The 230,686-nt window shown below is 47.7% G+C and carries 183 protein-coding genes and 3 riboswitches (2 of these 186 running past the window's edge); of the genes, 59 read left to right on the forward strand and 124 right to left on the reverse strand.

Going from position 1 to position 230,686, the window contains the following annotated elements; all coding sequences use genetic code 11:
• The 3 genes from SK066_RS22100 to SK066_RS22110 all read right to left on the reverse strand — a co-directional run.
• Positions 1-436: the beginning of a carbohydrate ABC transporter permease gene (locus tag SK066_RS22100; protein ID WP_320543036.1), read on the reverse strand. The gene continues 665 nt to the left of window position 1, outside the view; 436 of the gene's 1,101 nt are visible here — the first part of the coding sequence; its start codon is at positions 434-436; its stop codon lies beyond the left edge, outside the window.
• Entirely contained in the window at positions 436-1,536 is a 1,101-nt protein-coding gene (locus tag SK066_RS22105) for a carbohydrate ABC transporter permease (RefSeq protein ID WP_229685754.1), read from the reverse strand. The genes SK066_RS22100 and SK066_RS22105 overlap by 1 nt, the downstream gene beginning before the upstream one ends.
• A gap of 119 nt (positions 1,537-1,655) precedes the next feature.
• On the reverse strand, positions 1,656-3,086 hold the full coding sequence (locus SK066_RS22110; protein ID WP_320543037.1) for an ABC transporter substrate-binding protein: 1,431 nt from the start codon (positions 3,084-3,086) through the stop codon (positions 1,656-1,658).
• A gap of 972 nt (positions 3,087-4,058) precedes the next feature.
• Between SK066_RS22110 and SK066_RS22115 the strand changes: the two genes are divergently transcribed.
• Positions 4,059-4,994, forward strand: a complete 936-nt coding sequence (locus tag SK066_RS22115) for an aldo/keto reductase (protein ID WP_188775907.1) — start codon at positions 4,059-4,061, stop codon at positions 4,992-4,994.
• A 674-nt stretch (positions 4,995-5,668) separates the two neighbouring features.
• Here SK066_RS22115 and SK066_RS22120 read toward each other — a convergent pair.
• The 5 genes from SK066_RS22120 to SK066_RS22140 form a co-directional block, all read right to left on the reverse strand.
• A complete protein-coding gene (locus tag SK066_RS22120; RefSeq protein ID WP_188775908.1) occupies positions 5,669-6,169 on the reverse strand; it encodes a DinB family protein in 501 nt (166 codons plus the stop codon).
• 130 nt (positions 6,170-6,299) lie between these two features.
• Entirely contained in the window at positions 6,300-6,923 is a 624-nt protein-coding gene (locus SK066_RS22125; protein WP_188775909.1) for a GNAT family N-acetyltransferase, read from the reverse strand.
• A 25-nt stretch (positions 6,924-6,948) separates the two neighbouring features.
• Entirely contained in the window at positions 6,949-7,530 is a 582-nt protein-coding gene (locus tag SK066_RS22130; RefSeq protein ID WP_320543038.1) for a hypothetical protein, read from the reverse strand.
• Positions 7,531-8,283: 753 nt separating this feature from the next.
• On the reverse strand, positions 8,284-8,970 hold the full coding sequence (locus SK066_RS22135) for an oxidoreductase (RefSeq protein ID WP_320544943.1): 687 nt from the start codon (positions 8,968-8,970) through the stop codon (positions 8,284-8,286).
• Between the two features lie 348 nt (positions 8,971-9,318).
• Positions 9,319-9,732: a hypothetical protein gene (locus tag SK066_RS22140; RefSeq protein ID WP_188775912.1), complete on the reverse strand. Its 414-nt coding sequence runs from the start codon at positions 9,730-9,732 to the stop codon at positions 9,319-9,321.
• Between the two features lie 123 nt (positions 9,733-9,855).
• A riboswitch (cyclic di-AMP (ydaO/yuaA leader) is annotated at positions 9,856-10,027 on the reverse strand.
• A 396-nt stretch (positions 10,028-10,423) separates the two neighbouring features.
• On the opposite strand from SK066_RS22140, the gene SK066_RS22145 reads away from it, so the two are divergent.
• Positions 10,424-10,915 carry a hypothetical protein gene (locus SK066_RS22145; RefSeq protein WP_320543039.1) on the forward strand — a complete coding sequence of 164 codons (492 nt, stop codon included), beginning with the start codon at positions 10,424-10,426 and terminating at the stop codon, positions 10,913-10,915.
• 287 nt (positions 10,916-11,202) lie between these two features.
• The gene (locus SK066_RS22150; RefSeq protein ID WP_320543040.1) at positions 11,203-11,859 is read left to right on the forward strand and encodes a universal stress protein; all 657 of its coding nucleotides are present in this window, start codon (positions 11,203-11,205) and stop codon (positions 11,857-11,859) included.
• Positions 11,860-12,012: 153 nt separating this feature from the next.
• Here the strand turns inward: SK066_RS22150 and SK066_RS22155 are convergent, their stop codons facing one another.
• Entirely contained in the window at positions 12,013-12,528 is a 516-nt protein-coding gene (locus tag SK066_RS22155; RefSeq protein ID WP_320543041.1) for a hypothetical protein, read from the reverse strand.
• Between the two features lie 256 nt (positions 12,529-12,784).
• A complete protein-coding gene (locus SK066_RS22160) occupies positions 12,785-14,581 on the reverse strand; it encodes a DUF4153 domain-containing protein (RefSeq protein WP_320543042.1) in 1,797 nt (598 codons plus the stop codon).
• Positions 14,582-14,702: 121 nt separating this feature from the next.
• Here SK066_RS22160 and SK066_RS22165 point away from each other — a divergent pair, with 121 nt between their 5' ends.
• The gene (locus SK066_RS22165; RefSeq protein ID WP_320543043.1) at positions 14,703-16,502 is read left to right on the forward strand and encodes an ABC transporter substrate-binding protein; all 1,800 of its coding nucleotides are present in this window, start codon (positions 14,703-14,705) and stop codon (positions 16,500-16,502) included.
• A gap of 443 nt (positions 16,503-16,945) precedes the next feature.
• The gene (locus tag SK066_RS22170) at positions 16,946-17,284 is read left to right on the forward strand and encodes a general stress protein (RefSeq protein ID WP_320543044.1); all 339 of its coding nucleotides are present in this window, start codon (positions 16,946-16,948) and stop codon (positions 17,282-17,284) included.
• 508 nt (positions 17,285-17,792) lie between these two features.
• Here SK066_RS22170 and SK066_RS22175 read toward each other — a convergent pair.
• The 7 genes from SK066_RS22175 to SK066_RS22205 form a co-directional block, all read right to left on the reverse strand.
• A complete protein-coding gene (locus SK066_RS22175; protein ID WP_320543045.1) occupies positions 17,793-18,794 on the reverse strand; it encodes an asparaginase in 1,002 nt (333 codons plus the stop codon).
• A 305-nt stretch (positions 18,795-19,099) separates the two neighbouring features.
• Complete coding sequence (locus tag SK066_RS22180; protein ID WP_320543046.1) at positions 19,100-20,449, reverse strand: nucleobase:cation symporter-2 family protein; 1,350 nt, start codon at positions 20,447-20,449, stop codon at positions 19,100-19,102.
• A complete protein-coding gene (locus SK066_RS22185) occupies positions 20,449-21,069 on the reverse strand; it encodes a xanthine phosphoribosyltransferase (RefSeq protein ID WP_320543047.1) in 621 nt (206 codons plus the stop codon). The genes SK066_RS22180 and SK066_RS22185 overlap by 1 nt, the downstream gene beginning before the upstream one ends.
• Before the next feature lie 196 nt (positions 21,070-21,265).
• Positions 21,266-21,370, reverse strand: a riboswitch (purine riboswitch).
• A gap of 161 nt (positions 21,371-21,531) precedes the next feature.
• Positions 21,532-22,413, reverse strand: a complete 882-nt coding sequence (locus SK066_RS22190) for a DMT family transporter (protein ID WP_320543048.1) — start codon at positions 22,411-22,413, stop codon at positions 21,532-21,534.
• A gap of 314 nt (positions 22,414-22,727) precedes the next feature.
• On the reverse strand, positions 22,728-23,660 hold the full coding sequence (locus tag SK066_RS22195; protein ID WP_320543049.1) for a dihydroorotate dehydrogenase: 933 nt from the start codon (positions 23,658-23,660) through the stop codon (positions 22,728-22,730).
• Complete coding sequence (locus SK066_RS22200; protein ID WP_320543050.1) at positions 23,641-24,594, reverse strand: iron-sulfur cluster-binding protein; 954 nt, start codon at positions 24,592-24,594, stop codon at positions 23,641-23,643. The genes SK066_RS22195 and SK066_RS22200 overlap by 20 nt, the downstream gene beginning before the upstream one ends.
• A gap of 237 nt (positions 24,595-24,831) precedes the next feature.
• The gene (locus tag SK066_RS22205) at positions 24,832-25,872 is read right to left on the reverse strand and encodes a YdcF family protein (RefSeq protein ID WP_320543051.1); all 1,041 of its coding nucleotides are present in this window, start codon (positions 25,870-25,872) and stop codon (positions 24,832-24,834) included.
• Positions 25,873-26,188: 316 nt separating this feature from the next.
• On the opposite strand from SK066_RS22205, the gene SK066_RS22210 reads away from it, so the two are divergent.
• The 5 genes from SK066_RS22210 (at position 26,189) to SK066_RS22230 (ending at position 32,045) form a co-directional block, all read left to right on the forward strand.
• On the forward strand, positions 26,189-26,569 hold the full coding sequence (locus tag SK066_RS22210) for a YxeA family protein (protein WP_320543052.1): 381 nt from the start codon (positions 26,189-26,191) through the stop codon (positions 26,567-26,569).
• A gap of 414 nt (positions 26,570-26,983) precedes the next feature.
• The gene (locus SK066_RS22215) at positions 26,984-27,697 is read left to right on the forward strand and encodes a response regulator transcription factor (RefSeq protein WP_320543053.1); all 714 of its coding nucleotides are present in this window, start codon (positions 26,984-26,986) and stop codon (positions 27,695-27,697) included.
• Positions 27,694-28,716, forward strand: a complete 1,023-nt coding sequence (locus SK066_RS22220; protein ID WP_320543054.1) for a sensor histidine kinase — start codon at positions 27,694-27,696, stop codon at positions 28,714-28,716. The genes SK066_RS22215 and SK066_RS22220 overlap by 4 nt, the downstream gene beginning before the upstream one ends.
• 694 nt (positions 28,717-29,410) lie before the next feature.
• On the forward strand, positions 29,411-30,175 hold the full coding sequence (locus SK066_RS22225) for an ABC transporter ATP-binding protein (RefSeq protein ID WP_188775928.1): 765 nt from the start codon (positions 29,411-29,413) through the stop codon (positions 30,173-30,175).
• Complete coding sequence (locus SK066_RS22230) at positions 30,150-32,045, forward strand: ABC transporter permease (protein WP_320543055.1); 1,896 nt, start codon at positions 30,150-30,152, stop codon at positions 32,043-32,045. Before SK066_RS22225 ends, SK066_RS22230 begins: the two co-directional genes overlap by 26 nt.
• A gap of 263 nt (positions 32,046-32,308) precedes the next feature.
• Here the strand turns inward: SK066_RS22230 and SK066_RS22235 are convergent, their stop codons facing one another.
• The gene (locus SK066_RS22235; RefSeq protein ID WP_320543056.1) at positions 32,309-33,469 is read right to left on the reverse strand and encodes a metallophosphoesterase; all 1,161 of its coding nucleotides are present in this window, start codon (positions 33,467-33,469) and stop codon (positions 32,309-32,311) included.
• Between the two features lie 225 nt (positions 33,470-33,694).
• On the reverse strand, positions 33,695-34,183 hold the full coding sequence (gene greA / locus SK066_RS22240) for a transcription elongation factor GreA (RefSeq protein WP_320543057.1): 489 nt from the start codon (positions 34,181-34,183) through the stop codon (positions 33,695-33,697).
• Positions 34,184-34,527: 344 nt separating this feature from the next.
• Between greA and SK066_RS22245 the strand changes: the two genes are divergently transcribed.
• Positions 34,528-36,021, forward strand: a complete 1,494-nt coding sequence (locus tag SK066_RS22245) for a peptide MFS transporter (protein WP_320543058.1) — start codon at positions 34,528-34,530, stop codon at positions 36,019-36,021.
• Positions 36,022-36,227: 206 nt separating this feature from the next.
• Here SK066_RS22245 and SK066_RS22250 read toward each other — a convergent pair whose 3' ends face one another.
• The 5 genes from SK066_RS22250 to rlmN all read right to left on the reverse strand — a co-directional run bounded on the left by SK066_RS22250 (position 36,228) and on the right by rlmN (position 41,337).
• Positions 36,228-37,523: a glycosyltransferase family 2 protein gene (locus SK066_RS22250; RefSeq protein ID WP_320543059.1), complete on the reverse strand. Its 1,296-nt coding sequence runs from the start codon at positions 37,521-37,523 to the stop codon at positions 36,228-36,230.
• 4 nt (positions 37,524-37,527) lie between these two features.
• On the reverse strand, positions 37,528-37,665 hold the full coding sequence (locus SK066_RS22255; RefSeq protein WP_188775934.1) for a hypothetical protein: 138 nt from the start codon (positions 37,663-37,665) through the stop codon (positions 37,528-37,530).
• A gap of 38 nt (positions 37,666-37,703) precedes the next feature.
• Entirely contained in the window at positions 37,704-38,579 is an 876-nt protein-coding gene (locus tag SK066_RS22260) for a GGDEF domain-containing protein (RefSeq protein ID WP_320543060.1), read from the reverse strand.
• Positions 38,580-38,603: 24 nt separating this feature from the next.
• Positions 38,604-39,701 (reverse strand): glycosyl hydrolase, encoded by a 1,098-nt coding sequence (locus SK066_RS22265; RefSeq protein WP_320543061.1) that lies wholly within the window; start codon positions 39,699-39,701, stop codon positions 38,604-38,606.
• Positions 39,702-40,239: 538 nt separating this feature from the next.
• On the reverse strand, positions 40,240-41,337 hold the full coding sequence (gene rlmN, locus SK066_RS22270; protein WP_188775936.1) for a dual-specificity RNA methyltransferase RlmN: 1,098 nt from the start codon (positions 41,335-41,337) through the stop codon (positions 40,240-40,242).
• Between the two features lie 481 nt (positions 41,338-41,818).
• Between rlmN and SK066_RS22275 the strand changes: the two genes are divergently transcribed.
• Positions 41,819-43,222: an amino acid permease gene (locus tag SK066_RS22275; RefSeq protein ID WP_320543062.1), complete on the forward strand. Its 1,404-nt coding sequence runs from the start codon at positions 41,819-41,821 to the stop codon at positions 43,220-43,222.
• Positions 43,223-43,589: 367 nt separating this feature from the next.
• Here SK066_RS22275 and SK066_RS22280 read toward each other — a convergent pair whose 3' ends face one another.
• From SK066_RS22280 to SK066_RS22295, 4 genes are all read right to left on the reverse strand, one after another.
• Positions 43,590-45,443, reverse strand: a complete 1,854-nt coding sequence (locus SK066_RS22280; RefSeq protein WP_320543063.1) for a carbon starvation CstA family protein — start codon at positions 45,441-45,443, stop codon at positions 43,590-43,592.
• Positions 45,444-45,594: 151 nt separating this feature from the next.
• Positions 45,595-46,323 (reverse strand): LytR/AlgR family response regulator transcription factor, encoded by a 729-nt coding sequence (locus SK066_RS22285; RefSeq protein WP_320543064.1) that lies wholly within the window; start codon positions 46,321-46,323, stop codon positions 45,595-45,597.
• Complete coding sequence (locus SK066_RS22290; protein WP_320543065.1) at positions 46,298-48,079, reverse strand: sensor histidine kinase; 1,782 nt, start codon at positions 48,077-48,079, stop codon at positions 46,298-46,300. The genes SK066_RS22285 and SK066_RS22290 overlap by 26 nt, the downstream gene beginning before the upstream one ends.
• A 112-nt stretch (positions 48,080-48,191) precedes the next feature.
• Positions 48,192-49,079 carry a cyclase family protein gene (locus SK066_RS22295; protein WP_320543066.1) on the reverse strand — a complete coding sequence of 296 codons (888 nt, stop codon included), beginning with the start codon at positions 49,077-49,079 and terminating at the stop codon, positions 48,192-48,194.
• A 433-nt stretch (positions 49,080-49,512) separates the two neighbouring features.
• On the opposite strand from SK066_RS22295, the gene SK066_RS22300 reads away from it, so the two are divergent.
• A complete protein-coding gene (locus SK066_RS22300; protein ID WP_320543067.1) occupies positions 49,513-49,686 on the forward strand; it encodes a hypothetical protein in 174 nt (57 codons plus the stop codon).
• A 10-nt stretch (positions 49,687-49,696) separates the two neighbouring features.
• Here SK066_RS22300 and SK066_RS22305 read toward each other — a convergent pair whose 3' ends face one another.
• From SK066_RS22305 to SK066_RS22325, 5 genes are all read right to left on the reverse strand, one after another.
• The gene (locus SK066_RS22305; RefSeq protein WP_320544944.1) at positions 49,697-50,431 is read right to left on the reverse strand and encodes an energy-coupling factor transporter transmembrane component T family protein; all 735 of its coding nucleotides are present in this window, start codon (positions 50,429-50,431) and stop codon (positions 49,697-49,699) included.
• Positions 50,428-52,260 (reverse strand): ABC transporter ATP-binding protein, encoded by a 1,833-nt coding sequence (locus SK066_RS22310; RefSeq protein ID WP_320543068.1) that lies wholly within the window; start codon positions 52,258-52,260, stop codon positions 50,428-50,430. Before SK066_RS22310 ends, SK066_RS22305 begins: the two co-directional genes overlap by 4 nt.
• On the reverse strand, positions 52,238-52,840 hold the full coding sequence (locus SK066_RS22315) for an ECF transporter S component (RefSeq protein WP_188775943.1): 603 nt from the start codon (positions 52,838-52,840) through the stop codon (positions 52,238-52,240). Before SK066_RS22315 ends, SK066_RS22310 begins: the two co-directional genes overlap by 23 nt.
• On the reverse strand, positions 52,837-53,541 hold the full coding sequence (gene tenA / locus SK066_RS22320; protein WP_320544945.1) for a thiaminase II: 705 nt from the start codon (positions 53,539-53,541) through the stop codon (positions 52,837-52,839). Before tenA ends, SK066_RS22315 begins: the two co-directional genes overlap by 4 nt.
• Before the next feature lie 208 nt (positions 53,542-53,749).
• Positions 53,750-53,852, reverse strand: a riboswitch (TPP riboswitch).
• 136 nt (positions 53,853-53,988) lie between these two features.
• Entirely contained in the window at positions 53,989-57,981 is a 3,993-nt protein-coding gene (locus tag SK066_RS22325; protein ID WP_320543069.1) for an S-layer homology domain-containing protein, read from the reverse strand.
• 454 nt (positions 57,982-58,435) lie between these two features.
• Here SK066_RS22325 and SK066_RS22330 point away from each other — a divergent pair, with 454 nt between their 5' ends.
• Positions 58,436-59,803 (forward strand): hydroxysqualene dehydroxylase, encoded by a 1,368-nt coding sequence (locus SK066_RS22330; RefSeq protein WP_320543070.1) that lies wholly within the window; start codon positions 58,436-58,438, stop codon positions 59,801-59,803.
• A 439-nt stretch (positions 59,804-60,242) separates the two neighbouring features.
• Here SK066_RS22330 and SK066_RS22335 read toward each other — a convergent pair whose 3' ends face one another.
• The gene (locus tag SK066_RS22335; protein WP_320543071.1) at positions 60,243-61,037 is read right to left on the reverse strand and encodes a TIM barrel protein; all 795 of its coding nucleotides are present in this window, start codon (positions 61,035-61,037) and stop codon (positions 60,243-60,245) included.
• A gap of 146 nt (positions 61,038-61,183) precedes the next feature.
• Positions 61,184-62,047 carry a KPN_02809 family neutral zinc metallopeptidase gene (gene ypfJ / locus SK066_RS22340; RefSeq protein ID WP_320543072.1) on the reverse strand — a complete coding sequence of 288 codons (864 nt, stop codon included), beginning with the start codon at positions 62,045-62,047 and terminating at the stop codon, positions 61,184-61,186.
• Positions 62,048-62,989: 942 nt separating this feature from the next.
• Between ypfJ and SK066_RS22345 the strand changes: the two genes are divergently transcribed.
• The gene (locus SK066_RS22345) at positions 62,990-63,847 is read left to right on the forward strand and encodes an alpha/beta fold hydrolase (protein ID WP_188776085.1); all 858 of its coding nucleotides are present in this window, start codon (positions 62,990-62,992) and stop codon (positions 63,845-63,847) included.
• 242 nt (positions 63,848-64,089) lie between these two features.
• Positions 64,090-64,347, forward strand: coding sequence for a hypothetical protein (locus tag SK066_RS22350; RefSeq protein WP_320543073.1), 258 nt, complete (start codon positions 64,090-64,092; stop codon positions 64,345-64,347).
• Positions 64,348-64,455: 108 nt separating this feature from the next.
• On the opposite strand, the gene SK066_RS22355 is transcribed toward SK066_RS22350, so the two are convergent.
• From SK066_RS22355 to SK066_RS22365, 3 genes are all read right to left on the reverse strand, one after another.
• On the reverse strand, positions 64,456-65,286 hold the full coding sequence (locus SK066_RS22355) for an energy-coupling factor transporter transmembrane component T family protein (protein ID WP_250345087.1): 831 nt from the start codon (positions 65,284-65,286) through the stop codon (positions 64,456-64,458).
• Entirely contained in the window at positions 65,283-66,989 is a 1,707-nt protein-coding gene (locus SK066_RS22360; protein ID WP_320543074.1) for an ABC transporter ATP-binding protein, read from the reverse strand. Before SK066_RS22360 ends, SK066_RS22355 begins: the two co-directional genes overlap by 4 nt.
• A 291-nt stretch (positions 66,990-67,280) precedes the next feature.
• Positions 67,281-67,841, reverse strand: coding sequence for an ECF-type riboflavin transporter substrate-binding protein (locus SK066_RS22365; RefSeq protein ID WP_320543075.1), 561 nt, complete (start codon positions 67,839-67,841; stop codon positions 67,281-67,283).
• A 479-nt stretch (positions 67,842-68,320) separates the two neighbouring features.
• On the opposite strand from SK066_RS22365, the gene SK066_RS22370 reads away from it, so the two are divergent.
• A complete protein-coding gene (locus SK066_RS22370; protein ID WP_320543076.1) occupies positions 68,321-71,059 on the forward strand; it encodes a DUF4084 domain-containing protein in 2,739 nt (912 codons plus the stop codon).
• A 220-nt stretch (positions 71,060-71,279) separates the two neighbouring features.
• Here SK066_RS22370 and SK066_RS22375 read toward each other — a convergent pair whose 3' ends face one another.
• The gene (locus SK066_RS22375; RefSeq protein ID WP_320543077.1) at positions 71,280-72,071 is read right to left on the reverse strand and encodes a class I SAM-dependent methyltransferase; all 792 of its coding nucleotides are present in this window, start codon (positions 72,069-72,071) and stop codon (positions 71,280-71,282) included.
• 375 nt (positions 72,072-72,446) lie between these two features.
• Here SK066_RS22375 and SK066_RS22380 point away from each other — a divergent pair, with 375 nt between their 5' ends.
• The gene (locus SK066_RS22380) at positions 72,447-74,060 is read left to right on the forward strand and encodes a glycoside hydrolase family 43 protein (protein ID WP_320543078.1); all 1,614 of its coding nucleotides are present in this window, start codon (positions 72,447-72,449) and stop codon (positions 74,058-74,060) included.
• 185 nt (positions 74,061-74,245) lie between these two features.
• Positions 74,246-75,292 carry a YkgJ family cysteine cluster protein gene (locus SK066_RS22385; protein ID WP_320543079.1) on the forward strand — a complete coding sequence of 349 codons (1,047 nt, stop codon included), beginning with the start codon at positions 74,246-74,248 and terminating at the stop codon, positions 75,290-75,292.
• A gap of 34 nt (positions 75,293-75,326) precedes the next feature.
• Here SK066_RS22385 and SK066_RS22390 read toward each other — a convergent pair whose 3' ends face one another.
• Complete coding sequence (locus SK066_RS22390; protein ID WP_320543080.1) at positions 75,327-75,773, reverse strand: Lrp/AsnC family transcriptional regulator; 447 nt, start codon at positions 75,771-75,773, stop codon at positions 75,327-75,329.
• Positions 75,774-76,004: 231 nt separating this feature from the next.
• On the opposite strand from SK066_RS22390, the gene SK066_RS22395 reads away from it, so the two are divergent.
• Positions 76,005-76,658: a YitT family protein gene (locus SK066_RS22395; protein WP_320543081.1), complete on the forward strand. Its 654-nt coding sequence runs from the start codon at positions 76,005-76,007 to the stop codon at positions 76,656-76,658.
• 108 nt (positions 76,659-76,766) lie between these two features.
• The gene (locus SK066_RS22400) at positions 76,767-77,561 is read left to right on the forward strand and encodes a sulfite exporter TauE/SafE family protein (protein WP_188775958.1); all 795 of its coding nucleotides are present in this window, start codon (positions 76,767-76,769) and stop codon (positions 77,559-77,561) included.
• 262 nt (positions 77,562-77,823) lie between these two features.
• On the opposite strand, the gene SK066_RS22405 is transcribed toward SK066_RS22400, so the two are convergent.
• Positions 77,824-79,410 (reverse strand): histidine kinase N-terminal 7TM domain-containing diguanylate cyclase, encoded by a 1,587-nt coding sequence (locus tag SK066_RS22405; protein WP_320543082.1) that lies wholly within the window; start codon positions 79,408-79,410, stop codon positions 77,824-77,826.
• A 202-nt stretch (positions 79,411-79,612) separates the two neighbouring features.
• Between SK066_RS22405 and SK066_RS22410 the strand changes: the two genes are divergently transcribed.
• Positions 79,613-80,020 carry an Lrp/AsnC family transcriptional regulator gene (locus tag SK066_RS22410; RefSeq protein ID WP_320543083.1) on the forward strand — a complete coding sequence of 136 codons (408 nt, stop codon included), beginning with the start codon at positions 79,613-79,615 and terminating at the stop codon, positions 80,018-80,020.
• A gap of 472 nt (positions 80,021-80,492) precedes the next feature.
• The gene (locus tag SK066_RS22415) at positions 80,493-81,251 is read left to right on the forward strand and encodes an MBL fold metallo-hydrolase (protein WP_320543084.1); all 759 of its coding nucleotides are present in this window, start codon (positions 80,493-80,495) and stop codon (positions 81,249-81,251) included.
• 335 nt (positions 81,252-81,586) lie between these two features.
• Here SK066_RS22415 and SK066_RS22420 read toward each other — a convergent pair whose 3' ends face one another.
• Complete coding sequence (locus tag SK066_RS22420) at positions 81,587-82,228, reverse strand: NAD(P)H-dependent oxidoreductase (protein WP_320543085.1); 642 nt, start codon at positions 82,226-82,228, stop codon at positions 81,587-81,589.
• Positions 82,229-82,347: 119 nt separating this feature from the next.
• On the opposite strand from SK066_RS22420, the gene SK066_RS22425 reads away from it, so the two are divergent.
• On the forward strand, positions 82,348-82,776 hold the full coding sequence (locus SK066_RS22425; protein WP_320543086.1) for a MarR family winged helix-turn-helix transcriptional regulator: 429 nt from the start codon (positions 82,348-82,350) through the stop codon (positions 82,774-82,776).
• Positions 82,777-82,882: 106 nt separating this feature from the next.
• Here the strand turns inward: SK066_RS22425 and SK066_RS22430 are convergent, their stop codons facing one another.
• On the reverse strand, positions 82,883-83,899 hold the full coding sequence (locus SK066_RS22430; RefSeq protein WP_320543087.1) for an SDR family oxidoreductase: 1,017 nt from the start codon (positions 83,897-83,899) through the stop codon (positions 82,883-82,885).
• A 342-nt stretch (positions 83,900-84,241) separates the two neighbouring features.
• On the opposite strand from SK066_RS22430, the gene SK066_RS22435 reads away from it, so the two are divergent.
• Both SK066_RS22435 and lepB read left to right on the forward strand, forming a co-directional pair.
• Positions 84,242-85,432, forward strand: coding sequence for a hypothetical protein (locus SK066_RS22435; protein WP_320543088.1), 1,191 nt, complete (start codon positions 84,242-84,244; stop codon positions 85,430-85,432).
• Positions 85,433-85,807: 375 nt separating this feature from the next.
• A complete protein-coding gene (gene lepB / locus SK066_RS22440) occupies positions 85,808-86,422 on the forward strand; it encodes a signal peptidase I (RefSeq protein WP_320543089.1) in 615 nt (204 codons plus the stop codon).
• 71 nt (positions 86,423-86,493) lie between these two features.
• Here lepB and SK066_RS22445 read toward each other — a convergent pair whose 3' ends face one another.
• Both SK066_RS22445 and SK066_RS22450 read right to left on the reverse strand, forming a co-directional pair.
• A complete protein-coding gene (locus tag SK066_RS22445) occupies positions 86,494-87,552 on the reverse strand; it encodes an LLM class flavin-dependent oxidoreductase (RefSeq protein ID WP_320543090.1) in 1,059 nt (352 codons plus the stop codon).
• 326 nt (positions 87,553-87,878) lie between these two features.
• The gene (locus tag SK066_RS22450; RefSeq protein ID WP_320543091.1) at positions 87,879-88,226 is read right to left on the reverse strand and encodes a zinc ribbon domain-containing protein YjdM; all 348 of its coding nucleotides are present in this window, start codon (positions 88,224-88,226) and stop codon (positions 87,879-87,881) included.
• Between the two features lie 204 nt (positions 88,227-88,430).
• Between SK066_RS22450 and SK066_RS22455 the strand changes: the two genes are divergently transcribed.
• Positions 88,431-89,366 (forward strand): prenyltransferase, encoded by a 936-nt coding sequence (locus SK066_RS22455; protein WP_320543092.1) that lies wholly within the window; start codon positions 88,431-88,433, stop codon positions 89,364-89,366.
• Between the two features lie 170 nt (positions 89,367-89,536).
• Here SK066_RS22455 and SK066_RS22460 read toward each other — a convergent pair whose 3' ends face one another.
• The 5 genes from SK066_RS22460 to SK066_RS22480 form a co-directional block, all read right to left on the reverse strand.
• On the reverse strand, positions 89,537-90,556 hold the full coding sequence (locus tag SK066_RS22460; RefSeq protein WP_320543093.1) for a Gfo/Idh/MocA family protein: 1,020 nt from the start codon (positions 90,554-90,556) through the stop codon (positions 89,537-89,539).
• Positions 90,557-90,863: 307 nt separating this feature from the next.
• Positions 90,864-91,943, reverse strand: coding sequence for a type II asparaginase (locus tag SK066_RS22465; protein WP_320544946.1), 1,080 nt, complete (start codon positions 91,941-91,943; stop codon positions 90,864-90,866).
• Between the two features lie 719 nt (positions 91,944-92,662).
• The gene (locus SK066_RS22470) at positions 92,663-93,010 is read right to left on the reverse strand and encodes a darcynin family protein (RefSeq protein WP_188775970.1); all 348 of its coding nucleotides are present in this window, start codon (positions 93,008-93,010) and stop codon (positions 92,663-92,665) included.
• Between the two features lie 138 nt (positions 93,011-93,148).
• Positions 93,149-93,751 carry a Crp/Fnr family transcriptional regulator gene (locus SK066_RS22475; RefSeq protein WP_407673720.1) on the reverse strand — a complete coding sequence of 201 codons (603 nt, stop codon included), beginning with the start codon at positions 93,749-93,751 and terminating at the stop codon, positions 93,149-93,151.
• A gap of 83 nt (positions 93,752-93,834) precedes the next feature.
• A complete protein-coding gene (locus SK066_RS22480) occupies positions 93,835-94,197 on the reverse strand; it encodes a hypothetical protein (protein ID WP_320543094.1) in 363 nt (120 codons plus the stop codon).
• A 325-nt stretch (positions 94,198-94,522) separates the two neighbouring features.
• Here SK066_RS22480 and SK066_RS22485 point away from each other — a divergent pair, with 325 nt between their 5' ends.
• Both SK066_RS22485 and SK066_RS22490 read left to right on the forward strand, forming a co-directional pair.
• On the forward strand, positions 94,523-96,166 hold the full coding sequence (locus SK066_RS22485; protein ID WP_320543095.1) for a glycoside hydrolase: 1,644 nt from the start codon (positions 94,523-94,525) through the stop codon (positions 96,164-96,166).
• A 439-nt stretch (positions 96,167-96,605) separates the two neighbouring features.
• Complete coding sequence (locus SK066_RS22490; protein ID WP_320543096.1) at positions 96,606-97,316, forward strand: hypothetical protein; 711 nt, start codon at positions 96,606-96,608, stop codon at positions 97,314-97,316.
• Positions 97,317-97,441: 125 nt separating this feature from the next.
• Here the strand turns inward: SK066_RS22490 and SK066_RS22495 are convergent, their stop codons facing one another.
• The 7 genes from SK066_RS22495 to SK066_RS22525 form a co-directional block, all read right to left on the reverse strand.
• Complete coding sequence (locus SK066_RS22495) at positions 97,442-97,825, reverse strand: hypothetical protein (protein ID WP_250345064.1); 384 nt, start codon at positions 97,823-97,825, stop codon at positions 97,442-97,444.
• 2 nt (positions 97,826-97,827) lie between these two features.
• The gene (locus SK066_RS22500; RefSeq protein ID WP_320543097.1) at positions 97,828-98,043 is read right to left on the reverse strand and encodes a hypothetical protein; all 216 of its coding nucleotides are present in this window, start codon (positions 98,041-98,043) and stop codon (positions 97,828-97,830) included.
• 20 nt (positions 98,044-98,063) lie between these two features.
• Complete coding sequence (locus tag SK066_RS22505) at positions 98,064-98,357, reverse strand: hypothetical protein (protein WP_320543098.1); 294 nt, start codon at positions 98,355-98,357, stop codon at positions 98,064-98,066.
• Between the two features lie 252 nt (positions 98,358-98,609).
• A complete protein-coding gene (locus SK066_RS22510; RefSeq protein ID WP_320543099.1) occupies positions 98,610-101,108 on the reverse strand; it encodes a carbohydrate-binding domain-containing protein in 2,499 nt (832 codons plus the stop codon).
• Between the two features lie 77 nt (positions 101,109-101,185).
• Positions 101,186-101,878, reverse strand: coding sequence for a DUF4956 domain-containing protein (locus SK066_RS22515; protein ID WP_188775977.1), 693 nt, complete (start codon positions 101,876-101,878; stop codon positions 101,186-101,188).
• Positions 101,871-102,683 (reverse strand): polyphosphate polymerase domain-containing protein, encoded by an 813-nt coding sequence (locus SK066_RS22520; RefSeq protein WP_320544948.1) that lies wholly within the window; start codon positions 102,681-102,683, stop codon positions 101,871-101,873. The genes SK066_RS22515 and SK066_RS22520 overlap by 8 nt, the downstream gene beginning before the upstream one ends.
• A gap of 457 nt (positions 102,684-103,140) precedes the next feature.
• On the reverse strand, positions 103,141-104,334 hold the full coding sequence (locus tag SK066_RS22525; protein WP_320543100.1) for a hypothetical protein: 1,194 nt from the start codon (positions 104,332-104,334) through the stop codon (positions 103,141-103,143).
• A gap of 566 nt (positions 104,335-104,900) precedes the next feature.
• Between SK066_RS22525 and SK066_RS22530 the strand changes: the two genes are divergently transcribed.
• The 5 genes from SK066_RS22530 to SK066_RS22550 all read left to right on the forward strand — a co-directional run bounded on the left by SK066_RS22530 (position 104,901) and on the right by SK066_RS22550 (position 109,933).
• Positions 104,901-105,578: a response regulator transcription factor gene (locus SK066_RS22530; protein WP_320543101.1), complete on the forward strand. Its 678-nt coding sequence runs from the start codon at positions 104,901-104,903 to the stop codon at positions 105,576-105,578.
• On the forward strand, positions 105,578-106,975 hold the full coding sequence (locus SK066_RS22535) for a sensor histidine kinase (protein WP_320543102.1): 1,398 nt from the start codon (positions 105,578-105,580) through the stop codon (positions 106,973-106,975). Before SK066_RS22530 ends, SK066_RS22535 begins: the two co-directional genes overlap by 1 nt.
• Before the next feature lie 227 nt (positions 106,976-107,202).
• Positions 107,203-108,099 carry a diacylglycerol/lipid kinase family protein gene (locus SK066_RS22540; protein WP_320543103.1) on the forward strand — a complete coding sequence of 299 codons (897 nt, stop codon included), beginning with the start codon at positions 107,203-107,205 and terminating at the stop codon, positions 108,097-108,099.
• A gap of 185 nt (positions 108,100-108,284) precedes the next feature.
• On the forward strand, positions 108,285-108,695 hold the full coding sequence (locus tag SK066_RS22545; protein WP_320543104.1) for a DUF6843 domain-containing protein: 411 nt from the start codon (positions 108,285-108,287) through the stop codon (positions 108,693-108,695).
• A gap of 161 nt (positions 108,696-108,856) precedes the next feature.
• On the forward strand, positions 108,857-109,933 hold the full coding sequence (locus SK066_RS22550; protein ID WP_320543105.1) for a bifunctional transcriptional activator/DNA repair enzyme AdaA: 1,077 nt from the start codon (positions 108,857-108,859) through the stop codon (positions 109,931-109,933).
• A gap of 300 nt (positions 109,934-110,233) precedes the next feature.
• On the opposite strand, the gene SK066_RS22555 is transcribed toward SK066_RS22550, so the two are convergent.
• Positions 110,234-110,785: a hypothetical protein gene (locus tag SK066_RS22555; RefSeq protein ID WP_250345057.1), complete on the reverse strand. Its 552-nt coding sequence runs from the start codon at positions 110,783-110,785 to the stop codon at positions 110,234-110,236.
• A gap of 120 nt (positions 110,786-110,905) precedes the next feature.
• Between SK066_RS22555 and SK066_RS22560 the strand changes: the two genes are divergently transcribed.
• Positions 110,906-111,820 (forward strand): phosphatidate cytidylyltransferase, encoded by a 915-nt coding sequence (locus SK066_RS22560; protein WP_320543106.1) that lies wholly within the window; start codon positions 110,906-110,908, stop codon positions 111,818-111,820.
• Between the two features lie 588 nt (positions 111,821-112,408).
• Here SK066_RS22560 and SK066_RS22565 read toward each other — a convergent pair.
• Positions 112,409-113,302, reverse strand: a complete 894-nt coding sequence (locus SK066_RS22565) for an alpha/beta hydrolase (RefSeq protein WP_320543107.1) — start codon at positions 113,300-113,302, stop codon at positions 112,409-112,411.
• A 508-nt stretch (positions 113,303-113,810) separates the two neighbouring features.
• On the opposite strand from SK066_RS22565, the gene SK066_RS22570 reads away from it, so the two are divergent.
• The 7 genes from SK066_RS22570 to SK066_RS22600 all read left to right on the forward strand — a co-directional run bounded on the left by SK066_RS22570 (position 113,811) and on the right by SK066_RS22600 (position 121,865).
• Complete coding sequence (locus SK066_RS22570) at positions 113,811-114,440, forward strand: LysE family translocator (RefSeq protein WP_320544949.1); 630 nt, start codon at positions 113,811-113,813, stop codon at positions 114,438-114,440.
• A 570-nt stretch (positions 114,441-115,010) separates the two neighbouring features.
• Entirely contained in the window at positions 115,011-116,111 is a 1,101-nt protein-coding gene (locus SK066_RS22575) for a sugar ABC transporter substrate-binding protein (protein WP_188775986.1), read from the forward strand.
• Between the two features lie 313 nt (positions 116,112-116,424).
• A complete protein-coding gene (locus SK066_RS22580) occupies positions 116,425-117,954 on the forward strand; it encodes a sugar ABC transporter ATP-binding protein (protein ID WP_320543108.1) in 1,530 nt (509 codons plus the stop codon).
• Positions 117,951-118,937, forward strand: coding sequence for an ABC transporter permease (locus tag SK066_RS22585; RefSeq protein WP_188775987.1), 987 nt, complete (start codon positions 117,951-117,953; stop codon positions 118,935-118,937). Before SK066_RS22580 ends, SK066_RS22585 begins: the two co-directional genes overlap by 4 nt.
• A 395-nt stretch (positions 118,938-119,332) precedes the next feature.
• Complete coding sequence (gene mtnK / locus SK066_RS22590; RefSeq protein WP_320543109.1) at positions 119,333-120,541, forward strand: S-methyl-5-thioribose kinase; 1,209 nt, start codon at positions 119,333-119,335, stop codon at positions 120,539-120,541.
• 216 nt (positions 120,542-120,757) lie between these two features.
• Positions 120,758-121,111 (forward strand): hypothetical protein, encoded by a 354-nt coding sequence (locus SK066_RS22595; RefSeq protein WP_188775989.1) that lies wholly within the window; start codon positions 120,758-120,760, stop codon positions 121,109-121,111.
• Positions 121,112-121,277: 166 nt separating this feature from the next.
• Positions 121,278-121,865 (forward strand): imm11 family protein, encoded by a 588-nt coding sequence (locus tag SK066_RS22600; protein WP_320543110.1) that lies wholly within the window; start codon positions 121,278-121,280, stop codon positions 121,863-121,865.
• A gap of 372 nt (positions 121,866-122,237) precedes the next feature.
• Here SK066_RS22600 and SK066_RS22605 read toward each other — a convergent pair whose 3' ends face one another.
• Positions 122,238-122,948, reverse strand: a complete 711-nt coding sequence (locus SK066_RS22605) for a GntR family transcriptional regulator (protein WP_320543111.1) — start codon at positions 122,946-122,948, stop codon at positions 122,238-122,240.
• Between the two features lie 310 nt (positions 122,949-123,258).
• On the opposite strand from SK066_RS22605, the gene SK066_RS22610 reads away from it, so the two are divergent.
• Together SK066_RS22610 and bglA are read left to right on the forward strand one after the other, a co-directional pair.
• On the forward strand, positions 123,259-125,256 hold the full coding sequence (locus SK066_RS22610) for a beta-glucoside-specific PTS transporter subunit IIABC (protein WP_320543112.1): 1,998 nt from the start codon (positions 123,259-123,261) through the stop codon (positions 125,254-125,256).
• Positions 125,257-125,697: 441 nt separating this feature from the next.
• Positions 125,698-127,167: a 6-phospho-beta-glucosidase BglA gene (bglA, locus tag SK066_RS22615; protein WP_320543113.1), complete on the forward strand. Its 1,470-nt coding sequence runs from the start codon at positions 125,698-125,700 to the stop codon at positions 127,165-127,167.
• A gap of 139 nt (positions 127,168-127,306) precedes the next feature.
• Here the strand turns inward: bglA and SK066_RS22620 are convergent, their stop codons facing one another.
• Both SK066_RS22620 and SK066_RS22625 read right to left on the reverse strand, forming a co-directional pair.
• A complete protein-coding gene (locus tag SK066_RS22620) occupies positions 127,307-128,224 on the reverse strand; it encodes a copper amine oxidase N-terminal domain-containing protein (RefSeq protein WP_320543114.1) in 918 nt (305 codons plus the stop codon).
• A 156-nt stretch (positions 128,225-128,380) separates the two neighbouring features.
• Positions 128,381-128,896 carry an SRPBCC domain-containing protein gene (locus SK066_RS22625; protein ID WP_320543115.1) on the reverse strand — a complete coding sequence of 172 codons (516 nt, stop codon included), beginning with the start codon at positions 128,894-128,896 and terminating at the stop codon, positions 128,381-128,383.
• Positions 128,897-129,376: 480 nt separating this feature from the next.
• Here SK066_RS22625 and SK066_RS22630 point away from each other — a divergent pair, with 480 nt between their 5' ends.
• Both SK066_RS22630 and SK066_RS22635 read left to right on the forward strand, forming a co-directional pair.
• Positions 129,377-130,228: a helix-turn-helix transcriptional regulator gene (locus tag SK066_RS22630; protein ID WP_320543116.1), complete on the forward strand. Its 852-nt coding sequence runs from the start codon at positions 129,377-129,379 to the stop codon at positions 130,226-130,228.
• 263 nt (positions 130,229-130,491) lie between these two features.
• Positions 130,492-131,367: an SDR family oxidoreductase gene (locus SK066_RS22635; protein WP_320543117.1), complete on the forward strand. Its 876-nt coding sequence runs from the start codon at positions 130,492-130,494 to the stop codon at positions 131,365-131,367.
• Positions 131,368-131,630: 263 nt separating this feature from the next.
• Here SK066_RS22635 and SK066_RS22640 read toward each other — a convergent pair whose 3' ends face one another.
• Positions 131,631-131,864, reverse strand: a complete 234-nt coding sequence (locus SK066_RS22640) for a hypothetical protein (RefSeq protein ID WP_320543118.1) — start codon at positions 131,862-131,864, stop codon at positions 131,631-131,633.
• Positions 131,865-131,897: 33 nt separating this feature from the next.
• A complete protein-coding gene (locus SK066_RS22645) occupies positions 131,898-133,547 on the reverse strand; it encodes a rhamnogalacturonan lyase B N-terminal domain-containing protein (RefSeq protein ID WP_320543119.1) in 1,650 nt (549 codons plus the stop codon).
• A gap of 387 nt (positions 133,548-133,934) precedes the next feature.
• Here SK066_RS22645 and SK066_RS22650 point away from each other — a divergent pair, with 387 nt between their 5' ends.
• Positions 133,935-134,705 carry a spr1630 family ClpXP-sensitive toxin gene (locus SK066_RS22650; RefSeq protein WP_320543120.1) on the forward strand — a complete coding sequence of 257 codons (771 nt, stop codon included), beginning with the start codon at positions 133,935-133,937 and terminating at the stop codon, positions 134,703-134,705.
• 471 nt (positions 134,706-135,176) lie between these two features.
• Here SK066_RS22650 and SK066_RS22655 read toward each other — a convergent pair whose 3' ends face one another.
• Complete coding sequence (locus tag SK066_RS22655; protein WP_320543121.1) at positions 135,177-139,136, reverse strand: glycosyl hydrolase 53 family protein; 3,960 nt, start codon at positions 139,134-139,136, stop codon at positions 135,177-135,179.
• Between the two features lie 444 nt (positions 139,137-139,580).
• Positions 139,581-141,119: a malate:quinone oxidoreductase gene (locus tag SK066_RS22660; RefSeq protein WP_320543122.1), complete on the reverse strand. Its 1,539-nt coding sequence runs from the start codon at positions 141,117-141,119 to the stop codon at positions 139,581-139,583.
• 587 nt (positions 141,120-141,706) lie between these two features.
• On the opposite strand from SK066_RS22660, the gene SK066_RS22665 reads away from it, so the two are divergent.
• On the forward strand, positions 141,707-142,783 hold the full coding sequence (locus tag SK066_RS22665; RefSeq protein WP_320543123.1) for a hypothetical protein: 1,077 nt from the start codon (positions 141,707-141,709) through the stop codon (positions 142,781-142,783).
• Positions 142,784-142,831: 48 nt separating this feature from the next.
• On the opposite strand, the gene SK066_RS22670 is transcribed toward SK066_RS22665, so the two are convergent.
• The 13 genes from SK066_RS22670 to SK066_RS22730 all read right to left on the reverse strand — a co-directional run bounded on the left by SK066_RS22670 (position 142,832) and on the right by SK066_RS22730 (position 168,381).
• A complete protein-coding gene (locus SK066_RS22670; RefSeq protein WP_320543124.1) occupies positions 142,832-143,899 on the reverse strand; it encodes a glycoside hydrolase family 43 protein in 1,068 nt (355 codons plus the stop codon).
• 727 nt (positions 143,900-144,626) lie between these two features.
• The gene (locus SK066_RS22675) at positions 144,627-145,745 is read right to left on the reverse strand and encodes a response regulator (RefSeq protein ID WP_320543125.1); all 1,119 of its coding nucleotides are present in this window, start codon (positions 145,743-145,745) and stop codon (positions 144,627-144,629) included.
• Positions 145,723-148,812: an ATP-binding protein gene (locus SK066_RS22680; RefSeq protein ID WP_320543126.1), complete on the reverse strand. Its 3,090-nt coding sequence runs from the start codon at positions 148,810-148,812 to the stop codon at positions 145,723-145,725. Before SK066_RS22680 ends, SK066_RS22675 begins: the two co-directional genes overlap by 23 nt.
• Positions 148,813-149,010: 198 nt before the next feature.
• Positions 149,011-150,207: a PQQ-dependent sugar dehydrogenase gene (locus tag SK066_RS22685; RefSeq protein ID WP_320543127.1), complete on the reverse strand. Its 1,197-nt coding sequence runs from the start codon at positions 150,205-150,207 to the stop codon at positions 149,011-149,013.
• A gap of 391 nt (positions 150,208-150,598) precedes the next feature.
• Positions 150,599-152,023, reverse strand: coding sequence for an L-arabinose isomerase (gene araA / locus SK066_RS22690; protein ID WP_188776007.1), 1,425 nt, complete (start codon positions 152,021-152,023; stop codon positions 150,599-150,601).
• A gap of 248 nt (positions 152,024-152,271) precedes the next feature.
• On the reverse strand, positions 152,272-152,967 hold the full coding sequence (locus SK066_RS22695) for an L-ribulose-5-phosphate 4-epimerase (protein ID WP_320543128.1): 696 nt from the start codon (positions 152,965-152,967) through the stop codon (positions 152,272-152,274).
• A gap of 17 nt (positions 152,968-152,984) precedes the next feature.
• The gene (locus SK066_RS22700; RefSeq protein ID WP_320543129.1) at positions 152,985-154,592 is read right to left on the reverse strand and encodes a xylulokinase; all 1,608 of its coding nucleotides are present in this window, start codon (positions 154,590-154,592) and stop codon (positions 152,985-152,987) included.
• Positions 154,593-155,335: 743 nt separating this feature from the next.
• Positions 155,336-157,054 (reverse strand): SAM-dependent methyltransferase, encoded by a 1,719-nt coding sequence (locus SK066_RS22705; RefSeq protein WP_320543130.1) that lies wholly within the window; start codon positions 157,052-157,054, stop codon positions 155,336-155,338.
• 535 nt (positions 157,055-157,589) lie between these two features.
• Positions 157,590-160,790, reverse strand: coding sequence for a bifunctional cytochrome P450/NADPH--P450 reductase (locus SK066_RS22710; RefSeq protein WP_320543131.1), 3,201 nt, complete (start codon positions 160,788-160,790; stop codon positions 157,590-157,592).
• A gap of 148 nt (positions 160,791-160,938) precedes the next feature.
• A complete protein-coding gene (locus SK066_RS22715; protein ID WP_320543132.1) occupies positions 160,939-161,442 on the reverse strand; it encodes an RrF2 family transcriptional regulator in 504 nt (167 codons plus the stop codon).
• A gap of 369 nt (positions 161,443-161,811) precedes the next feature.
• Positions 161,812-165,882, reverse strand: coding sequence for an S-layer homology domain-containing protein (locus tag SK066_RS22720; RefSeq protein ID WP_320543133.1), 4,071 nt, complete (start codon positions 165,880-165,882; stop codon positions 161,812-161,814).
• 329 nt (positions 165,883-166,211) lie between these two features.
• On the reverse strand, positions 166,212-167,567 hold the full coding sequence (locus SK066_RS22725; RefSeq protein WP_320543134.1) for an SMI1/KNR4 family protein: 1,356 nt from the start codon (positions 167,565-167,567) through the stop codon (positions 166,212-166,214).
• Positions 167,568-167,697: 130 nt separating this feature from the next.
• The gene (locus SK066_RS22730) at positions 167,698-168,381 is read right to left on the reverse strand and encodes a TetR/AcrR family transcriptional regulator (RefSeq protein ID WP_320543135.1); all 684 of its coding nucleotides are present in this window, start codon (positions 168,379-168,381) and stop codon (positions 167,698-167,700) included.
• A gap of 381 nt (positions 168,382-168,762) precedes the next feature.
• Here SK066_RS22730 and SK066_RS22735 point away from each other — a divergent pair, with 381 nt between their 5' ends.
• Positions 168,763-170,103 (forward strand): MATE family efflux transporter, encoded by a 1,341-nt coding sequence (locus SK066_RS22735; RefSeq protein WP_320543136.1) that lies wholly within the window; start codon positions 168,763-168,765, stop codon positions 170,101-170,103.
• Between the two features lie 38 nt (positions 170,104-170,141).
• Here SK066_RS22735 and SK066_RS22740 read toward each other — a convergent pair whose 3' ends face one another.
• The 3 genes from SK066_RS22740 to SK066_RS22750 all read right to left on the reverse strand — a co-directional run bounded on the left by SK066_RS22740 (position 170,142) and on the right by SK066_RS22750 (position 172,646).
• Complete coding sequence (locus SK066_RS22740) at positions 170,142-171,152, reverse strand: reverse transcriptase family protein (RefSeq protein ID WP_320543137.1); 1,011 nt, start codon at positions 171,150-171,152, stop codon at positions 170,142-170,144.
• A 283-nt stretch (positions 171,153-171,435) separates the two neighbouring features.
• Entirely contained in the window at positions 171,436-171,753 is a 318-nt protein-coding gene (locus SK066_RS22745; protein WP_320543138.1) for a hypothetical protein, read from the reverse strand.
• Positions 171,754-171,758: 5 nt separating this feature from the next.
• Positions 171,759-172,646: a phosphoribosyltransferase-like protein gene (locus SK066_RS22750; protein WP_320543139.1), complete on the reverse strand. Its 888-nt coding sequence runs from the start codon at positions 172,644-172,646 to the stop codon at positions 171,759-171,761.
• 344 nt (positions 172,647-172,990) lie between these two features.
• Between SK066_RS22750 and SK066_RS22755 the strand changes: the two genes are divergently transcribed.
• Positions 172,991-173,770, forward strand: a complete 780-nt coding sequence (locus SK066_RS22755) for an isocitrate lyase/PEP mutase family protein (protein WP_320543140.1) — start codon at positions 172,991-172,993, stop codon at positions 173,768-173,770.
• Between the two features lie 244 nt (positions 173,771-174,014).
• Here the strand turns inward: SK066_RS22755 and SK066_RS22760 are convergent, their stop codons facing one another.
• Positions 174,015-174,605: an NAD(P)H oxidoreductase gene (locus SK066_RS22760; RefSeq protein WP_320543141.1), complete on the reverse strand. Its 591-nt coding sequence runs from the start codon at positions 174,603-174,605 to the stop codon at positions 174,015-174,017.
• Between the two features lie 287 nt (positions 174,606-174,892).
• On the opposite strand from SK066_RS22760, the gene SK066_RS22765 reads away from it, so the two are divergent.
• Positions 174,893-175,279: a winged helix-turn-helix transcriptional regulator gene (locus SK066_RS22765; protein WP_320543142.1), complete on the forward strand. Its 387-nt coding sequence runs from the start codon at positions 174,893-174,895 to the stop codon at positions 175,277-175,279.
• On the opposite strand, the gene SK066_RS22770 is transcribed toward SK066_RS22765, so the two are convergent.
• The 4 genes from SK066_RS22770 to SK066_RS22785 form a co-directional block, all read right to left on the reverse strand.
• The gene (locus SK066_RS22770; protein ID WP_320543143.1) at positions 175,276-175,833 is read right to left on the reverse strand and encodes an EVE domain-containing protein; all 558 of its coding nucleotides are present in this window, start codon (positions 175,831-175,833) and stop codon (positions 175,276-175,278) included. The two genes, SK066_RS22765 and SK066_RS22770, sit on opposite strands and share 4 nt — an antisense overlap.
• A gap of 28 nt (positions 175,834-175,861) precedes the next feature.
• Positions 175,862-176,689 carry a DinB family protein gene (locus SK066_RS22775; RefSeq protein WP_407673722.1) on the reverse strand — a complete coding sequence of 276 codons (828 nt, stop codon included), beginning with the start codon at positions 176,687-176,689 and terminating at the stop codon, positions 175,862-175,864.
• Between the two features lie 70 nt (positions 176,690-176,759).
• Entirely contained in the window at positions 176,760-177,707 is a 948-nt protein-coding gene (locus SK066_RS22780; protein ID WP_320543144.1) for a helix-turn-helix transcriptional regulator, read from the reverse strand.
• 348 nt (positions 177,708-178,055) lie between these two features.
• The gene (locus SK066_RS22785) at positions 178,056-178,550 is read right to left on the reverse strand and encodes a MerR family transcriptional regulator (protein ID WP_320543145.1); all 495 of its coding nucleotides are present in this window, start codon (positions 178,548-178,550) and stop codon (positions 178,056-178,058) included.
• Between the two features lie 177 nt (positions 178,551-178,727).
• Here SK066_RS22785 and SK066_RS22790 point away from each other — a divergent pair, with 177 nt between their 5' ends.
• Complete coding sequence (locus SK066_RS22790; protein ID WP_320543146.1) at positions 178,728-179,594, forward strand: SDR family NAD(P)-dependent oxidoreductase; 867 nt, start codon at positions 178,728-178,730, stop codon at positions 179,592-179,594.
• Positions 179,595-179,767: 173 nt separating this feature from the next.
• Here SK066_RS22790 and SK066_RS22795 read toward each other — a convergent pair whose 3' ends face one another.
• Complete coding sequence (locus SK066_RS22795) at positions 179,768-180,400, reverse strand: flavin reductase family protein (protein ID WP_320543147.1); 633 nt, start codon at positions 180,398-180,400, stop codon at positions 179,768-179,770.
• Positions 180,401-180,718: 318 nt separating this feature from the next.
• Between SK066_RS22795 and SK066_RS22800 the strand changes: the two genes are divergently transcribed.
• Positions 180,719-181,114 carry a MerR family transcriptional regulator gene (locus SK066_RS22800; protein ID WP_320543148.1) on the forward strand — a complete coding sequence of 132 codons (396 nt, stop codon included), beginning with the start codon at positions 180,719-180,721 and terminating at the stop codon, positions 181,112-181,114.
• A 214-nt stretch (positions 181,115-181,328) separates the two neighbouring features.
• On the opposite strand, the gene SK066_RS22805 is transcribed toward SK066_RS22800, so the two are convergent.
• Together SK066_RS22805 and SK066_RS22810 are read right to left on the reverse strand one after the other, a co-directional pair.
• Positions 181,329-181,709: a VOC family protein gene (locus SK066_RS22805; protein WP_320544951.1), complete on the reverse strand. Its 381-nt coding sequence runs from the start codon at positions 181,707-181,709 to the stop codon at positions 181,329-181,331.
• Between the two features lie 280 nt (positions 181,710-181,989).
• Positions 181,990-182,883, reverse strand: coding sequence for an HNH endonuclease (locus SK066_RS22810; RefSeq protein ID WP_320543149.1), 894 nt, complete (start codon positions 182,881-182,883; stop codon positions 181,990-181,992).
• 217 nt (positions 182,884-183,100) lie between these two features.
• Here SK066_RS22810 and SK066_RS22815 point away from each other — a divergent pair, with 217 nt between their 5' ends.
• The gene (locus SK066_RS22815; RefSeq protein ID WP_320543150.1) at positions 183,101-184,312 is read left to right on the forward strand and encodes a DNA cytosine methyltransferase; all 1,212 of its coding nucleotides are present in this window, start codon (positions 183,101-183,103) and stop codon (positions 184,310-184,312) included.
• Positions 184,313-184,611: 299 nt separating this feature from the next.
• Here SK066_RS22815 and SK066_RS22820 read toward each other — a convergent pair whose 3' ends face one another.
• Positions 184,612-185,013 (reverse strand): VOC family protein, encoded by a 402-nt coding sequence (locus SK066_RS22820; RefSeq protein ID WP_320543151.1) that lies wholly within the window; start codon positions 185,011-185,013, stop codon positions 184,612-184,614.
• Positions 185,014-185,187: 174 nt separating this feature from the next.
• Complete coding sequence (locus SK066_RS22825; protein WP_320543152.1) at positions 185,188-185,454, reverse strand: SunI/YnzG family protein; 267 nt, start codon at positions 185,452-185,454, stop codon at positions 185,188-185,190.
• A gap of 117 nt (positions 185,455-185,571) precedes the next feature.
• Here SK066_RS22825 and SK066_RS22830 point away from each other — a divergent pair, with 117 nt between their 5' ends.
• Positions 185,572-185,952, forward strand: a complete 381-nt coding sequence (locus SK066_RS22830; RefSeq protein ID WP_320543153.1) for a hypothetical protein — start codon at positions 185,572-185,574, stop codon at positions 185,950-185,952.
• A gap of 148 nt (positions 185,953-186,100) precedes the next feature.
• Here the strand turns inward: SK066_RS22830 and SK066_RS22835 are convergent, their stop codons facing one another.
• The 8 genes from SK066_RS22835 to SK066_RS22870 form a co-directional block, all read right to left on the reverse strand.
• Entirely contained in the window at positions 186,101-187,843 is a 1,743-nt protein-coding gene (locus SK066_RS22835) for an ABC-F family ATP-binding cassette domain-containing protein (protein WP_320543154.1), read from the reverse strand.
• Positions 187,844-187,991: 148 nt separating this feature from the next.
• Positions 187,992-188,273, reverse strand: a complete 282-nt coding sequence (locus SK066_RS22840) for a hypothetical protein (RefSeq protein ID WP_320543155.1) — start codon at positions 188,271-188,273, stop codon at positions 187,992-187,994.
• Between the two features lie 133 nt (positions 188,274-188,406).
• Positions 188,407-188,688 (reverse strand): hypothetical protein, encoded by a 282-nt coding sequence (locus SK066_RS22845; RefSeq protein WP_188776032.1) that lies wholly within the window; start codon positions 188,686-188,688, stop codon positions 188,407-188,409.
• A 133-nt stretch (positions 188,689-188,821) separates the two neighbouring features.
• On the reverse strand, positions 188,822-189,487 hold the full coding sequence (locus tag SK066_RS22850; RefSeq protein ID WP_320543156.1) for a hypothetical protein: 666 nt from the start codon (positions 189,485-189,487) through the stop codon (positions 188,822-188,824).
• Positions 189,488-189,809: 322 nt separating this feature from the next.
• On the reverse strand, positions 189,810-190,412 hold the full coding sequence (locus SK066_RS22855) for a suppressor of fused domain protein (protein WP_320543157.1): 603 nt from the start codon (positions 190,410-190,412) through the stop codon (positions 189,810-189,812).
• Between the two features lie 181 nt (positions 190,413-190,593).
• Complete coding sequence (locus SK066_RS22860; RefSeq protein ID WP_320543158.1) at positions 190,594-191,904, reverse strand: TerD family protein; 1,311 nt, start codon at positions 191,902-191,904, stop codon at positions 190,594-190,596.
• Positions 191,905-192,089: 185 nt separating this feature from the next.
• On the reverse strand, positions 192,090-192,923 hold the full coding sequence (locus tag SK066_RS22865) for a serine/threonine-protein kinase (RefSeq protein WP_320543159.1): 834 nt from the start codon (positions 192,921-192,923) through the stop codon (positions 192,090-192,092).
• A 237-nt stretch (positions 192,924-193,160) separates the two neighbouring features.
• Positions 193,161-194,591: a VanZ family protein gene (locus tag SK066_RS22870; RefSeq protein WP_320543160.1), complete on the reverse strand. Its 1,431-nt coding sequence runs from the start codon at positions 194,589-194,591 to the stop codon at positions 193,161-193,163.
• A 418-nt stretch (positions 194,592-195,009) separates the two neighbouring features.
• On the opposite strand from SK066_RS22870, the gene SK066_RS22875 reads away from it, so the two are divergent.
• Complete coding sequence (locus SK066_RS22875) at positions 195,010-195,993, forward strand: YndJ family transporter (RefSeq protein WP_320543161.1); 984 nt, start codon at positions 195,010-195,012, stop codon at positions 195,991-195,993.
• 277 nt (positions 195,994-196,270) lie between these two features.
• A complete protein-coding gene (locus SK066_RS22880) occupies positions 196,271-198,319 on the forward strand; it encodes a right-handed parallel beta-helix repeat-containing protein (RefSeq protein ID WP_320543162.1) in 2,049 nt (682 codons plus the stop codon).
• Positions 198,320-198,432: 113 nt separating this feature from the next.
• Here the strand turns inward: SK066_RS22880 and SK066_RS22885 are convergent, their stop codons facing one another.
• Positions 198,433-199,119 (reverse strand): NAD(P)-dependent oxidoreductase, encoded by a 687-nt coding sequence (locus SK066_RS22885; RefSeq protein ID WP_320543163.1) that lies wholly within the window; start codon positions 199,117-199,119, stop codon positions 198,433-198,435.
• 221 nt (positions 199,120-199,340) lie between these two features.
• On the opposite strand from SK066_RS22885, the gene SK066_RS22890 reads away from it, so the two are divergent.
• Positions 199,341-199,907 (forward strand): TetR/AcrR family transcriptional regulator, encoded by a 567-nt coding sequence (locus SK066_RS22890; RefSeq protein WP_320543164.1) that lies wholly within the window; start codon positions 199,341-199,343, stop codon positions 199,905-199,907.
• 218 nt (positions 199,908-200,125) lie between these two features.
• Here SK066_RS22890 and SK066_RS22895 read toward each other — a convergent pair whose 3' ends face one another.
• From SK066_RS22895 to SK066_RS22990, 20 genes are all read right to left on the reverse strand, one after another.
• Positions 200,126-201,346 (reverse strand): MFS transporter, encoded by a 1,221-nt coding sequence (locus SK066_RS22895; RefSeq protein ID WP_320543165.1) that lies wholly within the window; start codon positions 201,344-201,346, stop codon positions 200,126-200,128.
• A gap of 277 nt (positions 201,347-201,623) precedes the next feature.
• Entirely contained in the window at positions 201,624-203,123 is a 1,500-nt protein-coding gene (locus tag SK066_RS22900; protein WP_320543166.1) for an aldehyde dehydrogenase family protein, read from the reverse strand.
• 27 nt (positions 203,124-203,150) lie between these two features.
• A complete protein-coding gene (locus SK066_RS22905) occupies positions 203,151-204,236 on the reverse strand; it encodes a 5-methyltetrahydropteroyltriglutamate--homocysteine S-methyltransferase (protein ID WP_320543167.1) in 1,086 nt (361 codons plus the stop codon).
• Between the two features lie 196 nt (positions 204,237-204,432).
• Entirely contained in the window at positions 204,433-204,855 is a 423-nt protein-coding gene (locus SK066_RS22910; protein ID WP_320543168.1) for a hypothetical protein, read from the reverse strand.
• 323 nt (positions 204,856-205,178) lie between these two features.
• The gene (locus tag SK066_RS22915) at positions 205,179-205,805 is read right to left on the reverse strand and encodes a DUF2306 domain-containing protein (RefSeq protein WP_320543169.1); all 627 of its coding nucleotides are present in this window, start codon (positions 205,803-205,805) and stop codon (positions 205,179-205,181) included.
• 408 nt (positions 205,806-206,213) lie between these two features.
• Positions 206,214-206,933 carry an SDR family NAD(P)-dependent oxidoreductase gene (locus SK066_RS22920; RefSeq protein ID WP_320543170.1) on the reverse strand — a complete coding sequence of 240 codons (720 nt, stop codon included), beginning with the start codon at positions 206,931-206,933 and terminating at the stop codon, positions 206,214-206,216.
• 68 nt (positions 206,934-207,001) lie between these two features.
• Entirely contained in the window at positions 207,002-207,382 is a 381-nt protein-coding gene (locus SK066_RS22925; RefSeq protein WP_320543171.1) for an Imm1 family immunity protein, read from the reverse strand.
• A gap of 539 nt (positions 207,383-207,921) precedes the next feature.
• Positions 207,922-208,446: a hypothetical protein gene (locus SK066_RS22930; RefSeq protein ID WP_320543172.1), complete on the reverse strand. Its 525-nt coding sequence runs from the start codon at positions 208,444-208,446 to the stop codon at positions 207,922-207,924.
• 641 nt (positions 208,447-209,087) lie between these two features.
• Positions 209,088-210,914, reverse strand: coding sequence for a GmrSD restriction endonuclease domain-containing protein (locus SK066_RS22935; RefSeq protein WP_320543173.1), 1,827 nt, complete (start codon positions 210,912-210,914; stop codon positions 209,088-209,090).
• 112 nt (positions 210,915-211,026) lie between these two features.
• Positions 211,027-211,506, reverse strand: a complete 480-nt coding sequence (gene rlmH / locus SK066_RS22940; protein WP_188778355.1) for a 23S rRNA (pseudouridine(1915)-N(3))-methyltransferase RlmH — start codon at positions 211,504-211,506, stop codon at positions 211,027-211,029.
• A gap of 1,019 nt (positions 211,507-212,525) precedes the next feature.
• A complete protein-coding gene (locus SK066_RS22945) occupies positions 212,526-214,655 on the reverse strand; it encodes an acyltransferase family protein (protein WP_320543174.1) in 2,130 nt (709 codons plus the stop codon).
• Between the two features lie 524 nt (positions 214,656-215,179).
• Positions 215,180-215,347 carry a CxxH/CxxC protein gene (locus SK066_RS22950; protein WP_188778351.1) on the reverse strand — a complete coding sequence of 56 codons (168 nt, stop codon included), beginning with the start codon at positions 215,345-215,347 and terminating at the stop codon, positions 215,180-215,182.
• A gap of 290 nt (positions 215,348-215,637) precedes the next feature.
• Complete coding sequence (locus tag SK066_RS22955; RefSeq protein WP_320543175.1) at positions 215,638-216,909, reverse strand: trypsin-like peptidase domain-containing protein; 1,272 nt, start codon at positions 216,907-216,909, stop codon at positions 215,638-215,640.
• Positions 216,910-217,231: 322 nt separating this feature from the next.
• On the reverse strand, positions 217,232-218,047 hold the full coding sequence (locus SK066_RS22960) for an MBL fold metallo-hydrolase (protein WP_188778346.1): 816 nt from the start codon (positions 218,045-218,047) through the stop codon (positions 217,232-217,234).
• A gap of 6 nt (positions 218,048-218,053) precedes the next feature.
• On the reverse strand, positions 218,054-218,800 hold the full coding sequence (yycI, locus tag SK066_RS22965; protein WP_320543176.1) for a two-component system regulatory protein YycI: 747 nt from the start codon (positions 218,798-218,800) through the stop codon (positions 218,054-218,056).
• A 168-nt stretch (positions 218,801-218,968) separates the two neighbouring features.
• Entirely contained in the window at positions 218,969-220,336 is a 1,368-nt protein-coding gene (locus SK066_RS22970; protein WP_320543177.1) for a YycH family regulatory protein, read from the reverse strand.
• The gene (walK, locus tag SK066_RS22975; protein ID WP_320544952.1) at positions 220,333-222,177 is read right to left on the reverse strand and encodes a cell wall metabolism sensor histidine kinase WalK; all 1,845 of its coding nucleotides are present in this window, start codon (positions 222,175-222,177) and stop codon (positions 220,333-220,335) included. Before walK ends, SK066_RS22970 begins: the two co-directional genes overlap by 4 nt.
• A 13-nt stretch (positions 222,178-222,190) precedes the next feature.
• A complete protein-coding gene (gene yycF, locus SK066_RS22980; protein ID WP_188778340.1) occupies positions 222,191-222,925 on the reverse strand; it encodes a response regulator YycF in 735 nt (244 codons plus the stop codon).
• A 363-nt stretch (positions 222,926-223,288) separates the two neighbouring features.
• Complete coding sequence (locus tag SK066_RS22985; RefSeq protein WP_320543178.1) at positions 223,289-224,857, reverse strand: peptidoglycan DD-metalloendopeptidase family protein; 1,569 nt, start codon at positions 224,855-224,857, stop codon at positions 223,289-223,291.
• Positions 224,858-225,520: 663 nt separating this feature from the next.
• Positions 225,521-226,807, reverse strand: coding sequence for an adenylosuccinate synthase (locus SK066_RS22990; protein WP_320543179.1), 1,287 nt, complete (start codon positions 226,805-226,807; stop codon positions 225,521-225,523).
• Positions 226,808-227,356: 549 nt separating this feature from the next.
• On the opposite strand from SK066_RS22990, the gene SK066_RS22995 reads away from it, so the two are divergent.
• Positions 227,357-227,725 carry a DUF2512 family protein gene (locus SK066_RS22995; protein ID WP_320543180.1) on the forward strand — a complete coding sequence of 123 codons (369 nt, stop codon included), beginning with the start codon at positions 227,357-227,359 and terminating at the stop codon, positions 227,723-227,725.
• Positions 227,726-227,909: 184 nt separating this feature from the next.
• Here SK066_RS22995 and dnaB read toward each other — a convergent pair whose 3' ends face one another.
• The 3 genes in view from dnaB to SK066_RS23010 are tightly spaced (at most 2 nt apart) and all read right to left on the reverse strand, a layout consistent with a single transcriptional unit that may run on beyond the window.
• Positions 227,910-229,268 carry a replicative DNA helicase gene (gene dnaB / locus SK066_RS23000; protein ID WP_188778333.1) on the reverse strand — a complete coding sequence of 453 codons (1,359 nt, stop codon included), beginning with the start codon at positions 229,266-229,268 and terminating at the stop codon, positions 227,910-227,912.
• 2 nt (positions 229,269-229,270) lie between these two features.
• Complete coding sequence (gene rplI, locus SK066_RS23005) at positions 229,271-229,714, reverse strand: 50S ribosomal protein L9 (RefSeq protein ID WP_188778331.1); 444 nt, start codon at positions 229,712-229,714, stop codon at positions 229,271-229,273.
• Positions 229,711-230,686, reverse strand: partial view of a DHH family phosphoesterase gene (locus SK066_RS23010; RefSeq protein WP_320544953.1) — the final stretch only. The gene runs 1,034 nt beyond the window's last position; 976 of the gene's 2,010 nt are visible here — the last part of the coding sequence; the start codon falls outside the window, past its right edge — the gene reads right to left on this strand; it ends in the stop codon at positions 229,711-229,713. The genes rplI and SK066_RS23010 overlap by 4 nt, the downstream gene beginning before the upstream one ends.

The following is a 230,686-nucleotide window of genomic DNA, read 5'->3' on the forward strand; positions in this document are numbered from 1 at the left end:
TGCCGTCAGGCTGTGTGATTTTGTATTGTTTACCGCCAAGCACGGTTTCATAGTTTTGCAGGGTGAAATCGGTCGAAGCGCCCCATTTCTTCTCCTGCACATCCAGTGTGCGTGCACGGCGATTTTCCCAGATCAGGCGCTGACCATCTACTTCAACACCAGCCTTGAGCTGATCATCGGAGAATGTTTTACCATTCACCGTGATCGGCTTACGCAGATCGGTATCGCGATCCAGCTTGAGCTGACTGACCGTATCCCACTGACGATGCGGGAAGACTGTCCACCAGCCACTTTGCAAAATATCTGCTGCTGGACGAACGGAGGAAATGAGCAAGCCCAGTGTCGGAATGAACCACACAATACAGATGATACCCAGCACCAGATTGACGATCCAGTTGGCTTTGCGTTTTTGTCCCTTGACTTTGGCTTTACGCATTACAGGCTTCCTCCCTTCTTCAGCTGACGCACGTTCAGGATAATGACCGGAATAACGGCAATGAGCAGCACAATCGCCAGCGTGGAGCCGTAACCCGCATTTTGATACATGAACAGCTGACGATAGAACTCGGTCGCTACAACCTCGGTGCCGTATTGACCGCCCGTCATGATCATGACCACGTCAAAGATTTTCAGGGTGAACACGATGATGGTCGTCGTAACTGCCAGTACCGTGCTGGAGATCACCGGAAGCATAATTTTGAAGAAGATGCGAATCTCGCCCGCACCGTCCATCCGTGCTGCTTCCAGCATATCCTCGGGAATCCCTTTGATCGCAGCCGAGAAAATAACCATCGCAAATCCCGTCTGCATCCACACGAGGATGACGATCAGGAACAGGTTATTCCACGGCTGCACCATACTAAGCCAGCCCTGCGGCTGAAAGCCCATATTCACGATAATCGCATTCAGTAGACCGATCTGATCGGCACCTGGCTGATAGTAGTAAATGAACTTCCAGATAACGCCTGCCGCAACGAACGAGATCGCCATCGGCATGAACACAACAGCCTTCGCCAAACGCTCAAAGCTACTACGATCTGCCAGTACGGCGATCAGCAGTCCGAGAATAACGCAAGCGAGTGTACCGAATACGACCCACATCAGGTTGTTGCGAAGCGCCGTTACCAGCAGTCGATCGGTAAAGACCGCTGCAAAGTTAGCAAACCCGACAAACTGAGTAGAATCGGCATTGAAAAAGCTTAAATACAGCGTACGCAGTGTTGGCAGGAATAGCAGCCAGCCAAGCAGCAATACCGCTGGGCCAACGAACACATACGGGATAACGCGATCCTTCCACTTATCTGGATATTGCTCAACGACCCAGTTCAATGAGAAATAAATCGAGTAGATCCCTGCTAATCCCCAGATGACCGCAAGCAATGCGTTGACCATTGGCGGCAGATCAGAGCCTCGAAAAAATAGGAAGATTAGCGTATGCAGACCCAGATTCAGTAACGGAACAAGGATGGATAACAGTATAACTTTGGGCGTGAATCGTTGATTCGAACGCGTATCCATTGTTTTGCTTACGTCCATTGGCTTTCCCCCTTCAGCAATTTGCAAACAAGCCACGAAAATAGGCTCTAATCAAACCAAAGCGGACCGAATCAATCCCGGTCCGTTTTGGCGGTTGGTCTCAATTGGTATTCACCGGTTTATTTTTTCCAGCCGGCTTGAATTTCTTGCATCGCTTGATCCAGGTTAGCTGTACCACTTACGTAGTCCGTCATACCTTTCCAGAACGTACCTGCACCAACAGAACCAGGCATCAGGTCAGAACCATCAAAGCGGATTGTTTTTGCAGTTTGAACGAATTCGGACATACGGCGCTCTTGCTCATTAGCGAACCAATCGTCTGGTGTACCGTTCATTGGAGGCGTTACACCACCGGATTTGATCCAGCTTTGCAGAGATTCAGCAGTTGTGAAGAACTCCATTACTGCACGTACTTCAGGACGGTCATTGAACATGGCATAGATATCACCGGAGATCAGTGCTGGTGTACCGTATTGTGCATCGATCGATGGGAACGGGAACCAGTCGTAATCTTCTGGCTTCACGCCTTCAGGAATAAAGGAAGTGATGAATCCAGCTTGACGGTGCAGCCATGCTTTTGGAGGATTCGTGAACAGTGGAGCAATCGCATCACCGAAGTTCGTTGTTGCGATGGAGCTACGACCACCGTATACATAATCCTTGTTGAACCAGATCTGGGACATTTTCTCGACTGCGTTTTTCACGATTGGATCGGTGAATGGCAGCTCGCCTTTTACCCATTTGTCATAGTTTTCAGGAGTTGTTGTACGCAGCATGATGTCCTCTACCCAGTCGGTAGCAGGCCAGCCTGTTGCCGCACCACTCTCAATACCGATACTCCATGCAGGGTCGCCATCCGCAGCGATCTGCTCGGTCAGCTTCATCATTTCATCCCATGTTTTTGGTACAGTGTAGCCTGCTTCGTCGAAGGCTTTTTTGTTGTACCATACAAGGCTTTTCACACTGCTACGTGCCCATACACCAGCAGTGATGTCTTTGTCTGGACCCGCCATTTGCGCCATATCCAGCCAGCTTTGTTTGTATTGTTTCTTCATATAATCGGCATCCATGAATGTGGATACGTCGATAACTTTACCTGCTTTTGCGAAAGTTTCCAGCAGACCTGGTTGTGGGAAGTCAGCGATATCCGGTGCGTTACCACCGTTTACGCGAACGTTGATCGTCGCTTCAAACTCTTTGGAGCCTTCATAAGCGATATCGATGCCAGTTGCATCTTCAAATGCTTTGATACTCGCATTGAATTTCTGCTCATCCGCGTCTACGAATGGCCCGTACATCGTAACCTTTTTACCTTTGTATTCACCATTCAGTGCCTTTTCCAGATCGGAGCCGGCAGGCACCTGTGCTGTTTTGATCAGATCTGAACCGCTTGTTGTTGCTGTTGTACCGGTTGTGCCTTCGCTGCCAGTCTGCGTACTGCCAGTTGTCCCCGCGCTGTTACCTCCTGAACATGCACTAAGCACTACGGAGAACAGCAACACCAGCATTAAACTTAAAGAACCATTTCTTTTCAGTTTACTCTGTTTCATGGACTCAACCCTCTCTTTTGATATGATCCCTTTTTTTACGATGTACAAGCACCAAACATCTGACTACAAATAGATAATTTTTACTTTTATCCCATTTTCTTATTTTTATCAGGAAAAGTAAACAATAATTTGATAGCGATTACAAAATTTTATCAAATTCTTGCGTTCGTTTAATTATCCTGATATTTTGCAGTGACTTTGAGAATAAGTTATCTATCTGTAAGCGTTTACAGTTGTTCGCAAGAACATTTTATGATATCGCTTGCAGATAAGCAATCCTTTTTTCACAAATGAAAATAATATTTTTTGTCCTTATCTTTCATCAGCAAAATAGTTAATCATAAGCATATTTAAAAATCATACAAAAAAGTGAATTTGGGCTCATTGTGAATTGAGAAGTATGTATAATTTTAAATTTTAATAAAGCCTGTTATATCAAGGTTTTTTCGCGATTTTTGTATTTTATTTTGTCCTACCATCACCCTAAAATGACCGATTCCTTTTTTGGGCGATTCGACAATTGTGGAACCAATTCCATTTTTGCTACAAAATAAGATGCAACTCCAAGCACAAACGATTGCACAAAAAATTACTTTTCCTTATTTGCCTCCACAGGTTAAGGATCAAAATTAGGAAGCAAATGGACGTCATTTACATCCAGTAAGTTGCAAGATTCTGCTCATTTATGCTCGATATGAGCAGTAGAGGATGGAGATCAGAGTGCTGTATAGATGTGAATACGTAGGCTCGTAAATGTAAATAACACTTTCTTGCTATATAAGGTTCATTTGATATGTATAAAGAAAAAAGCGAAAAATCATTGTTACGTCCCTTTTCCCTGATCTATACGGGACTGGACAGGATTATCACAGTAGACACATCTGTTTTATTGCTCATTCGCGTTTCAGAGAGCGTTTACAATGTCTAATATGTCATTATGGCCACATGTTATAGGAAAGGGAGATGAACGAAATGACACAACATAAACGACTTGGTAAAAGTGATCTGCTGGTGAATCCGATCGGACTTGGTGCGAATGCGGTAGGCGGTCACAATCTGTATCCGAATCTCGATGAGGAGGCAGGCAAGGAGGTTGTGCGCACAGCAATTGCGCATGGACTGAACTTTATTGATACAGCATTCATTTATGGACCTAAACGCTCCGAGGAGCTAATCGGTGAGGTGCTCAAGGAGGTCGGTGGACGCGACAAGCTGGTCATCGCTACCAAGGGTGCGCATAAGTTTACCGAGCAGGGCGATGTGACCTTCGATAACTCGCCAGCCTTCCTGCGTGCGAGTGTGGAAGGCAGTCTGGAGCGCTTGCAGACGGATTATATCGATCTGTTCTACATCCACTTTCCGGATGAACATACACCAAAGGACGAAGCTGTTGGCGAGCTGAAAAAGCTCAAGGACGAGGGTAAGATTCGTGCGATTGGGGTCTCCAACTTCTCGATTGATCAATTGAAGGAAGCGAACAAGGATGGGCATGTCGATGTACTGCAATCCGAATACAATCTGTTCAAGCGTTCGGCAGAGCAGGAGCTATTGCCATATACTGCTGCGAACCAGATTAGCTTCATTCCTTATTTCCCACTGGCATCCGGTCTGCTGGCTGGTAAATACAATTCCGATACACGCTTCGATGATCTGCGTGCCAAAGATCCGCTATTCGCAGGCGAGACATTCCAGCAAAATCTGCAAAAGGTGGATATGCTTCGTCCGATCGCTCAGGCAAAAGGCATCGAGGTCGCTCATCTGGTGCTCGCATGGTATCTGACACGCGAATCGCTGGATGCGATCATTCCAGGCGCGAAGCGTGCAGAGCAGGTGCTTGATAATCTCAAAACGCTGGATGTGAAGCTGACCGCGCAGGAGATTGAGCAGATCGATCATATTTTCGGCTGAGACCTGGGCTGAATGTGTGGGCATAAGTCGTGAGTAATGCAGAGAATATGATTTTATAGAAGTGTTACGTTGCAGCATCGGGATAGCGCGGTAGGCGCTGTTCCGGTGCTGTTTTGGTTACTTTTAATTGTAATCGAATAGGTGATAGTGAATGAGGATTGGCATAAATAAGAGCAACTTAATATAAAATACACATTCATTAAAATACAGAAATTAATCATAATTAAAGTACAGTAATTGTATAATAAAAAGATAGCACGCAGTATACAATAAAATCTGAAGGAGATGATCTTATATGACTGCTTCATTTATTATGATATTACTTTATTTACTTTTTTTATTCGTTGCTATTACTACATCAACTTTTGTCATAATAAAATATATACGCAAAAATAAACAGCTCCACTCTGAGCAACAGGTAGCATTCACTTCTCATAAAGAAAAATAGACTATTGTACATACTATAAAATATTCAAATAAAAGGCTGTGCCATGTTATTTTCGGGAACAGCTTTTTTATTTTCCAACTCATGCTGTAGGCGAATGACATCTGTCATTTACAGCAAATAATCCTTTATCCGTTTTAAAAATAGGGTTCCACTGTCGCGATCACATACATAGTCACGAATTAAATACTCTATTCATTTTGTAAAAACAAAAAAAGACCATCCAGCATTATGCTGGATAGCCTCCTCCTGGTGGCGGCCATGAGCCGAGTAGACGGCGGATGATGACGATCTCACCAAGATGGTACGTATTGTGTGAAGCGATATTACGTAAGAATCCCGCAACGGTCTCCGTTGGGATGAGTGCCAGTGGCTGGGCAAGCTCCAGCGTACGTGCGAGTTCACAGGCAGTATCGATGCCTTGCAGGAAATCGTCCAGCACAACTTGCCAGCTTGCTTCGTCTGCGGCATTCGTTTGCTGTGGCCAGCTATCGGCTACGGCTGGTGGGCGTGCAGGCTGTTCGCCGCGAACATGAGCCAGCATGAAGTCTTGCCAGTAGCTCATATGGCTAACTAGCTGATAGATCGTATAAGGCAGACCTTCTACCTGCTCGCCTGCCAGCTTCAGATTGATATCGGATAGCGCGCGAGCAATCGGTAGATGACCGCGCTCGCCGACCAGAGATTGAACTAACGCTCTGGAAAAGGCTTGTTCTGCTGCGTCACTCATGTGAATTTCGCTCCATTTCTAGTCGTTGTAAAGGTATAAAGTATGCTGGATAGGATTGGATACTAGTCTTCCTACCCTTTAATACGATGCATACCCTATCGCTTGGGATTGCTAGCTTACTGTATCCCATTCACTTTTGAATTTCAACCTGAGCGGATGAAGGGCTCGCCTGACTGACAAAACGGAAGGTCAGCAGTGGCCCATTCTCATCCGATTCGAACGGTTCTTCATCGTATTTATAGCTCGTATAGTCTGCGAGTAGCTGACGCCAGAAACGACGGGTGTGCATATTGCGCCCGGTAGGATTCGTATGCAGCGCCCAGCGACCGGAAAAGCTATCAAATACGTATTTGGCCGCCTGCTGTGCGATGCCTTTCCCGCGAAATGGACGCATCAGGAAAAATTCATGCAGGAAGTATTCTACCTGTTCGCCTGCTGGCACATATGGTGGGGTCGATACAAGCGCAAAGCCTGCTGGAATGCCGTTCACTCGAATGAGAAACGGGAATAGCACGCCGGGATGACGCCACCAGATTTTGAAGACGTCACTTTGCTGCGCAAGTGTAGCACAGCAATCGTCCTCCTCGAATACACCATACCGATTCGGCAGGCGCTCCCAGATCTCAGACAGATCATATAGATAGAAAGGATACATATTGCAAATAATATATTTGTCCGCAGCAGGGCAAAGCTCCACCTGAATGTTTTGCTCCTGTTCCACAACTGCTGGCTCGATATTCGAATCGATGTTCATATAAGTCTCCTGTTTAGCCGAGGACTTAACGCCCTCCATTTTTACCACGTCCGCCTCCACGATTATTCATTTTATTGAACGTAGAGGGGCTGGTATGGTTTTTGCCTGCGTGTGTCTTATTCGTGCTGTTCTTATTGCTTTGGTTGGTGCTATTTTTGCTAGCAACTGATTGGTTATTGCTGCTCTGCTTGCCTGGAATACCTTTGCCCTTAGCTGCTGGCTTGCCCTGCGCGGCTTGGTTACCTCGCTGCTGTGAGGCACCTGTTGCTGTTCTAGCTCCTGCTCCCGTCGATGACTTGCGTAATTGAGCTGCGGTGTATTGCAGTGCCTCCATCGCCTGTTTGACAAACGCACGATTTTCCGGCTCCCATTCATGGGGATCATCCATAAAGGAGTCCTCGATAAACTCCTCCAGCCCGTCTGCCAGCTTGCGCTGATCTGGCGCACTCTTGCCTCGTAGTACCTGTATGGCGGCACGCATCGTGCGACACGACTGCTGCACAAATGTATAGTCATCTCGATCCCACGCCTGCGGATTATCCATATCGTAAAAAGCGATCCATTGCTCTATTAATGAAGCAGCCTGCTTCGCGTCCATCTGTGGCATATTCATTCTCCGTTTCATTACAGCGGTAGCTGCACATGTTAATTGTCCGGTATGCCGCGTTGGATGGGCATCCGGTTCCATGCTACCATTGTAGCGGCTATAATGGGTGGCGTACAGTGGGTTAGCTAGGGTACAAGGTGGTACAGGTTTAAAGCTTTGTTGGGTTGGTGCGTCTTTGGTTCACTTTGCGCTGCATTTGTGCTGGGTGCGTACATCACTTGCGGGAAGGAATAAGGGAACGGACTCAGTGGAGCCGCGGGAATCTACTGGATTAGGAGTAAATGTAGATTCCCGCCCCTCCTCAGAGGTAAGATATTTTGCTACGCAAAAATCACTCTTCATTGAACCCCGTTTTAGAAAATCGCTAACACTGCAAGTCATCCTTTTCCCTTATTTCCTTCCCTCCGTTCCGTGCTGCTCGCAGCATATGTTGTAAAGGGCTAAGACTCTCACTGCAAGGACAGACACAATAGAAATAAGAAAGATTGCTAAAAGTGGATCATTTCGTTTTTTTCACTCTTAGATTCAGTTCTTAAATGTATCAGAGATGAAGCAGGCGCTAACATCCACTTGTACGGGTGGGAGGTAGCAATAAGAACTTTACTTTAAGAACCTTGAATGTAGTGAAGCATCTGATGAGGTTGAAGAATGTTTTACATGCTTTATTTGATGTTAGTTTGTAATTCTATTCCCTCGCTGCATATCCATATTACGCGCATCACGTTGTACCTTCCTTCTTCGCTCATTATCGCGTCAGCTATCGGTCTGGTGAGATGAGCCGAGTTGTTGTAATTGGTGGGAAAGGTAGGTATTTACGCCTTTGGGGCGTTTTAGAGCGAGCTTGTACATGGCTTTGGCGACGGTGGTGGCTTGGATGGGTTTGTATTTGGATAGCCCTCCTCGCAGCAGGGGCGATACTACGCTGGAAATAGCGGCAGCCGTGCGTTCGCCGAGTCGGAATTCTTTGCGTTCTCCTAGTAGCAGGGAGGGCTGGACGATGGATAGGGATGGGTAGCCGAGTGTAGATAGTTGCTGCTCTAGCTCGCCTTTGATACGGGAATAGAAGATGCGTGAGTTAGCATCTGCTCCCATGGCGCTGATGAGCAGGAAGTGTTCGGCTCCCCTTGCCCGGGCTAGCTCAGCCAGTCGGAGCGGGTAGGTGACATCGATCTGGTACATGCGCTCCTGGCTGCCTGCTTGTTTGATCGTAGTGCCGAGGCAGCAATATACATCGGTGGCTTGCCATGTATCCGCATGCTGGTCTAAATGATCGTAATCGGTCACGATCTGCTCAACCTGTATATACGACTGCCAGTCTGGTACGATTTGGCGTACAAGCACTTTGATACGGTCATAGGTTGGTTCATGGACGAGGATATCGACCAGCGAGCGCCCGACCAGACCTGTAGCGCCTGCGACGAGTGCTATGCGTTCTGTCAGTTTACTTCCCCTCCATTCTGTCTGCTAGTATCCATTATGCTGTGTGTTGTGGCTCGATCGGATCGCTCGCTTGCTATGTTTTACTCGTATCGCGCTTCCCTTAGAGTGCTTCCTGTAAAACGATTGGAAGAAGCGTTTCGTTTGTACCTCTATTCTTTATCCCTATACCTATCTATCAGGTGATCTCTCGATCATATTCCATCCCTATATCTCGATTCCTGTATAGCGTCTTCCTTCATATATTTCCTTCATATCATTCGTATGTGTAATTGCAGTTCTGTTATTTATACATGTGTATACCCGAATGCGCAGATGCTGCGTCATTCGGGTGTCAGGCTATGATGCTGCTCAGAGCAAAAAGGCGACACTGCCGCCATTCGTGTGCACAATATGATCGGCACCCAGTCCTCTGTAGATCATGCGTGAATTACTGCTTTCGGTAATAACGTAGATCGGCTCGCTTGTCCATGTACGGCACATTTGGATATACCGACAGCAGAGCGGCAGGCTGCGTTCAAATAGATACACTTTACCGACAGCTAGCTGTGGAATGGTCCATTCGTCCTGGCGCTGTGTATCGAGCAACAGCACATGAGCCACACCCATTCGTTCTAGTTTTACCTTTTCTGCATAGCTATTTACGATCGCGGCAAAGGCAATTCCTTTGACCTTGAGCAGCTGCATAAACTGCTCCCCTGCACGCGTCGCTGGAGATACCAGCACATACTCCTTAGGCAACTCCGATTCCTGCTCCAACTCCATCTCTTTCTCCTCCAATTGTGTGAAGGCAAACAAAAAAGAAGCTGCACAAGAGGTTTTCTCGCCAGCTTCTCAGGCATTCCGCACGCAGACATAGCTGCGCTTACCGGATGTCATGATCATTGTCGCCTCTCTTATATTCAGCTTACGAGGTTAGCTGACGGATTCGGAAGTAAGAGTCTCCCTACAGATAGCAGTCGATCTTAATGGATCGCTGCGATACCGATTCACCCCTGAACAGTCTGTGATGGCTGTTCGCTGGTTCCCCCGCTCCCCGGCTACAGAGCGTCTTCTCTGCGGCTCGGACATTAAGCTGGTTACGGCGCCAATATAGATGTCGTACACCGTAATTTATGAACTTGAGACGAATCATACTCCCCTGTTCAGGCAAAGTAAAGACGAGCGGTTTCGCATTTGGTGTCAATTTGATCATTTCACAGGACAAAATGATCGTTTACCTTCTATTTTCGCTTATTTACACATTATTATTCACGTATACTAGCTTTTTGTATAAAGTAAAGCAAAACCGAGCATTATCGAACTAATGGCATGAATAAAGGGAATGAATCCGATTACATGCATAGCAGCTGACTTAAATGACGGTCTATAGACTTTATCTGGCATTTACGTTGCCTGCAAAATGCCCTATGATGGCTGACAACTAAACCTCACATTCAAAGGAGTGTATGTACGTATGTTATCTGCTGTTGCCACCCTGATTCAGCCTACGGTTGATTCGCAGCTCGTTCCGGTTCATGCTCGTGTTCAGCGGATGGAGCTATTTGTATATGATCAGGCGAAGCTCGCATTGCCAGAATCTTGTCGTCCGCTACATTGTGGCTTGCTGCGCCTATCCGGTGGCGGAGCTACAGGCTGGGCAGAGTTTGAGTTTTCGGATGGATCGGCGCATCTGGATCTAATCAAGTGGGGGCAAGTGTTCCGTCGTCTCAAGCACGTGGAAGCAGCAGAAGCCAGAATCCTTATTCACCAATACGAATCCCTATGGGGCTTCACACGCACCCATCTGGCAGCAGAAGCACTCACCGCATGGCACAAAGCGCTGTCGGAAGGTGTCTCAGGGGCAGAATCAGGTATAGAGGCTTCATCTTATATGACAGGATGGACAGGATTACCGACTGAACGGGAATTTCTCAGCTATTATTGTCAGTCTTATTATTCTTTTTGAGCCATGCTGGTTAAGTGTCTATAAAGGGCGACTGGCAGCAAGCAAATAGATATTTATATCATTGTGGGCATCAGCTATCTGTATATTAACGCATGTTCAAAGTCTGTACTGGCATCTTGTATTTTTTCTATGGCGATGTTGCTGCGCGTTGCCTGCCCGGCCTATTGTACATGCAGGAGAGCTACTATGAAGCAGTAACTATGGAGTGAGCTCAGACAAGCGAGACATGAGTCAATGATGGTGCCGGAGAAGCCTCTATCAAGGATTAAAGGAGCGTTGTTATTGCAATGAGCGGAGAGAAAATTATGGTTGGTGTTCATTACAGTCTGAATGGGGAGCGCTTGATTCGGCGTGGTATTCGCCTGGCGCAATTGCTGAATGCGCCGCTGATCGTACTCAGCGTACTGAGCGAGCCCGTCAGTGAGCTGGATATGAATATGCAGCAGTACTACAATGCATGGAAAAAGCTGACCGAAGAAGCAGGCGGTACATTCATCGTGAAGCTAAATGAAGATCGCGAGCTGGCAGAGGTCATTGCTGATGTCGCGCACCAGCATGAGGTCACGCAAATCATTATCGGGCAATCGGTTCGTTCCTTCTGGGAAGAGATTACACGCGGCTCATTCGTGAACGATCTGCTGGAGCATCTGGGCGCTATCGATCTGCACATCGTTGCTGTCCAGCGTATGAAGGCGAATCTAGAGGAAACGCATGAGGATGGTGTCGAGGTTGATGTGATTCGCACGCCAAAGGGCTACCAGATTCGCTACGAGACCGACCAGCCGATTATTGCGGAGGGTGTATTTTTCAAGGAAATGCATACGGATTTTGAAAATGGATTGCTCAAGCTGCATATTGATGGCGAATATCAGTATTTGAAGGTGCGTAAAGGGCTGATCGTTGAGACCGAACCGCTGGAGCGTATGCTGGAAAAGAGTACGTAGAATGAGGTATACAGGCTGTGTGCTTTGTACATGTATACATTCGCACATCTAGCACTATGTTTCAGGTGTATCCGTTTAGGTGCACGTCAGATTACGCGAATCCCGTACACGGATAAAGCCGTAACTGTAGCATAAAATAAACAAGCCGCCCCGTTACCATAACGGGCGGCTTGTTCTGTCTAAAAAGTGATGTGGTTTCATCGCATCAGTGGTGAAGTCGGCTATGATGGGCGCGGCTTCACGATTCCAATCCCCTGCTAAGCACATCCATGACGGATACGTGAATCCCTCCATACGATACTCCATAACGGTGACAACTGCGAGCATCTCCCCTTCCCATAACCAGAAGCGGCTTCCCTGCTCTACTGTATCCAGCGAACCATCATCCGGTAGCCATATACTGCCGATCGTATCCCACTGCTCGGGGTGTCGACTGGCAATATATAAGCGTACTTCATGCTCATTGATGGTAGTAGAGGCTTTTGCCGATCCGCGCGGGTGATTAGTGAATGACGTATCGCATCCGTTCGCTATCGCACTATTATTCGCTTGCCCTGTCCATGTCTTCTCATTCGTTAGTTGCTGCCTCAGCCCGGTCGTACTAAACCACTGCTGATACGGAAGCTGTGCCGGGTCAAGCTCCCACTGTAAATGTACAGGTATGATCATCCTTGCTCACTCCTTCAATAGAATAGGGACAGAATATACAATACAGATCAAAAAATCTGTTGATTAAATTATGCTATGTCGGTCGATCACTGTTGGTATATGGCTATCGATGTATCGCTTGTTGATAAATTGCTAGTGGATGTATGGCTAATTAAAATCGGTTATTGGTATATGTTGTAGCTTATAGATAGTGATCCATCCTAATGGCAGGTTCAAGCAGTCCTAATTCTGCTTATTCTTTCTGCGCCAGACCCCATCAGCGAAGCTCGCGCGCAGCACGGTACGTCGCCCAGTTAAATGCCTGCCAGCTGCGATCCTGCTCCAATAGATACTGCTTGCTCTCACGCAAACGCGGAGCCAGCCCAAGCTCAGGATGTTTCTCGGCGAATGTCAGCAATAGTGGCACTGCCTCTGCCGACAATCCGAGTAGATACTCCTGATCCAGCTCACCACTCTGGGCGTAGCGCTCTATATTGCGCTCAGCAATCCAGCTTTCCATTCCTGTATAGTTCAGTACGACATAGGCACTCAATCCGACAACTAAAAAGCATTTATACAGAGGCAAGCGGCTGAAGCGAATACGCAAGCCTGCCAGCACCAGTAGCACACCCAGAAACAGCATGAATACATGTACCAGAAAACGAGTCATCGTATAGCCATACGCCTGCTCATACAGCACCAGCCGTGTAAAGGCAGAGCCCAGCATCACTGCCGAACACATGACAAGAATAGCTAATAACCAGCGATTGATATTCATCAGCAGCGGACTACCGGCCGCACTCTTGTACAGTACAGATAATAACAAGGTGAAGTTGATCGCCGTCACAATGACCAGCTCGCCAAACCCACTGCGAGCATACTCCGCATATGTGCTTCCATCTGGTAATCTCCCCTGTCCAGCACCAAACAAATATGAAAACTGCAACCATACGAATAGCATATATACGATATTAACGAGCACCAATACGGTTGAGGCGACAAGTGGGTCAATTCGTAAGGGACGCATCGGCTCGATTGGAGGATTCCATTTCATTGCGGGCACTTGATCGTTAGGCGCAATCGACGGTTTAGGCTGGAACTGTTGCTCATGTGCTCGCTGTTCAGGCTGTACGCTAGCCCCTTCAACCGGAGCCTTTATGGATTCATCGCAGATAGTAGTAGATTCTTTTTTATCTGTGGTCGATATAGGCGTGATACGCGTTGCATCTGTCGTTACCATTGTAGATGCTGTTGGTATTGTGGCATGTGTCGGAGTCGCTGTATTCGCAGGTACTGCTCCATTTACCGAGAATGCCGATCGTACTGTCTGATCAGCAGCTTCCTTTTCCGATAGATATCGTCCACTCCGCGGATCACGTCGTAATGGACGAACGAATCCCCATAAATAAGCGAACAGCACCAGCATCATCACACCGATCCAAGCGATACGGAATAAAGCAGGGCCAGGTGTAATATCGGCGAACCAGGATGGCAAGCTCGATAACAATTCATCAAACATACGATCTGCCGAAGTCAGCAGCAGTAGTACGATAATCAAGAGCGGAGCTGCTGTCAGCACACCGATCAGGATACGTCCCAGTGTGCGTCTGCGCTCCTGCTCCATTCGCCGAGCAAGCTGGTGATACAGCATGCGAAACGGAGTCGGCATATGGGCAAACATATGCACCAGCAACTGCTCAATGGTCGCCCATACTAATGCCGGGCTGCTCCATTGCGGGCGGCGTTCACTCAGCATGTAGGTCGTATGCATCAGGATCAAAACAGGTACAGCCAGTATATTCAGCGCATAAAATAATGGATTCGTAAATAAAGCATACGTTAGTGACAATAAGACAATGGCTGTCATCAATAATCGACTAATTGCCGAGCCCTGCCGCAACCGATCGCCTGCGTACGTGTACATATATAAGTAAAATAAAATGACAAATACCGGATAAGACACACCAATCGCATGTTCATAAAATAAATACTGATGAATGACCGCCAGCACAAGCGCGGTTAGTAGCGCAATCCATGCACGCTGTGGAGCAACAATCAGCTTTTGATACATCATGGAACCTCCCCGTTTGAGCTTCTACTCTGTCGTACACGTCTTATTTTAGGTATTAAAATAAGAAAATAAATAGAAGAATTGAATGAATTAATTTCGTATTTTAGGAAAGGAAGAGATGCGGATGAAGCTACATCGCCAATTTCTACTACTGCACGGACAATATGCTGATCCAGAAGGACGCTGGGTCACACTGGACGAGATCGCAACGGTACTGGAACGAACGCATCGTAGTGCACTGAATATTATTGGCAATATGCGCAAAGCTGGCTGGATCGACTGGCAAGCTCAGCGTGGTCGCGGCAAGCGCTCATTACTGCGCTTTCTGGTGACAGCGGAGCAGATTGCGCTGGAATCAATGATGCAGACGATTCGGCGTGGAGATATTCGCACGAGTATTGAGCAGATTCGTGAGCAGGCGCGGTCACCAGAACTGGATGATCAGCTCCAGCAATGGCTGCTGACGTATTTTGGACCGCATTCGGAGATTCGGCAGGATCGGCAAGTTGACCAGCTACGTCTACCGATTCGACAGCAGATTCATACTGTCGATCCGCTATACATGAACCTGCTGGCAGAATCATTCGTTTCCAGTCATATTTTCGATGGATTGGTGCGTAAGGAAAGTGAGAGCGGTCGGATTGTGCCTCATCTTGCCCACGCCTGGGAAACGGATGCAGCGCGCACGCAGTGGACATTTTATCTGCGTAAGGATGTGCTATTTCATCACGGGCAAACGCTGACCGCGGACGATGTGGTGTATACGTTTGAGCGTTTAATGCAAAGCTCGCGCCCTGCGTTGTATCGTTTTATTTTCCAGCAAATCGCTTCGGTGCAGGCGCTGCATACCGGAGCCGTCGTGATTCGATTGCGCCAGCCATGTGAGCTCTTCCTTCCCTTTCTCTGCACCAGCCGTGCCGGGATTGTGCCGGAGGGCTTGAACCGTACGGGGGAAGAGGAATTTGGGCATCGTCCCAGCGGTACCGGGCCTTTTCGCCTGGTGGAACGGGATCAGGATCGGGTGGTGTTGGAGGCGTTCAAGCCTTATTTTCACGGCAGACCACATCTAGATCGTGCGGAGATTATTCATATTCCGTGGCGTGTACATCGTACAGAGAATGATGGGCGTGGTCGCAGTGAAAGTGAGACGGCTTCACCGTTTCAAGTTATTCCAGGGCCGATCGAAGGTGGACAGGATCAAAGCTGGAGCCAGTTACCTTCGCCAGTATCTGTACGGAAATTCATCACGTTTAATACGCAAAAGCCCGGCTTGCTTCAGCAGCCGGAGGTACGACGTCATATTTGTCAGTGCTTGCAGACCGAGACAGATGGAGACAACCAAAGACACTTGTCGGGAACCGATAATGAGGCTGCTCTAACGCCAGCCGCCGTGCAGCAGCAAGCGTCTGCGCTCATAACAGCGGCTAGCAACGAGCCTACCGATAGTGAACGGTCACTTCGTATTTTAACGATTCCGCAATATCGGCGAGATGCCGCGAAAATCGCTGATCGTCTGCGACAGGCTGGATATACATGCGAGGTGCGTTCTGTTCCGATCGAGCAGTTTAAGGGCGATGTGCGGATGCAATCTGATCTGCTCGTCTTCTCCCTCATTCGAGATCAGGATGAGCAGCTACGCTTATTCGATCTGTATCAGACGATGGCCGGGCATGTCGAGCCCCATGTGACGACAGATATTACGTATCGGCTACAGGATATATTGCGACAACCTGATGCTAGCGTACGACAAATGCTATTCAACGAGATCGAACAGCGACTAGTGCAGGGCTACCAGCTTCATGTGTTATACGAAAAGCCTGTACAGACGACTTATCTGCCCAGCGTACGCGGCATTACCTTCAACAGTCAGGGTTGGGTCGACCTGCGTCATATCTGGCTGCCGCCAGGCGATTCATCGATTTAAAGGCAATCCTCCAGACATGTCTTTCATCTGGCGCATTTGAAGTGACATGCTCTGTAGAACGGTGTTCATATTACTCTGAAAAGTATTCCTATCTTCTAGTGAAACGCTCTGGAACGAACGAGCTCTATGTCCCACGATGCAGTTCGCAATCGTTCGGGAAGGTATAAAGACGTACCAGACATTCAGCAAAGATAGTTCCTTTTTTGTGCCGAGCCAGTTGCCAAATCGATGCAGGAGCAGGGTAATAACATAGGGTGTGCATACGCCATTGTTTTCATCGCATGTGAGTTATCGGCATTCCGAAAATAGAAGAAATCAAATGTCATAAAACAATATTTTTATTTTTTAGATGTTTATTCTATTTTTGGAAGGGTAATAACATATCGTGACGCTAACACGGCGCACCGAGACCAAGAAAAATTCTTATGAGGAGTGAATAGAAAATGGCAAACAACAACAGTAATAACAACAATGGCAAGATGAGCAGAGAAGAAGCTGGTCGCCTGGGTGGAGAAGCCACTTCTAAAAATCACGACAAAGAATTTTATCAGGAAATCGGTCAGAAGGGCGGACAATCCACGTCCGACTCTCATGACAAAGAGTTCTATCAAGAAATCGGGCAAAAGGGCGGCGAAGCTACATCCGAGTCCCACGGTAAAGAGTTCTATCAAGAGATCGGCAGCGAAGGCGGCAAAGCGCGCAGCGACTCTGATGGTATGAGCCGCGAGGAAGCAGGACGTAAGGGCGGTCAGGCACGTTCCAATAATAATAACAAAGACTGATCCGCATCTTCCCGCGCTGGGAAGCGCTGTGAGCGTAAGTCATCCATCGTATTCACTTTCGGGAGTGCGTAACGGATGAACGTGAAAAAGGAGAATTCCACATTGGAGTTCTCCTTTTTTGCATGCGCTGCTTTGCGATATCGAATGTGGTTAGCTCAAGCGCGCTTTGTTGGGAATCATCCAAGCTAAACAATTAGATTGATTTGTCTAAATAACTTGAATGCCAATGAATGATTAAAAATATAATCACCTACATCACAAACAAATATAAATTACCAGAAAGCAATCTAATTTTGTTGAAAAATGAAGCTAAAAATTCAATTTACCACCAATAAAAAATGTCATAATACAAGTTATCTAGCAACAAAAAATCACCTGAATCGATTGTGTTTCTACCGATTCAGGTGATGAATATAGCTACGATCTCTCATTCTATACTACTCGACTGGTGATAGCTGTTCGCTTTCATGCCAGTTCATGTATTGAAATAGCTTTTACAGTATTCCTTTTATGAATGAGGAAGCGTGATCTCGTCGACATAGTTGGTTGCCATCATACGTGCTACCTGTGCAGGATCGGAGGTTTGTCCGAGCACCCACATCATTTTGGTGGTCAGTGCTTCGGTCGTCATGTCATAGCATGGAATAACACCCTTCTCCAGTGCGCGCTGACCGACCTCGTAGATCGTCAGATCGCCGCCTTCGTACAGACATTGCGTGGTGACGACAATGCTAACACCTTTCTGAACCAGCTCCTCAATCTTATCGATCAGATTGATCTCCTTAAACGGTACACCGCCCATGCCGAAGCCTTCGACAATGATGCCGCGGTAGCCGAGCTTATGGACAGCATCGAAAATATCCGGGCGCATCCCTGGAATTAGCTTGATCAGGAACACATCTGGCGAATATCCATCATTGTATACATGCCCTTCACGCTGACGAGTCTGCGGAATATCGTTGTACACGATTCCCTCATCCTCCAGATAGCCGATATATGGGTGATTGATGCTTTCGAACGCATCATAGCTTTTCGTTTTAACCTTGGACGCGCGGGCGCCGTTGATGATTTTGCCATTGAATACGACGAATACGCCAGTCAGCTCGCTGGATGCAGTGCGGAACGCATCCTTGATGTTTTTACGAGAATCGCTATACTCCGCCAGTACAGAAACCTGTGAGCCGGTAATCACGACTGGCTTGTTCAGATCCCCCAGCATAAAACTTAGTGCGGACGCAGTGTATGCCATCGTGTCGGTGCCGTGTGCAATTACAATGCCATCATAGCCGGGTAGCTGCTCATGCACCGTGCGTGCGATCGTCACCCATTCCTCTGGCTGAATGTTCGTGCTATCCACACTCATCAGATTCATCGCAGCGATATTGCAAATGCCTGCTAGCTCTGGCACAGCAGCTACGATATTTTCCGCCGATTGCGTTGGTGTCAATCCATGACCTTCTGCTGAAGAAGAAATCGTACCGCCTGTATTAATAAACAAAATATTTTTCATCGCCCGTCTTCCCTCCGTATCGTATGCCTGACAACAATTTAATGTAACACTTTTAGGTGATAGTGTAAATTGCTACGGTTGTAGAAATGATGCGCTTGATCCTATACCACTATGTGAAGTGATAATCGCATCACTCGTTCATTTTGTACAGTCACTAGTATACATTTCATTGCTTCGTATAATTTGAATAAGCAATTACTATGATTCTGGATTTTTGGATTTCGGTTAAAGCATATCATCAAAAAACGCATCATGCAGATCGTTAGACCTGCCGATGCGTTTGGAGCTTGTGTACTACTATCGTTTTACTGCTTTGCTCCTACCGTTACGGTAGCACTCTCGCCTGCATCCATCCCTAGCCCGGATACAGAACCGTCTTCATTTTCCGTCTCCACAGTACGCTTATCTGATAGCAGTAGATTGAGCACAACGGCGGTAACAGAGCCCGTCACAATGCCGTTTTGCAGCAATGGTTGTAGGAAGCTTGGCATCTGTCCAAAGATCGCTGGCAAAACGGCTGAGCCAACGCCAACAGCGATGCTGCATGCGACGATCATCAGATTACGATCATTGCGCAGATTCACCTCTGCGAGAATGGACATACCGGAAGCTGCAACAGAGCCGAACATGACGATCATCGCGCCACCCAGCACTGCACTTGGAATGACAGTTGTGAGTGCTGCCAGCTTAGGCAGCAGTCCGAGTACGACCATGATCCCACCTGCGGCGAAGATGACATTGCGTGTTTTGACACGAGTGAGCGAGATCAAGCCGACATTTTGCGAAAAGGCAGTATACGGGAATGCATTGAAAATACCGCCCAGCATAATCGCCAGACCTTCCGAGCGCAGACCGCTCACGATGCGGCGCTGCTCGACCTTTTGCTCGGTCGCCTTGCCTACGGCGATATACACGCCTGTCGATTCCACCATACTGACAATATTCACGATAATCATCGTCGCAATCGCCACCCAGCTAAACTGCGGTGTGCCAAAATAAAACGGCTGAGCCACGCGCAGCCAGGAGGCTTCACCGACCGATCCGAAATGCACCATGCCCATCATATACGCCAGCACCGTACCGACAGCCAAACCAATCAGCACAGAGATCGAACGCAGGAAGCCTGTAGCAAAACGATTTACGAGTAAAATAACGACCAGCGTTACGAGCGCTAGCAGCAGATTATGCAGCGCACCGAAGTCCGCACTGCCCTGACCACCAGCTACATTGTTCATCGCTACCGGAATCAAGGATAGACCGATGATCGTTACGACAGAGCCGGTTACAATTTTCGGGAAGAAGCGCAGCAGCTTACCATATAAAGGCGCTGCCAGCACCACGAACAGACCGGATATAATAATCGCCCCGTACGCGGTCGGCAGATTACTCGTTGACGCAATCGCAATGATCGGGCCTACCGCGGTAAAGGTACAGCCGAGCACAACCGGCAAGCCGCTACCAAAATAACGTGTGCTCAGCACCTGTAGCAATGTTGCCAGACCGCAGGTGAACATATCGGCTGCGATCAGATACGCAAGCTGCTCTGATGTCAGATGCAGCGCATTCCCGATGATCAGCGGAACGGCAATCGCACCTGCGTACATCGCCATCACATGCTGCAATCCAAGCGCAAATACTTTATGTTTGGCTAGCATTAGACACCCGCTCCTGTTCTGTTCAGGCTAGATGCGATAAGCGGCTGCTCGGGAATGAACTCCACATGCCCGGGTGACATCGCAGAGATACGTGCCAGCGACTGAACCGCTATTCCGCGTTCCTCTAGCAAGCCGCGTCCTTCTTGAAACGTCTTTTCAATCACACAGCCTACACCTACGAGTGTCGCCCCTGCCTGCTCCACAATATCGGCAAGCCCGACAAGCGCCGCGCCTGTTGCCAGAAAATCATCCACGATCAGCACGCGCTCACCCGGTTGTAGGTAATCCTGCACGATCGTTACCTGATACGTTTCTCCGCGTGTGAACGAATGGACGGATGCAGAATAGACCTGGTCGCCCTGCGTGATCGCTTTTTTCTTTTTCGCATAGACAAAGGGCACATTCAGCGCAATGCCTGCTGCCATCGCAAATTGAATACCGCTCGCTTCAATCGTTAATACCTTCGTAATCTGTTCATGCGCGAACAATCGTGCAAACTCCTGTCCAATCGCCACTGCCAGCTGTGTATCCACCTGATGATTCAGAAACGAATCCACCTTGAGCACACGGTCGGATAAAATATTGCCCTCTGCCTGTATGCGTTGTTCTAATACTTTCATTTCGCTTTCCCCCTATATTGTTCTGCATCCTACGGGTAGAACCGGTTTCCAAGTGAAAAAATGCCGTAAAAACAAAAAAGACAGGCTCCTTGAGTCCGTTTACTCAAGTGAAGCCTGTCTGTATAGTTGTTCCAATACAGAATATGCAGCATGCACATTCCTGCCTGCGGCTCGCCCATTTTCGGATCGCACAGCAGTCAGCACGTTCTTCACTCATAGTCGGATAATTGCATTGGTTATCCGGTAGAAACTTCTGGGCCCTATTCCCAAGTATTATATGAGTGTAGCGGTCAGCCAGTCATCGGCTTATTTGCCGTTATATTGCGCCGCTTTATGAAATTATATATGTATACTACACGTATTCATGCTGGCTTTCAAGGCTATTTTTCATATTTTCATAACTGCAAAATGCCCTGTTCCCTGTAGTCGTTGATCTTCTTCTCGTTCATGTACCGATCACGGTCAGGTCATCGCACGCCGCGAACGCAGCTTAATCCCGGTCACCAGCACAACCCCAAGCAGGATGATCAACAAGCCCACCAACATCCCGAGCGACAACGGCTCATCCAGAAACATCCAGCCCCAGACGATGCCGAATACAGGGACGAGAAAGGTTACACTCAGCGTCTTCACCGCACCTACATTAATAATCAGGCGGAAATAGAACAAATAACCGAGCGAGGTGGATAACAGCGCCAGTGCCAGCACCGACCAGACTACTGATACGGAGGGAAGCTGGGACGGCAGGAAAAATAATGCTACAAGCAACAGGAGTAGCCCCGCAGCAAGCTGCTGTCCGATCGCCAGATTAAGCGGCTGTTCTCCCTTGAACTGGCGCGAGGAGTAGATGCCCCCTATTCCATAAAAGAATGCCGCTCCTAACGACATCAACACTGCTCCAATCGTACCTGTGCTGCCTGCATGAGCATTCCAGCTCACGAGCACAATCACGCCCGTTACGCCGAGCAGCAAGCCAGCGATCTTTTTCCCGGTTAGCGGCTCCTTGATCCACACATAGGCGATGATCGCGGTAAATAGCGGAGTCATCGAATTCAAAATAGCTGCCAGCGAAGCATTCATGCTCAATTCCGCACCTGCAATCAGGCAAAATGGAATCGCCGCGTTACAGGCTCCAAGCAGCAAATACTGCTTCCATTTATGTAACAACTGCGGTCTTCTGCGTAATAATAGCGCGTACAGCAGCAAGCCCAGCCCGGCGATCAGCACGCGTAGATCAATCAGCACGAGCGGCCCAAGCACAGGGACGGCCACTCGCATAAATAAAAAGGATGCGCCCCACATCGCCGCTAGCAGTATGAGTGTCAATGTATCTTTTGCCTTCATCTTGTTCGCTCCTTCTTCGCAAATACTTAGATGTATCATCTGTATCCATTATATCGTTTGCGAAAAAGCCATGCCGCCGAAAAACAGGCACAGCATTCGGAGCAAAGGATTCCGTTTACCGCAAGACAGCCATACCAAGACAGCGAAGCGCATAGCTTCAAGCTCTATGCGCTCCGCTGTATATACAGAAGAGAGGTTCATCTGTTCTGTCTGTAGCGTATTTTCTCACTCGAATATACCTGTATATTAACTTTTAATGCCGAATTATGCCTATCTCACTACCCATCTGTTCTGTGCATCTCGTTCATACACGATTACACGATGCCGCGAATTTCTGCCAGTGAAGCTATTCCCTGCGCTCGCATCCACTGCTCCAGACCCTCCACCAGCATCTTACCTGCACGTATATTCACAAAGTTATGCGTCCCCACCTGCACTGCTTCCGCACCAGCCATAATGAATTCGATCGCGTCCTCTACCGAGCTAATCCCACCCATACCAACGACCGGAATCTGCACAGCATGTGCTACCTGATGCACCATCCTCAGTGCAATCGGCTTAATCGCTGGCCCGGACAAACCGGCATAGCCGTTATCAAAATAGCTTCGTCGACGCTGGATATCGATCTTCATAGCGGAGAACGTATTCACGAGCGATACGGCATCTGCGCCCTCATGCTCACACATGAGCGCCATCTCCACAATCTGCTGGGCATTCGGCGACAGCTTCACCATAAGTGGAAGATCGGTCGCAGCACGCACAGCGCGTACAATTGGACGTGCCATCACCGTATCCACACCGAATTGTATGCCGCCCTGCTTCACATTCGGACAGGAGATATTCAGCTCAATCATCTCTACCCCACGTCTGCCTGCGCGTTGACGACGATGATAATCTGCGGTTAGCTGCCTGGCTCCCTCTACATATTCGTCCTCATTCACACCGCCCAGATTGGCGATGACACATGGGCCGAGTGCTGCCATCTCGTCTAGCTCGTCGGCTAGAAAAGCAGCGATACCCGGATTCTCCAGACCCACACTGTTCAGCATACCGGCTGCCGTTTCCTGCACACGGCAGCCCGTATTGCCTACGCGTGACTCCAGCGTTAATCCTTTGCCGCAAATACCGCCAAGCACGCTCACATCATATTGCTGCGCGTATTCTCGTCCAAAGCCGAACGTACCGGATGCCATAATGATCGGATTACGCAAAGTGATGCCGCCGATGCTACAGGTGAGCAAGCTCATCCCAGCACACCTCCTCCGCGCGAAAGACAGGGCCTTCCTGACAGGTACGCCGATTACCGTGACGCGTACGCACGGTACAGGTCAGACAGGCACCCAGTCCGCATGCCATACGACGCTCAATGGATACGTATAATGCAGGGCGCTGGAGCGTACTTATTTTATTTTCTATGTTTATACTTGGAGTGTTCATATTGGAGGTGTTCATGCGTGAAGAATGGATGACTGCCTGCTCGGAGCTAGTCTGTTCCATTTCCGTTGTCGTCCATGCGCTCGCTGTAGCTGAGGAATGATAGCTCATCGACTCTTTGCTCATCCACTCATGATGGATGTGTTGTGGCATGGTATCGATATAGTCACATTGCTCCGCTAACGCTCGTAGCATACCCGCTGGCCCACACGCCATAATGCAGTCATAGCGCCCGGTATTCAGTAGCTCCAGCACACTACGCCGTGCATCATTTATCACTTGTACCTGCTCGCTATGTACAACTGCCTTTTTAAAGGAATCTACAGCAAAGGCAGTACCTGAGTAGCCAAGATATACATCTGCATGTCGATAATGCTGAGCTACCGGAAGCAATGGCGCAACACCCATGCCACCCCCTACCAGCGCAATACGCTTGCCATTAGACTGCGCTACGTCTAATCGCGGAAAGCCTGTCCCGAAAGGGCCTTCCAGCAATACATGCTGTCCAGCTATCTGACGAGACAGCAGCTCGGTTCCGCGTCCATGCACACGATACAGAAAGACGATCCCTTCTTTTCCCCGTTCATGAATACTGAGCGGTCGGGATAATAATGGATAGCTATCTGCGCGATAGCCATCATCACAGCGCACCATATAGAACTGTCCTATCTCTCCGCGGTAATCCCCTGCCACCGTCATCCGAAAAATCCCTGCCGCCAATTGCTCATTGGCTACAATTGTTGCCATCTCCGCTTCCCCCCTTGACCGCTACTTATCATAACAGCCGAGGAGGGCACAAGGTTGTAACTCTTCTCACAATGTAGAGGGTGATCAACAAGTCGATGAGGTATGGGCTCACTACCTAACGAAATAGTGACTGCCTACCACAATAGCGAAGCGCTAACGTTTCCCACTGATTCGAGCATATAGACGTTCGAGTATAGAAATGTTCAAGCATAAGGACGTTTGCCCTCTTCAACCTCATCAGTTTGCCAGCACATACATCACGTCTGGCAGCAGCTCGAATAGCGTCAGCATGCTCAACAAAATAAACAGCATAATCGTCATATGAATCCGTCTATGCATGACCAGCACAGCGATATATTCACGTATAAATGCTCCCGGCAAATAGTACGGTGCGGTCGGCGTACCGATACCATCTCCACGAATCCCGGCAATACGGGCGTAGATACCTGCACGGAACAGATGAAAATTATTCGTTACAAATACACAGCGATACGAGCGCCCGCCCATAATTTCGTCCATGATGATACGGGAAAAGCGCATATTTTGCATCGTATTCACGGAGCGTTCCTCTACGATAATATGATCATCTGGAATCTGGTGCTGGAGCAGATACAGCCTCATCGCTGCTCCTTCCGAGATCGTCTCATCCGAGCCCTGACCACCGGATACGATAAAAAATGGCGCTTGCCCACGCAGCTTCTGCTGGCGATAGAGCTTGATTCCGCCATCCAGTCGGCTGGCAAGCAGTGGCGGCACGCGATCTCGAATCAATCCACTACCAAGCACCACAATAAAGTCCGTCATATAGGTTGGACGATAGCGATTGTATAGAAACGACGATACCAGATAACACACAAACAGGAAGCCAAAATACATCATATATAGCTCCAACAGTAATACCGGTAGCTGGAGCCAGCGAACTGGAGGCACAACCAGCGTTAACACCGGAACAACGACAATCGCAATACCTGCCACTACAGGCAATGTGTTACGTAGCTTCCAGCCTTCTTTTCGCAGCAAAATACGCCCGTTATACACCAATCCTACGCTGATTGCCAGAATCATCACCGGCAATAACGCGATGGCAATAATTAATAGCAGCACACTCGCGTACTGCCAGAATCCATCCGGACTGCGCCACATATACACAGCCAATGCCAGGAGCAGCAATAGCAAGCCACTGGTCAGATAGACACCATTTTGCAATCGCCTTCGATCTGACGCGTGGCTAAACGCAAATAACGCTAGCAATAGCAGCGCCGCACCCAGTATATACATCCTCCATCTCCTCCAGCCCATCATTCGATTATCTATGTATTCTATGTATAGCCTAACCTGACACTTTTGAAAAGAGTTCATCGCCTTACACTAATGTAAGCTTGCCGTAAGCCAAATCGATATCCGCTTTTTCTCAGATCGCATACGATAGAGACATCAACAAAACACCTACATGCTATAACGTGCTCCTGCGAGCCGATCGATATGACTTCACCCATGTAGCCATTACATCCTACTCCCCAACCGGACATGCTTCGGTAGACAGGCTATGCAGAGATCACAACCACCTCTATCAACATTCGAAAGGAAGAATACAATGATGAAAAAATGGATTCTGCTTCTAAGCGCTTTAATCGTTATCGCTACATCTGTCGTTGGTTACGGAGTATATCAGCTCATGCCCGAGCGCAATCGGGTACAATTCAATCCCTTTATCCATGAACAATATTCGTATGTGCAGATCAACAACGCTGGTATCAAAGATGCTACATCTGGAACGGTCGAATACACATTACCCGCATGGCGTGAGGATGGAACCATGCAACAGACGACATTTACTGGAATGAAGAAGCTGCGCTCCGGCGCGTATATCCGCCTCGTTTCCAAGGGCGGCTATATTCTTTCCTACAATGAGGTACAGCCGAATGAATTGCCTGCTACGGTAAGTGCGAAGATAAAAGAAGATACGAAGCAGTAAAAGACAGGAAGCAATAGATGAAGCCCAGCAACAACAACGAAAAAACGAAATGACATGACATACATCAGGAACCGTATAAATAATAAACATTCGTTATTTCATATCGTGTATTCGCGATCGACAAAAGTCGCTGCCCTTTATACGTAACTTAGTAGATTACCCTGTGTTGCCAGCCACGCGGCTCGTGTAAACAGGGTATTTGTTTTGTAGATTCGATAGAAGAATGATGAATAGTGACGCTATTCCCTTCATTTCCTACATGCGTGTCCATGATCACAATTGAGTGTATGATACAAGATATAGAGATACACATCAGCCGAAATACATTTTATTCATTCCAGAGCCTGGGATGATTACACAACTCTCTATTCTGATTTACTCTTTTATCCTTTAGAAGAACAGGAGCCGACAGCTATGCAAACGATTATGATCGTCGAGGATGACTATAAAATTGCCAGTCTACTGCAATCCCATATTGAACGATACGGCTATCGGGTCGTGCTGACGACTGATTTTGAACGGGTGATGGAGCAATTTACCGACATTCAGCCCGATCTGGTACTGCTGGATGTGAATTTGCCAAGCTATGACGGGTATTACTGGTGTCGCCAGATTCGCAATCATTCGATCTGCCCGGTGCTCTTCATTTCTGCACGTGCTGGAGAGATGGATCAGATTATGGCGCTGGAAAATGGTGCGGATGATTATATTACTAAGCCATTTGATTATGGTGTCGTCATGGCGAAGATTCGCAGCCAGCTTCGGCGCGCGTATGGCGAATATGCGACGCGTCAGGAAGAGCGACTGGTGCAAAAGGAAGGGCTCACGCTGTATGTGGAACGCCTGGAGCTGACCCATGGCAATGAGCTGGTGTCCTTAACAAAAAAAGAAGCCGACATTATCGAGAGCCTGCTGGAGCGTTATCCGCGTGTAGCTAGCCGCGAGGCATTACTGGAGAAGCTATGGGATGACCAGACCTTTGTCGATGAAAATACGCTCAACGTCAACATTACCCGTGTCCGCAAGAAGCTACAGGAGCTCGGTCTGGAGCAAGCCGTGGAGACAGTGCGCGGAATTGGCTACCGACTGCATTTACCGGATACGACAGCGGAGCGTGAACGAGTATGAGGCTATTTTTACGAGAGCATAAGCTGTTGATTCTCATGCAGATCGTGGTGTTATTCAGCGTGCTCGGTATTTACTGGCTGGATGGCTATCATCGTCTGCTGCCTGCGCTCTATTCGGTATTTCTTGGAGCCTTTCTAACTGCGGTATATCTAGCGTATCACTATGTAAGCCGTCGTCGCTTTTATGGACTGCTAAGCAAGCCGCTTCAGGTTCCAGAAGATGTGCTGCAACGCGATCTGACACCTATCGGTGAAGCGCTGCAAGAGCTATTACGCGCACAATATCGTTACTATCAGCAGCAGCTCGATCAGAATCGCCATGAACAGCGCGAGCATCTGACCTTTATGGATCAGTGGGTACACCAGATGAAGACACCGTTATCGGTCATTGAGCTCACCGTGCAGCAGGTGGATGAGCCAGAGTTCGCCAGCATCCGTGAGGAAGCCGAGCAGATGCGTGCCAATTTGAATATGGTGCTGTATATGGCGAGACTGCGCAATTTTCAGCAGGACTTCCATGTGAAGCCTGTCTCCCTTTCCCGCCTGATGAGTGAAGTCGTACATGAACACAAGCGTTCCTTTATCCGTAGCGGTGTGTACCCGGATGTGCAAGATGAGTCGGGAGAGCTGATCGTGGAAACGGATGAAAAGTGGCTATTCTTCATGCTGACTCAACTGGTGAACAATGCGGTCAAATACTCATCTGGTAGCGGAAAACGCGTTCATCTCACTACTCGTGTAACAGACAGCAAAGCGATCGTGGAGGTGCGTGATCATGGTGTGGGGATTCCTGCACATGATATTCGGCGTGTGTTTGATCCATTTTTCACGGGCGAGAACGGACGGCATTTCCGCGAATCTACCGGTATGGGACTATACCTCACCCGCGAAGCCGCCCGGCGACTGGATCATGGGCTAGAGATCGAATCTGTACCCGGAGAAGGTACAACCGTACGGATCATCTTTCAATCGTATCAGGTAGGCACGGCTGCGCCAGCGACAGATACTCTAAATGAATAAAAGGCGTTCCTTATAAGCATATATTGCAATCGGCTCGGCAAGGTATGATCAACTCAGAAATGGTTGAACAAACCAAGCACCTCACCCATCGCTAACGAGCCATTTGCATTCCCTGTATGACGCCTACGACCACATTCTATATACATTCTCTTGCACCACATCGATAGTCCCCTTACCAAATGATATACCAGCACCACCCTATCTTTTTTCTTTTAAAAACATGCTCAACATGAAGCCTCCTCCCTGAACGAAAGGCAGAGAGCAATGCCATAAGACCGACCTTTAAGCCGGGATGCGCCCACATTACCCCATTCAAAGCATCCCGGCTTAACCGGAGGTCGCTGGCATGCTCTCTGCCTGTAGTGGTTGATGCAACACCCACAACATTACATATCATCTTCATATCGTTGTCATTCTAACCAACTAACTGAAACGAATAAGCTAAGCTGAAATCAAGATCATCAAATTACAATCCGCCTACCTTACAGCACTGTAAGCTAGATGAAAGGCAATTCGATAGTCCATCCCTCACGCCCCCTCTATACTGTAGTTATACAAGTAAGCGACACACCACTGTCGTTATACGAGCCAAGCTCACCTACTAAAGCTAATGCGGACGTAGCACACAGCAATCCGCAAGCAAGTACACAAACTGCAACTACAAGGATCATTACGTATACAGGGAGGTTTTACAATGTTAGAGGTACAGCATGTCAGTAAAATTTATGAAGGCAAAATTGCCTATAAGGCATTAACCGATATTCAGTTCACCATCGAGGATGGCGAGTTTGTGGGGATCATGGGCCCGTCAGGTAGTGGCAAGACAACGCTGCTCAATATGATCGCGACCATTGATCGTCCAACGACGGGTGAGATTTTGATCGGTAATCGTAACATTAACAAGCTACGGAAGAACGAGCTGGCGGAATTCCGTCGCCGTGAATTGGGCTTTGTTTTTCAGGACTTCAACCTGCTGAATACTCTAACCATTGAGGAAAACATCGTATTGCCACTTACTCTTGATGGTCGTCCGGTTCGCGAAATGAAGCAAAAGGCGGCTGCGATCGCAGAGCGTCTCGGTATCAGCTCTATTATGAATAAGCGCACCTACGAAATCTCCGGTGGACAGGCGCAGCGGACAGCGATTGCACGTGCGATGATTCATTCGCCTCAACTGCTGCTTGCGGATGAGCCGACCGGGAACCTGGATTCCAAGTCTGCTCGTGATGTGATGGAGATGCTGGAGCAGCTCAACCAGGAGGAAAAGAAGACGATGATGCTCGTGACTCATGATGCGGTCGCTGCCAGCTATTGCAGCCGCGTGATTTTCATTCGGGATGGTCACCTGTATAGCGAGATTCATCGCGGCGAGAATCGTCAGGCATTTTTCCAGAAAATCATCGACACGCTATCCTTGTTAGGAGGTCATTCGAGTGACATTTCGTCAATTCGCGTTTAATAATGTCCTGCGTAACAAGCGACTGTATGCTGCCTATTTTCTAAGTAGTATGTTCACGGTGATGATCTTCTTTACCTTTGCCGTGTTTGCTTATCATCCGGCGCTCAATGGCACCGATATGAATCTCAATGTACAAAGAGCGCTATCTGTGTCCAAGTGGCTGATCTATGCCTTTTCCTTCTTCTTCGTACTGTACTCGATGAGCGCCTTCCTCAAGACGCGTAAGCGTGAATTCGGTCTGCTCATGCTACAAGGAATGTCGCCTGGACAATTACGCAAAATGGTCTTTCTTGAAAATATATGTATTGGTACCGGTGCAACTGTAGGCGGTATTCTGATCGGACTCGTCTTTGCCAAAGCGATTCTACTTATCGGTGAAAATATTCTCGTACTGGATGACAAACTGAATTTTTATATCCCACTACAAGCGGTGGGAATCACCGTTGTCTCGTTTCTCGCTCTGTTCATTCTGATCTCGTTCTTCATCGCTACCATTCTGCGCAGCGAATCGCTGATCTCGCTTATTCGCAGTCAACGTGCGCCCAAGAGCGAGCCTCACGCCTCGATCTGGTTATGTGCGCTAGCTGTGATATTGCTCGCGATCAGTTATGGTTTATCCTTATTTGCAGATACAGGTATAGCTTTTCAATTGATGTGGCTCATTATTCTGATGGTCGGGATCGCGACGTATCTGCTGTTCACACAGCTCAGCGTCTATGTGATTCGTGCTCTGAAAAATCGTAAGCCATTTTTCTGGCGTCACACGAATATGCTTCTATTATCCGATCTATCCTACCGGATGAAGGACAATGCTCGTACCTTCTTCCTGGTCGCAATGGTTTCGACCGTATCCTTCTGCGCAATCGGTACATTGTATGGATTACAGCCGCTGCTCAATCGTGCGAATGGTGCAACCGATTCGTATCCAATCGTTTACGTTTCCGAAAAAGGAGATACGCAGCAGCAAGCCAATGTACAGCGAGTAGAGCAATCGCTTCGCGATAAAGGCATTTCGTATCAACAGGTGCGTCTGACACTAAATCGCTACAAGCTTCAGACAGACAGTGAAGCACGCATGATCCTAAGTGCCAGCATGTTCAACCAGGCAAGTGCACTACTTGGTCAAAAGCCTGTTCAGCTACAAGGTAATCATACCTTGATTGCGATTATAAGCGATGCACGTATGGATACTGCGAATCAATTAAAGCAAAAAGATATCGTCACAAACAATGGCATCACGCTCAAGCCAACTCAGATTTTCGTTTCTCCGGCAGTACCAAATGACAGCGTAGCACTGATCGTATCGGATGAACAATATGCTCGCCTTGGTAAACCAGCTGAAGTCACTCACACCTATATGTGGCAAACGGATGCTTCGCATAAGGTGTTCATCACCGCCGCAAAGCAAATTATGGGGAATAATGTAGGACTGGAAGTGACGGATCACTCTGTACTCGAAATTCCAACCTACTCGCTGTACATCGTACAAAGTCTGTATGGCATCGCCCTGTTCATCGGACTGTTCATCGGTATCGTATTCTTCGTTTCCGCTGGAAGCTTCCTCTACTTCCGTCTCTATAGCGATCTGGATGAGGATAAGCAGAAATTCCGTGCTATCGCCAAGCTCGGTTTAACCAACCGCGAACTCAATAAGGTGCTAACCCGACAGATTGCACTGCTGTTCTTCGCACCGATTGTCGTCGCACTGGTTCATGGGTCGATCGCACTTGCGACAGTTGCGCGTCTATTCAATGCCCAGATGGCTACTCAATTCGTCATCGTACTTAGTATCTTCTCACTCATTCAAATCGTCTACTTCTTCGTTGTACGATTCTTCTATATTAAGCAGGTGCGCGAGGCTCTGCATTAAGCAAAGATGATATACAATAGATGACGCGTCATCGTTACAGATATAAAAAGGCTCAAGCTTCCTATACTTTTAGAAGTGTTACACCAGATGAATGAATTGAACGCCTATACAAAAGGACGCTTACTCTCCATATAGAGAATAGCGTCCTTTTCAACTTCAACATTACATTCTGTTGAGGTAAGCATATTCATGTAGCCTCTTCACTAAAATAAGGGTGTACATCGGTAGGTAAACTCGATGGAACAAACTCCACTAACTGCCTTTTAAGCTTCGCCATCTCCATCCGTTGAAGCCCCACTATCTGTTTTCGTCGTGCTTCCTGCATCCGTACCACTACGGAACTTCACATGAATCTGCACAATCTCCGACCGCGTACCAATGCGTAGCGGTGAGCCCCAGAAGCCGAAGCCGGAGGAGACGATCGAATGTAGCTGACCTTTACGCAGATAGCCCCAGTCATTTTCAAAAATGCGATGCGTAATGAGCGAGAACGGTGCCATCTGTCCACGATGCGTGTGACCGGATACGACCAGATCGGTGCCGAGCTTTTGCTCCGCATCCAGCTCATATGGCTGATGATCGAGCACGATGACCGGATGGGTATGATCCACTTCGTCCAGCAACTTGCCCAGCTCTGTACGCGGTCGGTCGCTGTAATCACGCCGTCCGACAAGGGTAATTCCATTATCCAGCACAACCGATTCATCATACAGCACATTCAGATTACTTTGATTCAACGCCTCGACCAGATCGATCCCATCCTCAAAGCGATCATGATTACCGAGAGAGGAGTAGACAGGTGCCTGGAAGCCCTTCAGAATTTCTGGAATCGCAGTCTTGCTATAGTACATGAGATTATCATCAATAATATCGCCCGGTAGCAGAATTAAATCCGGCTTCAAGGCATTCACTCGCTCCACCAGACGGCGAGCATGACCTTCATTCGATAAGGCGCCAAAATGCATATCGGATGCCATCACAATATTCATTTCAGATGGCCCATTAACGGGCTTATCGATCTCAATCGTATACGAGCGTACGACCGGACTGTAGGCATTATACGCACCTACACTCACCGTTACAATCAGTCCAGCAATCGTAATCCAGCCCGCCCAGAACACGGCGGTTGTCATAGAGATTGGCGACCAGCGTAGCAGTAACAATACAAGATTCATAATCGGTAGCCATAGCACTGAGAAATACGCTATCGCCACCCAGACTGCACCAATCCATTTAAACGCACCGATCTGACTTTGCCAGAAACCGAGGAACAATCCATACGCCAAAATGACCAGCACAATGATCATAATATACCGCGGCAGCATCTGATGCGGGAACAATGTACCCAGCCATACCCAGCCGTTCCAACCAATATACAGAATAAATAGATGATACACGATCAACATTACAATCCCTATCCACAAAGTCGGTAGCTCCTATTCCAACGTATTCTGACATGCGATCTACATGCCGATGGCTCTCTTGCTTTACAATACTCCTAGTATATAACTTCAGCGACCGATTTACAAAACGTAACATGTATAAATAAAGTAAGTGTGAAAAAGAGCTGCACGGAGAGATTCCGTCAGCTCTTTTGGATAATCGTGCATATTCCCGATTACATTCAAATTATGTTCACAGCGAGTCGCTTATTGACCTGGCTTGATCTCCAGCAGCTCATAATGGAATGTACCCATCGGTGCTTCAAAGGCGATTTTGTCGCCGGACTGGTGACCCATCAATGCCTTGCCCAGCGGGCTTTCATAGGACAGCTTATTATTCGCCAGATCTGCCTCAGCAGGCCCTACGAGCTGGTATTCGATCACTTCATCAAATTCAATATCCTTCAATACCGCGATCGAGCCAATGCTCACGCGGGAAGTGTCCATTTGGTCTGCACTGATTACACGCGCGTTACGCAGCATGCGCTCCAGCGTCAAAATGCGCGTTTCCATAAACGCCTGATCCTCTTTCGCAGAGTGATACTCACTGTTCTCCTTCAGGTCGCCATAGCTGATCGCTGTTTTCAGACGTGCAGCCAGCTCCTTGCGGCGTGGCCCTTTCAGCTCCTTCAGCTCTTCTTCAAGCTTTGCGAGTCCTTCCGGGGTCAAAATTACTTCTTCGTTTTCGTTTGCCATCTACTCTCAACTCCTTATGTTCATTATACCTTACCCGGAGCCATTTGCCCTGCTTCACTGCAAATTAAATCCCGAATATCCTCCGTGAAGACATCATACACAGCGATTTCCGGTAAAAATGTACTAATTTGTCCATGAAAATGGTCTGCTTTTCCATTATTTTCGATTGATTATATGAAGATTATATTATATCTTAATGGTTCGCCCGTTTGCTGAACGTGTAAGTACATTTCAACACATATCTTACAACGGTGCGGCACTGGGCAGTGTCATGGACAGCAGAAGGAACCATCTCACGAATCCTTTGAACTGCTCCGGACATGACCACTTCAAGGAGGTATATCGTGTCTAATCCAACAAAACAAGAGATCGTAGATAGTGTGCCTCAGCGTGGGTTTTTCGGACATCCACGCGGATTGTTCACACTCTTTTTTACGGAGTTCTGGGAGCGCTTTTCTTATTATGGCATGAGAGCAATTCTGATCTACTACATGTACTACGAGGTAAGCAAGGGCGGACTCGGTCTGGATCAGACGATGGCAACAGCGATCATGTCGATCTATGGCTCGCTCGTGTACATGTCGGGTATTATTGGTGGCTGGCTAGCTGACCGTGTATTCGGCCCGTCACGCTCGGTATTTTATGGCGGTATACTGATTATGCTCGGTCATATCGTGCTCGCCTTCCCGGGTGGCGCATCGATGCTATTCACATCGATGGCGTTGATCGTCCTCGGTACGGGGCTGCTCAAGCCGAACGTCTCTACCATCGTCGGTGAGATGTATAGCGAAGAAGATGCACGCCGTGACTCCGGCTTTAGTATTTTCTATATGGGGATCAACCTTGGCGGCTTTATTGCACCGCTGATTGTTGGTACGGTAGGCACAGAGTATAACTTCCACCTTGGCTTCGGACTGGCGGCGATCGGGATGCTGATCGGACTGATCGTGTTTATGCTGACACGTAAGAAAAGTCTCGGTCTTGCTGGTAGGATCGTACCGAATCCGATGGACAAGGATGAGCGTCGTAAAGTGACCAAGCTGCTGATCATCGGCGCCATTGTCGTTGCCGTGCTGCTGGCTGCTGCAATTACCTTCGGCTGGCTTACGCTGGAATCGTTCGTACTTGTCGTCGCTGTACTGGGTGTACTCATCCCAATCTGCTATTTTGTCGTGATGTATCGTAGTCCGAAAACGAATGATGTAGAGCGCTCGCGTCTGACCGCGTATATTCCATTATTCATCGCTGCGGTCATGTTCTGGTCGATTCAGGAGCAGACGTCCACGGTACTGGCACTGTTTGCAGATCAGCGTACACAGCTGCAATGGATGGGCATTACAATCTCGCCAGCCTGGTTCCAGTCGCTGAATCCGCTGTTTATCATTATTCTGGCACCGGTGTTTGCCTGGTTCTGGATGAAGCTGGGGGATCGTCAGCCGACCATTCCACGTAAGTTTGCGATCGGAATTTTGTTCGCTGGCCTGTCGTTCCTCGTTATCTTGCTACCGGTATACTTTAGCGGTGATAAGGAGCTGGTTAGTCCACTATGGCTGGTGCTGAGTTACTTTATTATCGTGATCGGTGAGCTGTGTCTGTCTCCGGTTGGCTTGTCCGCAACAACGAAGCTGGCACCCGCAGCCTTTTCTGCGCAAACGATGAGTCTGTGGTTCCTGTCTAATGCAGCCGCACAGGCAATCAATGCGGTGCTGACCACGCTGTACAGCAAGGATACCGAGCTGCTCTACTTCGGTACGATCGGTGGCGTGTCCATTGTGCTTGGTATTATTCTGTTCCTGATGGGTCCGAAAATTCAGGGCTATATGAAGGGGATCAAGTAAGTAGCTACGCCTGCTGTATGGGATCGTTCAACAGTACCCTATGCGACAACCTATAGCATTGTAAAATCATGACACTATATGATCATGATCGTATAAAAAAACAGGCTGGTATGCCGCTTGATCGAGCGGTGTACCAGCCTGTTTGATGTTGATTCGATTTTGTTTAATGTAAGAGTGAAGCATGTCTAATCGTATGCTAACCACACTCAGTTAAATCGCTTCGTCTTGTACCAGCTCGATTTACGTCCAGTAAGAATGTCGACAAGCAGCGAGTAGAAGGCTTTGATCGAGATGATCAGGAACAGCTGTGCATAGGTGAAATACGAGATACACGCGAGCACAAAGTTCATCGTATTACTTTGCCCGATATCGGAAGCGAGCGCCAGATTAATCTGGAGTACATAGATGTAATACATGAGCGCCCATGAAATGACCAGATATACATACACATCGCCAGCAAACTGGAATGGCGAGAGCACATTCGGGTTGAACAATGCGATCACCTGATACACGATATTCGCGACGAAAATAATATCCGAAATAATAATCGCGATCATAAACCAGAAATAACTGGCTGCATAATAGAGCACCTGAATTTTGATCCGCCAGCTAGAGTTATTGAATAGATGGTGAATATTATCCAGAATAACGCGGTAATTCCCCTTCGACCAGCGCTGACGCTGACTCATATACACGCTGAGCTGCTCGGGCTCCTGCTGATACGCCTCTGCCTGTGGGGCGAGCGCGATCAGCTGTCCACGCGTTAAAATATCAAACGTAATCGCCGTATCCTCGGTAATCGCATCCGGGTCCCAGCCGCCGATATCGCGGATCAGATCCGTCTTCACGATAAAGTTCGTGCCTGGAATTGTGCCGACCTTGAACAGCTCCCATAGTCCGGTATGATGGACACGCTGAATCGTTACCAGCTCCAGGTTAATACAGCGCGACAGGAAGTTTTGTCCGCGGTTGCGCGCTTTGTTACGTCCGAATACCGCACCGTATTTCTCTGGCTGCTCCAGTGCCTTTTGCATCAGGAACATGAGTGCATTGCGCTCAGGCGCCGCATCCGCATCATAGACGAGAATCCATTCGCCCTTCGTAATTTTGAGCGCTTCATTCAGCGCACCGGACTTACCGCCCGTACCTGTACGCTCAATAATCGTAAAGTCACGATCAGCAAACTCCGGTCTTTCTTTTAGACGATACAACGATGCTGCTGTACCATCACTACAGTTATCCGCGATCACGATGACCTGCACCTTATGCGCAGGATAATTCAGCTTCAAAATATGCTCGGTCGTGATGCCGACAACAACCTCTTCATTATGCGCAGGCACCATCACGGTCACGGTTGGATAATGCTCCATCGTTTCCGGAAATACGATTCCTGCCTTGTTTTGCTTGGACAGAAAGCGAATCGCCCCTGCCATGATAATGATCGCCTCCAGCACCGCAATCCAGATGCTAATGATCGAAAAAATCAGTATACCATCTGCCACTTCGTTACCCCCGTCCCCGGTTGTATTTACGGTTCACGTGACTGCGAAACCGGAGCGTAGCAATGGTTAACAACGCAATCGCGATTGCAAACAAGCCGCTAACCGCCGTACATAACGGGATAAACCAATCCGTATAAGCCATCTTTCATCTTCTCCTAAATGTATAATGCCGGACACTGATCAAATGTATTCGCCGATCAGATCCGTTTCCGTATTGCGTTCCAGCGTGGCAATGACAGCATCCAGACTTTCGTATTTCTCAAATTGCTCTGGATTAAACACGAGCGCACCTGAGCGAATGACAAGCTGTAGCTCCTGTCCCTTGAGATCAGGGAAGTGCACATTCATCATCGCATCACGAATACGATGCGTCAGTGGCGGCAAATAGTCCTTATTCGTCATCGGGCAAAGGATAATAAAGCGACCATTATCAATCGAGAACTTATAATCCTCAAAACGGATCTGCTTCTGAATCGTGTCCGACAGCTCTAGCAGTAGACGAGCATAGCCTGCCGAGCCGACCGACTCCTGCACCAGTGGCAAAAATTCAATCTTGAACATCGCCATACAAAAGCTGTATTGATCCGAATACCGACGTGCGAGGTTAGAATGCTTGATCAGCGCTTCACCCAGTGCGGATCGATTGCCCAGTGTCGTATCGATATCGACCTGTGGGGTCATTTCGTGCAGTGCTTCAAGCCGTTCCTTGAGTCTGCGTGTATCGATCAGGCTGTATTTAACGATCATCGCAATCAAAATATTGGCCGGAATCAAAAACATATTAAAAAACACGACCGGATTCAGCGGTGCAATCGTCACCATCCACACAAAATAAGTGACCAGAAACACAAAAATCATGACCACCGAAATGCCGCGCGGTAGCCAGAAGCCAACGAGCAGGCCCAGCAAGGAGCCGAGCATTACCAGCAGCTCTGCAACACCGAAGCGCTGCTGCATCTCCACATTCCAGAACAAAATCAGTTGCTCCAGAATTGCAACCGCAACGAGCAATGTGTATCCGGTCATTGTACGCCGGATTGGTATACCATTTGTCATTTTTCCTCTTCCTTTTTTTCAGGTTTAACGTGTCTGTTGTAGCGTGGTTTCTGCTAGCAGTGCAAGCAGATTATCAAATGCGTGTGTGTCTCCATCGGATACGTAGCCGCCTCGATCACTTCCTTCTGAAGCGCGAAACATAATCATTCGATCATACAGCTGCTGTGCCCATTCCCGATCATCCATCTGCACTGCAAGTAAAATCGCCAGCCCATACACCGAAGGCGATTCATACTTCACCGCTGGCTGATGATCCTTCGCATCATAACGTCCGTACAAATGTCCATCCTTGGCAAATTGCTGCTTCATAAAAGCTACCAGCTTATCAGGTGGTTGTTTCATCTCGGCAAGATGCAGTCCAATAATAAGCTGGTCAATCAGGTTTACCTGCTTATCATAGCCGTATTGGCCTGTTGTCACATCATAGGTTCTTGGATAAAAGAGTCCATCATTCGGAATGGTTCGCAGCAGCTCAAGATGCCGCGTATACAGCTCATCACTAATCAGACCGTATTGCTTCATTCGCTCAAAGGCGAGCGTATCAATATAGGTCAAACTGAGCAGATTACTGGAGGTATCATGCTGAAAATCGTGGTAGTCCACCAGATAGCCGTTGTTCAGTCCTTGTGCCCACAGCGTATCGGTGATTTCTTTGGCAGTTGCGAGATATTCCGGCTTGTTCCAGCGTCCATAGGCGTCCAGCAGTGCACTCACGATGCGCAGATCATCACCAAGCGCATACGTATTCACACGGGACTGTCCATCCGGTTCTAGCTTCCAGCGGATATAATGCTGAGGCGACATAAAATATGTGTTCAGCAGCTGATAGCTGTTATCAAAATCCGACTTGTCCTCTACAAGCAATGTGTACTGCATCCATAATCCAACGGATTCCGATAGTGCCTCTCGTCCAGCAACGACGTTTGGATCAGTAGAGGGAGCTTCCTTTAAATACGATGCGATCGTTCCATTGGCATTGACCATCGATTGCTTCATGAACAATGCGGTAGAAGAGGTTTCTTTTCTCATCATTAGTGTCGCTAGTAGCGCCGCCAGCCCGATAATGACTATGATCATGACCAGTAGTACGACTCGGGTACGACGGTTTTTTGTTACGCGCATCTGCACCTCCTTGGCTGGACTTCACGGGAGCCAGCTCATTTTCACAATAATATTAGGCGTTTAGGCCAAAAGAAGGAGCTACACGTCGTCTTGTTCCTACTCTTTGGATTTATTTTCACATATCTTGCGGTATTCGTATAGATCAAATGATGTAATTTTTCATGAATTCACAGCATTTTCTTGTTATTTATTTATCGGAATTTGGAGAACGATTGCGAATATGTCATTTGAAAAAAATTGTCGATAGCTGGATAGTCGATGGATAGATAGCATTTCCGAGAAGTATATAGGGATACAACAGCACTGTGTAAATGATTCGTGTACACGGGAACTTAGGATGATAGAAGTGAGAACAACGGAGATTAGGTATGGATTAGTGCACATAAAAAATCCCCTCTGGCTGGCAGTGTTGACCTTCGTGTCGCATGCGGTCTTTTTCACTGTCTGTCCTGAGGGGATCGTACCGATGTAAAAAGCTGTTTCTGCCTAAAAGGATAGGTCTATAGTTTGTGTACTTTTATTATGCATAGCGACATCATTAGCCGCTGATCAGTGTGGTTGAATTCGCTTCGCGACTACGCTCGGCTTTTTTCATTTGCTTACTGCGTAGCTGTCCGCAGGCAGCATCGATATCGGTACCGTGCTCCATGCGAACGGTGCAGTTGATGCCGTTCTTTTTCAGCACATCATAAAAGGCCAGAATGTCCTCCTGCTTACTGCGCTGATACTGACTGTGCTCGTCGACCGGGTTGTACGGAATCAGGTTCACACTGGTCATTTGCTTTTTGTCCGCCAGCAGAGCAGCCAGCTCGTGAGCTTGCTCCACCTGATCGTTCACGCCTTGCAGCAGAATGTATTCCATCATGATGCGGCGATTCGTTTTTTGCAGGTAGTAGTCCACAGCGTCCATAAGCTGTTCCAATGGGAATGCGCGGTTGATCTTCATAATACGGGTGCGTAGCTCATTGTTTGGCGCGTGCAGAGACAGTGCCAGATTCACGAGCAGATCGCTATCTGCGAACTCGCGGATCTTGTCAGGCAAGCCACTGGTGGACACGGTAATACGCTTCGGTGCGATCACCAGACCCTTTTGATCCTTGACGATATTGATAAAATCGACCATATTCTCGAAGTTATCAAACGGCTCACCAATACCCATCACGACGATATGCGTCACAAGCTTGCCTTCGCCCTGCTCATCCAGATGCTGCTGCACCTTCATGATCTGCTCCACGATCTCACCTGCGTTCAGATCACGGCTTTTCTTGATCAAGCCACTGGCGCAGAAGCTGCATCCGATATTACAGCCCACCTGTGTCGTGACACAGACGGATTGACCGTATTTTTGACGCATCAGTACCGTTTCGATCAGATTACCGTCCTTCAAGCGAAGCAGGAACTTCACTGTACCGTCTGCCGATTCTTGCTTCACATGCTCTTCCAGCGTACGCATGCTAAAATGCTCTGCCAGCAGTGTGCGGCATTCCTCGCGCACTTCCATATCTTCAAAGCGCATCACACGCTGCTTGTACAAACTGTTCCATACTTGAGCAGAGCGCGAACGCTTCTGTCCGTGCTGCTCCAGCCAATCGGCAAGCTGGCTTAATGTTAATCCATAAATGGATGGTTTATTCATGTCTAACCCTCTTTTCACCTGTCTGTCCATTATTCTGCCTGATGTCGGTAGTCATGAACAGCATTAATGTTGCTTGTCTATCATTGCTTACTCATCTATTGCTGCCTGGCCTCGCGGCTACCTATACCGACTACATCGTTTATTCTGTCACATCTCCGTGCAGATAAGAACGGAATGATGCGAATAAATGGATCGTAAACTGATCATATTACGGGCATTCCCCGATGAACACAATAAAACGCAGTACAGACCCGGCTGTCTTGCAGCCAGACCCATACTGCTCATGCCTCCTATTGTCCCAAAATTCAACGATGAAAACAATAGAAAACGTGCAAATCGATGCATCAAATTTGAGAAGTTCACGCCATTTTCAAAAAAACACTCTTTCGCTTTACCAGAGAAAAGTGTATAGTAGGATACTGTCATGATATTTACATGATCTGAAATGTTAACCTTTTCCAAGCGGAAGGAGTTCTATTATATGAGTCAAAATAGAGTTGGATTCTGGATTCTGACCGCCCTTGTCGTGGGCAATATGGTCGGTTCCGGGATCTTTATGTTGCCGCGTTCACTGGCAGAAGTATCGAATCCAGCAGGCACGGTGCTGGCTTGGGGCGTAACCGGGTTTGGCGTGCTGATGCTGGCACTCGTATTTGGCAATCTGGCGCTGCGTAAGCCAGAATTGAGCGGTGGGCCGCAGATTTATGCGAAGGAGCTGTTCCCGAACAATCCGGTGCTGTCGGTGTTGTCTGGATTTATGTCATCATGGGGCTACTGGGTCGGGAATGTAGCAGGATTTGTAGCGGTCATTACGACCTTTTCCAGCTATCTGTCTACGTTTATTCCAGCGATGAAAAGTGAGGCAGTCTGGTTTACGATCGGTAGTCTGGATATCAAAACAGGCAATGCGCTGAACTTTATCGTCTGCTCGCTTCTATTATGGGGCACGCATGCGCTGGCGCTACGCGGAATTGAAGGCGCAGGGAAAATGAATCTGCTCGCTACGGCGACGAAGGTGATTGGATTTGCCCTGTTTATTGTGATCGCCCTCTTCGCGTTTCAGGAGGCGAATATCGGGCCATTCGCGGCACCACATGTGGATGCAGATGGACAGACGGTTAGTCTGCTGTCACAGGTGAATGGCGCAGCTGTTGTGACGCTGTGGGCATTCATCGGGGTTGAATCAGCGATGGTGTTCGCTGCTCGTGCCAAACGCAAGCAGGATGTATCGCGTGCGACGATGGTCGGCTTGCTGATCGCGCTCGCTTTATATGTAGGGATTAGTATTTTGACGATGGGTCTGCTGCCGGGCGATCAGCTCCAGCAATCGCAAAACCCACTCGTCGATGCGATGAGCGCGGTGCTCGGACCGATCGGCGGTTATCTGCTGGCTGGACTCGGACTGATCAGCTTGATCGGTTCGACGATTGGCTGGGTGCTACTCAGCGCGGAAGTGCCATATGAAGCGGCGCGTCAGGGTGTATTCCTGCGTCCGTTCCGCGATGTGAATGGCAAAGGGATGCCGCGTCTGTCGCTCTGGATATCGAATGGACTCGGACAGCTGCTGATCTTCTCAACGATCTCCGGCTCGATCTCGCAGGCGTTTGATTTTATTATCGCGATTGCGACACTGGCGTATCTGGTGCCTTATCTGATCTCGGCAGTGTATCAGCTGCGGCTGGTCGTGACGGGTGAAGGATATGGTGCGAATGAGAGTCGTGTGCGTGATGGGATTATTGGCGTGCTGGCGACGGTGTACTCGGTGTGGGTGATTTATGCGGGGACGGCGGATTGGAAGACGTTTGGGTTTGGTGTGTTGATGATTGTTAGTGGGATTGTGTTTTATCCTTTGTTGCTCAAGCAGCTTCGGGTGAAGCGGGTTTGATAAGTAGGATTGTGGGCATTAGTGTTGAGTTACACCACTCCGGCAAGGAATAAGGGGACGGACTCAGGTGGAGCCGCGGGAATCTACTGGATTAGGATAAAATGTAGATTCCCGCCCCTCCAAAGTCGTCCTTTCCCCTTATTTCCTTGCCTTCGTTCTGTACGAGCGCATCATGTTTTGTTGTTAAAAGCTTTTTTAAACAAACGATCGCAGCCATATTTATCACTTCATTTTATGTATAACCAGCATTTCTTTAATAGAAAATAGCAAAACGGACAGCGGTGAGAGACTGCTGTCCGTTTTTGTATGAACAATAAGTTTATGATCTAATATGTTGTTCGACTTGGGTACTGCTTGTTTGTGTTCTTTAAGACTGGGAGGAGGACGCCAGCACAGCAGGCTCTGCTTTCCCGTCCACCTTGCCTACTGCCTGCGCCTTCAATCCTTTGGGATCGCTCCATAGCTCGCGCCATTTGAGGATAGCGGTGATAAGGATGATCGCGCCTAAGATAAGCATGACGATCGATAGAACGCCATTCAGTACGCTATAGCCGCCTGCTTCGGGATTGAGGTAGACGTTGCGTACCATCCAGTAGCCTGCGTAGTTGACGGTTACGTACAGATACGCCAGTGGGATGAGGCAGGTGAGCATATAGCGGCGTTTATCTGCGAATTTTAAGATGACGGTAGCGCCGATGATGAGTCCGATTGATGCCATGAGCTGGTTGGATACGCCGAATAGTGCCCAGACGGAGCCGATGTCGCCCGAGAAGAGCAGGTAGCCCCAGGATAGGCAGGCAAGCGCACTTGCCAGGATCGCGCCGGGCATCCAGTCGAGTCGTTTGAGCGGCTTGTAAAATTCCCCGAAAAAGTCCTGAATCAGATAGCGCGATACGCGTGTACCCGCATCCACAGCTGTCAAAATAAAAACAGCCTCGAACAAAATGACGAATTGGAAGAAGTACGCTGCCAGCGTTTCGAACCATGGAATACTTTTGAAAATATACGTCATACCAACCGCCAGTGTAACCGCGCCGCCTGTACGTCCTTCCAGATCGATACCGATCTCGCGGCTTAGTTCTGCCAGATGCACGGTCTGCATGCCGAGTGTCTGGAATACCTCCGGCTTGGAATTGATGGCAAAATAGTCACCCGGCTGGAGGGCAATCGCGGCGATTAATGCCATCACTGCAACGAGACATTCCACCAGCATCGCGCCAAAGCCGACCGACTTAATATCCGTCCAGCGCATCAGCATCTTAGGCGTGGTGCCTGAGCCGACAAAGGCATGAAAGCCTGAGATCGCGCCGCATGCAATCGTGATCGAGATAAACGGCCAGACCGGGCCTGCCAGAATCGGGCCTCCACCGTGAATAAATTCGGTCACCGCTGGGAACGATATCGCAGGATTCACGATAAAAACACCTATGACGAGCGCAACGAACACGCCAATTTTCATAATACTACTCAAATAATCACGTGGTGCGAGTAGCAACCAGACCGGAAGAGCCGCTGCAAAGAATGCGTATACTGGCAATGCAATCGCCAGCGTGGACATTTCTAGTGTAAGCCATTGTCCCAGTACGGAATGCTGGATAAATGGCCCGACCGCTACGCCGACCATGATCAGCAGGAAGCCGATAATTGAAGGCGTTTTCAAATCTCCGGTGCGTTTATAATATAATCCCACTGCCATCGCAATCGGGATCGTAATACCGACGGCAAAGGTACCCCACGGATTCCGTTCCAGCGCATGCAGTACGACCAGTGATAGCCCTGCCATCGTGATCGTAATGATGAATAGCATCGCCAGACCGGTACAGAAGCCTGCAACCGGGCCAAGCTCCTTTTTCGCCACTTCGGATAAGGACTGTCCGTCCTTACGCATCGAGGCGAATAGCACCACGGCATCATGCACAGCGCCACCTACAACCGCACCGACTAATAACCAGATCAGCCCGGGTAAATAGCCGAATTGCGCCGCAAGGATCGGCCCAACGAGTGGTCCTGCTGCCGCAATCGCTGCAAAATGATGCCCGAACGACACCACTTTACTCGTTGGCACATAGTCCTTGCCATCCTCCAGCTTGTAGGCAGGTGTCTGGCTTTGCTCGTCCATTTGCTTCAGCTTCAATACCTTGACTGCCATGAATGTTCCATACAGCCTGTATGCAATGAGCAGAATACAGATCGTACCGATCATAATTGGAATTGCACTCATCTTATCGTTCCTCCCTTGTCGCCTTACAGCTTGCATTTGATCTCGTCTCTAGCTCCACGATAGCAAATGTAAGCGCGATCATAAGGGTTTCACGCTGGATTACCGGATTTACAGGATGAGTTGCAGCCATACCGTGTTCAGTTGCAACGATTCAAAAGCCCAGTTGCTCTCGTAGCTGCTTCACATAGCTGCGGCTGACTGGAATACGCGAATCGTCGCTCATCACGAGCAAATAGGTAGAGTTAAACCACGGCTGAATTTCGGTAATGCCCGATAGATTCACAATATAATTACGATGCACGCGCATAAAGCGTCCATCCTCGAGACGACGCTCCATATGGGCGAGCGGTTCATTCAATGTAAATCTGCCCTGTGCGGTAGAGATCACCACCTTGCCCTCCTCCGAGCTAAGCGCGATCATCTGCTCCAGATCGAGCATCAGAATGCGATCCTCGATGGAGACGGCAAGCTTTTTGAGCTGAGGACGCGGCAAGGTTGGCGCTGGAATGGCAGGCTCTCTTTTCAATCGGACGAGCTTGTCCAGTGCCTGACGAATACGCCGCTCGTCAAACGGCTTGAGCACATAGTCAATCGCATTCAGGTCAAATGCCTGTAGCGCATATTCATCAAATGCCGTTGCGAAAATAACCGCAGGCGGCTTCGGCAGATCAAGCAATTGTCTCGCCAGCTCTAATCCGCTATGCTCTGCTAGCTCAATATCGAGAAAGACCAGCTCAGGCTGTAGTCGCACAATCTCCTCATGCGCCTGCTCCAGCGATTCCGCTTCGCCGATCACCTCGACCATTTTGCTACGCTTCAATAAATAGACCAGTTCATCTCGTGCGAGTGGCTCGTCATCCACGATAAACGCTGTCAGCATGCACCTTGCTCCCTTCCTGATATTGTAACGGCAGCCGAATATGGATCGCGGTGCCTTCCCCCTCGGCACTCTGAATCATAAAGCTTGCCGAATGACGGTAAATGCCCTCCAGCCGCTCCCGAATATTACACAGCGCTGTGCCGCTTCCTTCGCTCGCCAGATTGGCTTCATGCCCGAGCAAGGCGAGCCGATCTGCCGGGATGCCTGCCCCATTGTCTGCTACGATGACCTCTAGCTCACCTGTATGACTGCTTATGGAGACCCGAATGGTGCCGCGCGTCTGCAAGCGACGAAACCCATGACGAATCGCATTTTCCACCAGCGGCTGGATAATAAATGGTGGCACCTGCACCTGTTCCAGCCCCGGCTCGATATCCAGCTCCACCGTATATTTATCGGGAAAGCGTGCTTGCTCTAGCTGAAGATATGCCTCCACATACTCCAGCTCCTTATACAGCGGAATGAGCAATTGCTGCGCCCCCTGTAGATTACTACGGAAAAAGGTGCCCAGCTCTAGCAGCAAACGGCGCGCACGCTCCGAATCCGTCCGACATAGCACAGAGATCGTATTGATCGCATTAAAAAGGAAATGCGGATGCACCTGCGCCTGTAGCGCTTTGATGCGAGCAGTTTTGAGCAGGGCACTCTGCTGTTCTGCTTCGGCCAGCTCCAGCTGCGCAGAGAACAGCTTGCCGAGTCCCTCCGCCAGTTCCTCCTCCACCTTACTCAGATGGTTTGCCTGACAAAAATAAAGCTTAAGCGTACCCACCGCCTCACCATGCACCAGCAAGGGCAGCACAACCGCCGCTTCCAGCGGACAATTCCGATGCGAGCAGCGAATATCCTTAGGCAAGCGTGCGAGCATGAGCTTGCCCTGCTCTAACACGGTGCGTGTCAGCCCCGTACTCACCTCCTGCCCTGCCACATGGTGATCTGCCGCCGCACCCACATGTGCCAGAATATGCGTCCGATTGGTGATGGAGATAGCATCCGCTTCGGTTAAACGCAGCAGAATATGCGCCGCCTCCCGGCACGAGTCTGGATTCAAGCCCTGCCTGAAAAAAGGCAGCGTCCGATCTGCAATATGAAAAGCCAGATGCGTCTGTGTCGCACTCTGACGCTCCTGTTCTTTTAAAATCGAACGAATAATAAGCATGAACAGCAATGTACCAAAGCCGTTCAGCACAATCATCGGCAGACCAATCGTCTGCACAAGCATGACGGCATCCTCGTACGGCTTGGAAAAGAGCAAAATGAGCAGCATTTCCACCACCTGCATCGCCATACCAACCAGTGCAGCAAACCATGGTGGAATCACGCCGCGACGACGATACCAGTTGCCCAGCAAGCCAGCAACAACTCCAGCGAGTACCGAAGATATCGCACACTCTAATGCGGTAAAACCACCCAGCGGATAGCGATGCAGCCCTGCTACCAGCCCGACACCCAGACCGACCAGCGGCCCTCCGAGCAAGCCACCGATGCTCACCCCCATAATACGCGTATTGGCAATCGCGTTATCCGCATCCACCTGATTCAGCCAGCTTTGTGAGACGACCTCGCTAAGATGAATCTCGATTCCGGTATAGTTGCTGATCACGCCAAACAGACCAAATACAGCGATTAGCAGCAGAGAGCCAAAACGTCCACGTCGGTTGTAAATAATGTGACGGAAGATTGGGAATTGAGACAGCACAAAGGCAAGGATGATCAAAATCCCGACACGTTCGAGCATTAATGGTAGCAGGTGAATCATCGCTTGACCTCCCTTGTGGGGTGATGTGCTATGTGGGGTAGTTGTAATGGTATCGCCATTTTAGCATGTAAGCGTATACGGTTCTATATATTGGTTGTTACATAGGTTACCTCTACACCTCATCCAAAATCGCCACAGGTCTTGCCCAGCCGGCGGAGGCTTTTTCGATTTTGACGGGGAATGCCATGACCTGGAAGCCGTGAGATGGAAGCTGGTTGAGGTTGGCTAGCTTTTCGATCTGGCAGTACGGGATGGTGCTGCCTGCATAGTGACCTTCCCAGATGATAGATGGGTCCTGCTGGTCGGCGTAGCGGCGGGCGGTGTGGGCGAATGGGGCGTCCCAGCTCCATGCGTCGGTGCCGACGAGTCGTACGCCGCGTTCGGTCAGGTACAGGGTCGCTTCGCGTCCGAAGCCGCAGCCTTTGAGCATGAAGTCGTCTTCGCCGTAGCGTTCACCTGCTGAGGTATGCACGAGTACGATGTCGCCGGGCTGTAGGTCGTGCCCGATGCGTTGTAGCTCGTGCTCAATCTCCGTAGCACTTACGATATGACCGTCAGGCAGATGTCGAAAATCGAGCTTCACGCCCGGTCCGTAAAACCAGTCTAGTGGCACCTCGTCAATTGTCAGCATCGGCTGACCGTCATCGGTGGTAGAGCGATAGTGATAAGGTGCATCGACATGGGTACCCACATGCGTGGTTACGCGAAGCTGCTCGATTGCCCAGCCTTCGCCGCCGGGGAGGTCTTCTTTTTTCAGTCCAGTGAAGCCAGCCAGTAGTTGCTGTGCGCCTTGCTGATGCGATATGTAGTCGATCTCCGGCAGACCGCCAGGCGGGTCAGAGGCGATTCCTGTTTTGAGTGTCACCGATAGATCAATCAAACGTTTTCCCTTCATTGGTCGTTCCTCCAATGGTTTGTAGTTTTGGGGGTGAGACAGAATAAGCTGCGCAGGTATTGAATAGAACTGAGTTACACATGTATGACTGGCACGATTCTTCATGTCTGATTGTAGTGATTCGGTTAATAGTCGGCAAGGAGCGTCAGCCCTGTTTGTGTGGAAAAGAAGCATGAGCCTGGCTTGTTCTACATATATTCGCTTGTTTCACATACAGAAGGAGGAGTTGTATGTAATGGAAAGGAAAAGCAAGCTGTACGTATTCTGAGACGGATGAATAGCTGAGTAGATAAGGTTTGTTGCTGTAAAAGTGAGGTATGGGATCCGCAGCCCTCATCGGTAGGCATAGCATGTGGAACCACACTGGTGGATAAATAGATATTGAGCCATCATACATCTACTTGTAGTCCAACTTCTTTAGTTCAATCTTACAATAGAACATACATTAAAAAGATAAAAGGACATCGATTCAGCATCGATATCCTTTTATTGGTCACGAGTTATTGTTTTAACATACAGCCACTTTCGGTAGAAGCTCATGGCAAAGCAGCCTAATCATCTAAAGCTAGCTCCTGCCTCTGTCGAATACAACTACAACTACAACTACAACTACAACTACAACTACAACTACAACTACAAAATGATTGTAACGTTGGATCTGATCATGCATCATTCCACCATGATGGGCACACTGCATCTGTGTATCTATTAATCCTTCACACCTACAGCCAGATGATTAACACTGTCGTCACACTGAGCAACGCCACTGCATACAGGGCATCACGCCGTGCCAGCACTGGCTGCACATAATACGTGCGCTCGCGCGTACCTGTGAAGCCTCTTGCCTCCATTGCAATCGCGATGCGCTCAGACTTGCGTACGCCCTGACTGAACAGGGGGAGCGCATAGCGCAGGAATGCCTTACCTCCAGGTTCCTGACGATAGCCGCGAATACGATGGGCGATCTTCATCTGTTGTAGCTCACTTTGAAATAATGGGATAAACCGAAATCCTGCCAGCATCCCGTATGCCCATTTAGGCGACAGTCGGAGCTGATGGATCAGACTCATCATCATACGATTCAGGTCGGTAGTTGAGGTGAATAGCATGCCATAGGTGACAAAGCCAAGCATGCGCAAGCCGATTAATAGCCCATTGTTCAGACTCTCTGTCGTTACGCGAAACCATGCCCATTGCCATAGTACATGCTCACCTTTACCGAATGCCGCCAGCATCCAGCAGACGAGCACGAAGAATAATGTGTAGGGCAATAAGCGGCGCAGCAGATAGCCGATCGTCCAGCCACCCACGCTGATGCCGATCAGCACCGCAACCAGCCAGATCGCGAGCGTGAGTAGCGGGTCACGTATCGCCATAAGCGCTGCCATCACCAGCACATGCACGATTAGCTTGCAGGATGGATTCAGCGTGGATAACCACGAGCCATTACTTTTCATATCGTCTGCCACTCCTTTCGCTCCAGATACAGACGATAGGGTAACGGTGCTTCAATCGCACTTCCCTGTAGCAGCTGCTGGTTCAAAAATAACCCCGGCGGGTCACCATCGTACGCAATCTGTCCCTGCTGGAATAACAGCACCCGATCTGCATACTGATCGACCAGCTCCATATCATGTGTAACCATCACAATCGTCGTGCCCTCCTGCTGTCGCCTTTGCAGACGACCGATCAGCTCTGCCGCTGTACGCGCATCCTGTCCGAAGGTTGGCTCGTCCAGCAATAAGAGCTCCTGATCAAATAACAGCATCGTCGCTACACTCAAGCGGCGCTTTTGACCGAGACTGAGTGAGAAGGGATGCTCATCCCGAAGACGCTCCAATCCGAACTCGCGCAGCAATTGTAACGTTCGTTCCTCCAGCTGCTGCTCCTCCCAGCCGCGCTGCCGTCCACCAAAGGCGATCTCATCGTAGACCGTATCCGTCACGAATTGCAGCTCTGGATTTTGAAAAACAAAGCCTGCACGCGCGTATAGCTCCCGATCCGACCACTTACGAAGCTCTTTGCCGTGGAAACGGATCGAGCCGGACAATGGGGGTACAAGCCGAAGCAAGCTTTTCAAAAAGGTACTTTTGCCGCTCCCATTCTCGCCGACGATTGCGATCCATTGTCCGGGTGAAATGTCTACATTGATGCCGTTCATGACTGACTTGCGTCCGTAGCCGATGGTCAAGCGCTCGGTTTGGAGCAACGGATCGGCAGTAGGAAGCGAAGAAGGTATGGATGAGCTTACATCAATGCTTGCCCTGGCACCTGCTTGCGTGCTTTTGCGGTCATTCATTGCAGTGCTCGTCATAGTGGCTATCGTATTCCTATTCCCCTTATCCAGAGCCTCATCCCGTACACCCATTGTCGCCATACGAGCAACGGTAGAGGTAGACGCTCCATCGCCCGTCACCGTCTCCCTAACCGAAGCCGCATGAGCACCCCACATGATAGGGCGCTGTGCCAGACGCTGCTGTAGCTCTCTCGTTAACCGCACCGCCAGCGGATGAGCCGAATTGCTACGCACATCCTCCCACTGATACGGAAACAGCTGCGGCAACCAGATGCCCGCCTCGACCATATCCTGCCGATGCTCCTTCATCACCCGTGCTGGCGAGCCATCCGCGATCAATCGCCCCTGTCCATCCAGCAAAATCACCCGATCCATCCACTCGATGCATCCATCCAGTACATGCTCCACGATCACCATCGTGTGCTGGGAAGCATCCCCGAGCTGTCGTAATAAGGCAAATACTTCATTGCGGCTAGCAGGATCAAGCTGTGCCGTCGGCTCATCGAAAAAGAGCACCTCTGGCTCTAACGCCAGCAGACATGCCAGCGCCAGTCGCTGCTTCATGCCGCCAGATAACGTCTCAATTGGCGTATCGCGCGGAATGTGCAAGCCGACCTGCTCCATCGCTCGGTCGATCAGCGGCTCCATTTCCTCACGCGGAACCGAGCGATTTTCCAGACTAAAAGCGATCTCTTCATCGACACGCAGCATACAAAATTGCGAATCCGGGTCCTGAAACATCACGCCACAGGCGGGCTGACGATAGACATCTCCCTCCACCTCTGCCTCCACATGCTCCGGTATAATGCCTGCCAGTACAGACAGCAATGTCGACTTCCCACTACCGCTCGGTCCTAGAATCAGCACCTTTTCCCCTTGCTGAATATGCAGATGCAGATGGTGCAGCACCGGTCGCTCCTGACTGTAAAAGCGTACCGATAGCCCGTCACAGCCGAGATATACTTGCTCACGAACCGGTTGGAAGACCATTGCCTGTTCCTCTTCTGCGACGCGATTTCATCATTTCATATGAATTCAAAACACCTGTACGCGCCAGCGCTTCGACCACAATCTTAGCGAGCAAGCCGCCCAGCAGGATGCCACTCACCACCTGAATGCCCAGTGTCAGCCAGAACATTGTCGGTGTGTAATAGCCCATACCGTTCGCAATTACGCTATAGACCATACTGCCCACCGCTGCCAGCGCACCGGACAGCATTAATGTCCACACATTGAAGCGGCGATAACCAAAGATCGCAAACGCCAGCTCTGCACCCAATCCTTGAAATACCCCGATCAATAGCGCCGACAGGCCAAAATGGCTACCTGTCAACATCTCCACTGCCGCCGCTGCCACCTCAGCGATCAGCGCTGCACCCGGCTTGCGAATAATATACGCCACAATCGGGCTGGCAATCACCCAGATTCCAAACATAAAGCCCGCACCAACTGGCCCCACGAGCGCCGAGATCGGAATCCATAGCGTAGACCAGCCCAGATACACCACTCCACAGGCCACGGACAAAATAACTGCCAGCACAACCTCCTTCATATTCCATGTGCGGCTCATACGCGTGATACCTCCACTGTCGTCTGCTCCTGGAGTGGTACCGGCCAATCCTCCAGCGTGTACGCCATGTCCCAGAACATATATTCATACTGACAGCTTAAAATAAAATGACGCTTCATCCGTTCCCGATGCTCCGGCGTTGTCCGCTCTGCAATCTCATCCAGACGCTGGCAAAAGCGCTCTGTAATCGTATCTGTACGATTACCGTAAAAGTCGATCCACTCGTAAAATGGATGCGAGGCATCCGGCTTCACCTCACCCAGCAGACGCTTGCCAATCTCCAGATACGTCCACGGACAAGGCAGCAGCACGGCTAGAATATCGCCCAGATCACCTTCCTGTGCTGCGGTCAGCATATGGCGAATATAGTTGTGCGCGGACGGAGCGAGCGGATAACCCTGCAATTGTTCATAGGGCACGCCTGCCACCTGACAAAAGTTATGATGCGGATGAATCTCACTGTGCAGCACAAAGCCGATCTGCTCATTGAACATCGCCATATCGTCACGATGCTGGCATTTTGCAATCGCTGTACCGTAAATGCGCATAAACGCATTTAAATATTCAAAATCCTGCTTCACATAATGCACCAGCTGCTCTGACTTCAAATTGCCCTCCGCAATACCTCGTACAAAGGGATGATGATAGATCGCCTCAAATACCGGATCGGCTGCCTTTCTAATTTCCTGTGAAAAACTCATCATTTCCGCTCTCCTTTTCAAGTAAAAGTAATCGGAAAGAACCACTCTGAGCTAGGGCGTAGGGTTCGCTAACACGGACAAGGTAAGATATTTTGCTGCGCAAAAATCACTTTTCATTGCACCCCGTGTTAGGAGACCACTAACACTAGAGACGCAAAAAAGCCGCCCCAAATGGAGCGGCAGTATAAACGGCATAGATGATCCTATCCCTGCACGGTCTCCACTTTCCTACGCTAGTACGAACTAGATCAGGTTCCAAGGGTCCGAGGCAATCTCGTCTCAGCCAGTCGATGGCTCCCCTAGTGGTCTTTCTCGTATGAGTCCTGCGCAAGCTACTATATCAGCAGCTTACAGCAAGGCTGTTTGATTGCCTTCTACTCTACACAGCGATATTCCGTCTGTCAAGCAGAGGAGTTGTCAGGCGGTAGTTATCCCTTATACAGGCGTTTACTTCACGTATTGATACGTACCCTTTGGATATTTATTCCATTCATATGATAAATTGAATTGATTGGAACCATATCCAATAGCGTCTTTGCGTAAAATCGTACCACCGTTTGGTAGCATTTGATTTTGCGAAGTCGGGTCGCCCAGCACATCCAGAACAGTGTTACCGCGCTTGAGCACAATGCCTGTCAGATTATAATCATTTGGTGAATACATCATGATCTCATCGTTGTAATACCATGCACTGGTGACATCCATGTAGTCATAGAATGTCGAGTTGATGATAATCTGATTCATGCCTTGCGACGTGCCATCATACAATAATGGAAGGGTAACCGTGCTGATGGTATTCGTTTGTTTCATCCATTTGTAAAAGGTGAGGCTGTAATCTTTATTTTTGCTCGAAGCCGAAGTCGTATTCATCAGCACGACCATACGTCCATCGCCACCGTCCACATATTGGGAGAAGTACATATCCTTTGTTGTGACCGGATCCTGCTTGACTGCAAATACAGCAGCGCGTCCGTCCGCACCTACGACCCATTGCAGAACTGGCAGCGAAGTTAACGACAGTAGCGTATTGTTCAGCGATATTGGGCCTGTAAATGTGGAATCTGCTGTACCCATGTAGGTTGTAAAGGTGCTTTGACCTGGGAATAGATCGGACAGATCGTAATCGATCGCATTCATTCCATATTTGAGATTCACTGTAATAACCGAGGTGTTAATCAGCAGGGCATTATGCACCTTGAACGTGTACTGTACTGTGCCACCAGCACCATCATCCGCAGTGATCGCTACATCGGTCACACCACTGACTGTACCTGCTTTTAGCGTGAGCATATTGCCATCGATCGATGCACTTGCCACATCCGTATTGCTGGACGTTAGTGTATACGTAAGTGCGTCTCCGTCCTCGTCGCTGAATAGCTGGTTCAGATCATAATTACGAGCATTGGTAACGCCCGGCGTAAGCATTTGCTCAGACATCGCAGCTACTACAGTTGGCGCATGATTGATTTTGACAACCTGTAATGCAAACGAAGAGCTATTACGACGACCGTATTTATCATAAACGTCAAACGTAACGGTTGTATCACCAATCTGGAGCGGCGTTAGCAAAATGCTCGCATTTTTGGTCGATACAGTTGCTGTCGAATGATCATACGTATCCGCCGTCACACTGATCGAATCCGGGTCGATATTTTGCAAATACGGCATTAAGCCGAACCATACGGGCGGTTTGCGCAGATTGACGACTTGCTGTGGAATGAACGAGATCGAAGCTTCCTCCAGTATCGTAACTGGAATATCGGTAGTAATCTCCCCACCGCGTCCATCGCGTGCATAGACCTTGATCGAGGCTGTACCCGCAGCACCTGGTGTAACGCTGAGCGTGCTTGCATGAACCGAGGTCTGAGCAACATACACATCCGACGTCACCGCTTCATAGGTAAGCACATCGTCATCTGGATCAGAGAATAGCTTCGACAGATCCACATCGGTTGCCGAGCGTCCTGTGATCAACGTTACCGCCTGCGGCGTATTCGTAACGATCGGGCTGCGATTAGGCGCTGGCAAGACGGTAACGAGCAGCTCGGCTACCGTTTCCCCGCCACGTCCATCCTTTGCCGTAATCGCAATCTTCGTGCTTCCTTCCTTAACCGCATGAACAGACAGCTGTGTGCCACTGAGTGTGGTGCTGGCTGTACCTGGATCTACGGAAGCTGCCGACAACTGAATCGGATCGCCGTCTGCATCGCTAAATGTATGACTCAGATCCACATTTTCATCATCACCACGTACCGTCACGGTGACGGGTAATAATGGTGCTGCGACAGGCTTATGATTAGGAACAGGCAACACCTCAACCTGAAAGGTCAGCGTCGATTGTCCGGGTACTCCATCATCTGTGATCGCATCGTCCTTTGCCGTTACGGTGATCGTTACAATACCAACCTGCAATGGATCAAGCTGTAGCGTGCCGCTATTATTCAGTGTGAGCTTGACCCGATCAGGCTGGTCAACCATAGCACTGTACGTTAATGTTCCCTGTTCCGGGTCTGTAAAATAATCCTTCAATGTCAGCGATACGCCAGGCTGCTCCATTGTCAGCTTCTGGTCTGCCGCAGGAGTGACAACTGGATTACCATTAACCGTCACTTTGAATGTCGTATTCACACGTTTACCTCTACCATCATTGGCAGCGACGGTGATCGTAGCTGTACCTGCGGATAGCATGCTGATAGTCAGTTTTCCACTACTCACGGCTGTCTTCGCAATGAGTGACTTGGATGAGGATGCCGAATAGGTCAGTGTATCTCCATCTGGATCACTAAAATAACTGTTCAGGTCGATAATTCGATTGGCACTTTGCTCGGTCGCAACGATATCCTTGAGCGAGCTGGTCAATACCGGAGCACGGTTGCTGGAGCTGGAAGAACCGGAGCTGACTGGCCCTGTCGTCGTTCCTGGCGAACCTGTGGTCGTGGTACTGGATAGGCCTGTCACATTGCTCGTAGCTACGCCTGTCGCTAGCGACAGATTGCTCACCTGTGTCGTGGAGCTTACGTTGACGAGTGCGGAAGGATTCGTCACCTGTAAGGTCTGCACAGCTCCCGTTGTATTCACCGCGACCGAGCCCGATCCGCTAACCGTCAGCTGGGAGATCGAGCTATTGCCCGTTAGCTGTGTCGGTTGGCTACTGTTTATACTAAGATTGGTGACATTGCCCTGTAGCTGCACAGTGCTGGCACCATTATTTACATTTACAAGCGGCAGTGTAGCACCTGACTGAATATTCGCATTGGCATTCACGTTGACGGTGGAGACGACAGAATTAGAGTCCATCACGACGTGCACATCCTGCTTGCTCACATTCACATCATTTAGCACGGCACTATTAAAGACGACCGTATTATCGTCCCCGCCCTTCACACTCGTTGTGCCCTCAACCTGAAGGCCTTCAGAATAAAAGTCATTCTTCACACTATCCGCAATCGTCAGTTTCCCTTGAATATGAGCATTCAACAGGGAGGTATAATCCCCTCCTACCGTTACATCTCCATGAATGAGCGTCTCTCCTGCATCCAGCTTGAGATTACCACTGAATTCGGCAGCGCCTGCTGTAGCAGCTTGACCCGCAGCATGTAGATGCAAGGAGCGAATTGCCGTGATCGTACGTTCACTCGTATCGAACGTGATCTCTGCGTCATGCAGAGCTGCTGCATTACGATCATTCAGTAGCCCTTTGACATCCTGTCCGAGCTCGTAGGTGATGCCATTCAGCTGCACCTGCTGATCCGATACCTTTTGCACAGTAGAGGTGCGTTGCTGTGGGAATAACGCGGATAACAGAATGCTTGTCGCATCGGCACGATTCACAGCCGTCTTCGGCTGTAGCTTGCCACTGAATTCGCTTAATAGCTCATGTTGAGAAGCCGCTATAAGCGAAGGCGTAGCCCACGTACTTGCGCCATTCCACTGCGAAGGGAGCTTTGTATTCGCATCGCTCTGTAGATCGATATGAGCAATACGCACAGCCAGTGCGACTAGCTCCTGTACGGTTACCGCATCCTGTGGACGGAAGCGTCCATCACGATCTCCTTGCATAAAGCCAGCCTGCTTCACTGCTTCGATGGCGGGTAAGCTCCATGCTGATGCTGCAACATCATGGAATGAGGATTGCGCTGGTGCAGTTACAGGCAGATGGAGCGCCTGCACAAGTAATGCTGCCAGCTCCTGGCGACTTAGTGATGCCTGTGGACGAAAATGTCCATCCGGTGCGCCTTGAATTAATCCTACCGCAAGCGCACGTTGGAGCTGCTCCTGCTGTGCAGAAGATAGTCTGCTAATGTCTGTTAGCTTCGATGCTGCTGGTATTGCTTGCTGTGTAGCCGGAGCAGCATCTGCCACGATAGGGATGGGTAAGGAGGGGATCGCTACCAATAATGCAGCAGCGACTTTAAGCGCGATCGATGTACTTTTTTTCATGAATAGATCCAGCCCTTCCAGAGGAATGAAATGCGTAAAAGCGAAGTGGTCTATCCGAATCGCCATTCCGAATGCACGCTAAAACTTTGCACACTGAACAACGTGGATAGAGAGGGTCAACCTGTATTCTGGTGAAACATGATATCTCGATTGGATCATGTGGATTCCTTAGAGCTTGTGTGGCATCATGCCGTATTTCCGTAATTAAACTCAAGGAATACACACATTATCGGACGATAAAGCTTAATAAATAAGTGATTTCTTATGAGGTAAAACAAAAATTTTTCAAAAAATAGAAAGGCTGTTGTTAGCTGAATGTCAGTTTTAGATAGCGATTCCATCACTGGTAATTTGTATACAATTCATTTACCCAGCAAGCTCCTTATCGTGAAAAGGGTTAATAGTAGCTAATGACAAATGATCCATACATTTTCCAGTGAAGGGTGGTAATCGGATGAATAGCAACGAGCGATTGAATGATGCATCACAGGTGATTGTGATCGGAGCAGGTCTGGCAGGGCTTAGCTGTGCATTTGAGCTGGTGGAGAAGGGAATTTCGGTGACTGTATTGGAGGCTGCACCACAGGTCGGTGGACGGACAGCAAATTGGAACGAGGATGGGATGGACGTTGAATCCGGCTTTCACAAATTCATCGGCTATTATGTCGCACTACCGGAGTTGCTCCAGCGTGCAGGCATTGAACTCGACAAAATCGTGCACTGGGAGAAGACGACGCAAATCTGCCATCCCGAAGCACAGGGCATCTTCGGTCTTGATCCGCTCAAGGCACCGCTGAAAACGATCGCTGGTGCGCTTGGCAATAACGACCTGCTGTCCCCGATGGACAAGGCATCGCTTCTGCCTTTTTTTGCCGCAGGATTTAAGGATTACGTTGCCCATCCGGAAAAGCTGGATCAAATCCCGATTCGCGATTATGCGTTTGAGCATGGGGTAACGATCGACGCACTGGAGCGGCTGATCGAGCCGTTATCATCAGGTATTTTCTTTTTGCCTGTAGAGCAGTATTCTACCTATGCCTTTTTCGGCTTATTCGCGCCTGCCTTGCCACGTCCACAATTGGTACGGATCGGTGCCTTTGAAGGCGGGATGACCGATGTGATGACAGGCCCGCTCGCTCAAGCGATTGAACAGCGTGGTGGTAAGGTGATGACGAACGCGCCAGTAGAGCAATTCATCGTGCAAAATGAACGCGTACACGGAGTGCAGCTACAGGACGGTACTACACTTCATGCAGAGCAGATTGTCGTTGCAGTGAATATCGGACAGGCGAAGCGGTTGATCGGACAGGCATTCGGCGATCATGAGGGCTTTGCTGATCTGATGAAGCTGGAGATTATGCCCTATGTGACCGTGCAATTTGAAGCCAAGGAGAAGCTGGCACATGCTGACCATACTTTATTTGGCCCGGGTACACAGCTCGGCTCCTTTAGCGAACAATCTCGCACGACCTTCAAGCGTGATACTGGTCGTGCTTCGATTATTCTGGTTGACCCGGATGAGCTGATTGACCTGCCAGATGAGGATATATGGGCAAAAGCTCATGCGTCCTTACAGCAGATCGGTCTGGACGGCGCCAATACGATGACCGATTATCGCGTCGTTCGTAGCCCAGATAGCTTTTATCGTTTATCAACTGGCAATGAGCAGCACCGTCCGCGGCAATTAACTCCAATTCCTGGTCTGTTCCTTGCTGGCGACTATACACGTCAGCCGCTACTCGCCACGATGGAGGGAGCGACCATCTCTGGACAGCGTGCCGCACGGGCGTTACTCAAGGCGCAAAAGGAGAAGGTGCGTTAGAGGGTTGAGGGTTGCTTTGTTGAACGAAGCCTTTTACAATTGTGAGGCACTTGAGGCATTGTATCTACTGATTCGCTTGATTGTATAGAGCTTCGGAAATGTTACCTTTTTCGTGTACGAACTATTCTTTTGCCTGTACATGCCATGATTCAGACTTAGACTCCCTGACATTATCGCATCCAAGCATAATCACCTGTTCCATAAGTCAAAAAGGCTCTGCACGATGTAACCGATACGGGATATCCCTCGATTACGTCATGCAGAGCCTTCTATTTGAATGCAGATCATATAGTGGAATATAGATCATCGAGTCCGAAACATGAAGCCCGATATCATAGCTGTCATATGGACAGAGAATTAGCGAAGATAGGCTATATATGCCGAGTCTTTCCAATCATAGCGAAAGCAAGCTATCGCCCTCTCTCGATCCAGCCCTAGCCTACAGACTCGCCTGCTCCAGACTCAGATTATCGAAAAAGCGTGCACTCTCCACCATCGGGGTGCAATCGATATGCCCACCCTCCAGATTGATCTCAAAAATATATTCTTTTCCCTGTACATAGGACTTGACCATCTTCCAATCGATCAGTCCCTGTCCCAGCGGCAACGAATCATGGAATTGTCCCATGCTGTCCACCAGATGATAGTATATCGCGTAAGGTGCCGTACGCTCTAACACCTCACGCAGGCGATCATTATCGCCGCGGAAGCTAATAAACGTATGACTCACATCCACATTCACCGGAAGCTTGAGTGGTACGATCACTTCATCAATCAGGTATGGATTCGCATAGCAGAATAGCCCTTCCGTCGAATCCTCCCATAACAGAAAATCACGACCATAGCTCAAAAACTCATCGATCTCATGACGTAGCGCAATCGTACGCTCGCGCGATATCTCATCATTGTCACTATGCAAATAATTAGCATGAATGACACACTGACTGCCTTCCTCCTGACAGATGCGCACAAGCTGCTGCGTCGACTCACGGTAAAAGCGATACATGCCCGGCTCTGTACTCATAATATCCAGATACCTGCCATCGTAACGACTCGGATGGTGTAAATACACACGGATGCCGCGCTGCTTCAGCTCACGAATACGTTCACGAATGAGCGACTCCTGTTGCAGGTCATCGGTTCGCAAGTATAGCTCGATAATTTCCGGATCATATTGTAGACGGTTATCCAGACTTGCACGATCCAGACTGCTTTTCAAACGTATGTTATTCATCGTCCCACTCCTCTTCTCTACTTCCGGCACCACTCTATCTCTATTTGGAATACCTACGTAGTCTGCCTTTCGTTTAGCATAGCAGACATTTATTAATAAACGATGAAAATATCGCTCCAAATTCAATTAATCTTGGACATGATAATTCAAAGCTGGCCGTTGCTCACGCTAAATGTATCGCCGCCTGTCAGACTACCGGATTCAAACCCTTTATAAAACCAGCGCTTCCGCTGCTCGGAGGTTCCATGCGTAAAGCTATCCGGCACGACATAGCCGCGTGTACGCTGCTGAATCGTATCATCCCCAACCGCACTCGCCGCGGTGAGTGCTTCCTCCAAATCGCCCTGCTCCAGCAGATTCTTTCCCTGCTCATAATGCGCCCATACCCCGGCATAATAATCTGCCTGTAGCTCCAAACGCACCTGGTACTTCGTATTGAACTGCTGCTCACTGAGCTGCTGACGATACGGCTCCAGCTTATCCATCGTCCCTAGCAGATTCTGGACATGGTGACCGACTTCATGCGCAACGACATAGGCCATCGCAAAATCCCCTGGCGCCTGAAATTGCTGCTTCAGCTCATCATAAAAACTTAGATCAATATACAGCTTCTCATCACCGGGACAATAAAAAGGCCCGACCGCCGAGCTTGCCATCCCACACGCAGACTTGACGCTACCGCTATACAGCACCAGCGTCGGATTCGTATACGTCAGCCCCTGTTGCCGAAACACATCGCCCCATACTTCCTCCGTATCTGCCAGCACGACCGATACAAAGTCCGCCAGCTCTTCCTCCTGCGCAGTTCCCTGATAATTGCCCGCCGTCTGCGTCGCCGTCCCCGAACCTATATCGCCTAACAAGCTAGACGGATTCCCACCTAGCAAAATGACAATAATGACCACAATAATCCCACCAATACCGCCACCTACCAGCGTCTTACCACCCATGCCGCCGCTGCCCCGTCGATCCTCTACATTATTACTGCCCCGTCTCCCTTGCCACCTCATCCGGTCGCCTCCTTATCTTTTCTCTTGCTGTGTATGATTTAAATGCTCTTGTCGCTTGATTGGTAGATTACCTTGGACGATCTGCTCTCGGTTTATAGATCGTCCACTTCAGCCCGGCAACATGCCAACGACCTCCGGTTAAGCCGGGATACTTTGAATGGGGGAAAGATGGCGTATCCCGGCTTAAAGGTCGGTCTTTTGGCATTGTTCCCGGTCTTCCGTTCCGCAGGGGCTGAGGTTACGTGCTCTTTGCTGAAAAGCGTTCAGTGCTCCATTCATAGATAAATCACAAGATGATTTACCATTAGTATTAGTATGCATTCTTCGTTCTAAGCATAGATTTCTGTGCCTATATTTTCGTGATGAATTCATTTAATTTAGAACTCGATACAGCAGGGTATTTAGCAGAATATCTGAGTTCTGAGTAGGATAGCAGGATGTTAAATCGGTTTGCTGCGATACGCACAGAACGCAGGGAAGGAAATAAGGGATAAGGACGACTTGTAGTGTTAGCGATTTTCTAACACGCGGTTCAATAAAACAGTGATTTTTGCGTAGCAAAATATCTTCCTGCTTCAGAGGGGCGGGAATCTTCATTCCTTCCCCATTCCAAAAGATTCCCGCGGCTCCACCTGAGTCCGTTCCCTTATTCCTTGCCGAAGTGGTGTAGTACTTCACAAATCATGAACTCTAGCACGAAAGCTCAACCTCCACATGTTCATCTAAAATAATGTACCCGCAACCATAAGCATGAGAAACTAACCCTTTTAAGTGTGTAAACCTAATCGTCCAGCCAGACAGCAAGGTTTGCCGTCAAATGAATACGTTTAAGGTATTAGCAACGTGCCGGATGACTTGCATTCATGGTGACGGTAAGGGAGAACGTGATGCTGTCGCAGATGTGCAGCAGGATGGACGATTATGACAATGGAGGCGATTATGATGGGTAGATATATACAGGTTGAGGATGGCGTGAAGCTTTTTGTGCAGGATCTGGGTGAAGGGATTCCGGTTATTTTCTTGCATGGCTGGCCTGCGAATCAGCTGATGTTTGAATATCAATTTTCCAGACTGCCAATGAACGGGTATCGCTGTATCGGGATCGATTTCCGTGGATTTGGTAAATCGGATGCGCCATGGGATGGCTATACGTATGATCGGATGGCAGACGATGTGCGCGCGGTGATCGATGAGCTGGGCCTGGAAAATGCAGTACTGGTCGGCTTCTCGATGGGTGGCGCGATTGCGATTCGTTATATGGCGCGTCATCAGGGACATGGTATCGCCCAGCTTGCGCTGATGGGTGCGGCGGCTCCTGTGTTTGTGAAGCGTCCCGATTTTGATTATGGGTTGATGACAGCAGATGACTTTACAGAGAATATGATCGAAGCAACGTATGAGGATCGTCCGAAGATGCTGAGTAAATTTGGTTTGGAATTTACACACAGCAAGAAGAGAGCAGGCATGATGATGTGGCTCGAAACGCTCTGTCTGCAAGCTTCCCATCACGGAACGATCAAGGCAGCCATCGCCTTACGCGATGAGGATCTGCGCGGCGATCTGTCCGCTGTGACTGTGCCAACGGTTATTTTCCAGGGCATGAAGGATAAAATCTGCGATCCGCAGTTTGCCCAGCTGTTGAGTGAAGCGATTACCGATGCGCGTGTGGTGCCATTTGAGCATAGTGGACATGCGATGATGTTTGATGAAATGGATAAATTTAATAAGGAACTGCTGCTGTTCCTTGATCAGATGGCAGCCACGAATCAGATTCCGCGTCCAGCGAGCCAGAATCTGTAACACGTATATTCAAGCGTGACTGACAGGCTGTGCTGATCGAGTTAGCTATTTTATATCATTGATCCTGTTGTTCATTATGCTATTCCACAGCCTATTTAAAAAGCTCGTCCTTCGCTCGGATGCTGGATTCCTTGAGAAGAACGAGCTTTTTTTGTAGTCTTATATATAAGTATTAGGTGTTACAGAAGGCTACGCACTGGAAACGGACTACGGTAAGACTGAATACAGTAAGGAGGACGCTTATGAACGAGACGCTGCTCATTCAAACACTATTATTCATTGCATTTGTATTATCTTTTATAACAAATCTGTACTATTCCAAAAACATGAAAACGATGCAAAAAAAGCTCTTTGAAGCTTATAAAGACAATCCAGAGGTAAAGCAGTACATCCAGCATGATCTACAACACGTCTCAACCATAGAAGCGATCAAGCTGCTTCGGATTAAGTATGGATTCTCTATTGAGGGTGCGAAGCGGATGGTGGATATGTATAAATGATGCACCTAACAAAGCTGTACTCTATAAAAAAGCCCTTCACAAGCAGCAGACACCTGCACTTGTTAAGGGCTTTCCCATCATCCTATCCTACCGATCTCCAACCCATGATCACTTAAAAATATTATAAAACCTCGATCCATCCGCAAATGTAATGACCAGACAGGCCACCGTAATAATCAGAATCATCGCAATCGCAATATAATCGCCCTTTCGCAGCGGACGGGCGCGATACCATGTGCGTTTCTTACCGCGTCCGAAGCCACGTAGCTCCATTGCGGTGCTGATCTTCTCGATCCGTTCTACACTCGTTAAAATAAGTGGCAGCAGAATCGATACGACATTTTTCAGACGTTTACCGAACTTTTCCTTACGCGAGATATCGATGCCGCGAGCTTGTGCGGAGAACGATATATTTTGAAAATCCTGCTGAATATCTGGAATATAGCGCAGTGCGATAGCAACGGAGTACGCCACTTTATAGCTGACTCCGATTCGGTTCAGCGAAGCGGCGAACTCACTCGGATCGGTCACGAGCAAAAATAACAACCCGATCGGCACCACCACCGCATATTTCAGCGCCACATTAAACTGGTAAAACAACTGCTCCCATGTGAGTGTATACCATGCAAACAGATGCACAATATCGTGCCTTGTGCCGTATAGCTCTACCCCATACAGCGGCGAGAACAGAAAGATCGCAATCTGATTCAATCCAAAAAAGATCAGGATCAGATATAGCACGAACGAATACTGCTTAAAGGGTACACGTGACACCGCAAAAATAACAATCGCGATCACAAACATCGCTAGCAGACAGCGTGTATCGTAAATGATCATCGCTGTCAGCGCCCACAGCACGAAAAATAACAGCTTGCTTGCCCCGGTGAGCCGATGAATCGGTGTATTCTGGTTCGTATACGTGAGCATCTTCACACTCATGGATGACGCAGCCCCCTATCATACGCGATGAATCGTCCGACAAATTCATTCGGCTCCCCTACGCCAGATTTGACAGCCAGCGCATGTAGCGAGGTCTGCTTCAGATTGGCGGCAGCGATCGTATCCGGCTGCACCAGCACACGGGATGGGCAATCGTCTGCGATCTTTTTCCCATCCGCCATTACGACGGCACGCTGTCCATATTCCATCATCAGATGCATATCGTGTGTGATCATAATGATCGTCATTCCCTGACGATTGAGCTGGTTCAGAAACTCCATCATCTCATTATAATGACGGAAGTCCTGTCCAGCTGTCGGCTCATCCAGAATCATAATCTCTGGCTCCAGCACAAGGATTGAGGCGATGGTGACGCGCTTCTTCTGCCCATAGCTCAGTGCTGAGATCGGCCAGCTACGGAATGGATACAATCCGCACACCTTGAGCACCTCATGCACTCGCTCACGAATCGTATCCTCATGCACACCACGTGTACGCAGTCCGAGTGCCACTTCATCATAAAGTAGCGGCTTGGACAGCATATGATTCGGATTTTGCATCACGAAGCCGATATGCTCGGCACGCTCCTTGATCGTATCACCGCTCAGATCACGTCCATTGAATACAATGCGCCCTGCACTCGGACGGTAAAAGCCGCAAATCAGCTTGGAGATCGTCGATTTGCCTGCGCCATTACGTCCTGCAATACAGACAATCTCCCCTTTTCCGATCTGGAATGATACATCATGCAAAATGGGCTTGCCAGCCTCATAACCAAAGGATACATGCTCCACCTCCAGCACCGGATGCTCGCTCACTGGAAGCTCATCCTGATGCACACAGTTGTACCACTGCTGTAGCGGCTGAATGCAGTTATCCAGCTGGATCGAATCGATATGACCGGGCTGCATCGCGGCTGTAATTTTACAGCCTGCATAATGTAGCGCGTTCAGATACAACGGCTCTCGAATTCCCGTTGTACGCAGCAGATCGGTGCAGAGCAGCTCATCTGGCGTCATATCGCCAACAATACGTCCTTCGTTCACAACAATGACGCGATCGACCGAACGCTCCAGCACCTCCTCCAGACGATGCTCAATGATAACGATCGTTTTGCCTGTTTCCGTGTGAATCCGATCGATCAGCTCCACCGTCATCTCTCCGGTATGCGGATCAAGACTGGCTAACGGCTCATCGAATAGTAAAATACCTGCATCGCTGACCAGCACCCCTGCCAGCGTCGTCTTCTGCTTTTGCCCACCGGAGAGCGAATGCGGCGAGGCTTCTAGAAAATCAGTAAATTCGACCGTATCTGCTGCCTCGAATACACGCTTAATCATATCCGCCTGTGGTACAGCGTCATTTTCCAGCTTGAAGGCAATATCCTCTGCTACTGTCAGCCCTACAAATTGTCCGTCCGGGTCTTGCATGACCGTACCGACCTCATCGGATAGTAGCGTAATGCCCTGATCGCTAATCGTCTCGCCTGCGATGCGCAATGTACCGCTACGCTCACCCTCATACATAAATGGAATCAAGCCATTTATACAATGCGCCAGTGTACTTTTACCTGAACCGGATGGGCCGACGATCAGCACTTTTTCGCCTTCATAGATCGTCAGATTCACCTCATGCAGGGTCGGCTCTGACTGCGCACGATATTGGAAGCTAAAATTCTGAAATTCAATAACTGGTTTCTTCATGCCTGTCCTTCCTTCTATTGCGGCAACATGCCCGCTTCCCTCGGGAACATCACGGTACATCTGCCATATCCGTTCCATCTATCCCATCAATGTCCTATAAGTCTGTCTTATCTGGCAGACGTATCCTATGCTATCGCTTCAACGAAAAAGACCGGTGACACCCACCGGTCTATCGCTCTTACTGTACCACTATGCTGCTGCGAGCAGCAAATTCACTTGCTTCCCGATCAACGATCCTATCATTCTTGGAACCTACCCTGTCGATGTGATCATCAATCGATCAAGACTCGATCAGGATTCTCGACTCAGACTGCCACGCTTCGTTCTTGTTTTGGAATAAGCGATAGCTAGCAATGTACCGACGACAGCTACCGTCAGTGTGTTGGAGATTGTTGCTCCTACGCCCTGTACGAATACCTTGTTCGCTGGCTCGGAATAGATCAGAATATCCAGCACTGGCGCTACAACGAGCCAGCTCACCACATTGGCGATCAACTGAGCCAGATTAAAGCGCAGCATCTCCATTCCGCCAAACTCTCCATCTGCAATACGAATCCGGCGTGTCAGCAGCCCCACGATCAGACCGAATATACCGGAAGCGATAATCCAGCTAAACCACGGCTGACCATAGAAAATGGCATCCTTGAGCGTATGTCCGATCAGACCGATCAGCAGCCCTGCCCACGGCCCGTACAATAGTGCGAACAGCGCCAGCAGCGCATACGTCACTTCGATATTCGTATTCGGAATAAAGCTTGGTATCGAAGCAAAACGGCCCAGAATGACAAATAGTGCCGAACCAATCCCGATTGCGACAATCGTTTTAACGGATAATCCGCTTGATCCTGCCATCCTCTAACCCCTCTTTTCATCCTAAAATAAACGATCAGTAGCCGATGCTACCATTCCTTACGTTCTGTTCGATTATACAATTCAACGTTTGGAAATACTATAGTTTCCGCCGTTAATTACGGTCTTTTGACATTATAAACGAGCTGAATTGCTCAAAATGAATGAGATAACGCTTTCAATCAAAGCTTGGATGCGTAAAATGATTCCTTTCCATCTAAAAATCACCGTCCACCTCTTATTCCATTATTTTTATATCAAAAAACGAGCCATTCACACAAAATCGCCCTTTTTCGCACAAATTTCACCAAATTTTTCCGCAAAAATGCTGCAATATGTATTTCAATTGCTTGTGAAATGACGTACTATTAAGTGATTAAGCTATACGATCTTTAGACCTATAAATTTCATCAAATGTTTAGGTATATAAGTTCCGATATTGGGTATTATTAACTAAATAAATTGAATTAGAGGGAATGGATATGCCTAAAAAGGCTCAATTCGTAAAACCGTTGTCGTTTGTTTTCATTGTTGTGTTCACAGTTGTGTATTATACATGGATTTGGATATGGAAAGATAATGATGTTGTGCGTACAGCAGGCGGTAATACACTGTCTGTGATCGGGACGATGGTTGCCTGTACCTGGCTGTATATAGCGTGGAGAACCAGTGAGCGCCGACACCGTCCATTTTGGATTTTGTTATGGCTGGGCTGTATTAGCTATTCGATTGCGGAGCTGATCTGGCTGTGCTATGAGACCGTATTCGATATCGAGCTGCCTTTCCCCGGATACCCTGATCTTTTCTATGTTCTTCAAGTTCTTTTTTATATGCTGGCGTTCTTTTATAAGCTGAAAAGAGATAAGGGCGGTCTGCCGATGATTCGGCTGGTGCTCGATATTGCGATTGTGATGACCGTGCTATCCACATTAAGCTGGCATTTTCTCATGCGTTCCATGCTTGCTTTGACAGGCATCACCCATATTGCGCCGGATACGATGCTTTCGACTGGCTATGCGCTGGGCGATCTCGTACTGCTAGGCGGTGCAGCAAGCTTATATTTGAGCAATGTGCGTACCCTGTCTAATCGGGTTGTATTGTACCTGTGTCTGGGTCTGCTCGTTCAGGTCATTGGCGATACGATGTTCCTGTACATGGTCACGCTTCATAATTACAGCTCAGGCAGTCTGGCTGATCCGCTATTTATTACGGGTTTATTATTTGTAGGCTTTGCTGGTATCGCGCATGCCGCAGAGATCGAGAATCCGTTTGCGAAGAAAAATAATAGCTCGTCCAGATCGGATATTCCTAAGCTGAATATTCCACAGCTGATTCTGCCGTATATCGGGATCGCCGCACTGTTTATATTTATGATTATCAATGTTGACGGTCGATATATGATGATGGTCGGTACAGGGCTAGCTATTGTACTCGTTATGATTCGTCAGGTGATGATCATTCTGGAAAATCATCGGCTGGCTCGTAAGCTGTATGATAAGAAAATCGAGCTGGAAAGTAGCGAAAATCGGTACCGCTCCATTGTGGACTTCCACCCGGATGCGATCGTATCGATCGGTTTGGATGGACGGATTGAAAGTGCCAATCCACAAGCACTACGGATGCACGGGGTGACAGAGGAGAAGCTCGTCGGTAAGCACACGATAAATTATTTTCATGATGCGCATATGGATTCGATTATGGAGCGAATCGAGCTGGTGCTTCAAGGCGAGCCGCAGATCTACGAAACGGCGCTACGGAATTGTCAGGGAGAGATTTTCCAGGTACGCATGACTAACGTGCCGATTATTGTACAGGGTAAAGTGGTCGGCATGTACGGCATTGCCAAGGATATTACAGATAACAAGCGTCACGAGGAGCAGATTCACTATCTCGCCTATCATGATGCACTCACCGGGTTAATGAACCGTGCTGCTTTTGAGCATGCGCTCAGCGATACGGTACAGATCGCTCGTTCCAATCAGGAGCTATTTTCTATCCTGTTCATCGATCTGGATCGGTTCAAAAATATCAATGATACACTCGGTCATGATGTGGGCGATCAGCTGCTACGCTCTGTCGCCCAGCGCTTGCAGCGCTGCGTTCGTGATAACGATATGGTCGCACGATTGGGCGGTGATGAGTTCACCCTGCTCATTCGCCATATGAAGGATACACGTGAGGCATCCGTTGTCGCTCAGCGTATTCTGGACGCGATGCATCAGCCCCACTATATTCAGGGCTATGAGATTATCGCTACTCCGAGTATTGGCATCGCCCTTTATGTAGGCGAAGAGGAATCCCCGATAAGCTTGATGAAAAAAGCCGATATCGCGATGTATCAGGTCAAGAAAAATGGCAAAGGACATTACCGCTTCTACAATGATAAAGACCAGCTCTATTCCAAAAAGCTAATGCTGGAAAAGGAACTGAGTCAGGCGCTCTATCGCAATGAGCTCATGCTTCATTACCAGCCACAGATCGATGCGCTGCACGGTCGGGTGATCGGTGTCGAGGCGCTGATCCGCTGGGAGCACGCTACGCTCGGCATGATTATGCCGGGAGAATTCATTCCAATCGCCGAGGAAACTGGACTGATGCTGTCGATTGGTGAATGGGTACTACGTGAGGCGTGTCAGCAGGCGAAGCAATGGCAGGATGAAGGTCATATGATCAAGATCGGCATCAATCTGTCCGCACAGCAATTTGAGCAGGAGAGCTTTGTCAGTACGGTTGCTCGTATTCTGAAGCAGACGGGCGTAGATCCAGTATATATCGATCTGGAAATTACCGAATCGATCGCTATGACCCATATTAGCAATGTGATCGATAAGCTCAAAGCATTGAAGGAGCTAGGTGTATCAATCTCAATTGACGACTTCGGAACCGGCTATTCCTCACTCGCTTATCTGGAAAACTTCCCGGTTGATAAGCTCAAAATCGCCCGTGAATTCACCAGCCGCATCGGTAGCAGTCAGGCTAATCATATGATTATTAGCTCCATTATTAATCTCGCGCGCAGTCTGAATATGAATGTGATCGCCGAAGGTGTAGAAAATCATGAGCAGGCTTCGATGCTCCAGCAGATTCGTTGTCATGAGATGCAGGGCTATCTGTTTAGCAAACCGATATCCGCAGAGGATCTGGGCAAATTACTCATTAAGCCGTCATTTGCTGTTGATTTTAAAGGGGCAGCGGTTGTGGAGGATAGCGATAGTGCTTGAGACCATTTGTTAAATAAAAAGCACGAGCATGCTAAACCTTCTGTTTGCAGAAAAGAACCTGCAAACGAAAGGTGAGCGATGCTCGTGCTTTTTGAGTTTTCGTTCAGGCTAGAGCTGATACGCTTTGAGTGATTGAGGAGCTAATGTAAAAGCTCATTTTACGTGCAGGCTTTAGGCTATTTTAGGCTGTTATATCCTGTATGACCGAGAGCCGAGAAGGTTAGCGTGCCTTTTCCGCGACGATTGTGAACGTCTTCGGAATGCCTTTATCGAACACCTCGGATGACTGGTTCGGCAGCTCCTCCAGTGTTTTGATGATCAAGCCAGTATCGGCGATCGAGGTGATGATCTCGCCAAGTGTCCAGTTGCGCAGGTATACCTTTTGCTTTTCTTCCTGTACCTGTCCGGATTCTGCGTATTTGGAATAGGACACTTCCTTTTCGACCAGTGCGGTATCGAAATAATCACCGTCTACCTTATGCTTACGAATCTTCGCAGTCGTGCCGCGCGAGGAGATGAGCTTGGTGGAGATGGGATGGAAATCCTGTAGCACCAGTCTGCCACCTGGCTTCAGCAGTCTTGCTACCACCTCCAGCAATGGATGCAGATCGGTAAAATAATGTAGGATGCCAAACTCCATAAAGGCGATATCATAGCTACCATTCAGCGTCTGCGGTAGCTCCAGCACATCGGAAACGATATATTGCAGCGGTACGCCTGCCGCGGCCGCCAGCTCCAGTGCGTATTGTTCGTTTTCCGGTGAGAAATCAGCTACGGTCAGCTCGGCACCGAGCAGAGCAAGGGCAACGGCTTTATTGGCGTTCGAGCCCATCAGATTGATGATCTGTTGTCCTTTGATATCGTCGCCCATATGGCGTAGCGCACCGCTCACACGCTTGAGTGGATCGGCTGTGATTTTGGCAGCTGCTTCCTGTGGTGTGCCAAAGCGATTGAGCCACGATTGATAGGTGCTGCCGTTCCAGGCAGATTTATTTTGATCAGATGATTGCATAGTGAATGAGCCTCCATTGTGCTTGTCAAATCAGATACGGTGCTAAGTAGATCATACGACGATGAGCCGTGTAGCATGAGTCAGTCTTCATATGGCTATCGATCGTCTACTCGTTTTGCCCATTCATTGTACCATAATCCGGTTTACGCATTGCGCTCTATCCCAAATTGTGTTACCTTCAAGAAAAGTTAGTTTAACCATTATACAAAGTCCTGTACAGGGTATAGAAGTGTCAAATAAACCAGATTCATAATGGTTAAAGCTAGCCTGTATGAATGACTTGTAAGCGCTTCACGAAAAATGCTGCTCTGCTGTATGTCGTCATGTATTCTGTCTTAGCTATCGTATTCGAATTTAACCCCACTGGAGGTAAAGATGATGGCAATCCAAAATCCTGTATTACGCGGCTTTAACCCTGATCCGAGCATTTGTCGTGCTGGGGAGGACTATTATATCGCAACATCCACATTTGAATGGTTCCCTGGTGTACAGCTTCATCATTCCCGTGATCTGGTGAACTGGCATCTGGTGCATCGTCCACTCAATCGACTGTCCCAGCTTGATATGAAGGGTAATCCGAACTCTGGCGGTATCTGGGCACCAGATTTGAGCTACCATGACGGCAAGTTTTGGCTGGTATACACCGATGTAAAAGTGGTCAATGGCATCTGGAAGGACTGTCTGAACTATCTGGTAACGTGCGATACGATTGATGGCGAATGGTCGGAGCCGATTTTGCTAAATGGTGTAGGCTTTGATGCTTCGTTATTCCATGATGAGGATGGACGTAAATATTTACTGAATATGTACTGGGATCATCGTATGTATCATCATCCGTTTTACGGGATTTCGCTACAGGAATACGATCATGAAAAACAGCAGTTGATCGGTGAGCCGCAGATCATTTACAAAGGCACCGATCTACGTTATACCGAAGGCCCCCATCTGTATCGTGTGAATGACTACTACTATCTGTTCGTGGCAGAGGGCGGTACAACGTATCAGCACGCCGAGACCGTAGCACGCTCTCGCGAGCTATTCGGGCCCTATGAGACACAGCCGGATTATCCGATGCTCAGCGCATGGCAAGACCCGCGTCACCCATTGCAAAAATGTGGTCATGCGTCCCTGCTACATACCCATACCGATGAATGGTATCTGGCGCATCTGACCGGACGACCACTGCCCAATGACACCTTGCCGATTCTGGACAATCGCGGCTATTGCCCACTCGGACGCGAGACGGCGCTACAGCAGATTGAATGGGTTGACGGCTGGCCGATGGTCGTTGGTGGCAAGCAGGGTAAAGTCGAGGTACCTGCTCCACAAATGGAGCCTGTTGTCTGGGAGCAGGACTACCCGGAGCATGACGACTTTGACAGCACTGAACTGAATATTCATTTCCAAACGCTACGCATTCCGCTTACTAAGGACATTGCCTGTCTAGAAAGTCGTCCAGGCTATCTGCGACTGTATGGGCGCGAATCGCTCAGTTCCCTTTTCACGCAGGCGTATGTGGCGCGTCGCTGGCAAGCATTTTCATTCGATGCGGCAACCGCAATCGATTTCCGTCCGACTACCTTCCAGCAAGGCGCAGGACTGACCTGCTACTACAATACAGAGAACTGGTCGACCTTACAGATCACCTGGCATGAAAAATATGGACGTGTGCTTGATCTGCTGATTTGCGATAACGGGCAATTCAGCCAGCCATTCGGACGTAAGCCGATCCCTGTTCCAGAGGAAACCGAGCTGGTGCATATCAAAGTCGAGGTGCGTGTGCAGCAGTATCATTACAGCTATTCCTTTGACGGGCAGCACTGGCATACGGTTCCGGTAGAGCTGGAATGCTATAAGCTGTCCGATGATTATGTGCAGGGCGGTGGTTTCTTTACCGGTGCCTTTGTCGGTATGAACTGTATTGATATGGGTGGCAGACGCCGTCATGCAGACTTTGATTATTTTATGTATAAAGAGCTGGAAGGTTAAGTGTAATGAGCGATTGCGGTATAATGGGAAAACAAGCTTCGTTCTAGCTCTACCGTGCCTGGTGCTTGAGATGATTCCACATGGGCAGAGCATCCGAATCGGCTGTTATGGGGAGAGACTGTATGTTCCTCTCCTTCGCATCTATATAGATACAGCAGCGACGAAGCGGAAAGGGAAGAATTCCTATGCCACATCGCGATCAGCCAAAACCAACCCGACATGATCAGCCTAACGAAACAGATCAGTCGCAGCAACGCAATCGTGTACCGAATCACCAGCAGCTACCGGAGCAGCGTCTATCACAAGATCAACGTCCGTTACAGAACGATAATAAACGATTCGATCAGCGTCACCAGCAGCAGACTGTACAGTCTCATAGTTCTCTATCTGTGGATGCTGATCATTCCCATACAGTGGCGTCCTCTCTATCGCCGGACAGTGCTTGCTTTTGCGGCAGTGGACGCCCTTTAAAAAATTGCCACCCTCGTTCCGCGGCAGATAGCCGTGCCATGCATATGACTGCTCTATATGAGCAGGTCGATGCCGTGATTGAGGACTACCACCAGCATAGTAGCAAGCATCCTCCGTGTGCCGCAGGCTGTAGTAGCTGTTGTTCGGACTATTTCCCTGTATCGCAGGTGGAATTCGAGCTATTGCTCACCTATATGGAGCATAGCTGGAGTCAGGCAGATATCGATACTGCCTTTCAGCAAGCGGAGCGCAATCTGGAGCGATTCCAGCAGGATAATGAGCCGATGTACGACGCACTGGTGAACCGAACGAGTCGCAAGCAGGAGCTGGATTCGATTCGCCATCATGCTGGGCGTAACAGCTTTGCCTGCCCATTGCTTGATCCAGAAAAGGGCATCTGCCGCGTGTATCCGGTGCGCCCGTTTATCTGTCGCACACACGGTAGCTCGCATACCTTTTATGGAACATGGCGTGAACGGTTCAGCTCCGAGCGTGTATGCGAGCATATCCCTAGCAGCCGTGCCCATCGCCGGATTACGCCGAATATCGCCGACTACTGGCCGCCGTATGAGCAGCTTGCCGATGTGTATATTGGCCCTCAGCGTCAACCGCTGCGTCAGTACCCGATCTTTTACTGGCTGGTGCTGTATAAGCGCCATGGTGGTGGCGCAAGCACGCAGATCGGTAATCGGGATAACTTCGATCTATCGCTGGAACAGCATAATGCGAATATGGCTGCATATGGAACAGACCGTGCCTGAGATCAGGACGGTCTGTTTTTTGTGCTTTTAGTTATCACTCCTGTATATGAACAGGCTGCACATGTCGACGCTCTACTGGCGAAGTCAGCACAATCGACGTATTCACATAGCTATACACCATCAGTCGATCCACAAGCTGGCGTAACCCCTCCATGCCTTCTACGGCTGCTTTGATAATATAGCCAATCTCTCCTGTCACCCGGTGGCATTCGATTACATCTTGCTCGGATGCGATCATCTTCTCCCATTCGCCTGCGGACACCTTCAGATCACTAATCTGAATCATCAGCAACATACTACGTCCAACCGCCGCAGGCGATACGATTGCTGTAAAACCCTCGATAATCCCCTTTTCCTGTAAACGATGGAGCCGCTCTGTGACACTCGGACGACTGAGCGCCAGCTGCTTGGACAGCTCGCTAATCGTCATTCGCGCATCGTGCTGGAGCAGGCTTAATAGCTTCGCATCAATCGTATCCATTTCGATTCCTCCTCATCGCTACGATCCAGTCGTATGTTCACATGTATTGTTCTGTATTTCTACTTTGTATACAGATAGGACAATTATTGTTCAATTTGCATATAAATAGACGATATAAGCTTTGTTTTTACATAGGATTGTCGCTTCGGGCATTATATCATGTTAATAAGCCAAATTCATACGCAAACATGTATAAACATTCATGGAATGACAGAAAGGAATTGTGTACATATGAATTCATTTGCTCCTAAACGACTGGGCATGATCGTGCTAGGCTGTGTGCTGGTTAGTCTGGGTCTGCTGTTATTGCGTCATGCTCAGGTCGTCACGGGTGGTACGGCAGGGCTGGCGCTCAGCCTGAGCTACCTGCTACAGCTTCCATTTGCCGGCTTATTTTTCGTGATTAATATTCCGTTTTATATCTTTTCGTTCATGCGGATGGGCTGGAGCTTTACGCTATCGACGATCGTGTCGGTATGCCTCGTATCGCTCGTTAGCTCGCTGGGCGCGTTCCTTCCGTTACCGACGATGCCTGCTCTTGTCGGGACGGTCATCGGCAGTGTGCTATGTGGTCTGGGGCTGTCGACATTGTTCATGAATCGTGCTTCACTGGGCGGTGTGAATATTGTAGCGCTCTTTCTCCAGCAACGATTCGGCTGGAATCCGGGGATGGTGAATTTCATTTTTGACTCGATGGTAGTATGTATTGGCTTCTATTCGGTCGGCTGGTATGAAGCGATTCTGTCGATGCTATCCGTGGTGATCGTATCGAGTATAATTAGCTATTTTAAACAGCGAATTGCAAATGGTAACGGGCGTGTAGCTGCTCCACGTCAGGAGCGTTCCAAGGCTGCAACGCAGACGACCGAAGCGGTATCGAGCTAGACCTGCGTTATGCAGTACCCAGTATACGTGAGATGAGGAGCCGCCTTCCGTGCTATACTGCTTAGATAAGATATTCCATCTGAATCAGTAGGAAAGGACTCTGATCGTATGCTTGAAGCGTTACTTCTTCTCGCCGTCGGTATGCTCGCCTCCATTTGCGGTGCGGTTGCTGGACTTGGCGGTGGATTCATTATTGTACCTGTACTCGCATTTCTGTACACGATTCCGGTAGCGAGCATTTCCGGTACGTCGATGGCTGTACTATTCGTGAGTGCAATCTCCAGTACAATTGCGTATGCACGTCAACGCCGAATCGATTACCGGAGTGGTCTTGCCTTCTCGGTTGCGATGATCCCCGGCTCGGTGCTTGGAGCGTTAACGACAACGGTTGTGGGTAGTCGGACATTTTTTGTGGCACTCGGTATTTTCCTGATGATCATGGCGGTCATGATTAATTTCAAACCGACCTCCAGTCGCGGCGGCTGGCTACGTCCGAATACCCATCATCGCCTGATCGACCAGAGCGGACAGGTGCATGAGTATTCATTTAATATGTGGTTTGGCTGTGTGGTCGCATTGTTCGTCGGCTTCCTGTCGAGTCTGTTCGGTATCGGTGGCGGCTCGGTGATGGTGCCCACAATGATTCTGTTCCTCGCCTTCCCACCACATATTGCTACGGCGACATCGATGTTCTCGATTCTGCTGTCATCGTTCGTTGGAACGATCTCGCATGTGAGTCTGGGGCATGTGATGTGGGATAAGTTTATCTGGCTCGCAATTGGCGCACTGGTCGGTGGACAGATCGGCGCTCGCATCGCATCGAAGATTCCAGCGAAGGCAGTTGTGCGCGTGCTGGCGGTGTGTTTGTTTGTGGTGGCGGTGCGGATGTTGTTTAAGGGGTAAGAATGGCTGGGAATGGTTCTAATAGGGGATACCATGATGTGAAAAAGAAGACACTACAGGCGAGAAGCTACTCGGTGTAGTGTCTTTTTTGCTGGGTAGAGCGAGGTATAGTCTATGATTACGTATTTGACTTAAATTGCATTTGAATTTGTACGATTCATTCGATTTGTAAAAGAACAGGATGCCACAATTTCTCCAAACTTTATTAAGCATTTTAAAAAGCCAACTTGAGCAGTCGCCTCTATCACTAGCCCCAACTGCTTTAACCTGCTCCTCCCACCTCAGAAGATATCCCAATCTCCTCATACACCTGCACCCGATTACGCCCTGAGCGCTTGGAAGCATACAGCGCTTGATCCGCCTGACGAATCAGCAGCGGAGTCGATATCTCATGCTCGCCGGGCGCGATATAGACGGAGGTAACGCCGAAGCTTGACGTGATGCATAGTCGTTCGTGATTGACAGCAATTTCGCCGTCTGTAATATGCAGACGCAGCTTCTCCGCCAGCTCACAGGCTGCATCAAGATCACTTCCTGGCATACAAAGCACGAATTCATCGCCACCATAGCGCCCTGCCAGCATATAATCATCCGTATATTCACGCACCGCTTCCGCTAAGTACAGCAGCGCCACATCGCCTGCTTCATGCCCGAATGTATCATTCACCTGCTTGAACTCATCGATATCGAACATGATCATGGACAGATGCCCACCTCTACGCGCGATCCGATCTAGCTCCTGCTGCGCACGATACATGAACGCGGTTTTATTAAATAGTCGGGTATGACCATCCGTATCGGCTAGATATTGTAGCTGATCCTGCAAATTCGCCTGCTCGGTCATGTCCGAGACGTGAATAATACGTCCGACCTGTGCGCTATTTTTACCGAATACCGGAGAAAATCGTATCCGATAGCAATAGCGTACATTTTCATACCAGCCGATATATTCGCAATCCTGTCCAGCATCGACCAGCTCTTTTAGCTCCGGTCGATCCTGTAAAACATCCGCCATCGAGCGACCGATCAGATTGCTTGTCACACCAAGCATAAGCTCCTTCATCGCATGATTATAGTCGACGACCACGTCATTTTCATTAATAACAAGTACACCGTCTGCCATACTCTCGAAGACGATATCCCGTGCAATCGGCGCCACATTAAACATGCGATAACGAAACAGTGCAATGCTGTGGAAAATAAACGATACGCTAATAAATACTGGGCCCAGATCGATTCCATACATACTCTGCCCACTTACATAAAAGAGGCTGGCAATAACGGGAGTGAGCAGACCGGCTACCATCGCAAAAATTTGCAAGCGAAAACGAAGTCGAACCTGACGCGCCTGATTGATTAGCAACAATACACCAATCGCCAGACAAACGTATAAATAAATCGAATGCACATAAAAATAAGGCCCATGCTCGATCCGCGACACCGGAAATGGCGTATCCGTGCTTAGGTGGAGCGAGGTATAATACAGATGATGCAGCTCATTCGTATGCTGCATGATCACGGTCGATAACGGAATAGCGAATAAAATCACATACATCCAGCGCTTCGGCCGATAGCCCACATAGGCACAGCACATGAGCAGCGTGAATGCAGGAATAAACGGTAGAAATACATATTCTGCACGCAGCCAGAACCAGGTCGATTTGAGCGTTGTGCTTAATAGTTCAAACAAATACGAAAAGCCAAACATTGATGCCAGAAATGTAGCCACGCAATAATAGACTCCACCAGGCGTGTTATATAACCGAAATAACGCATAGAACGACAACCCTAAGCTCAGCAGACCGCCCAGCATAATGATCAGGGCGTAGTTTAATAGCTCTTGTTCCATTCCTCACCTGCTCCATCTATTGTAAATCGGTATCTTATTTTAAAAGTGGACTCGTCCGTATGACGGGCTCTATACATTATATCGGAGTGCAGAGTAAGCAAGTACAGCGCTTTTTGTCGAATATGAAAGATATTTTCTGCTATGATGCGTTTAGGTACATCTGCCACTCTATCCAGACCCGACCGAAAGGAAAACATCTACCATGGATCATATCGATCACCAAATTATAGAGCATCTCAAGCAAAACGGCCGCATGACGATGAAGGAGCTCGGCGAAAACGTACATCTAACCGGACAAGCCGCCGCTACCCGTGTCGCCCGCCTGGAAGAACAGGGCATCATTCAAGGCTACACCATCCAAACCGATCCCGCACGTCTCGGCTCTCCCGTACACGTCTTCCTAACCATCATCACCCAGAGCCTGCACCACCAGCCCTACCTGTCCTTTATCGAAACCGAGCCCCAATACGTCGTCGCCAATTACAAAATCAGCGGCAAAGGCTGCTACCTACTAGAATGCCGCTTTCCATCCAATACAGAGCTAGACGATTTCTTAGTCAAACTAAATCAATATGTAAACTACCAACTCTCCATCGTTGTAAGCCAATAAGTTCGAAGCGGGAAGTTCTTAGAGTTCTTAAAGCCCTTCCCCTGCTCCCCTCCCCACCAGCGATGCATAAACTCCGCTCCACCCCCATCATTCCCGAGTCGCCCCCCATTAACGAGCGTCCCCCGCAAGCACCACATACCTACATCCAGCACGGAACGCAAGACCGGGAGCGATGCCAAAAGACCGACCTTTAAGCCGGAATACGCCCACTTTTCCTCCATTCCAAGTATTCCGGCTTAACCGGAGGTCGCTGGCATGCGCCCGGTCTGGAGTGAATACCGCAAGCAAGCCTTAATCAAGCATGCAGCCACCAGCCGCGAAAATACCCTTTAGAGTTTATCCCTTCGCCCCAACTACTTTCACTTTTCAAGTCAAACTCCCAAAACACTTGATCCATCCCATTCCCTTCCCCCCACCATCTCCGATACAATACATTCATAAACAACTTACGAATCGTAAAGGAGTCTCTCAAATGAATATACAATTGATTCGCAACGCTACATTAATCGTCAACTACGCGGGTGTCCGCTTTCTAATCGATCCTTTTCTCGCTGAAAAGGGCAGCTATCCCCCATTTGCCAATTCACTCCGTCAGGATCAGAATAATCCGCTCGTCGACCTGCCTGTCGATGTAGAGCAGCTCGCACAGGTGGATGCAGTAATCGTCACTCATTTGCATCTCGACCATTATGATGCACGCGCAGCCGAAGTGCTACCGCTGGATATCCCGATGTTTGTGCAAAATGAAGCAGATGCCGACAAGGTACGTCAGGACGGCTTCCGTCAGGTCACTGTGCTAGAAGAGGATTCAAGTTTTCAAGGCATCTCCCTGAGCAAAACAGCAGGCGAGCACGGTCGAGGTGAAGTGTTACAACGACTGGGGCATGTATGTGGCGTTGTCTTTCGCCATGCGGATGAACAGACATTGTATGTAGCTGGCGATACGGTATGGTATGAAGGCGTACAGCAGGCGCTGGATACGTACCAGCCGCAGGTTATTGTAGTCAACGGGGGAGACAATCAGTTTCTACAGGGCGGCTCGCTGGTGATGGGCAAAGAGGACATTTACGAGGTGTTTCAAGCTGCTCCAGAGGCGACTATTATTTCCGTGCATATGGAAGCGGTCAATCACTGGACATTATCGCGCGATGAGCTGCGGTCTTATGTTGAGGAAAAAGGAATGCAAGGGCATGTGCTCGTGCCAGAGGATGGCGAGAGCTACGCGCTGTAAGTCGGTAACAAGTTGAGTGAACTCGCGAAAAGACGGAGAAGTTAGAGGACAATAGTAGGAGCTATCCTACGGTTGATATTGTGAATTTGTATGTGTCTAATATAGACTGACGTTCTAGCTGGGCCTTTCATAACATTACAGCACACAGCAGGATAAATATCATTTTTTCTACAGCGTAAATAATGGCTATACCCCATCACAGTCAAGGTATAGCCGTTTTATATTGATCTAGTATGGCCTTTGTACGTACTACTCTGGTATCACGAAGCTATTAGGCTGAATCTAGGAATAACATCCATCATGCTATCCATTTATTTCGTCCATCCCTATCCGATCTAACCCTCCACACGTCCTGCCACACTCGCACCCTGTTGCGTCCCATATCCCACCTTCATATCGCGAAAATAACGATAAATCCGTTCCAGCTTCTGCTGCTGTCTTCCGTTCGTCTTCTCCATACCGCCAAACTCCCAGAACTTCACCTTTCGAATGCCAATATAGTTAAACAGCGCACGCCGCATCAGCAGACGATGAGCATTGCCGAGCCAGTATTGCAGATAACCTGTCGGCCCCATCATCGTCGAAATGCACACCACCGATTTCCCTTTGAGCAGTCCTTCTGGCATCAAATCTCCTGCCTTCCGATGCTTGTACGCAAAGCCCGATGCCATCATCCGATCGAAAAAGCCAAGTAGCATCGCTGGCGGTCTGCCCCACCAGATCGGATAAATGAACACCAGCTGATCTGCCCATCGCACCAGCTCCCGATAATGCTCCAGCTCCGGGTCAAGATGCATATCTCGTCTGCGTTTCTGCTCGTTAAAGACGAGCGCTGGATTAAATCCATCTGCGTACAGATCAATGATCCGAGTTTCTACGGTATGTCCATGCGCTGCGATCCCACGCTGTACCTGCTCCAGCATCGCATGACATAGACTATTGTGATTCGGGTGCGTATACACGATCAATAGGTTCATTTTCATCCACCTTTACTTATCATTTGATAACTAAAATATAACTCTATTCTAATTTAGTTGTCAAATGATAATTGTTTTACGATAACTACTTTGTTATTTTAGGAGATAGAGGTGAGTGTATGCAGGATTCTTCCCTGTTTCAGCAATTGATTCAATTCGTCACATCCGTGCATCAGGCAACAGCCGACATGACCAGCGATATTCAACACGATGCGATTACGCCGGTTCAATATAAAATCCTGGAATATCTCGCCGTTAGCCCGCCCCAAACGCCAAGCTCGATCAGCGTCTGTATGCATATGTCGCTACCGAATACGAGCCGCGAGCTACGCAAGCTGAGTGAAAAGGGGCTTTGCGAGAAAACAGCTGATCCAGCCGATGGCAGAAAGCAAGTCATTCATCTGACCGCAGAGGGCAAGCAGCTGATGGAGCACATATTTAGCCAGATTGAGGTTCGTTTCCGCGAACGCACCCAGCATCTCAATCGTACAGAGCTAGAGCAGGTTGAGCAGGCGTTACAGATTTTGCAGAAGCATGTGTTTTTTTGAAAATAAAAAGCCGCTTTCCTCTTAGGGGAATGCGGCTTTCTAATGTAGTATTCAATGTATAGCTGTACCCAATCTATACAAGTTTAATTTTTCAATCATTCCGTCGTCATTTCCGCAACGATGCCTTCGCCTGCTCCAGCGCCTCAATCACACGATCGCACCATACATCGAACTCCGCATCCTCCTGCTGTAGCTCGGGATGAGCGAGAACATGCTCCACGACACGTTTAATTCCCTGATCGACTCGGATCGTAGCGGTGAAGCCCGGTACGAGACGCTTGAGCTTGCTATTATCAAACACAACCGTATTCGCCTTATCGCCCAGCAGGCTACCGCGATAATCCTCACTGCTGCAAGCATCCAGAAACGAGGATGCTACATGCACAGCATTCAGCTTTACGCCAAGCGCATCAGCGATGACCTCATGAATCTGGTTCCACGTCACCGACTCGTCGGATGTGATATGTACCGATTCACCAATCGCATGTATATTGCCCATCAGTCCAATAAACCCGCGTGCAAAGTCCTCACTATGTGTCAGCGTCCACAGCGATGTTCCATCTCCGTGAATGATGATCGGTTTATTCTGCTGCATTCGGCGTGCGACCTGCCAGCTTCCTTTGGCACCGTGCACACCAAGCGGTAACGAGCGATCGCTATACGTGTGGCTAGGACGTACAATCGTAATCGGGAAGCCCTGCTCCCGATATTGCTTCATCAGATAGTCCTCGCAGGCAATTTTGTTGCGTGAATATTCCCAGTACGGATTCGCCAGCGGTGTGCCCTCGGTAATTCGGTAATCCGATAGCGGTGTCTGATACGCCGAAGCAGAGCTAATGAAAATAAACTGCTTCGTCCGTCCAGCAAATAACCGATAATCCCGCTCCAGCTGCTCAGGCACGAAGGCTATAAAATCGGCAACCACATCGAATTCCAGCTCTTCGATTAAGCTTGCGACCTTCTGCTCGTCTGCAATATCTGCCTGTAATACATGCGCTCCCTCTGGCAAGCCATCGTTACGGTTGCCTCGGTTGAGCAAATATAATTCATGTCCCTGCTCCAGCAATTGCCGGGAGATCGCTTCACTAATCGTTCCCGTTCCTCCGATAAACAATGCTTTCATCCTCGCACCTCCATGAAATGAACTACGCTATACGCCATGCCAATCGTAGATGCCCAAGCTCATGTAACAATACACTCTGGCTCAGCTCGTATACATCTACCCGCTCTTTTACCATACCATGCTAGAGCAAACGGTTACAAACGATTACAAGTTGCTCCAATCGCTTCCTAGCACTCAGGTAGAGCCGTTTGTACAATGATGTACGATATGCACACGCGCTGAACGCGGCTTATCCGTAGGGTACATAAAATAATTCTTTAACTGGTAATATTTGTGGTTCAAATACTTATTTATTCTTTATTAATCCTGTATGAACTTATCCCCCAATAAGGAGCGACATGAATGAAAAGTACATTCCGCACACCTGCTCTTCTGCTTGTTTGCCTGTCTCTGATTTTCAGCTTTGGTATCGCTTCCAATGCTTCGGCAGCGACATCCAAAACGACCAAAACACTCGCTGCCGATCTGCGAGCTACCTCTGCCAAAGTGTTCGGTGAGCACAGCTACATGATTATGCTGGCCATGCAAAAGCAGCTCAAGCAAGCACCGGATACCCAGCAAGCGATGGCTGCACTGAATGCGAACACCAACAGCATCGCATCCCTGCTCACTGGCACGTATGCTGATGCCGCTGCTGCGCAGTTCAAGGCACAGTGGAACACACATAACCAGCGCTTTATCGAATACGCGGTGGCGATTCGAGACAAGGACACGAATAACCAGAAGGGTGCACTCGCTGGCATCAAATCCACCAGCAGCATGATGGTCACCATCCTCAAACAACAAAACCCATACATCAACGAGCAGAAGCTGCTCAACGACTTCAACGCACATAACAATAGTCTCGTTCGCTCTTTTGACGCATATGCCAAGGGACAATATGCAACAACGTATTCAGAAGTGCATTCCGCTTATGTACGTGCAGGCACAGTGGGCGCATCCATCGCTACAGCTACAGCGGAGCGCTACCCAACTCGTTTCAAACGCTCGACCACTCAAACGGATGCTGCCTATTTCCGTCAAAAAACAGGTGAAGCACTCGGTGAACATGCCATTCTCTCCATCCTTGTGATGCAAAAAGGCAATGACAACGCACCCGATCTGGCGGCTGTCAAATCCGCACTGAATCGCAATACCGACACATTGACCGCAACGCACAAGATGATCTTCGGCAACGCCGCAGGTGGGACCTTCAATACGCTGTGGAACCGCCACATTATGGACTACCAGATGTATCTGGAAGGCACAATGACAGGCGATACTGCTAAGCGTCAGGCAGCGAAGGACGATCTGGGCAAATTCGTCGCTGATCTGACCGCATTCCAGACGAGCCGTCTGCCATCCTTGAACAAAACAGCAACATATCAGGCGAATGCGATGCATGGCGCACACGTGATTACTGCACTGGATGCTTATCGTGCAGGCGATTATGCCAAATCGTACGAAGCATTGCGTACCGGATATAATCATATGTGGAAAACAGGCAACACACTGTCTGAAGCGATCGTGAAGCGCTATCCGTCCAAGTTCTAAACGCACAATTCGAGCAACAACTCCATTCGATTTGAATACAATGCAGATCAGGGCTACCGGAGGATTCGGTAGCCCTTTTCACTAGCTTTTCGCTGGGTAGCTCAAGTAGATGCAAGACGATTCTTCAGATTCACGCTGAATTCAATTTAGACTCATTTTAGATTCTTTTTAGATTTGTTTTATATCCTGCTTTATTCATTACTCATGCTCCCTATTCATTGCTTATCGTTCATCCGATGACTTTAGGTTAGACAACATGCTACTATACTAGATAGGCAAAACGGAGATATACCTCATCACTTCATCATCAGGTATACTACCAGCTATATTGCTGAGGCCTGTCTATTCGTATATGTAGCAAAGGAGACTTATTTTATGAACACACCGAACGCCGACGAACAAGTACACGCTTCCGCCAGGCGATCTGCTCGCCAATTCAAAAGCTGGGCGCTCATTATCGTGCTCGCGGTTATCATTTCTTTTCTGATACGCACCTTTGTTTTTGAAGCGTTTATCGTAGATGGAAAGTCGATGGAGCCTAATTTCCATACGAACGAGAAGGTCATCGTGAATAAGCTGGTCTACAAGCTACACGATCCACGACCCGGCGAGGTGATCGTGCTTCATGTGCCATCACGACATAGCGACTTTATTAAACGTGTTATTGCTGTAGGTGGAGATGAAGTTCGCGTACAGGGCGAGACGGTGACAGTGAATGGTCAACCGATCGCAGAGCCATATATCGCTCAGGCGATTGCAGCCGCCAAGCAGCAACATACCGTGTATAACATTAACGATTTCCCATCTAATGAAGTACCAGATGGAAAAGTACCTGAAGGCTATGTGTTTGTGATGGGCGATAATCGCTCCCATAGTCAGGATAGCCGAATGGTCGGTTACATTCCGCTGAGCGATGTGATTGGACGTGCCGATCTGATCTTTTGGCCGCTTGCGAACGCACAGCGAATTGTGCCTAATGAAGCAACATAATAAAAGGCAGTCTCACGTTATGGAGACTGCCTTTTGTGTATATTCAATTGTGCTTACTGCACATGCTTGTCTTATTTCCCGTTCTCCTGCTCCCAGCGAGCCACTTCCTCACGTACGATTGGAGCGACCTCTTTGCCCAGCAGCTCAATCGCGCGCATCACGTCATCATGATTGGACATGGTGCCAACAGGTGTATGCAACATGAAGCGAGTAATCCCTACCTGCTTGCGCAGATGGATGATCTTCTTCGCTACCGTCTCTACATCACCTACATACAGTGCACCCTCGAAGCTGCGTGCAGCATCAAAGCTAGCGCGTGTGTAAGGACCCCAGCCGCGTTCGCGTCCGAGTGAGTTCATCACTGCCTGTGTGGGTGGGAAAAACTTCTCTGCGGCGCTATCGTTCGTATCGGCGATGAATCCGTGTGAATGCGAAGCGACCGACAGCTTGGAAGCATCATGCCCAGCATGAGCCGCCGCCTTATAATACAGTTCCACTAGCGGCGCAAATTGCGTTGGACGACCACCGATAATCGCCAGTACGAGTGGCAGACCGAGCAAGCCTGCACGGACAACGGATTCCGAATTACCGCCACTACCGATCCAGACCGGAAGTGGATCCTGCACCGGACGCGGATAGATACCGCGATTATCGATCGCTGGACGATGACCACCGCGCCAGGTTACTTTTTCCGATTGCTGAATTTGCAGCAGCAACTCCAGCTTTTCATCGAATAATGCGTCATAATCCTCCAGATTATAGCCGAATAGCGGGAAGGACTCGATAAAGGAGCCACGTCCAGCCATAATTTCGGCGCGTCCGTTCGAGATCGCATCCACCGTAGCGAATTCCTGAAAAACGCGTACCGGATCAGCCGAGGATAGTACGGTTACTGCGCTGGTCAGGCGAATACGCTCGGTGCGTGCCGCCGCTGCTGCCAGAATAACCGCTGGAGCAGATGCTGCGTAATCCGCACGATGATGCTCCCCTACGCCAAAGATATCCAGACCAACTTGATCCGCCAGGACGATCTCGTCCACGACCTGACGAATACGCTCTGCATGACTGATCGTCTGCCCTGTCTCTGTGTCTGGCGTTGTTTCTACAAATGTACTAATTCCGATTTCCATGTTGTTTTGCCTCCCAGTATGGTTGTATCTTTTGACTTTGACTATATCCAGCAGCTGTAGCTTGTCGTTATCGCTGCTTGTTCAGGTTCGTATATAAAATCATGCGAGCATTCATTGATAGGCGTGTCTATTGTATGCCTGTTCGCCAAATATCTTTATTTCAAAATATCTAATATCTTTATTTAAAACTATTTTGGGAGGCAATGCAAGTGTTTCTGCAAATCTCACGCTGAAAACTTCTGCGAACTCATCCCCTATCGTTAACCTGTATAAACAACAAATCGCCTGCTGCGCGTATGAAGGCACAGCAGGCGATTGTTAGGTTGTCAGGCTTTTTTGACAAATTCGGACTTCAGCTTCATCGCACCAAAGCCATCGATTTTGCAATCGATATTATGGTCGCCTTCTTCGATCAGGCGAATACTTTTCACACGGGTACCGATTTTCAGGACAGAGGAGCTTCCTTTGACCTTGAGGTCTTTGATGATCGTTACACTGTCGCCGTCCTGTAGGATGTTACCGTTAGCATCGCGTACAACAAACGCGTCTTCCGCTCCGTCCGTTTCGCTGCCTGGTGTCCATTCGTGTCCACATTCCGGGCATACGAGCAGACCGCTTCCGTCCTCGTAGGTATAAGCGGAGTTACACTGCGGACAATTTGGCAATTCGTTCATATTCATTTCTCCATTCATGAGTTCCATGCGCCTATTTTCCCACAGACTGTATCATCTGGCAATGTCGGATATTTCCATTCAAATTGCAGATATTTTTGGAAAAGTGACAATAATTCCCTTGAATGCTCTCCAATCTGTTAAGAGAACGTAGCGCAGTGGTATACATGAAAGAACAACAAAATGAGCGATGAAAGGGAGGCTGGTATGAGTCATTCTATTTTGCAGGCGTTCACGCTACGCAATGCGATGCGTCTGGTACGTCCGATTGCTGTACTATGCTCCAGTGTGGCGATTATTTTCTCCGGCGTTTTTCCGCTACTTACATATGGAGACGTTCCTGTGTCTACCATGATACTCATTGCCGCAGTGCTGCTGGTTGGCTGTATTCTAATCCATGGTATTCTCACGCATGCGCTCAATGATTATACCGATCACCTATCAGGTACAGATCAGCTTAGCCCGGCGATGTTATCTGGCGGCAGTCGTGTCATTCAAGAAGGGCGTATCACGCCGGGACTGCTGTATCGGTTCGGCCTGTGGATGACAGGCATTTTGCTAGTGCTGGACGCTATCCTACTATTGACTGGACAGTACCGCTTGGCGATTTTGCTAATGGTAGGCATCTGGGGGGCAACGTCATACTCGCTGCCTGCATTACGGCTCAGCTACTATCCACTTGCTGGCGAATGGATCAGCACTTTTCCGTCCGCATTATTTCTTGGACTGGGCGGCGCATGGCTGGCAACTGGCGAATTCCCACTCTGGTCGGTGCAAAATGCGATCATCAACGCACTCTACTGCATCGCATGGGTAATGGTGCATCATATTCCTGATCTGGACGCTGACCGCCAGGCTTCTCCAGTCAAACGAACCAGTGTTGTCTGGTGTGCCGATCGCTGGGGTGTAAGCTTCAGCAGAGTTCCTGCGATCGCATATATGCTGCTTATCGCCCTCTGCTCCATCTGGCTGGCAGTTAGTGAACGGTATGTCGCTGCAATCGGTATCGGTATCATCGTGCTGCTATCGCTCTGGTGGATCTGGAAAATGGATGTGCAGCAACCCAGTTCCGTTACAACCTGTGAAAAGAAGCTGCTATTACTCGCTATTGCTGGCGCCGTGCTACTCGGCATTTTCGTGTAATCGATATGGCTGGATAGAGCCTTGTATGTACAAGCAGTCTAATATAACAGGTGTTTATATGAAATATGCGACCTAGCGGATGGAGTATCCAACCCACTAATGAAGCCTGCAACTGGATAGTCGCAGGCTTCGTTGATGTACGCTGTTACGATGCGATTATAAACCGCCGCTTACTGCTCTCGACGAATATACAATGGACGCACATCCACATCACTCTCGGAAGCAGGCTGACGCAGCGCCTCCAGCACAACCTGTGCATTGTAGCCATCATAGAAGTCATAGATTCGACCTGTCTGACCGTGTAGCAGCTTCACGATCTCTCCAAAAATCGGCAGGTGGCTTTGTTCCGGCGATATCGACGGTTCCACCTGTTGCGGCGCTTGATCCGTCTCGTTCCAGTAGAGCTGCTCCCAGTTTTCCAGTGCGATATCGCCCTGCTCACCATGCACCAGCAGCGAGACACGCTCCTGCTCCGCCTGACCGCTGTGTCCTGACAGCTGCACACGCAGTCCATTTTCCAGTGTTAGCGTCGCCTGTACTTGTGTCTCACACTGCTGCGGATCGTCTGGATAGATTACATGGCTCTGTACATGCGTAATCTCGCCAAAGACCTGCTGAATCATATGAATCCAGTGTACGCCTACCTCCAAAATAAACCCGCCCTGATGACGTGTAGAAATCCAGCTATTTTGCTGCCATGCACGCGGCCACTGTGGAAAATGCAGCAGCAATTCCAGCTCACGAATGGCGCCTATCTTCCCTTCATTCACCCATTGCCCCAGCTGTAATACAGCAGGCTCCTGCGGGAAGGAGAAGTGCACAGCATGCAGCTTGCCCGACTCTGCTCCGCATTTCAATAAGGCGTGCGCCTCATCCAGACTGTTAGCCAAAGGCTTTTCACAAAATACAGCAATCCCCCGCTCAAATGCTGCGAGTGCCGCATCATAGTGAAAGGCAGGCGGAACCGCGATATATACGAGATCCGGCTTGATTTCATCTAGCATACGGATATATTCCGCCGCTTCATACTCGCTTGCCCCTGTTGCCGCTACAGCACGGCTGCGCTTGTCGCCATCGGCATCACACACCGCGACTACCTCCGCCTGATCCGCATAAAGCGGTAGCCAATGATATACTAACCTTTCTCCCATGTTACCCAGTCCGGTAACAGCGATACGAATTGTGCTCATGATCATTCTCCTGTTCTTGTTATATATGTAGTTGAAGGATAAAAATGCCCATCTGCAATCAAAATCAAAATCAAAATCAAAATCAAAATCAAAATCAAAATCAAAAAGATGAAAACAGCGCTTGAGGAAGAAATCAAGAAAAGTTTAAGTGCGCAAAAGCTCCTACTATATTTATCATCTATATGTATCTTAGCACCTCAAGCGCAGGTTGGTCACATCACTACAAGCCAAAAGCCGCTCTCACCTGAGAACGGCTTCGGTAATGATAAGGCTATAACAGCACAATTATTCCAAAATAATCTTTTGCTTAATACTCATCAAAAAACGTCTGAATTTGCTTCGCATCCTTCGTTTGAGTCAATGCCAGCATGAGCAGAATACGTGCTTTTTGCGGATTAAGCGAGTCAGATGAGATCATGCCATTCTGGTCATCCTCATCAGAATGGGTCACGACACCACTGCCGGTCCGAGTCGAACGAACAACCGCCACGCCAGCTTTAACCGCCTTGATCGCACCTGCTTTGGATAGCTTGGACAATGACCCATTACCGCTACCTGCTACGACGATTCCTTTGGCTCCTGCGGCTACGGCTGCATCGTACAGATAACTGCCATTATTCTGATATTCGTACAAAATATCGACCTGCGGCAATTCAGTCAGATCGGTAATATTGAATACCGAATCCGCAGTATGCTTACGAGTCGGCTCGTTATAAAAATACACTTTACCACCGGATACAACACCTAGATAGCCCTGCTCGGTCGATTTGAACGTATCCGTTCCGGTTGTATTTGTTTTCGTAATATAACGTGCAGCACCAATTCGGTCGTTCAATTCGATCATCACACCTTTGCCTGTTGCTTCTGGCGTGCTGGCGATTTTCACCGCGTTGTACAGATTAAATGAACCGTCTGCGCTGATCGCTGTTGCTGGACGCATCGCTCCGACTATCACGACTGGCTTATTGCTTTTGACCACTAGATCGAGAAAATATGCCGTTTCCTCCAGTGTATCCGTACCATGTGTTACGACCACGCCGTCCACATCGTCGGAAGCGAGCAGCTCATTAATTCGCTTGCCTAGCTTGAGCAATACGGCGTTATCCACATCCGGGCTACCTACATTGGCGATCTGCTCGCCGCTCACATTGGCAACCTCCTTCATCTCTGGGACGGCATTAATGAGTGTATCGATACCGAGTGCCCCTGCCGTATAGCCGGTTACATCAGTATTGGAGGTAGAGGAACCGGCAATTGTACCGCCAGTCGCCAGTATTTTGATATTAGGCAGGTCTTGGTTTACCGGTGCCGTAGCTGTTGTCGCTGCCGAGACGGCGGTACTAGCCGAACTATATGCATTAGATGTTACAGATGCTGACGTCACCATCTTGTTCGCCGCTGATGGTGTTGCCGCTGCTGCTGATTCCAGCGTGATCGGCAGCACCAGTGCTGTTGCCAGTACGAATGCTCCGATATTTCGTGTCCAGCCATTCCATTTGATCATAAGTGTTCCTCCTTCAGAATATGGGTTGAATATGGCAGCCATGTACAGCTATCGTGCGTTCAGATTTACTTATGTAATGCCGACAGCAGATTTGCAAATCACACATCTATGTAGTATTGATCAAAAAGTGTAGCTCCACCTCCAGTTCATAGAATGACAAGAACAGATCAATTTGTGTGATTTTAATTAACATTAAATCGTTTAATTTGAGGTAAAGTATAATAAAACTACTTATTTAGCGTCAAGTAATTTTACATAAATATAAATGTTCATGCATAATATACAAATTATATTTTGGGATTAAAGGTATATTTTCTCATTATTATTTATTTTGCTTATAAAAACAGCTCTACTCATTCATGCGAATGCGTCTTTACTATTCAACTTCGAGCATAGGTAGCAAACATGCTTTTCGTTCACTCCATCGAAAAAAGCGCATCCTGCCGTCTGCTTGTACAGACCGCTTGATGCGCTTTTACTCATGCTTTTACTAATAGAATTATAGAGCCGTAAAGCGGTAGAACGATAAGAAATAGAGCAACGGATAGCGATTCAGAATGCTCACGATAGCGGCTTAATGCCGTACAGATCCCACGAACATGCTATACTCTTTCATCCATACCGAGCACTCGTTTTTCATACGATTCAAAAGCATTTTCCATCCCCATAATGACGTTCTTAATCTTCATATATCCGCGAGTGTATGGCTCAGAATCGCGGATCGCTTCCCACATATAATGGTACGATTCCATATCCTCGGTTTCGCATACGACAAAGTCCGTATAGTCCTTACCCGGCAAAGCCTCGGCATCGAAAAAGCGCACCTCTACACGATCCTTATAGCTGGCAATAATCGTTTGCAGCTTCTCCGCATGTACACGTCGTTGCTCGCGTGGTAGGGCAAGCCAGGAAGGGTAAAATTCAAGTAACACAATCATCATATAACGCATACGGTATTCTCTCCTTTATAACAGTGGCAACTTACTTGATTCGTATCCACTGACTAATGTATCTATAGTGTAGTGCCTGGTGGAGTGAGTGTGCATTAACACAGGTTAATGACAGATAAATAGTGGACTCGAATCCCATTACCCTCCACTTTCCTGATGAAGTAAGCGACTAAGCGATACAGGAGAGATACCGATATACGAAGCGATATGGTACTGGGGAATACGCTCGGCAAGTCCAGGATATTTGCGTAGAAAAGCGTCATAGCGCTCTCTCGCAGATAGGTAGAGCAGCTCGCGCTCGCGTTCTTCCTTGCGTATATATAGCCGCTCCACGCTCAGACGTACGAACCGTTCCCAGCTATGATGCTGCTTCATCAGTTGCTGGAGAAGCGTATGCTCGATCTCAATAACGAGCGCATCCTCCAATGCTTCGATCGCCAGTGAGGATGGCTGATGAGTGATCATCGCCGCATGAGAAGTAGCAAAATCGCCTTCCACTGTAAAAGCCACATTGTACTCGCGTCCATCCTCCAGCGGATAGTACAGACGGAACAGACCCCGTACGCAAAAATAGGCACGCTCCACCAGCTGCCCTGCTTCGATTAGTCCTGTTCCTGCGGCTATATCGCGCACGATCGTATGCTCTTGCAGTAGCTTCCACTCCGCTGGAGTCACGTCTGCTTGCATCGCTAGCCGATACAAAGCTGCATAGTTGTCCTTTACATCCATAGGGGTATCCATGCCTGTACCTCCATTTTGCCAGTATTCCCTATTCTGTCTTCTGTCTTCTGTCTTCTGTCTTCTGTCTTCTGTCTAAAATAATTTTAGATCAGTCGTTGCTCCAGGGAAGCAATCGCCAATTGCAATGCCACGAGGCGACGCTGATTCAATGTGCGCTGAGGACTTCCATCCTTTGCCCGGGTAATCTGCGCTTCAATAGAGGGAAGAATCCCACACAGAACATTTATAGATAGCATAACCTTTTCCCCATCCGCAGTGAAAGGCTCTCCCTTCCAGGCATTTCGTAAGCTGTCTAGCCCAATGCGCATCGCACCCAGCCTTTTTGCGATCAGCGTCGTCGATGCTCCTTTATCCAGCGCGCTTTGATAAGCATTCGCAAGCTTACGACAGGTCGACTCCAGGGACGCAATAGACAGCTGTTGAACCTCTTCACTAACCGACTCCATCTCCATTCCCCTTCCGTTCGCTAGTCATTTCCCCGTTTGCGATGTGTAACTAAAAAGAATCATCATCATATTCTATATCGTATATCATATACCAGGGCACTAGAGCGAATAGGCAAACTTTACTGGCATAACCCGTTCATCCCACTCCATAAAATTGCATAAAATTCCCTATACATAAATCAATTGGAATGGTCTATACTGAATTTGTAAGCGTATACAATTTTAAAATAAATAAACGTATCTTCATCTCCCTACATAAGCTCCAAATCAGGCAACAATCATTACGTGTTATTTCCCATTTCACTTAACCCAAGGAGGCATAATAATGCAGCATACTAGAAGCAAACGAATACGCCTGGGCGCAAAGCTAGGCGCATTATCTCTATCTGCGCTCCTTCTATCTGGCGCAGCGGCACAAATTACACACGCACAGGACAGCAATACTATGTCAAAGGAGGCGAGTAGCAGCGTGCAGCATATTCATGTAAATGGACAACAGCAGTACCAGACGATGGATGGCTTTGGTGCTTCGGGCGCATGGAGTATCGACCATATCGGTTCGGAATGGTCGGAGAAGAATAAGAAGAAGATTGCCGACCTGCTCTTTTCACAGGATAAAGGGATTGGTCTGTCGATCTGGCGCTTTAACATCGGGGCAGGTAGCACCGAGACGGATCAAGATATTATCAGTGATCCATGGCGCCGTGCCGAAAGCTTCAAGTCCAGCGCTACCGCTCCTTATGATTGGTCAAAGCAGGCAGGACAGCAGTGGTTTTTGAAGGCAGCGAAGCAGCGCGGAGTGAGTAAAACGGTTGCCTTTGTAAACAGCCCTCCCGTATGGATGACCAAGAACGGTCATGGACAGCCGGATGATTCGGTCGGCAGCACGAATTTGAAGGCAGATCAGATTGACAATTATGCTGTCTTCCTCGCCGATGTGCTGGAGCATTTTGATAAGCAAAAGCTTGGCTTTGACTATATTAGCCCGATTAACGAGCCAACCTGGGATTGGAACAAATCCGGTCAGGAGGGCAATCGCTACAATATGCAGGATATTAAGCAGGTATTGAGCGCTCTGCATAAGGAGCTAGAGCGTCGCGGCTTGCATACCGAGGTGGATGCGATTGAAGCGGTAGAATATCTGTCCCTGCTCGATAATGATCTGTATGCGGAGTTCACAGGTAAGCCGGGCAGTCAGTATACGAGCGGCAATGCAGGTGGCAAGTATGAAGGGAAATACAGTGAATATATTCGCGAGCTGCTCGGTGATCCTGCTACTGCGGCGATGATCGGCAACAAGATTAGTGCCCATGCCTACTGGTCAGATCAGCCTAATGCGGGCGACGATCGTCTGGTACAGCTACGCAAGCTGGTGCATGAGAATCTGGAGCGCTATACGCCATCTGCGGCATTCTGGATGTCGGAATATTGTATTCTCGGTGATCGCGGACCAGGACGTGATCTGTCGATGAATACCGCGCTGGATGTGGCGCGTGTGATCCATTTTGATATGGTAGAAACGCAAGCATCCGCATGGCAGTGGTGGCTCGCGGTATCGAAGGAGGATTACAAGGATGGTCTGATCTATACCGATTACAAAAATCCGGGCGATCCAGAATCGATCATCGAATCTAAGCTACTATGGACGATGGGGAACTATAGCCGCTTCGTTCGTCCAGGTGCAGAACGTATTGAACTGGATGGTGCCAATGATCCGAACGGGCTGATGGGCTCTGCCTACTACCACAACAAGGATCGCCAGCTGTCGATGGTATTCGTGAACTATGGGAATGAAGCACGCACCATCCAGCTCGATATCGATCAGCTTCCGGGTGGCAAAGATGTGAAGCAGCTCAAGCCTTATCTGACCTCCGATACGAGCGATCTCAAAGCGATGCCTTCCATTCCAGTGAAGAAAACAGTCACGATTCCTGCTCGCTCGGTCATGACATTGGTTGGACATAACTGATCGACACGGATAGAATGCTCACGCTGATCCACTACACGTAAAGGCACAAGCTGAACGACAATAATTACAGGCAATGTAATACGACGGCAGGCACTATCATACGCCTACAACGATCTAATTACAGAGGCTTTCACCCAGCACTTTATCGCCAGTTATGTACAGGGCAGGAGTGCAGGTGAAAGCCTTTTTTTATTTTCGGTTATATAACTATTAAGATTCCAATTATGCTAAAATTTAGAGAATAGAACACCATATATATACGATATAGAGCTAATCTTCCTCTATTCCTCCTAAATGTAGACGACCTTTCTACGTAATATATCGTATTCGTACATCGCTTGAAGCTATTACTGTAGGATACTGCGTAATATGCTGTCTGTCGTCCGCTGCGCTGATGCCGTGTTGCTATGACATCCATTTTACGGAAGGAGAGATGACGATGAACAAGAAGTCTGCGGCTCTGCTTGCAGTCGCCATTGCACTGGTAGCCTATGCCCATGCAGCCAACCAGCGTCATCACATCTCCACGTCGTCCCCTACATGGTTAGCCAGCCAGACTGCAACGCCTGCCACACTCGCACTCGCCGATAGTAATGAAGTCGAGCCTAAAAATAACAACGCTAATTCCTCCACTGCCCTGCCTGCACGCACGATTACTAGCGAAAGCATGACACTCGATAGCCTGGCCGCTCAGCTATCTACCGATACCAATATTACGATCGATGAAGCACGTCAGTGGATTGAAGCCGATCAGAGCCCGGAGATTGGGGCTAACGATCAAGCTCGCTATGTCGTGTTTACTTCCTTCTTCCATGCTACCGATGCCTTTACTCCCTATCTTAAAATCTATTGCGAAATCGAGCAAAACGGCTCTACCCCTTCGATTAAACGTATTATCTCCTATCATCTTGTGCATGTGTTTGGCAGCTTAAATAAGCCTTTTGCAGGGAATGTCGATGTGTTTCTCGCCAGTCCGGATACGATTCATTATGTGGTCAATGGGGATTTTTATGAGCAAGGAATCACGACAACACAGCTGGATACCAGCCCCGATGGTTTAATGCGATTAACCTATTTGATCACAGGCTCGGCAAACTGGTACGCGTATGTATATAGTGAGCAGGATATTCGGTATCCGCAGGGCGATTAGTCGTTGATATATGTTTATGGTTCTCTGTTACATGAATAAAAGCTGCCGAGAATATTGATCTCGACAGCTTTTTTAGTTAAGTATGGACTATTTCAAAGGGTGTAGCTTTAAACTTGATAAACGAATTATATTTTTAAATCTAAAATAGCACGCGATTCTGTAAAGCAATTGGCAGGCGGTTGTACATAAAAGATATGACTTTCAATATGTGTATAATCTATACTCACCTCTACCCTCCATTTACCGTACCATCGACGATGAGCAACAACAGGCACATGGATATAACTTACAATTTTTCTGTTTGTATTATTTTTTTGAGGGGTGTAGAAACTAGCTTGATTTTGTACAATGTCATCATTATAAAACCAGTTAATTTCAATAAATGTAGTTTGAGAAATTGACTGGCATTCTACAACTGCAAATACCATTTGATCAATAACGTAAAAATATTTGCATGTTGGCCCCGGCTCCATAGAATTGGAATGAATAGTTTTACAAATAGTAAGCATATTCATTCACCAGAGTGTCGGTTTTTAAATCTCCATTTCACTTCACTAATACCATAGCCCATAATAAAGCAAATGGGAATCCATGTACTTAACTGAATCCATGTATCCTTTGGAGTTATAAAGCTGTTATCCATTTGAAGTAATATAATAATGACAATGCTACAAATTAATCCTGTGACGATGGAATTTTTTAAAAGAAATGCTGTTTTAGGCTTCATGCCAATCACTCCACATTAAATTATTTAAAAACAGCATTATCAATAGCTTGCCAACCAGTTGTTATAACACCTCCAAGTGCCCCGAAAGAAGCTCCTGTGATCCCTCCAACGATAACTCCAGGTGGACCAAATTCAGAAAAAGCGATTGCTCCTCCGATTGCTCCTGTTTCTGCACCGTGTCTTGCATTAGGAACAACATTACTCTTAAAATCATCCATTACTTTCTGTCCAAATGTTTTTCCTCCTGTTGTTGAAGCCACATGACTATTGCTACTTGAGTATACTCTTCCACCGGAAGAACTTGATACATGCATACCATTAACCTCCCTATAATAATATGTTACTAACATCATTAATTATATGTATTTTATTATATAATAAAAGTAAAACTATATATAATTAAGCAAAAAATTGGTGAATTTAAACTACATTTTTTTGGTTCTAATTCCATTTATAAGAGAGTCGATTCTGTGTAATTAGAGTAAAGAACCAACTAGCTGAACGACTAAACGAAAACCAGACATCCCGCATGATCACATGTGGGATGCCTGGTTTTTGTTTTTCATTTATTTTGTGCTACTTGTGGAGCTGTCTGTCGATGTATTGCTTGCTCCATCTGTTGTACTCGAAGCGTTACCCGATGTACCATCTGGAGGTGTCATTCCTCTACCGCCACCTCCACCACCTGGGCCGGATGCTCCATTCGGATTGCTATCCGATACACCGGATTCGGTCAGCCATGTCACATTATTCGTTACGTCGAAGCTGACAACCTCTGTTCCACCGCTATATGCACCATCTGCATACAGACCATTCGTTGCGGTGCCTGTCGATTGACCTCCACTGTACAGCGTGTAGCTACCTGCTTTTAACGCTGGTGAGCTGATCACGATAGACTGATAATCCTTGCTCGGGGCAAAGGTCAGCACATTGTTGCCTGCGCTATCCTGCAAATGAACGAGTGTACCTGCGGTCTGTGTTGCCGAATAGCTCATTGCGATGGAGTACTGGGAGGAGCTATCCGATGTGGATTGCAGCATACCCGAGCTACCTGCCGAGACCAGATAGCCACCTGTCATTTCAAATGTACCATCGTAGTCGAGCGCACCGTTACCATTATCGGTTGGGCCATTCACGATAACCGTACCACCAGACATGGTGATCGAGCCATTCGCATCCAGTCCATCTCCAGCTGCATCGACATACAATGTGCCGCCGCTAATATTCAGCAGTGCATTGCCTGCTGCCTCAGGGCCACCACCGCCCATGCCGCCTGTCGGTGGAGCTGGTGGCTGCGAGCCAGTCGCCTGATCGTCTGTGCCTGTTGGTGCTGTCGTGGCAGAAGCCGTTGTTGTTGTGCTAGTCGATGCCGCTGCTGCTGTTGTAATCACAGCCGTATCGGTCGCTGCTGCTGTCGTTTGAGCCGTCGTATCGCCTTCTGCTGTTGCGTCACCTGTCGTTGTCGACGTCGCTGTTCCTTCGGAGGCATTCACGCCATCATCTGTAGCCACTACATGAATATCTCCACCGCTAATATCGATCGTTGTGCCTTCCAGACCTTCATAGCTATTCACGATATCGACTGTACCTGCTGTAATATGGAGCGTTGTCTCTGCCTGCATCCCATCATCGCCTGTTGTTAGCTTGAGTGAGCCGCCATTGATCGTTACGCTACCGTTACTGTGTACACTGTCATCCTTGGCATCGATGGTAAATGTACCGCCATTGATCACCAGATCGGTGCCTGCTTTGAGTGCCTTGGCACTATCGGATGAGGTGGAGGTGTCCGTGCTATCCGTTGTCGTTGCATTTGCCGAATTCGTGGCTGTATTGCTAGTAGCATTGGACTTGCTAGCAGCAGATGAAGCCGTCTGCGTACTGCCTGTCGCTACATTTGCCGTTACAATCGTAGCCGATGTGCTTGCATCGCTGGAAGCTGCTGTATTCGTTGTGCTACTGGCTGTACTGTCCTGGTTGGTCGTACTATTCGGCGTAGCTGTGTTGCCTTGATTCGCTGTACCTGGCTTAGCTGGAGGCGTTCCCCCACCACCCATAAAGCCGCCCGGTGGCATCTCCTGTGTATGCGGTTCTGCTTCGGCACTGCCGCCACCTGTTGTGATCGTGTAGGTGCCATTATCGGCAACCAGTGCTGTCTCCGCTTGAATACCATCATTGGTTGCAGTGATAGTAAATGTACCGTCAGCAATAGCGACAAAGCCTTTATCCGTTGCCTCATCATTCGTCGACTTGATTCCATCTCCACCTGCGTTAATCGTAAACGTGCCATCCTTGATCGCTACCATGTCTTTACCGACGATGCCATCATCCGCAGCATCGATCTGGAATGTGCCGGATACAATTTTCAGATCGTCCTTACTGGTGATGCCATCCTTGTAATTGGCATCGATATTCAATGTACCTGTACCGTTGATCGTCAGATCGGCTTTACTAAACAGAGCCGCGCTCGGCTCATCGGTCGAGCTATCTGCGAATACATAATTAGCACCGTCCGTGAGTGTATTTTCCGTGCCATCCTGTAAGGTAACAATCACATTGTCTGCCTCTTGAATATAGATGGGTGCGCTATCGTTGTTCGTAATATTCGCTCCATTCAGCACGATATGCACATCGCCCTCGGCTGTACTGTTCACTACAATCTGTCCATCGGTCAGCTTGCCACTGATCACATACGTGCCTGCACTGGAGATCGTAACAGTGCTACCAGAGACTTTGGCACCTGATCCGGTTACTGTCGCTGTTGTGCCGTTCAGCTTGATTGCAGTCGAGCTGTCTGCACTCCATTCGGTCGACAGGTCTTTCTTTTTAAAGGTTACTAGATCGGCACTGGTCGTTTTCACTGGCGTTGTAACCGCCGCTGTGCTGACAGTAGTTGCGGTGGAGGTCGTAGCTGCACCAGTGGCGCTGGTCGAAGTGCCTGTGCATGCTGCCAGAATCGAGGCAGACAGCACGAGTGCGCCAAATACGGCAGTCACTTTTTTCGGGATTAATGTTTTGGCTTTGGGCTGTGGGGAGGTGGATACCTTCGATTGGTTAACTTTTCTCATCGGAATCTTCCTTTCGTCTATGCTTACGTTGGATAAAATGTCAGGCATTTTAAGTTCGTTTATACGTTGTTATATGATTAATATTCATTAATAGGTGATGGACTCATCGTCAGGGACAGGTCTAGATTACCGTTGCGACAACGGATTTCATCGAGAAATGCTTTCTGGTCGGTCGATGACTGCATGGTGACGGTATAGATGAGCTCATACAGACTGCCTAGCTCGGTGGTGCGAATTTTCTTCAATTCATGCTTTACGCCAAAACGCTGGAACACTTCCTGGAAAGCTTCTTCATAACTCAAGTTCTCTGGAATCGTTACTTTGAGCATTCGCTGCGTCGTTTTACGACTACCAAAGTTTAATCGATTCAGGATGATCATCATCACGCATAGAATGATCGTAAACAGAATCGCATAACCATAATAGCCTGTACCTACCGCCAGCCCGGCTGCCATCGTGAACAGCACATACGCGATATCCTTCGGATCACCGGGTGCACTGCGGAAGCGGATGATGGAGAACGCTCCGGCAAGACTGAAGGCGCGAGCGATATTGCTGCCGATCAGCAGAATGATGATCGCGACAATCGTAGGCAGCAGAACCATCGTCAGGGTGAAATTTTGCGAAAATCCAGAGCGATTGGTGTACATATACGTCAGGCTAATGAGACCGCCCAGTATAATGGAGATCACAATCGTGATCAGTGCATTCGTTAAAGTGAGGTCTGTCGCAGTAGAACTCAGTGTACTGGTGAATATATTTTCAAGCATATTGAATCGTCTCCTTGTCGGTCGGAATATGAAGGGTTGGTGGCTGTGCTGGTATCCGCTCAGGTGCAGGTGGCGTTAGTGGTGCAATCTGCTGGCGGCTACGGAGTAGCTTTTTGTACTCGTTGCCGTATTTGGAAAAGCTCGTCCGGTACAAGCCGTGCTTGGCGAGCAAGCGGGATAACCAGAGCGGCACGGTATTTTCAGCCTTGACCTCCATCAGCCATTGATCGGGCTCTAATAGCTGTTCGCCATAATCGCCCTGCTCCAGCTTCAGATCGTAGCGACGACAGCGAATATTCGTATCAAACGTAATGCGCAGATCGCGACTTTCTTTGCTGAACAATGCCTTGCGGTCATAGGATAAATACAGCTTTGGTGCAAGATCGTACAGGCGCAGGAAGTACGTGATCTCGTTCAGCACCTGCTTGTTCATGTAATCCTGTAACACTGGCGCATCGCCTGTCTGGACAAAGGCATAGGCTTCATCCAGCCGCAGCGCCGTACGCCGCTTGTTCACCAGCCCGGTAAACTTCTTTTTGATCTCCAGATACACCCGATCTGTTTCCTTCGGCACTCCGTAAGCACGCAGGCGAAGCTTTTCCTTATACTTCGGCTTTGCCAGACTCGCTCGGATCAATGTATCCGTCGGTGTATCGTAGTAGATATTGCTGATCGAGTAGAAATCATGCTGCTTGTTATACGCATCCAGCTCCATATAGTCCAGCAAATCTGCATACAGTTCATTGAATTTGGCTGTATTCATCAGATACTTACTCTCATAACGGTTAAATACCTCAATCGCCATGGTCATTCATTCCTTTCCTATGTGTAGGTTGTTGGTTGTATGTTGTCTTCCATCAATGTGTTACCTGTTAGTGTGTGTCTGTTGCTGATAGTTGTATCTTAAAAGGAGAACCTTTAGTGAAACTTAAATATTTTACATTGCGATAACAAATCTATTGAAAAAGTGATTAAGGCTATAAATGGGTGAAGATTGCTGGTGATGGATATAGATGTAGGTGAACGAAGGAGATGTGGAAAATAGCGCATGACAGCATAATAAAAAGTCATGAGCAGCAAGCACATGACTTTTATTAGCGTTTGAAATTAAGTAACGTTCATCGATGGAGCTATATTCATATGAGGTGGAATAACGAGCGGCACGCTGGGATGCTGTTATACCATTTCGCAATTGTAGCTGAACACTTATGATGCCCAATTGCTACACCTATAACATAAGGCATATTTCAACTTCAGAAGCATCATAGTTTATAGGCTAGAATTAATTGCCGTTCATTATCCACAAAGCATGGCGCCTGCACCAGCACTTCTGCCTCGGGCTGATCATAGTTATGAATATAGATAGCCTCATCTTCTGCCAGCATAGTCATATCAGTCGTCAACACACCTTGATCTACTATAGCTATGATACGCCGTGACCCCGTATGGAGCTGCCACTCCGTATGCTCGTCAAGCTGGAATAGCTTCGTCTTTCCTTCATCTTCTTGCACAGCATACAGCGAATGATCCGACACATACAATCGATCATAGGCATCATCCAGCCCATGCTGTATGGTCTTTCCATGCTGACAATCATACTTCACCAGAACCGAACTGCCTGTAAGGAAATCCTGAATCAATAGCTCCGCCCTTCCATCTCTCCACACCATATCCAACAAAGCCTGCTGGGGCTGAGACGAAAAGAAAATATACTCTGCAAAGTCACATCCACCCTGCTTCAACATCTCAATCAGACGATCCATTTTGATTATCATACACTGCTCTAGCATCTGCTCCTCACCAGTCATCCAAATCCGCTGACGCTCATGAGGCATATGCTCCCCTATTTTAATAAACGCCCATGTCTGATCGTACGCACTATAATTGGTCATACTTTCCATACCATTGAAAAAAGCAGGCACCTCGATCTCCGTCCACGTCTTCTGCACTGCATCCATCAAAGCAAACCGTAAGCTACGCTCACTCGTAAGATGAAAAGCGACCAGCGCATGATATTCATCCAATGTGTAAAAGCGCGAAACTGCCAGCGTATCGATCCACGAGCTCGGATACGAGTCCATCTCCTGCTGCACCTCCGACCGATCCCATGAAACAACATATTCACTCTTCCCATTCATAAAGTCCCTGCGATAACCATGCGTTACCCGCCCATCTTCACTACACGTCAAATAAAAGAAAACTCCCACATGCCGCCCTTCACTAATTCGGAATACATTTGGCTCTGCAAACATATACGTCTGTACCTCATTCGTACACGCATCATGCGACATCACCCCTCGATAAAATAAGTAATCCTCCATATGCTCATCCAGATCAAAATCCTCAGCCGTATCATCCACCTTCGTATTCAAAGCAAACACGCGTATATCCTCATAAACACAATCCAACATCGTCATTTTAAAATCCGCATCCACTTTCAGATCAGAAACCTGCACAAAAACACTCCTTCACATCCATAATTATGTATTATTGTTGTTAACACCATCTAATCTCACACCAAGCCAATCTTATATTTAAGCTTCATTAAAGCTATTCACTCTATTCTATCTATATAATGAGACGATCAAAAAAGACTAATGAAGACATACGAAGCAGCTTACTGTCATTCGTTGATTAAAGTATACATTTTTAGTATTTCTAACTGTTACCTGTAGCTATTTTAATTTTTGTTCCAACTACTGCACAAACCACTTCACCAACCACAAGGCTGCCCACCCATAAGAATTCATGTTTGATCTTTGCGCCGAGCACGGAACGGAGGTAAGGAAATAAGGGGTAAGGACGACTTATAGTGTTAGTGATTTTCTAACACGGGGTTCAATGAAGAGTGATTTTTGCAAAGCAAAATATCTTACAGCTTTGGAGGGGCGGGAATCTACATTCTCTCTCCTCATCCGTAGATTCCCGCGGCTCCACCCGAGTCCGTCCCCTTATTCCTTGCCGGAGTGGTACAAGCAACCCAGCACAACACCAATACTTAAATAAAAGGATGACCCCACCCATGAGAATATTAATCGTAGAAGACGAGCTGCATCTAGCCGAAGCGCTCATGCAGATCCTCAAAAAGAATAACTACTCCGTCGATGCTGTCCACGATGGGCGTACCGGGCTCGACTATGCTCAGAGCGGTATTTATGATCTGCTCCTGCTCGATATTATGATGCCTGAAATGGACGGCATCACCGTCCTCAAAACACTGCGTAACCAAGGCGATTCCACACCGGTTATTCTGCTCACCGCCAAAGGCGATATTTCTGACAAAGTAACCGGCCTGGATTACGGCGCTGACGATTATATCGCCAAGCCCTTTTCCTCAGAGGAGCTAATGGCACGCATCCGCGCCGCTCTACGTCGTAAGGGCGACGTACCCCCAGATGATTCCCTCCGCTATGGCGATCTGGAGCTGAATATGGCGAATCTCAAGCTAATCGTAGGCGGCAAGGAGATGAAGCTGAATCTGAAGGAAGCGGAGCTGCTGGAGCTACTGCTTGTGCGCAAGCAGTCGATCACCTCCAAGGAGCAAATCATCGAGAAGCTATGGGGATTTGATTCGGAAGCCGAGCACAACAATGTGGAGGTATACGTCTCCTTTCTACGCAAAAAGCTCAATTTTCTCCAATCGACTACACGCATCCAGACGATTCGCAATGTCGGGTATGTGCTTGAGGTGAATACGTAATGTTCAGACAGCTTCGTAACCGATTTTTGATTCTGAATCTGGCGACGATCTCGATTATGATGCTCGTTGCCTTCGCTACCATTTATTTCATCACCTATCGGGATGTGCAGAATGACATTCAGCAGGATCTTGGACGCATCTCTGAATCGTATCTGCACCCTAACGACCGCCCCCGTCCAGACATGCGCGACAACACTGGCACTGGCACTGGCACTGGCACTGGCACTGGCACTGGCACTGGCACTGGCACTGGCACGAATAACGGTACTTCCACAACAGACAGTAAGGCAAGCAATAATTCCGAGACCTCCAGCAATCAGCAGTCTACAAGCAATTCCAATTCAACGCCAGTCAACAACGGCGATGGGATGCGTCCTGAACGGCTCGTTGCCTTTACGATGCAGACCGACAAACAGGGCAAGGAGATTAATCGCAGCTCACAGGTCGAGCTGGATAGCGAGGTGTACAGCAATGCGCTAGCGCAGGCACTCCAGCGAAGTAATGATCATGGACAATTCAGCTTGGATGGTAGTGACTGGGCCTATATGCGCTTACAGCTCAATGATGGCTATTTGTATACCTTTTTAGATGTGACAGCACGGCAGGAGATTTTGACGAATCTGATCTATAGCTTCGCCGCGGTCGGCTTTGTTATGCTGGTGCTGCTATTTTTCACCAGTCGCTATTTTGCCAATCGTTCGATTCAGCCTGTGCAAGAAGCGTTCGACAAGCAAAAGCAGTTTATCGCAGACGCCTCACACGAGCTGAAAACACCGCTCGCTGTCATCAACACGAACACCGATGTACTGCTGGCCAACCCGGATGATACGATTCGCCAGCAAGCCAAATGGCTGCATTATATCAAAGGGGAAACCGAGCGTATGGCACGTCTGACCGGAGACCTGCTGTATCTCACCGAAATGGAGCAGGCACGCACAACTGTTGTCCACGCTCCCTTCGATCTGAGCGAAACGGTAGAAACGATTATTTTAACGATGGAAGCGGTCATTTTCGAGAAAAATCTATCGCTGCACTACGATATCACGCCACAGCTGATGGTCGAAGGCAGCAGTCAGCAGATGTATCAGGTGACGATGATCCTGCTCGACAATGCGATCAAGTATTGTAATCCGGGCGGTAGCATTACGGTGAAGCTACATCGCCAGGGTAACCAGACCGTGCTGGCTGTGACCAATACAGGCGATGGCATTGCATCTGAGCATCTAACACGCATCTTTGACCGCTTTTACCGCACCGATACGTCGCGCGCTCGGCAGCTCGGTGGGCATGGACTTGGCCTGGCGATTGCGAAGTCGATTGTAGAGCAGCATCGCGGACGAATCGAAGCGACAAGTACAGTCGGTGAATCGACGACCTTCACCGTGTATCTGTCCTGATGGAGATAGCGTAGACGCGTGATTTTAGGGTATATAACTTTAAGATACGGTGCAAAATCATTCTTCATAACCACTCATGTGTGCATATGGCTAGCACCAGGCGCAGTGAACGGCCTGACTTCGGAAACAGAACTTCTCAGCAATATTGCTTCTCACTGCGTCTCTATATTCAGGCTGTATACGCTCAAGCGATAGTATCCAATCCATTATAGAAAGGAACATGGTCTGTGAAGCGAGCTATGATTATTATCAATCCGTCCTCTGGCAAGGAGCAGGCGCAGGAATACGTCGATAAAATTGAACAATTGCTGCGCGATGAGGCAGATTACGATGTCGTCATCAATGAAACCGCCAAAGAACTCGATGCTACCAAATACTGTGCTTCTGCCTGCGCAGATTGCTTCGATCTGGTGATCTCTGTTGGTGGAGATGGCACCTTGCACGAAACGATCAACGGACTGCTGGATCAGGAGCATCGTCCTCTGCTCGGTGTCATTCCACTCGGAACTGTCAATGACTTTGCGCGAGCGCTACATATTCCGCTCAATACCGACGAAGCGATTCGGACGCTGTTGTCTCCTAAGCGCCGCAAGGTCGATATGGGGCGGCTAAATGACCAGCTATTCGCCAATGTCGTTGCCGCAGGCTCGCTTGCCGAATCGTTATCCTCGGTCAGCTCGGAGGATAAATCCAAGCTTGGTGCATTCGCCTATTTCCGTGAAGGGGTCAAAGAGCTGTTCGGTGGCTCCGCATCCCCGCTTACGATCGAATACGATGGTCAGACCTGGTCGGGCGAGTCTCCATTATTTCTCGCTACACTGACCAATTCGGTCGGTGGTTTTGAGCAGATCGCACCAGATGCAGAGGTCGATGATGGGCTATTGCATGGCTTTATCATTCATAATCTGAATTTACTGAATTCACTTGCTGTCGGTACATCGCTACTGCTTGGTCAGCTCAAGGAGCATCATGAGGTTACGTATTTTACCGCACGCCAGATTGCCGTGCGCTCAGATGAACCGGTGCGGACGAATGTAGATGGCGAGGAAGGGCCTGCGCTACCGATTGAAATGCATATTTTACCGGAGTATGTAGAGGTGATTGTGCCGGAAGATACGAAATAATACATGAGAAAATAAAAAATGGGGGAATTCCTCCATTTTTTATTTTTATATATCAAATACATCATTAACTTGTACGCCTACTGTACCCGTATGAATACGTCACCTCCAGCACGTCCTCCTATCGAAGTAGACCTCTTTCCCAATACATCGCATCATAGATGACATACAGAAGAAAGGAGCGAGCCATGAAAATCAAAAAATCAGGTGTACTTCTCAGTACGATGCTAATCCTTGCAGCTGCTTTATTTTTCGGATGCAGCCAGGAGCGTCAGCCATATATCGTGCTCATTCCACAGGGCTATACCGGGCAGGTGACCATACTGTTCGATCAGCCTGACGCAGCTCCTTTGACGTATGAGAACAATAAAGCGGTCATTTCTGTCCCCAGTACAGGTCGCACCGCAACTTCAGATGCTAACCGCTCAGGCACATTCGAGTATTATTTTGTAGATGTTCACGGACAAAGAGAGGAAATTCAGAATATTCCAGAGATCATACATAATCTTCACACCCAATCAGGAACCTACAACGGACAAGCTTTGCCTGAAATGATTGAATTTGAGGTAGGTATCGAAACTTCGGTTCCAAGCTCATAACGCAAGCCTAATGCTCCGAGTCTATCCATCCGTTATTTCTTCAAGCTTCATTTCATTGAATTTCACTCTCGTAAAATACATGCCTGATTTTCGGCGATGTCTGCTGCCGTTAGCGCTATAATACACCTATAGACAATAACGTGCAGAAAGGACGTGTGCGGATGATTACATTGGATCGCAAACAGGAATATTACGAGGCATTAGTGTCCAAAAATACAGAGTACGAGGGTTTATTTTATGTCGGTGTCAAAACGACTGGCATTTTCTGTCGCCCCACCTGCCCGGCGCGCAAGCCGAAGTTTGAGAATTGTGAGTTTTACGAAACAGCGCAGCAGGCATTGCTCGCTTCCTTTCGCCCTTGCCAGCGCTGCCGCCCATTATCTCATCCCAACCATGTATCCGCGGTCATCCGCACACTTGTAGAAGCGGTTGAGCGCAACCCCGAAAAGCGCTGGAAAACGCAGGACTTTCGCGAGCTAGCAATCGATGAATCGACCGCAAGACGTCAGTTTAAAAAACGGTTCGGGATGACCTTTGTGGAATATGCACGCGCACGCCGCATGGGCATTGCACTCAAAAATATCCGCTCCGGTCGCAGCGTGATCGATAGCCAGCTTGATACCGGCTATGAGTCCAGCAGTGGCTTCCGCGATGCGTTCGCTCGTATTATGGGCACAGCACCAACGCGTCTGGACGGCGAGCATGTGCTCAAGGCGACCTGGCTGGATACACCGCTGGGGCCAATGCTGGCGATTGCAGATGAGCAGTCACTGGTGCTACTGGAGTTCGTTGATCGGCGTGGCCTGGAGCGCGAGGTAGAGCGCCTGCGAATACGCGAAAAGGCAGCGATTATCCCCGGACGTACGAGTCCGATTGACGAGATTGAAGCGGAGCTGGAGCAATATTTTGCTGGCACCTTAACGAAGTTTCAGACACCGATTCGGATGATCGGATCGCCATTTCAGCAAAGTGTATGGAATGCGCTCATGCAGATTCCATCCGGTGAGACGCGTTCGTATCAGCAAATTGCCATCTCACTCGGACGCCCTACCGCTTCGCGTGCGGTTGCGAGAGCGAATGGTTCGAATCAGCTCGCGGTCATTATTCCATGCCATCGCGTAATTACTTCGGGTGGAGAGCTGGGCGGCTATGCCGGTGGATTAACGCGTAAGGATTGGCTGCTCAAGCATGAGTATGCACATCGGGAGCAGGTGGGGACGGAGCAGGAGAGTAGTTGAACAATGGCTATACAAGATTGTATTCATGCATACACACTCGTATAACAATAGACCTTATCCTTCCAGTAACGAGGACGATGATATCATGTCAATATATTGGAGAGAAATCCCACCCATCGAGGGCGAAGATGCCCGAAGACTTATAGAGCGGATTCAGAAAAACAATGAGAAGAGAAACAGGAAACTAGCCGCAATCATGAAGCAGCTTGATGTCCATTCAGACAGAGATATGAACTTCAATCCATCACGAAAAAGGCTATGATCAACATAGCCTTTTTTCTTGTCTCATTCTTCTGCACTCTACTCCACTTCCCGCTCTGGCTCATAATCTCGTAACCTTCCCTCATACACAATCCGCAGTCGCTCGCTTGTTCGCAGATCGTTCGGCGTGACCAGCGCAGGTAGCTTATTCCACAGCTTAATCCCCGAACGATGAAGAATCTCTGCCACAAACTGCGAGCAAAAGTACGAATTGCTAAACTCCACCGGCTCCTGCAAAGCAACACCGATCACACCAAGCAGATTATAACCGTACTTCGGGCTACTGCGGATGAAAATATTCAGCACACGCTTCATCTTCTCGACTTCGCGTGGCGTCACCTTGAGCTCGTAGATCACACAGGTCGTATTGGGATATTTGCTATATGTACCGGTCTGGATATTTTCCTTCACAAAACCGCCGTTCAGCGGATTACTCGGATGCTTGCGCCCAAAGCTATAGAGCTCCTGTAGCTCACGGTCGAAGGAGATGGAAGCATGGTTGTACGGCGCCTTTGTATAGAGCTGGATCATGCGCGTGAATAGTGTTCCGGTGTTGGTCAGCAAAATAAAAACCGACTGTTCTTCGTTCATGCTGCAATTCCCCTCTTATCAAGTTAACGTTATTCCTTCATAATAACATAGGAGTACCTGTCTGCTCAGTCATCATTTGACAGACAATCGTGCATGTTAAGGATAGGATGGTGAGGCGGTATGAGCGGTTCAGCGTTTACGCTCATTTTGATTTTTGCAGCAATGCTTGTTATTCAGCTCGTATACATAGTGATTGGGAAGCTCCAGCCGGATAAAGATTATCGTGTGATCGGGGCGCGAATCAAGACATGGTGGGGAATGTTTTTCATTTTCTGTCTGGCGACATTGTTTAACCAGATCGTCTCGTTACTGTCGCTGATGGTGTTGACGTTTTTTGCATTAAAGGAATATTACTCGATGATTCGCACACGGAAGGCAGATCGGCGGCTATTTCTATGGTCGTATCTAGCGATACCGCTGCAATTTTACTGGATCTACATCGGCTGGTATGGCATGTTTATCGTCTTTATCCCGATCTATGTATTCCTGCTGTTGCCTTTGCCGCGCCTGATTAACAAAGGCACCGGTGGCTTCCTGCGTAGTGTTAGCTCCACCCAGTGGGGCTTGATGCTGATGGTATTCGGGCTTAGCCATCTGGCGTATTTTCCATTTGCAACGCCGAAATATGGCGGTGGGCTGGTATTGTTTCTCGTTGTACTCACTCAGCTTAATGATGTGGTGCATTATGTGGCATCGATGTACATCGGTAAACGACGTATCGTTCCCACTTCGAATCCGCATCTTACATGGGAAGGCTTTGCCTGTGCATTTGTCGCAACGACACTTGCATCGTATCTCATCCATCCTTACCTGACACCATTTGGCTGGGGCTTTGCGCTGATTATCGGGGCATTGATCAGCCTTGCTGGATTTTTTGGCAGTCTCACGCTGTCGGTACTCAAGCGCGATCTGCTGATCGGAGATAGCGACCGCGCCGAAGCGCTCAAGGAAAGCTACCTGAGCCGGGTCGACAGTCTGACCTATACGGCGCCAGTATTTTTCCATGTGGTACGTTATTTCTTTGATTTTATGTAAAATGAACGGTCTCTCTGTGTGTGGCCTTATTCACAACTCAAATTCATAGGAGGTGTAAGGCAGTGTACGCAAACGGCATAGGTGAGTTACAGCCCCAACTCTAGGAAGGAATACGGGGATGCGCTTCTGTTCGTTCTAATTCTCCATGAGCTTGCGTACATGCCAACGTATTATGCATATCGAATGGTCGAATTTAATTATTTCTCTTGTCTCTATTGTCGGAGTAGTTGCGCTATTGATTTTGGGCACTGTCCTATCTGTGCGTGCTTATCGCAATCGTAATCAGCGTCGCTAACTCGTTGTATGAGGTTGAATTGTATAGGATTGTAATGTAGCGCATTAGCATATGGCTGTATTCAAGATTCAAGATCCATGATGTATATCGTTACTCATAGCGAAGCACAGGTTATGTATCTGCATCGACTTCTATACATGGATTGGCGAACCCCAACAGCGTTAGACGCTAACACGCTACGAACGCTAAAATAGCCACCATTGCCGCATAAAGGCACTGGTGGCTATTATGTTACGGATCATCACGCATATCAATTGATGTCCAACGCAATTTTTTATTTGACGAAATTTTTTTTATTTCGCAAAAACGTCCTTCAAGTGATCTGCCATCAGTTCCCACGCTTCCAGCGAATTTTCAGCCGTACCGTTATGTGTAAAGCCATGCGCCTCACCCGGGTAATCGCGGTACACGACCGGTACGCCGACTGCTTCCAGACGCTGCGCATACTTCGCTGCTTCGGCAGCCAGCGAATCCTTCCCTGCGGTAATCACAAGTGCAGGTGGCAGTCCTTGCAGGGCTTCATCGGGTGCCCATACCGGCGAAGCGAGTCGATCGCGTGCATCCTCTGCATTATCGATATACATCGCATTAAATGTACGTGCCATATCAGCAGGAATCGCCTCAGCAAAGTCCGGCTTATCGCCTGGATCGGTTGCCAGATCGAGCGGTGGGTAATCCAGAATCTGATAACGAATCGGCAAAGCATCGCCACGCTCACGGTTCAAAATACACACCGCTGCGGATAGATTACCGCCCGCACTATGTCCACCAATCGCCATGCGCTCTGGATCGATATTCAACTCCTTCGCATGCTCATGAATCCATGTAGCAATCTCATAGCACTGATGCACAGGTGCCGGGAACTTATACTCCGGTGCCAGCACATAATCGACATTCACGACAACACAGCCCGTCCGTTCCGCAATAAATGCACACCACGGATCATCCATTTCTGGTTGTCCCATAATAAAGCCGCCGCCATGCAGATTGATAAATACCGGTAGCGCGCCATCTACATTCAACGGACGGTACACATTTGCACGCGCTTCTACTAATGAAGTAGGGATACGAATTTCCTCGCGCTGTGCTTCTGGCATCCGAGGCGGAGCCAGCACAGAACCATCAACCTGCGCGAAGCTCTGCTCTCTGATCTGACGTGCCATTTCGATTTGTTGCTGCTGATTCATGTGTATCACTCCGTTTCGTATTATTTGAACATCATCATCCACATCGGTTAACGGGTTAGCACAAGCTAAGGGCAATCTACGTATAGAGGGTCTGCATCATAAGCAGGATAGGCGGTCTGTAACATCATATGTACAGCATCAATCCCAATGCTGTCACTAGCTTTATGGTGGCATAACAAGCATGTCAGACACGTCACTATACTATGTTTGCAGAATCAATTGCTATGGGCTACCCTACTTTTACTATATTCCCATTTTACGTACGATTCAAACTTTGCTTTCATAAAGATAGTATGTACAATTGATGAACCCATTCGCTCCCAAACGATCTGACTACTTCTCCTGTAAGCGCAACCATTCGCTTTGCTTATAACCAGACGCTATAGCCAGCACACTTTTATTCGTCTTTAAGACACTCGCAAGTTCTTTTCTATACTAACGAATGCCAATTTCGGAAATTCCCGTTATAATCAAAAGCATCCTATGACTAGATAAGGAGTTGATTTCACTGGATATTTGGACGATTCTATCCTTTCTCGGTGCAGCTGTTCTGCTCACCATCATCCCGGGGCCAGACAATATGTTCGTGCTCGCTCAGAGCATCGCACAGGGCAAACGAGCTGGCATCGCCACCACACTCGGTCTATGCACTGGACTGCTTGTACATATTACAGCCGCCACGCTTGGGGTGTCTGCCGTGATCTATCAATCGGCACTCGCCTTTAATATCGTAAAATACGCCGGAGCCGCTTATCTGCTGTATCTGGCATGGCAATCCTTTCGCGCTCCCCATAGTGAAGCCTGGATCGGCACGGGTGAGCAGCCGCATTATCGGCTCACTGCACTGTATCGCCGTGGCATCTTGATGAATGTGCTTAATCCTAAAGTATCGCTGTTCTTTCTCGCTCTACTGCCGCCATTTATCCATCGCGAAGCTGGACATGTTCCGCTGCAAATGCTGCTGCTCGGCGTTATTTTCCTCGTTCAAGCGTTATTGTTGTTCATTCTGATCAGCCTGTTTGCCGATCGGGTGCGTGTGTGGCTCCTGCGTAGTCCGCGTATTTCACGTCATATCAACTGGATCCAAGGCACCATCTTTGCAGCGATCGGGCTGAAGGTGGCATTCAGCAGTCGCTAGGTCAGCCCTTCATTATTATTTCTATAAAAGCTCGTTGTCGTACGCTATAGAGCATACGTATACAGCGAGCTTTTTTGATATTCAAGTCCTGAACTTTTTCGATATTCATTCCTTTGTATAGAAATTCCAGCTCCCGATCATTCATCTCCTTCTCGCCTGTTATAGGAAAAAGATATACCTGTAACCTACTCCCGAATATCCTGTAAGGTGGTAAACTAATATCCAGGATTACGTAAGTCCGTAATTGTAGCGGAGTTAAAGCAAATTGGGAATATATGCATATATATAAATGAAATACTAATTTTACTTATATACAATATGCCGTTTATATCGCTATACAAAACGATCCAGCCGTTCTCAATTGATCCATAATCTATATTTATACAAATAAAAATATGAATATCCAAAGCACCAAAATATTCTCCATCACATCCTGAAGCAAAAAAGTCATTATTTTTATTTTAACAAAACCAATTGACATACTCGGATTTAGATTCTATATTAAATTCTAATATCGCTAATCACACTCGTTTAAAGCTTTAACGCAACCAAGTACAGGGGGAAAAGAAAATGAATATTCGTTTGAAATCCACAGCTTTGCTCGCTATCCTGCTGATCTTCACCGTCGTGCTAAGTGCTTGTGGCAATGGCTCCACAAATACCGCTGCCTCAGGCAGTGAAGCAAGCCAATCCGGCAATCCACTCGCAGGTAAAAATATTGCACTGATTATGCGTTTGAACAACGGTACCTTTTCCGCTCAATATGTAGACGGCGTGAAAAATCAGGTGGCGAAGTATGGCGGTACGGTTACCGTTATTGCAGCAGACAACGATTTGAGTAAAATGGCATCCTCACTCGATGCAGCCGTGAACCAGGGTCAATTCGACGGAATCCTGATCGACCACGGTGATGCAGGCGCGCTGACAGCTGGCGTACAAAAAGCCGTACAAGCAGGTATTCCAGTAGTCGCATTCGACTCCGCACTGGATGGTGTGCAGGGCGTAACCAGCCTCGCACAAAACGATCAGAAGATGGCTGAAATGACACTGGAGCAGCTTGCTAAGGATGCAGGCGGCAAAGGAAATATCGTAAAAATCTGGGTGGCTGGCTTCCCGCCAATGGAATCCCGTCAAATCTCTTATAAAAAGTTCCAGGAAAAATATCCAAACATCAAGGAAGTTGCGGCATTTGGTACAGCGGATAACGCGCAGCTGGATGCACAGACCCAAATGGAAGCGATCCTCAAGCAATACCCGAACAAAGGGGATATCACCGCAGTCTGGGCAGCATGGGATGAATTCGCAAAAGGGGCATCCAACGCGATCAAGCAAGCTGGACGTGATGAGATCAAGGTATACGGTATCGATATGAGCGACGAGGATCTGACGATGATTCAAGATCCGAAAAGCCCGTGGATCGCTTCCGCAGCGGTTGACCCAACAACAATCGGACGCGTACAGGTTCGTTATCTGTATCAGAAATTCGCTGGCAACAAAACCGACGATAAAGTCGAGCTGGAGCCGGTATATGTAACACGCGAAGAACTGCCTAAGGACAAAAAAGTAACGACCGCTGACCTGAACCAGTATGTGAAAGGCTGGGGCGACAGCGATCAAGGCAACACAGATCAGCTGAAAGAGCTGGAAAAAGCCGTCGCTGCGGGCAAGTAAGCTGCATCAGGCACGACCAGTGTAAGTACAACATTGCAAATGAGCTGGCTTACCTGAACTCACCTGAATGTACCATTTCACGCATCGATAGAAATAGGGTTGAGCCCATAAAGTGTATGCCCAGCTCAATTCGGTTGAACACAAAAGCACGATAAAGGCTCCATTATAACGGAGACGACGCTGGGATGGAGATTCGAATCCAATACAGCGATCGTCTTTACCAATCCATGTCAGTACCGATCCACCTGTGCGGTTTATGCCCGTGCAGGTGGATACTTTGCTATCACAGGCAGCAATAGAAAGGAGCATCATCATGAGCAACTCCGCAGCGTCCACCCGTGGCAGTTTACAGATGACCGGTATTTTCAAATCATTTGCCAATGTACCCGCGCTACAGGACGTGGCATTTCAGGTGAACAGCGGCGAGATTCATGCCTTGCTCGGTGCTAACGGCGCAGGCAAGAGTACGCTGATGAAAATATTATCCGGTGCCTATAGCGCTGATCAGGGCAGCATCACGATTGACGGACAGCCTGTCGTTATTGATTCGCCTGCCGCAGCTAAGCGTGCTGGTATCCAGTGCGTATATCAGGAGGTCGATACTTCGCTAATTCCCCAGCTATCGGTTGCGGAAAATATCGTGCTGCATCGTATTACCGCTTCTGGTGGTAGCCCTATTTTGAACTGGAAATCACTCTACAGCGAAGCGGAGGACATACTCAAGCGACTCGGCTTTGCTATTGATGCGCGCAAGCAGGTGAGCGAATTATCACTAGCAGAAAAGCAACTCGTGCTAATCGCTCGCGTGATGGCAGAGAAAGCACGATTTGTCATTTTAGATGAGCCTACAGCTCCACTCAGCATTGAGGAAGCAGAGCGACTATTTACGATTATGCAGGAGCTCAAATCACAGGGAATTGGTGTTATTTTCATTTCACACCGATTGCCGGAAATCTTCCGTGTCTGCGATCGTATTACGGTGATGCGAGATGGTAAACGGGTGAGCACGCTGCCTACACAGGAGACGAATGCCAGTGAAGTCGTGCATTCGATGCTTGGACGTGCATTTGAGGAGGAGTATCCGAAGGTATTTGCCGAGATCGGTGAGCCACTGCTTACCGTGAGTCATCTGGCGGCTGGACGGCATGTGCAGGATGTGAGTCTTGAAGTGTGCAGTGGTGAGATTGTCGCCGTTGTCGGTCTGGTCGGTGCGGGTAAAACCGAGCTGTCCAAGCTATTATTCGGTGCCGAAGCAGCCGAGCGCGGCACGATTGAGCTGAATGGCAAACGCGTTCGTGCACGCACCCCACAGCAGGCGATCAAGGCAGGCATCGTGCTTGTGCCAGAGGAACGACGCAAGGAAGGCATTCTCGTTAAGGAATCCGTTCTGCATAACCTCAGCCTACCGATGCTGCAAAAGATTACCTCACTCGGCATCATCTCTGGACGCTCCGAGCGCAAGCATGGCGATAGGCTGATCGGCGCACTTGGAATCAAGACCGCCTCGGATCGACAGCTCACGGGCTATCTGAGCGGCGGCAATCAGCAAAAGGTCGCCATCGGTAAATGGATGGAAACGAACGCCGATCTCTATATTTTGGATGAACCGACCAAAGGGGTCGATATTGGAGCCAAACGCGATATTTTCAAGGTGATCGGCGGCTTGGCTCAGCAGGGTAAGGGCATTTTGTATCTGACCTGTGAATTTGAAGAAGCGCTTGGACTGGCTGATCGTATCCTTGTCATGTGTGACGGACGGATCATCAAGTCATTCGCTTATGGCGAAGCTTCGCATCAGGATTTGTTATATTACGCCAGCGCAGGCCGGGAGGAACTTGTATGAAACACCAGCTAGCCCAATTCTCATATCGCTACGGAGCGCTGATCTTTATCGGTCTGGTGCTGATCTTCTTCTCCGTGTATAACACGCACTTTCTAACGTACAACAATATTACCGACATTTTGCGTTCGATCTCGATCGTAACCTTTGTGGCGATTGGCATCACGATCTCGCTTACCGTTGACGGCTTCGACCTGTCCGCAGGCTCCACCGTCTCGCTAACCACCGTCGTATCCGCTGCCATGATGGTCTGGTATCAAATGCCACTGATCGTCGTGATCATCGTACCGATCATTCTCGGTATTCTTGTCGGCTTACTGAACTCCTTATTAATCGTCAAAATCCGAATCCCCGACCTGCTTGCCACACTGGCAGTCATGTATATCATTAGCGGGATTCATCGCACATATACAAAAGGCTATGCGATCTACAACAATATGCAATTTCAGGATGGCACCAAGGCACCGGGTACCATGCTTGATTCGTTCCTGTGGATCGGTCAGGGTCGCCTGCTGGGCATTCCATTTCCAGTCATCCTGATGATTCTCGCCGTGATCGGTATGCACCTGTTCTTCAAATACACACGCGGCGGTCGCCAGATGATCATGACGGGTAGCAACGAGGAAGCCGCCCGCCTGTCCGGTCTGCGTGTTAACCGTATCCGTACACTCGCATACGTCGCATCCGGCATCTTCGCAGCCATCGGTGGTATCCTATTCGCCGCACGCGTCGGCTCCGGTCAAGTCGACGCTGGCTCGTCCATGCAAATGGACGCACTCGCAGCCGTATTCGTCGGCTACTCCGTCTTCGGCGCAGGCCGCCCCAACGTAATCGGCACCTTCTTCGGCGCCGTCCTGATGGGCATCCTCGTCAACGGCATGACCATGCTGAACGTCCAATACTACGCTACAGATATCATCAAAGGCGCAGTTCTCGTCCTAGCACTAGCCGTAACATTCGTACATCGTGCCCGGCAAAAGGTCTGAGGTTAGAATCTACATTCATTTACTGTCAGCATCCTGCTCTACCACTAAAAAACTACCATTTCGATCATGAAAGAAAGATCATACAACCACTAAAAGTAAATCCTAAGTTCCTGATTTTTATAAAGGTTTTAACTGCTACAACACACCCCAGGGAAAAAGCTTGCCAGTCTTTTAAACGCACCTGTTATTGCTGCTCCAAGCACAGAACGAAGGCAAGGAAATAAGGGAAAAGGACTCCTTTGGAGGGGCGGGAATCTACATTCATTCCTAATCCGGTAGATTCCCGCGGCTCCACCCGAGTCCGTTCCCTTATTCCTTGCCGGAGTGGTGTCCCTATCAACAACAGCCCACGTCCAAACCCACTGGCAAGTTTTTCCCAACCCAAGGAGGAAATTATGAGCACATCCCCCAAAGCCACCTACGAGCCGCTAAACGAGCAAACCGCGATTCAGCTAGCTGTGAAGCTGAACGTGTTTGAAGCTGCCACTGGACTTAGCTGTCGCGAAATTGGAGACGGTAATCTCAATCTCGTCTTCCATATTACCGAGGCTGCTACTAGACGCGGCATTATCATCAAGCAGGCGCTGCCATATGTACGCGTCATCGGTGAGAGCTGGCCGCTCACACTGGAGCGAGCGCGTATGGAGAGCGAAGCGCTGCAAATTTTCGCTCGTTATGCACCGGAATATGTGCCCGTCGTGCATCACACCGATGAGCAGTATGCGATTACAGTGATGGAAGACCTGTCCCGCTTGAAAATCGTACGCACCGGCTTTGCCGAAGGCGCAGTGTATCCGCTGCTATCCACGCATATTGGAGAGTATCTGGCGCGGACGCTATATGGGACGTCTGACTTTGCCCTCGGCGCAGATGCGCGGCGTGAGCTGGCACTACAATTTCATAATCCAGAGCTGTGCAAAATTACTGAAAACTTTGTCTTCACGTATCCGCTAATTGACGATGAGAGCAATGCGGTGGAATCAGGCTTAACCGAGCTGGCTCAAGAGCTGTGGAGTGACCAGAAGCTACTATTGGAAGGTGCGAAGCTGAAGCAGCATTTTATGACCTCGGCGGAAGCGTTATTGCATGGTGACCTGCATACAGGCAGTATTTTTGCGAGTGATGAGGAGACGAAGGTGATCGATCCCGAATTCGCATTTTATGGGCCGATCGGGTACGATATCGGGCTGTTTATCGCGAATACACTGCTGTCTGCGCTGGCGCGTCAGGATCATACGCGCGAGCAACTACTGCACCATGTGACGAATGTATGGAATGTGTTCCAGACGCATTATACAGAGCTGTGGCAGGAGAATAACCAGGAGCATTTTGCCGCGGTGCCAGGGTATCTGGAGTATCAGCTACAGCATATTTTGGAGGACACGGTCGGTTATGCAGGTAGCGAGATGATGCGCCGGGTAGTCGGTCTGGCGCACGCGAAGGATATCGAAGCGATTCAGGACGATGCCAAACGTCTGCATATCAAGTCGAGTGCGGCACGTCTGGCACGTGATTTTATCGTGAATCGCAGTCGTTATCAGAGTGCAGAGCAGATTGTACAGGCATTGCAGCAGGCGGATCAGGGTGTGGAGATTGGTATTTGATCTGTCATTTTCAGCATATAGTTCGTGTCCACACATAGATAGAGGTCTGGCTATTCATTGAATGATGAGCTATTGGAGAGCAACTTATAGATAAGCATCACTGAACGAGACGAATGACTTGTAGTCCTTCCATTCCTTAACCTTTGCTTCCTTCAACATAGTTGTATATACTAGGTGGAAAATATTACAATTTATGAATTGAAGGTGCTAGACGTCATGACGAATCGATCTAAAGTGCTTATTCCCCTCGCGCTGCTATTGATCTGGGCGATTCTGATTGCCTTATTTGGTTTTCTGTCGCACTTCTCGCTAGCCGGTGCTGTCCTGTTTATCCAGGGATTCGCTTTTTATGTGTATGAAAATGTCAAAGGCTCACATGAGCAACGTAGTAGGCGGCTGGCTAGTATCGTAGGGATGGTATGCTCAGCTCTTAATATGATGAATGCCTTCTATCTGGAATCTTCAAGCATCGCTTTGAAAGCACTCACCATTTTATTTTGCCTGGCGTGTGTGTATGTGTTTGTCGGTATGGCTAAACGTACTAGCAAATCTACATCTACAGTACATTGAGAAGTCTTCTGTATGCGTACAGGAGGCTTTTTCTTTTTTATATCCATGCTCAGCAGTTACATATAAAGCTGTACGTCGTCAGCATTTTTTGATCATTGTGTAAGATATGCTATGTTGAAATGTATAGAATATTAGCTCACTTCAAGAGAGGAGTGTACACAATCCGATGACGTATTATGTTCTGGAATTCCAATATCGGCGCAAAGGATTCATTTCAGGTGGTGTTACCTTTACGCCAGAGCTGGCTACGTATTACGATCCGCTCCAAATGGAGATATCTTCTGAAACAACAGCCGAGGTCATTCTCGATTCCAGCGTACGTAAAATGGATGTTGACCTGTTCTACACCGGTACACGCGCACTCATCGTTTCCGATGCGTTAAAGCTACTATTAGAGGAATCGAATGTGAAGGCGCAATTCATACCCGCGCAGGTGCACTACTATAATAACGTACCTATAACTGGAATCTACTGGGTTGCTCATCGCTTGCCACAGCTGGATGTCGTCGACTACGAGCATTCTACCTATGCAGGTAAGGCGCTGGTACTGCGCTCGATTGAGACTCCACCACGCCGCATAGCAAAAGGCTTTCAGCAGATTGTGCTGGATAAGTCTAGGATAGAAGGACAGGAATTTTTCACATTGGAGTATACCTATATTTCGAATCCGATTATTTCTGAGAAACTGTATGTGGAGAGTAAAAAGAAGAAGTTGAAGCTCAACGCCACACCTGTCGGTGAGTTCAAGCCTTAATATCGTTTGATTGAGAGCTATCGCATGTTGCTAGAACCGAATTACAGGGCATGTCAGATGTATTACAAAGCGTTAGAAGCTTCGCCCTACATGATTTGATCGTCCATCTTCTATATCGTTCGAATCCCAACTTCCTACTGTTCAACCTATCTGGATATGAAACTAAAAAAACGAAGCGATCCTTAACCATAGCGGATCAGCTTCGTTTTTTGTCAGGTACTCAATGTTTATGTTGAACACGGTTGCTGTATTTCGGGTTTAGGATCAGTAGGCACCGAAACTTGTACGACGTTTATCTTGAACATAATCGCTATATTGTATTCCTCATACCGATCCTGCTCGTAGCCTTGCTCCGCGCCTCTTCTATTCCACTCACATCCCATGCCCATTCGCCTGAATAAAGAACTGCGACTGAATATAGTTGTACGTAATACGCGAGAAGTCGAACGGCTGTCCATTCGCCAGATGGAAGATCGTCTCCACATCGAGCTTCGGATCACCCTTGTTCAAGCCCAGATGACCTGCTTCTTCCTCCTCCAGCTTGCCCACATGCAGATACGAATCGGAAAAGCCGATCTTCAAGCCCAGTCCCTCGCGAATATAATCAAAGATCGAGTCGGATACGATCTCGTTATTCAAATACGTCACAATCGCTTTGTTATAGTACGATTCCTCCACACAGAGCGTTTGCTCATAGATATAACGAACGCGTTTTACATAGTACACATCCTGCTCCATGCTGATGTTCAGATTCGTAGCAGCCTCACGCGTTGGCTTGCGCACGGATAGCTCCAGCACCTGCGAGGTGATCGGGAAATGATCCAGATCACGGGTAAAGCCTTGATTTTTCAGCAGACTAATATAGCCTTTGCGACCATGACGGCGAACGAATATCCCGCTACCGCGCACCTGGAAAATAACGCCTCGTTCCTCCAGTAGCTCCAGCGATTTGATAATCGTACTTTTACTAACGCCGAATTGCACCATTAACTCGTCCAGTACAGGCAGCTTATCGCCCTGTTGCAGCGCATGCTCCTGGATGTATTTTTCAATTTCTGCGGCAATATGCTGATATTTTAACATGAGCATTCCTCTTTAGTTTCAATATAGTGGTGGTATGTAACGATTCATTTATAGGCATAATCAAATTCCTTAAACGTTTCCTCAAGGATACTTTATCGCGATTGTATCATATTTCATTTAAAACCTCACTTTCAAATTGTGTGTTCAAAATTAAATAATTTGGTTATTGATAAATTATACCGTTATAATTATAATGTGAGTGTACCATATTGATAGCGCTTTTTTTATACGAGCACGATGAAGGTCATAACAAAAAGCAATTGCATTGCAGCAACCTATCTTATTGTTCATACATGAAGGAGTGGTTCCATTGTCGGGAAAAGTTAGAGATTATCCAAAACTGGCACATGACATATTGGAAGCGGTCGGCGGCGAGCAAAATATCGCTGGCGCGACGCGCTGTGCAACCCGGCTACGGCTTGTACTAAAGCAAAATAGTGCGCAGGCAAAAGAAACCGTTTCCGCCATGCCTGGCGTCATTACCGTTGTTGAAAATGGTGGGCAATTCCAGGTTGTCATTGGACAGCATGTTGGCGAAGTATACGACGAATTTGCCAAGCTAGTGCAGCTGGATGCCAGTGATGATGAGCCACAGCCGAAAGGTACAGTTTTGAACCGCATCATTGCAACTATGTCGGCGGTATTCGCGCCGTTTGTGTATATACTTGCAGCAGCCGGTATTATGCAGGGTCTGCTCATCATTGCGAACCTGCTATTCCCAAGCTTCGAGCAATCTGGTACCTATCAGGTGATTAGCTTTATCTCATGGTCACCGTTTACGTTCCTACCGATCTTCATCGCTATTACGGCATCCAAGCATTTTAAAACGAATACGTATATCGCCGTCGCCTGCTGTGCGGCATTAGTCAGCCCAACGTGGGCAGAGATGGCGGCACAAATTGCAGATGGAGGAACCGTTAACTTTCTCGGCATCGCGCTGACAGAGACTACATATACCTCTTCTGTATTGCCTCCACTGTTTCTCGTCTGGATTCTGTCGTATCTGGAGCGCTTCCTGAACAAGCGCATTCATGAAGTGATTCGTCCGCTGTTCGTACCGTTGCTCTGTCTGCTCGTGATGGTGCCACTAACGATCGTCTTGATCGGCCCGGTAACGACACTTGGTGCAAACGGCATTGCAAACGGATACAACTTCCTTGCTGAAAATGCTCCTGCATTAGCTGGTGCAATCATCGGCGGCTTCTGGCAGGTTATCGTCATCTTCGGCGTACACTGGGGTGTCACACCGATGGTGCTGGCGAACTTTGAGCAATATGGACGCGACTCCTTTCAGGCGTACCAGACGATCGCCGTCGTCGCACAGATCGGTGCGGTACTGGGTGTTATTTTGAAAACGAGAAATCAGGAAACGCGTAAAATCGGTATTTCGGCGGGTGTTACTGGATTATTTGGTATTACCGAGCCAGCGATCTATGGCGTAACCTTGCGCTTCAAAAAGCCAATGATCTTCGGCTGTATCTCCGGTGCAATCGGCGCGATTGTAGCGAGCTTCTTTAACCCGTATTACTTTGCGTATGCGGGTCTGCCGGGCCCACTGACTATCGTGAACAGCATCAACGCCGACTATCCGACGTCGGTATGGGGCATTCTGATCGGCTCTGCCATCGCAATCGTACTGCCCGTGATTCTGATCCAGCTGTTCGGATACGGCGTAGACGAAGCCAAAGCAAAACCATCTGCTGGCGATACAAGTCTCGCCAACGAGCAAGGACAACCTGTAACAGGCACATCTGCTGCACCAATGGCAAGTGCCAATGAAGCGATGAGCGCCATTAGCGCAACAGCGGATGCCGATACCGCGCACCGTCAGGTACATGGACACAGTCTACCCGATGAAGAAAGCATCAGCGCTCCACTCGTCGGTAAAATCGTCCCATTAACCGAAGTCCCAGACGAAGCATTCAGCTCTGGCGCAATGGGACAGGGAATCGCTATCGAGCCATCTGACAACAAGCTGTATGCCCCATTTGACGGCACCGTAGCCACCGTTGCACCAACCGGCCATGCCATCGGACTCCGCTCCGACACCGGCGTCGAGCTGTTCGTGCACATCGGACTCAACACCGTCAAGCTCAAAGGCGCACCATTCCAGCTGAACGTAAAAGAAGGCGACACCATCAACAAGGGCGACCTGCTGCTCCAATTCGATAAAGCACTCATCCAGAGCAACGGCATGCCAACGATCACCCCTGTACTCGTAACTAATAGCTTCGATTACAAGCAGATCGTAGTCGGCAACCTGGAAAATGCAACAACTAACGCCGATATTATGACCGTGATTCGTTAATAACTACCGATCACCAAGCAAGTAACGAATTAATTTCCAAACGCTTAACGGCTGTGATAATGAACTCCGTTGAGCATTGAACAAGCCATATCAACCAGACCACTCACTACCCATTAGTAGTCTATCTCGAAAAACTTATGCCTACTTTATACGTAAGAACTTGATCTTAAATGCTGCCCTCCCCCAAAGAGTGAGGAACGCAGACATATTCGCAACACGTTCATCATTATGTTGTCACATATAGCACTGAGCGAAGGTAGGGAAATAAGGGGAAAGGACGACTTTGGAGGGGCGGGAATCTTCATTCCTTCCCCATTCCAAAAGATTCCCGCGGCTCCACCCGAGTCCGTCCCCTTATTCCTTACCTGAGCGGTACCTCTTAAAAGCACAAAAGTAAAGAGACACACTATACCTATATTGGAAACTATGGAGGAATTCATCATGAGCAAACTACCTGTAAACTTTCTGTGGGGCGGCGCACTCGCTGCCCATCAATTCGAAGGCGGCTGGAACGCTGGTGGCAAAGGTCCGAGCGTTGTCGATGTGATGACCGCTGGCGCCCACGGCGTGCCACGTCAGATTACCGACGAGATCGAACCCGACACCTTTTACCCCAACCACGAAGCCATCGATTTCTATCATCACTACAAGGAAGACATCGCCCTATTTGCCGAAATGGGATTGAAATGCCTGCGTACCTCCATCGGCTGGAGCCGCATTTTCCCGCAGGGCGATGAGGAAGCGCCGAACGAAGCGGGACTGCAATTTTATGACGATGTATTCGACGAGCTAATCAAGTACGGCATCGAGCCGGTCATCACCCTGTCCCACTTTGAAATGCCACTGCATCTGGCACGTGAATATGGCGGCTTCCGGAGCCGTAAGGTGATCGAGCACTTTGTGAAATTTGCTGAGGTCTGCTTTACCCGTTATCGGAATAAAGTGAAATACTGGATGACCTTTAACGAAATCAACAATAAAATGGACGCTCATAACCCGATCTTCCTCTGGACGAACTCCGGTGTCATGGTCAAAGAAGGCGAAAATGCACGCGAGGTCATGTATCAGGCAGGACACCACGAGCTGCTAGCAAGCGCACTCGCCGTTGCTAAAGGGAAAGCGATCAATCCAGACTTCCAGATTGGCGCGATGGTATCCCATGTACCGATCTATCCGTATTCCTGTAATCCGAACGATGTGATGCTGGCAGAGGAAGCGATGCGCGAGCGCTATTTCTTCCCGGATGTGCATGTGCGCGGCTACTATCCGAGCTATGTATTGAAGGAATTCGAGCGTGAGGGCTATAACATCGTGTTCGAGCCGGGCGACGAGGAGATTTTGCGTAACGGTACGGTTGATTATCTCGGCTTTAGCTACTATATGTCGACGACGGTAAAAAGCGATGTCCATAACGATAATACAGGGGATGTTGTAAACGGTGGGCTGCCAAATAGCGTAGAGAATCCGTATATCCAATCGAGTGACTGGGGCTGGGCAATCGATCCGGTTGGACTGCGTTATACACTCAACCGTTTCTATGATCGCTATCAGATTCCATTGTTTATCGTGGAAAATGGCTTTGGCGCGATTGACCAGATGGAAGCGGACGGCTCCATCCACGATCCCGCACGCATCGAATATCTCAAATCTCACATCGAAGCACTGGAGCAAGCGGTGAATTATGACGGCGTCGATCTGATCGGTTATACGCCGTGGGGCATTATCGATATCGTGTCCTTCACAACAGGTGAGATGAAGAAGCGCTACGGTATGATCTATGTAGATCGTGATAATGAGGGGAATGGCTCGATGAAGCGGTATAAGAAGGATTCATTTGAGTGGTATAAGCAGGTGATTGCGACTCATGGCGAGCAGCTGGAGAGCAAGGATAACAGCTATACCTACAAGTAAGCATTCCATCCACAATAATTTTAGATAATCAAAGAAAAGCCACTCGTCTACGGATGAGTGGCTTTTCTCTGTATCATCGTGCATCCTATGCACAATGGTTTGATCAAACAAGCTTGAATATTAACATGGACGCTAATCGTTATTTCCCATCAGGCAATGCAATAATTATATTTTCATAAGCGCCCGAAAATTCGCCGGAGATACGAAATGTTTTATCATCATCGCTAGAATATCCCGCATCCAGAGCCGTTGTATTATAGTTTACGTTAAAGTAAACGATAGGATTTTCTATAACAAAATGCTGGAAAGCTGGCGAGAGCGTATCCTTCAGATCACCTGCAACCTGATCGAAGCTACCCGTTCCACCTTTGTTCGTAAATTGTCCGATTGCAATCGCCTTGCCATTTTGAATATGTACAATCGTAGAAGTATAGCCATCCTCATATATGTACTCATCTGCTTTACCTGCTAAAAACATATAACTTTCTACCATAAAATCAGTTTCCTTCACATGAAGAAGTTTAAAGCTCGCTTGAATCGGTAAGGAAATCGCGGCTTGTCTTGCTTTTTGTAGATCCTTGCTTACCAGATCAGTAGAACCGGAGAAGCTCTTGCTCGTTACAAATACAATTTTACGAATAGTTTCGAACTGCACATTAGAATCAAAGGCTTCTGTCACAAAACGGATCGGCAGATAGACACGCTCTTGCTTCATTTGAGCTGGAACATCTAACGTGATCGGCTTGTCATCCTTATAGGCGATCTTGCTGTTCAGCGTTACCTTTACTTTGCTTTGAGACGCATTCGAGATCGTTACCGTTTGAGTAGTCCCATCCCATACGTACGTAAGTCCCAGCGTCGATAAGGAGCGAATCGGAATAAGCACGCGATGATCCACTTCTTCTGGTGTCGTGCCTGTCTGGATAAACTTCCCGTTCACATTGATCAGAATCGGTCGAAACATCGCTGTTGATGCAGCCTCTGTCCTATTAGAATAACTGCATACCAGCGTCACGATTAGACCTAGCATAACGAGCATGAATAGTAGCTTTTGCATGTTGGTCTGTTCCTCCTACGTATTATGTATTGATCTTGCACTTTGCATAGACGCATTTAAAAACAGCAGACTCGCCGATATGCCAACGAATCTGCTGTTCTAAATTCGCTATGACGTTTTTCTTTTTCTGCACCAATGGGTACGCAGTACAGATGCTTACTTCTTCATCCGCGCCAAATGCGCCTCCAGTCGATCCCATGTCTGTGTAATGCCCTCAGCCATGCCCATCTCTATCACCTGCTTGAGCGATTCCTCGGAATCAAAATAAGCGCGGCTGATCAGTCTGGTTTTACCGCCTTCGTGATTGTGGAACACCGTTTGAATGCGGCTACTTGGCATCTCCTCCGACACACTACCGCTCGCATCAGAGAAATAGTCCGTGTATACGATCTGGCTTGGCTTTTCGATCAGATCATATACAGCCTTGCCCCATGATTCCTGTCCATAAAAGTCACCCTGATTCTTATCCATGCACGTCATACAGTAATGCCACTCTCCGCCCGGGCGAAAATCGATATTGCACACGGTAAGCTCCCAGCCATGCGGCCCCCACCATTCACGAAGATGCGCTGCTTCGGAAAATGCTTTGAATACGAGCTCGGTTGACGCATCGAAAATGCGTTCCAGTGTGAGTTCCTGACCGTCTGTTTTGATAATCATCTTATCTGACATGAATGATGACCTCCTGAGCTTCAAATGAATTGGGATGGTAATTCGGTACTTCATTTCAGTCTGAACGAGAATGAATCAGGCATACAGGCTAGCGGTAGCATGGGCTATAGGGATACGTAGTCAGACCGCCTGTGCTTACCCCTATCATATCATTCTCATCCCCCTGATTTGTATACGTAAAATAGGAATTATTTTGCTGTGCTTTGATCAAAAGCGATATAATACGTAGCAGAGATCGTATCATGTAGTGCCTTGTATAATGCCTTCTGTAAAATAAAGCATGATACGTATGTTATCCTCAATCGATATGAATCATTCCATCACTTTACTATACAGTTATTACACTATACAGCTGTTGCATAGATGCACCTATACCTATACCTATACCTGTGGCAGTCTACTCCAACGCAACTGTGCGTCTATCGTTATTTATCGATCTATCTCGCTCCATCATTCTATTCACTGAAAGGACGTGCCCCTATGAAATTGCAGCGCTCCTCCTCTGCACTTGGTGAATTCATCCGTTCCCGGCGCGAACGTATTCAGCCTGCTCATGCAGGCATTCAGCCGTTACCAGGCAGACGCCGTACACCGGGCTTGCGCCGCGAAGAGGTCGCCTATCTCGCCAATGTGAGTGTAACGTATTACACCTGGCTGGAGCAGGGCAAAGAAACGAATCCTTCTCCCGAGGTGCTGGACAGCATTAGCAACGCACTGCGACTGGATGACGATGAACGCGAGTATATGCGCAGTCTGATCGCGATTCACGATACAGACCCACTGACGGCAAGCTTGCCGCCCCAGCGCAATGCTGATTTTTTACAAAGCCTGGTGCAGCAGCTACATTATCCGTCCTTTATTACAAACGAAGCGTCTGATGTGATCACATGGAACCGTGCTGCGGAGCTGGTGATCGCCGACTTTGCACAGATGGACGAGCAGGATCGGTATATGCTGAACGTCATTTTTTTAAACGAAGATTATCGGAAAAAGCTACTGAACTGGGACGACTTCGCTCGTTACAGTGTAGGTATTATGCGTGCTGGCTTTGAACGTCATCGGGATAATCCGTTATATGTAGAGCGTTTTAATCGCTTGTATCGGGAAAGTAGCGTATTTGCCGAGCTGTGGGATCAATTTGAAATTCGCCAGAAGCGTGTATCTACCGCTACCTATGTGCTGGCAGACGGACAAGAAATGGAATTTGAGATCCATTCTGCCTCTGCCATCGATAGCGACCCCGGTCTGCACTGGTGCTTCTTCGTACCTTCTAGCGAGACAGCAAGCAAATTGACACTGCTACTGGAGCAGGATCGACTTGCCCGACTTTGAAGTTAGGAGCTATACCATGCTGATGTTTGCCTGCTTAGAATTTGCATATTCGAGTCGAATAGCGGCAATAACCAGTAATTTGAAAAGAGTAGCAAGTGTGCATCCTATCTCTATCCCGTTGGTCTAATCGGTCTAGCCTGTCTGGTCTGTTCAATGGGTCTATTCTTCTGCCTGTTAGTGCCATTACCAGTATAACCGTAGTGTGGCTAGCCTCTCGATCAGCGCTTATGCTGTAAAAAATACAGCATTACAGGAGGCAAACAATGACAAAAACATGGTTTATTACAGGTGCAACAGGCGGTTTGGCTACTCCGATGATTGAGCAGCTATTACAGCGTGGCGATCGCGTAGCAGCTACGATTCGAAAGCCAGGCGCATTGGATCACTGGAAGCAGCAATACGGCGATCAGCTATGGATTGCGCATATGGACTTGACCCAGCCCGAGCAGGTGAAGGACGTAGTCGAGCGTGCTTTTACCGAATATGGAACGATTGATGTGGTCATCAACAATGCTGCCTATGGATTGTACGGAGCTGTAGAGGAAGCCGCGGATGAGCAGATCGAGCATCTATTCCAGACGAATGTACTCGGTTCACTGCGCGTTGCTCGAGCAGCATTGCCTTTTCTAAGACAGCAGGGCGGCGGACAGATCGTTCAGATTTCAAGCATGGCAGGTCACTATTCCACACCTGGTATGGGATTGTACTGCGCTTCCAAATGGGCAATCGAAGCTGCGATTGAGGCGCTGGCGCTGGAAGTGGCTCCGTTTAATATCCGCACGATGATGGTTGAACCTGGCGGTATCCGTACCAACTTTATTACAAGTAATGCGGTCTTCGGCGAACGTACTGAGCTGTATCGTGATCTGGAAGCAGGTCAATTTGTGAGCCTAATGAAAGGCGAGCTGCCGGGTGTCGACAGCGAGACCTTTAATCGTATGGTCATAGGCGATCCGCAGAAAATGGCACAGATGATCATCCAACAGGTCGATGAGGATCAGATGCCTCTGCGTTTGCCACTCGGTAGCGATGCGTATGACTATATCCGCAAAGCGTTAACCGATCGTATGGAGGCACTCGAAGTACAAAAGGAACTTGCCTTCTCCACCGATGCGGATGATGTGATTCGGCAGATGTGAGCGTACAACAAGACAGCTGCTCATCGGTCGATTCATAGTTGCAGGATAGCATCGATTGTGAACTGTAGTTCCAATCGTTGTAACTTCTACAATGATCGCAAACAGGTGGCTAAATGACGATTAGCTCATTTCCATTGTGTAATTGTACGCTTCATTATTTGATATCAAAAAAGGTTCACAGTTGCCGAGTGGAGCAACCGTGAACCTTTTTTGATTGTTGTATTTCATATATTGTTACTGTCTAGCTAATACAAACATGTAGATTAATGTGGTAGTGCTAACTTTAACTCTTGCTCAAGTTGCTGGCCAAATATCTGTATGTCTTCCTTGGACGTTTTGAGGGTAAACAAATAGCCGGAATCCATAAAAATAAGCATGTACTGATCTGTTTTGTACTCATACAGCCATTTTATCTCCATGTTTTCTTCAAAGTGACTAAAATAACCATTCCACTTTGGTTGAGGAAACTCTTTTAACATAGGAATAAAGCTTTCCATAACCATATTCGTCCAACCGAATTTTACTTCTCTCTAATTCAGCAACTCCACCGCATCATACACCCAGCCTGCACTGAGCCATGTCCCGAGATCGCTCGATCCGCTAATTGGTGTAATCGTAATTGTATTCGCTCCACTACGCAGCGCCGAAGCAGGCACCGTCCACGAAAAAGTATGGTTATTACCACGATACGTACCAATGGTGAAGCTACGTGAGCTTGGCTGCGTCGAAGCCCCCGGATTCGTTAAGGTCGTGCCATTCACCGTCACGCTTGGTCGTCCATTATTGTATGCAGCGGTAATGCCAATATTCAGTATATGCGGCGAGCCAGCCTGGGCGGCATCCAGATTGAACGTAATCGTCGTTGGCGAATTTTGATTACGGAATTGAATCGCTGGGAAGCGATTTGTCGCACTGCCTGTTGCATAAGTGACTGGCCCCCAGCTTGCATTGCGGCTATCTGATGGGTGGCGAAGCGGAATCGTCTGTCCATTCAGGAACTCTCGTGGTGTTCCATCCCAATTGCCAATGCGCCAGATTGCCGCTTTGGTGGCTGGATCGCCTGTGATCGTGCGTGTGTTCAGCGTAGTCGTATTGCCTGCTGTCACATTCACACTTTCGGTATGCACAGCCAGCTCTCCCTTGTATACGGTCATCGTATACGTGCCAGGGATCATATCACGGCTGACCGCCGCGCCACTGCTCGAGGCAGCTGCCCAGTATTGTGCGTTACTATTCGCAAAGCCAATCGTGTAGCCATAGCTGCTATCCATACCGGATAGACCATTTAATACAACTGCTCCCCGACTGGATACCCAGCCTGTCAGATTCAGCCCAGCCATCCAGCTAAAATCCGGTGCCGCTGGCGTTCCACCTGTTGTAAATATCAGTGCATACGGGCCATGCAAGCCCATACGGAAGGCTTCGGTCTGTTCGTGACCGGAGTTCATATAATTGTAAACCTCTGTATCTCCGCCGCTCTGGAATTGAATATCGCGGAAGAACGGGCCACCTGAGCTTTTTTCCCGATTTCCATACGCCATAAATACACCTACATTATTACCGGTCACCCCACGAATGCCTAGCTCGCGCGCCTGATCATTACCATAGTATTTGGAAGCGGTCTGTCCATTGGAAAAGCCGAATACATCGGAGCTTTCAATCGCACCGTTATTGCCTCTCAGATTGGAGCCTGCGGGTACTCCCGTTAATACATTGCTGTTACCACGGAAAATATAGCGTAGCTCGCCTACCGACGGTTCGGCTGTTATGTACGTCGCCATATAAATGATATTTTCACCACTACGTGAAGCATAGTAATGGGTAAGGGTACTCGTTTTGGCAGTGATCAGCACTGTGGAGCCAGATGGAGAGGTATTCCATGTTACCTGCGTACCCGAGCCTAGACCTGAAGCGATATGGGAGCCTTTACCGCCCGAGCTACTTAGCTCTGTACCGTTCATTTTACTGGAAATGATATCACCGTTATTTTTATTGACCGTGTAGACTAAGCCAGCCCCTGTATTCACGATGATTGAGGAGCCACTTTCTGTGACATTGATAGCTGCGGCATCGGCATGTGATGGTACGAGCCAGCCACCAGTCATCGTGAGCGATAGCAGCAGGACGAGCATAGCAGCCTGGCGAAGCAAGGCTGAAGAAGTTAGCGAACGGGTAGTCATACACAAATCCCTCCAGTGTGGTTAGTAGGATACGGTTACGAGTCATTCAGCACTTCTTTCACAAAAGATAACGCTTACATTTTGAGCTTTAACCTATCTCTTCCTTGTCCTGTCTCTCACGTAGAGTATCCGATGGGCGTTCCGTGCTACAGTATACTTTGTTCGTCATCATGTTTTAATTTTTACATTATCTTACTGTTTCAAGAATGCGTTTTAAAGTCATTTTCGGGAATTTTATAGCCAAGCTCCCTTTTTTCATTATGTCTAGCGGATGGCATCCCTGGAAAGGAAGTTGATGATTTTCAGATAAAAGCATTCTCCTGACGCTAGATTATCGGTAAACTGAAAGGGTAGACTTTTTGCATTCTGATGATCGGAGTGATTGCTATGGAGCAGGGATTGGACTCGTACAAGCTGAAGCCGCATTATGCACGCATGATCGTGGATGCCATTGTGGATGGATATCGCGATTATATCGAGATTCGCAAAAAGTATCGGAGCCTGATGGCGATCAGCTCAGGCTTTGCCTGGACGAAAAGTAATTTTATCGAGCACAAGGTGGTTGAACGCTGCCAATCGCTTGGATTTCGCTATAAAAAAGCCCGTGCCGGGCTTACCTGGGATTATTTACAGTTCATTCATGAGCAGGATCGGATGATGTTCGTAATTAAGGATGCTGCTTATTTTCTACCTGCTGGATCGGCACAAAGTCGTTTACCGAATCCAATCATGCAGGCCTCCTCGCAGCGTACGTACCTGAACGATCTGGCACGGCTGAATCAGCATATATTGTTTCCGGATGAGGCTCGTGAGCCGGAATTTGTATTTGATGAGGAGCTGACGCAGGGAGCTTTTGATTTTGGGCTGGAGCAGGATTTTGGAGCGGTGCCGGAGGATGTGTATATGGCGGTGAACGAGTTTCACATTTTGACGTATGCACTGGATAGCCGACATCAGATGTCGGAGATTATCCATTACATGCCAAGCCCCAGCGATCATCGTACGTATGAAATTGAGGATCTATCCTCGTTGATTCAGGGGGCAGAGCTGTCGGAGGAAGAGCGGAAGGTATTTGCTGCGGATGAGGATGAGTATATGCGTGTGATTGCGGAGCATGATGCGTTGATGGATGCGAAGTATCGCAGCGATCGTGAGTAAGTAATGATAGAGGATGTAGCGGGCTACTCTAATCCTCATACAAGGTACGTGGCATAAAATGAACAATAGCGTAGCAAGGAGACCGATGTCTCGCTGCTACGCTATTTGTGTTCTATACATTCTCCATATCTAACAATAAATCATCTCATTAACTCATGGCAGAATTTCTCGTCCTGCTTCTCTAGCCTACACGCCGTAACTCCTATTTCGGGTTATCGATTGCTTGCTGCTTGCTCAATATGATACCATTTCCGATTGCTAGTTCTTACTCATGATCGATATTGCTTGCTATGGTTTTACTATAGTCGTTCTATACTTTTACTATACTCTTGCTACATCATTCTAGTGCTACTTTTACTCTTCGCTCTTACTCCTATGAAAGCTTGCAGAGCTGTTGATGTTTCACTGTACCTGTAGACGTAGGCATCCACCTATACGCTATGCACTTCTCAACCTTCGCTTATACTCATTTCATTGTCCTGCTGTAGCCAGCTCAATATCATGTGCTGCCCAGTACGTGGAAGGCACATCGGACCATGACGTACCTGTACCGGAGACAGTAGCCTTATTCATACCCAGCACCCGATTGAACAGCGTTACGGCTTCGGCACGAGTCAGTGTACGATTCGGCTCGAAGGTACCGTTTGGATAGCCTTGCATATAGCCTGCTTGTTGGACACGTGCAATGTCCTTAGCTGCCCAATGGGTAGTTGTGTCATTAAAGGACGCGTTTGCAGTAGCTTCGCTTAGCTTCATCCAGCGTGACAGTACCGTTGCCATCTCCGCGCGCGTGATCGGACGGTTCGGGGCAAAGTGATGCTGGTCGTCGCCCTTCATCCAATCGGCTACCGTTACAGCGGCGATTGCCGATGAAGCCCAGTGGTCTGCATCCACATCGTTGTAAAGGCGCATCGCTGCAACAGACAATGAGGTGGATGATTCAGCTGGCTGTGCTTCTGCTGTTGTACTGGCTTGCTTCATCAAAGCAAGACGATTCAGCATGGTCGCCAGTTCCGCGCGTGTCACGGTACGATTGGGCTGGAAAGTGTGATCCTGGTAGCCCTGCATGTACCCTTTCATCGGCTGAGCCGAGTCGCCAGCCAGCGGAGCTCCTGTCATTGGCTCCAATCGAAGCAAGGTAAACGTACTGAATTTATTCACATTAAATTGAACAGCCAGCGACTGATCTGCGCCCTTCACCAGCTCGGGACGAATCAGCTCCTTGCTTCCATCGCTATGCTCTACGTATACAACCAGCTGCTTGAGGAATAGATCGCGCTCCGTAGCATCAGTAGGTAGCTGCTGTGATGATACAGGCAAAGAGAGCTGTACTGGCTTGCCCTGTACATTGGTTGTAATTTCAACAGGCTTACCAACCATTCGAATCTGCGCCATACCTGCTGCCTGCTGCACTATCAGATCGCTGCTCGCACGTACAGCTGCATTCGCAGCAGCCGTATCCGTTGCTGGCGTGATTGTAAACTGGCTTGTTTCGTTCAATGTCGCCAGCGTAGATGGTGGCAGCAGCAAGCCGATCGCTGCGGTACTCAGCTCCAGACCTGCGGATGCGCCAGATAATGCGCGCGCTGTATCGGTTGGCAGGGTGAAGCCTAATGATGCGGCTGGCGTACTGCTTGTTGGTACGACCAGACGAATATTTTTACCACCTGCGGCTTGCATAGCGGCGAGCGCTGCATTCGCTTCAGCTGCACTATAGCTGATCTGATCGCGTGTGACTCCATCTCCACTCACACTGCGCTGGATCGTGTAGGCAGAGGTCGGACTGCCATTTTGCATACCTGCGGCAACGCTGACCGTTTGGCCTGGATTGCTTGTACCTCCACCACCGCCTCCACTGGAAGAGCTGGATGAGTTATTGCCAGAACTGCCGCCATTATTTCCGTTACCACCTGGTGTTGGAGTTGGCGTAGGTGTAGGCGTCGTTGGCTCTGGTGTTGGTGTCGGCTCAGGAGAAGGCGCACTATCTGCATCCCGTACAAAGGTCAGATAGAAGTCATCCAGCGTTCCCCATGCTCCGCCGTCTGCACGTACCTGTGCGCCAATCGTCAATGCACCGTCTGCGACATACACATCATGGATAACTGGCTGACTCCACTGTACCCAGCCGTTCACACTCGTCGGCTGCTCCAGCGTTTTGCCACCAGTGATCGCATACAGCTTCATGTCCGAGTTCGTCGCACTGCCGCCTTGAATATTCATCGACAGATCATAATAGCCCGGCTTGAGTCCATATACATCCTGTTCGACACGGAAATCAACTCGATTCGCATCGTAAAAATGAAGCGAGTACTGCCCTGTTTTTGCATCGGATGCTTTGTTCTGATAATCCGTATGCGGTGTAGCACCCTCGCCATAGGTAATGTTCCACATCGTACGATCATTTTGCTCAAAGCTACCGTTCAGCAGCAGATTCGGCTTACGGATCGACAGATTCGCCTGCACGGAATAACCACCATCTGCTGTACCGTCAATCGTATAGCTGCCTGCACCCTTCGCAATCGCCTGTTCTAGCTCCTGCTGATTCCAAACGACCGATACGGTGCCTGTGCTGCCATCGTTATACGTAGCAGTCGCTGTGTCTGGCAGTTGGATCGGATCGCCTGCATTCACGGTTAACGATACAGGCTGAATCGCATCGATCTGGAGCGGAGCGGTCGCGCCCGTATTCACGTATTTGAACACATTGAGTGACGCTAACGGATGACCGGTAAAATCAAACAATGCCTGATTATCTACCGCACTACCACCGTACCATTTGCCTGCATCGTCCGGGTCATATTCGCCGGCATAGCTGGCTGCCCAGCCTGAGCCGTATTGCTCCCATAGCTTCTTGTTATTTTCCAGCTCACTTGCCGGGCCGACTGGCAACCAGGCAGGCTCCCAGTAAAATACGCCTAATCCCGTCGAGCCCACATCGGCTACCGCCTGCATCACATTGCGTACGGAAGTCGCCTGACCCTGCACGCTGATCGGATAATCGAGTGTCTGTCCGCTACTGCGTGGAGCGGTGTTTTCATGTCCATCTCCATCAGCTGCGGTGTACGTATATGATGTCTCCGCGACCATCACCTTTTTGCCATACGTATCGGCGACCTGCTTCAGTACAGCAGTCAGATTGCCCAGCGTACCGTGCCAGAATGGATAGTACGACGTGGCAAACACATCATAATCGACGCCATTGTCTGCGAGTGACTTCGCATAGAAGGCATAGCGTCCTGCTGATTCTGGATTCGTAAAATGCAGCGCCACCAGAATCTTCGGATCAACTGCACGAATCGCCTGACTGCCCTTGTTGAACAGCTTGCTAATATTCGTCCAATCCTTTTCACCGATAAAATACTGGTTCGTCTCATTGCCGACCTGTACCATGCCAACATTCACACCTGCATCGACGATCTGTTGCAGACTGGTTTTGGTAAAATCGTATACCGCCTGCTCCTTATCCGCAAAGCTAAGGTTCGCCCATGCCTTTGGTGTATGCTGCTTCGCCGGGTCTGCCCAGAAATCCGAATAATGGAAATCGATCAGCAGCTTCATACCATTGGCGGTGGCACGCTTACCAATGGCAATCGCCTTGGCAAGATCGTTATCGCCGCCACCGTAGCCTTTACCTGCGGCAGTATACGAATCATTCCATATCCGCACGCGCACATAGTTCACGCCTGCCTCATGCAGTGTAGTGAAGATATCCTGCACATTGCCCTGCTCATCGTAAAATTTCACGCCGCTCTGCTCCAGCGATAGGATACTCGATACGTCGACTCCTTTAATAAAATCAGGGCTGAGTCCATCGATCTTTTTCACAAAAATATCAGCGGCTACAGGCTGCGATGTATCACTGCTCAGCTGCTTGAGCTGCACATCGTCCAGATAGCCCCATGCTTTGGCATTGCCGCGAATATGCGCACCAATCGTAAAATTCGTCGCTGGCTCCTTCAATACAAACTGTAACTTGAGTGTGCCCCAGTTGTTGTAGCCTGTCGTTGCCGTATCGGTTCCCTGCGAGGTATCTGCGAATACCTGCACCTGTGCGGCTTCACCACCCGCACCACCCATCGCTTGCAAAGTTAGCTCATAGCTACCTGCTGGCAGCGAATAGACCGACTGACTCACGGTAATCTGCTGCTTGGAGGCTGCACTGTTCTTGATCCAATATTTAAAGGCATGGCTTCCTTCCGCAGCCGTAATAAACGAATCGTCCGCATACGCATACCGACTAATATCGGTCTGACTCCAATCAGATGACTCGACCTTCCAGGACTGATCGCTCCAAAAGTCGCTCTCAAAGCCTGCATTATGGAGCGATATGCTGCCATCTGCCGCAGCGGAAGAATGCATTCCGATTGGCCAGGTTCCCAGCACGATCGCTACGATTAAAAACAGCAGCGATGCCTGTTTCTTGCTTCTCATATGTGTATCCCCTTTCGTTGTAACCAATGGCATTTGACGTCATTTCCACTTATTGTAAAGCGCTTACATAATTACTGTGATCACTATAGCAGACCGTGTAAACGTGCAATAGGAGAGGATTGCAACATTTCGTGTTTTAAAGCAAGGGATTTATAGATGATATGACTCCATATGTATTCATACACATACCGCTCTATGCGTTCTATTCGCTCTATACACATGCAAAAGGAGCAAGCCCTTGATCCAGGTCCTGCTCCTCACTGATTGATATCCCTCTAATCTGTAGCATAGAAATCTATACGACAGAGGATAGATTCTTACCGGCTGTGATCTTGATCCGATTGATTATCGGCTTGCTCCTGCTGCAAGTTGAAGCGAGCTGTAATTCTTCTCACCGACTTGCAGCATGAATATCGTATTTCATGACAAAAGCGCGATTCAGACTCAGATGCTACGAGTCACTACATCCGGTGAAGTTTCTACACCGTTTGTCACGTGATCCTCACTATTCAGTCCCAGCACTTCCGAGGTTGAGCTGAAAATCTGGCGGAACAGATCAGGATGCTCAGACAGCGACAAGCCGTAGGATGGAATGATCTCCTTGATCTTCGGCTCCCACTTTGGCAGCTCCTGCGGGAAGCAACGACGAAGCACCTCCAGCATAACGTGTACCGCGGTCGATGCGCCTGGCGAAGCGCCGAGCAATGCGGCAACCGAACCGTCAGCTGCACTTACGACCTCGGTACCGAATTGCAGTGTACCTTTGCCGGTTGGCGTATCCTTAATGACCTGTACACGCTGACCCGCAACGACCAGCTCCCAATCCTCGCTCTTCGCGGTAGGAATGAATTCACGCAGCTCCTCCATCCGCTGCTCGCTGGTCAACATCACCTGCTGCACGAGATAACGGGTGAGTGCCATTTCCTTCATACCCGCTGCCAGCATGGTCATCAGATTGTTCGGCTTTACCGAGCCGATCAAGTCCATGTTGGAGCCTGTTTTCAGGAACTTTGGCGAGAAGCCTGCGAAAGGTCCGAATAGCAACGCTTTTTTGTTATCGATATAACGGGTATCCAGATGCGGTACAGACATCGGCGGCGCGCCCACTTTGGCTTTGCCATATACTTTGGCATGATGCTGCTCGACCACATCTGGGTTTTTACAGACCATAAATACACCACTTACCGGGAAGCCACCGATTTGACGGGATTCTGGAATACCGGTCTTTTGCAGCAGCGGCAGACTGCCCCCACCCGCACCGATAAATACAAAGCGTGCGACATGATTCTCAACACGTCCGTTATCCAGATTGTGCACCTTCACATTCCATGAACCATCAGGTGTGCGCTTAATATCCTTGATGCTATGCTTGTAATGCACCTCAGCGCCCTGCTCCTTCAAGTAATCAAACATCATCCGAGTTAGCGCACCGAAGTTCACGTCTGTACCGGAATCGATCTTGGTCGCGGCAATCGGCTCGCTAGAGGTACGTCCATTCATAATGAGTGGAATCCACTCTTTTAGCTTGGCTGGCTCATCGGCATATTCCATTCCTTGAAACAGCGGGTTTTGGGTAAGCGCTTTAAATCTCTTTTTCAAAAAAGAAACGTTGCTTTCACCCAGCACCAGGCTCATATGCGGAATCGGCTTAATAAATTGCTGCGGGTTGTGAAGCACCCCGGTCTGGATGAGATGCGCCCAGAATTGACGGGATAGCTGAAATTGCTCATTGATCTGCACCGCTTTGCTGATGTCGATCGTGCCATCCGGCTTCTCGGACGTATAGTTCAGTTCGCACAGCGCCGCATGACCTGTACCGGCGTTGTTCCATTCGTTAGAGCTTTCTTCTCCAGGGCTTGCGAGTTTCTCAAACACTTTAATTTCCCATTCTGGTGCTAACTCTTTCAGCAATGATCCCAGTGTCGCACTCATGACACCAGCACCAATTAAGATAACGTCTGTTTTTTTCTGTAGGCTGCTCATAAAAACCTTCCTTATCTCGTATATTTGCAAAAAAGAGCAGTCGCTCCTGCTCAGGTACTACACGAAGCAAGGCTCCACTCAGGAACATCACGATACTGACTATTTTCCATTACCCTACAGGGCGTTCAATCATTACCTTTATTATAACTTAATTGCAGTCTGTTAAAAATGTTATCGACTCTTATCCTCCAATTATATACTATTTGGAGTTGGTAAAAAATGAAAAGTTTGCTCGAAAAGGGCTAACTGGATCAAAAACCGACAAGAGAATACGGATTACAGGGATTTGTAGCCATTATTTTATGGATATGACATGTCGACGATGAGCGCATCATACTTGCAACTGTATTTATTATATATTTTTTGACATATATTATACAGCATAAAAGTACCCCATTACCATCGTTTGTACCTTAGCTGAACGGTACATGTCCGATTGGATTTGCGGTAATATACAGGGTATACAATTGGAAGGCTGGGCTGGCGAGCTGTCATTGGCTAATGAAACCCATCCAGCTTGTGTAAAGAATCATTGCGATCACGAACCCTTACAATTGATTGTATACCCCTATTCACAGGAGGATATCATGAATATTCAATCTCTGTACTATTCCTATATCGGCATAAAGTACATGGGTGAAGAGACCCGTATACTCGATATTCCATTTCAATATTATCGATGCGGAGATGACAGCATCGAGCTATTTATCACGGATGAGGATGAAGCGTCGTTTTCGCAATGGGCATTTGAGCTATTGCCTGAAGACCCGGGCTATTTGAGTGATCCGGTGCATGCTCCGCTGTTAGCACAGTCCTTTCCGCAGCTTGATCTGTACGAGGAGCTGATCCTGCATTATTTATTGCTTACGATCAATACGACGCTATCGATCTATCCAATCCATGCCTATAACCGAATGAATGATTGGATGAAGGGCTACTGCTTTTTTCAGTTATCCGGTTTGAATCGCGTGACCTTATTGGATGGTGGTCAGCGAGAGCAGCTGCGTGGCTGGCTGCTGCATCAGTATTTGTACGCACATCCTGTAAACTGGGATACGTTGCAAGCATTCTCCTATCAAGAACAGCAGCTCGTCCATACTGCTACAGGCATTTCTGTACGTGATTATATGACCCGATATTATGACGAGATTCATCAGCATTACGAGCAGTATGCGGAGCGTCTGGATGCTTCACCCACTACTATTGAACCATTCAAGACGCTGACATTGGAACTGCTGAGTCATCTGGAGGGAAGCACAACTGCATTACAGCTTCCGCACACATCAGAAGTATCGTATATGTTGCCATGGCTGAACGATGTGAACGATTTGCTAAAGCAGTATCAAAAGGATAAAGGTGCTTTTTTTGCTGTATTGCGGCAGGCAGCGATGACGCCCATGAGTGCGTACGGTGCCCACTGCTTTAGTATGCTGCTGCAAAATTATGCCTGTTATATTGTTACGTTTGCCCCTGGTGAGCTGAATGTACTCGTTGAAGCGCTGGCTGATGAACCAGACCTGTGCACGCTGATCGTCAGCCGCCTCTTTACCGATACGATCTTTGTGAAGCACATCCTGTGGCAGCATGGGCAAACGATGCAGGAGTTTCCCGGAGTGATCGCTCACTTCAATAAGGCAGCAAAAGAGCTGTATAGCATTAAGTAAATGTGCAGGTGTTGCTGTGCCTGACTCTAACTCAGCTCTATGCACCTGTTACGCTAGCCGGAAGCTGTCGCCTGTGTCTACGATGTCAAACAGGTGACAGCGCGATTCTGGAATACGAAACGGACGATGCAGAATTAGCTTCCATGCTCCATCGAAGGTCTGAAAGAGCATGCCATGACCGCTATCCTCACGTACTAACGGATCAAGCTGCTCCCATGGCCCTTCCAGACTGCCGCTCACCGAGCGGGCAATCGTCTGCACATAACTGTCATGCTCATAGCTTGACCATAGCATAACGAGCGAACCACCGGATGTACGGTACAGCTGGCAACCATCCGTCACATAGACAGTCGGCTCATGTGGTGCCATATCCGATATTGACGCTGTATCGGTTGGTAGAGCGGTATCGGCTGATGAAGCAGGATCGACACCCACCTGATCCTGTAAAGAGTCTGGCGAGTGAGACAAAGTCGACGGTAACCATGGGGCTGCCGATCCACTGAACAGATGCACCGGCTCACCTACTGTACCTGACCAATCATCATTCAGCCGCATCGCTTCAATCGTGCCATCGATCATCTGCACCCATTCGTGGCAGTAGACGATCCACGGCTGCTGCTGTTCATCGATATATAGTGTGCCATCCAGCGTCATCATCGTTTCGGGTAGTACCGGACGCTCTTCATTCAATAGCTGAAAGGGACCTTCAGGCGTATCACTGACAGCGATCACTGTCCCGCGCCAGTGCTTCGTATAGCCTTGAATCGGCTCACCTTCCAGCAGACGATCGTTATGATGAAGGGTCACGAATAAATAGTAGCGTCCCTGATAGGCATGTACCTCTGGTGCCCATGCTCCATGCTGTGGATGCGCCCAGCTGTCATCTGGAATCGAGAAGACAAGATACGGGCCTGCCCACTGCTCCAGATCGGTGCTTTTATACACCAATACGCCATAGCGATCCGTTTCATGCAGCTGAGGTGCCGCACCTGTGTACAGATAATAAGTGCCTGAATGAGCATCAGTTAGCACGAAGGGATCATGCGCAGGAATATCCTCCAAACGATGATGATTGCCCGGACGAGCTACATCACAGGCAGCATTGTAGACAGACATGCACAACAGCTCCTTTATTTTTGAATACGCTTACAAATTAGTTTGTTTGGGTGATTGTGAGGGACATGGATACCCAGCTGTAATAGGTTCGTCAGCTATATCTTTAGCTATAGTTTGTGAAGATATCCTCTACGTATGTGCGATCATTGCCCGCACATTGCTGTTCCGATTCGTGCTAGATTCTCGTTTTCGTTTGTCTGATCGCCAAGCTTCATGACAGCTGTGCTTTCTCTACAACACTCAGTTACAACTACCATTTAACTACATCTATTCCTTTAGCTCATTACTGCCATAATGTTCGTACAACTACCTGTAGTATACCTGTTCGGCTTATAAAATGCCAAATGAAATCGATGCTATTCACTTCCTTTTTGTTATACGCTCATGCTTCCCCAATCGACTCTACACAAGCCCCAGCCTGGATTGCGCTTCATCCCATTTCCACATCGACAAAAGGCAGCGTCTCACTTGCCGCATAGCAAGATAAGACGCTGCCTGTGATATCCATTCGATGATCCTGTCATTTCAGCTATACGTTGATTCCATTCGTATAATTTCATTGTAGCCTATTAAGCATGTTATCGACTCGTATCCTCCAATGCGATAGGGCGCTCATGGTATGTTGCCTATTCACACCAGGATGTCGAACGAACAAGTCGATTCTCTACTCATTACATTTAAAGTGCGCGCTTCTCAGCATATTTAACTTTCATGATTATTGGCATATTTAACGTTCACGATTCTCAGCCCATAGCTGCTTCTGAAGCTCTTTTACACGCGCGGCTCCAGTAGCGTCATTCGTATCCAGCAATAGCTGCATAAGCTGCTCATAATGTCGATCGACATCTGGCTCCAGCTCCAACAGCTTGTACAGCGGTGCAATTTGTTCATCCGTAGCTAGCTGACTCAGCGCTTGCGTTAGATACGCAGCCACTGAACCGCGTAGCTCGATCCGATAGGCGTCTGCCCATGTATAATGCTCGGTTTCCAAATAATCTCCGCTGTAGAGAGCGATCACCTGGCTCACCGTTTCGGCAGTGACCGTCTGCTGAGCGATAAGCTCTAGCAGCTGCGCCAGATCACTATGGAAAATAGCTGGCTCGATCCAGTAGCGTTCATCTCCATATTTGACCACATCATCATAGCCGAGTGTCTTGAACAGATTGCGCACATAATAGAGCGAGGTGTGCAGTAGCTTCTGTCCTTGCTGTGCGGGCACATCTGCCCATAACTGCTCAAGAATCGTAAATTTATACACGGGATTCCCCTGATAATGCCAGAGCAGGGCGAATAGCTCCTTCGTCTTGCGAGTACGCCAGCTAAGCAATCGTCCATCGACAGCATTTACCTGTAGACTGCCCATTACACGTAGCGATAACGTAGCTATCGAGGGAGCAGGGGAGGCAGGCTGTTCCAGTTCCATATTGTTATGTTCATCATTATCCATGCTATCTACTGATCCTGTAGTCTGTGGGGATTGCTTATTTCGCTGAGCGGCATAGCGCCCAAGCGTGCGCTCTAGCTTGGCTGGCGCTACAGGCTTGAGCAGATAACCGATCGCTTCAGTATGAAAGGCATCGATCGCATACTGATCATGAGCCGTTACGAAAATAATAGCTGCGTCTGGACAGATGACGTTTAGCTGCTCCGCGGCATCCAGTCCGCTAATACCGGGCATTTCGATATCAAGGAAGATCAGCTCAGGCTGCTTATCCTGACAAGCAGTCATCGCTTCGTGCACCAGCTGATATTTGCCGACTACCTCCACCTGACCGGTCTCGCTCAGCATAATGTCCAGCACATCCAGCCCGATCTCTTCATCATCAATCAATATCGCTTTCCACATGTGAGCGCTCCCCCTCCGTCAAATGAATCGTAACTGTCGTACCGACCTCTGGTTGGCTAACGATATCCAGTCGCCGTCCATATTTCATCTGTAAGCGGCGATTCACATTGCCAATGCCAACGCCTTTACTTTGACCTTGCTCCAGCTGTAATCGCTGTTCGTCGGTCATGCCTATGCCGTCATCCTTCACGATAATCTCGACCCTCTGACCGACAGCTCGGACGATAATATCGACAGCTCCACCTTCCGGCTTTTGACCGATCCCGTGCCGTACTGCATTTTCCACAATCGGCTGTAAGGTAAGAGGCGGTAGCATCACATGGACATGCTCATCCACATCATAGCGCACCTGCAATCGTTTACCGAAGCGAAGCTGTTCAATCGCCAGATACGCCCGTATCAGCTCTAGCTCACGCGCTAACGGCACGGCTTCACTATGGAATACAAAGGTGAACTTGGCACGCAAATAGGTTGTCAAATGCTGGATCGTCTCTCGCAGGCGATCCACATCCTTATAGCTCAAGCCGACGAGCGCATTCATACTATTGTATAGAAAATGCGGTGTGATCTGCGCCTGCAAAAAGTCCATTTCTCGCCGTAATGCCTGCTCAGACGAGCCCTTCATCGACAATAGCGATTGTACACGGGCACGGAATTCCGCCAGCTCGAAGGGCTTTTGCAAAATATCGTTCGCTCCTGCGGCAAAGGCTGATAGCATATCCGCCGTCTGTCCAGAAGCTGTCAGCATAAGCACAGGCAGCTCGGACAAGCCATGTAGCGCACGAATCTCACGGCAAATGTCCAGACCCGATGTACCCGGCATCATCAGATCGAGCAGCACCAGATCAGGCTTGCGCTGTCGTAGTGCTTCGCGTGCCGCTTCTCCGCTACGAACCGCTGTATACGTATGCCGCATGCCAGCGATCACATCAGCCGCCACCTTCAGATTCGATAACTCATCATCGACGATTAATACATGATATGAATGCTCATCCTCCAGCCATGAAGGCATATAGGAGACTGGCTCTGTCCAGCCTGCTTGCAGCTCACGATATTCCGCTGGCGCCGTCTGCATCAGCTCCGGGCGTAGTGGCATTGCGGCGCTATCACTCACCGCATCTGCCAACGGAAGGGTAAAGGTGAAGCGAGAGCCTGCGCCCGGCTGGGATTCGACCTCCAGCTGCCCACCTTGCAGCAGGACCAGCTGCCGAGAAATACTGAGTCCAAGTCCCATCCCTGTAGCAGAGCCAGCTCCACGCTCATCATAATGGAAAAAGGGCTGAAATAAATGCTTCAATACTTCTGCATCCATTCCCTTTCCTGTATCTGTAACCGAGATCGCCAGCTGCTCCGCCCGACGCTCTGCGGACAGAATGATGCTGCCCTGTTCGGTATATTTGATCGCATTTTCCAATAAATTATGCAAAATCTGGCGCAACCGATTCTCGTCTGCCCAGACCAGCGGTAGCTCTGCCGGAAGCTGATTGATTAGCGCCACCTGATTACTGATCGGTGTGATCGATAACGTCTCCATCACAAATTCTGCCGATACGCGCAGGTCAACAGGCTTCAATTGTACCTGTAGCTCTCCGTAACGAATCCGATTCATGTCCAGAATATCGTTTACCAGACTCGCCAGCCGTCGACCGATCAGATGTAGCAGACGTACACTTTCACGTTGCTCCGCTTGCAGAGGCTGCTCTGTATTATCAAGCAGTGTACCGGACAGATTAATGATGCCATGCAGCGGTGTACGCAGCTCATGCGATGTTTTCGCTAGAAATTCATCCTTTTGCTGATCATATCGCAGCAGTTGCCCGGCAAGCTGCTCACTATGCCGCAGCGCCTCCCGTATCCGATCGGTCATCAAAAACGACTGCGACAGCACAACTAGCAGCAGGGTGATGATAATATAATACGGACTATCCAGCGCCAGCTGATAACGCGTCTGCGCAAAAATCCAGCTAATCGTTAGGAAAAATACCCCGAGCAAAATATAATACACGCGCGCTCCCTGATGCCGATTTCGCAGCAGCAAGCCGAATATGTAACCAAACACTAGCACCTGCAATAGAATGCCCGGCCATAGTAGATGCAATAGCTGCTGATTCGGCAACACGAGCAGTAATAGCATGTACACGATCGATAATGCCAGTATCACTCGAAATAACCATGTCGGCAGCGCATTCAAATACAGCCGAACATAATACACAAAGCACACAATCGATACATATGGCAAAATAAACAGCAGCTTTTGCAGTAGTAAAAACGAAAGATGCGGGAACAACGCCGCTAGCATAATCTCATTGTCCAAACTAAAAAATAACCCCAGCGTCAGACAGAACATACTGAAAAACAGCAAATACGGCTCCCGACGCCACTGTCTGAACATACCAGCAAAATAAATACCAAATACAAACAGCGTCGTAATCACGACCATATCCGCCATCCGCGCATGATCGCGCCGATCCATAATGCGATCTGCTGATCCAAACTCTGGCGCCTGCACCAATCCACCTCGCAGCGTCTCAAAGCTCGCCACCTGAATAATGATATCGAAGGAGCGCTGATCGGTATCCACTGTGCCAAACACCGGGAAATTGCTCGGTACGAATCCTGCCGCCGTCAATGACGGTTGCCCGGTGCTGCCAATCAGCTTGTCTGCCATATAGATGCGGCTGGACATGCGAATCTTTTTCACCCGTAAGCCATAATCTCCAGCTGAATCCACATTCACGTGCAGACGATAAGTGCCTGCGCCCGAACCATCTCGTGATACGGTTCCATCCCAGCGTCCAGGTACGGGCAAATAACGCCTTGTCTGCCCCAATAAGGTTGAGGATCGTTTAAAATCATCAGGAGTCAGCAGCTGATTCGGATAAAATTCCCACTCGCCTTGAAGCGGAATCACTCCATGCTCCGCAAAGTTCCACTGTCCTGCATTCAATATACCGCGCTGTGCCTGCGGATAATGAACCGCTGGATTCAGCCAGTGATAAAGAAACAGCGAGGTCGCTGCAATAAAGATCACGATCATACCGACCAGACCGAGTAATTGATTCCTCACGATATCGTTCCCTTCCATTCCCGGTCAACTGTAGCATGACGGGAAGCATCTCTTAGCTCCCATTATACCGTCTTCCGTATGTGGCGGCTTATACGAAATCAAGAAATTCTCTACACGGTGGGGTGTGGCAGACAACGTTACTTTATGAGTTGCGCATCCTCGCTGTATTTTGTGAACGTATTTTTTAATCATATACCATTACTTCAATTGCAGTAAGCGATCATCATTTTCGCCTGCGGAGCCACGGGAGGTATTATTGGTCAGTATATAAATATGCCCGTTATGCACCATCACATCACGCACGCGTCCGACATCGGTCAGGATATTCGTCATTTTACGAGTCGATGGATCGAATAGCTTGAGGCTCTCACCTGCCAGCGTTGCGACAAGAATCGTATCCTCTGGGGTCGCAGCAATACCGGATGGAGCAATCGCACGCGAGCCGGCAACATAGATCGGTGCGGTGATGCCTTTGGCTGTTTGCGTACCGATCACGTTCGGCCAGCCATAATTCGCACCCTTCTTAATGATATTGATCTCATCCAGCCCGGTTCGATCCGTACCACCGCCCGGAATGGCACCGCCACTTGGCCCATGATCGGCAGCATACAGCGTGCCGTCCGACGTCCACGCTAGACCTTGCGAATTACGCAGTCCATACGCATACACATATGAATTCGCAAATGGATTATCCTGCGGCACCTTGCCATCCTTGGTCATCCGTAGAATTTTGCCACCCAGACTGGAGCGATCCTGCGACAGCTCGCGTCGTCCTGTTTCACCAGATGTGCTGTACAGCATGCCATCCGGGCCGAAGGCAAGTCGTCCGCCCTCATGAATACGTCCGCCTGGAATGCCCTCCAGCAACGCCTTTTGCTCCTTCCATACCCCATTGGTCAGCTTGATCCGTACAATCCGGTTCAAGCCCTGACCATTTTGCTCATACGCATGATAAATATATGCGGTTTGATTTTTAGCAAAATCGGGATCAAGCACGAGTCCAGTCAGCCCTGCCTCACCAACAACACGTAACGGCTTGCTTGTCTGTACCTTTTGTACCGTTTGCTTCCCATCCTTCACCTGTACGATCCCACCACCACGCTGTGTAATGTAGACGGTATCTCCAGCAAACTGCATTGACCACGGAATGTCCAGCCCGGTCGCCAGCTCGGTATAGCCGCCTTGCAGTGAATCGACCAGATCGACATTTCCAGTCGTACCTGTGGTAGTCGCCGATGTACGCTCAGCCGCCATCGCTGGCTGCTCGACCTCCTCACGGACAGTCGTTTCGGTTCCAGTTTCCATCGCTTCACGTTCGGTCGCACAGGCAGACAACGGCAGGGCAAGCAGCAGCGCAGACATCACCAGCTTTGCTTTTGCATTGACATATAACATGCTGTTCCTCCTTTGGCTCTTTTTCCGTTTTTACCCAATAGTGGATACGAGGAAAAGGCATACAGCGAAATATTATGCTAGGGGGTATACAGGTACAGGTAGAAATGAGTTCCATCATGAATGCGTTGCATGACGGGTACGACTTAGGATAAGCGGAGGAGGTAGATCAAGAAGGAGGATCGAATCGAAACATAGCAAATAGAGATGCCCTCGTAAGAAGGCATCTCTATTGGAAAATCGCCGCTAGCAGCTAATTGCAACTAGTTTAAGAAGCTAGGAAACTATATAGATAAAGCTATAGATTGCATGCGGATCACATCAAGCTGTAGAACGAGATCGCTAGCGCTAACTTGAACGTTTACCTGTCTGCCTATCCTCTATATCAGCTCTATTACTTAATCACCACATACGGCAGATCGACCAGCTTCGCATACGTTACAATCTGATCGGTAGTCAGGTTCAACGATACGACGGTATGGTGACCACCGCCGTTTTCGATCCATGCTCTTACGCCGTCCTGGAAGTTCGGCTTTACCGTCCAGAGTACGCGCGCTACTGGCAGCTTCGGCGCTGGTACGGTTGGCTCGAATGCAGATACTTCATTGATCAGCAGCTTGTAATGAGTGCCAAAGTCTGCCATCGATACGACGACACCCTCGCCTGCTTTGCCGTCAAATACGAGACGTGCAGGGTCTTCGCGATCGCCGATACCGAGTGGAGATACAACAACCTTCGGCTTGTTCGCTGCCAGCGATGGATCAACCTCCAGCATATGCGATTGCAGAATCGCTTCCTGTCCAGCCGCCAGCTCGTACGTATAATCCTCCATAAAGCCTGTGTTCTGGTTGTGGCTCATAATTTTGAGCAGACGATCCAGTGCTGCGGTTTTCCAGTCGCCTTCGCCAGCAAAACCGTAGCCCTGCGCCATCAGGCGCTGTACAGCCAGACCCGGCAGCTGCTTCATACCATGCAGGTCTTCAAAGTTAGTCGTGAACGCGCTATAGCCACCACGATCCAGGAAACGTTTCAGGGCAATCTCATAGCTCGCCTGTACACGCACGCTAGCTTCCCATGCACCCTGCTCATAATCGCCATAGTCGAAGTCATACGCTTCCTTGTACTCCGCCATCAGCTCGTCAATCTCCTGCTCGGTCACATTGCCGATCTCTGCTACCAGATCGCCAATACCGAAGTAATCAACTGTCCAGCCGAACTGAATCTGTGCTTCGACCTTATCGCCTTCGGTTACGCCAACATTACGCATATTGTCGCCAAAACGAGCAACCTTAATGTTAAAGCTCTCATTGTACGCAGCCGCTACGTCCATCCAATCCGCGATCTGCTGCTGTACCTCTGGACGCTCCCAGTAGCCGACAACGATCTTGTTCTGCTTGCCCAGACGCGCATTGATAAAGCCGTACTCACGATCACCATGTGCCGCCTGATTCAAGTTCATAAAGTCCATATCGATCGTCGACCATGGAATACTTTCGTTATACTGTGTTGCCAGATGCAGCAATGGCTTTTGCAGCAGCTTGGTGCCACGAATCCACATTTTCGCTGGAGAGAAGGTGTGCATCCATGTGATTACACCGGCTACCTCATCACGGTAGTTGATCTCCTTCATCACACTGGTGATCGCTTCTGCGCTCACTGCAAGCTCTTGCAGTACGAGCGGATACGGCAATACGCCGCTGGCGTTCAGTGCATCTGTAATTTTCTGTGCGTTCGCTTTTACCTGTCCGAGTGCTTCTTCTCCGTACAGATGCTGGGAACCTACTACAAACCAGAATTGTTTGGCTGTTGTTGCTGTCATGGGAATCATCCTCTTTTCGGTGGAATTAGATATCGTTCACGCTTTGTACGATTGCTAGCTAGGATCGAGCTTGTACTTGCTTTTATGGGGGATTGCTGTTGAACTTGCTATTATCCGTATAGGTCATGCTACTTTTTAAATGGCATGCTTCATCATCTATCGCTGTACTCAAGCTTCTAGCATATGAGTACATTTGAGAATAAATCTTGTAGGCTGATTATCGTTGGTATCGCTTTACATTTTACGTTCTACTTTTGCCCGTAATACGCATCCTTGCCGTGCTTGCGCAAATAGTGCTTGTCCAGAATGCCCTGTGGCAGTTCCTTAGCAAAATGGTTCAGCTCACGCGCGTACAGATTCATTTTGCATACTTCCTCCAGCACGACGCTGTTCACGACCGCTGCGTGTGCATCCTTGCCCCATGTGAACGGTGCATGTCCATGCAGCAGTACAGCTGGAATCGCCATCACATCCAGACCACGCTGCTGGAATGTCTCGATGATCACCTTGCCCGTCTCCGCCTCATAGCCGCGATCAATCTCCGCCTGTGTCAGAAAGCGTGCACATGGTACCGCTCCATAAAACGTATCTGCATGGGTAGTGCCCATGACCGGAACATCCAGTCCTGCCTGCGCCCAGATCGTCGCCCATGTAGAATGTGTGTGCACAATACCACCGATCTGCTCATAGTGCTTGTATAGCACCGCATGGGTCGCTGTATCGGAGGATGGGCGCATCTCGCCTTCCACCACATTGCCATCCAGATCAACCACGACCATATCGCTAGGCTTCAGCTTCTCATAGCTAACGCCGCTCGGCTTAATGACAAACAAGCCACTTTCGCGGTCAACCGCACTGGCATTGCCCCATGTAAACTTGACCAGTCCATGCTTGGGTAGCTCCAGATTCGCTTCATAAACCTGCTCTTTTAGTTGCTCTAGCATTTCCGTTCCCTCCCGTTTTAGCTCAGATGCTCGACAGCCGCACGCTCAATCGCGAGCCCCTGACGATACCGCTCAATAAACTGACCAAATCCGTCCACATCTGCGGCATCCGGCTCCATGCGTTCTGCCGATACACCGCTAAATACACGTTGCTCCAGGAAATCTGCCAGCGACTGCTCACCATTTCGATTGACCTGATATGATGCCAGAAGCGCCATGCCCCATGCGCCGCCTTCACCTGCTGTCGACATGACTGATACGGGCACATTCAGCGCCGCAGCGACGATACGTTGACCGACTACCGGTGTCTTGAACAGACCACCATGCGCCAGTACCGAATCGATCGCCACCTGCTCCTGCTCGGTCAAAATGTCCATGCCCAGCTTGAGCGCACCAAAAGCGGTAAACAGATGTGTGCGCATAAAGTTCGCCAGATTGAAGCGACTTTCCGGTGTACGTACAAATAACGGGCGCCCCTGCTCCAGTCCGGTAATATTTTCGCCGGAATAGTAGCCATAGCTGAGCAAGCCACCGCCATCCGGGTCTGCCTCCAGCGCCTTGTTCAGCAGTACACTGAACAGCTGATTCGGATCGCTCTCATAGCCCATCGCGACGGCAAACTCACGGAACAAACCCATCCATGCGTTCAGATCGCTGGAGCAGTTATTCGCATGCACCATCCCAACCGGGCTACCATCCGGTGTGGTGACCATATCGATCTCCGGATACACACGGGACAGCTCATGCTCCAGCACGATCATCGCAAATACCGATGTGCCTACCGAAATATTGCCTGTCCGCTTGCGTACACTATTGGTCGCCACCATGCCTGTTCCTGCATCACCTTCCGGTGGGCAAAATGGAATATCAGCCTGCAAATCACCATCAGGATCAAGCAGCTTCGCTCCTGCTTCACTCAGCTTCCCTGCCTCCTCACCAGCCAGACGAATCGTTGGCAATAGCTGCTCCAGCGTCCACGGATAGCCTTTGCCTGCGATCTGCTGGTTGAACTGACCGAGCATCGCTGGATGGTACGCATGACTGGAATCCTCAATCGGGAACATACCGGAGGCATCGCCGATACCGATGACACGCTCACCAGTGAGCAGCCAGTGAATATAACCAGCCAATGTGTTAATAGAAGTCAGCTTAGACACATGCGGTTCTTCATTCAAAATCGCCTGATACAGATGGGCAATGCTCCAGCGCTCTGGAATATTGAATCCAAACAGCTCGGTCAACTCACGCGCCGCTACACCTGTCGTAGAATTACGCCATGTACGGAAAGGAACGAGCCATTCGCCACTTGCATCCAGTGCGATATAGCCGTGCATCATCGCTGAGAAGCCGATCGAGCCTGTCTGCTGCAAGGTCACACCATAGCGCTGCTGGACATCCTGCTTCAATTCACGATAAGCGGTCTGCATCCCTGTGATAATCAGGTCGCGATCATACGTCCAGTAGCCATCCTTCAACTGGTTTTCCCATTCATAGCTACCGGATGCAATCGTCTCAAACTGCTCATCGATCAGTACCGCCTTGATTCGAGTGGAACCGAATTCGATACCCAGCGCTGTCGCTCCGCTTGTGATCGCATCTTTGGCACTCATCTTGATGTCACTCATTATCGCGTAACTCCCTTCACTGATTCACTTTGTTAGTCCGGAGTGCGGCAAGCTTTGCTCCGTTTGGCACTGCTATGTAACTGCCATCTATAGGAGTGAGGCTATATAAACTCCGGGTTTCATTTGTGGCATATTGTATAATTTGACGTCATAAAGAATACGCTTTCTTTTTAAGGAACAGCTTTAGTATAGATATTGTACGTACATTTGTCAATTTGGAATGATTATTATACTTACAACTTGTGCGAAACTATTTTGTAAGCGTTCCAATAGTTGGGGATGAAGATAGGATGTGTGTTGAGATAGAGGATTAAAAAGGGCTATTTTTCTTGGAATAACGTGATATTTAATTGAACGATTGAATATTAGTCGAAGCTTGCTAACATGGTAATTCTGTTCGCTCTTCCCCTTATTTCCCTCGCTTATTTCGGTAAAATTCTTATGCAGACGTAGCCATCACGTACCTCACTGTGCTTTTCTTTATGTGCTAGCTTGGAGACTGTGTATGGTGCCAATTTTATATGTACGTACAAATAATCCAAGCATCGTTTCTTTCTTCTCTGTCTGTGCCAATTCTTCGTATAAACCGACTCCCTATAGTGCCGAATAAATTCTTCCATAAAAAAACCGCACCCTCGCTTGTATGCGATAGGATGCGGTTTGATCGATTCCGTTTCGATGTGTTGATTCTATCTACCTTATTAGGATTGTCAATGTAGTGTTGCTACTCCATTCGCTAGCCATCAGTCCAGCTCACCCTCGCGTAGCGCTTCCATTAACGCTTGCGCCTCGGCATGCTCTGGTTCTACGTTTAACAATTGCTCCAAATATTCACCAGCCTGCTCTAGCTCGCCAACCTCCAGACAGCAGATAGCCAGGCAATAAAATACGGTAGGCACTGTTTCTTCCTGTTCTTCTGCTACAGATTGCTGTAAATAGTGCTGAGCTTGCTCATATTGCTCCATTTCAAAAAGCAGTAATCCGGTATCGAGCGCCAGGTCGTAACGCTGTGCCATCACATAGTGGGATGACCACATGCATTCGATGCCGTGTAGCAGGTCGAGGTATTCTTCATCATTGGCTTCTGATAGCAATTCGGATAGACGTTCCGTGCTTTGAATGAAAAATTCAGCATCATAATTGCCCAATCGCCAGAAGGCAAGCCATGGTGCGAGCTCCATTTCGTCCAGACGCTCATCGACCCAGCGCTTCAAGCTGAAAAATTCATCCGGGCCAAAGCGTGCTGCTGAGCGATGGTAGGCCATACGTAGACCGGAGTAGCGTCGCGGCTGTGCGACATGCAGCATACAGCCTACATTGATGCCTGTGTAATGGTGAGGTGGAAACAGCACCTCGGCTCCCTGTGCGCCAAACACATAGCTGATCGCATGATAGTTCGCATTCAGTGAAAAGCCACCGCCGCCATGCAGTGTCAGCTCGGGCGGCTCCTCCAATCTCCAGCCTTCTAGCAGATGCTCGCCCTTATCGGCAGTGATCAGCACAAACCCTGCTGTCGACAGGCGATTCAGTCGTTGCAAGCAATCGATACTTGCCCATGGCAGCAATACATAGTTATCGTCTAATTGCTCACGATATAAGCTCAACAGATCGGCATACGGATGATCGGCCTGTTCATATTCCAGGGCATGGCGATAGGTGTATTCAATGCCAATCTCGTTCAAACGGTTCGAGGCTGAGCGTGCGCGGTCATCGATATCAGAGTCTGCCTGCCGGGAATGTAGCTCGACCTGCTCGGTCTTCTCGGACTGCTCGGACTGTAACTCGGCTTGCTGGTTCGATGATTCTGATGCCGCTGCCGTTGTAGACCCGTCTGTATCATTTTGCTCGTCTGCTGATGCTTGAATCAGCTCAATATCGGCTTCATACACATTGCCATTTTCGATGCGGATCAGCTCCTGTGGCAGACTATCGAAAAAGTAATTGGCAATCAGAACCACAGGCTCTTGCAACCCGCCTGCCTGTAGCGTCTGACCGCTTACAGCAAGCTGTAGCTCGGTATCTGCCATCGCATCAAAACGGGCAAAATCAAGCACCCCCTGCGCCACATACGTTTGTAGCGCTGGATGCTGCTGCCATGCCGCCACACTGTCTGCTGCCAGATCGGTCATCACATAGCAGAAGGACGGCAAGTCTTCGATCACTTCATCACGTACACGGCATAGCTCGTGCAAAATATGCCCTGCCAGACGTCCAGCGCCTGCACCAATCTCTACGATGTAGATCGTCTCCTCTGCACCGCCCTGCTGCTGGCGATCCAGTAAAAAGGCAACAATCATATCCGCATACGCCGCCGCGATCATCGGATTACTTGTGACGTATTGCGGTATCCCATCATTGCGCCACGCATCCAGACCTTCCTGCTCATAATATTCACGCAGCAGCTCCCAGATCGGAGCCTCGCTAAAGCGATATCTATTTCGATCATTCGATAATTCGTTCATTGTTTATGTCCTGCTTTCCTAAAATAAGTCGTTTTGCATAGGGGAAATGACACCTATCCATGCTCTCTCCATCATACTACAACGCACCCAGATGCCCTAACAGATTCATACTTTGATCGAAAGCTACCAGATTAGAACAGATGGATAGCTGTTCTTTATGAATGGTATGACTCTTGTAAGCTTAATCAGCTCGATGTGTCTGGATTTCTAATTTACTTCTCGTTTACGATCTGCCGACCTCCTCATAACCCCTGATCACGGCTTACAAAGAGCAGATATTCCCCTAGGATTTCCTGTTGTCTGAATGGCAAATTACCTGATAATTAGAAACGCCCAGTCAACTCGCTCCCAGCCAAAAAACGGGCAACCCTGTATATAGGTTGCCCGCGTTATTAGCTACATTTTTTTACTCATAGAAAAAATCGAATCATGCACATAGCACATCTATCATTGCTCGGTATGATCTTTTCCATAATCATCTGCATGCGGCGATACCGATCAGAGCGACATACCTGCTCTATCCATCTGCTCGCGTTTACACGCCAGCCCATACGTCCTTCACATAACGACCTTCCTGCTGTAGCGTATCCAGCCAGATCGCCGCTTCCTGTTCATTCTTACCATAACGCGAACGATATGCCGCACGTAACGCTTGCTCCACATCCGGTGCCATACGTGTACCATCTCCGCAAATGTACAGCATGCCGCCGCGTTCATTCAGTACGTCCATAATCTGCTCAGCATTTTGCGCCATCAGATGCTGTACGTACGTCTTGTCCTGCTCGGTTTCACGCGAAAAGGCAGTATGCAGCGAGACGATGCCATTCGCCGCGTAATCCTCCAGCTCACCGCGATACAGGAAATCCGCCGCATTGCGACAGCCAAAATACAAATGTGCCTCGCCCAGCTGCTGTCCTTCTTGCTGCATCGCAGCCCGGGCCTGTAAAAAGCCGCGGAATGGAGCAATCCCGGTGCCCGGGCCAACCATCACGAGCGGAACCTGTAGGTCTTCTGGCAAATGGAAACCAGATTCTGGCGTGCGCACGAATACGGGAATCTGTTCCTGGGGCGCGCGTTCTGCCAGATAGTTCGAAGCAATCCCTTTGTACATGCCTGAGCCTGTACGTGCAGGTGCATGAACAACGGCAACCGTGATGCTCACCCGATCTGCCGCTTGCTTCGGCGAGCTAGAGATCGAATAGTATCGAGGCTTCAAGGCAGGTAACAGCTCTAAGAAGCGCTCAAATGGCATTTCACACGCCATATATTTTTCTAGCAGATCGAGCATCGTGACGCGCTTATACAGAATCTCGCCGTAATATTGATCTTCCTGTAGCATCCCCTCCAGCTCACGCTTATGCGGTGGACATACCGTATACGCAGCCAGCTCACGAAGCTGGGCACGGCTGGCTGGCTCCTGTAGCTCCACACTGGAAGCGAGCAGCTCACGAAGTTGCACCGGACGATCCAGTGGCAGATGCCCTGCACTCAAGCTACTTGCGGTCAGCACCACCTGAGCCTCCCCTTGCAAACGGAAGCGTTGCAGGACACGCTGCACCAGCTCAGTAGGATTTTGCGGCAAGACGCCTAGATGATCGCCTTCATGGTATTGGATATGTTGTGGCAGCTGTAGCTCGATATGACGGGTGCTGCGTCCGCTATCTGCATGCTGTAGCTCACGATTGTCCAGCACGGTTGCATACACCGCTTCGTAGGAGGAAGCGAGTGGTGCGCCTGCCACATTGCTCACAAATTGCAGACTGAGTGCTGCACGCTCCTGTGCCGCATCGGCGTTGAATCGCAAGCCAAATGCCTCAATCGCATCCGCCCACATCGTCTGCTTCCAATCCTCCAGCTGCTTCTCAAAGTCACCACTCGCATCGCCCTCACCACGAGGCGAGAAGCGCGTAGCTCCCTTTCGCTCCATTTGCTCATCGATAGCACGCGGCACCTGCTGATACGTGCTCGCCCAGTTGCGATCGCCACAGCCGAATACGCTATACGTCACGCCCTCTAGCTCGCCCTCCTCGACCTGCTCCAGCCATTGGAGAAATTGAACGGCATTCGTCGTCGGCTTGCCATTGTACGAGGAAGCAACGATCACAAGCGCGCCCTCACGCGGTAGATCACCTACGCGATCATTCAGCGTTGCCACTTCACTTCGTACACCGTGCAGACTCGCTGTATCTGCCAGCGAACGCGCAATCGACTCCGAGGTGCCCATATTGGAGCCGTATAGCACGACCAGTGGACGATCATTCAAGCCGCTTAATGCTCCCCGTCGTTCCTGCGCCTCGCCCTGCTCCTTAGCTGCTTCGGCAGTAGTAGCTGTAGCCTGCCCAGCTCCACCCAATGCAGGCACATGACCGGTACGCAGCTTCGGACGAATCGTAAATTGATCCGGCTTGAGCGTGAGGGTTTGCTTGATTTTCAGCTCATATTCTCCGTTAAACGACAGATCAAAATGCTTCAAAATCATTCCCATCACCAGCACCGCCTCATGCAGAGCAAACTGCATCCCGATACATGCACGCTGCCCGTTACCAAATGGCTTGTACGCATGAGCTGGAATCTTCGACGGATCGGCAAAACGCTCTGGCTTGAACTCATCCACATCGTCGCCCCATGCCTCTTTGTCCCGATGCAGCTCGGGTAGGATCACACGAATCTCATCGCCCTTGGTAAGTGGATATTGACCACCAATGATCGTATCCTCTTTGGCGTATAGACCGAAGGCTGGTGCGGTCGGCCAGAGTCGCAAGGATTCGTTCAGCACCATCCGTACATACGATAGCTGCAATACCTCCTGATAGGTTGGCACATCACCGCTAATGACGCGCTCTGCTTCGGCTCTTGCCTTTTCCAAAACGGCTGGATTTTTCAGTAGAAAATACGTCGCAAACGATAGCAGTCCACTCGTCGTTTCATGCCCGGCAATCAGGAATGTAATCATCTGGTAGCGAATATTTTCATTATCCAGCGTCTCGCCTGTTTCTGGATCAGCCGCACCAAGCATACGTGCCAGCAGATCGGTTTCCCCTTGATCACCCTGCTGCTGACGATCGGCAATGATCTTATCCACGAGCGAGAACATCGACTCGATATCCTCCTTGTACTGCTTGCGCTTGGCGACCATCAGCTTGCTTTGCAGTGGCGAACGAGTCGTCGCATGCATCGCTTCGTCCAGCGCACGCACCATGCTCTGAATAAATGGATTCGCTTCCTCGCGGTAAAAGCTATTGAATCGATAATTAAACCCACACAAGCCGATCGTATCCAGCGTCAGCCGTGTCATATCCTCCGGCACATTGATCGCTTCATCCGGGTTCAAGCGCGCCCATTTCTGCACCAGTTGCAGTGCAATATCGCTCATCATATCGTGATAGCCCTTCATCGCCTGCTGGCTAAAGGCTGGCATCAAAATGCTATGGGCTTTGCGCCAGTTCGGCTCATCCGTCCGACTGGTAAACAGTCCATCCCCAGCAAAATCACGCACTCGCTGAAGTGATCCATCAATACTTTTGTCAAAACGCTGCTCATCCTCAAGCTCCTTCATCAGCTCTTGCCCCGTCACAATAATAATGGAATGCCCACCCATATGCTGGAACCGATAGATTGGCCCATACTCACGAGCCAGCTCGCTCAGCGAAAGGGTTGGGGTATCCCGGTCAAGCAGCGGAATGCTGCCCAGCGGTCCAAAGGTTTTCGTTTGCGGAATTGATGTATTTTTTGCCATGTTGTTCGTACCTCCCGATTAATGATGACAGTGTGTAGATTGGTTTCGTTTCGGTTACGCAGCGATTAACGGCGGTGTGATGTATCATCTTCATTTCATAACGAGCATGATCATGCTCTGGAACAGTAACGTAAACACACAATAGCGATCAGGACATGCGCAGTCCGGTTGTGTTAAGCCATTCACGCAAGGTGGTGGTATTCCAATTCAGCGTGGAATGATCGTCGCCCATCGCTTCCTCCATCATGCTTGCCAGTGTGAAGCTAGCGAAATATTGCTTGAGTAGCGCATCCGCTCCAGCAAATACGTTGTTCAGCAGCTCCACGCCGCGTTCCACATACGTACCATCCTGAAAAATATTGCGCATTAATCCACCATCCTCATACAGCGCAAGCTCGCCCTCCATCGCTTCGATAATGTGTAGCAGCGTAATGTCCTCTGCGGCACGTCCCAGCGATAGCCCGCCATTGTTACCCGGTGCTGAACGAATAATGCCTTGTAGCACCAGCTTGCGTGTAATTTTGCGAAAATAGGAGCGAGATACGCCCAGAATATCGCTAGCTCGGTCAGAGGATAGCGGTACACCGGGCTTCTGCGTAGCAAGTAAGACGAGCACACAGATCGCCTGCTCCAGACTTGGATTGAATTTCAAAAGCACCAACCTCCTTGTATGGCTTCTTGTATAGCCTGCTGTCTAAGGGAAAGGTGATCTCCCTCTTGATGGTGTAGCTTGATCGAATGGTAGCTTCATTATCACTTTCAAATTGGATAATCGATATCCACATTGAATGTTGTATTTCTATTGTAAATCTCATCCAGAACGCATTTCAAGTTTACGCATCAGTAACCCTGTCGGATCGGATGCACGCAAAAAAGCCTTTCTCCCGGCATCTACCGAGAGAAAGGCTTTTGCATAAATATACGTTTTTAGTTCATACTCACTGCATAAATCCTGCATATTTTCTATGTCTACTTATGCTATCGAATTTATGATCTGTGTCCTCTAAAATGGAGTGTTACATTACGATGGAGTGGTACCATCGATCAGCTTGGCTTGCATCAGCAGACGCTGTACAATCGCGGCTGTCTCTGCACGACTCAAATGCTGAGTCGGTGCCAGACCTTTGGAATTGCCTTGCACAAGACCGCTTTGTACCGCGGTAGCCACTGCATCCTGTGCCCACGCTGCTACAGCAGCATGATCAGCAAAAGGTGCAAGCGTGCTTGCTGTATCGGCTGTTTTCGTATCGAGCTTAGCTAGCTTCATCGCACGAGTAAGCATCACTAGCGCTTCTTGACGCGTCACTGTGCGATCAGGCCCAAAGCTACCATCTGCATAGCCCTGGATCAGACCATAGCGAGCGGCCTGAGCCACTGCACCCGCATACCAATCCGATGCGTTCACATCGTTAAAGGTAGATCCACTACCGTTCTCTGCCAGTCCAAGCGCACGTACCATAATTGCTGCCAGCTCGGCGCGTGTCACCTCTGCATTCGGGTTGTAATGATCGGCATCCACACCGTTCACAATCATACGCGATGCCATGTCATTGACCGCTTGCTCTGACCATTTACCGCTCACATCAGCAAATGTTTTCGGATGCCAGATCAGCGAATAATCGCTATTGGTCAAGCTGTTGATCACCGCATAGAACTTGCCATCACGCGAAGTGATGAAGGTTGGTACATGGTGTACCGTGCCATCTGCATTTTGTACAACAGCAGTCGTCACTTTAGATGGATCAACACCGTCTGGTAATGGGATCTCGCGCTCAACATATTGATTGAATTGATCCACATTGACGGTTTTGCCGCCGTAAGAAGCGGACACTTCAAAGGAAATCGGCTTCGTCACCAGTGTATAGTTTTTCTGCGACGCCGATTGCTCTGCTTGCTGCGTGACAGCCGTCGAGCTGGTACCAATGGCTACATGAATTACGATATCCGCCAGCTTCACGGCAGAACCGAGATTTTGAGATACCTGATCGACATTCACCTGATCGGCAGGCAGACGATAGGTACCACTGGCTGTCTGTACTTCCATAATGGCTTGCTTGTTTTCCATCGCTTTGACCGTTTCACCTGTCAGCACGACAGCTACCTGTTGAATATTTTTGTCTGCAACAGGAACGACGATAACAGGCTGTCCCGATGATTGCTGCAAACGATCTGCCAGCTTCGCAGGATCAATCGTCGCGGTCATCGTTGTGCGTCCATTCGTCGTCGTTGTGGCACCATTTGCAATCTGGTCATACGTCTTGCCATCTACGACAACACGCAAGCCTGGATTGGTCGGTGGTGCTGGTGTTGTTGGTGTAGTAGTGGTTGGATTGGCTGTACCTCCACCACCTCCACCGGAGCTACCACCAGACGAGCCAGAACCGGAATTGCTGGAATTGTTAGAGCTATCTTTTGCACGATTCACTACGATAGTGTACGTACGCAGATTGCCATCTTTATCTGTAACAGTTACCGTGATTGTGCTTGTTCCGACAGCCAGCTGCAAATCTGGCGAAGAACTACCACCGAATAATGGATACGGCCCGGCTACAACCCCTCCTGTAGCGCCGTATACACTGGCGGTGACGGTACCATATACCGAATCCGTTACGCTTGCTTGAACATTCAGACTTTTCACGCTATTGCCTACATTCGCCGTATACTGTGTAATATCTGGCGAGAAAGCAGGGCTTAATTCCAGTGGAGCAATCGAAAGCTTGTTCAGTGCTGGCGTGCCTGACTGTGGTGCTTGTGCCAGCATCGCTGTCATTTCATTGGAGATTGGACTGTCCTCTGCCTTTGTTGCCGCCTTGATGACGAAGTAGTAACGCACACCTGGCGTCAGTCCAGTTACTTTGACTTGTTTTGCGGTTCCATCTAAAAATTGATAAGGTGGCCCATACATACCGGAGATGGAAGAGACGAATACTTCATAGGCAATAGCGTTATTTACAGGTTCCCATGAGAGTGTCACGTCATTCTGAGTAACGATTGGTTCATTCTGTACAGGAGCAGGAAGCTTGCCACTGACTGCAATTTGTGCCCAGCCTTTAATGACATCCTCATCACTCACCTGTACGACATACACATATTGATTGGACGTTGCAGGGAATGGCGTGCCCAGATCGACAAATTGAGTGTAGCCTAAATCTGTTGCCTTTCTACCTGTCGCTGGACGCTTATAATCGTTAGGTCCACCTACTGCAAACTTATACGTATACGAATCAGGCAATGCCGCAATCTTAGCCGTATTCGGAATGTCACCCGGTTTAACAATAATATTGCTTAGTACAGGTACAGCCTGAGCAACCAGATCAGGGATGATCGGGAAGTCATTCCAGCGCACAATGTTATCACCTGCAAGCTGTACAATCGTCAGATTCGTATTGTTACCGACCTCAATATCCTGATCACGCTGCAATGGATTGGTGTAGATTGTATTGGTATCGCCTACTAATGGACGTTGCAGCACACCATTAATCGAAAATGTATACTTATACGCGAATTCAGGTGGCAAATTCGCAATTCGAATCGTTCCCGGCTGGCTTCCCGGTACGATCGATGGCCCTGTCAGCAAAGAAACCTGTTCCGGAATCGTCACACTCACCTCGGACGAGTATGGGCTTTGCCCCTCCATCGTAGTTGCTTTTATCGCAAAATAATACGTTTTACCTGGCTCTAGATCCTTTACGGTATATACACCATCTGTATTGCCTACTGTCGCTACAGGTGTCGTATCGTACACACCAGATTGAGTACCTTTGTAAATGGTATATTCGGATACCGAGGCATCCAGTGTCCAGCTCAGCTTCGCAGATTGCCGATCACGCAGAACCTGTACGCCAGTTGGCGCAGGGATCGACGGAGCAGGTGTGAAGATTGCTGCTCTTACTCTTGATAGGTCGGAAAAGAACATGTAGATGAGTTTGCCGCTTGGATCAGGGATAAGCGTCGGAGTCGAACCATCAATGCTCTGACCACTTAATCCGCTACTCGCATCTGTCCACGTCATACCATCATATAAAGCCGCTTTAAGGCTACTGCCCTCTACCCACTGTACCAGTAACTGATTATCCACTGTAGATAGAATCGGCTGACCGCCTCCCTTGTTTGCGTTTGTAGGTACTACGCTATCCCCTACGGGTTGCCATGTATCACCATCATACGCTTTTAGACGAATCGCTAATGAGCCATTGGTCCACGCTGCATATAGCTTGCCTTTATATTCCTTTAATGACAGGGAAACCTGTGATTGTGTGATCGAATCGGCAATACCTGCGTTACCCGATACATTGACCCAGTTTCCATTTGCTGTACGTTTCGTTACCACTACATAGTTGGAGTATGGAGCACTCGCAAGTGTCTCTGTCCACCCCATATAGAGTGAGCCATTATAAGTCGCAAAGACAGGAGTACCTACATTTGAATTCGGTTGAAATGAAGAAAGTGGCTGATCATCAACCCACGATGTTCCTGTATATCTTTTCAATTTATTCACATAACCTGTACCGTTAAACTCTGTATACGAAGCATACAAGTCTCCGTTGTAAGAAACGAGTGCAAAATAACGTGTATTCAATGTTGTGCTAGGGCCAGCTACTGGACCACCGGATAATGACGTCCATGTGCCGTTTTGTAGTGTTTTGACATAGATGCCTTTATTGTTACCTGTACTTTGTTCATACCAGATTGCATAAAGTGCATTGTTATGAACAACAAGTGCTGGACTGCTTGCTGTTTGGTTATTATCGATATTAAGTCCAGTTCCACCATCCGCCGCTTCCCAGTTTCCATTAACCTGGGTCATGACACGAACACGAGAAGTATTACTTCCAAACATTACATAAATGGATTCGATAAAAGTCACATACAACTGACCATTTAACATCACTGCACTCGAACCACGATAATTCGCATTGTTTGAAGATGGATTACTCTTAATCCCACCATTATCAATAAATTGCCAGATCCCCGGCGTAATTGGAGTCGCCCCAGCCTGATGAGGTGCGACCATTCCAATCATCAGCAACAAGACGACAAAGCTGTTTATGACCTTTTGTCCCCGTTTTCTGAATAAAGCAGAAATACTCATTCCATTTCCCCCTTGAATGACTACATAGATATTGCAGACATTGTAACAGGGTACCACTCAACATTTTCTCAACAATTACAGGTAAAAAGGTCTAAAAAGCATAAAAAAGTAAGTATTTTTACCTATTTTTTCGAAAATAAGCGACAAAATAAAAAAAGATGCGCTACAATGGCGCATCTTACAAGGATAAAATGGATCGCTTACAGCTATATAAAGAGGATAAACACTCAGATCACCTTACTATCGATCATAACGTTGAAATGGAAACTCTAACAACGATGTGGAGGAGCAACGATCGCCCTGCTTATTTAGGTGTAACGAGAACTTCATTAACTCCGCTCAAAATAATCCTCTGGCAACCCAAGCTTCTGTAAACCCTCTCTAAACGTCACACTAAAGGTAGGATGGTTCCGATACTCTTCCTGCCACATCGCTGCATAAAAAGGCAACAGCCGCTCATGCGGAATCATGCCCCAGTACATGACGATCTGCTGACGTAGCTGAGGTGAAGCATTCAGTATGAACTGCTCCACTAGCTCGATATCTCGCTCCTTATCTACGCAATCGCGCGTGGCATATATCGCCGCTAATTGTATCTCTTCATCCGAGCTACGTAGCACATGCTCATAGTCCCGCAACGTCACACCAGGCTCCTCATGTAAGATATATCCGGCAAAACGAAGTGCTTCCGCCTGCTCAATCCGATCCAGCTGCTTCATAATGATCGGTACGAATTCGGCTGTAGGATAGTTCTCACGCGAATGATACACCATCTGTAGCCCTAGCAGTAAGTCATCCGCATCGCCAGAGGTTAGAAGCTGTAGCACATACGGCTTGCCCTGCTCTGGTGTATTTTTATAAATTAATCGAATCGCTATTAATCGATGCTCACGCATGACAGTCCCCTGCTCGCTGGCACCCCTCGCTACTAGATGATGTAGAAAATCTAACCCCTCTGGCGATAGACTTTTAAACTTAAACATCGCCTGTAGCGCATCCGCTTGGATGTGCTGTTCGGCTGTATGCTGATATGTATGTAGCAGCGTCTGTTCATCACCCGGCATACGCGCGCCAAACCAGCCCCGATGATAGTCCAGCAAAAACTCGTCCAGCCAGCGCTCATACCAGTCCAGAAAGGTGAGATCGTAAACGAAGAAAAACGGAGCATCCTCATAAAAGTCATTCGTATATACGATTCTACCGCGATATTCCCCATCCAGTACGAGGTACATATCATAGTCACAGCCCTGTGTGCCAATACATAGCATACCGCCGAGAATCTGACTGCTCGTCTGCTCATACTGCTCGTCGGAAATATCCTCATCCCAGATGAGCGGTGCAATCAACTGATTCCATTCTGCTTTGGGCATGCGTGGACGCAGAATCGCCTGTAACGATAGCGCAAGCGGCTCTGTATACGAGGTCGCTTCTTCCAGCGAATAGATGCCATAATACGGGCCTGCTCCGCCATTACCGATCTCTAGCAGAAACTGAGCAAAGGGCTCAGGAAGTACGAGTCCATGCTCTCTCTGCCACTGTTCAAGCTCCGCCTGCGAGAGAACCGGGTCCATCTGATATTCATGCGAGCTGGAGCCAAATTCCGTAAATTCGGTGTCCTGAGCCTTGACGAGCTCTAGCTTGCGCTTGATCGCATGGAGCTGGGCTTGCATATCATTCGTGTTCATCTGTCATGTTCCTTTCTTCAAGGGGATGGAATAAACCTTATTTATGTTGCCAGCGATGATACATGCGTCTGGCTATAGCCTTACACCTTTCCCGCTTAAAACCAACCGTACACCTTCTGCTACGAATACTCTACTTAGCATCCTTCTCTGCAATAATCTGTTCAATCCCCAGCAGAATAACACGTAGCCCGAATTCAAACGCATGATCGGACCCCATCAGCTCAAATAATTGCTGTGTGTACATGCGGCGAAATAATGACGTGTCCTCATCATTCATCTTATCCATTATACCGAGCATCTCATCATCCAGCTCCGCATGCCGCTGTTCTGAAATCGCCTCCGCATTGCGCTCCTGCTGATAACGATCCAGCACGAAAAATAGCACAAAATTCGCCAACGTCGTCACCGCCTGCATCTGCTCATCCGGCTCCAGCGGCGTGTCCTCTACACAGCGTAGCATATAGTTCGTAAACCGGATCATATCCGGCTCGAACGGCATCGTCACCATCATCATCTGAGTGGAACACGGATACTGACTGAGCACACGGCGCATCGTCACCGCTAGCTCGGTAGAGCGTTCCTTCCAATCGCCCTGACTCTGGCACTGCTCTACGATTAGCTTGGATACCTGATTCGCCAGTCCCTGATACAGATGCTGCTTGCTTTTGAAATGCCAGTAAAGGGACGGTGCCTGAATTCCTAACCGATCAGCAAGTCGGCGCATACTGAGCTTTTCGATGCCATCCTCGCCCAGCAGCTCCCATGATGCCTCCAAAATTTTATCCTCTGAAATTTGAGGCTGTTGTTTTTTCATATGAATTCGTCCTTTAATTTGCGATTTATCTAACACTGTAAGTTTATGCTTTACTTTTGATTATTCTCATGATACCATCTAACACTGTAAGGCACAAACTAACAGTGTTAGATTATAATTGTCATTATAGAGATAGCTGTTTTTTGTACATCGTTTACGTTTAGTCGTTGCTGAGTCAATCTGCGATTCTTTTCATTGATTTTAAATCGATTTTTGGTTTTTGGTTGTTTTGGTTTTTTAGTTTTTGAGTGTTTTCAGTTGATTTAGTTATTCATCATGTTATAAGCCACTATGACTCGTTATTGTTTGCATTTCCCGTCCTACGTTGTCGTCCATTTGCTTCGTTCTATACTTATATCCTCAACAGAAAGCAGTGATCCTATGGATACTCAAAACCTGCATTATTTTGAAAAAGCTCCGATTGCCAAGGCTGTTGCTCACTTCGCCGTTCCGATGATGCTAGGCACGTCGATGAGTGTTATTTATTCTATTTTGAATGCTTATTTTCTAGGGACGCTTCACAATACGTCGATGCTCACTGCGCTGGCGCTGACGTTGCCCCTGTTCGCTATCATTATGGCACTCGGCAATCTGATCGGCATGGGTAGCGGTACGTTTATTTCACGTCTACTCGGCGAAAAGAGATATGACGATGCCAAGCATGTATCGTCGTTCGCCTTTTACAGCAGTCTGTTATTCGGTATACTCGTTATTTTGATTGGCTTGCCGATGATCGACTCCATCGTAGGTAGTCTGGGTGCTACCGCAGAATCGTTTGCTTATACGAAGGATTATGTAACGGTGATGCTGCTCGGATCACCTGTTGTCGTTTTGTTTTTCACGCTGGAAAATATCGTGCGCTCGGAAGGCTCAGCGATTACGTCAATGGTCGGCATGATGCTGAGTGTGGTCGTCAATATCGTGCTGGACGCGCTGGCGATCTTCGTGCTGCACTGGGGCGTGATCGGTGTCGCTACAGCAACCGTGCTCTCCAATCTTGTTGCCTGCGCCTTTTATACGCATCATCTGGGGCTGAAAAGCTCGTTTCTAACCGTCTCGATTCGCTGGTTCAAGATTAGCAAGGAAATTCTAAGTAATGTGTTCAAAATCGGTGTGCCTGTATTTGTGATGAGTGTCTTTCTCGGTGCGATGTCGCTGATCTTTAACTATTTCCTGATTGAATATGGCGATAGCGCGGTGGCGGCGTATGGGATTTCATCGCGTTTGATGCAATTTCCGGAGTTTATACTGATGGGATTGTGCGAAGGGGTCGTGCCGCTCATCGCCTTCTCGTTTACCGCGAATCTATTACGAATGAAGCAAACGATTGGCTTTACGATCAAGGCGATTGTGGCGATGGCTATCGTATTTGGCATGGTGGTGTATATCGTGTCGGATCATCTGATCGGCTTATTTACGAATGATCCGCAGCTGATCATGATGGGCAGCTATATTTTACATGTAACGTTTCTATCGCTGTTCATTACGGGCGTGACAACACTCGTGATTGGTATTTTCCAGGCGACCGGACAGGGTACAGCGGCGATGATCATGTCGGTCATTCAAGGCGTAACGCTCATTCCGGTATTATTCGTAGCCAATCAGTTAAATGGCTTTCACGGGGTGATCTGGTCGCTCGTTATTGCGGATGCGGTAGCATTTCTTGTTGGGCTAATACTAGCATACAAAATACGTAGACATATACAAATAAGAACAGTCTAGATATCAAGAAGAGATATAAATTTAGTATAGATTAAAAATTAATAATTCCAACTAATTTCGCTAAGCTCTTTTAAAAACTTCTCTCCTTCTTCTTCTTCAATCATTTTTATAAAATTCGCCATACCGTATAAATGTTCTTTATAGTAAGATCTTTCTATAGCATTTATTCTTTGTAAGTGGCTATAAACACCAAACTTCTTAGCATAGTAAATTTGTTTGCTAAGATATACTTTGTATTTTTTTTTAACTTTGACAGAATCGCTTACTATAAGACCTGTAATTTCTTTGTGAGGATTATTATCTTGCACTCGTAACTTACTTAGATTAATTTTGAAGTCTTCTTCTTTTATAATATTAGTAATTGAAGGTATCAAACCTTTAATATTATGATTCCCAGAAAAGGTAATATCATCGGCATATCGTGAATATTTAAATCCTAGGTTATGAACTAGAGCTTCTAATCTTTTATCTAATTGAATACAAGAAATATTAGCTAAAAAGGGACTTGCAGGACTTCCTTGTGGTAAAAATCCGTTATAAGAACATAATTTCGCTAAACAATATGAAACTTCTTTAGTATATCCACTATTATAGAATATTCTAAAAATTTTTTTGAGTTCTATATTTGGAAAAAAATTTTCTAAATCGAAATTAATAACTACTGATTGATTTATATGTAAAATAGCATTATCTTTAATACTTTTATTAGGTACAAAGCCAAAAGCTGCGGGATGTATATAATAACAATACAGTATATTATCCAATATCCATCTTTGAAGCTCTTTTAAATGAAAACTAGGCATCAGAATTTCTCTTTTTTTACCATTCGATTTTAAAATATAATTTTTTTTATAAAATTTATCTGTATTAAGCATATAGTAATTTAATTTATTTTCTTCTATACCCATTAAAAGACTTAAATGTCTTTTATCAAAAATAACTGGCAGTCCATTATTTAATAAATTTCCAGCATAATTTAAGCATAGTTCCTGATACTTTATACCGTAATTTTCTTCTTGTAATCTCTTCTCAAGCTTTTTGATATCCATCAAATCTACCTTTCTAAATGGGGTCGGCAAATCCTACCGAGTTTAGTTTTAAGTTCCTATATTTAAGATTCTAAATAAGTAACAACTTGAAAATGATAATTAAATATTCAATAATTTATAGCTAAACATTTTTATAACAATTCATCAATTGTAACCTATTTGATGAGCAAATTTATTTGCTCTGGCAGTCTTGACGCATTTTCGAGACTGCCAGAATCGATAAAGAAACATTAATAATGGTAGCACTTGCTACCAATCTAGGAGTTTGCCGACTAAATTTATACTACTTCATTTTCTTATCAAATCCAATAGGAATGTATATATCTTCAAAAGATAGTTTTTTAGCATTTAGAATGCTACGATCATCAAAGGCATTATAATAATCAACATTTTCCATCCCATAATCTTCAAGTAATTCTTTTCCTTTTTGAGATAATTGATAATAATCATGCAAAATTATTAATTTTTCACGATTTAATTGTTTGAGTATTTGTTCAACTTGAAAATTACTTAATCCAAAATTTTTACTCATTTCGTTATAGGAATAGCTCATTTTTACTGTATTAAGATAAACTAAAAGGAGTACTTTTTTGTAGTCCATCTTTATCATCCTTTGCTCTTGTTTTGATTCAATATAAAATTGTTCTGAGAATTTTTACGTCTTAATTGTGTCGATCTTTTAAACAATGTATTCCAATTTTGTTTTTTACCTTTGAAGTCTATATGATACCAAAAGCAACTCAATGTATTATTAGGAATATTATGTGAAAATCCGATAATTAATTGGCTATCCTCATAACCTAAAATATTTCGATGTTTTTCACCCCAAATTTCTTTTTCCAATTCAAATACAGCATTAAAATCGTTATGGTCGAATTTTTCATTATTAATAAATACTTTGTCGACTTTATACTTGTAATTTATTTTTATATCGAAATCTTTCTGTATACTCTTATATGAATTAATTTTTTCCAAAGCTTCTTCTGTTATTATTATTAAATTTATTATAATTTGCTTACCTTTAAGATTAAGTTCTTTATCTTCCAAAAATTTCACTATAGTTCCACCAGATCCTGAAATATCATCAAAGAAAACTAGAGTTTTTATAGATTCATCTTTACCAAGTCGAGATAAATCAGTGTTTATTGTATCTTTATAAGTAGTAATTTCTTCTTCTCTAAAAATCTCTCTGACCCACATAGTCATTTCATCAGAGCTATTGCTTCCTATCCCATTTGGTTTTAGAGGGAAAATACATAAATCTTTTTTGTTATTCGAATCAAATACCATTAAAATTTGTTCCTTTAGTATAAGCTTAATCTCCAGCTTAGAAAAAAATCTAAATTCACTAAACAATTTAATTAAAGTTGATTCAACATTTATATCGTCTACATTTGACAACCAATTCGTAAATTTCTGTTTTATATCCCGCAAAAAATACTCATCTTCTCCGTATCTATCCAAAAAATCTCGTATTACTTGTTCTTTTTCCATATTAACTCCTAATCATCATTTTAATAATCTAGTTAGCAGAACTTTTGGATAATTTTTTGTTTAATATAAATTATTGTTATTCCCAACCTAAACAATAAGTTGATCTTAATTCTAACATTTACTATATATAGATAGTAATTATTTATTTCATCGAATAGTATCTTTTCTAGCCAAAGTATTTTAAGAACAATAAAGAAAATTTACTGAGCTGGCTGTAGCAATTTGATAGGACTTTTCCATATTCGTGCCTGATTTTCGGCGATGGAATCGGTAGAGAATAGCTACAATAGGCGTATATTACAGCTTATTACGATTCGCTATGATTTCATTTTGGAGGTCGAACTATGAATCAACAACTCGAACAAGCCCAGCAATTCCACCAGCTCCATCAGCAGGCACACCCTCTTATTCTTGTGAACGCTTGGGATGTCGGAAGTGCACAGACGATACAGGAATCAGGCGCACAGGCGATTGCGACAGGAAGCTGGTCGGTAGCTCATGCGCATGGCTACGAGGATGGCGAGCAGCTACCCTTTGAGCTGGTGCTGGCTAATGTACAGCGTATCTGTAAGCACAGCGATGTGCCTGTTACGATTGATATCGAAGGTGGTTACGGACAGACACCTGAGCAAATACAGCACAATGTTATACAGATCATTCAATGTGGTGCTGTGGGAATTAATATCGAGGATCGATTGCCCGCAGGCGATGGCTTATATTCGATCCAGCAACAACAGGCACGCCTTCGCGCTGCTCGTGAAGCGGCTGACAAAGTGTCCATTCCGCTGTTTATCAATGCGAGAACCGATATCTTTTTTCAGGCTGCTGTGGAGACGCATGATCATACGCATCTCGAAGCTGCCATACAGCGCGCCCATGCGTATGCTGAGGCAGGCGCTCATGGGATCTTCGTGCCTGGACTCTGTGATGAGCAGCTCATCCGTGAGCTATGCCAGCAGTCTCCGATTCCTGTGAACATCATGTTCTCGGCAACCATGCCCTCTATTTCCACATTGACCGCCTGCGGCGTCGCTCGGATCAGCTACGGGCCGCATCCCTACCTACAGCTGATGGATACACTGAAGCAATGCAGCATACGCGCACTGGCAGGGCAATTCTTTTAACCAATCAGATTGCTTGAGCGAGCACATCATGGGTATGCATAGCTTGACTACATCACTACCATATCGCCATAAAATATAATCGTCCATAAAAATATAAGCCCCAGACTACCGAAGCATGGATCGGCGATCTGGGGCTATTTTAAGTATACGTAGTCATCAATTTAAAAACATAGAAGGAGTAGCACCACTAGCCATAGTGCTTATTTATGATAAAGGAGAATGCTGTTGGCGCTGTTATTCCTTATTATTGCTTCGCTACATGCTCGCCTGCATAGTTCAGTCCAGCACGATATGCCTGCTCTAGCAAGCGCTCATAATGCTCTGGCTCCATTCCACCCGTTTCGTATAAAAATTCCACATGGGAATCGGATACACCGCAGTAATCAGCAATGCCTACATTAAGTAAATTTTCAATCGCTGTGCGATAGTTACGCTTATCCATCTGTGCCTTCGATACACCGGTTAGCGTCAGCCACAGCACCTTCTGCAAATGCAGCTGATCCGCTCCATAAGCAAAGCCATTGTTCATCACGCGATCAATATAGCCCTTGAGCATCGCTGGCAAATGCCACCACCAGAGTGGGAAGACGAATGCGACAGCATCATGTCGTTTGAGACGCTCCATCTCGGTTTCGATTTGAGGGGAGAACTTCTGATGCGGCATCTCCATATTCGGCTCATCCATTCCTTGCAAAATCGGATCAAATCCAATTCGATGCAGGTCTACAATCTCATACTGGTGTCCAGCATCCTTCAAGCCCTGAGCAAAATGATCCACTGCCTGAAAGGTTAGCGAATCCTGTCTTGGATGTGAAACTACGATTAACACGTTCATATCGATATCCTCCTCGTTTCATGAGTGTAGGCTTGGTAGTCATGATTACGGTCTGATGCTATTATAAACTTGTCTATTGTGGCGCGGAAGTACGCACTTTGATGTGCCATAGGTACACCAATGTACCCTGGGAACATCAAAGTGCCTATCCTGCTACTGAATCTACGTATCCCTTTTATACAAGTCACGATACGGCTTCAGAGCATCCAACAACCTGTTCATATCGCATTCGCTTCGTACATGATAAGCTTCATACCCATCCACGATTCACCAAGGAGGACACATCGATGAGCGACTATAACGAGCAACAGCCCAATAACGAACCACCTGAGAAAAGATACCGAGTCGGCGTTGAAGCTGCACTCGAAGTAATGGGTGGCAAATGGAAGCCACTCATCATCTACCATCTTATGGATGGCGCCAAGCGCACCTCTGAGCTACGCCGACTCATACCGGATATTACGCAAAAGATGCTAACTACACAGCTCCGAGCACTAGAAAAGGACGATATCATCGTTCGCAACGTATACACCGAGATTCCACCTAAGGTCGATTACGAGCTGACCCCTTACGGTAGAAGCCTCAAGCCTGCGCTCGATCTGCTCTGCTACTGGGGCGAGGAGCATCTGAACAAGGTGTATGGCGATAAGTCGAAGGTGCTGGAAGAATTTTAAATCTTGATCTCCACACCCATCGCTTCCGCAATCAGCTGAAAATCATCTGCCGTGATCTGAAATTGCCCTCTACGAAATAGATATCCCCAGTTGCGATTGTCACGTGTAAACGATAGCTGATCCAGCAGCCCACGAATACTTGCCTGCTGGCAATGGAGATAATCAATATTGCGGCGAAACGGAATAAACGTATCGGACATCGCATACTCATACACTTCATCATCGCGTACCCGTCCAATAGCGGTAAACGCCTGTAGCGGCTCACCGCTTTTCATTTCCGTGCGCGGCGAATAATATACAAACCAATCTCCGCGCTTCATTTTCCGTAAAGGCGCTGCCTTACCATGACATAATTGCGCAAACCCTCCTGCCACCCCGCGCTGTACATGCGCTTCTGAGACGACACCAATCCAGTACGATGGAGCAGATGATCCGGCAGAAAAGGACTGATCTGGCACATTGTGAGACAAAGCTGTCGGCATAGCTGCTGTAGTCGTGGTATCTCCCCCTACAGCAGCTGAGTGCATTGAACCTATAGTTACCTCTTCGGGCATCGCTGTCTCTCCTGCGATAGGACTGTTTTTAAGCATGTGCATGATTCCACCCTTCTTCCAGACGTTGCTGCTGATGCAGATGATGGCGATAATGCATCTCGATCAGCCAGAACCATTCCCATGCATTCAATCCACCGAGACGTGGATGGGCAACCGTAGGTAAGGACGGCTCAGACTCATTGCGTATTGCTCCCTGTGTAGCGTGAATGGATAGGTTTACGTTCTCGGATGCTGTATTGTCGGAGGGGGTCACTGTCGGGACAGCTGCTTGTTCACCTTCCTCTGCTGACATCCCATTCTTTGCGGCATACATCATCAGTTGCTCCTGTACCACCTGTACAGCTGGAGCCACCTCCATCATCTGGCGTAGCGTTTCCTGCAAGCCTTCTACAAGCTGCTCCTTATGATCCGGCTGTAATGGCGTATATTGCGGAGATGGTGGCACCTGAATGCGCTCCTGCGGAAAGCTACCATATTGAAATAAAGCTTCGCCCTGTGCAGTTTTGGCTACATACTGGGGCTGGGCTATATTGGCACCTACCTGTGTAGCTTCGGTATCTTTACCAGATGTCTGCGTTGCTAGCTCGCCCACCAGCTGCTCTTCCACTGACAGACAACGCCGTACATTAGCCAGCTGCATGCCTTGTGCCGATTGAATCAGATGCACGATCATCTGCCCTAGCGACCATTCATCTGGAGTAGGCTTCCATAGCAGCTGCTCCATCGACACCTGCTCTAGCTTTTGAATATAGCCTTTCACTGTATGCTCCATGCGCTGTAGCACCTCATCTACATATACCTGCTGCATCATATGATGCTGTGTTGCCATAGTATTCATCGCTTCGGTCTTAACCACTTTATCCAGCTCCTTTTATCAAATATTGAAGATGGATTCAGCATAACAAAACGCTACTGACAGCAGTGTGTCAGTAGCGTTTTTGCATTTTTTTAATTTCTTCGCGCAATCGTTCTCGTAGCGATTCCGGCTCCAGCACCTCGACCGCTGCTCCCCAGCCTAGCGTCCATTGTAATAGCTCCTCGATGCGCCGCACTCGTAGCGTCGCCAGCCATCCGCTCTCATCTGGCTCCAATGATTCCATATAGAAATTGCCCGTTTCCTGCACCTGCTCTCCAGCAGAAGCATCGAACCGCATCCGTACGACGATATGACGATCATCCATCGCCTTGCGTGCATGCAGATCAAAGCCCGGCTGGATCTCAAATGACTGCTCCAGTACCGTCAGCTCTCGCATACGGGATAATCGAAAATGCCGAATCGCCTGCCGCTCATGACAAAAAGCAACCAGCATCCATGCCGCCTGTGTGAAGACAAGCCCATACGGATCGACCGTACGCACACTATGACGCAAATCCTCTGGCTCCGTTAAGCTTTTGGAATAATGAAAATGCACACTGTGCTTCTGTAAAATAGCATGACGCAGCGGCTCCAGACGTTCCTTTTCCAGTACAGTCGTTCCTGCCATGCGTTCATGCAGTAAGCGAATCGCCGACCGTACCCGTGATGCCTCCTCCTGCACCGGCTTGGTCAGAATGGCCTCGATCTTCTGCTGCGCATGATGTGCCTTCGCCCCATATTCCGCATCCAGCAGCATATGCACAAAGTCCGCACCCACGAGTAGCGCCACCGCTTCCTCTGCTGTAAAGCTAACCGGAGGCAAGAAATATCCCTCCATCAGCGAATAACCCATGCCCGGCGCACCGACTACCGGAACGCCCGCCTCACTCAGCGCCTGCACATCCCGATAGATCGTCCGCACACTCGTCTCAAACTGCGCTGCCAGATCCTCCGCCCGCCGCATCCCATAACGCTGTAGCTCCATAACGATGGCTAGCATGCGATCTGTTTTGTTCATAAGGTGTTCCTTTCTGTAGAGGGTGTAGGGGTATAGTTAAGCAGCTATACGCGTCTATATCGGATAAAAGCCACAGCTTTATTTTAATCCTTTACTTTTTTCATTTTAATTCCAATACATACTATACTTGTTTAATATATTTTAATGATCAATCTATTGAACAATAAGCTTATTTATAAGATGAAAATGAGGGATATTTATGTTTATAGGTTACATTCTCATATTAATCGTGGTTATTTCGCCGATCCTTTATCATCAAAATAAAAGGATTCGCTCACTGGAAGAAAAACTAGGCAAATTAGATGAACAAAATAAACAAAACTAATTTTCAAATAATCCAGCATGCATCTATTCTATTTCTATTCCTCGATTGGGCACCGAAAAATAATTCATCTGCACTGTAGAAACCAGCTTTTCCTTTTCTGCTGCTGTGATTGCGCCTGTGCAATTGTGGGACTGCTCCTGAGAAAAGTCACGTCGATACTTGCCTTCTTCCAGCTTCATATCCACAAAATCAACAATCTGTTGTAGTGAGGCGATCTGATTCACAATATTTGCCCGATGATCGCGTAGCAGCTGCACTAATTCGGGATATTCCGCTGGATCAGCATCGGCAGACACATCCAGAAAAGGGCGCATCTCATCCAGAGACATCCCGGTCTTTTTTAAACAGTTCAGCAGCAGAATCGTCTGCATATCGGATGAGCGGTACATACGGTGCCCATTTTCCTTGCGAGCGATCTTCGGCAATAGCGCAATCTTCTCATAATAACGAATCGTATCCTCACTAATACCTGTTTGCTCAGCGACCTGCTTGATCGTAAATGTCGTCTCCATATCCATCGCATGCTCACTCCTATCGGCTATTGTACTGACCATGATATAACCTGGAGCTGACTCCAGGTCAAGCTTATCGTTCCACTATGATTCTGTCTATATACGGGCTTGACCTGAAGTCGACTCCAGGTTTTACAATGAGCACCAGCAGCAACTATTCCATTGCCCAAAGGAGATCGACCTATGCCTACACCACCTTATATCGCCTGTATTACAGGTGCCAATGCCGGAATCGGCTTAGAGCTTACGCGCAAGCTATTGCGGGAGGGCTGGAACGTCATTGCGATCAACCGTTCCGACTTTTCGCTAGCAGACGCTCCCATTCAGCAGGCAATCCAAAGCCGACAGCTTCGACCGTATACCGTCACTGATCTTGCGGATTACGATCCTCTACGCGCTGTGCTATACAAGATTCAGCAGCAGGAGCAACGGATCGACGTGTTATTCAACAATGCAGGCAGAAGCTTTCCCGAGCTTAGCTATTCTCCGCAAGGGCGCGAGCTTCATTACGAGCTGATGACCGTGGTACCTTATATCATTCTAATGGAGCTACGCGAGCTTCTGCATCGCAGCACGATCCGAACGGTCATTAACACCTCATCGTCTGCCTTCCAATTCACACGCCAGATCGACAACGCTACGCTACAGCAACCCCAAACCTTCCGCAAGCTCATCGGCCCGTATGCCTCCTCCAAACTGGCATTATCGCTATGGACACAGGCAGCGGCACCTTATGTAGCCAGGGAAGGCATCATAATACGCAGCGTCGATCCAGGCGGTAATAATACACTCCGCAAAGATAAACCGTCCGGCTTACCGCTGCTGGTTAAGCCGCTGATGAAGCTATTCTTCCCTCCACCAACTCACGGCGCAGAGCAGCTGTATCAAGGAGCCATGGATAGCAGCATCCATCACAACCAGACAGGTGTTTTTATATCCAAAGGCAAAATTACAAAGCTTAAATTCAGCGATCAGGCACAGGAGATTTGGGAGCAGGTACATCGCATTTATGAGCAGGAATTTATTGGTAAAGAGGCTTCGTTTAAGTGAACAGTTCACTTGCATATGAAGTATAAAGCTATATACAAAGCCACAAAAGGAGGACTTCGCTGGAAGTCACTCCTTTTGTGTTCTAATTAGATGGAAAATACGGATGATTTTTAATAATCAGATATGGTGAAGCCTATCCTCAAGCCCTGCATGACCATAGACAATGGTTGCGTTTATTTCGTACCGATCGATTTGTCACGCTTTGGGCTTGCAATGGTAAATAGATCAGACATACGAGCATAATATTCACCTGCCAGGCGTGCCACAGGTTGAAGCTGGAACGGATCAATTTTCCCATTATCATAAATACGATCATCGATGTGCATCTGCACCACACGACCGAGCACGAGATTGGAAGACCCTGCTCCCTTGCCAATCGTTAAAATATCCTCCAGCACGCATTCCATATGGATCGGGCTTTCCTTTACACGATAAGGCAATACCTGTGCGCTAGGCACAGGCGTTAAGCCCGTCTCCTGAAATTCATTCACCTCATAGGCAAATTCAAACGAAGCTTCATTCACCTGTGCTACGATCTGCTCGGTCACAATATTGATCACAAATTGCCCGGTCGCTTCAATATTGCGCAGTGTATCCTTTTTCGTGCCGTCCTCTGGACGAATTAAAGGAGCAAAGGCAACGGTAAAGGGCTGCGGACACACACCGCAAAAGTTACTAAATGGTGCCAGATTCGGAACGCCCTCCGCAGACATCGTGGACACGAGCGCGATCGGTCTCGGAACAATCGATCCTGTATATAATTTGTAGCTGTCCTTCCAAGTAAGTTGGTCGGTAATAATCTCCATGCTTATCGCATCCTCTCTTCTTATCCATGTATACGCATCACGCTGATCGTATTCCCTTTCGTTAACGCCAATTCGGTGCCGTCAAAAGGGTATGGCTGAAGTATACGGATTAGAGCTGACTCGAAGTCAAGCATCGAAAATAAATTGATAGCAGCGTCATATTCAGATCGCATTGTAGGCAATAAAGCGTAAGCATCCACTATGTCATAGCCAATTTAGCTCCAGCTGACGCATAATAGCTATCGAAAAGCTTGACTTCGAGCTAACTCTAAGGTGTACGATCATAATATGTATACAGAATGAAGGAGAGACGATGCCATGCTAACCATTAGCCAGGTGACCGAGCAAACCGGCTTGACCGCCTACACGCTTCGCTATTATGAAAAGATTGGCGTGCTCAAAAATCCACAGCGCACAGAAGGCGGCGCACGCCTGTATAGCGAAAGCGATGTTACGTATATCCAATGCCTTGTTCATTTAAAAAAGCTAGGCTTATCGCTAGAAGAGATTACCGAGTTTACCCGTGATGGCTGTGTGATGGAGAAGATCAAGCAGGGGGAAGACCCTGCTCATTTCACACCTACACTAAGCAAACGAACCGAAATTTTGTCCAAATATCTCGCAGAACTGGAAGCCAAGCGGCAGGAGCTGGATGAGATTATCGCGATGACACGGGCGAAGTTGGAAGGATATCATGAGCTAGCGCAGGAGTAGGGGAGCTATGTGTTCTTGTTGAGGATACATTCCGTTCCATACATTTAGGATCATATGGGATCAAAAAGGTTAGCCGCATGGCTAGCCTTTTGATTGGTATGAGGAAGTCTATAGCTTCTGGTTAATGTATAGCTATGAATACAACACCCCTACTCCTTTTCTAAATTACATATCATTCTGTATATTCAGAGAATGACGCAGCAAACTTTAGCTACTATCTTGCACCAAACCGCTTGATCGCTTCTTCCGTCACGGGCTCAAAATAATTCACCAGATTCCCATCTGGATCACGAAACAGCATCGAGCGATTTCCCCACGGCATTGTCGTTGGTTCCTGCACCCACTGCTCTACCAGTGGCTGCAAGCGTACATACTCAGCGCCCAAATTATCAACGCGAAATTCTAAAATAACTGTACAATTACTTGCCGCCTCTACCGTATCCGTGCCAAATAGCTGCGCGGTCTGCGAATGCCCAATTGCCGATGTACAAGACGCCAGCACCAGCTCGGCAAATACAGGCATTAGTCGCTCGGCCTGCATCTCAAAGACTCTTTCATAAAACGATACCAGACGATCCAGATCGTCGGTAATGATACGTACAGAAGCAAAATTCCATCTAAATGTCCTTCAAATACACTCCGAGAGCGCAAGGAAATTAGAGCGAACGGATGGAAGAAGAAGAAACTCACCTTCCAAATAATGGGGTTAATCACATTGATTTGGGTGTTTTTCTGGGTAAGGATATTTTATTTTCAACTAGCCTCACAGGTTTTATAAAAATATAGCATAATATTAGGTTACAACCTTTAAACAGGAACTTATGTTCTGTATAATGGAACTTATACATAGATTTAAAATTTAGAAGAAAGGAAAGTTAGTTCATATAAATCTTTAATAACTCCTCATAGCTAATATTAATTTCACGAGAGGACAAACGATCTTTGCGAGATCTCCATAATCTGTCTATTAATTCTTTTTTAGACTCTCCAATTCCGTAATGAAGGTGACGATGACATAATGGGCATAAAGCTACAATATTTTCCTCAACATCCAAACTTGCTGAAGGGAAACGAGACTGTTGGGAAACAGGTACAAGATGATGAGACTCAACATAAGGTCTGCCTGTAACGCTAATAAAAGTATTATGATTGGGATCTACTTCACATCTATATCCTGCAGATTCTTGTGCTTTCAATCCTATTGACGCGTTCCGATTATATTTTAAAACAGAAGATACTATAGGTAGCCTAACTGCAGCAGCTCCTATTTGTCTTTGATACTCAAAATCTTCATCATCAATCTTTTCTTGAGCTTCAAAGCGAACGACTTTCTTATCATTTTCATGTATAGCTTGAATAGCACTATCCCAATTAGCTCTACTGCTCCAACCAATATGAAGAAGTGTTTCACCTGAACGAGTAAATATGAACCAAATATCTCCACTTCTAGGGGAAAATTCACCACTTTTAAAATATAATCGAAGTTCATTACCTGTTTCTTTAGGATGAACTACAGCCAATGAAGTTTGATATTCCTGGTTATTTGAATTATGGACAGTAAATTGTTTATATCTAGAAACGTCATCAATTAAAGAATGTCCAACTCTTCGTACTATCGACGAAGAATTATACACTGAATAAAGTATATTTTTTTCATCTCGATCAATAGTCACACTTTTATCTCCCGTAGCTTCTCTATCTGTAACTTCTGAATAAGCCCCTGCATTAGCATTATAGATTCTCATAAGTTCTGCGGTGAATTTTGGCAAGTCGTCTCTACCTTTCATAGTTTAATAGGTTAAAATAAAGTATATATTAATCTAAAAAGCCATCAAATAAAACTCATTCTATAAACGAAAAGATAAATTATTAATTATTTGTTTTATCTAAAGTTACTAACTACTTTCAGATCAATATAGAGTATAATTATTAGGTACGTGTTACTCTATTCCAAATTAAGAGATAGCACAAGGAAAGGAGTTCAAGATGTACAAAGTTCTCGATTTATTCTCTGGTTGCGGAGGATTAAGTGAAGGGTTTCTCCAAGCAGGATTTGATGTTTCTGTTTCCGTAGAAATTGATCAAAAAGCATGTATAACACAACAACAAAATCATCCTGAAACTTTCATTATTCAAGGGGATTTAACTGAACTTACGCCAGAGCTGCTTACATCACAAAGTGGAAAGTCTCAGTTTGATCTTATTATAGGTGGTCCACCATGTCAGGGATTTTCCATGATCGGAACACGCCTTGGAACAAGCAAATCTTTTGGAGAGTTTGGAGAGGATCCTCGAAATAAGCTATATAAAGAGTTTGTAAAATATGTACGCCACTTTCAACCTAAAATGTTTTTAATGGAGAATGTTCCAGGTCTTTATTCTATGCATAAAGGATCTGTTAAAGAAAATATCGAACAAGATTTTGAATATGATGATCCCGAGGGCAATTTTATTGGATATAATGTTACAACAGATATAGTTAGAGCAGTAGAGTTTGGTGTTCCTCAAAATCGTGAACGAGTTATCTTTTTAGGAGTACGGAAAGATTTAAATACCTCTATTAGCCATCCAACTCCAATTTATGGCGAAGGAAGTTACTTCACAGTAAAAGATGCTATTAGTGATCTTCCTGAGTTAGGTGTTAAAGATGGTCAACATTGTATGCCTTTCACAAGCAAAAAAAGAAGTGGCTATTTACAAAAGCTGAATTCTAATTCTAAGAAACTAAAGCGAGCTAACAACTATAAGAATGGCTATTTATACAATCATGTTTCTCGTTATCAGAACGATCGAGATAGGGAATTATTTCGCATTTTGAAACCATTTCAAAATCTTAAACACTTAGATCCAGACCAAATTCCGATTAGGCTTCGCAAAGGCTTTAATGATTTTTATCGTAAAATCGATTTTGATCGTCCTTCGCCAACGATTATTGCTCACTTACACAAGGATGGTTTAGCTTTTATTCATCCAGATAGTAAGCAGGCTAGATCAATTTCTGTTAGAGAAGCAGCTAGATTACAAAGCTTTCCGGATAACTTTATTTTTCCAGGTCCATTAACTGCAATGTTTAAACAAATTGGAAATGCTGTGCCACCATTATTGGCCTATCACTTAGCTTGTCATATGAAAGATTTATTGAAACAGCTTGGTTACGAAGAACTTCCGTATCAACAACAACTAGCATTTAATATTTGAATTGATATTTAGTAGAATAAAGAGAGCCTTTCAGGCTCTCTTTTGTCTATATAAAGCAAAATAAGGTTGTATGTTTTACATTATGCATAATACTAAAACAAAATGTATGAAGTGTAGATAAACATATAATACATATCTTACTATAAAAAAATCGGCATTATATTGTACTCAAGTCTATTAAAACAAAATACTTTCTGTAATAACTTATGAATATAAAATATACAAAAATCCAGCATCCCAGTTGGCCTTTAAGTCAAGTCCTGGTATACATACTAACCTTTCTCTTATGAATATAGCTACTATCTTGCACCAAACCGCTCCATCGCTTCTTCCGTCACGGGCTCAAACCAATTCACCAGATTCCCATCTGGATCACGAAATAGCATCGAACGATTTCCCCACGGCATTGTCGTTGGTTCCTGCACCCACTGCTCTACCAGCGGCTGCAAGCGCACATACTCAGCGTCCAAATGATCCACTCGAAATTCTAAAATGACCGTGCGATTACTCGCCGCCTCTACCGTATCCGTGCCAAATAGCTGCGCGGTCTGCGAATGCCCAATTGCCAGTGTACAAGACGGCAGCACCAGCTCGGCAAATACAGGCGCTAGTCGCTCGGCCTGCATCTCAAATACTTTTTCATAGAACGATACCAGACGATCCAGATCGTCGGTAATGATACGTACAGAAGCAAAATTCATCGTTTATTTAACATCCTTTCTCGTGGTGCATGGGATTGAACGATAGTAAGGTCATAGATGTATCCAGATGCGGTTACGCCTCACCCTCTCGCTATACAACTCATTATAAAAAAAGGCTACTGACAACGTACTGTCAGTAGCCTTTTTGGAATATTCATTGGATATTTGCTGTATTTAGCTAACTTCAATGGCTGAGTTGATCGTATTCATAATTTGCGTATAGTTCGTCGTAAATAATATGTAGTTCTGTGTCTTCGTCTGAATCGCTACTCGATCCGTTGTTCCATAAGGCGTCCCGATACGAATCGCATCTGCTTCCTTGCCACCATACGTATCGTCCAGCGAGACGCTGACAATATCGGCAACCGGAATGACGATTTTGCTGAGTTGATACTTGATAATGATATCCTGGTCTACTTTCTTTACATCGAGTCCTAGCATGTTGAGGTTCCTCCTTTGGGTAAAACAGGGATACGTATATGATATCATAAGTGGGAGGAAAATCCATTTTGAGCGCGACAGTCCATAGATGGAGATAAAGGAGAGGCGAATCGACATATGAAGACTTCACTTCGCAATATCATTGTACATGATCAAAAGTTTGTATACTGGTACACCAGCGGTGCTTGTTTCACCTTGAATCTTTCTGTTAAGGGCAATAAAAATAGTACAATCACTTTGTTGTTCCAGGCAACATCACCTCCTGAGAAGCCTTATACGTTCTGGGCATTTTACGATATTACTGCACAGCAGAATGAGTCAGAGGTGATCGTTCACGTAGCCCGACCCAAGCATATCGCTGAGATTCTTGCATATTTGTTAGATCAGCGACCTGAGCTATGGCTCAAAGGAAAGCCTCAGATTATCGAATCCGGGTGGGGGATTTTAGAGGAGATGGGCTATGCTGATCTGAAGCCAGTATGGGTTACGGAGTGGTAGTACAATTTTAGATAAAGATATACGAGCTTCTAAGTATATTTATAAACAAAAAGCTCTCCAGATCGGAGAGCTCATGTAATCACGATTCTAAATTCAATACTCGTATCTATTCAGTAAAGAATGATACTAAGCAGCCTAAGACTAAAATCTACAGCGCCTTAATCAATTCCTCCAGCTCATCCACCAACACTTTCGCCTTCTCAAAATTTGTATCCTTCAGCGCCAGCTCGATCTGCATCTCGACTGCCTTCTTCTTCTCTTCCGCTTGCAAATAATCCTTACTAAAATGACTTGCATAGATCATCTGTCTAAATTTCCGCATGCTCATCTTCCGAATCGTCTTATTATCGATGATCAGCACATAGTCCATTCCATTCACAACCGAGTAAAAGTCATGGGAGATCATCACAATCGCGCCTGTATACTCGACAATTGCCTTCTCCAGTGCGATCTGCGTGTAAATATCCAGATGACTGGTCGGCTCATCGAGCAGCAACAGATTCGCTCCGCTTGCAGCCACTTTTGCCAGTTGTAGAATATTCTTTTCACCGCCGGATAGCGATTCGATCTTCTGATTCAGGATTTCGCCCTCGAAGCCGTGTGTAGCGAGGTAGGCACGCACATCATCATACGTTGCGAATCCGGCTTCGATGAACTCGTGCAGCATCGTATTGGAGCCTTGCAGCGTTTCGTCCTGTAGCTGCGACAGGTAGGCTACCTTGGCATCGGTATGGATCGTAATTGATTCATGGTTGTTTTTGGCAATGTCGCGTAGCAATGTCGTTTTTCCCGTTCCATTGGCACCGATGATCGCGACTTTATCCGTTGCGCCGATCTCAAAGCTTACGTTTTCCAGCAGTAGCTCATCGAAGGCAGCGCCGTAGCTTTGCACGCTCACCACGACTGTATCCTCGGTCAGTGGCTTCTCCAGCTCAAAATGAATCGTTGGCTGCTTCACATCAACGAATGGTGCTTTGATGCGGCTCGCTTCCAGGCGTTCCTGTAGCTTCATTCTTGCCTTCAGCGCTCTACCACGCGATTCATCTGAATTGTAGGTCGCAATCGTACGCAGATTATCGATAAGCGCCTCATTACGTGCCACTTCCTCGGCTTCTGCAACGGCAATCTCCTGCATCTCGATCTTCGTCTGTAGCAAGGAGAAGTTATAGTCGATATAGCGTCCGTCGAACTCCTGTAGCTCTTTGTTTTCCAGATGAATGATTTTATTGAAGCAATGATTCAACAGGTAGCGGTTGTGCGTTACGACCAGCAGCATCCCTTTATGGGAATTGATCAGCTTTTTGAGTGCATTCAGGTTCTCAAAGTCCAGAAATACATCCGGCTCGTCCATAATCATCAGATCGGGGCGACCCAGCATTTCCTTCATCACCTGCACCAGCTTGAATTCGCCGCCGCTCAAGGAGGAGACATCCGTGTCTTTGAGCTTCATCAGATTAGCCAGATTAAGCTGCTTGTTGATCGTATTTTCAAAATTATGCCCATCCACTGCATCGAATGCGTCCAGCGCCAGCTGGCAGCGTTCCATCAGCGCATCCATATCGTCTGTCGTTTCCATCTCTGCGTAGATCGCGTTGATCTCATTTTGCATCTTGATAAAGGTTTCCCCGATATATTCAAACACCGTCATCGTTTCTGCTCGATCGACCTGTGAGAACTGGCTGACATATCCAATCGTGCAAGCTGGATCGATCTCTAGCTTGCCATCGAACAGGTAGTTATTGGGCTCCAGCAGAATATCGACCAGTGTGCTTTTGCCACTGCCGCTCGTTCCGATAAAGGCGCAATGCTGCCCTTCTTCCAGTGTAAAAGAAATATTCGTATACAATTCCTTCTGCGGGAACGAGAAGGACAGGTTATCAACTTTAATCATTTGTGTTACCTTTCTTTGCAGCTAAAATGGGGGTGAACCTCGGATGTACTGCATAACATCCCGTTTGCGTGTGCCACACCTCAGAGTACCACTGTTTATGGGGGAGTACAATGGATTTGTGAAGGTAAACCATGTATCTTTTTTATCGCTATAGGTCTTGCAGCAATGACGTATCCAAATTCGCTCTACCCAGATACCCACTGCATAGAACAGGACGCTCGGCGATCTCATAAAATTTCTTCATATCCATAGCATCGTTCCGACCCCACACCTCAAATGAATCGAATTCTTCCTTCGAAATCTGATGGTACTCCGGTGTATCGGTAAAGCCCGTTAACACTTCATACGCATAAATATCCTCACCAAATTTACCGACAGAGTGGTATCCGCCTTCCTTCAGGCGCATATACTCTTTGTAGTGGAAGCTCATGATGATCACGTGTCCTTTCGTTGTGTGAAGGTATGTAATTGCTCAATCTATATCTTTTCAAAGATCATCTATTGTTAAGGATAGGAGCTACGTATAACGCCTGCTTAATGAATGGAGAGCCTTTCGTGTTTACTTACAAATCCTGCAATCGCGACGTATCCAAATACTCGCTCCCCAGATAACCACCGCACAGTGCAGGTCGATTCTTAATCTCATAAAACTTCTTCATATCCATTGGCTCCTGCTGCCCCCAGCTCTCAAACGAATCGAATTCTTCCTTCGAAATCTGGTGATACTCCGGGGAATCCGCCACGCCAGTTAGAATCTCATAGGCATAGATATCCTCGCCAAACTTGCCTACGGATTGATATCTGCCCTTTTTTAAACGAACATAGTCGGTGTATCGGAAAGTCATGATGATCACGCTACCTTTCGCTATTTGCTAATGCGGTTCCGGTATAAAACAATTTCAAAAACGCTCCAAAATCAAAAGTCGATCGATCCGTTACTCCTTGTTATAATCGATCCTGCCCCGCTAACGATCACCCTCAAGAAAACTGCCAGAAGCCTGCAACAGACTGCGTGATCTCATTCTTCTCTATTTTAGCGTACACATATAACGCACCAAAACCGAACGGATAACTGCCGTCTTCCGCGAGCAATGTTTCCGGGTAGCCCTCCTCGTCCACTTGCAAGAAGAACGAGAACGATTGCTGCTGTAGCTCGGCTGTGTAATAGTCCTCCTGCTGGATTAACCTTGGCGTACCACCTACTTTGATCAGAAAAGGCAATTCTATTGATTCGCGATCACTAATCACTTTCCCTTGAGAAATGCTGTGCTTGATCAGACTGGGATGCGTAAATGTATCCTTACTACTCTCGGGTGAAATCGAATGCTCAATCACCTTGATCGCACAATCCGGATAGATATTATGCTCCACATACTCGTCATAATCCTTCGGGATAAAAATCGAAATCATCTTCTCTGGCTGAAACGGATGGCGCAAACTCAGGTAAAAGAGGTAGCCTGAGCGTTCCCGATGTATAGGAATAGCTTGTTGCTGATCAATGAGATTATTTTTATTTTCATCGTCAAAATATGCTGGCGCATTCCCGCCGATCCAGCCTGCTGCATCTTCATTCGATACCTCTGCTTGTGCATGATACACTATGCAGTCTGTTCTGTGCTCTAGTATAGGAATGGGATTCTTCATCGTTATTGTCCAACTCCTCCATTAAGAATGTAATAGGGTGTGATTGAGGCGAACTGTAACCTGGGATAGCCATGCAGTGTAGCTTCTGAATAGGTTGGATGTACATATGATATGTTATGTGTGATATGCCTTTTATATGAGAAGATAGCTACGTTCATCCCCATACGCCTGCTCTACTCTCCATACAATAACTTACTTCGCTGAACTCAGCTTGTTTTATTATCCGGTATTATCATTGTACGCTTCGGATGAACCTATACGCACGGAAATGCTCCCCCTACGCTACCTTAACTATCTTCATCTATCCCTACATCCGGGCGACCTACTCCCGACAGGGATCAATAATCGAATACTCACTTTCTTCTACATACGAGTCGAAAGCCTCCACACCCTCTTGCAAAATCAGGCTAGCTTCCTGCGTAGTGATCGGCACTGCCCAGATCATCTGAATAACTTCTTCTCCCACATGAATGGTCTCCAGCTCCTCACTCTCTCCCCTCAGCTCATCCAGTAAAAGCGCTCTGGTTGACCAGTTATCCGGGGCAAGCTCGCTTTCTCCCATCATCCGGGGGATGCGAGAATCTGGAGCCACCTCAATATGATGCACGAGCAGATCACACATATATGTAAATATCCGCTCAGCCGATTCGTCTCCCAAATCCGCTGTCAGCGCAAGCATCCACTCCGTACCGATCGATTGCACATTAGAACGAAGCGTATTGGATAATCCAACCGTCGCAAATCTAGCGATATCGTCCTCATCAGCTGCCGGAAAATAATAAATCTCCACATGAATGGCTCGATCTGGATGATTCAGCAGCACTCGATAGGCTGGCATCGACCACTCCCGAATATATGCACCCAGAATGATCGATCTTCGAATATCGAATGCCAATTGTTGCTCTGGATTGGATTCAGTCACCATATTCAGCACACCCTCACTTTTCTGCATGATCGGTTGGAAGACCAATCTATGTTCATTACACCACTTCTTCATTATGGAGGAATAAGCCCAACTCAACAATAAAAGCTCAAGCCGTTAGTCTGCTTGAGCTTTATTCTTTTGTAATACGCTGTATTGCTTGCCCGTCTAGCTCTTCAACTCACTATTTATAATCATTCACAGGCCCTTCATCCATAAGCACCTCAACCATACCCGAATATCCCATTCGGAGCATGGGACGGTATTCCGAGTTTGGCTCACTGTATAGCTCCAGCGGGCTGATGATCACGCCATCTGCTGTATTTTGCAGGATGCCGGGCACGCAGGTATAGATTTTATCGTTATTGTTCGCGTTCTTAGACGATATCGTGACTGATGTTCCGCGATGATTATCAATGCTCATCGATACCTTATAGCGGTAAAATGACCCCGTTCCATTCGACTGTGCTGAGTATACGACAGGCACTACAGCCAGAATATCATCTCGTAGTCGTAGCTTAATAACCTCTGTTTTGGTTGCCTGATTGCTTCGACCGACATCCCCCATATGCTCGACCGCACCGTTACCAAAGCTTTGCAGTGGCGGCACATCCTCCGCACCGAACATCGCGACATCGATCTGCTCGCCAGACTTCGTATAGACGAGTGCGTAAATATCGTAATCGGTTCCCGTTTCCCACGATACGGTCGCAGTGATCTCTGGCGTTTTCTCGATAATGACGGACTTCTGCCCTTTTTCAAGATTGACCTTGCCTGTAACCTTTTGCAGATTGATGGAGGAAGGCAATGGCTGATTATTGGGAGTTGCGGCAGGTGATGCAGTCGATAGTGTAGGAACGGACGAAGGCGAAGCAGACGACTCAGAAGTCAGGGTAGACTGCTTTGCCGCTTGAATAGATGGAGACGTATGACCGGCACTCGGCTGCGGTGCGGTTGACGAAGACGGTTCATTCGCTTCCACCTCAACCCCATAGTTGATGCACAATCCTTCCAGACCTGAATCGAATCCACGCCAGATCGATTTGACCTTTGTCCCACCATTACGCAAATACAGCTCCAGCACAATAATACCGTTCTCGCTCTGGAAGCTAGATGGATGGAGCTGAATGATATCATTGCTGGTAGCAACTTCAGCTATTAGATTGCTTACATTCGCAAATCCAGTACCGTTATCCTCGGTTAAGGTCACCGCTATTTTAGCAATGCCAGCAGGAGCCTTGTCCATATCAAAGTGAAGCTTATGTACCTTCGTATTGCCAATTTGCTCGGACGGTAACAGCGTCGCTACCCCTGTAGCGCTAGTTGGCTGATTGTAAAAAATAATGCCGCTATCTCCCTGAACTTTATCCTGATCGGTAAGAAGAAACGCGGTTAGGGAGACGTCGATAGCAGGAGAAATGTCGTGGCTGATCGTGATATGACCGCTCGCCGTAGTCAAACTCGTATTGGCACCCATTGGAAGAACTTGATTCATGCAAACCGACTCCCGTTCATATATGGTTTGTATTCAACTGGGTTCTTTACACATCAATCATTAAGCATCGAGTATCTACATTCAAAATATGTACTGATTCACCTATAGTAACACAGGAAGATCATAGTTGGGATATACATAAATATACAGGAGGAAGATTGTTCTCATAGCATGATTTTGTTGCATCAACTACGACTCTTGATCACCTTGTTCCACGCATCAAAATATTCACTGATCGACGAATAACGATCTTCTTTTCTCACACTAACTGCCTTCAATGCAATCTGAAATAGCTGCTCACCTGCTTGCCATGTCGCCTGGTTCCGCTGGGTTCCACCACCGAACAATTGAAAGGCAGTAGCGCCCATCAGGAATACATTGGATCGCTCATCGATCTCTGCGCCTAGCTCAAGCTCCTCTGGAGACATATAGCGACTTGATCCCCACATACGTCCCATCGTATTGATGACTGGCTTTGGGGCATAAAATTCGATATCGCAAATTCTAGTCTCATTGACTGCAAAATCATACATCATACATCCATCATAAAAGTCTAACGCGATATATCTCTTTTCGTTGACATGAATATGAAATTGCACAATTGTCTCATACACCTTGAGCTTCTTGTCTAACGGCAGTGCCAGGAATTTCTCATGCGAAGCATACTGCCTGCCCATACAATTTCCTTCAAACCATTCAAATACCGTGACATAGCCACCCGAAATCTCCTTATGCTCGATAATCCCGATAAGAGTCGGATGCTGTAAATCCTCGTAAATAGCAACGGTAGATTGCAGCCGCTGGGTCGCCATATCTGGACGGGTATGACTATATACCGTTGCTGCACCTGCCACTTTTATAAAGAGCTTTCCTTGACTATTCTGCACACCAAAACAGATGTATCCAGAATCCTGACGATCAAATACAGCAAAGACCGTGCCATACTCCGCTAAAAAGCTAAAATCAAACTCTTCCTTCAATTCAAAGGTGATGCCATCGATCGCTTTCGTGATCATCATAGGCGACCTCCATATCTCATTTCGTCTTGTGTGCTGGGCGGGAGCTTATAAACTTTTCACCTTATGAAGGTGTACACTTTTCTTCCACCGATAATCTCAGGTTGATCCCGTAGATCGTTATCCAATTATGACACAAGACTAAACTATTGAGATAGAGAGATCGCCTATAACTACACATCACAAAATATTACAACTATTCTCATTCTATCGCAGTAACGAAGCAACAAGCAGCTTCACCTACGCATTCGACATCGCCGGTATCAGCGTTTCCCACTGCTCTCCATTCACTGTTCCGATAAAGCGATACACTGGCTGGTAATATCCTTTCGAATCATACGTATACGCAAGCTCATACTTTTCAATACGCAGGCGATCGCCTTTTTTCAGATTATTGTACACGTAGAAATCCCCTCCAAGAACTTGCGCATACGCCTGTACCGGACTTATGGCCTCCACCTTGCGCACATACTCATTCTGATTCATCACATAAAACAAATCACTAGGCGCGCCCTGGGCAGTGCTAGCAGGCATCAGCATGACCATTCCATTTGCAAAATCCGTTTCGCCGCCAGCAACAGCATCTACTGGCTTACGGATATCCCATCTCAGTGTGTTCTCATCCTGTGTGCTGAATGTAGTATTCTCAGGCAGAATATCATGATCCAGCATCCATTTTTCATAGAACGCTCTGTGCTTGGTTAGTTCTTCCTTGCTGAGCCTCATCTCTTCTCTATTCTCACTATACAACTGCCAGCCACCGTCCTTCAGGTTATAATTAAACGTGTACGGATTGCCACTATTGTCGGCAAATGACCAGATTCGGTTCATTCCATCCACTCGCTTTTCTTGCTGTTGAAGGCTGAAGGACTGCTGAACTAGCGCAGCCATACGCTCACCGTATTCCAGATTGTAAATACGATGATTGACATAGAGTGCAACCGGCTGCCCCTGCTCTGGAAGCTTAGCATCCAGTTGTACATCGACTCCGGTCATATTCTGCTTGATCGCTGGTCGAATCGAGAGGTTACCCAGTTCTTTGGACTGATACACGGCTAATGCACTGGTGAACAATATAACAAACGCCATCGGAATACATAGCGCAAGCCCTGTGGATTTGAAGTCTAGCTTTCGCTTCGCTATGCTGCTTAATATCGCCTGCATAACCAGGTAGCCTGCTACACTGCCGATCGTATTATGGAAAATATCATCTAACTCAAAAATCCCTCTTCCGCTCAGCATCTGGAGCAGCTCAATACCGATCGTTACACTGAGAGAAACGACGAGCACAGGCGTGAAGCGCTGCATTCGCATACTCAGCAGTGGCAGCAAAAAACCAAGCGGCATGAACATCATCATATTAAAAATAATAAGCTGAAATTCGCTGAGCGACCATTGATTCCAGGCACTCAGATAACCACTGAACAATCGAAAATTCACCCAGCCTTCAAAGTTGGCTCCCCTGCTGAATGTCGTTAACATCATCACCAGACCAAACCACATCATAAGCAAATAAGCTGCTACAAATTGCACTACTGAAAATCTTCTCTTGCCGCCCCTCTTGCGGTATACCATATACAAAAGGGAGATAACGCCTAAAAACACGAGTGCGATTACCAGTACCTTAGGTAGAAGTGGGAATAGTGTGCTAAGTATCCCTTGAATATCCATATGTGTACTCCCTTCCATTTCTCTGTATGAATATGAATGCGTTTCGCTATAAGGAAGACGCTACTTGTGCGTATTGTGTAACAGTTTCTTCAAAAAATGATGAATGGTTTTCGGTATGACCTTGATAGACGCAGTTGATCGCAATATATTCTAGCGCGTAGTAAGAGCAGAGTAAGCTTCGATCAGTATGCCTACATGCGTATATAAAATAAAAATCACTTCCTAAGATGAAGTGGTCTGCTTCATAACGACATCATAAATCATACTGCACATCTACAATCTCCTCCGTGTACAGGGTATATCCCCGACTAACTATGTTAAACTATGACCAAAGAGTCGCCCGTTCATCCCCACAAATGTATAACGAACAGCATTCCATATCGATAACCCGTACAAAGCATACTAGAAAGGAGCCTTCATGTACCGTTTCCCGAAGCATCTACTGAAGTCGTTATTCGTACCGATCCTGCCTGGTGCAATTCTAATCGCCCTGCTATTCTCGCTTGATTATTTCCAACTCCAGCTCGTCGAAAAATTCCTGCTATTTGCCGCTTTTATCATCGTTCCGCTGGTCATTGTACTGTTAAAATACGACGACAAGAACACCAGCCAGCGTATGATCTATACAGCGATCAAGTGGTTTCATTTCCCCGCAGCACTGCTTGCGCTAGCGTCTGTGATGAGCAGTACGATGTGGGGCTGGCAAGGTACAGCGCTACCAGGAGCGCTCTCCCTCGGCTGGCTTGTCCTCACCTTGCTACTTGGTATATATGGAATCATGACGATCATCGTACATAAGGGAAAAATAGCTGAATGGGCAATCGGTGCGGGACTGGTTTACTTTTTTATCGGCGGCTTGTGGTTCACGTTATATCAGTATCAATGGACGGTATTTCAGGCCACTCCAGCAACACATGCACTTAGCTCCATCCATTTTCATTTTTCGTCTGCGATTGTTCCTATTTTCATCGGTATGCTGGGGCGGATTATGACCAAGCGTAGCTGGTATCCATGGATCGTTGTCGTCGACATCATCGGGCCGATCCTGATCGCGATTGGGATGATCGTCTCGAAGCCACTGGAATACATCGGTGTTGCTCTATTTGCCTGTAATATTGTGATCTACACAACGTATCTGCTTACGTATTTGAAGCGGAATCCATTATATAAGAGGGCATCTGTCTTTCTCGTGCTTTCCTGTCTCGCCTTCTATACGGTGATCGTCATTTCCATGTTCTATCCCCTGCTGAAAAGAAAGTTTGCCTTAACGATATTGGACTTCATTCCAGTATATGGCGCGCTGCACGCGTTTGGATTTGTATTATGTGGGCTTGTAGGCTGGGTGTATATGGCAAGCTCGATGGATGCTAGAAGGGACAAGCTCGCTTACGAGAGCAGATGAGCAATTCCTTTTGCCCAATCATGAGAATATCGATGACTAGTGATCTATTAAAATCAACAGCCTTCGTCCCCCTACGTACAGGATGAAGGCTGTTTAACGATCATCATTGGATTGTATAGAACGCTATACTTGCACTTAGCTTCCACTTTCCTATATCTCTCATTCCATCTACTTTCTAGTATAATAATTCGATACAACCACCATTTTAAAAGTAGCCCGCCTGTAGCTGTGAAGCAAGCTGAAGGACTGGCTCAAGGTAGGCAGAAGGAGATGAATTATGGAATATCATGTAGCTGTACATGGGAATGATCGGCATTCAGGAACCGTAGAGCAGCCGCTTCGCACGATATCGCGTGCTGCTGCTGGAGCAGTGGCTGGCGATACTGTTATCGTTCATGCAGGTGTATACAGAGAATGGGTGAATCCGGCAAATGGAGGAACCGCAGAGCATCGCATCGTTTACCGCTCCGCAGGTGACGGCGAGGTCGTGATTACCGGAGCGGAACGGATCACCGACTGGAAGTCCGAAGGAGACGATGTATGGCGCGCCGAAGTACCGAATTCGATCTTTTCCGTGCGTAATCCGTTTGCAACCGAGCTGAGTGGAGACTGGTTATTTGACGGGGCGTTTCCTGTTCATCTGGGTGAAGTGTATCTGGACGGAAAATCGTTATACGAATGCGACAGTTTTGAAAGCGTTCGCAATCCAAAGGTATGGCAAGACGCCAAATATACTGACGATTCTCTACTGGTCTGGTATGCCGAAGTCAGCTCGACGACGACTACCATCTGGGCTACCTTTGGTGGAAAAGATCCTCGTCAGGAAAATGTAGAGATTAACGTGCGTCCGTACTGCTTCTGGCCAGATCAACCGGGGCGTAGCTATATCACCGTCAGTGGCTTCACGCTTCGTCAGGCTTCTCCCCAGTGGGCGCCACCAACAGATTATCAGGAAGGCTTGATCGGCCCTCACTGGAGCAAGGGCTGGATCATTGAAAACAATACGATCTGTGAATCAAAATGCGTAGGCATCAGTCTTGGCACCGCTATCGGTACAGGTCACCAGCCGCTAGAGAAGCAGAGCAAAGGCGGCACGCAGCGGGAGCAGGAAGTGATTTTACGCGCATTACATGCGGGCTGGCATAAGGATACGGTCGGCAGTCATATCGTTCGTGGTAATGTGATTCACGATTGCGAGCAGGCTGGCATTGTCGGTCATATGGGCGCAGCATTTAGCCAAATTGTAGGAAACCGCATCTACAATATTCATCACAAACGGCTTCGACATGGCGCAGAGGTTGCTGGCATCAAGCTGCATGCGGCGCTGGATACGCAGATTATGGAAAATAAGATCACTAGCTGCTACCGTGCGCTCTGGCTGGATTGGCAGGCACAGGGAACGCGAATTAGCCGCAATGTATTTTGGGATAACCTATCGGAAGACCTGTTCGTGGAGGTGTGTCACGGACCGTATATGGTCGATCATAATCTGTTCCTATCGCCGATGAATTTTAGAAATATGGCGCAAGGTGGGGCATTTGCTCATAATTTATTTGCAGGTCGATTTGTCGTTCGCTCTGAGGTTACGCGTGTGACGCCTTATCATTTTCCACATGAAACGGCGATGGCAGGGTACTCGAATATTACGGGTGGGGATGATCGGTATTACAATAATATCTTTATCGGCGATGGTGATGGGGAGAAGGAGCCTGTACCGATCACGTTTTTCGAGCATCTTCCGTTGAAGCCACGGGATAATGTTGGCGAGGATGGGAAGACGGTGATGGATGGGGTGCCGGACGATTCGATTTGTTACTTACATGCTGTGGGACTCGGTGGGTATGATCAGCATCCTAATTTCAAGGATAAGCGCTGGTGGGAATATACGAAAGAGGAGCTTATCGAGCTGGGAGATGCAGCGAAGGATTTCTTCATCGGGAATGCAGTGCTTCCGGTAGCGATGGGTGGCAATGTGTTCCTGAATGGGGCGGTTCCAAGTCGGCATGAAGCAGATGCGAAGACCGATGCGGCGAAGTACATACAGATTGATGTGGATTCTATGCATGATGAGGTGCGCGTTCGGGTTCAGATCGATGGGGCGGAACAACTTCAGGGACATTCTGCTGCTATGCGGGTTACGACCGATCTGCTGGGTAAGGCGTATCATGCGAATATGGGATTTGAGGAGCCGGATGGTTCGCCGTATCAGCTGGATGCGGATTTTATGGGAGTGAAGAGATCGGATGGGGCTGTTACACCGGGGCCTTTTGAATGGGCTGAGCATGGTGCAGTTGATAGTGGCAGTACAGTTGAATTTGAGATTTAATATTATGAGGGAAGATCCAGTCATTAGAGGTGGCTGGATCTTTTTTTATGAAGTGGTTGGTTATGCGATAACGCAGTAACTGTGGAGAAAGGTACAGACACGATGCATGCTAGTTATCGCCCAACATTAACAATCATCCTATCCCAGTCTGGCTCACTCGTCGCCGCTCGCACAAGGCAATCCGCACAATCGGCAAAAGACAATGTTCGCGTCATACTAATTCGTGCTGCTGGGCCTGCTACATAGTCTAGCGTAGCAGCCGTGTCACTCATTCCAGTTGGCCTGATAATGGTCCAGTTCAGACTGCTCTGCTGTACCGTATACTCGGCGATCCCTTTATCTTGGATCGCCTTCGAGAGTAAACGGCGATTAATACCCAGCAGACATCGATTACCGATCGTAAGCTCTCTCCCATCACTCAAGCCGACGCCGCTCTGCATAATAAGGCGCTGAACTCCATTACGCTGACACGCCTCCACAATATTTTGAGTCCCCTCAGACATCACCGTACCTGGAGAGAAATTGGCCGCAATCGCATTCGGAATACTTTTCGCCATGAACGTACCCGCTGGAGATGCTTTTGTTGGGCCTATGCAGCTAATAACCACATCGGTATCCGCAATAGCTTTCCCTATGCTGGTCGCGTCCAATACGTCTGCTTGCCGTGTACTCAATCGCTCTGCAGAAGCAATCCTTTCCGGTCTGCGTGCTACTGCTATAACCTCATGCCCTAATTCAAGCGCACGCTCGACTACTTTTCTTCCCGTTGCCCCCGTCGCTCCAATGACCGCAATTCTCATACATCCATTTCTCCTTTAACTTCTCAATATGATGTGCTTTTATTCCCGTATCTCGTAATGCTCACCCACTCCAAAATGCACACTAGTGCATTAAGTGTCATCTATGTATAATTGTATTCAGATATCGAATAGCTACAATTGCTAAAAAAGTGCATTACGTGCATTAGTTCACGAATCTTATATAATTGTGCATTTATTATGCTGGAAAGCAGGTGGCTCTTATGGCCTCTACGGTAGATCGAAGAGTGCGCAAATCTCAACAAGCGATCAAAAAGGCAATGATCGAGCTGTTGGTCGAACAAAGCTTCGATCAAATCACAATACAGGATATTGCCGACAGAGCAGATGTGAGTCGAAGAACGATCTATCTTCATTACACAGATAAATTCGACCTTCTGGATAAACTGATTGAAGAGCATATGGATGAACTACACCAACTGTGCGAATCAACAGAGGATGATGTCGATTATACCGAACCCGATGTATTGGTCGTATGGTTTGAATATTTGGAGCGCCATGCTTTATTCTTCTCTACAATGCTGGCGAGTACAGGAAGCCCTATTTTCCGTAATCGACTCTTGGAATTTTTCCTACAGGAGTTAGAAAAGGGAAGCGATCAGGAAATAACGGATGGTGTGAAGGTAGATATTCAATTTCTAGGAGCTGCAATCGTAGGGGTAGTGGAATGGTGGTTTAAAACGGACAGGTCGCTTGCACCGTCCATTATGGCGGAGCGAGTAGGAATATTGCTTGAGCGGAATTTGAAAGCGAATTTACCGCTTGCGTGAAGGAAAGTTAAACTAAAATGTACTGGCGCATTAAAAGAAACCAACTCCTCAATCAACGCTATACTTATTTATAATTTCTACTTGATAGATAAGGAATAAAGGTCTATATCATACTGCTTTTAAAAATATGTAGGAAGGTTCTATAAAATACGACTTCTAAAGATATATTTACAGACCATCCTATAAAGGATGACCTGTGAAAACTCCGATAGATCAGATTATGTTTGCTCCTGGCGCTGCTTATCACCGATAGCAATAAAGATAGCCGCACCTGCAAATGAAATTGCAAAGCTACCCGCGGCAAATACATATAGAACTTGAATACCGAGCGTATCCGCAATCCATCCACACAATAATAATGACACTCCATACAGAAGCGAAATTAGGGATGATTGAGCAGCAAAAATGGGCGGCAATTCCGAAGAAGGTACACTGGTTTGAATCAATGTACGTTCTGCCAGATCCTTGACGGATTGAGCAGCACCTAGAATCAGCATCACACTAAGTGCCAAAATAGGAATCGATGTATAACTAAATCCAAAGGTTATAATAGCGTAGCCTCCACTACCGATGAGGAGCATCCTACCTAGGTTTTGTATTTGCCCAGGCAAACGGCTCACTAGTAGACTAACGATTACAAACCCACCTAGATACGCCCCGTTGATCCATCCCCACCATATCTCCTCGGCATGTAGACGCTCACCTACGAATACAAGCAGGAAGGCTCCAGCAAATACCGCTCCGAACAACCCTTCCCAGATGTTCATCCAGAAGAGAAGACGCAGCTTAGGTACACGAAAATAGTGTTGCCAGCCGACATGAATCGAACTCCACCACGAAGTAGGTGGAGAGACTTCAAGGATAGCAGTTTCACTTTTGCGAATAAGAGAGGCAATGATCCACGCTGCACCGAGCAGTAGAGCTGAGATAACGACGACCAGCCCTGCACCGAGCCACGAAACGATAATAGCCCCAAGTGCCCATCCAGCAAGCGAGCAGGTTTGTATGACTCCATTTAGGAACCCGTTCGCCTGTAATAGTGAAGCTTCCGGTACGATTAAAGGAATCAATGATGATCTGACTGGCCCTGCAATTCCTTCTAGAATAGAGATGAAGAACACTATACTAACTAACAGCACAATGCTCAGTCGCTCGTGACTATACAGGAGAATGTACGCAGCGAGTAAACTTAGACCGATCGTTTGCCCCCTGAGGCAAATCGTCAGCAGATGACTCAACCGGAACTTAGGTGTGATGACAGGAGCAACGATGCTCCCTACCGTCATCCCCATCGATCTCAGCAAAGGATACAGAGCAGTAATGAATGCCGAACCGGAAAGGTTATATAATGTTACGACCAGTGCTAAAATATACCAGATATCGCCTAAAGTCGATAAAGCCTGACTCAGCCATAATCTATGGAACGATTTTGTAAGCATATTCCTCATCCTCCACGATATTCAGTTTTCATGTTGTGGAAAGATTGAGTACTTACAACGGCTTAGCCTCCGATCACAAAATTTATATTATTATAATACATATTGTCTTTCTACGTAAATATATCTAGTATCTCTGGATTAGCATCATCAACCTATTTTCACCCTTTTATGTAAAAACGCCCTATCCACCGATTCTCACGAATCAGTAAACAGGGCGCTTCTTTAAAAGCTTTATTCGCCATACACGGCAACATTTCTAGACGAATTCTTCTACCTCTTACTCCGGAATATAAGGCAAATCCAGCATCTTCGGCACATTAATCACATGCTGCTCCGTATACGTGCGAATACCCTCCACACCATACTCACGACCAATCCCGGATTGCTTGAAGCCGCCAAATGGGAAACGAACATCCAGCCCCTGCACCGCAGCCGTATTAATCATCGTCGTTCCAGCCTCCAGCTGACGCGCCACAGAGATCGCATCCTCTTCCTTGCCCCATACCGAGCTCGTCAATCCGTAAATGCTTTCATTATGCAGCTGAACCACCTGCTCTTCATCATCAAACGGCAAAATCGGAACCGTAGGGCCGAATTGCTCCTCCACTACAATCGGATCATGCGCATCACAACCCAGAACGAGCGTAGGTTGCAGATAATATCCTTCATCAAACCGCTTCTGATCCAAAATACGTCCAAGCGGAATCACCTTCGCGCCGCGCTGCTTCGCATCTTCAACCAGACTCAGCACGTAATCCCGTTGCTTCACATTATTAACCGGGCCGACTGTCGTCTCTGGATCGAACGCATCGCCGATACGAATCCAGCGATTTGCCGCCTCGATATACTTCTCCACAAACTGATCATAGATCGAGCGGTGCACATACACGCGCTTGGCGATCATGCAGATCTGACCTGTCGTGAGGAAATTGGAAACGACAATCCGGCGCATCGCACGCTCATCTTCAACGTCAAAGCTATCCAGGAAGATCGCCGCATCATTGCCGCCCAGCTCAAGCGTCATATCTTTGATCGTATCCGAAGCCGCCTTGATAATATGCTTCGCCGTTTCCGTACCGCCTGTAAAAGCGATCTTCGCCACATGTGGGTTCGTCGTCAGCTCCACACCCACATCCGCAGCTCCATGCACGACATTGATCACGCCTGCCGGGAATTCACTTGCGATAATCTCCGCTACTTTTGCTGCTGCGAGTGGTGCATACGGACTTGGTTTAAGTACGATCGTATTGCCCGCTAGCAAGGCAGGGGCGATCTTGATCGTAGACAGGGCAATCGGATAATTCCATGGGCTGATCGCCGCTACTACGCCGATCGGGTCATACGACAGAATCGTTTTGCCGTGATCATGCTCCTGAACCTCTTCCTTGAGAGCCGCTGCCGCTTCATTACATACAAACTCCATCCACATCAACGACACATAGATTTCGCCGTGTGCATCATATAGCGGCTTGCCATGCTCTCTGGATAGCAAATGCACGATTTCGTTCTCAGCTGCTCGAATCTTTTCAATCGCTTTACGCATGCTCGCGATGCGGTCCTCGATATCGGTTTTCTTCCATGTTTTGAACGCAGCTGCTGCCGCTTCGATCGCCTGGACAGCCTGCTCCTTCGTCGTCACAGGGAAATAGCCTACGATCTCGGACGGATTGGACGGATTCTCTCTGGCTGATTGAGAAACGGACGTTACATTCTGTCCATTAATCAACGCTTCAACGGTCACGATAGGAACAGCATGCTGATCTGCTTGAATTGTCATGTAATAACCCCTTTTTATCTAAATAGATTACGCCCATACCTCGTCTGCAATTTCCTTCACATAACGCAGCTTACGCCACTGCTGGTCTTCCGTTAAAATATTGCCCTCTTCCGTCGACGAAAATCCACATTGCGGGCTTAGACAAAGCTGCTCCAACGGTACATACGTAGCCGCTTCGGCAATCCGCGCCTTGATGTATTCTTTATCCTCAAGCTCGCCTGTTTTGGAGGTGAGCAGACCGAGTACGATTTTCAGGTCTTTGCGATTCACATGCTTCAAGGAATCAAAACTACCTGAACGCTCATCGTCAAATTCCAAAAATAATCCGTCTACATCCAGGCCACCAAAGATCACTTCAGAGGCATAATCATATCCGCCAGTCGAGAAATAGTTCGACTTATAATTGCCCCGACAAATATGCATCGTCACGACTAAATCCGCTGGCTTGTTCGCCAATGTTTCGTTAATCATGCGCTGCATCGTCTTCAGCTCTTGCGCTGGCTCCAATCCTTTAGCGCGCAGCTTATCATGGCCTGCTTCAGAGAACAGGTCTGCCCATGCCGTATCATCCAGTTGCAGGTAACGACAGCCTGCATCGTAGAACGCTTGAATCGCTTTTTGGTACGCTACGATCGTATCCTGCAAGAACGCCTCGCGATCTGTATACACATTCGCATCATTTTCTAAGCGATACAGCAGCATATTCGGACTCGGAATCGTCTGCTTTGCTACAGTATCACCTGCGTGCTGCTTGACGAACTTGAAATCCTCTACGAAAGGGTGCTTCGAAAAATCGACTTTGCCGACAACGCGAATCCCGCCTTTACGCGTCTGCATATTGTGGAATTTGGGCCCTTCGATCTGTTCATACAGCTCTACGCCATCCAGACCACCGAGAAAATCAAAATGCCACCAGCTTCGACGCAGCTCGCCATCTGTAACCGCGAGCACACCGTTCGCCTTCTGCTTTTCAATGATGCGGATAATTTCCTGATCTTCTACAGCTCGTAATTCCTCATGTGTGATGCTACCTACTTTATATTGTTCGCGCGCCTGACTCAAGTTGCCAGGACGTAAAAAGCTACCTACATGGTCGTGTCGGAATGGGATCATATGACTTGCTCCTTCTACCTTATTGTTCCTTTGAGTATAACATGAGGGAAGAAGAGTTCTGTCATATGAAAAAGGTATGTCTGGTCATATGGTGGGGCTATAGCAGATGAGCTAGATCGAATATTCTAAATAGAAAATAGTTCTAGCATACATATAAAGCTTAATGTATAGGGGATGATCAATTGGAGTTATAGCATTAGGGTCTAAAATGCTTCCGTGCTATCTTTGCGCGATGAAAAGTAATTTCCTCCTTCTGATCCCCATAGACAACCACCGCTTTAAAATCTAACCCGTTTAATAAAGGAGCTGGAATGGTCGTAACATCAATTATTGTGGTTTGATTGAGCTGACCTTCGATAGATCCATCGTAGACGTGAAAATATATTTTCACTTTCATATTGGGTTCTCCAGTTTCTCGACTTGCTTTATTTCGGATCAGCAATGTTGATTCTTTGGGAGCAGGCGTATTCGATTGGATCACATGTAGCTGAATATCGAATTGCTCAGAGTCGGTTTCATACTGCGAAGCATAATAAGATTCCGTTCCGGGCGGGACACAAGCTGTAGCTGCCAATACGAAAATCAGGCTGAACATGAAGGGGATTATTTTTTTGTACATAAAGATCACCTCCACTTTGTTAACGGTTACATTATTGGATAATTAGAGTTCTACAAAGAAAAAGGATTCTCTTCCATTCGTCACAAGAACAGATCACGAAGCTGCACTCGATAGATTCGATGCAACAAAACGCTATTGATCTTCAGACACTTCCAAGTTAAATATGACACAGCAATTTTCTAACGTGATCGATCTATGTGTAATCATATGGACAAAATTCTAAAATTAGTATACTTCTACTTCATAGCAAAACCTAATATATAAAATAAAACTGCGCCATGGATACGCAGTTTTACAGATCATTTTGAGTTGGAAGTTATGAATCAGTATCGTTGTCGCAGCTTCATTCTAGTAATAACCGCTTCAATAACAAGCAGATTCGGAATCCAACAAGCCCAGGCGACAATCCGAAACGCCGCTTCAAAATCGCCAAGCAGAATAGCCAGCGGCGCTAACAAGATGCGAAGCGTGACCGCTGAAAACGTAAGCGCATAACTGCGAAGTATCCATACTCTATGCGCCTGGACATCTTTGGCGATAATTTTTCTTACCGCAATTAGTGTAGTCGCAACCCACAATACATCGAGCGACATGAACCCAAGGCTAGAAATCCAGCCGCCTGTCGCAAACAGTGATAAATACACATTCACGATCCCACTAATCATAATCGAAGCAACATATCCATATCCCAATCGGCGATGCCAGCGTCTTCTGGCAGAGGTTGGCTTTATAAATAGCTGAAATGGCCCTATAACCAGGGCAAATACTGCGGTGAAAATATGGGCGTATAGCACATAGATCCATGGTTGAAGTTCAAAATTCGGTTTTGTTAATTTGAAAGACACAAGTCCAGCACTGCTCGCTTGAAGAACGCCGTACTGTATAATGGCGTATCCAGCAATTGCAAAGGCAAAAATGATCACGAGTGCTCGAAGCGTTTTATTTGCCATAGTAATAAGCCTCCTCCTTTAACTGTAGAAAAATAATTGATCACTTCGATCGGTAGAATGTTTAACCTAAGTATACGTGAAGGAATGCTATGGTCTTTGCCTTTTCCGGTGGAGTGTTTGCCTGATTCGATAGATTGTAAGTAGATGCTAAAGCTTAAAAAAGAAAAATCCGCTGGGCTGTATGCCTGCGGAAATTGAACATCTATTTATGTATGGGTTTCATTGCAACTATTGCCAGTTCTGACGTTACCTTGTGCCATCTCTAGTGAGAGAACAAGCGCAAATAAAAGTTTGACCACAATCCATACAATCATACATAAAGCCAAAACCACTCCTTATTATAGGAGTGGTCGATAGGAATCTCTCTTATTTCGCGTATATTGCACTATCCGTTCTCTATCCATTCCACTACGCATTAGCATCCAACATGGCAGGCATATTAATTTCTTTTACACAGGAAGCTTTGGAAAGGTTCATCACACATTTCACTAGAGAAACCATATCCTGAAGCGGAATCTGTGTGCCTTTGTGTTCAGTCAAGACTTTCTCCACTCCATCTTCTAGTGGAATCTGAGTTGCAATTTCCCCCGGATTGATACAGGTCACACCAATCTCATACTTCTTCACATGCTCTCTGAGCGCATTTCCAATCCCACGCAAACCGAACTTAGAAGCTGCAAATGAAACCTGCGTGAAATCATTATGTTCCAAACCTGCTGTAGAACCAATCAAGAAAATTTTAGCGTTATCTGACTGTTTGAGATTCGGTAACAGCTTCTGAATGCACGTAATCGCAGAGGTGACATTAATATTAATGATATTGACGATCTCAGCCGGATCATCCTGCTCAAAATCATAGTCATCTCGGAACCCTTTGCTCTCCCAGATCCCTACATTGTAGATCAATACGTCTAATCGAACATTATGTAATGCGTTCGCAATCAGATGACTAGCATCCGACTTCGCTAGATCCGCCTCAATCCAATATTTCTGGATACCATCTTCCACATCTAAAATGCGAGGACGTGTTCTAGAAACGACCCAAACCTGATCCCCTTGTTCTGGCAATCCTTGGACAAATGCCTCGCCTAATCCTTTGCTTGCTCCGAATATGATGAAGTTTTTCATAGGTTCTCCTTTGGGAATGGTAATTTTCTGCTAGAACGTAGCAAAACACTTACCGCTTGAAGTATAAACTACAATTCCATCCATCTAATACAGGTTGGACGAGTTTTCGTCTTGAAAAATTCTGTGCACGCATTCGTCATTTGTTGAACTGTAATAACCATTTCACTTGCTAACACTACTTCTGCGCCATAAATATTCTCGTAAAAGGTAACCGTTCCGCCCCTCATACTGTCATCACCGCAAGAAGCAAAAGTTCCCTGTTGTTCAGAATCTAAAAAATACAACACACAATAATCATCCCGTACAAAAGCACATAATTGAGAGACACCACTTTCTTCAAAGGTAAAAATAAACTGATTGGCATTATATGCTGGACGATTTTGAATAAACTCGACTACCTGCGCTTCTGTATTTATTACAATTTCTCCATTAAAATCATTGGCATACATTTGTAAGACCTACTTTCAGTAACATAAAAAAGGATGTTCTCACCTGTACAGTTCTTGAGGCACTCAAGCTACACTTTGTCTGAGAGCCGTTCTTGTTTTGCCTCATGTCCAATTTTTCTCACCTTACTTAATAAGGGTAATCAGATCCCTTTTCATTTGCAATTCTGCTGTCTTGAATTTTCTTTTTGTGTAATCAAAATGGAAATCCGATATGGTAACACTCGCTACTCCCGATCCATCATCAGCCACGCCTCCAGGCATCCAGTCAGATTGCAGTTCAGCTCTAACCCTACGGATTGTAACGATTTCCATAAACCTATTCAGCCGATTCACAACCGCATATTGTACAGGATCGTCACTTCTCCGTTCTATCACACCTGCCGCCGAAAAGAAATTCCGACATGTCGAATTCATACAAAAAAACGAGCCCGCTAAGGCTCGCTGAATGCATTGAAGTCGCTTTATCATTACATGTTCCTTATGCTTTTGCTGTATCTGTAATCTGCTCTTTAGATCCATCTACTTGTTAGATCGGATGGTTACTTCAATCCTGCCTGTGCCTTCGTGAGCAGCTTCCCACCTTGAAAAGCAATCACGGCATTGGAACCATCGCCAGCTGCACCTTTATAGCTGTACACGACCGTATTCTCCGTTTCACTTAGCGCTTCACCTTCGCCGCCTAGAATGTTGATGACCTCTTCTACGGACATGCCAACCTCCAGCTTCTTATACTGGGCAAACGTAATCAGCACCCCGTCCCCTTTTCCGGCAGAGCCATTATTGCCCGTGCTAGTCGATGTCTGGCTGTTCACACCTTGTCCAGCAGTAGCACCAGCTGTATCAAGTGCTGCCATCTTTTTCTCCAACGCAGCAATTTTCTGTGCCTGTTCATCACTTTTGATATCCTGTTCATTGAGCTTTTTCTCTAGCACTGTGATTTTGTCCTGCAACGCACTCGTGTCTACAGATGCAGCCGGAGTCGCCTCGGATCCACATGCGGATAGGAGCAGCATGGATAAGACCACACCGGTTCCACCAATTACTTTTTTGTTTAATAGATTCATCTTGAATCCCTCCATTTTCAGATTAGCTAGCCGGTTGTAACGCGATACCGCTATGATTTGCCTCAATGCTCTATGTAAACATATTGATATTAGTTTACCATACAAACTAATAATGTATCTGCACCTTTGGCTCTGAGACTTCTTGATTAGAAGCCCTTATGCAGCATTCATATAAAAAGAGTGGTCAGAAATTCTGATCACTCTCTATAAGTACCTGTTTCCAGTATCGACTTTAACTCACTCATAGCTTCCGTTCTGGTAGGAAAGTTTGTATTTGAGCGATTGGTCGAGAAGGTTACCATCCAAAAGTGATGGACGACGATAGTTACTTATGATACGGCTCTCCGTGATGAAGTTTTTCATAAAGTTCTCCTTTGGAGATGATAGTTTTTTGCTATAACGTGATAAAATTCTTGCCAGCTTTTACCTCATCAGACTGTTTAGAATTTATATGAATGTATGCTTACTTATAATATGGTTTCTGCATCGCGGCTAAGGGCTAATTCTATTACGCACAACATAATCTTTGACTAACTTGAATACTATAGAATTAATTGTATAAAGAAAAGACCTCCCGATACTATTTAAGGTCGGGAGGAAGTTTGGAATCAATGGGGGATATATTAGTGTTTTCATGCCATCTATGTGAATCGAGCAAAGAAGGAAGGCATGCTTTCCGGCGAAACAGGAACTGGATCATTGCTTGCACCTGATCTAGTGTAATATCCACTTTCAAAAATCGCGGCGCCATTATCACAGGTTATTTTGATAATAATAATTGATTTGGAATAATAGTTAACCATTCTTACTTTTGATCCAATTTGTCTCTTATAGTGCTCAGACATAGGCATACTATTAACAGCATTTTTGAATATTGCAAAATAGTCGTCATAGTTTCCTTTGTTAAACTCATTTACTTCTCCATCAACGCCAGTTATATAAAAAGAACCTACTTTTATTTGATCAGTTTTATATCTTTGAGATATTTTTAATGCATCTTCAACATTATCGGCCACACCAACAAGAACATATCCCACCGCATTTTTCCCTGCGTTTGCCATAGCTGTAAGGGTCTTATATATTTTCTTTAGCAGATCATCATTCCGTTCTCCTGTAGCTAAGTTATAAATACCCTGTTTAAAATCATATTGGCTATTTTCTGTATTAGATTGCTTCAGTAATGTTTCAACCTCGGTAGTATACGAATAATACATAGGATCACCATCAGTTCGACTTACAAAACTAGTGGTAAGAACGCCAACCGTCGCTGCCACTAGTTCAGTTTTTTCCTTACTGGTCCACCAGCCCCCACCTGAAGCAATATTCATTGTTCGACTACTAACAGAGTCAAGTTGATTATACAATCGATCGTAGTCTATTATTTTTTTTTCTTGTTTCACCAATAACTCATAAAGTGATAAAAATAAAACTTGAAAGTATCTTGGACCCTTATAAATCCTTGGACCAACAACATGTCCAATTATTGTTTTTGGACGATTGTGAAAAACTCTTTTAATCTCATCAAGCACATATAAAAATTGTTCTGAAAGTTTTTCTGGATTTACTGCTAATATTGCTTCTTCTAATCTTTTACCTCTTATCTCAGAGTCAACATTCCTAAACCCATAGTATTCATCCAAAACACTTACATTTGATGGAGGTAATGGGTTTAGAACCATTGCAGCTAACAAGTCTGCTACTTGTTCCTCATCCATTGAATGACGTAAGTCTTCTTTATTTATTATATTTTCTTTCACCCAAAATACGGACTCTGCATTTATTCCTGATCCGTTCATATCTTGGTTAATACTTATACCCTTCATATGAGAAAGCAATAGAATGTCATCATGGGAAACATCGCCGCGAATCTGTGTAGATAGTAATCTTACTAATTCAGCAAATTCACTAGTGGCTCCTGCTTGTCTTATTTCTTGCCTAGATAAGTGCTGGCCATTAGAATTAATTCTTCTAAATACTTCATCAATAACATTAGGATCACTTTCATTATAAATCGAATATGGTAACTCATAACTAACGATCCTGACACATATTGAGCGGTCTAGAATGGGTTGTTTTTGTTCCAAAGCTCCTTTATCCAGCAAGTCTTTTGTTATTGCAGTTGCTGTAAGATCAAAATAACACCCATTTTCAAGAGCGTACTCGTTTTCAATAAATGCGAAAATAGCATTTAAGCGTTGCATTCCATCAATTATTTCGTTTCTTACCAAGTCCTTATATCTATTTATTGAAAATAAGAACAAAGGTACTGGATATCCGTTGGCCAAAGAATCAATAAATGCTCTTTTTTCTGATACACCCCATACAAGTTTTCTTTGATATCTTCGATTAACCAAATAGAAATTATTGCGATAATCCTCATATGAACGTTCAACTACTTTTCCATTAATAATGGGTTGAGTGGCCATATATACCTCCAAGTTGTCTCGAATTTTTATTTTTTTAGTCATCTAGCTCTTTAATTATGCATATCAGGGTAGACTAGTCACAATTAATAATTAGCTATTACTTTTAAATATCCTTTATTTTGAAACTACTTAAAAATACTTCTAAACTGTCTATTTACTTATGATACGGCTCCCCCCGATTAATCTTCACCGCCCGATACACCTGCTCCACCAGCACCAATCGCATCAACTGATGCGGCAACGTCATCCGTCCAAAACAAAGTCGCTGCTGCGCTCTTTTCAGCACCTCATCCCCAATCCCATGACTCCCGCCGATCACAAATACCACATGGCTACTCCCATACGTCCCCAGCCGATCAATCTCCGCCGCCATCTCTTCCGAGCTCCACAGCTTCCCATCCAGCGTCAACGCCACCACATGTGCATCCGGCTTGATCTGCGCCAGAATCCGCTCACCTTCTTTATCCTTCACAATCTTCACTTCCGCATCACTCAGCGTATCCGGTGCCTTCTCATCGTTCACTTCCGTAATCTGAAACTTAATATATGGCGCCAGCCGCTTACTGTACTCCGCAATCCCCTGTACTAGATACTTCTCCTTCAACTTGCCTACGCCAATAATTTGAATATGCATCGCTCTCTACCCCTTTTCCTCATTCCATCATTCCTATGTAAAACAGTCTCCAACCAGACCATTCGCACTCCAAAACAATGTTCACTTCAACCCAGTATATCACTCACTACCAATCCATGAACTTCACTCACCAGCCGATTAGCTCATTATCTTCTAACCGGCTCCATTGCTAATAGTTCACCTACTAGAATTAATCCATCAATCAAAACCTGGCAAGTAACAGAAAATTTCTCTGCATAAAATATACACTCACACACCAACCCAATACCCGACATCATACTCACTTAGCCAATCTCCTAATTTAAAAACACCCCGCATGCTATATAAGTACTATATAAATTCAGCATAACAACATCAATCAACGCATCCTAAATTTCTAATCTTATAAAATATCGCATAAAGCAATAATCAAAATCTAACGTAAACATATACAACAAATATATATATTAAGCTAAACAACTCACTACTAACACCATCTGATTATGATCCCTTGTCCATAAGCTTCTTTCACTTATAAGCCACTTTTACTCATAAGCTATTTTCACTTGTTCACTATGCACTAGATTGCATGTAGATCTGAATCTATACGCTGGAACAGCGTACACTGCCGCCCTCACCCTAAAGTGATGAGGTTCTCGGCACTACAGAAACTCCATGTACCACTTAGACTTTAGCACTTAGCACTTGTTCAATGATGCACACGCTCGGAACGCAGGGAAGGAAATAAGGGGAAAGCACGCCTTTGGAGGGGCGGGAATCTACATTCCATCCCTCATCCGTAGATTCCCGCGGCTCCACCAAGTGCGTCCCCTTATTCCTTCCCGAAGTGTTCCAGCTCCCAACCAACCGAAGTATCACCCAAAGGGAACCCCACCACTCCCCCACAAATTGAAAACTCCCTCCACACCAACCACCAACAGGTTAGCGCAAAGGGAGCACTTGCCACTCCTATACATTCCTTTAATACTATCGGCACTACGGTTTCAATATTTAATACATTATTGGAATAATGTGTAAAATTATTTTCCTTTGACTGCCTTTGCTACGAGCGTTGCGTACACTCGTGCACCCGCTGGATTCACGTGCACGCCATCGGTTGCGAAGAAGCTATCCTGCCCCTTACTTGCGGAGTACCAATCGACTACGGTAATGCGATTGTCCTCTGCTGCCACTGCATTGATCGTATCGTTCACCAGACTTTCCCAGGCACGCGGTACACGGGTATTGACAAGTATGATTTTACGCGCACTGCTCAGCTCGTCCAGCAGATCCTCCAGCTGTTCACGGGTAAAGGAACCGTTGGTACCGAGCTCCAGAACGACCGTCGAGCCGAGATGACCACCGCGGCGAAGCTGACGGATCACGTCCGGTGCCTCGGTCATCTGGCGACCGACACGTCCGTCGATCGTGATGCCTGGCATCGTTTGAGTCAGATAATGCGCCACGTCGAGCATAACGGAGTCACCGATCGCAGTTACACCGTTACCGGATACGATCTCCTCCAGATTTTTCTTCGTAGCAGCGGCTGGTAACGATGGGGCTGGGGAATCCAGCTTTTGTCCATCACCGCTGGTCGAACCGGAATCGGTGCTGTCTGTATTATCTGCATTACCAGTATTCGTATCGTCACCAGATTTGGAATCGTCTGATGCATCGCTACCGTCTGTGCTGGAAGCATTCTTGTCTCCAGTATCTGTAGCACCCGACGCATCGTCATTGTTTTTACCAGTGTCCTTACTATCTGAGGATGTTTTCCCATCCGCATCTTTTTTACCATCTTCCGACTTCGTATCACCTGATCCGGAAGCATTTTTACCACCTGCTGCATCGCCTTCTTTGCCATCCTTGGTCGCATGCGACACATTGGTTGGTGACGTCGAGGACGAGCCGGTAATGAATACCGATTGTGGCTGTTGTTCTGCTTCTGCCGTTTCCGAAGCTGTACCCTTGGTCAGCAGATGACCGAGTACGGCTGCCGACAGGATAAATACCGCAGCAGACGAGCCACCGATGATCCAGCCGCGACGACTGCGCCAATTCGAGCTACCCACACGACCGAACGCATAGCGGAAGCCTTTGCGACGAATCGGCTGCTCGACGAAGCGCCATGACAGCTCGGCAAGCGCCAGACTGACAAGCACCTGCAATACCGCACGCATAACCGATGGCTCGCCGGTATCAACCTGCGGTGTACTCAGCGTAATAACGGGAAAGTGCCACAGGTACAAGCCGTATGAGCGCTGACCAAGCCAGCGCAGTGGCTTACAGCCTACCAGTACCGCCAGACGGCTTGCCGGATGCGCTAGGACAGCGATGAGGATCGCCGTGATAACCGAGACCAGTACCAGTCCACCACGATACAGGAATGGCTCATATTCGTTCGTGTGCCAGATCGACCACAGCAGCACGAGTAACGCAGCTAATCCTACACCGTCCAGCAGCGTTTGTGCTGGAGCGGATACATTTGCTTTTAGCTTCACACTAGGCCATACGATCGCCAGCGCGGAGCCGATCAGCAGGGCGAAGATGCGTGTGTCTGTACCGTAATAGACACGGCTCGGGTCAGAGCCCGGTACGTATAAGACTGCCATTAATAGTGCAGAGATAAGCGACAGACTCAGAATCCAGCCTGCCAGATTACCACGCTTCGGCAAGAATTTCAGACCGAGCATGAGCACGAATGGCCAGATCAAGTAGAACTGCTCCTCCACCGCCAGCGACCAGAGATGACCGAGTGGTGAAGCCGGTCCGAAGCTTTCAAAATACGATACCTTGTGGAAAATAAACCACCAGTTACTGATATACAAGAGTGCTGCTGGCACATCTCCCTGTAGTGCAGCCAGACGACCATGATCCCCGATCAGACACCACAGGGCCACAACCACGATCATCGCGTACATCGCTGGTAGCAAGCGACGTGCACGCCTTTTCCAGAAGTCGACCATATCAAATCGATGATTGCGTTCCCATTGACCTGCCAGTATGTCTGTGATCAGATAACCGGATAATACGAAAAATATGCCAACGCCGAGCAACCCACCAGGTGCCCAGTCCGTATTCAAATGGTATAAAATAACCGCCAGCACCGCGAATGCGCGGAGTCCATCCAGACCCGGCATATAACGATGCTGCTGGAGCGGCTTAGACATAATCCGTCCACCGCCCTCTATGTATATTCAAGCCGTTGACCACGGCGAGCTTGCAAAAGTTATCCTGCTCAAGCGTCAAGTGTTCCGTTCGTAGCGTCAGATCCTTGATGTCTTTCATATTCTTTTATCCTTTCCAGTGGTCACTCTCATTCCATGCATAGCCTCGCTTGCAGGAACCGACATGTCCCATTATATCCAAGTATGCAGAGTGAATCGTCTCAAACCAGTTAAAATAGGTTTACAGCACCGTCGTATTTTGTCATTTAGCATGATACTTTGTCATTTGCCATATTCGCGCGTCCAGCACTATGGTTCCGTTCGCAGGCACAGGAAAACAAGGACTCGGAAATTCCGATCCCTGCCCTGGCATTGCGTCATGATCTGTACGCGCTATTGAGAATGTGTAGCTAGTATAGAGTGTAATGTATCGCATTCGTATTCAATCGACCTCAAGCTGAACAAGCGTTCAGGCAGAAGTCGGTATCGTATAGCTAGATTCATGAGCGTTTCGGACTGGCAGGAAATCAGACAACGAGAAATTCGCCGTGCTGATCGCAATAGACACACTTCGCAGGTGGGTCCCAATCGGAAAATTCCGTTTCTTTCAGGTCGACCACATCAGGTGCATCCTCATATTCATCAACAAATGCCTCAAGTGCATCTTCTACGTGTTCTTTGCATACTACATACATTAATATTCATGCTCCCTTTTCCCGCAGCCATAGCGTTATAACGCTGACTGTTCCGTCGTTTCAGCTAGCAAATGCTCGCCTGATCGGGCTGCATTTGCTCGATTACGTGCACAATAGATGAATAATCCATCGTGCCTGCTTTTCTTTATGGTGTATATGATTCTCCAGCCTACCTGCTGAAGAGTCGATGATATGTTCAGTTAAAGCATATTCGGCATATGCTATCCCGCGCAGCCTTCATTTTAAACCGCTATAGTTTACGATTTCAATTTCAAACTAGCTGTACTGTATTACTTGCGCTCAGGCGCATCCTGCAAGGTAGCGATAGCTGTATCTTTTTTACCCTCGCGGTAATACGTTATTTTAATCGAATCGCCGATTTGTTTTTTATCATATAAATATTTGCGAAGCTCCAGTGTCGAGCCGATTTTTTGACCATCAAGCTGAACGATCACATCGTTTACTTTCAGTCCGGCATCCTTGGCAGGGCCGCTAACCTCCAGCACAACCGCGCCTTGGGTCACGTCATCGGGTAAACGAAGCTGTGGTGCATCGCTATTATCGTCTTCATCATAGGAGCGATAAGCTGACTCGTTATCCAGATCGATGCTGTACACACCCAGATAAGGACGGCTAATCTTGCCATGCTCCAGTAATTGCTGGACGTTTTGCATCACTTCATTGATCGGAATCGCGAAGCCTAAGCCTTCTACTCCGGTATCGGAAATTTTCATCGTATTGATACCAATCAGCTGACCGCGCATATTAACCAGTGCGCCGCCGCTATTGCCTTCATTAATCGCGGCATCGGTCTGAATCACATTTTGCTCCCAGTCGTAATTGCCATCCTGATTAAGCGATACGGGAATCAGACGGTTATCATAGCTCACAATGCCTGATGTCATCGTACCATTAAACCCGAGTGGATTGCCAATAGCGAGTACGGTCTCCCCGGGACGAAGCTGATCGGAGTTACCGATGGCGGCGATTTGATCGATATCTTTACCATCAACAGACAGCACCGCAATATCGCTAATAAAGTCCGCTCCGACGACCTTTGCCTTGAGCATCGTGCCATCGTTCAGCACTGCATCGACCTCATCCGCACCGGAAATCACATGATTGTTCGTGACGATATATGCCGTACCACCATCTTTGCGGAAAATTACACCTGAGCCGAGCGCGGATTCATCCAGCTTCGATATATCCGGCTCCTTGCCATCCTGATAATTCACAATACTCACTACAGCAGGCCGTACCTGCTGGGCAACCTGCACGATGTTATCGTACGGATTACCTGACGTTTGCTGAGTCGGTAGCAGGCTACTCGCGGTGGCTGCACCGGAATAATGATCATGATACAGAAACAGCCCGCCCATAATCGCACTGATCGTTACCGCACTCGTGACAGCACTAATTACCACCACGCGCACCGTAGACAGACCACGGCGTGCTGGCTCTTGAAAAGAGCGAAAGGATGCGTCTCGTCCACCCGACATGGCGTGGCGTTTCGATCTCCGTGATACCCGGGTGGAGTAGAATTCGTCATCAAATAGCGCCATGCTCATCGCTCCTCTGCTATATGCCTCAAACGTCATGCCATTACCATACTTTTTCTTACGGTACGGTAAGTCGCCCTTATTCTTGTTCCTGATCTTCGTTCAGCATATACGCTGATTGTTCGTTTACGTGCAACAGGCATACTGGCGATGTATCGCACAATAGCCGATCTGCCCTGCTATTTATAGTAGGCTCGCCTATTTACAATAGGCATCCTTTATATTCACTCCAAAATAGATCTGTGCACCTGTATTCGTATCCATACCTGTTTCAGGAGATACGGCACAAGGCACTTTTCCACTTTATACCATCCACTGCTTCGGTTCAAGCTTCGCCAATCGCATCCCACGGTGTAGGGCGATCATAGTATGTGTCACATAGCTTGAATTCATGCTCCTTGTAGAAGCAACCCCGACTTTCCATCGCATCGCGCACCGTCATTTTCGCCAGCTCCATCATATTGTGATCACGGCTCAAATGGGCTAGATAGGTGCGTTTCAGCTTTTTACTGAGCAGCTCGCTCAGTACTTCGCCTGCCGTATCATTAGACAGGTGACCAATATCGCTCAAAATGCGTCGCTTCGTATTCCACGGATAACGTCCCATACGCAGCATTTCAATATCGTGATTCGCTTCCAGCACGAGCACATCCGAATCGGTAATGCTCTGCATTACCTTATCGCTCACATAGCCGAGATCGGTAGCCAGACTGAGCTTCTGCTCTCCGTCTCGGAAAAAGTACCCGACCGGCTCTGCCGCATCATGCGAGATTCCGAATGATTCAATACGCAGTGAGCCAAAGCTTAGAAAATCGCCCGTCTGCATCACCTGCTTTTGCTCGGGTGTAATCTTACCTACTGCCTTTTCCATCGCCAGCCATGTTTTCTCGTTGGCGTAGATCGGCAAATTATATTTGCGTGCAACAGCACCCAGACCGCGAATATGATCGGAATGCTCATGTGTGATCAGAATACCTTCGAGCTGATCACCGGTAAAATCGCGCTCCTTCATCAATTCATCGATCCGTTTTGCACTCAGTCCTGCATCGATCAGCAGGGCTGCATCTTTGTTGCGAACGATTGTGGCATTGCCAGTCGAACCGCTCGATAATACTGTAAATTGTATGCCAGTGCCTATCATGCGTGTCTACTCCTCATTTTCTGCCGCTGGGGTTGTCGTAACCTCCCCGGTAATACCCTGTACATAGTAAAAGGCTCCGCTCTCCAGTGCGATACGCCATACCGGCACCGCAAGCTGAATGTTGTCGCCGATTGTTTGTCCATAATAACCAAGCGTAATATCTTTAACGACTGCGCCTTCAGGCAGATCGTTTTCAATGACAGTTCCAAGTGCAGTGGAAGCCGATAAAATTTCCTGATTCGGCTTGCTCGCACGATCCTGCTCCAGCGTGAAGCGTGGAGCGGTGTAAGAAATAATCTTCTGATTACTATAATACAGCTCCAGATTCATATTAAACAGGGGTAAATCATTATTTATCAACGGATGCAGAACAAAAATGCTCTGTTTGGCAATTAATGCATCATATTGATATTGTCCTATATTCGGAATCTGTGATGCAAGCTGTACAGCAAGCTCATCCTCATTAAAAATAAGCTGACTATCCACCGGACGCTGAAGCGGAACAGGCTGATTGCCAGAGGATGTCATATGCTGATATGGGATCGGTGCCAGCATCGGCGTCTCGCGTGGAATCTGAGCCGTGACCTGAATTCGCTTATTCTCCAGCGCACGCTGTGCACTTTCACTGAGCGAGGCGATATCCAGATTAGACTGCGCCTGATCACGGACATCCATCCAGAGCTGGTAGCCCAATACGATATTGAGTAATAAAAAAGCACTGATCAGTACACTTTTGGCTCGTCCCCAATCCATCGTCTTCCTCCTGCCTGTCCATCAGCCTGCGTCGGCTGTGGAATGAATCGATTTTTTAAAGCACAGGCATTGCTGATGTGCTGGCGTATCCAGCCTATCAGCGTCTGCCTGTGCGTATAGATGCTTATTCTTTTTACTTTTCATACTTAATCTATTGCTTACGTCTATTTATTGCGATGCGCTTGCAGTTAGAAATTGTGTGCTGCCATCCTGTAACTTCGCCATCCAGACTGGAGTCAGCACGACTACGCCGTTACCAAGTGATGGACGATACACAGGCGATAGATCGACAATCTGCTTGCCAACCGGAATCTGTGTCTTGATCATTTGCAGTAGCTGCTGTCCAGCAGGTAGCTGTCGTAGCTGGGTCGTGGTATTGCCTTGCCCTGCTGCACCGTTCGCTGAAGCTGCTCCTGATGACGATGCAGCGGATGTCGTCTCGGTCTGTGTTGGATTCGCTGCCAGATACAGCATGGAGCGCTCATAGGTCGATACGGTATTACGCTCTACGCCAAGGCGCATATAGCCGAATTTGAATGCATCGGTTTCCATGATCGGGTAAGAGCGATAATACTGACGGAACACAAAGCCGTTTTTATCACTACTGCTTGTCCCCATACTTAGCGTATACATGCCCGGCCATCCACCATGCTGATTAACAAAATCAACTGCCGACAGCACATTATCACTCACATTGTTCGTGCCCGATGTAGGCGCGGTCGGATCGGTATAGATCATCCAGCGCTGACGGGTGTCCACCTGTAAGCTGCGTTTACTGTCGGTATAGATTTCGATCCCATTTTCTTCATTAATATTACGTGTCGCACCGGGATCGAAGAACAGATTGCGCTGCATCTGTTCGGTGGTCAGACTATCCAGAGTTAATGTTACGTTCGGTGCAGTAATCGCTGTACGCGGCAGATAATAGCCGGTTGACGTATATTGATAGCTGACGCCATTCGCACCAAGCAATGCACTGCGGCTAATATCCTCTGTTCGCAGATCCATATCCGTAGCTTCATACACAACATCACCACTCGCACTGAAAAAGAACGCTCGTACGGTACGATCATCCGGCGCGGTATAGAGCCAGATGCGGTTAACTGCATCCCCCTCGAATAGGGAATCCGGGTTAATCTTCAAGCTACGTTCCAGCAGACTCACCGGAATGCCACTGCCAAACATCAGCTCTACCCCTTCATCGTTACGAATCTGATTCCAGTCCATACTTTGAAGCGATAGACGACGGAATTGCCCGAAGCTCGCTTTACGAATCGTATCATAAATGGTCGTATATTCCGTAGAAGACGGGTAGAAGATCGTATGCCGACTATTAGCCAGATGCACGATCATTTTATCGGGAAAGATTAAACTTTCGATGCTCGAACGCGGCCCGATATCCTCCGCCTGCACATAGCCAGCCTCCGAGTTGACGACAGAATCTGCCCCTGGCATGCGGTAAATGAGGAAATAGCTCTGCACAAGACTAACTAGAATGAGCGCAGCAAGCAAGCCGGATTTCATCTTCTCCTTCATGCGTCCACACTTCCTTCCTCATGCAGTGGTAGCCATACCGTTACCGTTGTGCCCAGATCCAGCTCTGAATCTAGCTCAATGGTACCGTTATGAGCGAGCACTATTTCCTGGGCAATAGACAGTCCAAGTCCGGTTCCACCCATATTGCGTGAGCGTGCTTTGTCTACACGATAAAACCGTTCAAAAATACGATGCAGATCCTGCTTCGGAATCCCGATCCCGGTATCCTGAATACGAATAGCCAGCATATCCTCGTCCACAGCGCTGTAAGCACCGAGGGTAATACTGCCGCCTTCGATCGTATATTTGAGTGCATTCGATACGAGATTATCCAGCACCTGATCAATCTGATCGCGATCAATCCATACACTCCCTACGCCAGGCTGTAGATCAATTGTACATTCGATTTGCTTTTGCTTCATTTGTACATAGAAACGGTCGGCTGTATCTTCCAGCAGCTCCAGCACATCCGTGCGCTGCTTACGCAAGGTCGCTTCACTGGAATCCAGACGTGACAGATGCAGCAGATCACTCACCAGTCGGATCATACGCTGCGTCTCATTGCGGATAACGCCGATAAATCGCTCAGCGAGCGCGCGTTCATCCAGCGCGCCATCCTCCAGCGCCTCGGTATAGCTCTTGATCGTGGTCAGCGGTGTACGCAGCTCATGCGATACATTGGCGACGAATTCGCGCCGTGCCGCCTCCAGCTTCTCCTGCTCGGTCACATCCTGTAGTACCGCGATCACACCTGCATGACTGATCTCCTTCCGTCGATGCACTGGACTGAACGTCACACGCACGACCGAGCTGCTGCCTTCCTCTGTTGAACCTAGATTGAGAATCGTCTGGCGCAGCGTTCCATTGTACAGCTTCGCTTGATCTTGCTCCGATAGAGGTAACAGACTGCTTAGTTCTTTACCGGAAAGCTGCGATTCCATATCACCCAGCATCGCCGCAGCGACACGGTTCACTAGAATAATGCAGCCATGCTCATCGGTGGCGATTACACCATCACTCATATTTTTCAGAATAGAGGCAAGCTTCTCCTTCTCTTCCTCATTCTGAGCCAGCGCATCGCGCAATCGGCTTGTCATATAGTTAAATGCTTCGCTGAGCTGTCCAATCTCATCATTACTATACACAGTCATATGATGATCGAATTCACCTTCTGCAACCTGCTTCGCTCGCTTGGTCATTTCCTTGATCGGCTGGGTAATCGTATGCGCCAGAATCACACCCAGCACCGCAGTCATGCCTAAGGCGATCAGAATACCGGATAAGAAAATACCATTGATGCGCTTCATCGTATCATACAGCTCTGCCATCGACGCGACGATATATACCGCACCTACCGTACGATTCCCACTAATGATCGGCTCAGCGACGACACGCTTGCGCTCACCGGTATCGTCGATAATATACTCCTCGTTATCGCTAATGCCCTGTAAGGCACGGCTCACAACCGTCTGGGTATTCCTGCGCGCCTCACTACCCGAATCGGTCTTGAGTGAAGAGATTAGAATTCGTCCGCTCACATCGAGCACCTGAATCTCCTGAATTTGCGTACCGCTCATATTGTACAGATTGTCCACCATCAGCTTCAGATCATTAACCGAGTTGGAAACGTTCTCTCCACTGCCCGACCATTTATCCGCAGCCAGCACCGACAATAGCTGTGCACGCTCCTGCAAATCCTGGGTAAAATTACTCGTCAGTGAGTTCTTCATCGCACTAACAAAGTACACACCAATGAGCTGCATTGCGATTAAGATTAACAATACATAAATAATAATCAGCCGCGCCTGAATTGTGCGGCTGAAGCCGGGTAACAGACGCAGCTTGCGCTTCACCTTACATGCCTCCCACTTTTGGACTGCGCATCATATAGCCGAGTCCACGCCGAGTCAAAATATATTCCGGCTTACTTGGATCATCCTCGATCTTCTCGCGCAGACGGCGAATCGTCACATCAACGGTACGCACATCGCCAAAATATTCAAATCCCCAGACCGCTTGCAGCAAATGCTCACGGGTCATCACACGACCTGCATTTTTCGCCATATAATACACCAGCTCATATTCACGATGGGTCAGATCAAGCGGCTCCCCATCCTTGTACACCATATACATATCTGTATCGATAAACAGACCGAACAGCGCCAGTCCATTTTTCGGTTCATCCACCTCAGGTACCGTTACCGTAGCGGTAACAGGCGCTTGCTTCTGACGCCGACGCATATGTGCCTTCACACGTGCTAGCAGCTCGCGCGTACTGAACGGCTTGGTCACATAATCATCCGCACCAAGCTCCAGACCGAGTACTTTGTCGATCTCGGCATCTTTTGCCGTTAGCATAATGATCGGCATATCGAGCCGGGTTCGCACCTCACGGCATACGTCCATACCGTCCTTGCCGGGCAGCATCAGATCCAGCAGCATCAGATCAGGCTCCTCTGCGAATGCCTGCTCCACTGCACTAATACCATCAAAGGCACAGATCACCTCATAGCCTTCTTTTTCAAGATTGAATTTTAAAATATCTGCAATCGGTTGTTCATCGTCAACGACCAGAATTTTCCCCTGCATGGTGCTTCACCTCATCACGGCTTTGATTTTTTTATTCTATCATATTCCCGGGGTTCAATCTTGTATAAGCGAGCAACAGACATCGCATATCGTGCCAATCATAACAGGACAGGACAACGCTGACTATAACCGTTCTGTATGTACACATTAGAACCACCTATTCGAATAGCAAAAGCAGCCCTGACTGTCGGAGCGAAGCGATAGCCTGCTCTGAAAATGAACGATTCTCCCATCATCTTCAGCTCAAGCTATAGTACTCCGGCAAGCTAGGGCTGCCGCACATAATTATGAATAAACGTTATTCTATACAGTAAGGCAAGAACACAAATGAATAGTCGCTACGACTATATATACTCGTTAGCCTTAACGCAGATAAGACAGTGGATTTTGCAATGCTCCGCCACTATGCACCTCAAAGTGCAGATGCGTACCGAAGGAGTGCCCAGTATTGCCCATCACACCGATATGCTGACCCTTCTCCACGACTGTACCATTGCTCACATCAATCTGGCTCAGATGACCGTACAGCGTCTGATAGCCATTGCGATGGTCGATAATGATCGCATTACCATAGCCTGTCATCGTACCTGCAAAGGTAACGACACCATCATCGGCTGCCATTACAGACGAGCTGCCAACCATATCGATCCCTTTGTGCATACGACCCCAGCGCTGACCAAATGGACTTGTTACCGTCGCACCGCTGACTGGCCAGATGAAGTTACCGCTACCTTCACCGACAACGACCTTTGTACCCTTGACGATGATTTTTGGCGACGATTCCTTCACGACCTCCTGACCTACCCATTCCTCACGTAGCACCTGACCGTTTTCCTTCACGACACGATAGTCGATCCGTTTCAGACCCTGCGAACCGCCAGAGATCACTTTACTCTCGCCTGCACGCATATTGTCGCTCTTACGAATCTCGACGTCTGGCTCGGTCACTACCTGCTCGGAATAATCCTCCACTGTCGTTACAGTGATCGGTGGCTGTGGCACCGTTAGTGTCAGCTCGTCCCCGATTTGCAGCGAAGTTTCTTTAATGCCCGGATTATGCTCGAAAATTTCCTTTTGCGAAATACCATAGCTGGACGCGATTGAGCTGATCGTATCGCCTTCACGCACGGTATATTTCAATGGAGCCTCTACGCCGGTTAGCATCACCTTGGCAAGCTCCTTGCTGCTGAGCAGCTTTTGCGGATTCGCCTTGATCTGATTGGCAGCTACCTTCTGGTTGATCTTTACCGATTCCAGCTTGTTGACCTTTTTGCTGTACGCATAGCTTTGCGCCAGCTTTTTAACGGAGCTTTTATTCATATTAGCAGCTGCGGCTTCGGCTTTTTGAGTGTACGTTTTTTGGACGATTTTCAGTGCCGAATCGATCGTTGCCTGATCTTTAACGACACCGATCTTTGTATCGCCTACTGTAACCTCTACACCTTTGGCATACGCAGTCAGCATTTTATCTAATTGCTTGAGTGTACTTTGCGAATCGATCTGTGCTTTGAACGCTTTTTCCTCGGTGGTTGTGATGCCATTCGTATTCAGTACCATATTGGCATCTGGATACTTTTTCTGATAAGCAGCACGCTTTTGCTGGAATAGCTGCTCCAGCTCCGATTTGTTCAAAATACTACCAATTGCCTGACCTTTAACCGAAACGACATAATACGGAACGGTATTCGCTGTCACATAATGATTTCCCGCCAAAACAAGTCCGCCTGCCACAGCCACACTGCCAATTACAAGCATAAGGCGCGTGCGTACTTTGTTTTTCCCCTGACGAAGATGATCAACCGTGATCGTATACCATTTACTTCCCTGTGGATCCTGCTCCCCAGCAGGTGACTGTGCCTGTTTCCCCGGCTCAGCCTTTGAAGCATGCTCGGATGTCAGCTCTGCTTCTTCTTTTCCTTTCAACCTTTTCATGACCGTCTCCTTTTGCTTTCCATGCTAAAATTCGATACGTATATTCCGTTTCATGTCCATTAGATTCCCAATTCGTCTGCAAATAGAGCGATTCGTTATGTCGCTATCATCGCGGTGTATGCCATTATCATCTATAATATGAAGCTTCGTCCTTACGTAGTCTGGAATGATCATCAGAGAACATTTCACAGGAGAAGAAGCTATCGCGGCAATTCCCAGGAGGATAGGCATAGCAGCCTAATAGGCAGACGATCATCGTGTACGATGTGTAGTACGGTGATGTATAGTACGATCCAATACAGCCATAATTATTAAAATCTGTCATATAAAAGTGTCAAAAAATTAACCTTTTTGACTCCCCGTTTACTTTACCATAATCTTCGCCCTGGTTTCAACTTTACAATTCATATAACAGAATCTTCTCTAAGAGCCGACCAAGCCGCGTCCTACATACAAAAAAGGCATCCCCGTAAGGATGCCTTCCTCTAAAAAATAAAGATAATACCAGGCAATTGCCCGTATTTTTCGTAACAATCCGATTGAATTCAGCGATTCGATAAGGGAATCATCGTCGGTCTATTCCCACTAACTGAACAGTAACCGGAAAATACTGTAACAGTACCCTCTATATCTCCAATTCAATCGATATTATAATGATGCAAATTAAACGTAGATCGGAGCTACCTGATTCGTCTGCTCACGGTTACGACCAACCGAGAAAATCGCGATCGGAATACCTGTCAGCTCGGATACACGGTTCACATAATTGCGAGTCGTTTCAGGCAATTCTTCCAGCGTCTTCACGCCTGTAATGTCCTCGCTCCAGCCCGGCATTTCTTCATATACTGCTTCACAGTCAGCCAGATGCTTCAAGCTTGCTGGATAGTGGGTGATGAATTCGCCTTTGTATTTGTAACCTGTGCAGATTTTTACCGTTTCCAGACCTGTTAGTACATCCAGCGAGTTCAGGGACAAGCCTGTAATACCACTCACGCGACGTGCATGACGGACAACGACCGTATCGAACCAGCCTACACGACGTGGACGACCGGTTACTGTACCGTATTCATGACCTTTTTCACGAATCGTATTCCCTACTTCATCATGCAGCTCAGTTGGGAATGGGCCATCACCGACACGAGTTGTGTATGCCTTCGCTACACCGATAACCTGCTGAATGCGAGCCGGGCCTACACCGGAACCGATGCACACGCCGCCAGCAGACGGGTTAGAGGATGTAACAAACGGATACGTACCCTGGTCGATATCGAGCATAACGCCCTGTGCACCCTCGAACAGCACTTTTTTGCCTTCATCGATCGCATCGTTCAGGACAACGGATGTATCGCGTACATACGGGCGCAGCTTTTCAGCATAACCGAGATAGTCGGACAGAATTTGCTCTACATCGACTGGCTCGCCGCCGTATACTTGCGTGATCACCTGATTTTTCTCTTTGACGAGGTGGCGCAGCTTTTGCTCGAATTCTTCTGCATCCATCAGATCAGCAATACGGATACCCACGCGGGACGCTTTATCCATATAACAAGGGCCGATCCCTTTACCAGTTGTACCGATTTTGTTCGGGCCTTTACGCTCTTCTTCCAGCAGATCCAGTACCATATGGTACGGCAAAATGACGTGCGCACGATCGCTGATCGTCAGGTTTTTCGTGGAAAATCCATTTTCATGCACATAGCTGATCTCGTCGATCAGTGCAGCTGGGTTGATAACCATACCATTACCGATTACACATGCTTTATCTTCATAGAAGATACCGGAAGGTACCATCGTCAATTTATATTTTTTCTCATTAATCAAAATCGTATGTCCAGCGTTGTTACCGCCTTGATAACGTGCAACAACGTCCGCACTCTCCGAAAGATAGTCGGTAATTTTACCTTTGCCTTCGTCTCCCCATTGTGTTCCCACAACGACTACAGTTGACATATTCATTCCTCCGTAGGTGTATGTACACCGTATATTTGCGCTGTCGCTTTCTGTGCATAAGGGCAACAAGCCGGGCATACACGCCACAGCCGACTTACCAGCGACAGAAAAAGCACAGCATGAAACCTCCTTGCGAGGAACGGTCGGGCAAATGCAAGCATACAAACCGTTTTCGCGGGCGGAAGCTCGTCCCATTGCGGTAAAGGATCAGAACGCATTCCGATCTAACAGGATATTGACATCCAAAAGCACTATTGCGCTTTACCGCAGCATTTACAGTGTAACAGGACAATTTTTTAAAGTCAAATGAAAAGCGAACGATAACATGATATAAAATTATCATCGTTCGGAAATAAAACATTATATCTTGTAAATTCGATTTCTTTTCGAAAAGAGTCTCTTTATTTTGAAAGGTGATGTATCGCTATCGATCATATTTTCATAAAAAAATGAGCTTTTTTTGTTTAACAAGTCCGCTGATGTTTATTAATAGATAACAATACCTTTTATACAAGATAATTACCCAGCAAATGGAAGGAGGAATGGAGAATGGATAAGATTGCAGCCAAAACTGTAGTTAATACGATCATTGTCGTCGCTTCACTCATGATGCTTAGTAATGCAGGGCTATGGGGCTCCATCCTGGCAGCGCTCGTGCTCGGTGTAATTGCCTATGTTGTCGGGGATATGCTCATTTTGCCAGCGACTAGCAATATCGTTGCTACATTAGCGGATGCCGTGCTTGCTTATGTTGTACTGTGGGCAGCTTCAGCAATGGCAGGCTGGACGATGTCGTATATGGATCTGCTTGTACCAGTTGTCCTTCTTGGTGTAGCCGAATATATTTTTCATATCTGGCTAATGCGTGATGGCATCCCAGGTCGAATGAGCCGTACAGATATGAATGGACGCGCTTGATTAAACGAGCCGACTATAATTGCCTTTTATCTAAACCTGATGACAAATCTATTAAGCTGGCATCCACTACAAGGGTGCTAGCTTATTTTTTCTTCATTTTACAAGAAAAAACCACTTTCCCTGAACGATTGTCGCAGGGAAAGTGGTTTTGTTGATCTGGAAATAATCAATTTATCATTTCTATCTATCCGGTAAACATATCCGATTGGACACGTTCGTAATTGACGAATTTATTAAAGTTTTTCAAAAAGACGAGCTCAACCGTACCGACCGGACCATTACGCTGTTTGGCGATAATGATCTCGATGATATTTTTCTTTTCCGTGTCCTGATTGTAGTAATCATCACGATACAGGAAGGATACGATATCAGCATCCTGCTCAATCGAGCCGGATTCCCGAAGGTCAGACATCATCGGACGCTTATCCTGACGCTGCTCGACACCACGGCTGAGCTGAGACAGGGCGATAACCGGCACATGCAGCTCACGGGCGATCTGCTTGAGCGTACGCGAGATTTCAGATACTTCCTGCTGACGGTTCTCGCCCGCTTTACCGCGACCGGAGATGAGCTGGAGATAGTCGATAACGATCATTCCAAGTCCCTTCTCCTTTTTCAGTCGACGGCATTTGGCACGAATCTCGGATACCGTAATACCTGGTGTATCATCGATATAGATCTCCGATTCTGACAGGGACGCAATGCCCATCGTTAGCTTCATCCAATCCTCTTCCTTGAACTCACCGGTACGCATCACGCTCGCGTCCAGATTGGCTTCGGCACAGATCATACGCTGTACTAGCTGTGCAGCCGACATCTCCAGACTGAAGATCGCGACCGTTTCCTTCGCACGTACGGCGACGTTTTGCGCGATATTCAGGGCAAACGCCGTTTTACCTACAGACGGACGTGCAGCTACGATAATCAAGTCACTACGCTGGAAGCCAGCCGTCATTTTATCCAGATCGATAAAGCCTGTTGGAATCCCGGTTGTATTACCGCTATTCTCACTCAGCGTTTCGACGCGCTCGAATACCTCCATCAACACATCGCGAATAGCGATAAAGCCACTTCCGCTGCGTCGGTTGGAGATTTCGAGGATTTTACGCTCGGCATCGCCCAACATACTGCCGACGTCCTCGCCGCCCGTATAGCCTTCACTAACGATCTGTGTCGCTGTACGAATCAGACGACGCAGCATCGATTTTTCTTCAATAATCTGTGCGTAATAATCTACGTTCGCTGCGGTCGGCACCGCATTGGCAAGCTTCGCCAGATAGCTAACGCCGCCCACATCCTCCAGCTGCGTACGATCCTGTAGCAGGGAGGTGAGTGTAATCAGGTCAATCGGCTGATTCTCTTCCCCCAGATTGACCATCGCTTCATAGATCAACTGGTGGGATTTGTCGTAAAAGTCTTCGGTGTCGATACGCTCCATGACGCTGATTAGCGCTTCGGATTGCAGCAAAATGGCACCCAGAACCGCCTGTTCAGCTTCCAGATTCTGCGGAGGAACCCGGTCGTAAAATATTTCGCCGCCCATGCTTATTCCTCTGTAACTTGGACTTTAAGCGTAGCTTTTACTTCTGGGTGCAGCTTTACCGTTACCTGAGTTACACCCAGTGTGCGGATGGGCTCGTCCAGATCAATTTTACGCTTGTCGATTTTGTGACCCTGTTTAGACAGCGCCTCAGCAATTTGCTTGCTGGTGATCGCGCCAAACAGGCGACCGCCTTCACCGGATTTTGCTTTCAGTTGTACGGTAAGCTCCTCCAGTGTTTTGCCCAGCTCCTGAGCCGCTTCTTTCTCCTCTTGCTTGTGACGCTCTACCGCAGCATGCTGTGTTTCGAGGATTTTGATGTTACCGCCGGTTGCTGGCTTCGCATGACCATTTTTGATCAGGAAGTTTTGTGCGTAACCGTCCGATACTTCTTTAACCTCACCTTTTTTACCTGTTCCTTTAACATCTTTCAGCAAAATGACCTTCATTCAAATAACCCCTCTTCCTCATTCATTTGATTCAGTACATCCAGCAGACGCTTCTCCGCATCTGCAATATTGCCTTCAAGCTGTACCGCAGCGTTCGTTAAATGACCGCCACCGCCCAGACGTTCCATGACGACCTGAACATTCATCTTGCCCATCGAGCGGGCACTGATGCCGATCAGTCCGTCCATACGCTCACTAATGACGAACGAAGCGTACACATTGTTCATATTCAGCAGCGCATCGGCTACCTGTGCGATCAGCATCTGTGATTCCTGCTGTCCCGGGTCGGTAACCGCAAGCGCAATATGCTCGTGAATGATGCGAGCCTTTTTCATGATCTCGGATTTGGCGATAAACTCGTTCAAATCCTCCTTCATCATCTGCTGCACCATCACGGTATCTGCACCATTCCGGCGCAGGAAGCCTGCTGCCTCGAACGTACGCGAGCCGGTATGCAGAGCAAAATGCTTCGTATCCAGCGTAATCCCTGCCAGCAGTGACGTCGCTTCCAGCGTCGTGAACTGTACCTTGTCATGAATATATTGTAGCAATTCAGTGACCAGCTCACAGGCAGAGGACGCATACGGCTCCAGATAGACAAGCACCGCATCGTTGATGAATTCCTCACCACGACGATGATGGTCGATAACGACCACACGACGTGCGCGTTCCACCAGCTTGGGCTCAATTGTCATCGATGCCTTATGCGTATCCACGACAACCATCAGCGTACGCTCGGTCATAATACTGAGCGCTTCCTCCGGCGTAATAAAGCGTACCGACAGACGCTCATCATTATTAATACGCTCCATCATACGCTCAATCGACGGATTCACACCGTCCAGCACGATATAGGCTTCAACCTCATACATATCGGCTGCCTTCAGTATACCGATACAGGCACCGATCACGTCCATATCTGGGATTTTATGCCCCATCACAAGCACCTGATCGCTATCCAGCATCAGATCG

The sequence above is a fragment of the Paenibacillus hunanensis genome (genome assembly GCF_034055775.1).
GTDB lineage: Bacteria > Bacillota > Bacilli > Paenibacillales > Paenibacillaceae > Saccharibacillus > Saccharibacillus hunanensis.

Coding starts and splice junctions, on each gene's coding strand:
- ypfJ (WP_320543072.1), bottom strand. CDS start 62,047: ATGAGGTGGCAAGGGAGACGGGGCAGTAATAATGTAGAGGATCGACGG.
- SK066_RS22720 (WP_320543133.1), bottom strand. CDS start 165,882: ATGAGTATTTCTGCTTTATTCAGAAAACGGGGACAAAAGGTCATAAAC.
- SK066_RS22130 (WP_320543038.1), bottom strand. CDS start 7,530: ATGCCACAGATGGACGCGAAGCAGGCTGCTTCATTAATAGAGCAATGG.
- rlmN (WP_188775936.1), bottom strand. CDS start 41,337: ATGAATAAACCATCCATTTATGGATTAACATTAAGCCAGCTTGCCGAT.
- SK066_RS22685 (WP_320543127.1), bottom strand. CDS start 150,207: ATGTTATATGTCAATGCAAAAGCAAAGCTGGTGATGTCTGCGCTGCTG.
- SK066_RS22255 (WP_188775934.1), bottom strand. CDS start 37,665: ATGGCTTATACGGATTGGTTTATCCCGTTATGTACGGCGGTTAGCGGC.
- SK066_RS22395 (WP_320543081.1), top strand. CDS start 76,005: ATGAATTCATTTGCTCCTAAACGACTGGGCATGATCGTGCTAGGCTGT.
- SK066_RS22725 (WP_320543134.1), bottom strand. CDS start 167,567: ATGAACACGAATGATATGCAAGCCCAGCTCCATGCGATCAAGCGCAAG.
- SK066_RS22515 (WP_188775977.1), bottom strand. CDS start 101,878: ATGCTTGAAAATATATTCACCAGTACACTGAGTTCTACTGCGACAGAC.
- SK066_RS22735 (WP_320543136.1), top strand. CDS start 168,763: ATGGATACTCAAAACCTGCATTATTTTGAAAAAGCTCCGATTGCCAAG.
- SK066_RS22795 (WP_320543147.1), bottom strand. CDS start 180,400: ATGGAGATTATTACCGACCAACTTACTTGGAAGGACAGCTACAAATTA.
- SK066_RS22495 (WP_250345064.1), bottom strand. CDS start 97,825: ATGCTTACTATTTGTAAAACTATTCATTCCAATTCTATGGAGCCGGGG.
- SK066_RS22860 (WP_320543158.1), bottom strand. CDS start 191,904: ATGAATCAAGTTCTTCCAATGGGTGCCAATACGAGTTTGACTACGGCG.
- mtnK (WP_320543109.1), top strand. CDS start 119,333: ATGAGCACATCCCCCAAAGCCACCTACGAGCCGCTAAACGAGCAAACC.
- SK066_RS22195 (WP_320543049.1), bottom strand. CDS start 23,660: ATGAGCTTGCTCACCTGTAGCATCGGCGGCATCACTTTGCGTAATCCG.
- SK066_RS22385 (WP_320543079.1), top strand. CDS start 74,246: ATGCCACATCGCGATCAGCCAAAACCAACCCGACATGATCAGCCTAAC.
- SK066_RS22200 (WP_320543050.1), bottom strand. CDS start 24,594: ATGGCAACAATTGTAGCCAATGAGCAATTGGCGGCAGGGATTTTTCGG.
- SK066_RS22215 (WP_320543053.1), top strand. CDS start 26,984: ATGCAAACGATTATGATCGTCGAGGATGACTATAAAATTGCCAGTCTA.
- SK066_RS22295 (WP_320543066.1), bottom strand. CDS start 49,079: ATGAAGAATCGTGCCAGTCATACATGTGTAACTCAGTTCTATTCAATA.
- SK066_RS22365 (WP_320543075.1), bottom strand. CDS start 67,841: ATGGCAGGATCAAGCGGATTATCCGTTAAAACGATTGTCGCAATCGGG.
- SK066_RS22500 (WP_320543097.1), bottom strand. CDS start 98,043: ATGAAGCCTAAAACAGCATTTCTTTTAAAAAATTCCATCGTCACAGGA.
- SK066_RS22630 (WP_320543116.1), top strand. CDS start 129,377: ATGAAATTGCAGCGCTCCTCCTCTGCACTTGGTGAATTCATCCGTTCC.
- SK066_RS22520 (WP_320544948.1), bottom strand. CDS start 102,683: ATGGCGATTGAGGTATTTAACCGTTATGAGAGTAAGTATCTGATGAAT.
- SK066_RS22825 (WP_320543152.1), bottom strand. CDS start 185,454: ATGCTAGGACTCGATGTAAAGAAAGTAGACCAGGATATCATTATCAAG.
- SK066_RS22290 (WP_320543065.1), bottom strand. CDS start 48,079: ATGATTCACCTGCTACCATTAATGCTCGAACGTGTCGGGATTTTGATC.
- SK066_RS22925 (WP_320543171.1), bottom strand. CDS start 207,382: ATGTATGCCAATGATTTTAATGGAGAAATTGTAATAAATACAGAAGCG.
- SK066_RS22225 (WP_188775928.1), top strand. CDS start 29,411: ATGTTAGAGGTACAGCATGTCAGTAAAATTTATGAAGGCAAAATTGCC.
- SK066_RS22260 (WP_320543060.1), bottom strand. CDS start 38,579: ATGACAAATGGTATACCAATCCGGCGTACAATGACCGGATACACATTG.
- SK066_RS22205 (WP_320543051.1), bottom strand. CDS start 25,872: ATGTATATACTGGGTGCGGCGCTGCTATTGCTAGCGTTATTTGCGTTT.
- SK066_RS22345 (WP_188776085.1), top strand. CDS start 62,990: ATGGGTAGATATATACAGGTTGAGGATGGCGTGAAGCTTTTTGTGCAG.
- dnaB (WP_188778333.1), bottom strand. CDS start 229,268: ATGGGCGGCGAAATATTTTACGACCGGGTTCCTCCGCAGAATCTGGAA.
- SK066_RS22185 (WP_320543047.1), bottom strand. CDS start 21,069: ATGAAAGTATTAGAACAACGCATACAGGCAGAGGGCAATATTTTATCC.
- SK066_RS22905 (WP_320543167.1), bottom strand. CDS start 204,236: ATGATCCCATTCCGACACGACCATGTAGGTAGCTTTTTACGTCCTGGC.
- SK066_RS22625 (WP_320543115.1), bottom strand. CDS start 128,896: ATGTCAGATAAGATGATTATCAAAACAGACGGTCAGGAACTCACACTG.
- SK066_RS22935 (WP_320543173.1), bottom strand. CDS start 210,914: ATGACTAAAAAAATAAAAATTCGAGACAACTTGGAGGTATATATGGCC.
- SK066_RS22890 (WP_320543164.1), top strand. CDS start 199,341: ATGGCCTCTACGGTAGATCGAAGAGTGCGCAAATCTCAACAAGCGATC.
- SK066_RS22210 (WP_320543052.1), top strand. CDS start 26,189: ATGATGAAAAAATGGATTCTGCTTCTAAGCGCTTTAATCGTTATCGCT.
- SK066_RS22330 (WP_320543070.1), top strand. CDS start 58,436: ATGAATAGCAACGAGCGATTGAATGATGCATCACAGGTGATTGTGATC.
- SK066_RS22970 (WP_320543177.1), bottom strand. CDS start 220,336: ATGAAGGAGAAGATGAAATCCGGCTTGCTTGCTGCGCTCATTCTAGTT.
- SK066_RS22595 (WP_188775989.1), top strand. CDS start 120,758: ATGACGAATCGATCTAAAGTGCTTATTCCCCTCGCGCTGCTATTGATC.
- SK066_RS22620 (WP_320543114.1), bottom strand. CDS start 128,224: ATGCAAAAGCTACTATTCATGCTCGTTATGCTAGGTCTAATCGTGACG.
- yycI (WP_320543176.1), bottom strand. CDS start 218,800: ATGGATTGGGGACGAGCCAAAAGTGTACTGATCAGTGCTTTTTTATTA.
- SK066_RS22955 (WP_320543175.1), bottom strand. CDS start 216,909: ATGGCGCTATTTGATGACGAATTCTACTCCACCCGGGTATCACGGAGA.
- SK066_RS22755 (WP_320543140.1), top strand. CDS start 172,991: ATGAATCAACAACTCGAACAAGCCCAGCAATTCCACCAGCTCCATCAG.
- rplI (WP_188778331.1), bottom strand. CDS start 229,714: ATGAAGGTCATTTTGCTGAAAGATGTTAAAGGAACAGGTAAAAAAGGT.
- SK066_RS22410 (WP_320543083.1), top strand. CDS start 79,613: ATGGATCATATCGATCACCAAATTATAGAGCATCTCAAGCAAAACGGC.
- SK066_RS22880 (WP_320543162.1), top strand. CDS start 196,271: ATGGAATATCATGTAGCTGTACATGGGAATGATCGGCATTCAGGAACC.
- SK066_RS22585 (WP_188775987.1), top strand. CDS start 117,951: ATGAAACACCAGCTAGCCCAATTCTCATATCGCTACGGAGCGCTGATC.
- SK066_RS22305 (WP_320544944.1), bottom strand. CDS start 50,431: ATGAAAAGTAATGGCTCGTGGTTATCCACGCTGAATCCATCCTGCAAG.
- SK066_RS22530 (WP_320543101.1), top strand. CDS start 104,901: ATGAGAATATTAATCGTAGAAGACGAGCTGCATCTAGCCGAAGCGCTC.
- SK066_RS22460 (WP_320543093.1), bottom strand. CDS start 90,556: ATGAGCACAATTCGTATCGCTGTTACCGGACTGGGTAACATGGGAGAA.
- SK066_RS22220 (WP_320543054.1), top strand. CDS start 27,694: ATGAGGCTATTTTTACGAGAGCATAAGCTGTTGATTCTCATGCAGATC.
- SK066_RS22390 (WP_320543080.1), bottom strand. CDS start 75,773: ATGGATACGATTGATGCGAAGCTATTAAGCCTGCTCCAGCACGATGCG.
- SK066_RS22675 (WP_320543125.1), bottom strand. CDS start 145,745: ATGTGGAAAGCGATATTGATTGATGATGAAGAGATCGGGCTGGATGTG.
- SK066_RS22705 (WP_320543130.1), bottom strand. CDS start 157,054: ATGAACGAATTATCGAATGATCGAAATAGATATCGCTTTAGCGAGGCT.
- SK066_RS22105 (WP_229685754.1), bottom strand. CDS start 1,536: ATGGACGTAAGCAAAACAATGGATACGCGTTCGAATCAACGATTCACG.
- SK066_RS22710 (WP_320543131.1), bottom strand. CDS start 160,790: ATGGCAAAAAATACATCAATTCCGCAAACGAAAACCTTTGGACCGCTG.
- SK066_RS22895 (WP_320543165.1), bottom strand. CDS start 201,346: ATGCTTACAAAATCGTTCCATAGATTATGGCTGAGTCAGGCTTTATCG.
- SK066_RS22355 (WP_250345087.1), bottom strand. CDS start 65,286: ATGAGTGTGAAGATGCTCACGTATACGAACCAGAATACACCGATTCAT.
- SK066_RS22150 (WP_320543040.1), top strand. CDS start 11,203: ATGAGCGGAGAGAAAATTATGGTTGGTGTTCATTACAGTCTGAATGGG.
- SK066_RS22155 (WP_320543041.1), bottom strand. CDS start 12,528: ATGATCATACCTGTACATTTACAGTGGGAGCTTGACCCGGCACAGCTT.
- SK066_RS22375 (WP_320543077.1), bottom strand. CDS start 72,071: ATGCAATCATCTGATCAAAATAAATCTGCCTGGAACGGCAGCACCTAT.
- SK066_RS22785 (WP_320543145.1), bottom strand. CDS start 178,550: ATGGATATGGAGACGACATTTACGATCAAGCAGGTCGCTGAGCAAACA.
- SK066_RS22790 (WP_320543146.1), top strand. CDS start 178,728: ATGCCTACACCACCTTATATCGCCTGTATTACAGGTGCCAATGCCGGA.
- SK066_RS22275 (WP_320543062.1), top strand. CDS start 41,819: ATGAGTCAAAATAGAGTTGGATTCTGGATTCTGACCGCCCTTGTCGTG.
- SK066_RS22465 (WP_320544946.1), bottom strand. CDS start 91,943: ATGGTGACGTCAGCATCTGTAACATCTAATGCATATAGTTCGGCTAGT.
- SK066_RS22985 (WP_320543178.1), bottom strand. CDS start 224,857: ATGAAAAGGTTGAAAGGAAAAGAAGAAGCAGAGCTGACATCCGAGCAT.
- SK066_RS22490 (WP_320543096.1), top strand. CDS start 96,606: ATGAACAAGAAGTCTGCGGCTCTGCTTGCAGTCGCCATTGCACTGGTA.
- SK066_RS22280 (WP_320543063.1), bottom strand. CDS start 45,443: ATGAGTGCAATTCCAATTATGATCGGTACGATCTGTATTCTGCTCATT.
- SK066_RS22650 (WP_320543120.1), top strand. CDS start 133,935: ATGGAGCAGGGATTGGACTCGTACAAGCTGAAGCCGCATTATGCACGC.
- SK066_RS22565 (WP_320543107.1), bottom strand. CDS start 113,302: ATGAATCAGCAGCAACAAATCGAAATGGCACGTCAGATCAGAGAGCAG.
- araA (WP_188776007.1), bottom strand. CDS start 152,023: ATGACAGCAACAACAGCCAAACAATTCTGGTTTGTAGTAGGTTCCCAG.
- SK066_RS22930 (WP_320543172.1), bottom strand. CDS start 208,446: ATGAATCTATTAAACAAAAAAGTAATTGGTGGAACCGGTGTGGTCTTA.
- SK066_RS22915 (WP_320543169.1), bottom strand. CDS start 205,805: ATGGCAAATAAAACGCTTCGAGCACTCGTGATCATTTTTGCCTTTGCA.
- greA (WP_320543057.1), bottom strand. CDS start 34,183: ATGGCAAACGAAAACGAAGAAGTAATTTTGACCCCGGAAGGACTCGCA.
- SK066_RS22550 (WP_320543105.1), top strand. CDS start 108,857: ATGATTACATTGGATCGCAAACAGGAATATTACGAGGCATTAGTGTCC.
- SK066_RS22405 (WP_320543082.1), bottom strand. CDS start 79,410: ATGGAACAAGAGCTATTAAACTACGCCCTGATCATTATGCTGGGCGGT.
- SK066_RS22835 (WP_320543154.1), bottom strand. CDS start 187,843: ATGATTAAAGTTGATAACCTGTCCTTCTCGTTCCCGCAGAAGGAATTG.
- SK066_RS22115 (WP_188775907.1), top strand. CDS start 4,059: ATGACACAACATAAACGACTTGGTAAAAGTGATCTGCTGGTGAATCCG.
- SK066_RS22265 (WP_320543061.1), bottom strand. CDS start 39,701: ATGCGCGTAACAAAAAACCGTCGTACCCGAGTCGTACTACTGGTCATG.
- SK066_RS22425 (WP_320543086.1), top strand. CDS start 82,348: ATGCAGGATTCTTCCCTGTTTCAGCAATTGATTCAATTCGTCACATCC.
- SK066_RS22780 (WP_320543144.1), bottom strand. CDS start 177,707: ATGAACAAAACAGATCGCATGCTAGCCATCGTTATGGAGCTACAGCGT.
- SK066_RS22660 (WP_320543122.1), bottom strand. CDS start 141,119: ATGAGCAGCCTACAGAAAAAAACAGACGTTATCTTAATTGGTGCTGGT.
- SK066_RS22140 (WP_188775912.1), bottom strand. CDS start 9,732: ATGGAGTTGGAGCAGGAATCGGAGTTGCCTAAGGAGTATGTGCTGGTA.
- SK066_RS22560 (WP_320543106.1), top strand. CDS start 110,906: ATGAGCGGTTCAGCGTTTACGCTCATTTTGATTTTTGCAGCAATGCTT.
- SK066_RS22605 (WP_320543111.1), bottom strand. CDS start 122,948: ATGTTAAAATATCAGCATATTGCCGCAGAAATTGAAAAATACATCCAG.
- SK066_RS22420 (WP_320543085.1), bottom strand. CDS start 82,228: ATGAACCTATTGATCGTGTATACGCACCCGAATCACAATAGTCTATGT.
- SK066_RS22545 (WP_320543104.1), top strand. CDS start 108,285: ATGAAAATCAAAAAATCAGGTGTACTTCTCAGTACGATGCTAATCCTT.
- SK066_RS22580 (WP_320543108.1), top strand. CDS start 116,425: ATGAGCAACTCCGCAGCGTCCACCCGTGGCAGTTTACAGATGACCGGT.
- SK066_RS22920 (WP_320543170.1), bottom strand. CDS start 206,933: ATGAAAAACTTCATCATATTCGGAGCAAGCAAAGGATTAGGCGAGGCA.
- SK066_RS22310 (WP_320543068.1), bottom strand. CDS start 52,260: ATGGTCTTCCAACCGGTTCGTGAGCAAGTATATCTCGGCTGTGACGGG.
- SK066_RS22350 (WP_320543073.1), top strand. CDS start 64,090: ATGAACGAGACGCTGCTCATTCAAACACTATTATTCATTGCATTTGTA.
- SK066_RS22555 (WP_250345057.1), bottom strand. CDS start 110,785: ATGAACGAAGAACAGTCGGTTTTTATTTTGCTGACCAACACCGGAACA.
- SK066_RS22840 (WP_320543155.1), bottom strand. CDS start 188,273: ATGAGCTTCCACTACAAAGAGTATATGCGCCTGAAGGAAGGCGGATAC.
- SK066_RS22770 (WP_320543143.1), bottom strand. CDS start 175,833: ATGCCCGAAGAGGTAACTATAGGTTCAATGCACTCAGCTGCTGTAGGG.
- SK066_RS22165 (WP_320543043.1), top strand. CDS start 14,703: ATGAAGCTACATCGCCAATTTCTACTACTGCACGGACAATATGCTGAT.
- SK066_RS22695 (WP_320543128.1), bottom strand. CDS start 152,967: ATGCTAGAGCAACTAAAAGAGCAGGTTTATGAAGCGAATCTGGAGCTA.
- SK066_RS22640 (WP_320543118.1), bottom strand. CDS start 131,864: ATGGAAAGCTTTATTCCTATGTTAAAAGAGTTTCCTCAACCAAAGTGG.
- SK066_RS22950 (WP_188778351.1), bottom strand. CDS start 215,347: ATGTATGTAGTATGCAAAGAACACGTAGAAGATGCACTTGAGGCATTT.
- SK066_RS22850 (WP_320543156.1), bottom strand. CDS start 189,487: ATGAAGAATCCCATTCCTATACTAGAGCACAGAACAGACTGCATAGTG.
- SK066_RS22175 (WP_320543045.1), bottom strand. CDS start 18,794: ATGAAAAATATTTTGTTTATTAATACAGGCGGTACGATTTCTTCTTCA.
- SK066_RS22700 (WP_320543129.1), bottom strand. CDS start 154,592: ATGAGTGACATCAAGATGAGTGCCAAAGATGCGATCACAAGCGGAGCG.
- SK066_RS22765 (WP_320543142.1), top strand. CDS start 174,893: ATGAGCGACTATAACGAGCAACAGCCCAATAACGAACCACCTGAGAAA.
- SK066_RS22995 (WP_320543180.1), top strand. CDS start 227,357: ATGGATAAGATTGCAGCCAAAACTGTAGTTAATACGATCATTGTCGTC.
- SK066_RS22370 (WP_320543076.1), top strand. CDS start 68,321: ATGCCTAAAAAGGCTCAATTCGTAAAACCGTTGTCGTTTGTTTTCATT.
- SK066_RS22990 (WP_320543179.1), bottom strand. CDS start 226,807: ATGTCAACTGTAGTCGTTGTGGGAACACAATGGGGAGACGAAGGCAAA.
- SK066_RS22455 (WP_320543092.1), top strand. CDS start 88,431: ATGAGTCATTCTATTTTGCAGGCGTTCACGCTACGCAATGCGATGCGT.
- SK066_RS22900 (WP_320543166.1), bottom strand. CDS start 203,123: ATGACAATTCAAGCAGATCAGCATGCTGTTCCTATCGTGACCGTTGAA.
- SK066_RS22740 (WP_320543137.1), bottom strand. CDS start 171,152: ATGGATATCAAAAAGCTTGAGAAGAGATTACAAGAAGAAAATTACGGT.
- SK066_RS22945 (WP_320543174.1), bottom strand. CDS start 214,655: ATGTCTAAGCCGCTCCAGCAGCATCGTTATATGCCGGGTCTGGATGGA.
- SK066_RS22300 (WP_320543067.1), top strand. CDS start 49,513: ATGGCAAAGCAGCCTAATCATCTAAAGCTAGCTCCTGCCTCTGTCGAA.
- SK066_RS22885 (WP_320543163.1), bottom strand. CDS start 199,119: ATGAGAATTGCGGTCATTGGAGCGACGGGGGCAACGGGAAGAAAAGTA.
- SK066_RS22120 (WP_188775908.1), bottom strand. CDS start 6,169: ATGAGTGACGCAGCAGAACAAGCCTTTTCCAGAGCGTTAGTTCAATCT.
- SK066_RS22730 (WP_320543135.1), bottom strand. CDS start 168,381: ATGAAAAAACAACAGCCTCAAATTTCAGAGGATAAAATTTTGGAGGCA.
- SK066_RS22285 (WP_320543064.1), bottom strand. CDS start 46,323: ATGCTGACAGCGTTTATCGTGGATGACGAGCCACTCGCACGAGATGAA.
- SK066_RS22815 (WP_320543150.1), top strand. CDS start 183,101: ATGTACAAAGTTCTCGATTTATTCTCTGGTTGCGGAGGATTAAGTGAA.
- SK066_RS22435 (WP_320543088.1), top strand. CDS start 84,242: ATGAAAAGTACATTCCGCACACCTGCTCTTCTGCTTGTTTGCCTGTCT.
- SK066_RS22190 (WP_320543048.1), bottom strand. CDS start 22,413: ATGAAGGCAAAAGATACATTGACACTCATACTGCTAGCGGCGATGTGG.
- SK066_RS22575 (WP_188775986.1), top strand. CDS start 115,011: ATGAATATTCGTTTGAAATCCACAGCTTTGCTCGCTATCCTGCTGATC.
- SK066_RS22485 (WP_320543095.1), top strand. CDS start 94,523: ATGCAGCATACTAGAAGCAAACGAATACGCCTGGGCGCAAAGCTAGGC.
- SK066_RS22505 (WP_320543098.1), bottom strand. CDS start 98,357: ATGCATGTATCAAGTTCTTCCGGTGGAAGAGTATACTCAAGTAGCAAT.
- SK066_RS22325 (WP_320543069.1), bottom strand. CDS start 57,981: ATGAAAAAAAGTACATCGATCGCGCTTAAAGTCGCTGCTGCATTATTG.
- SK066_RS22655 (WP_320543121.1), bottom strand. CDS start 139,136: ATGAGAAGCAAGAAACAGGCATCGCTGCTGTTTTTAATCGTAGCGATC.
- rlmH (WP_188778355.1), bottom strand. CDS start 211,506: ATGCATATTCAAATTATTGGCGTAGGCAAGTTGAAGGAGAAGTATCTA.
- SK066_RS22450 (WP_320543091.1), bottom strand. CDS start 88,226: ATGAACGAATTGCCAAATTGTCCGCAGTGTAACTCCGCTTATACCTAC.
- SK066_RS22335 (WP_320543071.1), bottom strand. CDS start 61,037: ATGAATAACATACGTTTGAAAAGCAGTCTGGATCGTGCAAGTCTGGAT.
- SK066_RS22855 (WP_320543157.1), bottom strand. CDS start 190,412: ATGGTGACTGAATCCAATCCAGAGCAACAATTGGCATTCGATATTCGA.
- SK066_RS22160 (WP_320543042.1), bottom strand. CDS start 14,581: ATGATGTATCAAAAGCTGATTGTTGCTCCACAGCGTGCATGGATTGCG.
- yycF (WP_188778340.1), bottom strand. CDS start 222,925: ATGCAGGGGAAAATTCTGGTCGTTGACGATGAACAACCGATTGCAGAT.
- tenA (WP_320544945.1), bottom strand. CDS start 53,541: ATGAGTTTTTCACAGGAAATTAGAAAGGCAGCCGATCCGGTATTTGAG.
- SK066_RS22400 (WP_188775958.1), top strand. CDS start 76,767: ATGCTTGAAGCGTTACTTCTTCTCGCCGTCGGTATGCTCGCCTCCATT.
- SK066_RS22480 (WP_320543094.1), bottom strand. CDS start 94,197: ATGGAGTCGGTTAGTGAAGAGGTTCAACAGCTGTCTATTGCGTCCCTG.
- SK066_RS22875 (WP_320543161.1), top strand. CDS start 195,010: ATGTACCGTTTCCCGAAGCATCTACTGAAGTCGTTATTCGTACCGATC.
- SK066_RS22865 (WP_320543159.1), bottom strand. CDS start 192,923: ATGATGATCACGAAAGCGATCGATGGCATCACCTTTGAATTGAAGGAA.
- SK066_RS22745 (WP_320543138.1), bottom strand. CDS start 171,753: ATGGACTACAAAAAAGTACTCCTTTTAGTTTATCTTAATACAGTAAAA.
- SK066_RS22510 (WP_320543099.1), bottom strand. CDS start 101,108: ATGAGAAAAGTTAACCAATCGAAGGTATCCACCTCCCCACAGCCCAAA.
- SK066_RS22910 (WP_320543168.1), bottom strand. CDS start 204,855: ATGTACAAAAAAATAATCCCCTTCATGTTCAGCCTGATTTTCGTATTG.
- SK066_RS22430 (WP_320543087.1), bottom strand. CDS start 83,899: ATGAAAGCATTGTTTATCGGAGGAACGGGAACGATTAGTGAAGCGATC.
- SK066_RS22445 (WP_320543090.1), bottom strand. CDS start 87,552: ATGGAAATCGGAATTAGTACATTTGTAGAAACAACGCCAGACACAGAG.
- SK066_RS22960 (WP_188778346.1), bottom strand. CDS start 218,047: ATGATAGGCACTGGCATACAATTTACAGTATTATCGAGCGGTTCGACT.
- SK066_RS22870 (WP_320543160.1), bottom strand. CDS start 194,591: ATGGATATTCAAGGGATACTTAGCACACTATTCCCACTTCTACCTAAG.
- bglA (WP_320543113.1), top strand. CDS start 125,698: ATGAGCAAACTACCTGTAAACTTTCTGTGGGGCGGCGCACTCGCTGCC.
- SK066_RS22470 (WP_188775970.1), bottom strand. CDS start 93,010: ATGCGTTATATGATGATTGTGTTACTTGAATTTTACCCTTCCTGGCTT.
- SK066_RS22820 (WP_320543151.1), bottom strand. CDS start 185,013: ATGAATTTTGCTTCTGTACGTATCATTACCGACGATCTGGATCGTCTG.
- SK066_RS22475 (WP_407673720.1), bottom strand. CDS start 93,751: ATGGATACCCCTATGGATGTAAAGGACAACTATGCAGCTTTGTATCGG.
- SK066_RS22535 (WP_320543102.1), top strand. CDS start 105,578: ATGTTCAGACAGCTTCGTAACCGATTTTTGATTCTGAATCTGGCGACG.
- SK066_RS22415 (WP_320543084.1), top strand. CDS start 80,493: ATGAATATACAATTGATTCGCAACGCTACATTAATCGTCAACTACGCG.
- SK066_RS22380 (WP_320543078.1), top strand. CDS start 72,447: ATGATGGCAATCCAAAATCCTGTATTACGCGGCTTTAACCCTGATCCG.
- SK066_RS22670 (WP_320543124.1), bottom strand. CDS start 143,899: ATGTCTGTCTACAATGCTGCCTGTGATGTAGCTCGTCCGGGCAATCAT.
- SK066_RS22125 (WP_188775909.1), bottom strand. CDS start 6,923: ATGAACATCGATTCGAATATCGAGCCAGCAGTTGTGGAACAGGAGCAA.
- SK066_RS22830 (WP_320543153.1), top strand. CDS start 185,572: ATGAAGACTTCACTTCGCAATATCATTGTACATGATCAAAAGTTTGTA.
- SK066_RS22170 (WP_320543044.1), top strand. CDS start 16,946: ATGGCAAACAACAACAGTAATAACAACAATGGCAAGATGAGCAGAGAA.
- SK066_RS22180 (WP_320543046.1), bottom strand. CDS start 20,449: ATGCTAGCCAAACATAAAGTATTTGCGCTTGGATTGCAGCATGTGATG.
- SK066_RS22110 (WP_320543037.1), bottom strand. CDS start 3,086: ATGAAACAGAGTAAACTGAAAAGAAATGGTTCTTTAAGTTTAATGCTG.
- SK066_RS22800 (WP_320543148.1), top strand. CDS start 180,719: ATGCTAACCATTAGCCAGGTGACCGAGCAAACCGGCTTGACCGCCTAC.
- SK066_RS22645 (WP_320543119.1), bottom strand. CDS start 133,547: ATGACTACCCGTTCGCTAACTTCTTCAGCCTTGCTTCGCCAGGCTGCT.
- SK066_RS22315 (WP_188775943.1), bottom strand. CDS start 52,840: ATGAGCCGCACATGGAATATGAAGGAGGTTGTGCTGGCAGTTATTTTG.
- SK066_RS22750 (WP_320543139.1), bottom strand. CDS start 172,646: ATGGAAAAAGAACAAGTAATACGAGATTTTTTGGATAGATACGGAGAA.
- SK066_RS22600 (WP_320543110.1), top strand. CDS start 121,278: ATGACGTATTATGTTCTGGAATTCCAATATCGGCGCAAAGGATTCATT.
- SK066_RS22635 (WP_320543117.1), top strand. CDS start 130,492: ATGACAAAAACATGGTTTATTACAGGTGCAACAGGCGGTTTGGCTACT.
- SK066_RS22360 (WP_320543074.1), bottom strand. CDS start 66,989: ATGAAGAAACCAGTTATTGAATTTCAGAATTTTAGCTTCCAATATCGT.
- SK066_RS22145 (WP_320543039.1), top strand. CDS start 10,424: ATGTTATCTGCTGTTGCCACCCTGATTCAGCCTACGGTTGATTCGCAG.
- SK066_RS22760 (WP_320543141.1), bottom strand. CDS start 174,605: ATGAACGTGTTAATCGTAGTTTCACATCCAAGACAGGATTCGCTAACC.
- lepB (WP_320543089.1), top strand. CDS start 85,808: ATGAACACACCGAACGCCGACGAACAAGTACACGCTTCCGCCAGGCGA.
- SK066_RS22665 (WP_320543123.1), top strand. CDS start 141,707: ATGAATATTCAATCTCTGTACTATTCCTATATCGGCATAAAGTACATG.
- SK066_RS22845 (WP_188776032.1), bottom strand. CDS start 188,688: ATGACTTTCCGATACACCGACTATGTTCGTTTAAAAAAGGGCAGATAT.